Origin of the sequence: Thalassospira profundimaris, assembly GCF_003326795.1 — a bacterium.
GTDB classification, from domain to species: domain Bacteria; phylum Pseudomonadota; class Alphaproteobacteria; order Rhodospirillales; family Thalassospiraceae; genus Thalassospira; species Thalassospira profundimaris_C.
Window position 1 is genome coordinate 114323 of the sequence record NZ_JPWI01000003.1, and the last position, 230686, is coordinate 345008.

General features: G+C 53.2%; 215 protein-coding genes and 6 tRNA genes (2 of these 221 cut by a window edge). 157 read left to right on the plus strand and 64 right to left on the minus strand.

Annotated elements, in window-relative coordinates; translation table 11 throughout:
• Window positions 1-1446 carry the 3' portion of an L-serine ammonia-lyase, iron-sulfur-dependent, subunit alpha gene (locus TH30_RS06655; RefSeq protein WP_114097311.1) on the plus strand. It extends 147 nt beyond the left edge of the window, so 1446 of the gene's 1593 nt are visible here — the last part of the coding sequence; the start codon falls outside the window, past its left edge; its stop codon occupies window positions 1444-1446.
• A 209-nt stretch (window positions 1447-1655) separates the two neighbouring features.
• Complete coding sequence (locus tag TH30_RS06660) at window positions 1656-2972, plus strand: NAD(P)/FAD-dependent oxidoreductase (RefSeq protein WP_114097312.1); 1317 nt, start codon at window positions 1656-1658, stop codon at window positions 2970-2972.
• Between the two features lie 13 nt (window positions 2973-2985).
• Here TH30_RS06660 and TH30_RS06665 read toward each other — a convergent pair whose 3' ends face one another.
• The 5 genes from TH30_RS06665 to TH30_RS06685 form a co-directional block, all read right to left on the minus strand.
• On the minus strand, window positions 2986-3684 hold the full coding sequence (locus tag TH30_RS06665; RefSeq protein ID WP_114097313.1) for a cysteine hydrolase family protein: 699 nt from the start codon (window positions 3682-3684) through the stop codon (window positions 2986-2988).
• A gap of 2 nt (window positions 3685-3686) precedes the next feature.
• Window positions 3687-4181 (minus strand): MarR family winged helix-turn-helix transcriptional regulator, encoded by a 495-nt coding sequence (locus tag TH30_RS06670; protein WP_114097314.1) that lies wholly within the window; start codon window positions 4179-4181, stop codon window positions 3687-3689.
• Window positions 4182-4373: 192 nt separating this feature from the next.
• Complete coding sequence (locus TH30_RS06675) at window positions 4374-4856, minus strand: group III truncated hemoglobin (RefSeq protein WP_114097315.1); 483 nt, start codon at window positions 4854-4856, stop codon at window positions 4374-4376.
• Window positions 4857-4946: 90 nt separating this feature from the next.
• Complete coding sequence (locus tag TH30_RS06680; RefSeq protein WP_114097316.1) at window positions 4947-6296, minus strand: NAD(P)/FAD-dependent oxidoreductase; 1350 nt, start codon at window positions 6294-6296, stop codon at window positions 4947-4949.
• A 150-nt stretch (window positions 6297-6446) separates the two neighbouring features.
• On the minus strand, window positions 6447-7817 hold the full coding sequence (locus TH30_RS06685; RefSeq protein WP_114097317.1) for an aspartate aminotransferase family protein: 1371 nt from the start codon (window positions 7815-7817) through the stop codon (window positions 6447-6449).
• Window positions 7818-8132: 315 nt separating this feature from the next.
• Between TH30_RS06685 and TH30_RS06690 the strand changes: the two genes are divergently transcribed.
• The 7 genes from TH30_RS06690 to pgi all read left to right on the plus strand — a co-directional run bounded on the left by TH30_RS06690 (window position 8133) and on the right by pgi (window position 16416).
• Window positions 8133-9515 carry a glutamine synthetase family protein gene (locus tag TH30_RS06690; protein WP_114097318.1) on the plus strand — a complete coding sequence of 461 codons (1383 nt, stop codon included), beginning with the start codon at window positions 8133-8135 and terminating at the stop codon, window positions 9513-9515.
• A 44-nt stretch (window positions 9516-9559) separates the two neighbouring features.
• Window positions 9560-10108 (plus strand): cupin domain-containing protein, encoded by a 549-nt coding sequence (locus tag TH30_RS06695; protein WP_114097319.1) that lies wholly within the window; start codon window positions 9560-9562, stop codon window positions 10106-10108.
• Window positions 10109-10209: 101 nt separating this feature from the next.
• The gene (locus TH30_RS06700) at window positions 10210-11715 is read left to right on the plus strand and encodes an aldehyde dehydrogenase (protein WP_114097320.1); all 1506 of its coding nucleotides are present in this window, start codon (window positions 10210-10212) and stop codon (window positions 11713-11715) included.
• Between the two features lie 70 nt (window positions 11716-11785).
• A complete protein-coding gene (gene speB / locus TH30_RS06705; RefSeq protein ID WP_114097321.1) occupies window positions 11786-12757 on the plus strand; it encodes an agmatinase in 972 nt (323 codons plus the stop codon).
• 154 nt (window positions 12758-12911) lie between these two features.
• Entirely contained in the window at window positions 12912-13517 is a 606-nt protein-coding gene (locus tag TH30_RS06710) for a tyrosine phosphatase family protein (protein ID WP_114097322.1), read from the plus strand.
• A 140-nt stretch (window positions 13518-13657) separates the two neighbouring features.
• On the plus strand, window positions 13658-14617 hold the full coding sequence (locus TH30_RS06715; RefSeq protein ID WP_114097323.1) for a PfkB family carbohydrate kinase: 960 nt from the start codon (window positions 13658-13660) through the stop codon (window positions 14615-14617).
• A gap of 152 nt (window positions 14618-14769) precedes the next feature.
• The gene (gene pgi, locus TH30_RS06720; protein ID WP_114097324.1) at window positions 14770-16416 is read left to right on the plus strand and encodes a glucose-6-phosphate isomerase; all 1647 of its coding nucleotides are present in this window, start codon (window positions 14770-14772) and stop codon (window positions 16414-16416) included.
• Window positions 16417-16419: 3 nt separating this feature from the next.
• On the opposite strand, the gene TH30_RS06725 is transcribed toward pgi, so the two are convergent.
• From TH30_RS06725 to TH30_RS06735, 4 genes are read right to left on the minus strand one after another with little or no spacing between them, the layout of a single operon-like run.
• A complete protein-coding gene (locus TH30_RS06725; RefSeq protein ID WP_114097325.1) occupies window positions 16420-16587 on the minus strand; it encodes a DUF3253 domain-containing protein in 168 nt (55 codons plus the stop codon).
• 7 nt (window positions 16588-16594) lie between these two features.
• Window positions 16595-16717: a hypothetical protein gene (locus TH30_RS22530; protein WP_258548649.1), complete on the minus strand. Its 123-nt coding sequence runs from the start codon at window positions 16715-16717 to the stop codon at window positions 16595-16597.
• The gene (locus TH30_RS06730) at window positions 16702-16896 is read right to left on the minus strand and encodes a DUF2256 domain-containing protein (protein ID WP_114097326.1); all 195 of its coding nucleotides are present in this window, start codon (window positions 16894-16896) and stop codon (window positions 16702-16704) included. The genes TH30_RS22530 and TH30_RS06730 overlap by 16 nt, the downstream gene beginning before the upstream one ends.
• 24 nt (window positions 16897-16920) lie before the next feature.
• On the minus strand, window positions 16921-17928 hold the full coding sequence (locus TH30_RS06735; protein ID WP_114097327.1) for an NAD(P)/FAD-dependent oxidoreductase: 1008 nt from the start codon (window positions 17926-17928) through the stop codon (window positions 16921-16923).
• A gap of 185 nt (window positions 17929-18113) precedes the next feature.
• Between TH30_RS06735 and TH30_RS06740 the strand changes: the two genes are divergently transcribed.
• The 3 genes from TH30_RS06740 (at window position 18114) to TH30_RS06750 (ending at window position 22118) form a co-directional block, all read left to right on the plus strand.
• Window positions 18114-19709, plus strand: a complete 1596-nt coding sequence (locus TH30_RS06740) for a choice-of-anchor I family protein (RefSeq protein WP_114097328.1) — start codon at window positions 18114-18116, stop codon at window positions 19707-19709.
• A 165-nt stretch (window positions 19710-19874) separates the two neighbouring features.
• Complete coding sequence (locus tag TH30_RS06745; RefSeq protein WP_114097329.1) at window positions 19875-20609, plus strand: response regulator; 735 nt, start codon at window positions 19875-19877, stop codon at window positions 20607-20609.
• A gap of 9 nt (window positions 20610-20618) precedes the next feature.
• Window positions 20619-22118 (plus strand): sensor histidine kinase, encoded by a 1500-nt coding sequence (locus TH30_RS06750; protein ID WP_114097330.1) that lies wholly within the window; start codon window positions 20619-20621, stop codon window positions 22116-22118.
• Window positions 22119-22174: 56 nt separating this feature from the next.
• Here the strand turns inward: TH30_RS06750 and TH30_RS06755 are convergent, their stop codons facing one another.
• The 5 genes from TH30_RS06755 to TH30_RS06775 all read right to left on the minus strand — a co-directional run bounded on the left by TH30_RS06755 (window position 22175) and on the right by TH30_RS06775 (window position 29526).
• The gene (locus tag TH30_RS06755) at window positions 22175-25057 is read right to left on the minus strand and encodes a methyl-accepting chemotaxis protein (RefSeq protein ID WP_114097331.1); all 2883 of its coding nucleotides are present in this window, start codon (window positions 25055-25057) and stop codon (window positions 22175-22177) included.
• Window positions 25058-25260: 203 nt separating this feature from the next.
• On the minus strand, window positions 25261-26373 hold the full coding sequence (locus TH30_RS06760) for an ABC transporter ATP-binding protein (RefSeq protein WP_114097332.1): 1113 nt from the start codon (window positions 26371-26373) through the stop codon (window positions 25261-25263).
• A gap of 4 nt (window positions 26374-26377) precedes the next feature.
• Entirely contained in the window at window positions 26378-27265 is an 888-nt protein-coding gene (locus tag TH30_RS06765) for a carbohydrate ABC transporter permease (RefSeq protein ID WP_114097333.1), read from the minus strand.
• A complete protein-coding gene (locus tag TH30_RS06770) occupies window positions 27258-28166 on the minus strand; it encodes a carbohydrate ABC transporter permease (RefSeq protein ID WP_114097334.1) in 909 nt (302 codons plus the stop codon). The genes TH30_RS06765 and TH30_RS06770 overlap by 8 nt, the downstream gene beginning before the upstream one ends.
• 97 nt (window positions 28167-28263) lie before the next feature.
• Window positions 28264-29526 carry an ABC transporter substrate-binding protein gene (locus TH30_RS06775; protein ID WP_114097335.1) on the minus strand — a complete coding sequence of 421 codons (1263 nt, stop codon included), beginning with the start codon at window positions 29524-29526 and terminating at the stop codon, window positions 28264-28266.
• A gap of 672 nt (window positions 29527-30198) precedes the next feature.
• Between TH30_RS06775 and TH30_RS06780 the strand changes: the two genes are divergently transcribed.
• Window positions 30199-30363 (plus strand): DUF1127 domain-containing protein, encoded by a 165-nt coding sequence (locus tag TH30_RS06780; RefSeq protein ID WP_114097336.1) that lies wholly within the window; start codon window positions 30199-30201, stop codon window positions 30361-30363.
• Window positions 30364-30479: 116 nt separating this feature from the next.
• Here the strand turns inward: TH30_RS06780 and TH30_RS06785 are convergent, their stop codons facing one another.
• Window positions 30480-32054, minus strand: coding sequence for a cryptochrome/photolyase family protein (locus tag TH30_RS06785; RefSeq protein ID WP_114097337.1), 1575 nt, complete (start codon window positions 32052-32054; stop codon window positions 30480-30482).
• A 267-nt stretch (window positions 32055-32321) separates the two neighbouring features.
• Here TH30_RS06785 and bfr (TH30_RS06790) point away from each other — a divergent pair, with 267 nt between their 5' ends.
• From bfr (TH30_RS06790) to TH30_RS06810, 5 genes are all read left to right on the plus strand, one after another.
• Window positions 32322-32798, plus strand: coding sequence for a bacterioferritin (bfr, locus tag TH30_RS06790; RefSeq protein WP_114097520.1), 477 nt, complete (start codon window positions 32322-32324; stop codon window positions 32796-32798).
• Window positions 32799-32819: 21 nt separating this feature from the next.
• Window positions 32820-33311 (plus strand): bacterioferritin, encoded by a 492-nt coding sequence (bfr, locus tag TH30_RS06795; protein ID WP_114097338.1) that lies wholly within the window; start codon window positions 32820-32822, stop codon window positions 33309-33311.
• Between the two features lie 216 nt (window positions 33312-33527).
• The gene (locus tag TH30_RS06800; protein ID WP_114097339.1) at window positions 33528-36008 is read left to right on the plus strand and encodes a heavy metal translocating P-type ATPase; all 2481 of its coding nucleotides are present in this window, start codon (window positions 33528-33530) and stop codon (window positions 36006-36008) included.
• Between the two features lies 1 nt (window position 36009).
• Window positions 36010-36393, plus strand: a complete 384-nt coding sequence (gene cueR / locus TH30_RS06805) for a Cu(I)-responsive transcriptional regulator (protein WP_114097340.1) — start codon at window positions 36010-36012, stop codon at window positions 36391-36393.
• 38 nt (window positions 36394-36431) lie between these two features.
• A complete protein-coding gene (locus tag TH30_RS06810; protein ID WP_258548641.1) occupies window positions 36432-36914 on the plus strand; it encodes a c-type cytochrome in 483 nt (160 codons plus the stop codon).
• A gap of 84 nt (window positions 36915-36998) precedes the next feature.
• Here the strand turns inward: TH30_RS06810 and TH30_RS06815 are convergent, their stop codons facing one another.
• Window positions 36999-38111: a PAS domain-containing sensor histidine kinase gene (locus tag TH30_RS06815; RefSeq protein WP_114097521.1), complete on the minus strand. Its 1113-nt coding sequence runs from the start codon at window positions 38109-38111 to the stop codon at window positions 36999-37001.
• A gap of 22 nt (window positions 38112-38133) precedes the next feature.
• Entirely contained in the window at window positions 38134-39399 is a 1266-nt protein-coding gene (locus TH30_RS06820; protein WP_114097342.1) for a D-amino acid dehydrogenase, read from the minus strand.
• 200 nt (window positions 39400-39599) lie between these two features.
• On the opposite strand from TH30_RS06820, the gene TH30_RS06825 reads away from it, so the two are divergent.
• The 12 genes from TH30_RS06825 (at window position 39600) to TH30_RS06880 (ending at window position 51662) form a co-directional block, all read left to right on the plus strand.
• Window positions 39600-41063, plus strand: coding sequence for an NAD(P)H-hydrate dehydratase (locus TH30_RS06825; RefSeq protein WP_114097343.1), 1464 nt, complete (start codon window positions 39600-39602; stop codon window positions 41061-41063).
• 149 nt (window positions 41064-41212) lie between these two features.
• Window positions 41213-42604: a malonyl-CoA decarboxylase gene (locus tag TH30_RS06830; RefSeq protein WP_258548642.1), complete on the plus strand. Its 1392-nt coding sequence runs from the start codon at window positions 41213-41215 to the stop codon at window positions 42602-42604.
• Between the two features lie 168 nt (window positions 42605-42772).
• A tRNA-Leu gene (locus TH30_RS06835) sits at window positions 42773-42857 on the plus strand.
• 113 nt (window positions 42858-42970) lie between these two features.
• Entirely contained in the window at window positions 42971-44416 is a 1446-nt protein-coding gene (gene tig / locus TH30_RS06840) for a trigger factor (RefSeq protein WP_114097344.1), read from the plus strand.
• Window positions 44417-44474: 58 nt separating this feature from the next.
• Complete coding sequence (gene clpP / locus TH30_RS06845; RefSeq protein ID WP_114097345.1) at window positions 44475-45104, plus strand: ATP-dependent Clp endopeptidase proteolytic subunit ClpP; 630 nt, start codon at window positions 44475-44477, stop codon at window positions 45102-45104.
• Window positions 45105-45404: 300 nt separating this feature from the next.
• Complete coding sequence (gene clpX / locus TH30_RS06850) at window positions 45405-46670, plus strand: ATP-dependent Clp protease ATP-binding subunit ClpX (RefSeq protein ID WP_114097346.1); 1266 nt, start codon at window positions 45405-45407, stop codon at window positions 46668-46670.
• A 129-nt stretch (window positions 46671-46799) separates the two neighbouring features.
• On the plus strand, window positions 46800-49211 hold the full coding sequence (gene lon / locus TH30_RS06855; protein ID WP_114097347.1) for an endopeptidase La: 2412 nt from the start codon (window positions 46800-46802) through the stop codon (window positions 49209-49211).
• A 263-nt stretch (window positions 49212-49474) separates the two neighbouring features.
• Window positions 49475-49747 carry an HU family DNA-binding protein gene (locus tag TH30_RS06860; protein WP_114097348.1) on the plus strand — a complete coding sequence of 91 codons (273 nt, stop codon included), beginning with the start codon at window positions 49475-49477 and terminating at the stop codon, window positions 49745-49747.
• Window positions 49748-49861: 114 nt separating this feature from the next.
• Window positions 49862-49938: transfer RNA gene (locus TH30_RS06865), tRNA-Val, on the plus strand.
• A 276-nt stretch (window positions 49939-50214) separates the two neighbouring features.
• A tRNA-Val gene (locus tag TH30_RS06870) sits at window positions 50215-50291 on the plus strand.
• 276 nt (window positions 50292-50567) lie between these two features.
• Window positions 50568-50644 (plus strand) — tRNA-Val (locus TH30_RS06875).
• A 385-nt stretch (window positions 50645-51029) separates the two neighbouring features.
• Window positions 51030-51662, plus strand: a complete 633-nt coding sequence (locus tag TH30_RS06880; RefSeq protein ID WP_181850170.1) for a hypothetical protein — start codon at window positions 51030-51032, stop codon at window positions 51660-51662.
• A 92-nt stretch (window positions 51663-51754) separates the two neighbouring features.
• Here the strand turns inward: TH30_RS06880 and fliG are convergent, their stop codons facing one another.
• Complete coding sequence (gene fliG / locus TH30_RS06885; RefSeq protein WP_114097349.1) at window positions 51755-52774, minus strand: flagellar motor switch protein FliG; 1020 nt, start codon at window positions 52772-52774, stop codon at window positions 51755-51757.
• A gap of 312 nt (window positions 52775-53086) precedes the next feature.
• Between fliG and TH30_RS06890 the strand changes: the two genes are divergently transcribed.
• The 41 genes from TH30_RS06890 (at window position 53087) to TH30_RS07090 (ending at window position 95267) form a co-directional block, all read left to right on the plus strand.
• A tRNA-Asp gene (locus TH30_RS06890) sits at window positions 53087-53163 on the plus strand.
• Between the two features lie 284 nt (window positions 53164-53447).
• The gene (locus tag TH30_RS06895) at window positions 53448-53813 is read left to right on the plus strand and encodes an NADH-quinone oxidoreductase subunit A (protein ID WP_008891231.1); all 366 of its coding nucleotides are present in this window, start codon (window positions 53448-53450) and stop codon (window positions 53811-53813) included.
• The gene (locus TH30_RS06900; protein ID WP_114097350.1) at window positions 53804-54346 is read left to right on the plus strand and encodes a NuoB/complex I 20 kDa subunit family protein; all 543 of its coding nucleotides are present in this window, start codon (window positions 53804-53806) and stop codon (window positions 54344-54346) included. Before TH30_RS06895 ends, TH30_RS06900 begins: the two co-directional genes overlap by 10 nt.
• Window positions 54347-54365: 19 nt before the next feature.
• Complete coding sequence (locus tag TH30_RS06905) at window positions 54366-54995, plus strand: NADH-quinone oxidoreductase subunit C (protein ID WP_181850171.1); 630 nt, start codon at window positions 54366-54368, stop codon at window positions 54993-54995.
• A complete protein-coding gene (locus tag TH30_RS06910; RefSeq protein WP_114097351.1) occupies window positions 54995-56173 on the plus strand; it encodes an NADH-quinone oxidoreductase subunit D in 1179 nt (392 codons plus the stop codon). The genes TH30_RS06905 and TH30_RS06910 overlap by 1 nt, the downstream gene beginning before the upstream one ends.
• On the plus strand, window positions 56170-56832 hold the full coding sequence (nuoE, locus tag TH30_RS06915) for an NADH-quinone oxidoreductase subunit NuoE (protein ID WP_114097352.1): 663 nt from the start codon (window positions 56170-56172) through the stop codon (window positions 56830-56832). The genes TH30_RS06910 and nuoE overlap by 4 nt, the downstream gene beginning before the upstream one ends.
• A gap of 1 nt (window position 56833) precedes the next feature.
• Window positions 56834-58114 (plus strand): NADH-quinone oxidoreductase subunit NuoF, encoded by a 1281-nt coding sequence (gene nuoF, locus TH30_RS06920; RefSeq protein ID WP_114097353.1) that lies wholly within the window; start codon window positions 56834-56836, stop codon window positions 58112-58114.
• Between the two features lie 27 nt (window positions 58115-58141).
• Entirely contained in the window at window positions 58142-60202 is a 2061-nt protein-coding gene (gene nuoG / locus TH30_RS06925) for an NADH-quinone oxidoreductase subunit NuoG (protein ID WP_114097354.1), read from the plus strand.
• A gap of 86 nt (window positions 60203-60288) precedes the next feature.
• Window positions 60289-61302, plus strand: coding sequence for an NADH-quinone oxidoreductase subunit NuoH (gene nuoH, locus TH30_RS06930; protein ID WP_114097355.1), 1014 nt, complete (start codon window positions 60289-60291; stop codon window positions 61300-61302).
• A 31-nt stretch (window positions 61303-61333) separates the two neighbouring features.
• Window positions 61334-61822 (plus strand): NADH-quinone oxidoreductase subunit NuoI, encoded by a 489-nt coding sequence (gene nuoI / locus TH30_RS06935; RefSeq protein WP_068518918.1) that lies wholly within the window; start codon window positions 61334-61336, stop codon window positions 61820-61822.
• Between the two features lie 83 nt (window positions 61823-61905).
• Complete coding sequence (locus TH30_RS06940) at window positions 61906-62514, plus strand: NADH-quinone oxidoreductase subunit J (protein ID WP_114097356.1); 609 nt, start codon at window positions 61906-61908, stop codon at window positions 62512-62514.
• Complete coding sequence (gene nuoK, locus TH30_RS06945) at window positions 62514-62822, plus strand: NADH-quinone oxidoreductase subunit NuoK (protein WP_007089416.1); 309 nt, start codon at window positions 62514-62516, stop codon at window positions 62820-62822. Before TH30_RS06940 ends, nuoK begins: the two co-directional genes overlap by 1 nt.
• Window positions 62823-62829: 7 nt before the next feature.
• Entirely contained in the window at window positions 62830-64833 is a 2004-nt protein-coding gene (gene nuoL, locus TH30_RS06950; RefSeq protein ID WP_114097357.1) for an NADH-quinone oxidoreductase subunit L, read from the plus strand.
• 6 nt (window positions 64834-64839) lie between these two features.
• Window positions 64840-66357: an NADH-quinone oxidoreductase subunit M gene (locus TH30_RS06955; RefSeq protein WP_114097358.1), complete on the plus strand. Its 1518-nt coding sequence runs from the start codon at window positions 64840-64842 to the stop codon at window positions 66355-66357.
• A gap of 11 nt (window positions 66358-66368) precedes the next feature.
• Window positions 66369-67808, plus strand: coding sequence for an NADH-quinone oxidoreductase subunit NuoN (gene nuoN, locus TH30_RS06960; RefSeq protein ID WP_258548643.1), 1440 nt, complete (start codon window positions 66369-66371; stop codon window positions 67806-67808).
• A gap of 2 nt (window positions 67809-67810) precedes the next feature.
• Window positions 67811-68569 carry a biotin--[acetyl-CoA-carboxylase] ligase gene (locus TH30_RS06965; RefSeq protein ID WP_114097360.1) on the plus strand — a complete coding sequence of 253 codons (759 nt, stop codon included), beginning with the start codon at window positions 67811-67813 and terminating at the stop codon, window positions 68567-68569.
• A gap of 42 nt (window positions 68570-68611) precedes the next feature.
• Window positions 68612-69403, plus strand: a complete 792-nt coding sequence (locus TH30_RS06970; protein WP_114097361.1) for a type III pantothenate kinase — start codon at window positions 68612-68614, stop codon at window positions 69401-69403.
• 73 nt (window positions 69404-69476) lie between these two features.
• Window positions 69477-71153, plus strand: a complete 1677-nt coding sequence (locus TH30_RS06975) for a ribonuclease J (protein ID WP_181850172.1) — start codon at window positions 69477-69479, stop codon at window positions 71151-71153.
• A gap of 145 nt (window positions 71154-71298) precedes the next feature.
• A complete protein-coding gene (gene mce, locus TH30_RS06980) occupies window positions 71299-71703 on the plus strand; it encodes a methylmalonyl-CoA epimerase (protein ID WP_044826779.1) in 405 nt (134 codons plus the stop codon).
• A 104-nt stretch (window positions 71704-71807) separates the two neighbouring features.
• Window positions 71808-72047, plus strand: a complete 240-nt coding sequence (locus tag TH30_RS06985; RefSeq protein WP_114097525.1) for a DUF1467 family protein — start codon at window positions 71808-71810, stop codon at window positions 72045-72047.
• 417 nt (window positions 72048-72464) lie between these two features.
• Window positions 72465-73022: a hypothetical protein gene (locus tag TH30_RS06990; protein ID WP_114097362.1), complete on the plus strand. Its 558-nt coding sequence runs from the start codon at window positions 72465-72467 to the stop codon at window positions 73020-73022.
• A gap of 167 nt (window positions 73023-73189) precedes the next feature.
• Complete coding sequence (proS, locus tag TH30_RS06995; protein WP_114097363.1) at window positions 73190-74509, plus strand: proline--tRNA ligase; 1320 nt, start codon at window positions 73190-73192, stop codon at window positions 74507-74509.
• Between the two features lie 112 nt (window positions 74510-74621).
• Window positions 74622-75872: a lipoprotein-releasing ABC transporter permease subunit gene (locus tag TH30_RS07000; RefSeq protein WP_114097364.1), complete on the plus strand. Its 1251-nt coding sequence runs from the start codon at window positions 74622-74624 to the stop codon at window positions 75870-75872.
• Window positions 75865-76599, plus strand: a complete 735-nt coding sequence (locus TH30_RS07005; RefSeq protein ID WP_114097365.1) for an ABC transporter ATP-binding protein — start codon at window positions 75865-75867, stop codon at window positions 76597-76599. The genes TH30_RS07000 and TH30_RS07005 overlap by 8 nt, the downstream gene beginning before the upstream one ends.
• Before the next feature lie 99 nt (window positions 76600-76698).
• Window positions 76699-80184: a DNA polymerase III subunit alpha gene (gene dnaE, locus TH30_RS07010; RefSeq protein ID WP_114097366.1), complete on the plus strand. Its 3486-nt coding sequence runs from the start codon at window positions 76699-76701 to the stop codon at window positions 80182-80184.
• A 231-nt stretch (window positions 80185-80415) separates the two neighbouring features.
• Entirely contained in the window at window positions 80416-81195 is a 780-nt protein-coding gene (rpsB, locus tag TH30_RS07015; protein WP_114097367.1) for a 30S ribosomal protein S2, read from the plus strand.
• 86 nt (window positions 81196-81281) lie between these two features.
• Window positions 81282-82205 (plus strand): translation elongation factor Ts, encoded by a 924-nt coding sequence (gene tsf / locus TH30_RS07020; RefSeq protein ID WP_114097368.1) that lies wholly within the window; start codon window positions 81282-81284, stop codon window positions 82203-82205.
• Between the two features lie 165 nt (window positions 82206-82370).
• Complete coding sequence (gene pyrH / locus TH30_RS07025) at window positions 82371-83102, plus strand: UMP kinase (RefSeq protein WP_068518933.1); 732 nt, start codon at window positions 82371-82373, stop codon at window positions 83100-83102.
• Window positions 83103-83104: 2 nt separating this feature from the next.
• Window positions 83105-83668, plus strand: a complete 564-nt coding sequence (frr, locus tag TH30_RS07030; RefSeq protein ID WP_114097369.1) for a ribosome recycling factor — start codon at window positions 83105-83107, stop codon at window positions 83666-83668.
• 2 nt (window positions 83669-83670) lie between these two features.
• Window positions 83671-84411, plus strand: a complete 741-nt coding sequence (locus TH30_RS07035; RefSeq protein WP_114097370.1) for an isoprenyl transferase — start codon at window positions 83671-83673, stop codon at window positions 84409-84411.
• On the plus strand, window positions 84398-85216 hold the full coding sequence (locus TH30_RS07040) for a phosphatidate cytidylyltransferase (RefSeq protein ID WP_258548644.1): 819 nt from the start codon (window positions 84398-84400) through the stop codon (window positions 85214-85216). The genes TH30_RS07035 and TH30_RS07040 overlap by 14 nt, the downstream gene beginning before the upstream one ends.
• A gap of 38 nt (window positions 85217-85254) precedes the next feature.
• The gene (locus TH30_RS07045) at window positions 85255-86415 is read left to right on the plus strand and encodes a 1-deoxy-D-xylulose-5-phosphate reductoisomerase (protein WP_114097372.1); all 1161 of its coding nucleotides are present in this window, start codon (window positions 85255-85257) and stop codon (window positions 86413-86415) included.
• Window positions 86416-86453: 38 nt separating this feature from the next.
• The gene (rseP, locus tag TH30_RS07050) at window positions 86454-87557 is read left to right on the plus strand and encodes an RIP metalloprotease RseP (RefSeq protein ID WP_114097373.1); all 1104 of its coding nucleotides are present in this window, start codon (window positions 86454-86456) and stop codon (window positions 87555-87557) included.
• Between the two features lie 26 nt (window positions 87558-87583).
• On the plus strand, window positions 87584-89884 hold the full coding sequence (gene bamA / locus TH30_RS07055) for an outer membrane protein assembly factor BamA (RefSeq protein ID WP_258548645.1): 2301 nt from the start codon (window positions 87584-87586) through the stop codon (window positions 89882-89884).
• Window positions 89884-90465, plus strand: a complete 582-nt coding sequence (locus TH30_RS07060; protein ID WP_114097375.1) for an OmpH/Skp family outer membrane protein — start codon at window positions 89884-89886, stop codon at window positions 90463-90465. Before bamA ends, TH30_RS07060 begins: the two co-directional genes overlap by 1 nt.
• A complete protein-coding gene (gene lpxD, locus TH30_RS07065; RefSeq protein ID WP_114097376.1) occupies window positions 90465-91484 on the plus strand; it encodes a UDP-3-O-(3-hydroxymyristoyl)glucosamine N-acyltransferase in 1020 nt (339 codons plus the stop codon). The genes TH30_RS07060 and lpxD overlap by 1 nt, the downstream gene beginning before the upstream one ends.
• Window positions 91485-91495: 11 nt before the next feature.
• Window positions 91496-91945 (plus strand): 3-hydroxyacyl-ACP dehydratase FabZ, encoded by a 450-nt coding sequence (gene fabZ / locus TH30_RS07070; protein ID WP_114097377.1) that lies wholly within the window; start codon window positions 91496-91498, stop codon window positions 91943-91945.
• Between the two features lie 2 nt (window positions 91946-91947).
• The gene (gene lpxA / locus TH30_RS07075; RefSeq protein ID WP_114097378.1) at window positions 91948-92751 is read left to right on the plus strand and encodes an acyl-ACP--UDP-N-acetylglucosamine O-acyltransferase; all 804 of its coding nucleotides are present in this window, start codon (window positions 91948-91950) and stop codon (window positions 92749-92751) included.
• The gene (locus tag TH30_RS07080; RefSeq protein WP_114097379.1) at window positions 92732-93595 is read left to right on the plus strand and encodes an LpxI family protein; all 864 of its coding nucleotides are present in this window, start codon (window positions 92732-92734) and stop codon (window positions 93593-93595) included. The genes lpxA and TH30_RS07080 overlap by 20 nt, the downstream gene beginning before the upstream one ends.
• Entirely contained in the window at window positions 93585-94751 is a 1167-nt protein-coding gene (lpxB, locus tag TH30_RS07085) for a lipid-A-disaccharide synthase (RefSeq protein ID WP_114097380.1), read from the plus strand. Before TH30_RS07080 ends, lpxB begins: the two co-directional genes overlap by 11 nt.
• A 75-nt stretch (window positions 94752-94826) precedes the next feature.
• The gene (locus TH30_RS07090) at window positions 94827-95267 is read left to right on the plus strand and encodes a VOC family protein (protein WP_114097381.1); all 441 of its coding nucleotides are present in this window, start codon (window positions 94827-94829) and stop codon (window positions 95265-95267) included.
• Between the two features lie 107 nt (window positions 95268-95374).
• On the opposite strand, the gene TH30_RS07095 is transcribed toward TH30_RS07090, so the two are convergent.
• Together TH30_RS07095 and gltX are read right to left on the minus strand one after the other, a co-directional pair.
• Complete coding sequence (locus TH30_RS07095; protein ID WP_114097382.1) at window positions 95375-96682, minus strand: citrate synthase; 1308 nt, start codon at window positions 96680-96682, stop codon at window positions 95375-95377.
• A gap of 111 nt (window positions 96683-96793) precedes the next feature.
• Entirely contained in the window at window positions 96794-98200 is a 1407-nt protein-coding gene (gene gltX, locus TH30_RS07100) for a glutamate--tRNA ligase (protein ID WP_114097383.1), read from the minus strand.
• 321 nt (window positions 98201-98521) lie between these two features.
• On the opposite strand from gltX, the gene TH30_RS07105 reads away from it, so the two are divergent.
• On the plus strand, window positions 98522-100492 hold the full coding sequence (locus tag TH30_RS07105; RefSeq protein ID WP_404969460.1) for a ComEC/Rec2 family competence protein: 1971 nt from the start codon (window positions 98522-98524) through the stop codon (window positions 100490-100492).
• Between the two features lie 83 nt (window positions 100493-100575).
• Here the strand turns inward: TH30_RS07105 and lexA are convergent, their stop codons facing one another.
• The 5 genes from lexA to TH30_RS07130 all read right to left on the minus strand — a co-directional run bounded on the left by lexA (window position 100576) and on the right by TH30_RS07130 (window position 104372).
• Window positions 100576-101283, minus strand: a complete 708-nt coding sequence (lexA, locus tag TH30_RS07110) for a transcriptional repressor LexA (protein ID WP_114097385.1) — start codon at window positions 101281-101283, stop codon at window positions 100576-100578.
• Between the two features lie 155 nt (window positions 101284-101438).
• Window positions 101439-101918, minus strand: coding sequence for a cyclic pyranopterin monophosphate synthase MoaC (gene moaC / locus TH30_RS07115; RefSeq protein ID WP_114097386.1), 480 nt, complete (start codon window positions 101916-101918; stop codon window positions 101439-101441).
• 18 nt (window positions 101919-101936) lie between these two features.
• A complete protein-coding gene (gene trpC, locus TH30_RS07120) occupies window positions 101937-102734 on the minus strand; it encodes an indole-3-glycerol phosphate synthase TrpC (RefSeq protein WP_114097387.1) in 798 nt (265 codons plus the stop codon).
• A complete protein-coding gene (gene trpD / locus TH30_RS07125; RefSeq protein ID WP_114097388.1) occupies window positions 102731-103765 on the minus strand; it encodes an anthranilate phosphoribosyltransferase in 1035 nt (344 codons plus the stop codon). Before trpD ends, trpC begins: the two co-directional genes overlap by 4 nt.
• A gap of 34 nt (window positions 103766-103799) precedes the next feature.
• Window positions 103800-104372 (minus strand): anthranilate synthase component II, encoded by a 573-nt coding sequence (locus tag TH30_RS07130; RefSeq protein ID WP_114097389.1) that lies wholly within the window; start codon window positions 104370-104372, stop codon window positions 103800-103802.
• A 271-nt stretch (window positions 104373-104643) separates the two neighbouring features.
• Here TH30_RS07130 and TH30_RS07135 point away from each other — a divergent pair, with 271 nt between their 5' ends.
• A complete protein-coding gene (locus TH30_RS07135; RefSeq protein ID WP_114097390.1) occupies window positions 104644-105855 on the plus strand; it encodes a divergent polysaccharide deacetylase family protein in 1212 nt (403 codons plus the stop codon).
• A 68-nt stretch (window positions 105856-105923) separates the two neighbouring features.
• Here TH30_RS07135 and trpE read toward each other — a convergent pair whose 3' ends face one another.
• Both trpE and TH30_RS07145 read right to left on the minus strand, forming a co-directional pair.
• Window positions 105924-107420: an anthranilate synthase component I gene (trpE, locus tag TH30_RS07140; protein ID WP_114097391.1), complete on the minus strand. Its 1497-nt coding sequence runs from the start codon at window positions 107418-107420 to the stop codon at window positions 105924-105926.
• Window positions 107421-107506: 86 nt separating this feature from the next.
• Window positions 107507-109399 carry a peptidyl-prolyl cis-trans isomerase gene (locus tag TH30_RS07145; protein ID WP_114097392.1) on the minus strand — a complete coding sequence of 631 codons (1893 nt, stop codon included), beginning with the start codon at window positions 109397-109399 and terminating at the stop codon, window positions 107507-107509.
• Between the two features lie 330 nt (window positions 109400-109729).
• Between TH30_RS07145 and tpiA the strand changes: the two genes are divergently transcribed.
• From tpiA to TH30_RS07205, 12 genes are all read left to right on the plus strand, one after another.
• On the plus strand, window positions 109730-110485 hold the full coding sequence (gene tpiA, locus TH30_RS07150) for a triose-phosphate isomerase (RefSeq protein WP_114097393.1): 756 nt from the start codon (window positions 109730-109732) through the stop codon (window positions 110483-110485).
• A gap of 97 nt (window positions 110486-110582) precedes the next feature.
• Window positions 110583-110918 (plus strand): preprotein translocase subunit SecG, encoded by a 336-nt coding sequence (secG, locus tag TH30_RS07155; protein WP_114097394.1) that lies wholly within the window; start codon window positions 110583-110585, stop codon window positions 110916-110918.
• A 125-nt stretch (window positions 110919-111043) separates the two neighbouring features.
• Entirely contained in the window at window positions 111044-112672 is a 1629-nt protein-coding gene (locus TH30_RS07160) for a CTP synthase (protein ID WP_114097395.1), read from the plus strand.
• Between the two features lie 77 nt (window positions 112673-112749).
• Window positions 112750-113607, plus strand: coding sequence for a 3-deoxy-8-phosphooctulonate synthase (gene kdsA / locus TH30_RS07165; RefSeq protein ID WP_114097526.1), 858 nt, complete (start codon window positions 112750-112752; stop codon window positions 113605-113607).
• Between the two features lie 103 nt (window positions 113608-113710).
• Complete coding sequence (eno, locus tag TH30_RS07170) at window positions 113711-114982, plus strand: phosphopyruvate hydratase (RefSeq protein WP_114097396.1); 1272 nt, start codon at window positions 113711-113713, stop codon at window positions 114980-114982.
• A gap of 338 nt (window positions 114983-115320) precedes the next feature.
• Complete coding sequence (locus tag TH30_RS07175) at window positions 115321-115677, plus strand: FtsB family cell division protein (protein ID WP_114097397.1); 357 nt, start codon at window positions 115321-115323, stop codon at window positions 115675-115677.
• Between the two features lie 551 nt (window positions 115678-116228).
• Complete coding sequence (gene pdhA, locus TH30_RS07180) at window positions 116229-117239, plus strand: pyruvate dehydrogenase (acetyl-transferring) E1 component subunit alpha (RefSeq protein WP_114097398.1); 1011 nt, start codon at window positions 116229-116231, stop codon at window positions 117237-117239.
• A 54-nt stretch (window positions 117240-117293) separates the two neighbouring features.
• Entirely contained in the window at window positions 117294-118736 is a 1443-nt protein-coding gene (locus TH30_RS07185) for a pyruvate dehydrogenase complex E1 component subunit beta (RefSeq protein WP_114097399.1), read from the plus strand.
• Between the two features lie 64 nt (window positions 118737-118800).
• A complete protein-coding gene (locus TH30_RS07190; protein WP_114097400.1) occupies window positions 118801-120111 on the plus strand; it encodes a pyruvate dehydrogenase complex dihydrolipoamide acetyltransferase in 1311 nt (436 codons plus the stop codon).
• Between the two features lie 95 nt (window positions 120112-120206).
• The gene (gene lpdA / locus TH30_RS07195; RefSeq protein WP_114097401.1) at window positions 120207-121604 is read left to right on the plus strand and encodes a dihydrolipoyl dehydrogenase; all 1398 of its coding nucleotides are present in this window, start codon (window positions 120207-120209) and stop codon (window positions 121602-121604) included.
• Window positions 121605-121722: 118 nt separating this feature from the next.
• On the plus strand, window positions 121723-122721 hold the full coding sequence (gene lipA / locus TH30_RS07200; RefSeq protein ID WP_114097402.1) for a lipoyl synthase: 999 nt from the start codon (window positions 121723-121725) through the stop codon (window positions 122719-122721).
• 36 nt (window positions 122722-122757) lie between these two features.
• The gene (locus TH30_RS07205) at window positions 122758-123216 is read left to right on the plus strand and encodes a type II toxin-antitoxin system RatA family toxin (RefSeq protein ID WP_114097403.1); all 459 of its coding nucleotides are present in this window, start codon (window positions 122758-122760) and stop codon (window positions 123214-123216) included.
• 72 nt (window positions 123217-123288) lie between these two features.
• On the opposite strand, the gene TH30_RS07210 is transcribed toward TH30_RS07205, so the two are convergent.
• The gene (locus TH30_RS07210) at window positions 123289-123786 is read right to left on the minus strand and encodes a CinA family protein (protein ID WP_309471201.1); all 498 of its coding nucleotides are present in this window, start codon (window positions 123784-123786) and stop codon (window positions 123289-123291) included.
• A gap of 4 nt (window positions 123787-123790) precedes the next feature.
• Window positions 123791-124273: a phosphatidylglycerophosphatase A family protein gene (locus tag TH30_RS07215; protein WP_181850173.1), complete on the minus strand. Its 483-nt coding sequence runs from the start codon at window positions 124271-124273 to the stop codon at window positions 123791-123793.
• A 226-nt stretch (window positions 124274-124499) separates the two neighbouring features.
• On the opposite strand from TH30_RS07215, the gene TH30_RS07220 reads away from it, so the two are divergent.
• Both TH30_RS07220 and TH30_RS07225 read left to right on the plus strand, forming a co-directional pair.
• A complete protein-coding gene (locus TH30_RS07220) occupies window positions 124500-125828 on the plus strand; it encodes a M23 family metallopeptidase (protein ID WP_114097404.1) in 1329 nt (442 codons plus the stop codon).
• Window positions 125785-126243: a bactofilin family protein gene (locus TH30_RS07225; protein WP_114097405.1), complete on the plus strand. Its 459-nt coding sequence runs from the start codon at window positions 125785-125787 to the stop codon at window positions 126241-126243. Before TH30_RS07220 ends, TH30_RS07225 begins: the two co-directional genes overlap by 44 nt.
• 142 nt (window positions 126244-126385) lie before the next feature.
• Here the strand turns inward: TH30_RS07225 and TH30_RS07230 are convergent, their stop codons facing one another.
• Both TH30_RS07230 and TH30_RS07235 read right to left on the minus strand, forming a co-directional pair.
• Window positions 126386-127084, minus strand: coding sequence for a haloacid dehalogenase type II (locus tag TH30_RS07230; protein WP_114097529.1), 699 nt, complete (start codon window positions 127082-127084; stop codon window positions 126386-126388).
• Window positions 127085-127161: 77 nt separating this feature from the next.
• Complete coding sequence (locus tag TH30_RS07235; protein WP_114097530.1) at window positions 127162-129195, minus strand: lytic transglycosylase domain-containing protein; 2034 nt, start codon at window positions 129193-129195, stop codon at window positions 127162-127164.
• 207 nt (window positions 129196-129402) lie between these two features.
• On the opposite strand from TH30_RS07235, the gene dapA reads away from it, so the two are divergent.
• The 4 genes from dapA (at window position 129403) to TH30_RS07255 (ending at window position 132159) form a co-directional block, all read left to right on the plus strand.
• Entirely contained in the window at window positions 129403-130284 is an 882-nt protein-coding gene (gene dapA, locus TH30_RS07240) for a 4-hydroxy-tetrahydrodipicolinate synthase (protein ID WP_114097531.1), read from the plus strand.
• Window positions 130285-130301: 17 nt separating this feature from the next.
• Window positions 130302-130778 carry an SsrA-binding protein SmpB gene (smpB, locus tag TH30_RS07245; protein ID WP_114097406.1) on the plus strand — a complete coding sequence of 159 codons (477 nt, stop codon included), beginning with the start codon at window positions 130302-130304 and terminating at the stop codon, window positions 130776-130778.
• Window positions 130779-130910: 132 nt separating this feature from the next.
• Entirely contained in the window at window positions 130911-131570 is a 660-nt protein-coding gene (locus TH30_RS07250) for a sulfite oxidase-like oxidoreductase (protein WP_114097407.1), read from the plus strand.
• A gap of 88 nt (window positions 131571-131658) precedes the next feature.
• On the plus strand, window positions 131659-132159 hold the full coding sequence (locus TH30_RS07255) for a glutathione peroxidase (RefSeq protein WP_114097408.1): 501 nt from the start codon (window positions 131659-131661) through the stop codon (window positions 132157-132159).
• 25 nt (window positions 132160-132184) lie between these two features.
• Here the strand turns inward: TH30_RS07255 and recQ are convergent, their stop codons facing one another.
• The 3 genes from recQ to TH30_RS07270 all read right to left on the minus strand — a co-directional run bounded on the left by recQ (window position 132185) and on the right by TH30_RS07270 (window position 135364).
• Window positions 132185-134017, minus strand: coding sequence for a DNA helicase RecQ (gene recQ / locus TH30_RS07260; protein ID WP_114097409.1), 1833 nt, complete (start codon window positions 134015-134017; stop codon window positions 132185-132187).
• A gap of 19 nt (window positions 134018-134036) precedes the next feature.
• Window positions 134037-134678 (minus strand): uracil-DNA glycosylase, encoded by a 642-nt coding sequence (locus tag TH30_RS07265; protein WP_114097410.1) that lies wholly within the window; start codon window positions 134676-134678, stop codon window positions 134037-134039.
• A gap of 77 nt (window positions 134679-134755) precedes the next feature.
• Window positions 134756-135364: a LabA-like NYN domain-containing protein gene (locus TH30_RS07270; protein ID WP_114097411.1), complete on the minus strand. Its 609-nt coding sequence runs from the start codon at window positions 135362-135364 to the stop codon at window positions 134756-134758.
• Between the two features lie 209 nt (window positions 135365-135573).
• Between TH30_RS07270 and folK the strand changes: the two genes are divergently transcribed.
• From folK to TH30_RS07340, 15 genes are all read left to right on the plus strand, one after another.
• Complete coding sequence (gene folK, locus TH30_RS07275; protein ID WP_114097532.1) at window positions 135574-136122, plus strand: 2-amino-4-hydroxy-6-hydroxymethyldihydropteridine diphosphokinase; 549 nt, start codon at window positions 135574-135576, stop codon at window positions 136120-136122.
• A 111-nt stretch (window positions 136123-136233) separates the two neighbouring features.
• Window positions 136234-136566 (plus strand): DNA-directed RNA polymerase subunit omega, encoded by a 333-nt coding sequence (gene rpoZ / locus TH30_RS07280; protein ID WP_114097412.1) that lies wholly within the window; start codon window positions 136234-136236, stop codon window positions 136564-136566.
• 143 nt (window positions 136567-136709) lie between these two features.
• Window positions 136710-138854: a RelA/SpoT family protein gene (locus TH30_RS07285; RefSeq protein WP_114097413.1), complete on the plus strand. Its 2145-nt coding sequence runs from the start codon at window positions 136710-136712 to the stop codon at window positions 138852-138854.
• Between the two features lie 130 nt (window positions 138855-138984).
• Window positions 138985-139695, plus strand: a complete 711-nt coding sequence (locus TH30_RS07290; protein WP_114097414.1) for a DUF2062 domain-containing protein — start codon at window positions 138985-138987, stop codon at window positions 139693-139695.
• Entirely contained in the window at window positions 139692-140444 is a 753-nt protein-coding gene (locus TH30_RS07295; RefSeq protein WP_114097415.1) for a pyridoxine 5'-phosphate synthase, read from the plus strand. The genes TH30_RS07290 and TH30_RS07295 overlap by 4 nt, the downstream gene beginning before the upstream one ends.
• The gene (gene acpS / locus TH30_RS07300; RefSeq protein ID WP_114097416.1) at window positions 140441-140836 is read left to right on the plus strand and encodes a holo-ACP synthase; all 396 of its coding nucleotides are present in this window, start codon (window positions 140441-140443) and stop codon (window positions 140834-140836) included. The genes TH30_RS07295 and acpS overlap by 4 nt, the downstream gene beginning before the upstream one ends.
• Before the next feature lie 27 nt (window positions 140837-140863).
• Window positions 140864-141610 carry a signal peptidase I gene (gene lepB, locus TH30_RS07305; RefSeq protein ID WP_114097417.1) on the plus strand — a complete coding sequence of 249 codons (747 nt, stop codon included), beginning with the start codon at window positions 140864-140866 and terminating at the stop codon, window positions 141608-141610.
• Entirely contained in the window at window positions 141610-142293 is a 684-nt protein-coding gene (rnc, locus tag TH30_RS07310; RefSeq protein ID WP_114097418.1) for a ribonuclease III, read from the plus strand. Before lepB ends, rnc begins: the two co-directional genes overlap by 1 nt.
• The gene (gene era / locus TH30_RS07315; protein WP_114097419.1) at window positions 142286-143224 is read left to right on the plus strand and encodes a GTPase Era; all 939 of its coding nucleotides are present in this window, start codon (window positions 142286-142288) and stop codon (window positions 143222-143224) included. The genes rnc and era overlap by 8 nt, the downstream gene beginning before the upstream one ends.
• 43 nt (window positions 143225-143267) lie before the next feature.
• Complete coding sequence (locus TH30_RS07320) at window positions 143268-143498, plus strand: hypothetical protein (RefSeq protein WP_114097420.1); 231 nt, start codon at window positions 143268-143270, stop codon at window positions 143496-143498.
• A complete protein-coding gene (locus TH30_RS22075; protein WP_181850175.1) occupies window positions 143498-143665 on the plus strand; it encodes a hypothetical protein in 168 nt (55 codons plus the stop codon). Before TH30_RS07320 ends, TH30_RS22075 begins: the two co-directional genes overlap by 1 nt.
• A gap of 9 nt (window positions 143666-143674) precedes the next feature.
• Window positions 143675-144430: a DNA repair protein RecO gene (gene recO / locus TH30_RS07325; RefSeq protein ID WP_114097421.1), complete on the plus strand. Its 756-nt coding sequence runs from the start codon at window positions 143675-143677 to the stop codon at window positions 144428-144430.
• A 131-nt stretch (window positions 144431-144561) separates the two neighbouring features.
• Window positions 144562-146805, plus strand: coding sequence for a DNA topoisomerase IV subunit A (gene parC / locus TH30_RS07330; protein ID WP_114097422.1), 2244 nt, complete (start codon window positions 144562-144564; stop codon window positions 146803-146805).
• Between the two features lie 236 nt (window positions 146806-147041).
• The gene (locus TH30_RS07335; RefSeq protein WP_181850176.1) at window positions 147042-147587 is read left to right on the plus strand and encodes a TRAP transporter small permease subunit; all 546 of its coding nucleotides are present in this window, start codon (window positions 147042-147044) and stop codon (window positions 147585-147587) included.
• The gene (locus tag TH30_RS07340; protein ID WP_114097423.1) at window positions 147587-148960 is read left to right on the plus strand and encodes a TRAP transporter large permease; all 1374 of its coding nucleotides are present in this window, start codon (window positions 147587-147589) and stop codon (window positions 148958-148960) included. The genes TH30_RS07335 and TH30_RS07340 overlap by 1 nt, the downstream gene beginning before the upstream one ends.
• 178 nt (window positions 148961-149138) lie before the next feature.
• On the opposite strand, the gene TH30_RS07345 is transcribed toward TH30_RS07340, so the two are convergent.
• The 4 genes from TH30_RS07345 to motA all read right to left on the minus strand — a co-directional run bounded on the left by TH30_RS07345 (window position 149139) and on the right by motA (window position 153138).
• Window positions 149139-150230 carry a TRAP transporter substrate-binding protein gene (locus tag TH30_RS07345; RefSeq protein ID WP_114097424.1) on the minus strand — a complete coding sequence of 364 codons (1092 nt, stop codon included), beginning with the start codon at window positions 150228-150230 and terminating at the stop codon, window positions 149139-149141.
• A 163-nt stretch (window positions 150231-150393) separates the two neighbouring features.
• Window positions 150394-151137, minus strand: coding sequence for an arginyltransferase (locus TH30_RS07350; protein ID WP_114097425.1), 744 nt, complete (start codon window positions 151135-151137; stop codon window positions 150394-150396).
• Between the two features lie 123 nt (window positions 151138-151260).
• Window positions 151261-152229, minus strand: a complete 969-nt coding sequence (locus tag TH30_RS07355; RefSeq protein ID WP_114097426.1) for a flagellar motor protein MotB — start codon at window positions 152227-152229, stop codon at window positions 151261-151263.
• A 54-nt stretch (window positions 152230-152283) separates the two neighbouring features.
• Window positions 152284-153138 (minus strand): flagellar motor stator protein MotA, encoded by an 855-nt coding sequence (motA, locus tag TH30_RS07360; protein WP_114097427.1) that lies wholly within the window; start codon window positions 153136-153138, stop codon window positions 152284-152286.
• Between the two features lie 254 nt (window positions 153139-153392).
• Between motA and TH30_RS07365 the strand changes: the two genes are divergently transcribed.
• Window positions 153393-153878 carry a flavin reductase family protein gene (locus TH30_RS07365; protein ID WP_114097428.1) on the plus strand — a complete coding sequence of 162 codons (486 nt, stop codon included), beginning with the start codon at window positions 153393-153395 and terminating at the stop codon, window positions 153876-153878.
• A gap of 76 nt (window positions 153879-153954) precedes the next feature.
• Here TH30_RS07365 and TH30_RS07370 read toward each other — a convergent pair whose 3' ends face one another.
• Together TH30_RS07370 and TH30_RS07375 are read right to left on the minus strand one after the other, a co-directional pair.
• The gene (locus tag TH30_RS07370) at window positions 153955-155175 is read right to left on the minus strand and encodes a threonine ammonia-lyase (RefSeq protein ID WP_114097534.1); all 1221 of its coding nucleotides are present in this window, start codon (window positions 155173-155175) and stop codon (window positions 153955-153957) included.
• 351 nt (window positions 155176-155526) lie between these two features.
• Complete coding sequence (locus tag TH30_RS07375; RefSeq protein ID WP_114097429.1) at window positions 155527-157014, minus strand: aldehyde dehydrogenase family protein; 1488 nt, start codon at window positions 157012-157014, stop codon at window positions 155527-155529.
• Between the two features lie 231 nt (window positions 157015-157245).
• Here TH30_RS07375 and TH30_RS07380 point away from each other — a divergent pair, with 231 nt between their 5' ends.
• Window positions 157246-158412 (plus strand): type III PLP-dependent enzyme, encoded by a 1167-nt coding sequence (locus TH30_RS07380; RefSeq protein ID WP_114097430.1) that lies wholly within the window; start codon window positions 157246-157248, stop codon window positions 158410-158412.
• Between the two features lie 196 nt (window positions 158413-158608).
• Entirely contained in the window at window positions 158609-160126 is a 1518-nt protein-coding gene (locus TH30_RS07385; protein WP_114097431.1) for a malonate--CoA ligase, read from the plus strand.
• Window positions 160127-160232: 106 nt separating this feature from the next.
• Here the strand turns inward: TH30_RS07385 and TH30_RS07390 are convergent, their stop codons facing one another.
• The gene (locus TH30_RS07390; protein ID WP_114097432.1) at window positions 160233-160391 is read right to left on the minus strand and encodes a DUF1127 domain-containing protein; all 159 of its coding nucleotides are present in this window, start codon (window positions 160389-160391) and stop codon (window positions 160233-160235) included.
• A 479-nt stretch (window positions 160392-160870) separates the two neighbouring features.
• On the opposite strand from TH30_RS07390, the gene TH30_RS07395 reads away from it, so the two are divergent.
• Window positions 160871-161839 carry an HAD-IIA family hydrolase gene (locus TH30_RS07395; RefSeq protein WP_114097433.1) on the plus strand — a complete coding sequence of 323 codons (969 nt, stop codon included), beginning with the start codon at window positions 160871-160873 and terminating at the stop codon, window positions 161837-161839.
• Between the two features lie 74 nt (window positions 161840-161913).
• Here the strand turns inward: TH30_RS07395 and hemB are convergent, their stop codons facing one another.
• The 4 genes from hemB to TH30_RS07415 all read right to left on the minus strand — a co-directional run bounded on the left by hemB (window position 161914) and on the right by TH30_RS07415 (window position 166414).
• Complete coding sequence (gene hemB / locus TH30_RS07400; protein WP_114097434.1) at window positions 161914-162921, minus strand: porphobilinogen synthase; 1008 nt, start codon at window positions 162919-162921, stop codon at window positions 161914-161916.
• A 76-nt stretch (window positions 162922-162997) separates the two neighbouring features.
• Window positions 162998-164194 (minus strand): MFS transporter, encoded by a 1197-nt coding sequence (locus tag TH30_RS07405; RefSeq protein WP_114097435.1) that lies wholly within the window; start codon window positions 164192-164194, stop codon window positions 162998-163000.
• Between the two features lie 40 nt (window positions 164195-164234).
• On the minus strand, window positions 164235-164996 hold the full coding sequence (locus TH30_RS07410) for a DeoR/GlpR family DNA-binding transcription regulator (protein ID WP_114097436.1): 762 nt from the start codon (window positions 164994-164996) through the stop codon (window positions 164235-164237).
• A 131-nt stretch (window positions 164997-165127) separates the two neighbouring features.
• On the minus strand, window positions 165128-166414 hold the full coding sequence (locus TH30_RS07415; RefSeq protein ID WP_114097437.1) for an O-acetylhomoserine aminocarboxypropyltransferase/cysteine synthase family protein: 1287 nt from the start codon (window positions 166412-166414) through the stop codon (window positions 165128-165130).
• 225 nt (window positions 166415-166639) lie between these two features.
• On the opposite strand from TH30_RS07415, the gene TH30_RS07420 reads away from it, so the two are divergent.
• The 10 genes from TH30_RS07420 (at window position 166640) to TH30_RS07465 (ending at window position 176211) form a co-directional block, all read left to right on the plus strand.
• The gene (locus TH30_RS07420) at window positions 166640-167779 is read left to right on the plus strand and encodes an acyl-CoA dehydrogenase family protein (RefSeq protein WP_114097438.1); all 1140 of its coding nucleotides are present in this window, start codon (window positions 166640-166642) and stop codon (window positions 167777-167779) included.
• A gap of 3 nt (window positions 167780-167782) precedes the next feature.
• Complete coding sequence (locus TH30_RS07425; protein WP_114097439.1) at window positions 167783-168868, plus strand: enoyl-CoA hydratase/isomerase family protein; 1086 nt, start codon at window positions 167783-167785, stop codon at window positions 168866-168868.
• 74 nt (window positions 168869-168942) lie between these two features.
• Window positions 168943-169833 carry a 3-hydroxyisobutyrate dehydrogenase gene (mmsB, locus tag TH30_RS07430; protein ID WP_114097440.1) on the plus strand — a complete coding sequence of 297 codons (891 nt, stop codon included), beginning with the start codon at window positions 168943-168945 and terminating at the stop codon, window positions 169831-169833.
• Window positions 169834-169959: 126 nt separating this feature from the next.
• Complete coding sequence (locus TH30_RS22650) at window positions 169960-170151, plus strand: DUF6898 family protein (RefSeq protein WP_114097535.1); 192 nt, start codon at window positions 169960-169962, stop codon at window positions 170149-170151.
• 353 nt (window positions 170152-170504) lie between these two features.
• The gene (locus TH30_RS07440; RefSeq protein WP_068519011.1) at window positions 170505-171428 is read left to right on the plus strand and encodes an ABC transporter permease subunit; all 924 of its coding nucleotides are present in this window, start codon (window positions 170505-170507) and stop codon (window positions 171426-171428) included.
• On the plus strand, window positions 171428-172948 hold the full coding sequence (gene livM / locus TH30_RS07445; RefSeq protein ID WP_114097441.1) for a high-affinity branched-chain amino acid ABC transporter permease LivM: 1521 nt from the start codon (window positions 171428-171430) through the stop codon (window positions 172946-172948). Before TH30_RS07440 ends, livM begins: the two co-directional genes overlap by 1 nt.
• A complete protein-coding gene (locus TH30_RS07450) occupies window positions 172945-173799 on the plus strand; it encodes an ABC transporter ATP-binding protein (protein ID WP_114097442.1) in 855 nt (284 codons plus the stop codon). Before livM ends, TH30_RS07450 begins: the two co-directional genes overlap by 4 nt.
• Window positions 173800-173819: 20 nt before the next feature.
• Window positions 173820-174530: an ABC transporter ATP-binding protein gene (locus TH30_RS07455; RefSeq protein WP_114097536.1), complete on the plus strand. Its 711-nt coding sequence runs from the start codon at window positions 173820-173822 to the stop codon at window positions 174528-174530.
• A gap of 11 nt (window positions 174531-174541) precedes the next feature.
• Entirely contained in the window at window positions 174542-174898 is a 357-nt protein-coding gene (locus tag TH30_RS07460) for a DUF6867 family protein (protein WP_114097443.1), read from the plus strand.
• A gap of 206 nt (window positions 174899-175104) precedes the next feature.
• The gene (locus TH30_RS07465) at window positions 175105-176211 is read left to right on the plus strand and encodes a branched-chain amino acid ABC transporter substrate-binding protein (protein WP_114097444.1); all 1107 of its coding nucleotides are present in this window, start codon (window positions 175105-175107) and stop codon (window positions 176209-176211) included.
• 141 nt (window positions 176212-176352) lie between these two features.
• On the opposite strand, the gene TH30_RS07470 is transcribed toward TH30_RS07465, so the two are convergent.
• Complete coding sequence (locus TH30_RS07470) at window positions 176353-176772, minus strand: Ros/MucR family transcriptional regulator (protein WP_114097445.1); 420 nt, start codon at window positions 176770-176772, stop codon at window positions 176353-176355.
• 466 nt (window positions 176773-177238) lie between these two features.
• Between TH30_RS07470 and rpiB the strand changes: the two genes are divergently transcribed.
• The 9 genes from rpiB (at window position 177239) to thiL (ending at window position 184368) form a co-directional block, all read left to right on the plus strand.
• Window positions 177239-177673 carry a ribose 5-phosphate isomerase B gene (rpiB, locus tag TH30_RS07480; RefSeq protein WP_114097447.1) on the plus strand — a complete coding sequence of 145 codons (435 nt, stop codon included), beginning with the start codon at window positions 177239-177241 and terminating at the stop codon, window positions 177671-177673.
• Between the two features lie 108 nt (window positions 177674-177781).
• Complete coding sequence (gene glyA, locus TH30_RS07485) at window positions 177782-179056, plus strand: serine hydroxymethyltransferase (protein WP_114097448.1); 1275 nt, start codon at window positions 177782-177784, stop codon at window positions 179054-179056.
• A gap of 22 nt (window positions 179057-179078) precedes the next feature.
• Complete coding sequence (nrdR, locus tag TH30_RS07490; protein ID WP_114097449.1) at window positions 179079-179552, plus strand: transcriptional regulator NrdR; 474 nt, start codon at window positions 179079-179081, stop codon at window positions 179550-179552.
• On the plus strand, window positions 179552-180673 hold the full coding sequence (gene ribD, locus TH30_RS07495) for a bifunctional diaminohydroxyphosphoribosylaminopyrimidine deaminase/5-amino-6-(5-phosphoribosylamino)uracil reductase RibD (protein ID WP_114097450.1): 1122 nt from the start codon (window positions 179552-179554) through the stop codon (window positions 180671-180673). Before nrdR ends, ribD begins: the two co-directional genes overlap by 1 nt.
• Window positions 180674-180677: 4 nt before the next feature.
• The gene (locus TH30_RS07500) at window positions 180678-181265 is read left to right on the plus strand and encodes a riboflavin synthase (protein ID WP_114097451.1); all 588 of its coding nucleotides are present in this window, start codon (window positions 180678-180680) and stop codon (window positions 181263-181265) included.
• Between the two features lie 6 nt (window positions 181266-181271).
• Entirely contained in the window at window positions 181272-182426 is a 1155-nt protein-coding gene (gene ribB, locus TH30_RS07505; protein WP_114097452.1) for a 3,4-dihydroxy-2-butanone-4-phosphate synthase, read from the plus strand.
• A gap of 4 nt (window positions 182427-182430) precedes the next feature.
• Entirely contained in the window at window positions 182431-182895 is a 465-nt protein-coding gene (ribH, locus tag TH30_RS07510; protein ID WP_114097453.1) for a 6,7-dimethyl-8-ribityllumazine synthase, read from the plus strand.
• The gene (nusB, locus tag TH30_RS07515) at window positions 182895-183392 is read left to right on the plus strand and encodes a transcription antitermination factor NusB (protein WP_114097454.1); all 498 of its coding nucleotides are present in this window, start codon (window positions 182895-182897) and stop codon (window positions 183390-183392) included. The genes ribH and nusB overlap by 1 nt, the downstream gene beginning before the upstream one ends.
• A gap of 1 nt (window position 183393) precedes the next feature.
• A complete protein-coding gene (thiL, locus tag TH30_RS07520) occupies window positions 183394-184368 on the plus strand; it encodes a thiamine-phosphate kinase (protein ID WP_114097455.1) in 975 nt (324 codons plus the stop codon).
• Window positions 184369-184402: 34 nt separating this feature from the next.
• Here thiL and TH30_RS07525 read toward each other — a convergent pair whose 3' ends face one another.
• Entirely contained in the window at window positions 184403-184852 is a 450-nt protein-coding gene (locus TH30_RS07525) for an outer membrane protein assembly factor BamE (protein WP_114097456.1), read from the minus strand.
• Window positions 184853-185017: 165 nt separating this feature from the next.
• Between TH30_RS07525 and TH30_RS07530 the strand changes: the two genes are divergently transcribed.
• From TH30_RS07530 to TH30_RS07560, 7 genes are all read left to right on the plus strand, one after another.
• Entirely contained in the window at window positions 185018-185569 is a 552-nt protein-coding gene (locus TH30_RS07530) for a ubiquinol-cytochrome C chaperone family protein (protein WP_114097537.1), read from the plus strand.
• 13 nt (window positions 185570-185582) lie between these two features.
• Window positions 185583-186164 (plus strand): YceD family protein, encoded by a 582-nt coding sequence (locus tag TH30_RS07535; RefSeq protein WP_114097457.1) that lies wholly within the window; start codon window positions 185583-185585, stop codon window positions 186162-186164.
• 256 nt (window positions 186165-186420) lie between these two features.
• On the plus strand, window positions 186421-187497 hold the full coding sequence (gene plsX, locus TH30_RS07540; RefSeq protein WP_114097458.1) for a phosphate acyltransferase PlsX: 1077 nt from the start codon (window positions 186421-186423) through the stop codon (window positions 187495-187497).
• Window positions 187498-187539: 42 nt separating this feature from the next.
• The gene (locus TH30_RS07545) at window positions 187540-188511 is read left to right on the plus strand and encodes a beta-ketoacyl-ACP synthase III (protein ID WP_114097459.1); all 972 of its coding nucleotides are present in this window, start codon (window positions 187540-187542) and stop codon (window positions 188509-188511) included.
• Window positions 188512-188670: 159 nt separating this feature from the next.
• Window positions 188671-188961 carry an integration host factor subunit alpha gene (locus tag TH30_RS07550; protein WP_033069712.1) on the plus strand — a complete coding sequence of 97 codons (291 nt, stop codon included), beginning with the start codon at window positions 188671-188673 and terminating at the stop codon, window positions 188959-188961.
• Window positions 188962-188972: 11 nt separating this feature from the next.
• Window positions 188973-189455 (plus strand): MerR family transcriptional regulator, encoded by a 483-nt coding sequence (locus TH30_RS07555; RefSeq protein ID WP_114097460.1) that lies wholly within the window; start codon window positions 188973-188975, stop codon window positions 189453-189455.
• A gap of 68 nt (window positions 189456-189523) precedes the next feature.
• A tRNA-Pro gene (locus TH30_RS07560) sits at window positions 189524-189600 on the plus strand.
• A gap of 46 nt (window positions 189601-189646) precedes the next feature.
• Here TH30_RS07560 and TH30_RS07565 read toward each other — a convergent pair.
• Both TH30_RS07565 and TH30_RS07570 read right to left on the minus strand, forming a co-directional pair.
• Window positions 189647-190219, minus strand: a complete 573-nt coding sequence (locus tag TH30_RS07565; protein WP_258548646.1) for a histidine phosphatase family protein — start codon at window positions 190217-190219, stop codon at window positions 189647-189649.
• A 114-nt stretch (window positions 190220-190333) separates the two neighbouring features.
• Window positions 190334-190579 carry a hypothetical protein gene (locus tag TH30_RS07570; RefSeq protein ID WP_114097461.1) on the minus strand — a complete coding sequence of 82 codons (246 nt, stop codon included), beginning with the start codon at window positions 190577-190579 and terminating at the stop codon, window positions 190334-190336.
• An 89-nt stretch (window positions 190580-190668) separates the two neighbouring features.
• On the opposite strand from TH30_RS07570, the gene cutA reads away from it, so the two are divergent.
• Complete coding sequence (cutA, locus tag TH30_RS07575; protein WP_114097462.1) at window positions 190669-191010, plus strand: divalent-cation tolerance protein CutA; 342 nt, start codon at window positions 190669-190671, stop codon at window positions 191008-191010.
• A 78-nt stretch (window positions 191011-191088) separates the two neighbouring features.
• Window positions 191089-191652, plus strand: coding sequence for a septation protein A (locus tag TH30_RS07580; RefSeq protein ID WP_114097463.1), 564 nt, complete (start codon window positions 191089-191091; stop codon window positions 191650-191652).
• Between the two features lie 85 nt (window positions 191653-191737).
• Here TH30_RS07580 and TH30_RS07585 read toward each other — a convergent pair whose 3' ends face one another.
• Window positions 191738-192934: a bifunctional 2-C-methyl-D-erythritol 4-phosphate cytidylyltransferase/2-C-methyl-D-erythritol 2,4-cyclodiphosphate synthase gene (locus TH30_RS07585; protein WP_181850177.1), complete on the minus strand. Its 1197-nt coding sequence runs from the start codon at window positions 192932-192934 to the stop codon at window positions 191738-191740.
• Window positions 192935-193055: 121 nt separating this feature from the next.
• On the opposite strand from TH30_RS07585, the gene ccsA reads away from it, so the two are divergent.
• From ccsA to TH30_RS07645, 12 genes are all read left to right on the plus strand, one after another.
• A complete protein-coding gene (ccsA, locus tag TH30_RS07590) occupies window positions 193056-193862 on the plus strand; it encodes a cytochrome c biogenesis protein CcsA (RefSeq protein ID WP_114097465.1) in 807 nt (268 codons plus the stop codon).
• A 257-nt stretch (window positions 193863-194119) separates the two neighbouring features.
• On the plus strand, window positions 194120-195130 hold the full coding sequence (gene dusB / locus TH30_RS07595) for a tRNA dihydrouridine synthase DusB (protein ID WP_114097466.1): 1011 nt from the start codon (window positions 194120-194122) through the stop codon (window positions 195128-195130).
• A 57-nt stretch (window positions 195131-195187) separates the two neighbouring features.
• Window positions 195188-196336, plus strand: a complete 1149-nt coding sequence (locus TH30_RS07600) for a two-component system sensor histidine kinase NtrB (protein WP_114097467.1) — start codon at window positions 195188-195190, stop codon at window positions 196334-196336.
• The gene (gene ntrC, locus TH30_RS07605; RefSeq protein ID WP_114097468.1) at window positions 196333-197781 is read left to right on the plus strand and encodes a nitrogen regulation protein NR(I); all 1449 of its coding nucleotides are present in this window, start codon (window positions 196333-196335) and stop codon (window positions 197779-197781) included. Before TH30_RS07600 ends, ntrC begins: the two co-directional genes overlap by 4 nt.
• Window positions 197778-200054, plus strand: a complete 2277-nt coding sequence (locus tag TH30_RS07610; RefSeq protein WP_114097469.1) for a sensor histidine kinase NtrY-like — start codon at window positions 197778-197780, stop codon at window positions 200052-200054. The genes ntrC and TH30_RS07610 overlap by 4 nt, the downstream gene beginning before the upstream one ends.
• A 48-nt stretch (window positions 200055-200102) precedes the next feature.
• Window positions 200103-201476, plus strand: coding sequence for a nitrogen assimilation response regulator NtrX (ntrX, locus tag TH30_RS07615; RefSeq protein WP_114097470.1), 1374 nt, complete (start codon window positions 200103-200105; stop codon window positions 201474-201476).
• A gap of 45 nt (window positions 201477-201521) precedes the next feature.
• Window positions 201522-202901: a Trk system potassium transporter TrkA gene (trkA, locus tag TH30_RS07620; RefSeq protein ID WP_114097471.1), complete on the plus strand. Its 1380-nt coding sequence runs from the start codon at window positions 201522-201524 to the stop codon at window positions 202899-202901.
• Between the two features lie 62 nt (window positions 202902-202963).
• Window positions 202964-203650 (plus strand): HAD family hydrolase, encoded by a 687-nt coding sequence (locus TH30_RS07625; RefSeq protein ID WP_114097472.1) that lies wholly within the window; start codon window positions 202964-202966, stop codon window positions 203648-203650.
• Window positions 203651-203772: 122 nt separating this feature from the next.
• Window positions 203773-204030 carry an RNA chaperone Hfq gene (gene hfq, locus TH30_RS07630; RefSeq protein ID WP_007089557.1) on the plus strand — a complete coding sequence of 86 codons (258 nt, stop codon included), beginning with the start codon at window positions 203773-203775 and terminating at the stop codon, window positions 204028-204030.
• A gap of 7 nt (window positions 204031-204037) precedes the next feature.
• Window positions 204038-205369, plus strand: a complete 1332-nt coding sequence (hflX, locus tag TH30_RS07635; protein WP_404969461.1) for a GTPase HflX — start codon at window positions 204038-204040, stop codon at window positions 205367-205369.
• 34 nt (window positions 205370-205403) lie between these two features.
• The gene (locus TH30_RS07640; protein ID WP_258548647.1) at window positions 205404-206228 is read left to right on the plus strand and encodes an inositol monophosphatase family protein; all 825 of its coding nucleotides are present in this window, start codon (window positions 205404-205406) and stop codon (window positions 206226-206228) included.
• An 84-nt stretch (window positions 206229-206312) separates the two neighbouring features.
• Complete coding sequence (locus TH30_RS07645) at window positions 206313-207185, plus strand: AraC family transcriptional regulator (RefSeq protein WP_114097475.1); 873 nt, start codon at window positions 206313-206315, stop codon at window positions 207183-207185.
• Window positions 207186-207210: 25 nt separating this feature from the next.
• On the opposite strand, the gene mazG is transcribed toward TH30_RS07645, so the two are convergent.
• From mazG to ectA, 5 genes are all read right to left on the minus strand, one after another.
• Window positions 207211-208035: a nucleoside triphosphate pyrophosphohydrolase gene (mazG, locus tag TH30_RS07650; RefSeq protein ID WP_114097476.1), complete on the minus strand. Its 825-nt coding sequence runs from the start codon at window positions 208033-208035 to the stop codon at window positions 207211-207213.
• A gap of 152 nt (window positions 208036-208187) precedes the next feature.
• A complete protein-coding gene (locus tag TH30_RS07655) occupies window positions 208188-209693 on the minus strand; it encodes an aspartate kinase (protein ID WP_114097477.1) in 1506 nt (501 codons plus the stop codon).
• Between the two features lie 86 nt (window positions 209694-209779).
• Window positions 209780-210181 (minus strand): ectoine synthase, encoded by a 402-nt coding sequence (locus TH30_RS07660; protein WP_068519046.1) that lies wholly within the window; start codon window positions 210179-210181, stop codon window positions 209780-209782.
• A 66-nt stretch (window positions 210182-210247) separates the two neighbouring features.
• The gene (ectB, locus tag TH30_RS07665; RefSeq protein ID WP_114097539.1) at window positions 210248-211531 is read right to left on the minus strand and encodes a diaminobutyrate--2-oxoglutarate transaminase; all 1284 of its coding nucleotides are present in this window, start codon (window positions 211529-211531) and stop codon (window positions 210248-210250) included.
• Window positions 211532-211655: 124 nt separating this feature from the next.
• Window positions 211656-212204: a diaminobutyrate acetyltransferase gene (gene ectA, locus TH30_RS07670; protein ID WP_114097478.1), complete on the minus strand. Its 549-nt coding sequence runs from the start codon at window positions 212202-212204 to the stop codon at window positions 211656-211658.
• 324 nt (window positions 212205-212528) lie between these two features.
• Here ectA and TH30_RS07675 point away from each other — a divergent pair, with 324 nt between their 5' ends.
• Window positions 212529-213008, plus strand: a complete 480-nt coding sequence (locus TH30_RS07675; protein WP_114097479.1) for a MarR family winged helix-turn-helix transcriptional regulator — start codon at window positions 212529-212531, stop codon at window positions 213006-213008.
• 106 nt (window positions 213009-213114) lie between these two features.
• Here TH30_RS07675 and TH30_RS07680 read toward each other — a convergent pair whose 3' ends face one another.
• The 6 genes from TH30_RS07680 to TH30_RS07705 form a co-directional block, all read right to left on the minus strand.
• Window positions 213115-214236 (minus strand): AbrB family transcriptional regulator, encoded by a 1122-nt coding sequence (locus TH30_RS07680; protein ID WP_114097480.1) that lies wholly within the window; start codon window positions 214234-214236, stop codon window positions 213115-213117.
• The gene (locus TH30_RS07685) at window positions 214236-215918 is read right to left on the minus strand and encodes a methyl-accepting chemotaxis protein (RefSeq protein WP_114097481.1); all 1683 of its coding nucleotides are present in this window, start codon (window positions 215916-215918) and stop codon (window positions 214236-214238) included. The genes TH30_RS07680 and TH30_RS07685 overlap by 1 nt, the downstream gene beginning before the upstream one ends.
• A 35-nt stretch (window positions 215919-215953) precedes the next feature.
• Window positions 215954-217489 carry a tripartite tricarboxylate transporter permease gene (locus tag TH30_RS07690; RefSeq protein ID WP_114097482.1) on the minus strand — a complete coding sequence of 512 codons (1536 nt, stop codon included), beginning with the start codon at window positions 217487-217489 and terminating at the stop codon, window positions 215954-215956.
• Window positions 217482-217970 carry a tripartite tricarboxylate transporter TctB family protein gene (locus tag TH30_RS07695; RefSeq protein ID WP_114097483.1) on the minus strand — a complete coding sequence of 163 codons (489 nt, stop codon included), beginning with the start codon at window positions 217968-217970 and terminating at the stop codon, window positions 217482-217484. The genes TH30_RS07690 and TH30_RS07695 overlap by 8 nt, the downstream gene beginning before the upstream one ends.
• A 44-nt stretch (window positions 217971-218014) precedes the next feature.
• Window positions 218015-219013 (minus strand): tripartite tricarboxylate transporter substrate binding protein, encoded by a 999-nt coding sequence (locus tag TH30_RS07700; RefSeq protein ID WP_181850178.1) that lies wholly within the window; start codon window positions 219011-219013, stop codon window positions 218015-218017.
• 320 nt (window positions 219014-219333) lie between these two features.
• Complete coding sequence (locus tag TH30_RS07705) at window positions 219334-220014, minus strand: IclR family transcriptional regulator (protein WP_114097540.1); 681 nt, start codon at window positions 220012-220014, stop codon at window positions 219334-219336.
• Between the two features lie 118 nt (window positions 220015-220132).
• Here TH30_RS07705 and TH30_RS07710 point away from each other — a divergent pair, with 118 nt between their 5' ends.
• Both TH30_RS07710 and TH30_RS07715 read left to right on the plus strand, forming a co-directional pair.
• Window positions 220133-221350 (plus strand): CaiB/BaiF CoA transferase family protein, encoded by a 1218-nt coding sequence (locus TH30_RS07710; protein WP_114097485.1) that lies wholly within the window; start codon window positions 220133-220135, stop codon window positions 221348-221350.
• A complete protein-coding gene (locus TH30_RS07715) occupies window positions 221347-222207 on the plus strand; it encodes a citryl-CoA lyase (RefSeq protein ID WP_114097486.1) in 861 nt (286 codons plus the stop codon). The genes TH30_RS07710 and TH30_RS07715 overlap by 4 nt, the downstream gene beginning before the upstream one ends.
• Window positions 222208-222230: 23 nt before the next feature.
• On the opposite strand, the gene TH30_RS07720 is transcribed toward TH30_RS07715, so the two are convergent.
• Window positions 222231-223355, minus strand: a complete 1125-nt coding sequence (locus TH30_RS07720; RefSeq protein ID WP_114097487.1) for an ABC transporter substrate-binding protein — start codon at window positions 223353-223355, stop codon at window positions 222231-222233.
• 142 nt (window positions 223356-223497) lie between these two features.
• Here TH30_RS07720 and TH30_RS07725 point away from each other — a divergent pair, with 142 nt between their 5' ends.
• Together TH30_RS07725 and TH30_RS07730 are read left to right on the plus strand one after the other, a co-directional pair.
• Window positions 223498-224163, plus strand: coding sequence for a response regulator transcription factor (locus tag TH30_RS07725; RefSeq protein ID WP_114097488.1), 666 nt, complete (start codon window positions 223498-223500; stop codon window positions 224161-224163).
• Window positions 224160-225560, plus strand: coding sequence for a sensor histidine kinase (locus TH30_RS07730; protein WP_114097489.1), 1401 nt, complete (start codon window positions 224160-224162; stop codon window positions 225558-225560). The genes TH30_RS07725 and TH30_RS07730 overlap by 4 nt, the downstream gene beginning before the upstream one ends.
• Before the next feature lie 212 nt (window positions 225561-225772).
• On the opposite strand, the gene TH30_RS07735 is transcribed toward TH30_RS07730, so the two are convergent.
• Together TH30_RS07735 and TH30_RS07740 are read right to left on the minus strand one after the other, a co-directional pair.
• Window positions 225773-226507, minus strand: a complete 735-nt coding sequence (locus TH30_RS07735) for a response regulator (protein ID WP_114097490.1) — start codon at window positions 226505-226507, stop codon at window positions 225773-225775.
• Complete coding sequence (locus TH30_RS07740) at window positions 226488-227693, minus strand: sensor histidine kinase (protein ID WP_114097491.1); 1206 nt, start codon at window positions 227691-227693, stop codon at window positions 226488-226490. The genes TH30_RS07735 and TH30_RS07740 overlap by 20 nt, the downstream gene beginning before the upstream one ends.
• A gap of 432 nt (window positions 227694-228125) precedes the next feature.
• Between TH30_RS07740 and TH30_RS07745 the strand changes: the two genes are divergently transcribed.
• Together TH30_RS07745 and TH30_RS07750 are read left to right on the plus strand one after the other, a co-directional pair.
• Window positions 228126-229238, plus strand: coding sequence for a substrate-binding domain-containing protein (locus tag TH30_RS07745; RefSeq protein WP_114097492.1), 1113 nt, complete (start codon window positions 228126-228128; stop codon window positions 229236-229238).
• A gap of 69 nt (window positions 229239-229307) precedes the next feature.
• A protein-coding gene (locus tag TH30_RS07750; RefSeq protein WP_220150284.1) for a sugar ABC transporter ATP-binding protein crosses the window boundary here: on the plus strand, window positions 229308-230686 show its 5' portion. 190 nt of this gene lie beyond the right edge of the window; 1379 of the gene's 1569 nt are visible here — the first part of the coding sequence; the start codon lies at window positions 229308-229310; its stop codon lies beyond the right edge, outside the window.

Below are 230686 nucleotides of genomic sequence, written 5' to 3' on the forward strand. Positions count from 1 at the left end.
CGGTTTGATCCGCGCGGGTCTTTTGCCCCGTGCTACAAGGCGCAAAGCTCGGATGAAAACTTTGCTGCCGGGCTTTACGGGGCCAAGCTGACCGATGCCGATTACCGCGAAATTCTGGGTCGGGTGGAGCGCGGCGAAGGATTTCAATTCGCGGTCGAGGTCACCGAACTTGATAACAACAACCATCCCAACCGGGTGGACATTGAACTGATCCTGCGTGGTCGGGACGGGGATGCACGAACCGATATCTATACCGGTGCCTCGGTTGGTGGCGGGATGTATTACATCGACAGCATGAATGGCGAAGCCCTGTTTATGACCGGTAAAACAGCGACTGTTTTTGTCTGGGGCGGGGGCGCGGTATCTGATGCCGACCAAATTGCAAGCCTTCTTGCAACTGGTGAGAACAGGCTTTTGGGGATGTCGGTCGATCAGAAGCACAACCGCGTCGAGATTTCCCTGCAATCCGTGCCGTCCGCCGACTGTCTGGCCGGGATTGCGGCACGTGATGACGTTCGTGATGTACGGTTCGCCGATGCGTCACAATACCCGGTCTGCGCAATGGATGATCTGTTTTCAACCAGTGACGCGGTGATTGCGGTTGCCGATCAGGACGAAGGCGGATCAATTGCTGATGCGGCCTTGGCCCTTGAGGCCAGGCGTCTTGGCCTTTCGCGTGAGGCAACACGCATTCTGTTCCGTGAACGCTGTGAATTGATGTTGCGTGTCGTGGCCGAGGGATTCGATGCCAAACCCGAAGACAACGTGATGCGGTTCCTGACCTTGCGGGCCCGCAAGGTGCGTGATGCCAATCTGCCAGGTGGTCTTGGCGGACCAGTGCTTCAGGATGCAATTGCCGGTGCGCTTTCGGCGATGGAACGTGATTCAAATCGCGGTCTGGTCTGTGCTGCCCCGACGGCGGGAAGTGCGGGTGTGGTGCCCGGAACGCTTTATGGCTTGATCCGTCACGGCATTGATATCGAAGGGGCGACGGATGCCCTTCAGGTCATGGCTCTGATCGGCGCGGTGTTTGCCGCACGCGGAACCTTTGCCGCAGAATGTGGCGGCTGTTCGGTGGAAACCGGGGCGTCGGCGGCAATGGCGGCTGCCGGTGTCGCGCAGGCCTATGGCGGGTCGGCAAGGCAATGCTTTGATGCGGCAAGCATGTGTCTGATGAATACGCTGGGCCTTGTCTGTGACCCGGTCGGCGGAGATGTTGAAATCCCGTGCCATGCCCGCAATGTTGCAGGTGTTTCGCACGCCTTTTCATCGGCAATGGCGGTTCTTGCCGGGTTTGATGCGGTGCTGGGATATGACGAACTGGTCGATCAGACCGTCAAGATCGGCGCGATGATGCATCCGGATTTGCGCTGTACGGCGCGCGGTGGCTGTGCGGCAACCAAAACCGCGTTGCGCATGGTCGAGGCGGTTACGCAAGGTGCCTAGGGATGTGGCATCTGACTTCGCTTAAAACCGACTGGCATTTATCGCGTTTTGGGTGCGGGTTGGCGCAATCCTTTTCCCTTTGGGTTGTCTGTTTTGGCATAATCGGCGAAATGCGCCAGACCATGCCGAAAACGGGCAGTTTTCCCTTGATAGATGGGCCTGTTCGGGCAGGATAGGGCGACGATAAACAACGAAAATGAGGATTCCTCGTGTTTACCCCCAATCTGCTGACGGCCAATGACAAGGACGGTACCTATCCGGCGTCCTATTATGCGGCCACCGCAAACCCGACCGAAAAATTTGCAAAGCTTGAGGGGGATCAAACCTGCGACATTGTCGTGATCGGCGGGGGCTTTACCGGTTTGTCTTCGGCCCTGCATCTTGCGGAACGCGGATTTGACGTCATCCTGCTTGAAGCACACCGGGTTGGCTGGGGCGCTTCGGGCCGCAATGGTGGTCAGGTCGGATCGGGCCAGCGCCGCGAACAGGACGATCTGGAAAAGATGGTCGGGCGCGCGGATGCCAAGAAACTTTGGGATATTGCCGAACAGTCAAAGGACATCGTCAAGTCGCTGATCGCCAAGCACGACATCAAGTGTGACTGGAAACCGGGCATTCTACATGCCGATCATCGTGCGCGCTTTGTCCCTGAAACTCATGAATATGCCCACAAGCTTCAGACCGAATATGGTTATGACCAGATCCGGGCCGTTGATCGCGATGAGATGCGCGAGATGCTCGGATCCGAGTTTTATCACGGCGGGTCGCTTGATATGGGAGCGGGTCATATTCATCCGCTGAATTTCGCACTCGGGATTGCTGACGCGGCCCGTCGTGCCGGTGCCCGGATATTTGAGGGGGCCTTTGTCACGTCCTACGAAAATCAGGCAGGCAAGGTTACGGTCAAAACGCGGGATGGCGCGGTTGTTCGCGCGAACAAGCTGATCCTTGGCTGTAACGGATATCTGGATGCGCTCGATGACCGGGTGGCCAGGCGCGTCATGCCGATCAACAATTTCATCATCGCTACCGAACCGCTGGGTGATGATCTGGCGCGCGAGCTGATCCGTGATGATGTGGCGGTCGCGGATTCAAAGTTTGTTATCAACTATTACCGCCTAAGTGCCGATAAACGCATGTTGTTTGGCGGCGGGGAGACATATGGCTATACCTTCCCGCGCGATATCAAATCTTTTGTGTCGCCGCATATGCTTGAAGTCTATCCGCAGCTTAAAGACGTGAAGATTGATTATGGCTGGGGTGGGACATTGGCGATTACGATGAACCGCATGCCGTTCTTCCGCAAGATCGACGACAACACTTTCACCGCATCGGGTTATTCCGGACATGGTGTTGCCATGGCGACCCTGGCCGGACAGATCATGGCCGATGCGGTGGCGGGCACCATGGACCGGTTTGATGTGATGTCGAACATCAAAATCCCGGTCTTCCCGGGCGGAAAGTCATTGCGCTTTCCGCTGCTGGTCGCGGCGATGTTGTGGTACTCGATCCGCGACAAGTTGTGATCATCAAGTGTGATCAGGCCGGATCAGGAATTTTGGCCTGATCGGTTTTGGGTGTGCTGTGCTTTGCAATCCCGTCATGAACGCCCGCAGCGATCAGGCGGGATTTTGTTTTCAGCCAGCTTTCCGGATTAAGGGCCAAGGTGGTCGCATCACTTATGGAAATGTCATAGCCGCGATTAAGCGCCCCCTGAATGGTGGCATTGACACAATAATCGCCATCAAGCCCGACAATGATCAGCTTGCCGACATCATGGCGTGCAAGAACCCGATCCAGTTCCGGTTCGTGAAACGCATCGGCCCGTGATTTGACAATATCGTGGTCAATATCGCCATCAATCCGGTCATCAAGAGAAAGCCCGGTCGATGATGCGCTGCCACGGCCTTCGTTCAGCAGCTTGACCAGAAGATTGATATAAAATCCGTCAAATTTCTGGCGAATTGAAATCACCGGGATGTCATTGGCATTCGCGGTTTCAACGAGGTCATTGATCGCGACAAGCGCATTGTGAAGCTTGTCGGCCGGATAGGCGTTCTTTGCAGTGTCGGACGTAAAATCTTCTTGCAGATCAACGATCAAAACGGCGGTGTTCGGGCGCAGCTCGGTTTCAATTGGCGCACCGGTGCTGGCAGTAAGGTGGCGGTGATGTCCGTAAATTGTGTAGGCAATCAGGGCAACAATCAGGATCGGAATGATCAGGAGCGCAGACCACATCGTCACTTTCTCCGTGTTTCTTTGGGGTTCGCGTTCTTGGGTGCAGATGCCCGGTCTGCAAACCAGCGGTTCATGCTTTGTTGAAGCCGATAATGGGTATCTATTTCTTCAACGGTAAAAAGGCCTTCAAGTTCCCGAAGCATATCCATTTCATGACCGCGAATGGCACGGATTGCCGCCTGTCCGCGATCTGTTAGAACATGGAAATGTGCACGTGCATGATCGGGATTGGTTTGTTGTGTCGTCAAGCCAAGCTCTGTCGTTTCGGCGAGCATACGGGCAATGAACTGGCGTTTGAGTTCGAGACGGTCAGTTAATTGCGGGGCGGTCATGGCCCCGCCATCATCCAGAACTTCCAGAACAGCACGCTGGCCGACCGTCACCCCGCTATTGCCGAGTTCCCGTTCCACATAGGCCGCAATATTGCGCAACAGCGGACGGGTCAGTTGAATGGCGTGATAAAGTTTTTCGGTTGATGAGAGTTGATTTGTTTCCATACCCTCAGGAAACAGCAATCAATGATTTTTGTCAACTAAGTTGACATTGTGGATTTGTGAAAAGCGGCGGTGCGTTTAAATGCGCAGTTATGTTTTCAGGCTCTCGATGTCAGAATGTGTTTATTGATCAACCGGTTGTGGTCTGGCCGTCGAGTATTCTGTCGGGTTTTCTGCCCGAAAACCGGGCGGCCGTTATTTCGGATCCCAGCTTGACACCGGATCATAGCGTTCGCCTTTGCCAAGGATCACGCCATTATGGGCAGCGATGCCGATCTCGAAACTTGATGCGATGCGCAGGGCGCGTTCCATGAAATGGCGGGCGGCGGGTTCTTCGCAATATTCCGACAGGGTCTGGGCAAAAAGTTCGAGCCAGCGGTCAAAATGATGACGGGTGATCTTAAGCGACAGGTGTTTTTGCATCGGACGGCCATCATAATTGCCCGTGGCAAGGGCCACCGATGACCAGAACATCACCATGCGATCCAGATGATGATCCCAGTTTTCGACCTTTTCATCAAAGACAGGGCCCAGCATCGCGTCATCGCGGACCTTGGCGTAAAAGCCATGAACGATATTTTTGATCATGTCCTGATCGATCCCGGTATCTTCCTTGATACGACGGGTGGCGATTTCGCGGCGCTCCCTGATTTCGGCAAGGGTCGGTTGGTCTGACATCTGAATGCGGGCTCGTTCCGGGTTGTGATATGATTGCGGCAATAGCCCGAAAGCATATCGCCGCGACATGACATAGGTCAGTTTGGGCTATTACGCAAATCTGTCGCGCAATCCGTAATATCGATAGGCAAGGCTGCGTCCAAGGCGGCGGAACCGAGCAAGCGGGAAGCGGTCTGGCGGGGTGCCAAGAATGGTTCCGATATCGGACGGTTTTCCGGTGCCAAGGATTTGTTTGCCCAACATCTGCCCGGCAAGGCTGCCAAGGGCGACGCCATTGCCATGCCAGCCAAGCCCGGTCCAGACCTCGCGATGGCCCGGTACGCGACCAATATAGGGCCGGAAGGATTGTGACAGACAGGCAAGCCCGTTCCAGTGATGGGTGATGTCAACATCCCGCCATGCCGGGAACATGCGATTGAAATGATGCAAAAGATCCCTTTTGCCAGCATCAAAGGCCGATTGCGTCGCGGTAATGCCGCCCCGACCACCAAACATGAAGCGGTTATCAGGCAATTTGCGGAAATAATGCAAAAGGATGCGACTGTCATAGGCCATCAGATCGCTGGTCCAGCCCTGTTCGGCAAGTTCATCATCGGACAGCGGTCGGGTTACCAGAATTCCGGAAAAGACCGGCATCAAACGCCCGCCAATCCAGTCGGGAAGGTTTTCCGCACTGTAACCGTTGGTCGCGATGACAACCTTTTGTGCCGAAATACGGGTATTTCCGGACCGAAGGTCATAGCCTGTGCCGGTATCTTTCAGGTCTTCGATCATCGCCTGTTCGAATATCCGAACACCTTTGGCAAGGCATTGCTGATGCAGACCGGCAAGGTATTTAAGCGGATGCAGACCGAACCCGGTTTTGACATGCAAACCGCCATAGGTGTCAGCCGCAACAAGGCCGCGTTCATGCAATTGTTCGCGGGTCAGAAATTGACAATCGATATCGGAGAAATGCGCATGTTGCGCATCTTCTTCATGAAGCTCTGCGATGCGGTTTGGTTTATGGGCCAGAACGACTTCACCATCGGAATGACGGTCTGCATCAATGCCCCAGTCATCAAGGCGGGATGCGACAAGGTCGATGGATTGACGTTGAAGCCGCGCATAATGGCGTGTTTCGTCCTCGCCAAAGCGTAAGCCCAGTTCGGCATAGCTAAGCGGGCTGCCACCGATGCAGCAAAATCCGCCATTACGGCCCGAAGCGCCCCAGCCACTGCGCCCGGCATCGAAAACAGCAACCTCGACCCCGTTCTCGGCAAGCTCCAACGCGGTCGAAAGTCCGGTATAGCCACCGCCAATAATCGCAACACCGGTTTTAAACGTGCCTTCAGCGGGAAGCGTTTCACATCGGGGCAAAGGACCGGCACTTGCCGCCCAGTAACTGTCGGGCATGGTTTGGGTCTGATAGGCAAGCGGCTGATAAAGACGTTTGAGCATGTCGCACTCTGTCAGGTAATGGGGCAGGTAATGGGGCCGTCAATGGCGCAGGGATTTGGGCAAGGAACACGGGCGTAAACCGAAAACACCCGGCGATCATGATACCGCCGGGTGTTTGTGTCATTTACTCAATTCAGATCAAGCCGGTTTTTACATTTTGCCGATTTTCCTTGCCGTCTCGTCAAAGGCAGCACGGGCGCGTTTGACCAGCTCGTCGACTTCATCACGTGTGATGCAAAGCGGCGGCGAAAGAACCATGCGATCCCCGCAGGCGCGCATGATCACACCATTGGCCACACAGGCGTCACGGCAAATGGTGCCAACCGTGCCCGGCTTGTCAAAAGCTTTGCGGGTTTTTTTGTCATCAACCAGCGGCATCCCGGCAATCAGGCCAACAGTTTCAACCGCACCGACCAGCGGGTGGTCTTCAAGGGTCTTGAGTGCGTTGGCGAAATACGGGCCGATATCATCCCTGACGCGTTCGACCATTTTTTCGTCGCGCAGGATTCGGATGTTTTCCAGTGCGACTGCGGCACATGCCGGGTGACCAGAATAGGTGAAGCCGTGGGTGAATTCACCACATTCATTGATCAGAACATCGGCAACGCGATCACCAACCATGACGGCCGAAATCGGCAGGTAACCTGACGACATGCCTTTTGCCATCGGCATCAGGTCGGGTTTGATATCAAAGGTATCAGAACCAAACCAGTTCCCGGTACGGCCAAAGCCGCAAATGACTTCATCGGCAATAAGAAGAATGTCGTATTTCTTGCAGATACGCTGAATTTCCGGCCAGTAGGTCGACGGCGGAATGATCACGCCACCCGCACCCTGGATCGGTTCGCCGATAAAGGCACCAACGCGATCTGCGCCAAGTTCCTCGATTTTCTCTTCAAGCTTGCGGGCCGCAATCAGGCCGAATTCCTCGGGCGTGTGATCGCCACCTTCGCCATACCAGTAGGGCTGATCAATATGAACAACATCGGGAAGCATCGGGCCGCCTTGCGCATGCATGCCCGACATGCCGCCAAGCGACGCACCGGCCACGGTCGAACCGTGATAGGCGTTCTTGCGGCTGATGATATAGGTGCGTTCGGCCTTGCCTTTGAGTTTCCAGTACTGGCGCACCATACGAACGACCGTGTCATTGGCTTCCGACCCGGAATTGGCGTAAAATACGTGGTTCAGGCCTTCTGGCGTGATTTCGGCAAGAACTTTGGAAAGCTCGATCGCCGGGGTATTCGCGCACTGGAAGAAGTTGTTATAGTAGGGCAGTTCCTGCATCTGGGCATAGGCCGCATCAGCAAGTTCCTTGCGACCATAGCCGATATTGACGCACCACAGACCCGCCATGCCATCAAGATAGCGTTTGCCAGTGGAATCTTCGATAAAGACGCCCTGGGCACGTGTGATAACCCGGGTGCCACGATTATTCAGGTCCGCCGTATCGGTGAACGGATGAAGGTGGTGTGCCTGGTCAATGTCCTGCCAATAGGCGGTTTTGTCGAAATTATTCATAACGTCTCCTGACAGCGATGCTGGTCTGCTTTTGTGCGATATGTTGAACATCTGCATTTAGTGTTCGTTTTTTTGAACACCTTTGCAAGAGGATTTTTCGACAAATTTTTTCAGTATTCTGTGTTGGTTTTGGCGCTATATGGTCGATGCACCTCATGCCGGGGCAAGAGATGTTTGAGTATCCTGCGTCTTTTTGCACTGCATGATTTGCACGATATATCGAACGAAGGGGCTTGACCGGCGCATTCCGGCACGGCACGATGGCAGACAGGCGCAATTGCTTTAATAATAGGCCTTTTCTGGGAGTATAAGACGATGAACAAGTCGTTCGTCGAAGACAGTAGGGCAGAAGCCCAACGATTCTTTGAAGAAAATCCTGATGTCGAACTTGTTGAGTTGCTCATTCCCGACATTAACGGCGTGTTTCGCGGCAAGCGAATCAGCAAACAAAAGTTTCTTAAAAGTTTTACCGAAGGCGTGACTTTACCCGGTTCGATGTGTCTGGTGGATATCACCGGTGACAACCCGGAAGGTACGGGACTTCTTTGGTCGAGCGGTGACCAGGACAATCTGGCAAAACCGATCCCGGGAACCCTGTGTCTTGTCCCTTATGGTGAATTGCCGCTCGCCCAGGTAATGATGAGCCTGCACAATCTTGACGGCACCCGGTTCTTTGCCGATCCGCGCAACGTTCTTCAGGGCGTTGTTGACCGGATGGCCGCAGACGGTCTGTACCCGACTGTCGCACTTGAACTTGAATTCTATCTTGCCGACCAGAATGAAAAAACCGCCGAACCGCTGCCGCCACAACCGCTTGGCGGCGGGATTGCGTCGGATGGTGTTCAGGTTTACGGCCTGCAACAGATCGAGGATTTTGAAAAAGTCCTTCATGATGCGGTGGCCGAACTCAACCGTCAGGGCATCCCGGCCGATACCATCGTGGCCGAAGCCGGCCCCGGCCAGTTCGAGATAAATCTTGGTCATGTGACTGATCCGATGCTGGCAGCAGATCATGCCATGCAGCTCAAACGCGTGGTCAAGGGCATTGCCTGGGATCATGGGGTCACCGCGACCTTTATGGCCAAGCCATATTCCGATCAGGCCGGTAACGGTCTTCATGTTCACGTATCGTTGCGTGACAAGGACGACAACAATGTATTGTCGCCGGTCGGGGATGAAGAAGTTTCGGACAATCTGCGCTTTGCAATTGGTGGCCTGCAGGAAGCCATGTTTGAAAGCATGGCGATCTTTGCGCCGAACCCGAACTCTTTCCGCCGGTTCCAGAACAAGGCCTATGCGCCGATGTCGCCGAATTGGGGACTTAACAACCGTACTGTTGCACTTCGTATTCCCGCAGGCAGCCCGAAAGCCGCCCGTGTTGAACATCGTGTATCAGGGGCAGATGCCAACCCGTATCTGGTTTTGGCCTGTGTTCTTGCGGGCATGCATCACGGGATCAAAAACCAACTTGATCCGGGTGAGCCGACCGTTGGCAACGGCTATGAACAGCATGGCGGGCGGATTGTTCCGCGCAGCATGATTTCAGCACTCGACCGGTTTGTTGAAGGCGATATCGTCAAGGACTATCTGGGTGAACGGTTTGTCGAAGTCTTCGATATCTGCCGTCGCGCGGAATATGACGAATTCTTTGCCGAAGTTACCCAGCTTGAATATCGCTGGTACCTTGACGCTGTCTGATCGCACATAAACATAAGAAAACGTTCGATAGGGAAACGACGGGAATGTCACAAAAGGTAGGAGATCGGTTGAAGGCCGTGCGCAGCATGTATGGGCTGTCGCAACGTGAGCTGGCACGACGTGCCGGTGTCACCAACAGCACGATTTCAACCATCGAACAAAACCGGGTCAGCCCGTCTGTTGACAGCCTTGCCAAGGTATTGGCAGGCATCCCGATGAGCCTGATTGATTTCTTCACCATTGATCTCGACAATGGTGAAGAAATTTTCTTTAAAAAAGAAGAGCTTGTCGAACTTTCCGACGGGACGATGTCAATGCGTCTTGTCGGCGCATCACGCAAGGATCGTAAATTGCGTGTGCTGCATGAAACCTATCCGGCAGGCGGGGATACCGGCGATAACCTGATCGTCCAGAAGGGCGAGGAAGCCGGTGTTGTCGTTCGCGGCAAACTTGAAGTCACGGTGGGTGAAAGGGTCAAGGTTCTTGGTCCCGGTGATGCCTATTACTTCAATGCCGAAATACCGCACCGTTTCCGCAATGTCGGGGACGGGGAATGCGAAATCGTCAGTGCTGCGACACCGCCGTCATATTGATCACATGATCACATGATCAAATGATTATCCGGGCAGAATGCCCGACCAGATTACCGAAATTGAACAAGGCCCCATAAGCGCCATCCGTCAGGAGACTTCCGATGACCAATCCGTTGAATTTTGAACAACTGACCGCACAGGCTGCCGCCCTTGATATCCGCAACAAGGCGTTCATCAACGGTGCCTATGTCGATGCGGCATCGGGCAAAACCTTTGACTGTATCAGCCCGCGTGACGGGTCGGTGCTGACCAAGGTTGCCGAATGCGATGTCGAGGACGTCAATCGTGCCGTGGCATCGGCCCGTGCCGTGTTTGAAAAAGGCAGCTGGTCCGAAGCTGCCCCGGTCAAGCGCAAGGCGATCCTGCTTCATTTTGCAGATCTTCTGGAAAAGAATGCGGCCGAGCTGGCCTTGCTTGAAAGCCTTGATATGGGCAAGCCGATCACGCTTGCCGCACGCGATGACATTCCGCTGTCTTACAAATGCATTCGCTGGTACGCCGAGGCGATTGACAAGATCTATGACGAAATCTCGCCGTCCGGCACCAACGAGATCGGCATGATCACCCGCGAACCGCTTGGCGTTATTGCTGCTGTGGTACCGTGGAACTTCCCGCTGATGATGGCTGTCTGGAAACTGGGCCCGGCATTGGCGATGGGGAACTCGATCATCCTCAAGCCAGCCGAACAGTCGCCCCTGACAGCTCTTCGCGTTGCGGAAATCGCGGTTGAGGCAGGTATCCCCGAAGGTGTCCTGAACGTTGTTCCGGGCTTTGGCCCGACGGCGGGCAAGGCGCTTGGCCTTCATGAAGATGTGGATTGCGTGACCTTTACCGGTTCGGGCGAGGTCGGCAAGCTGTTCTTGCAGTATTCCGGTCAGTCCAACATGAAGCGTGTCTGGCTTGAATGCGGTGGCAAAAGCCCGAACATTGTCCTGGCTGATTGCCCGGATATGGATGCAGCTGCGGCGGCCGCTGCTGGTGGCATCTTCTATAATCAGGGTGAAGTTTGCACGGCCGGTTCGCGCTTGATCGTTGAAGAAACCATCAAGGACGAATTCATCGAAAAGGTCATCGCAGCAGGTGCAAAAATGCAGCCGGGAGATCCGCTTGACCCGAAAAGCCAGATGGGCGCAATCGTTGATGAAAGCCAGATGAACCGTGTTCTGGGTTACATAGAAAAGGGCTCTGCCGAAGGCGGCGTTCTGCGCACCGGCGGCAAGCGTGTCCGTACCGAATCTGGTGGCTATTATGTCGAGCCGACCGTGTTTGACGGTATCAAAAACGACATGACGATTGCCAAGGAAGAAATCTTTGGCCCGGTTCTGTCGGTTATTTCGGTCAAAGACTGGAAAGAGGCTGTTCAGACCGCAAATGATACGCCATATGGTCTGGCAGCAGCAGTCTGGACGCGCGACATCAACAAGGCACATATGACCGCAAAGAAACTGCGTTCCGGTCTTGTCTGGGTCAATTGCTGGGACGGTGGATCAATCACCATGCCGTTTGGTGGTTACAAACAGTCTGGCACCGGTCGCGACCGTTCGCTGCATGCGCTTGATAAATATTGTGAAATCAAGTCGACCTGGATTGCACTGGGCGACGCGTAAGGTTCTCCGTCGACCCCTGAAGGGCAGGCGGTCCGGAGAACGATACCGGGAAGTGAGAAGGACAAGTTAAATGAGCAGCACCGGGGTCATTGACACCAAGGGCGGTGATAACGCCTTTACTGCAAAATCCGTGCATCAGAACACCAGCGAACCGATGTATTCCGGTGCGCTGTCATTCATGCGCCGCCGTTATTCGCGCGACCTGAATGGCATTGATGTTGCTGTAACAGGCATCCCCTATGATCTGGCGACCTCAAGCCGTCCGGGCACGCGTCTTGGCCCGCAAGGCGTGCGTCGTGCATCGACCAACCTTGCATGGGCACCGCATTTCCCGTCCGGTCGCGATATCTTTGCCGAACTCGCCGTCATTGATTACGGCGATATGGTGATTGATCCGGGGCACCCGGAAAAACTGCCCGACATGATCGAGGATCATGCGCGCGATATCGTGCAGTCGGGCGCCAAGATGCTGACGATTGGGGGCGATCACTTCATCACCTATCCGATCCTCAAGGCCCATGCCGAAAAATATGGTGATGGCATTTCCCTGATTCAGTTCGATGCCCATTCCGATACCTGGGAAGATGATGGCGACCGCATCGATCATGGCACCATGTTCTGGCATGCGGCGAAAAAGGGCATCGTCAATCCGTCGAAATCCATTCAGGTCGGTATCCGAACCCACAATGAATCGACGCACGGCTATAACATCATCTATGGACCGGAAGTTCAGTCGATGTCGATTGACGCCATTGTCGAGCAGATCAAAGCCACGGTTGGCAACAACCCGGCCTATATCACCTTTGACATTGATGGCCTTGATCCGTGCTATGCACCGGGGACTGGAACGCCTGTTCTGGGCGGCCTTACCAGCCATCAGGCGGTGTCGATCCTGCGCGGTCTTGCCGGTCATGTGAACCTGATCGGCAGTGACGTGGTTGAAGTTTCCCCGCCATTTGATGTCTCGGACATCACGTCTCTGGCCGGGGCAACCATGGCGTGGGAAATGCTGAACATTCATGCGGTAAATCGCGCGAAATAACGGTTCTGATCATAAGGACAAGGCGACGCAAATCGTGGTGTCGCTTTGGAAAAATTCAGGGGCTGGCACTTTTAACGGGTGTCGGCCCTTGTTTTTTCATTTTCTTGTGCTCTGATAGGGCCGAATAAGAAATGAAATATGACAGGAAACGAAAATGAAGCCGATTGCGATTACCCGTTTGACCATCTGTGGCATTGATGAATTACCAACCCACCGTAATCACGGGGTTTCCCACGTCCTGTCCGTGCTTGATCCCGACCGTGAAGACCCGACCATCTTTGGCGATTTCGACCCGCATGAACGCACCATTTTACGCTTCCATGACGTGATTGACGACAAGGAAGGCCGCCCGGCACCGACGCGTGCGGATGTCGAAGCCATTCTCGCCTTTGGCGAAGAACTGAAAGCCAGTCATCAGGACCGCCGGGATGGTCACTTGCTGGTGCATTGTCATATGGGTGTGTCGCGCTCAACCGCAGCCATGATTGCCCTGATGGCACAGGTCGAACCCGACCGGGATGAAGACAGCATATTCACCACCATTCGCGAGATGCGGCCGATCGCATGGCCAAATTCGGTGATGATTGCCTTTGCCGACGAAATGCTGGGTCGTGAAGGGCGCCTTACCGCGGCCCTTCAGCGTCACTATGCCATTCAGCTTGAACGGGATGACATGTTTGAACGTTGGATGACCGAGCTGGAACGTGTGCGCGAAATCGAATTCGGTCGGGCACTGTCCAAACAAAAGGCATCGGTTTAAGGACGCGATGCTGATCGGCCAGATTTTAATTTGCACGCCAAATTGAATCGATTTAAAAAGCCTTCGGTCCCACAGATCGCAACATTGAATTTGATAACGGGCCTGCGTGAATGCGCAGGCAATCCGAACGGAGAAACGTCATGACAGCCAAAGCTGTTTGTCTTGGGGAACTGCTGATTGATTTTGTTCCGACTGTGACCGGTACCGGCCTTGCCGATGCGCCTGCCTTTGCCAAGGCCGCAGGGGGCGCACCGGGAAATGCGGCTGTGGGATTGAAGCGTCTGGGGATTGATACCGGATTTATCGGCAAGCTTGGCGATGATGCCTTTGGGCATTTCCTTGTGGATACGCTTAAGGCCGATGATGTTGATACATCGGGCATTGTCCTGACAAAGGAAGCGCTTACCGGGCTTGCATTCGTATCATTGCGTGCTGACGGTGAACGGGAGTTTTCATTTTATCGCAGCCCGTCTGCCGACATGCTGCTGTGTCCGGCCGATCTTGATCAGGACATGCTGACATCCACCGATCTGTTCCATTACGGAACCCTTTGCATGATCGATGATGATCCGCGTGCCGCCACCCTTGAAGCCATCCGCATTGCGCGTGAAAACGGTGCGATCATTTCGTGTGATCCGAACCTTCGCCTGCCATTGTGGCCGAGCGAGCAAAAGGCGCGCGAAATCCTGCGTCTTGCCATCAGTCAGGCTGATGTCGTCAAGATGTCGGACGAGGAAATCATCTTTGTGTCGGGCAAGGAAGACCTTGAAGACGGCATCAAGGACCTTTGGTGTGATCAGTGGCGTGCCCTGATTGTGACCTATGGCCCTAAGGGATCGCGCTTTATTACCCCGAAATTTGATGGCTTTGTGCCGTCCTTTGAAGTGACGGCGGTTGATGCCACCGGGGCTGGCGACGGCTGCACGGCGGGTTTCCTGTCGCGGTTGCTTAAGGACCCGGAACTTCTGAACTCGGAAGAAAAACTGATCTCGGCATGCCGTTTTGCCAATGCGGTGGGGGCGATCACCGCAACCAAGCGCGGTGCGATTAATGCGCTTCCGACCGAAAAGGAAGTCGAAGACTTTCTTTCAGCGCGTTGAGACGCTAGGAATAGGGATGTCGTGGTGACAGCATAATCTTGCCACGACATTCTGCAAACTGTCCCACACATGGTTTGAACAAGATGCTAGTCTGCGTGATCGCGACGGCACTGTTTTGGTGTGTAACGAGTTGAACAAGCCCGAGGGTGGTGATGTCCGCTGATAAACTGACTGCAAGCTGGGAAGAACTGGATCAACTGGGTGCTGAGGTTTCCGGGAAACTGAACCTGCGCCGCGCATTTGCTGATGATCCGGCACGGTTTGAACGCTATGGCGCGGCCCTGAATGACCTGTTTGTCGACTATTCCAAAAACCTGATCACCGATGACGTGATGGCCGCCCTTGGCCGGTTGGCAAAGGCGGCCAATGTTGAAGAATGGCGCGACCGGATGTTTGCCGGTGACAAGATCAATGTCACCGAAAACCGCGCAGTCCTGCACACCGCCCTTCGTAATCTGGATGGCGGCGCGATTGAGGTTGACGGCGAAGACGTCATGCCAGCCGTCAAGGAAGTGCTGGCAAGGCTTAAGGCATTTGCGGCACGCGTGCATTCCGGCGCATGGAAAGGCCATACCGGCAAGAAAATCACCGATGTCGTCAATATCGGGATTGGTGGTTCCGATCTTGGCCCGGTGATGGTCAACGAGGCCCTGCGCCCGTTCCATATTGATGGCATTCGCTGCCACTTCGTTTCGAACGTTGATGGCGCGCACATTGTTGATACGCTCAAAGACCTGAACGCGGAAACCACACTTTTCATCATTGCATCAAAGACCTTCACGACGGACGAGACGCTCACCAATGCCTATTCGGCCCGTGACTGGCTGATCAAGGTACTTGGTGATGAAAGTGCCGTTGCCAAGCATTTCGTCGCGGTTTCAACCGCCCTTGATAAGGTTGCGGCATTTGGCATTGATACCGACAATGCGTTTGGCTTCTGGGATTGGGTCGGCGGGCGCTACAGCCTGTGGTCGGCGATTGGTTTGCCGATCATTCTCGCGGTCGGCTATGACAAGTTCGAAGAACTGCTGCGCGGTGCGCAGTCGATGGATAACCATTTCAAAACGGCACCGGTTGAAACCAATATTCCGATGATCCTTGCCCTGATCGGGGTGTGGTATCGCAATGTTCTGGGCGCATCCAGCCAGGCAATCCTGCCTTATGATCAGCATCTTTCTCGCTTGCCAGCCTATTTGCAGCAGGCGGATATGGAAAGTAACGGCAAGTCGGTGACCCGTGATGGCAAGGCGATTGCCTATGAAACCGGGCCGATCATCTGGGGTGAACCGGGTACGAACGGGCAGCATGCATTCTATCAACTGATCCATCAGGGCACCGAACTGATCCCGGTTGATTTCATTGTTGCGGCCAATGCGCTGCATCCGCTGGCCAACCATCACGACAAGCTGGTATCGAACTGCCTTGCGCAGGCCGAGGCGCTTATGCGTGGCAAGACCGAGGAAGAAGTGCGTGCCGAGCTTGCCGGTAGCGATCTTTCACCCGCCGAGATTGATGTTCTGGCCCCGCAAAAGGTCTTTGCCGGGAACAAGCCGAGCACCATGATCCTCTATAAACAGCTTGATCCGTTCACCCTTGGACGACTGGTTGCGATGTATGAACATAAAATCTTTGTTCAGGGCATCATCTGGAACGTCAATTCCTATGACCAGTGGGGGGTTGAGCTTGGCAAACAGCTTGCCAAGGAACTGCTTCCGATGGTCGAGGGCAGGGAAGACGCCGGATCGCGGGATGCTTCGACCGCAGGCCTGATTAAACGACTGCATGGTCTGCGCGGCTAGGCTCTAGTCTTCAATGACGGGAATGAGACGCAAACGATAAGCACCAGAAGGGCGGTTTTGGCCATGGCTGACACCGCCCTTGTTATATTCAAGAAGGCCTTCGGCACAAAGCTGTTCGGCAACCTGATGAACACGTGGCATCAGATCACGCCAATAGCTTCCAAATGTCATGGCAACTTCAGACGGACAGAAGGTACTTTCCGCACCGGCGTTCGGTTGCCAGACTGACAAGTCGCTGGCGCAAGATGGCGTAGGTCGGAAGATCTTCGTCAGTTTGATCAAGCATCATGACAGGCTGCATTGTTTGTCCCGAGATGTGGGCATATTCCGGTTCTGTCGGCAGCGATCAGAGCAATAGCGCACCTCGTCCCAGCAATCCTTCCACTTGCGCCGCCATGAAAACGGACGGCTACAGGTGACACAGATTTTCTCGGGCAGATGTGATTTTCCGTGAAATTTGCCATTGGCGTTACGCGGCATGATTTTTCACCCGATATCGCAAGATCAGCCGATCAGGGTTTCGATCATGGCATGTGCGGCGGACTGGCCGCTGCGCCATGCTGCTTCGACCCGTGCGCCAAGGCACCAGTCGCCCGCTGCAATGACGCGCCCATTCATACCGTTCAGATGGCTTGATCCTAACGGTGTTTCGGTGCGCGCATAGCGCCAGCGATGGGCCTGAACACTGTGCAGATCAGGCAGTTTCACCCCGCTGACGTCACGAAGGGCGCCAAGAAGCTTTTCGATTACACGTTCCTGGTCATCTTCAAGGTGGTCACGCGACCAATTTGGTGAGGCATGCAAAACCCAGGGATCAGGACATCGACGATGAAACAGATCATCCGACGGGTTGCTGCGGGCGGCCCAGCTGATCGCGGGGGACGGATGAAGCATTGCGTCAAAAGCGGTGGGAAGTGGCGTTTCAAACGCCGCCATCACCGCCCAGCATGGTGCCATGACAACATCACCAATCGGATCATAGCGTTGTGACAATGGTTGCAACAATTGGGCGGTTTGCGGGGCAGGGGCGGTAACGATCACGCCGTCAAACGGACCGAATTTCCCATCCAGATCATCATGAAGGGCAAAGCTGCGTGTGTCGAGCTGTTCGATCCGGGTGATCTGGTGCTGTTTGAGAATTTCAAAGGGTTCGACCAGCGGGCCGATCAGCTTGTTCATCTGCGGTGCGCCCTGATACCAGTGATCAAGGGCAAGGTTGCCAAGCTGCTGCGGGCTGGTTTCCTGTCCATGATGAAGGTTCGGTTTCCAGTTTTGTGCAGCGTTGAATGATTTTGCCTGTTCAATATAGGCCGCAAAACCGGGATGGCGGGCCGTGACATATTGTGCACCATGATTGAAATGACCGAACTCGGTCCGGCGTGATGCCAGCCGTCCACCAAGGCCCCGGCTTTTTTCAAACACCGTCACGTTCATACCGGTTTTGTGCAGCGTGCTGGCAGCCTTGAGCCCGGCCATGCCTGCACCGATGATGGCGATCCTGATCGAAGTCATGTGGCGATCCCGAAAAGTTGGTTCTGCGATAATTCAAAGGCTTGTCTTCTGATACGGATCGAAAACGCGTTTGGAGCAGTCTGTGCCACAAGATATTTATGAAACTGTCACCGCCTGGTCATTAAACGGTTACAACAAATCAGCAGGTTGTCAGCTTTGACGAACCATTTACCAAGGGGGGAATTATGCGTTCATCACTGTTGGCAACTGCTGCCGTTTCCGTGCTTCTGAGTGCCTGTGCTGGTACCGCTGAAAATCATTCAATGATGGCAAATACGGTTGCCAATGCAGGTGCGCATCCGTTGACAATCGTGCCGATGGGTGAATATCGCACCGGTATGCTTGATGAAAGCGCGGCTGAAATTCCGGCATTTGACCCGGTGTCAAAGCGCATCTTTGTGGTGAATGGTGCCGACAAAACCGTTGATATCCTTGATATGTCAAACCCCGACAAGCTTGTGAAGCTTGGAGCGTTGGAGCTTGCAACCTGGGGCAAGGCCGCCAACAGTGTGGCGGTTAAAAACGGTGTTGTGGCCGTTGCCGTTGAAAACACCGACAAGCAGGCCCCAGGGCAGGCCGTGTTTTTTGACTCTGATGGCAATTTCATCTCGGCTGTGACCGTCGGCGCGCTTCCCGACATGATCAAGTTTTCACCGGACGGGAAATATGTTCTTGTCGCCAACGAGGGTGAACCGAACGAGGCTTTCACCAATGATCCGGAAGGCAGCGTTTCCATCATCCCGATCGCGGGTGGTGTCGAAGGTCTTTCGGATGCGGATGTTCGGACGGTTGATTTCAAATTCCTCAATGACGGCGAACTGCCCTATGGCATGCGCATGTCCAACCCGGGAACCTCAAGCGTCGCGCAGGATGTCGAGCCGGAATATATAGCCGTGACCAACGACAGCAAGACCGCCTATGTTTCGCTTCAGGAAAACAATGCGGTTGCGATCATCGATATCGAAACGGCAACGGTCACCCGTGTTGCCGGTCTTGGTTTCAAGGATCATTCGGTTCATGCCTTTGATGCCAGCGACAAGGACGGCAAGATCAATATTCGCACCTGGCCGGTAATGGGCATGTATATGCCTGATACCATTGATGCGATTGAAATCGGAGGCAAGGAATGGGTCCTGATCGCCAACGAGGGTGATTCACGTGACTATGACGGTTACAGCGAAGAAACCCGTGTCGGCAAACTAACCCTTGATCCGGTCAGGTTCCCGACGGCAAGCACCCTGCAGAAAGACGAAAATCTTGGTCGCCTGAAAACGACGACTGCACAGGGTGATATTGATGGCGACGGTGATGTCGATGTTATCTACAGCTATGGCGCACGGTCATTCTCGGTTCTGAATGCAGATGGCGAGATGGTCTTTGACAGCGGTGATGCGTTTGAACAGCTGCTGGCATCGAAATATGCCAATGTCTTTAACGCGTCGGATACCGAAAATTACAGCCGTGACAACCGTTCCGATGACAAGGGCCCCGAGCCCGAAGGCATCGCCGCAGGTTACGTCAACGGCACGCCATACGCGTTTATCGGTCTGGAACGTCAGGGCGGCTTCATGGTCTATGACCTGACCAATCCGGCCAACCCGCAATTTGTCACCTATCACAGTGATCGTCGTTTCTCGGGCAGCCCGGAGGCTGATACCGCAGGTGAACTTGCCCCTGAAGGCATGCAATTCATCGATGCCAAGGACAGCCCGACTGGCAATGCGATGCTGGTTGTTGCATCTGAAGTTTCGGGCAGTACCAAGGTCTATGATCTGAAATAAATGCCGATCGCAGCGACTGGATTGACATTGGAGAAGCCGGGTTTTGCCCGGCTTTTTCTTTTATGACCAAGTCATGGTAAAATGTTTCAATCCGAAGGCAATATGGACTAAACTCCGCGCACGGTCAGGAACATGATCGACTGATAAATAGGGGAGTTCGGGACTCTGACTACGCGACGTGAACCTCATATTCTGGTTGTCGATGATGATCAGGAAATCCAGAAGCTTTTGAAGAAATTCCTGCTGCAGCACGGTTTTCGCATCACGACCGTTTCGGACGGTAATGAAATGCATCGTGCCTTGCGCGACTGGAAGATCGATCTTGTCATTCTTGATATCATGCTTCCGGGCGAGGACGGATTTGCGCTATGCCGCGATGTAAGGCGGACATCCAAAGTCCCGATTGTCATGTTGACCGCAGTTGGCGAGGATACCGACCGTATCCTTGGGCTTGAACTGGGGGCGGATGATTATCTGACCAAACCGTTCAATCCGCGTGAATTGCTCGCACGTATTCGTGCGGTTTTCAGGCGGTTTGAAACCGGTGCAGTGGGGCCGACCGACAATGAAGTTGCCCCGACCAAGAAGATCATTTTTGGCGAATGGACGCTTGATATCGGATCACGCGAATTGCGTGATGCCGACAATGTCGCGGTACATCTTTCGACCGGTGAATTTTCGCTGCTTCTGGCTTTGGTCAAAAACAACAAGCGCGCTTTGTCGCGTGAGCAACTGGTTGATATCGTCCGGGGTCAAAGTTCGCTTCCATTTGATCGCAGCATCGATATCCAGATCAGCCGCCTGCGCCGCAAGATCGAAAAGGATGCCAAGAACCCCAAGCTGATCAAAACCGTTCGGGGCATCGGTTATCAGTTCTGCGCTGACACCCAGATGCTTTAGGGCAGCGTAATGGCGGACATGTTCGCAGAGTTCAGCAATTATCTCAGGCGCTACAAGCCCCGCACATTGGGCGGGCGCATCTTTTTGCTGATGATGCTGGGCGGTGTGATCATCGCAGCCTTGAGTGCGCTGGCATCCTATTACGTTATTGAACGTGATGAACGGATCGGGCGGGCCTATACATTGGGCTTTACCATTCGCGAACTGGTCCGTATTGCCGATAATCCGGAATTCGAACCCAATATCGTCGATATCGCTGCGCGCGACGGGATGGCATTGCGTATTTTGCCCGCCGACGATATCGGAACGCTTTTGCTGTTTTCGCGACCAGCACAGCATATTGCCATGCCCGTGCGCCTTGCCAATACCGGATGGCCGACATCGGTAAAGGTCCATTTCATGCGCGGACGGCTAAGCTCCGAGCAAAGGGCAACCATCGAGGCAACCGAAAACCCCAGCCTGTTCTTTGCCGAACTGTCGCGTGAAATTGCCCGTCTTGGCCTTGTCGCCCAGATCGAGATCATGATGCCAACAGGGAAGCGTATTCTGGTCAGTCATGATGAATTGTGGGCCAACTATTCATCGCCATCGCTTGTGTTTTTGATGTTCCTGTTGGGGGTTGTTGCGGTTCTGGCGGTTTTTGCAGCCCTTGCCGATCTGTTGGCAGGACCGTTCAAAAATCTGACTGCCGCAATCATTGCCCATGGTGACGAGGTCGATGGTCCACCTGTCGAGGAACGCGGTCCGACCGAAGCCCGATCCATGGCAGCCGCCTATAATGATCTGCGCGAACGTATTTCGCGCATGCTGGGCGACCGGACCCGCATGCTGGCCGCCATTTCCCATGACTTGCGAACACCAAGCACGCGGTTGCGATTACGGGCCGAGTTCATCGAGAATGATGAATTGCGCGAGACCGTTTTGCGTGACCTTGACGAGATGGACGGGCTTCTGAACGATGCGCTCGATTTTCTGGGTGACTGGATTCAGAAAGAAGAAGAACGCACGGTCGACTTTGTCTCGGTTCTTGAGGCGATTTGTGATGATTATGCCGATCTTGGCCGTCCGGTTTCATTTGACGGGCCGCAACCCTTGCAATTCAGTTCGGTCCATACCGTGTTTGGCGGTGGGGACGAACCCCATTCGTTTGAGGGCAAACGCAGTATCCGGATCACCTGTCGTCCCGGTACATTAAAGCGCGCCTTTACCAACCTGATCGAAAATGCCCTGAAATATGGATATCGGGCAAAGGTCAGTCTGGAAGCCACAGCTGACAATGTTCTGGTGACCATTCGCGACGAGGGACCAGGCATACCGGTAGAGCATCAGGACAAGGTGTTCCTGCCATTCTATCGGGTCGAAGGATCACGCGCGCGCAGTACCGGCGGCAGCGGTCTTGGCCTGTCGATTGTGAAGACCGTGATTGATGCCCATGATGGCAAGATCAGTTTGCGCAACATGCCGGGCAAGGGGCTTGAAGTGATCATTTCCTTGCCGCGTCGGGTGTGAGACCCAAACGAAAACGGCCCGCCAGAAGCGGGCCGTTTTGCATTCAGGGTGGTTAATCACCCTTTGCGAATGTCGCTCAGGAAATTGTCGACTTCGCGCTGGATATTGGTGGCCTGATGGCTCAGATCCTTGGCAGAAATCAGGACATTGTTTGAAATCTCGCCAGTTTCGATTACCACGGACTTGGCAGCCATCACGTCATCGGCGGCCCGACGGGTGGTGTCATTGGCGGCCTGCGCGTTCTGGGTGATTTCATGCGTTGCAGATGCCTGCTGTTCAACCGCACTTGAAAGGGCCGTTGTGATGTCATCAAGCTCGTTGATCGAGGTGGTGATGGCACCAATTTCATCACTGGCACTTTGGGTGGCGTTCTGAACAGCCTTGATGCGCGCACCAATATCGGCCGTGGCCTTGGCCGTTTGATCGGCAAGGTGCTTGACCTCGTTGGCGACCACGGCAAAGCCCTTGCCGGCATCACCGGCACGGGCGGCTTCAATCGTGGCATTGAGGGCCAGCATGTTGGTCTGTTCGGCAATATCGGAAATCAGGGTCACCACATCACCGATTTCATCGGCAAGCTTGTTTAAGGCCTGAACGCTTTCGGCACTTTGAACAGCCCGTTCCGATGTTGTACGGGAGATACGGGTTGAATCTTCCATCTGACGACGGATTTCACTGATTGAGGCCGCAAGTTCCTCGGCGGCGGCGGCAACCGTTTCAACGCTGTGCGCGGTGGCCTGTGTGGCCTCCGCAGCACTTGCTGAGCGATCCGCACTGGTTGTGCTGCGCTCCGAGAGAGTTTGGGCAGATGCGTGCATGCCTTCGGACGCACGGGCGATGTCCTCGGCGAGTGATTTGATCCGGCTTTCGAAATCATCGGCAAGTGCATTCAGGGCTGCTTGTCTTTCCTGTGCTGCGGCTTCGCGTTGTTGCGTTTCACGCTGCTGGGCTTCGACAACTTCGGCGGCATTGGCCCGGAATACTTCGAGCGTCTTGCTCATTTCCGTTAATTCATCCCGACCAGTGTCATTGATCGCGACATTGGTGTTGCCTGCGGCAATTTCGGCCATGGCAAACCGTATGCGTTCAAGGCGGTTAATCAGGCCGCGACCAACATAGATCCATGCCAGAAGCCCCGCCAGAACAAGTGATCCGATGCCAAGGGCGCTCAGAATGATGCGTCCCTGTGTTATTGCCTCAGCGGATTCAACCGTGACGGCGGCCGATTGTTTGCTTGCCGCTCCGGCAACGCCCTGCACGCCCATTTTTTCGACAGCAACCCGAACATGATCGAGGGCATCGGTTGCGGATTTCCATGCTTCGATGGCCTTGCGTTTGGGTTCGAGAACCGACAACCCGGTCAGGGTTTCAGCCGTTTTGGTGATGTCGGTGGCTTCGGGGGCGTTTGTGGCGATGGCTTTGCTTGCCTTGCCAACATCGGAAAGACGGTTTTCAAGCTGGCTCAGAGTATCAAGGTCGCTGGCGGACGCTGCCTGATTTTGATAGCCGATGGCAAGGTTGCCCGCCGCTTCAAGGCGTACCATCGTAATCAGTGCAGCCAGTTCTTTTTCCATCAAACCGCTGATGGCCGAACGGCTTTGATCCTGAATGGCGACGGCCCGGTCACGAAGTCCGGTATCAGCAGCCTCGACTACCGGTGCAATTGCGTCCCGGAATGCCTGATGGGCAACAAAAAGCTGTTCCTTTCGTTCGGTGGCGAGCCGCGACCAGGTTTCGGTTGCTCGCTGGATGGCTTCGAGTTCCTGTTTGCGCAGGTCAAACAATGCACCGCGGGTAATGCCAAGGCGGAAAAAATCACCAGCGGGCTTTTTGAAGTCGGCACTGATGGTTTCTGGAACCTTGCGGTTTTCCTTGTAGAATTCCTTGAACTGATCCTTGATCTTTTCGACGGTTTCGATGTCGTTTGCTGCGATCCCCGATACCATCATTGCATAAGCCTGCGAAATGATGGCTTTCATCTGAAAACCGTCAGAAGCGGGCAGGGCGGCACCATCAATCTGTGCAATCAGTTCGCCAAAGGCCTCATGAAGGCGGCCTTCAAGTCCCAGGCGTGCCTTGCGAAAAACTTCGCTGGATTGCGTGGTGGCGGTAAGTTCGTTTTTGCGGATGGCAAAGATATTGTTGTCACCCACACCAAATCCCAGAAGATTTTCCGTGATTTGCGCAAGATCATCAGAACCGGACGCAGAACCAAGTTCGGACAAGGTCGCGCTGGTGGCGTCAAAACGGGTTTTCAGGGCTTCGATAGTGTCGGCATCGTTGGCGTTGGCGGCTTCGATCAGGATGCTGACCAGAAGATTACCCTCAGCCTGCAAAGTCAGGGCTGAACGCAATGTGCCGACCTGATCGGTGATCAGGGTATTAAGGTTGTCAGCAGCCGAATTGATGACATCATTGCTGCCATCGACCAGTTCGCGGTTGGCGGCATTGACCTTGCCTGCGATGGTTTTCAGAAACCCGTCATGCTGGCTGCGAAGATCATTGATAGCTGCATCAACGCCGGTATCGAATTCCTTGCGGTTCGCTGATGCGGTGATCAGTGCATTCAGATCGGGATCAAGCGATTGGGCTATGTCGGAGAACGGCGAGTTCTGCGTTGCTTCACGCAGGTCCTTCATGCGGCTTTGCGCCGTTGCAGACAGGGTGTCCATATCGGCATTCGGATTTGTCGCCATTTCAGAGGCAAGAACAGCAATCGCACTGCTTTCTTCTGCGGCACGCAATGCCTGTGCAACAGATGAGGTCTTGGTGACCGTATCAAGTGCCGAGCTGATCCGTTCGATGGACACGATACCGACGATGGCTGCGATGGCGGTCATTGCCGCGATCGCGCCAAAAGAAGCACCCAGTTTGAAACGGATTCCGAGCCCTTTGGTTTCATTGACCTGTTTTTCGGTCGCTTTTTTTCTGGTCGTCATAGACCTTTCTCCCTAACTACGTGAATTTATTGTTGTTTTCACGTGGATTTGTGATCGACCGACTTCTTTGGTCCGGTTCGATTAATTTGGCATCTGAACGTTTTGAAAAAGCGTGGGTATGTAAAATATCAGGGCAGTGGCAGCGCAAGAACTGCCCAAAAAGAAGAATGGCGGGTGGCCCCCAGAACCACCCGCCAATCAGATCAGATCCGCAACTCGGTATCCGGGTCAAACAGACTGATCTGAGACATGTCGGCCGAGAATGTCATGCTCTCGCCCGGTGTCGGTGCGCGGTCCGGGCGGACGCGTGCGACGATTTCTTTACCCGCAATTTCAATCACGGTCATGGTGTCGGCACCGGTTGGTTCGATTACTTCGACCTTGCTGTCAAAGTTCACATACTGGCTGCCCGGTTCATCCGAACCCGTACGTTTATGGGTCAGGGCTTCCGGACGGATGCCAAAGACAACCTTCTTGCCTGCATATGCCTTGTAGCTTTCCGGTGCTTCGAAAAGCGGAAGGGTGATCGGGTTGCCTTCGCGTTCGATGGAAACGGCAAGCTGACCGTTATTATCGATCAGGGTCGCATTCACGAAGTTCATGGACGGAGAACCGATGAAGCCAGCAACAAACATGTTGTTCGGGCGCTCATAGATGTTCTGCGGCGTATCGAACTGCTGAAGGATACCGTCTTTCATGACTGCGATACGCGAAGCCAGGGTCATGGCTTCGATCTGATCGTGGGTCACGTAGACGATGGTCGATCCAAGACGCTGATGCAGCTTTTTGATCTCGGTGCGCATATCAACGCGCAACTTGGCATCAAGGTTGGAAAGCGGTTCGTCAAACAGGAAGATATCCGGATCACGAACAAGCGCACGGCCCATGGCAACACGCTGGCGCTGACCACCCGAAAGCTGGGAAGGTTTGCGATCAAGAAGCGCCTCGATCTGAAGCAGTTTGGCAACGTCGGCAACTGCCTTGTCGCGTTCCTGCGCAGATACACCGCGGATTTCCAGACCAAAGGTGATGTTCTTGCGAACAGTCATGTTCGGGTAAAGCGCATAGGACTGGAACACCATGGCGATGTTACGGTCTTTGGGATGCACGTCGTTGATAACGCGGTCCCCGATGCGGATTTCCCCGTCGGTTGAACTTTCCAGACCTGCAATCAGGTTCAAAAGGGTCGATTTACCGCAACCTGACGGACCGACAAGGACGAGAAACTCGCCATCTTCAATCGCCAGATTGATTTCCTTGAGAACTTCAACAGGGCCAAAGGCCTTGCGAACTTTATCGAGGGTGAGTGATGCCATTTGCTTATCCCTTCACCGAACCGGCGGTCAGGCCGCGGACGAAGTATTTGCCTGCCAGGACATAAACCAGCAACGTCGGAAGACCGGTCAGCAGGGCTGCTGCCATGTCAACGTTGTACTGTTTCACGCCGGTAGTGGTGTTGACGATATTGTTGAGTGCGACTGTCATCGGTGCATTTTCGCCAGAGGCAAAAGACGCGCCGAACAGGAAGTCGTTCCAGATCTGGGTGAACTGCCAGATGACCGAAACCACGATGATCGGGGTCGAGATCGGCAGAATGATGCGCCAGAAAATGGTGAAGAAACCCGCCCCATCAATGGTAGCTGCCTTGACCAGTTCATCCGGGATCGAAACATAGTAGTTCCGGAAGAACAGGGTGGTGAAGCACAGGCCATACACGACGTGGACCATAACAAGCCCCGGGGTCGAGCTGGCAAGACCAAGCTTGCCAAGAACCTGTGACATCGGCAGCAGAACGACCTGGAACGGAATGAAGCAACCGAACAGCAGCAGGGCAAACACAATGTTCGCGCCCTTGAAACGCCATTTGGTCAGTGCATAACCGTTGATCGCACCAAGGAAGGTCGAAATCAGAACAGCGGGGATCGCCATTTTGACCGAGTTCCAGAAATAGATTTTGATACCTGTACATTCAACACCGACGCAGGCTTCGTTCCATGCATAATTCCATGCATCAAACGTCACAACGCGCGGCAGCGAAATCAGCGACCCTTCGCGGATCTCGTCAAGCGACTTCAGGGAAGTCGAAACCATGACGATCAACGGGAACAGGTAATAAGCTGCAAACAGGATCAGTACGAGATAGAGCAACCCGCGCAGCACTGTGTTTTTCCAGCCTGCGTCGTGGCTATAGGTCTGAAGATCAGCCATTTTTCTTGCCTCCGCGCAGTTCGGAATACAGATACGGCACGATGATTGCCATAACGGTTGCCAGCATCATCATGGCACTGGCCGCGCCAATACCAAGCTGGTTGCGCTGGAAGGCCATGGTGTACATGAAGGTTGCCGGAAGATCCGATGCGTAACCCGGACCACCGCCGGTAAGCGCAATGACAAGGTCAAAGCTTTTAACAGCAAGGTGGGCCAGAACGACGATCGCACTCAGGAAGACCGGGCGGATCGACGGAATAATAATACCGAAATAGATGCGGGGCAGGCTGGCACCGTCCATGTAGGCTGCGCGAATAATGTCCTGATCGACGCCGCGCAATGCTGCAAGGAACATTGCCATGACAAAACCCGATGCCTGCCAGACAGCAGCAATCACAACGGTGTAGATTGCCATGTCGGAATTGACCAGCCAGTCGAACTTGAAGCTCGTCCAGCCAAGATCATGCATCATGCTTTCCAGGCCAAGACCCGGATTGAGAAGCCATTTCCAGACGGTACCGGTCACAATAAAGGACAGGGCCATCGGATAAAGGAAGATCGTGCGAAGTACGCCTTCGGCGCGAATGCGCTGATCAAGAAGAACTGCCAAAAGGCACCCGATGATCAGGCAGGTCACGATAAACAGACCACCAAAGACCAAAAGGTTTTCAATGGCAACATGCCAGCGTTCCATTTGCCACAGGCGTTCATACTGTCGCAGGCCTGCCCAATCCCAGACGGGAAGCATGCGCGACTTGGAAAACGCCATATAGCCGGTCCACAGGATGAACCCGTAGACGAAAAACAGGGACGCAGCAAAGGACGGTGCAACAACGATCTTTGAAAGATGACGCTGAATACTGGCCGTCAGGTTGCTTTCGGTGCTTTGAGAAGCCCCCATACCCTTTGCCTCAAAAGTTAGATGTAGCGGGAAGCAGGCCCCGGAAGCCGGGGCCTGCACACTAATCAGTCAATCAGACTGTTCAGATCAGATGAGATTAGTCTTTTGCCAGTTCAACGGCTTCGACCAGACGCGAGACGGCTTCGTCAGACGACATGTCGGAGTTGAAGTGGGCAGTGACAACGTCAACGATCGCACCCGAAAGGTGACCACGAAGCGCCATGCCATGTGCCATGGACGGCAGGAAGCCGCCAGCGTCCTGGGCTGCCAGAAGGTCAGCTTCGGATTTCTTCGCGCAATCGTCGAACTTGTCGAGCGGAACGCCAAGACGTGCCGGGATCGAACCTTTGAGAAGGTTGAAGGTTTCCTGGAACTTCTGACCAACGATCAGCTCGGCAAGAAGTTTCTGGCCAGCAACCTTGTCGTCGCCAGAAACGTTGAACATTGCGAAGCTGTCAACGTTGAACAGGTAACCGTTATCCGACGGAGCAGCCGAGCAGATGAAGTCTTTGCCCGGTACTTTGCCAGCAGCAAGGAATTCGCCCTTTGCCCAGTCACCCATGATCTGCATGGCGGCTTCGCCATTCATGACCATTGCGGTTGCAAGGTTCCAGTCACGACCCGGGAAGTCGGCATCGACATAACCACGGATTTTGCGCATCTGGTCGAACACCGCTTTCATGGTGTCGGATTTCAGAGCGTCTTCGTCGAGGTCAACCATTGCTTTCTGGAAGAATTCCGGACCGCCAAGGCCAAGAACGACGGTTTCAAAGATTGTCGCATCCTGCCAGGGCTGACCACCATGGGCGATCGGCGTGATGCCGGCTGCTTTGAGTTTGTCAGCAAGAGCGTTGAACTCGTCCCAGCTTTTCGGAACCTCGGTTGCGCCAACTTTTGCCAGAAGGGCCGGGTTTGCCCAGATCCAGTCAATACGGTGAATGTTCACCGGAACAGCAACATAGTCGCCTTCATATTTCATGACGTTCTGAATCGCCGGCGGGATAACCTTGTCCCAGCCTTCTGCTTCGGCAACGTCATTGAGATCAGCAAGTGCGCCCTGTTCGGCCCAATCCTGAATCGCCGGACCTTTAAGCTGAACAGCTGCCGGTGCGTCGCCAGAAAGAACGCGCGAACGCAGAACGGTCATGGCTGCGTCACCGCCGCCACCAGCAACCGGGCTATCAACCCATTTGCCACCATTTGCTTCGAAATCTTCTTTGAGGGCTGCAACAGCTTTTGCTTCGCCGCCCGAAGTCCACCAGTGCAGAACTTCAGCGGTCGGCTCGGCATGAGCAAAGCTAGCAGTTGCGAGTGCAGAAATCGCCACACCGGTGGCGAGGATGGTTTTGCGCAGATACATTTAGGTTTCCTCCCTGGCTTTGAACCATTTGCAGCGACAACATGCTTTGAGAGGGCATTCAATGCATCCACAAAACTGTAACAGGGCGTTTCCAGAACGCGAACTGAAACAATCTGTTACAAAAATAATTTGGCGTATCGTAAATATATTGCAGGGCAGCAAAAACAATTAGGGCGTTTGTTTGCATGATAGATGTGATGTGTGTTCACAAATGATGTCAATTCGATCCGGAATTCAATCTTTTGAATGGCTGTTGGGCACAAATGAAGGGGGGGCGAGGTCTGCCGGAGTTGCTCAAGGCTTGTGTTCCAGCTCGTCAATAAACGGCCTCGCCATCATGGTTGCTTTAACAGCGGATCCGATTGATCGGTTTTCTGGTGAAAAACAGATCAATCGGGTGTGGAAATGTTGCGGTGCAACTTTTGGTGATGTGGAAGATGCGCTGGGTATCGGCATGACCAAACTGCATAGCTGTAAACTTTTGTGGCCTATGTCGGAGGTGTGAGGGGACATATGTGACAAAATGGAATAGATGATGTGCAAACTTTGGTAATTGAGGATTGAATGCTGTTTGGACATATTGCATTGCGAAACTACTGAGGCGAATGCGCCAGACAGTTGGAGGTCTCCTCCAAGGCGGCATTCAAAATTTGTAACCCAAGGAGGTTCAACATGTTCCTGTCCAGTATTCTTGTTGCTGTTCGCCGTTGGGCCTATGCACGTTCGGTTGCGAATGAACTTTACGGCCTTGATAAGCGCGATCTTGATGATGTCGGGATTTCCCACTGGCAGATCAAAGACGTTGCTCGTAAAGCCGCTCGTGACGCGATTGCATAACGCCAGCGCAATTTAGGCTCCCGACCTTCGGGAAAGCCAATGCGGAAGCCGGACATCAGTCCGGCTTTTTGTGTATCCGGGCTGTGGTTTCCCGCAGCTTTGCTGAGGCCGTTTGGTTAAAGCAATTGTCTTTGACGGCTATGTAAACCCGTCTCGTTGCTGTCGAGTTTGTTCAGGAACGCATTTGCCTGGGCAATAAGGCTTTCTTTATCGGCATCCTTCATACGTGCCCAGTTCTGATAAGGCATGCGCAAGCGAGCATTGTTGCCAAGTACATCTGCATGGCGATCAAGGAAATGCCAGTAAAGCGCATTAAAGGGGCAGGCGTCTGAACCGATATTTTTGCGCGGATTGAACGGGCAGCCCTGACAGTAATCAGACATCCGGTCGATATATTTGCCACTCGCGGCATAGGGTTTGGAGGCCATGGTGCCACCATCGGCATAAAGCGCCATACCAAGTGTGTTGGGCAGTTCAACCCATTCAAATGCGTCAATATAAACTGCGAGATACCATTCGCAGACCTCCTGAACAGAAAGGCCGGTCAGGAGCGAGAAATTACCAATCACCATCAGGCGCTGTATGTGATGGGCATAGGCATTTTCAAGCGTTTCGCCAATCGCCTGCTTCAAACAATTCAGCGATACATCCCCGTCCCAGAAAAACGCGGGCAGGGCGCGTTTTGCCTCAAAATGATTGCGGGTGACGTAATCCGGTCCCATGAACCAGTAAAGCCCGCGAACATATTCCCGCCAACCAAGGATTTGGCGAATGAATCCCTCAACCGCATTAAGGGGGGCCTTGCCGTCGTGATAGGCACGTTCGGCCGCACGACAGACTTCATCAGGCAACAGCAAGCCGATATTGATATAGGGACTGATCAGTGAGTGATAGACCGTCGCACTTTTGACAGTCATGGCATCCTGATAATCACCAAAGCACGCCAGACGATGGTCAATGAAATGATCCAGTGCCATCAGGGCATCCTGTCGTGTCACCGCCCACCCAAAGGATTCAACCGAACCAAGCCCGTCGGGAAAGTCGTCATAGGCCAGATCAAGCAGGTCACGGGTAACGGGATCGGGGGCAAAGGATTTCGGGGGATGTGGCGTAAGGTCATCGGGCAGAGTTTTGCGATTATCGTGATCAAAGTTCCATTGCCCGCCAACCGGTTTGCCATCGGGTTCCATCAGAATCCCGGTGTTCCGGCGCAAGCCGCGATAGAAATATTCCATGCGCAGTTCCTTGCGACCCTTTGCGAACTCTTCGAATTCCAAAAGCGGGGCAAAGAAACGATCATCGGGCCGGATTTCAAGTTTCACATCAGGAAGCGACGACCAATTCTCTATTTCCTGACGAACCCGCCATTCGCCGGGTTCGGTGATGATAACCTTTGAAACGTCATGCTGATCAATCGTGGTCCGCAACGCGTCGGTAAAGCTTTTGGTCGGGCGGGTTTTGTAGTCGTAATAATCAACAACAAACCCTTCGTCCCTGAGCGCTTTGGCGAAGTGACGCAGGGCAGACAGAATCAGAACGATCTTTTGCCGGTGATGGGGAACATAGGTTGCTTCGGCCTGCGGTTCCGCCATGACAATCAGATCTGTGTCGGGATTGGCATCGGCAAGACTTGAGACGTCGCGGGTCAGTTGATCACCAAGCACAAAGCGGATGGTTTGATAAGTCGTCATCGGGATTGCATGCAGCCTGATTGGGTAACGGATACGAGTCGTACGAGGCCGTTGGGTCAAAAGATCGCAGGCAGGTGATTTTTTGCAGAACCGATTTTCATTCGCAGGCAAAAAACTGCGAATGATTTTTACTCAAGCAGCATAAATGACCTATTTCCAGAAAAAGGCCTAAATTATTGATAATGGTAATCAAAGGCGCGCTTTTCTCTTGAAACGGGTGGGGGCTGTTCCCAATATCATGGAAGCCCAACCATCAGGAGAGCCATGATGAAAGGTGATCCCAAGATCATCACATACCTTAATCGCATTCTGACAAATCAGTTGACTGCGATTAACCAGTATTTCCTGCATGCCCGGATGCTGCGCGACTGGGGTGTCGAAGAAATGGGCGAATATGAATACAAGCTTTCCATCAAGGAAATGAAACGTGCCGATGATACTATCGAGCGCATTCTGTTCCTTGAAGGTCTGCCCAATCTTCAGAACCTCAACAAACTCATGATCGGCGAAAATGTTCAGGAGATCGTCAGTTGCGACATGAAGTTCGAACTGGCATCCCTGCCGCTGCTGCGCGAAGCAATTACTGCCTGCGAAAAGGCCGAGGATTTTGTCACCCGCGATCTGCTGGTGAAATTCCTTGAAGAGCAGGAAGAGCATGTCGACTGGCTCGAGACCGAAGAATGGCAACTCGAACATGTCGGTATTGCAAATTACATTCAGAGCCGTTCAGGCGACGGCGACTAATCAGATCAGGAGCTTAACGCCATGAAGGGTAGCAAGAAGGTTATTGCCGCACTCAACAAACAGCTCACAGCCGAACTGTCCGCGGCGGACCAGTACAATACGCACGCAGAAATGTATGCCGACTGGGGCCTGCATTCGCTTTATGAGCGCATGCACCATGAAAAGGACGAAGAGCTTGAACACGCAAAGCGTTTGATCGAGCGTATCCTGTTCCTTGAAGGTGTGCCCGATACCGCGTCACGTGAACCGATCAAGATCGGCAAAACCGTTCCCGAGATGATGAAAAATGATCTCGAGCACGAATATCACGTCATCAATCTTCTGAAAAAAGCGATCAAGATTGCCGAAGCAGAGGACGATTTCCAGACCCGCCAGATGCTGGTCGGACTGCTTGATGACAGCGAAGAAGATCACGCATACTGGATCGAACAGCAGATCCGTCTGATCGATATGATGGGGCTTCAGAATTATATTCAGTTCCGTGCAGCAGGCGAACCAAGCCCGCACGGATAAGAATTATCAAGCCTGACCCGACAAGAACCCCGGACATGATCCGGGGTTTTTTCTTGCTTTTTTCAATGCGCATCTCGACTTCGTCCATTCCGATTTTTTTGTCTTGACCTTCCAGTCGCTGGAAGGTCTATCTTCTCCCATATCAAGAATAGGGTCAGCTACGGCATAGCGACAAAATATGCGGCGACCCTCCAAACCAGATTGAGGTTACGTGATATGGATGGCCGGATCGAAACAGACGAACGCGATGCAGCGGCAAGTGCGCCAGCGTCGCCGTCCCATCAGGATGAAGTCACCTTGCCTGTCGACGGCATGACCTGTGCCAATTGTGCCGGACGGGTTGAAAAGGCGATTGCCGGACTGGATGGCGTTGCCGAGGTAGATGTCAATCTTGCGCTGAATTCAGCACATATCCGCTTTGATACAGACAAGCTCGATACCGCACGGATTGCGGCCACCATCAAGGATGCCGGTTACAGTGTGCCGCAGCAGCAGCTGTCCTTTGATGTTGATGGCATGACCTGTGCGAACTGCGCCCTTCGCGTTGAAAAGGCACTTGCAGCGATGCCCGGTGTTACATCGGCGAGTGTGAATTTTGCCCTTGAGCGCGCAGACATAGAAGTACTGCCGGGCAAGGCAAACGATGCCGCCGTGATCAAGGCGATCGAAGATGCGGGGTATCACGCAACATCGCGCAATAAATCTTCCGGTGCCGATCAGGATGCCGATGGCAAATCAGCATCAGGCAAGTTGGACAAATCCCTTGTGTTGCTTGCAGTGTCAGCGCTTCTGACCGCTCCGCTGGTGTTGCAGATGGTCTGGATGAACCTTGGTGTGACTTATCATTTGTCTGCCTGGGTCGAACTTGCCCTGGCAACGCCGGTTCAGTTCGTGATCGGTCACCGTTTCTATAAGGGAGCGTGGGCCGCGCTGCGTCATCGCAGCGCCAATATGGACGTTCTTGTCGCGCTCGGAACGTCAGCCGCCTATTTCCTGAGTGTCTATAACATGGCGGTCGGCCAACCCGGGGAAATGCATCTGTATTTCGAGGCATCGGCTGCCATTATCACCCTTATCCTTGCTGGCAAGATTATGGAAGAACGCGCCAAGCGTGGTGCATCCGCCGCCATTCGTGAATTGATGGCGTTGCGTCCGCGTCGTGCGCGCAAGCTGGTAGAGGGTGAAGGTGAACAGGATGTCGCCATCGAAAGCCTTACGGTCGGCGATATCGTTCGTGTGCTGCCGGGCGAACGTTTGCCCGTGGATGGCACTGTGGTTGCAGGTGAAAGTGAACTGGATGAAAGCCTGATTACCGGCGAAACACGTCCGGTTGCCCGCGTCGCGGGAGACGGGGTTGTTGGTGGTGCCGTAAATGGCACCGGTCGCCTTGATATCGAAGTGCGTGCCGTTGGCGATGACACCACGCTATCGCGGATTATTCGTCTGGTTGAAAAGGCCCAGACGGGCAAGGCCCCGGTTCAGAAGCTGGTTGATCGTGTATCATCTGTTTTCGTGCCGATTGTTGTCGTCATTGCCCTTGCGACGCTTATTGTCTGGTTGCTGATGGGCTATGGGGCAGAGGCATCAATTGTGGCTGCTGTGTCGGTGCTTGTGATCGCATGTCCCTGTGCGCTTGGTCTTGCAACCCCGACGGCACTTGTCGCCGGAACAGGCAGTGCGGCACGGAACGGGATTCTGATCCGTAATTTTGAGGCGCTCGAACAGGCCCATAATGTTGATACGGTGATTTTTGACAAAACCGGCACCTTGACCGAGGGCACGCCGACGGTGCGTGACGTTTGCGCCGCGGATGGCATGGATCGTAATGAAATGTTGCGTCTCGTGGCCGGGGTTCAGGCTGCAAGCGAACATCCGTTGGCACGTGCGATTGTCTCACTTGCAAAGGACGAAAATATTGTCCTGCCCGAGATTGAGGACTTCAAGGGCAAAACCGGTGCAGGCGTCCTTGCCAAGGTTGATGGTCACGCGGTTGCCATCGGAACCGAGGCGTTGCTGACCGATCAGGGCATCCAGTCGCTTTCTGATAAGGTTGCCACTGAAATCAAACAACATGAGAGCGAAGGGCGTACCGTCGTTCTGGTGGCGATTGACGGTGCCTTTGCCGGATATATCACCCTTGAGGACCGCATTCGTGAAAGCGCGAAACAGGCAATTGCCGATTTGAAGGCGCGCGGTATTTCGTCGATCATGCTTTCGGGCGACAGCCAGGACGTCGCCAGTCACGTTGCCCGCGAACTGGGGCTGGAGCGCGGCGAAGGTCGTATCCGCCCGCAAGACAAGGCGCTTGAGGTCGAGAAACTCCGCAAACAGGGACGTCGTGTCGCCATGGTTGGCGATGGCATCAATGATGCACCGGCATTGGCAGCGGCAGATGTTGGTATTGCGATGGGTGGTGGTACGGATGTTGCCATGGAAACGGCGGGTATCACCTTGATGCGTTCGGATCCGGCACTGGTGTCGGCTGCGATTGACATATCGATCGCAACCCGGCGCAAGATCGCCCAGAACCTGTTTTGGGCCTTTGCCTATAACGTGGTGGGTGTGCCACTGGCGGCACTTGGTGTTCTTAGCCCGGCAATTGCCGGTGCTGCAATGGCGCTGAGTTCGGTTTCGGTAGTTGGCAACTCCCTGACGTTGCGGCGCTGGAACGTGCGCCGCCAGAAGAGTGGGGAATAAAATGAATATTTCCGATGCAGCAAAGAATTGCGGACTTCCTGCCAAGACCATTCGGTATTACGAGGATATCGGTCTGGTAAATCCGGGCCGGATGGAAAACGGCTATCGCGACTATGGCGAGGATGACCTTCATAAATTGCGGTTTCTGCAACGTGCGCGCGGGCTTGGATTTTCGGTCGAGGATTGCCGTGTGTTGCTGTCACTTTACGAAGACCGCAACCGGGCATCTTCGGACGTCAAGGAAATCGCCAAAACCCATCTGGGCGAGATCGAACGCAAGATTGCCGAATTGCAAAGCCTACAAAAGACCTTGTCTGATCTGGTTCATGCCTGTCACGGTGATGACCGGCCCCATTGCCCCATCATCAATGATCTGGCGCGCTGATCGCGCGCAGAAAGACGTCTTCAGAGAGAGAACAAGCAGTGCAAAACAAAAGTGTTATGGTGTTGGGTGCGGCAGTCGGTGCGGCCATCATGTACGGGATCGTAAGTTTCTTTGGGCCGCAATCCGGACAGATGCAAAATGTGGAACTGCGTCCTGATGACCTGAAACTCGTGGCACTGGGCAAAAAGGTCTATGACGCCAATTGCGCTTCATGCCATGGGGCAAAATTCGAAGGTCAGGCGAACTGGCGTGAACGCGGTGACGACGGTTTGCTACCAGCACCCCCGCATGATGAAACCGGTCACACATGGCATCATCCCGATGCCATGTTGTTTGCCCTGACCAAATATGGTCCGGCGGCAATTGCCGGCAACGATTACAAATCGGCCATGCCCGCATATGAGAACACCCTGACGGATGAGGAAATCCTTGCCAGTCTGTCCTATATCAAAAGCCGCTGGCCAGATGAGATCAGCCAACGTCACGACCAGATCAACCAGTCAGCCGCACAGCAACAGTAACTCTCGTCAGGCAACTCAGAAAATGACAAAGCCCGCACCAAGACTATCGGTGCGGGCTTTTGATTTGTCTGAATTCGGGAATGGTCAGGTACGTGGCAATGTGATGCGCACCGTGGTGCCCTTGCCAAGGTCGCTTTCGATGCTCATACGGCCGCCATGCAATTCAACAAGCAATTTGGCAAGTGGCAGGCCAAGACCGGTTCCGGCACTTTCCTTGACCCCGGAAGGGTGGAGTTGCGAGAAACGGGCAAGCGCACGGGGAATGTCATTCGGGCTCATGCCGACACCGTTATCGGCAATGGAAATGGTGATGTCATCGGGCGTCATGGAGAGCCCGATGGAAATGTCACCTCCATCCGGGGTGAATTTCGCCGCATTGCTCAGGATATTGATCAGAATCTGTTTGAGTTTCAGCTTGTCACAGCGCAGCAAGACGCTTTCACGTGGCAAGTCGATTTCAAGGTTATGCCGACGTCGCGAAATGTCATCGTGAACAAGCTTGGCTGCTTCGTTGATGATCGTGCCAAGATCGGCGTTTTCGGATTGCAAAGTCATCGAGCCGGCGGAAAGCTTGGAAACATCAAGAACATTATTGACCAGTTCAAGCAGATGTTTACCGGCCTCGTAAACGTCGCGTCCGCATTCGCGGTATCCGTCGGGGATATCGCCCAGAACAGCCTCGGCAATCAGCTCGGAGTTGCCGATGATCGCATTTAGTGGCGTACGAAGCTCATGCCCCATATTGGCAATGAAGTCGGATTTGGATGCGTTGGCATCGGCCTGATGGCGGTTTTGCTCCATCAGGGAACGTTCAGCCTGTTGCTGACGGTCATTTTCCAGAAGCGTCATCAAAACCGCTGTACGCGTTTCGTTGTTCTGGAAATATTCAAGCGGCGCGATGGAAAGATCGCAGACATGGCTTTCATTCGAAGCGCCGACCAGAACAATGTCCCCGCGCCAGGTCCGGCCGGATGAAAACACATCTTCAATATCGTTGATAAGGCCCTTGGAGAGGAAGCCGGCCTTGCGACCCAGCATGCGATCACGCGACACGCCGATCAGTCTGGCGATGGCTTCGTTACATTGCAGGACCAGTCCGTTGCGATCACAAATGACCGCCGCATAGGGCAGGGCGTTCAGAACAACCTGATCTGCCAATGGCACATTAGTGGTGCCAATCGGTGTGTTGCTGGTCATTTCAGCCCCTGGTCCCATTGTTTTACAGTAACGCTCGTTTAAAACGCTCGATACCCAGCCCCGTAAGCGGGATGTCAGGTGTGCGATTGCTTATTACGTCGGCGATTGCCTTTGCCGACCCACAACTCATCGTCCAGCCCAGCGTCCCATGCCCCGTATTAAGGTATAGATTATCATATTTAGTACCCCCAAGAATAGGGGCAGAATCGGGCGTTACCGGGCGTAAACCCGACCAGAAACTGATGGTCGATGGATCTCCGCAATTCGGAAATAATTCTAATGCTTTATCGACGATAAGCTGATTTCTTTTTGGTGACATTCGCAAGTTGTAGCCATCCAGCTCTGCGGTCCCTGCTACCCTGAGTTGGTCGCCAAGTCGCGAATACACCATTTTGACGCTGTCATCGATCAGGGCGGTCTGAGGGGCACCGTGATAACCGGTGGTATCAATGCTGATCGAATATCCCTTGCACGGATAGATCGGCGCATTCAGGCCAAGTGGCTTCAGCAATAACGGACTATAACTTCCAAGACAGACCAGAAAGGCGTCAGCTGTAATGTTGCCCTGATCGGTTTGTACCGAGGTGATCCTGCCCTCATCATGGATCAGGCGTCTGATCTGTGTGTTGAAGCGGAATGTGGCGCCCTTGGCGATGCAATGTTCGGTCAGGCGCTCGGTGAATTTGCGGGCATCGCCGCTTTCATCATCGGGTGTGAAGCTGCCACCGACAATCGGGGCGTTGCTTTGGCGAAGGGCAGGTTCGATTTCATAACATTCGTCCGGACTGACGGTTTTCCGGTTAAGTCCAAGGTCACGCATCTGCGCAGTTGCCCGATCAACCGCGTCCATTTCGTAGGCATCACGGCAGACATGCAAAATTCCGCGTTCGCTGTGATCATAATCCAGATTAAGTTCGCAGCGGAGGGCACGCAGGCAATCGCGACTATAGGTCGCAACGCGCAAGGCCTTTTCAAGATTGATCCGGGCACGTCCATCGGTGCAATTTCGCAAGAACCGCAAACCCCAGGCAAAAAGCTGCGGGTCAAAGCGCATGCGGACCAGAAGCGGTGCTTCCTCGCGTCCAAGCCATTTCAGGATTTGTTTCGGGGTGCCGGCATTGGCCCATGGTGTTGCATGGCATGCCGAAATTTGACCACCATTGGCAAAGCTTGTTTCCTGTGCACTTGCATGTTGGCGATCAATAACGGTGACCTGATGACCATTTTGCAAAAGATACCAGGCCGCTGTCGTCCCGATGACGCCAGCACCCATTACGACAACATGCATGCGGGCAAAGCCTTGTTGCGGAAAGTGCGTTCGTGAAGCAGCCCAGATAGATAGGACAATGCGTTATCTGTCTGACTTGCGAATTTGTTTGCAATATACTGTCGTGTAAAACAAATGGCTACCGGCGACTTTTGATCTTTTTTGCACCTATGAAAATGCGTCTGAATGATAGGGCGCAGTGATAAAACAGACGGGGTAAAATGTTTGAAATCCTGACCACAGACCAGATGTACGAAGCAGACCGCCGAACGATTGAAGGCGGTCTTGCCGGTGATGTGTTGATGGACAATGCCGGACGTGTGGTGTTTGAGGAAATCATACGTCACTGGTCCCCTCGGTCGGTCTCTGTTTTGTGTGGTCCGGGCAATAATGGTGGTGACGGTTTTGTGATTGCCAGATTGCTGCGCGACGCCGGCTGGTCGGTCCGGCTGGGCCTGATGGGGGATGTTGTATCACTTAAGGGCGACGCGGCCCTTCATGCCGCACGCTGGGACGGCGCGGTGGAGCGTCTTTCACCAGCCCTTGTCGTCGGTGCGGATTTGCTGGTGGATTGTATCTTCGGGGCAGGACTGGCGCGCGAGATTACCGGCGAGATTGCCGAACTGATCACCACGATAAATTCAAGTATGGCATCGGTCGTATCCGTCGATGTGCCATCGGGAGTGGATGGCAATAGTGGCGCGATTTGGGGCTGTGGTGTCAAGGCGGATCTGACGGTGACATTCTGTCGGGCAAAGCCCGGTCATTACCTTTTGCCCGGCCGGTTGATGTGCGGTGAACTGGCCATCCGTGATATCGGCATTTCCGACCAGACCATTTCCGAAATGCGTCCGAATTGCTGGCGTAATGATCCGGTTCTGTGGCGTGCGGGTATCCACTGGCCCGGATTGGACGGGCACAAATATCATCGTGGTCATCTGCTGGCTTTTGGCGGGGCATCCATGACCGGTGCAACACGGCTTGTTGCGCGTGCCGCCCGCCGATCAGGTGTCGGGTTGTTGACCATTGTATCGGATCCGGTGGCACTTCCGGTTTATGCGTCAGATACCCCGGGTAATATGACAGCGCCAATCGGACAGGTCGAAAGCCTTTTAAATGACTGTCGTCATAATGCCTTTGTGATCGGGCCGGGATATGGTCTGGGGGATGACACCAGAAGTCTTGTCCTTAAACTTTTGCATCTGTGCCGTTCGACCGTTCTGGATGCAGATGCGCTCACAAGCTTTGCCGATGATCCGTCTACATTATGTTTTGCGATTCAGGGGCCGACGGTTCTTACCCCGCATGAGGGCGAATTTTCCCGCCTGTTCCCCGATATCACTGGCGATAAATTGACCCGGGCGCGCGCAGCGGCGAAACGAAGTGGTGCGACAGTCCTGATCAAGGGGGCGGATACGGTGATTGCCGCACCTGATGGCCGGGCCGCAATCAGTGCCGCCGATGCCCCCTGGCTGGCAACAGCCGGATCGGGCGATGTTCTGGCCGGGATTATTGGTGGTCTGATGGCGCAAGGCATGGAAATGTTCGATGCAAGCTGTATGGCGGTCTGGCTTCATGCCCGCAGCGGAACAGATATCGGGCCGGGCCTGATCGCCGAGGATATACCGGAACATTTGCCCGGTATTTTGCGCGAACTTTGGCTGGCATCGCGCAAAAAAGGCTAGGGGTGTTTCCGGTGATCAAGTGAAACGGTTAAATACCGACGGGCCAGAATTATGACATCTTTGCGGGCATGCTGGATGTTTGGTTGATGTCACCCGATATACTTACCTTAAAGTCACAAAAACAGAACTACCGGATGTGGGAGACAGGCATGTCTCAGACCTTCTTGGACAGAACAATTGATAACCTTCGGGTTGCCTGGCGCGAATTGCGTGACAGCCCGGTGGTGCGTGGCCTTGGTCTTGATGAAAGTCAGAGCCGTCAGGAACGCTGGCGTCGCCAGATCACCGATTGCCTTGCCAAGCGTGGCGGGGCGGTCTCGGCACGTTCGCGTGCGGCGGCACTTGGTCATGATTTTCTGCGTCTTGATGACGCGGGAAAGCGCGAATTTTTGCACCTGCTAATCAACGAGTTTGGCGTTGATCGAGACCGTGTCGGAGCGATCATGTCAGACTGGAACATGGTTGATGATCTGGCCGAACAGGCTTTGCTGGAGGCAGAACTGAGAGCTGCCCTTACGCCGCCATTTCGCATGATTCTTAAGGAATTCAATTCATTACCCCAGGGTGTAAAGTTTCTGGTTGATCTGCGGGCGGATCTTTTGCGGTGGCGCAGGGAAGCCCCAGGGCTTGTTATCCTTGAGCGTGATCTTAAGGAACTCCTCGCAGGCTGGTTTGATATCGGCTTTCTGGAACTGCAACGCATCACATGGAATTCTTCTGCTTCCCTTCTTGAAAAGCTGATCGCCTATGAAGCCGTTCACGCCATTCAAAGCTGGGATGACCTGAAACGTCGGTTGGCACCGGATCGCCGGTGTTTTGCCTTTTTCCATCCGGGAATGCCCGACGAGCCGCTTATTTTTGTCGAGGTGGCCCTGGTCAATGGCATCGCAGGCAGTGTCGATGCCCTGATCCAGAGTGATCAGGATGACGCAGACGAACAAGAGTCGAAGCTTGCCGATACCGCCATCTTTTATTCGATTTCAAATGCGCAGGCTGGCCTGGCGGGAATCAGTTTTGGTGATTTCCTGATCAAGCGGGTGGTTGGGGAATTGCAACGTGATCTTCCGGATCTCAAGCAGTTCTGTACCCTGTCTCCCATTCCGGCTATGCGCAGCTGGATGGACCGGCAACTTGATGCCATGTTGCAAAAGCAGGACACAGGACTGCCCAAGGCAATTGAGGCAGCCTTACGCGATTGTGATGATCTGATGGGGCCCAAACCGCCTGCAAAACACCCGGACGAGGTGAGCGAACGCACGCGCACCAATATCGAATACCTTACGGCTTGGTATCTTTTGAATGCCAAGCGGGTTGAGACAGGATCGGCATTTGATCCGGTGGCGCATTTCCATCTGACCAACGGGGCACGGGTCGAACGGCTGAACTGGAATGGCAACGGAAATGAAAATGGCTGGATGCAGTCATTTGGCATGATGGTGAACTATCTTTACGACCTTTCGATGATTGAAAAAAATCATGAAAGCTATGTCGGGCAGGGCAAAATAGCCGCATCTGGTGCAGTAAAGCGTCATTTGCGCTAGTTTTGCAAAAGCCGGAAACCCTTGAAACCTGCTAGATATTCCGTGTGATGGCCTGTTAAATTCCACAAGATTGCATTTGTCGAAAAGGCGATGCTTGCATGAGGTGAGCGAAGTTTGTATTAAGGCGCACTCATTCCGGTCTTACCGGCGTGAATTGCGTGCTTGTGTGCGGGCGTGGCGGAACTGGTAGACGCGCTGGATTTAGGTTCCAGTGGAGCAATCCGTGGGGGTTCGAGTCCCTTCGCCCGTACCACTTGCAGGCTTTAAAATAGATCAGGTTATATATTCGTTTAGTCATATTGACTTTCTGACGTCCGGACTGCGTCGCGTAACGGACATTATTCGAACCAAGCAAAAGAGTTATCTATGCAGGTTACTGAAACCAAAAACGAAGGCCTGGCGCGCGAGTTCAAAGTCGTCGTGCCCGCCGCACATATCGAAGAAAAAGTCGTCGCCAAGCTTGACGAGATCAAAGACCAGGTTCGCCTGCCGGGCTTCCGTCCGGGCAAAATTCCGGCGAAACTGCTTCGTCAGCGTTATGGCCAGGCTGTCATGGGCGAAGTTCTTGAAGCCGCTGTGAACGAAAACACCGGCAAAGTTCTTTCCGACAACGACCTGCGTCCGGCCGTTCAGCCGAAAATCGAAGTAACCAAATTCGATGAAGGCGGGGATCTTGAGTTCGACATCGCTGTTGAAGTCATCCCGGCAATCGAAGCAATGGACTTCAAAAAGCTGAAACTGACCCGTGAAGTTGTTGAACTTGACGACAGCAAGGTTAACGAAACCCTTGATCGTATTGCCGCAGCGCAGGGCACCACTGCTCCGCTCGCACGCAAGCGCAAGTCGAAAGCCGGTGACGTTGTCGTTATCGACTTCCTCGGCAAAATCGACGGTGAAGCATTCGACGGCGGCAAAGCCGAAGATTACGAACTCGAACTCGGTTCGGGCTCCTTCATCGATGGTTTCGAAGATCAACTGACCGGTGTTAACGCTGGTGACGAAGTTGTCGTCAAAGTGAAATTCCCGGAAGCTTACGGTGCTGCTGAACTCGCTGGCAAAGATGCCGAGTTCGACGTAACCGTCAAGGAAATCAAAGAAAAGAAACCGGCTGAGCTGGATGACGAACTTGCCAAGAAACTTGGTCAGGAATCGTTTGAAGCGCTTAAAGACGCAATCCGCAAGGATTACGGACGCGAATACGAATCGGTTTCCCGTCAGAAACTGAAGCGTCAGCTGCTTGATGCGCTGGCTGAAAACCACAGCTTCGAACTTCCGACCTCGCTGGTCGAAAACGAACTGCAGGGCATCATCGGCCAGATCAAACAGGCCCGTGAAGCTGGTCAGGAAGATGACGAAACCAAAGGCAAGTCCGAAGAAGAGCTGACCGAAGAGTTCCGCGAAATCGCAGAACGTCGCGTTCTTCTTGGTCTTCTGCTTGCAGAAGTTGGCCGTGCAAACGAGATCCAGGTTACCCAGGAAGACGTGAACAAGGTCCTTGTTGCTGAAGCTCAGAAGTACCCGGGTCAGGAACAGCAGGTTATTGAATTCTATAAAAATAACCCGCAGGCCTTGCAGGCTCTTCAGGGCCCTGTATATGAAGACAAGGTCGTGGATTACATCGTCGAACTCGCAAAGGTTGAAGAAAAGACCGTAACGGTCGAAGATCTTCTGAAACCGGAAGAGGAAGACGAAGCTCCGAAGAAGAAATCGGCTGCTAAGAAAGCACCGGCGAAAAAGGACGCAGAGAAAAAGGCTCCGGCCAAGAAAGCTGCTGCCAAGAAGCCGGCTGCGAAGAAAAAAGCAGAAGACTGATCTGACGAGAAGTAATCCTGCCGGACACGGTTTTGGATAATGCAGGGAGTTGCAGTTGATGATTAGAGAACAGATGAATTCGCTTGTGCCGATGGTGGTTGAACAGACCAGCCGGGGCGAGCGTGCCTATGACATCTTTTCGCGTTTGCTCAAGGAGCGTATCGTCTTCATCAACGGTCAGGTTCATGACGGCATGTCGTCACTGATCTGCGCGCAGCTCCTGCATCTCGAATCGGAAAATCCGGACAAGGATATTTCGCTTTACATCAATTCTCCGGGCGGTGTTGTGACCTCGGGTCTCGCCATCTATGACACCATGCAGTACATCCGTTGTGATGTATCGACGGTGTGCATGGGGCAGGCGGCATCCATGGGCTCGCTTCTGTTGATGGCCGGTGCAAAGGGCAAGCGTTACTGCCTGCCGAATGCGCGTGTCATGATCCACCAGCCGTCCGGCGGTTTCCAGGGACAGGCATCGGATATCGAAATCCATGCCCGCGAAATCCTGGCGTTGCGTCAGCGTCTTAACGAGATCTATGTCGAACATACCGGCCGTGATCTCAAGACGATTGAAGATGCGATGGAGCGTGACAACTTCCTCACCCCGGATCAGGCCAAGGAATTCGGTCTGATCGACGAAGTGGTGACATCGCGTCCGAAGCCGGAAAGCGATGGAAAGAAAGACTGATCGTTCCATTACGATCGGCAAAAACGCCCCGGACGAACGCCGGGGCGTTTTTTTATGTCTTGCCTCATGGCAGTTTTAAGTCATAGACAGGTATAGGCGCAGGTATCGGCATGATGTCTGGAACTTGTATGGCACTCGAACGTTTGGGTGATTAATACAAGGGGTTTCGTAACCAATCTGGCGAACCCATATCAAACATGATGCCATAACGCCGAAAAGCGCAGATTAAACGTTGAGATCGGTATCGTTTACCGGCTAACATGGCGATAAAAGATAACGTCAAACGTAATTGGGGTTTGTATGAGCAAATCGAATAGCGGGGACTCCAAGAACACTCTGTACTGTTCTTTCTGTGGAAAGAGCCAGCACGAGGTTCGCAAGCTCATCGCCGGTCCAACCGTATTCATCTGTGATGAATGCGTAGAGCTTTGCATGGACATCATCCGCGAAGAGCATAAAACCCATCTCGTCAAATCGGCAGACGGGGTGCCTTCTCCGCAAGAGATTTGCAAGGTCCTTGATGACTATGTCATCGGTCAGGGCCATGCGAAAAAAGTTCTCTCGGTCGCGGTTCACAACCATTACAAGCGCCTGCATCACGCCAGCAAGAATGAAGACATCGAACTGGCGAAATCCAACATCATGCTGGTCGGTCCGACCGGTTGCGGTAAAACGCTTCTGGCTCAGACGCTGGCCCGTATTCTGGATGTTCCGTTCACCATGGCTGATGCCACCACGCTGACCGAAGCCGGTTACGTGGGGGAAGATGTCGAGAATATCATTCTCAAGCTGCTGCAGGCTGCTGACTACAATGTCGAGCGCGCCCAGCGCGGCATCGTCTATATCGACGAGGTCGACAAGATTTCGCGTAAATCCGACAACCCGTCGATCACGCGTGATGTCTCGGGCGAGGGCGTCCAGCAGGCATTGCTCAAGATCATGGAAGGCACTGTTGCTTCGGTTCCGCCGCAAGGTGGCCGTAAACATCCGCAGCAGGAATTCCTGCAGGTCGACACCACGAACATCCTGTTCATCGTTGGTGGCGCGTTTGCCGGTCTTGATCGTGTGATCTCCCAGCGTGGCAAGGGCAGCGCAATCGGCTTTGGTGCCGACGTTCGCAGCCAGGATGACCGCCGCACGGGTGAAGTGTTGCGCGAAGTTGAACCTGAAGACCTTCTGAAATTCGGTCTGATCCCGGAATTCATCGGTCGTCTGCCGGTTCTGGCAACGCTTGAAGACCTCGATAACGAAGCTTTGGTCAAGATCCTGACCGAGCCGAAAAACGCACTGATCAAGCAGTATCAGCGTCTGTTCGACATGGAAGATGTGAAACTCACCTTCCAGCCTGATGCGCTTAAGGGAATTGCCGACAAGGCAATTGAACGCAAGACCGGTGCGCGTGGTCTGCGCTCGATCATGGAAGGCATCCTGCTTGATACCATGTTCGATCTTCCGACCATGGATAGCGTCGAGGAAATCGTCATCAATAGTGACGTTGTCGAAGGAAAGGCAAAACCGTTGCTGATCCATGCGGAACGCCATGAAGGTGTCGAAAACACTGCCTGATATCAAATCCCGCACCGGCATCTATTGCGGTGCGGGAATTTCAGCTTATCTAAGAAATGTTCGCGTTACTGGCGGGGCCTATGGCAGGACCCCAGCAACGTTTTGGCTCAGAGTAGGGAATAGAACATAATGGTCGAATTGGCGCGTGGCGAAATTTACCCGGTGCTGCCGTTGCGCGACATTGTCGTGTTCCCGCACATGATTGTTCCTCTGTTCGTTGGACGTGAGAAATCGGTGCGTGCGCTCGAGGATGTGATGCGCGAAGACAAGCAGATCATGCTTGTCACCCAGAAAGACGCCGGTCTTGATGACCCGGCAGTCGAAGATCTCTATGAAGTTGGTACTGTCGCAACTGTCCTGCAGCTTCTCAAGCTTCCGGATGGAACCGTCAAGGTACTGGTAGAAGGCGGAAAACGTGCCGAAATCACCGGCTATGTTGATAACCCGGAATTCTTCCAGGCCTATGGTGCCGTGCGCGAGGATGCTGACGAAGATGACAGCGAACTCGAAGCGCTTGCTCGTTCTGTGGTGACGCAGTTCGAACAGTACATCAAGCTCAACAAAAAGATTCCGCCCGAAGTTCTGGTATCTGTAAATCAGATCGAAGAACCGGCGAAGCTTGCCGACACGGTGGCATCCCACCTGTCGCTCAAGATTTCTGAAAAGCAGGAATTGCTGGAAACCAGCCTTGTTGGTGACCGTCTGGAACGTATTTTCGGCTTCATGGAATCCGAAATCGGCGTCTTGCAGGTTGAAAAGAAAATCCGCAACCGCGTCAAACGCCAGATGGAGAAAACCCAGCGCGAGTACTATCTGAATGAGCAGCTCAAAGCCATTCAGAAGGAACTTGGCGAAGGCGAGGACGGCAAGGACGAAGCTTCTGAAATCGAAGAGAAGCTGAACAAGGCCAAGATGCCCAAAGAGGCAAAGGAAAAGGCCCAGGCAGAACTCAAGAAACTGCGCAATATGAGCCCGATGTCGGCGGAAGCCACCGTGGTGCGCAACTATCTTGACTGGATGGTGTCGATTCCGTGGAACAAGCGTTCGCGTGTATCCCATGATCTGAAAAAGGCCAAGAAGGTTCTTGATAAGGAACATTACGGTCTTGAGAAGGTCAAGGAACGCATCCTTGAATATTTAGCCGTTCAGGCCCGCACCAAAAAAGTCAAAGGTCCGATCCTTTGCCTTGTTGGTCCTCCCGGCGTTGGTAAAACCTCGCTTGGTAAATCGATGGCCAATGCAACAGGTCGCAGCTTTGTGCGTATGTCGCTTGGCGGGGTGCGTGATGAGTCCGAAATTCGCGGTCATCGCCGGACCTATATCGGTTCCATGCCGGGCAAGATTGTCCAGGGCATGAAAAAGGCGAAATATTCCAACCCGTTGTTCCTTCTCGACGAGATTGAAAAAATGGGTTCGGATTTCCGCGGTGATCCGGCATCGGCACTGCTTGAGGTGCTTGATCCGGAACAGAACTCGACCTTTAACGACCATTATCTTGAAGTCGATTACGATCTTTCGGATGTGATGTTTGTGACGACGGCAAACTCGCTTCGTATGCAGCAGCCGCTGCTTGACCGTATGGAGATCATCCGTATCTCCGGTTACACCGAAGACGAGAAAGTCGAGATCGCCAAACGTCACCTGATCCCGAAACAGATCAAGGATAACGGTTTGCGCAAAGGTGAATGGAGCATTTCTGACGAAGCGCTTCGTGATCTGATCCGGTTCTATACCCGCGAGGCAGGTGTCCGTAACCTTGAACGCGAGCTGGCCCGTCTGGCCCGTAAGGCGACCAAGCGTATCATGCTCGAGAATATCAAGGCTGTGCGTGTAACGCCGCGTACCCTTGGCAAATATGCAGGCATCCGCAAGTTCCGCTATGGCGAGACCGAGGGTGAAGATCAGGTTGGTGTCGTGACCGGTCTTGCCTATACCGAATTCGGTGGCGATCTGTTGCAGATTGAATCTGTGACGGTTCCGGGCAAGGGCAACATGAAAACCACCGGCAAGCTCGGTGAAGTCATGACGGAATCGATCCAGGCGGCGACCTCGTTCGTGCGTTCGCGTGCAGCAGAGTTCGGCATCAAGCCGACCCTGTTCCAGAAACGCGACATTCACGTGCACGTCCCGGAAGGTGCAACCCCGAAAGACGGTCCGTCTGCCGGCGTTGGCATGGTGACGTCGGTTGTGTCTGTTCTGACCGGCAATCCGGTGCGCAAGGATGTGGCCATGACCGGCGAAGTGACGCTGCGTGGCCGTGTGCTTGCGATTGGCGGTTTGAAAGAAAAGCTTCTGGCGGCGTTGCGGGGTGGGGTGAAAACCGTCCTGATCCCGCAGGAGAACGAAAAGGATCTCGAAGAGATTCCGGACAATGTCAAACGCGGTATGGAAATCATTCCTGTGTCGCATGTTGACGAAGTTCTCAGCCATGCTTTGGTCAATCCGCTGGTCCCGATTGAGTGGGAAGAACCCGAAGATGATGTCGCGGTCAAATCCAAGGACGGCGAAGAATCGGAAATTGGTGGTGTGACGACGCATTAAAGCGTGTCATAACCGGCAGAAATCAAGGGGAGCGACCATGTCGCTCCCCTTTTTCTGTGGATAACTTTGACCAAGAATCGGCGAAGGGACATGTCGAGATTGGTGTAAAGCGCAAAAAATCGAAAAAAACGTCAAAAACCGCAGAAAACTGCGTCTCTCGCATTGACGAGCTGTTTGCTACCTGCTTACACTGCCCATGCAACAGGTTTGGGGCAAACCAAATTTCCTCATAACTCCGAACGTCCAAACAAGGGGGCCAGGAAGTGAATAAAAACGATCTCGTTGGAAGTGTAGCTGCTAAAGCTGATCTGTCCAAAGCTGACGCTGCAAAAGCGGTTGACGCTGTTTTCGATTCCATCACCGAATCTCTTAAATCCGGCGACGAAGTTCGTCTGGTTGGTTTCGGTACCTTCGCTGTCGCTGCTCGCGCTGCTTCAAAAGGTCGCAACCCGCGCACCGGTGAAGAAATCGACATTCCGGCATCGAAACAGCCGAAGTTCAAGGCTGGTAAAGGCCTTAAGGACGCCGTCAACTAAGTTTGACGAAGTTCTTGGAAAAAATGCCGGTGACAAGCGTCACCGGCATTGCTTTTTGTAAAAACCATGTTATGTTCCGCCCCGCTTCCGCAAGAAACAGCGCGGACAAGCAACGGGTGATTAGCTCAGCTGGTTAGAGCATCTCGTTTACACCGAGAGGGTCGGGAGTTCGAATCTCTCATCACCCACCATAAAAAAGGCAGCCCTAAAGGCTGCCTTTTTTCGTGTTCGGGCATGATTCGAATCTTTTCCGAATCACATCACGCAGGCCTTGAAGCAAAATGCTGGTTCGCGGGTTCTGTTTTTCGGGTAATACGTCGCATTTTTGGCGGGTTCAGGTTGACCAGCCATCATGGATAAATACCCTTGAAATAGAAGTTACATTTTTATGCAAACAGGGCATTGCATTTTGTAAAAAGCATGGTAAGTTCCGCCCGCTTCCGCAGAAAACAGCGCGGACAAGCAACGGGTGATTAGCTCAGCTGGTTAGAGCATCTCGTTTACACCGAGAGGGTCGGGAGTTCGAATCTCTCATCACCCACCATAAAAAAGGCAGCCCTAAAGGCTGCCTTTTTTCGTGTTCGGGCATGATTCGAATCTTTTCCGAATCACATCACGCAGGCCTTGAAGCAAAATGCTGGTTCGCGGGTTCTGTTTTTCGGGTAATACGTCGCATTTTTGGCGGGTTCAGGTTGACCAGCCATCATGGATAAATACCCTTGAAATAGAAGTTACATTTTTATGCAAACAGGGCATTGCATTTTGTAAAAAGCATGGTAAGTTCCGCCCGCTTCCGCAGAAAACAGCGCGGACAAGCAACGGGTGATTAGCTCAGCTGGTTAGAGCATCTCGTTTACACCGAGAGGGTCGGGAGTTCGAATCTCTCATCACCCACCACGAAAAAGGCAGCCCTAAAGGCTGCCTTTTTTCTTTGCCTGATTTTCGGCTCTGGTGCCCTTTCCATTCAGACTTGGTCGATCACTACCGGTTTGCGCGCTGCATTGCGTCAAAGGCTGTTTTACGGCTACACGGCATGCATTGAGTGTTTCATGACAAATGGCGCCTGTTGCAGGTGCGTGCGCCCTCAGGGCTGTTATAAGCCGCTTTGTGGTCCTGGTGCTTTGGGGGAAGGCTGGGGTTTGTCGGTGACTGAATGGTTGCAGCGTTATCCACATCTCATTAAAGCCCGATAACTCTCTGTAAAAGTTGACGCTTGATCGCCTGACGGGCAGTGTTAAGGCAGAAATTTCGGCTATCGGTCACTAGAAACGGAACCTGCATCATGAACATTCCATCGACCGGGCATGTTTCGCGCGTCATCTGGCACCTTCGGCGATTGGTGCTTGTGCTTTGCGTTCCGCTTATTCTGACCAGCTGCTATTTGCCCGAGGCCTTCAATATCGATCTTTCGATGGAACGGAATGGCGATTATCGGCTGAGCTATCAGGGGATGCTGGTGCAGCCGACCATTACCCAGGGGCTGTTGGAGCAAAGTCTCGATCCTGCCGGGGAAAAGGAAAAGGTCGACAAGGTTCTTGCCGATCTCAGGCGCGATTCGGGCGTCAAGCAGTTGACCTATAGCGGGCGAGGTGCGTTCAACATCGTCTATGAACGCCGTGGTAATATTATCCGTGAGAAAAGCTTTGTCTTTGTACGTCGCCAGTCACGCATTCTCGAGATGTTTTTCCACAAGGACCGCAACACAGTCGAAATCCGGGGCGGGTTTGTGCCGGATCAATATCAGGATCGCCTTAGTGCTCTTGGCTATCAGATGACCGGCAAGATCGAGTTTCGTACCACTGCGGGCATTCGCAGTCATAACGCAGCCGAGTTCAAGGAAGTCGGCGGCCAGAACCGGCTGCGCTGGGAAATCAAATCGATTACTGACCCGGTGCCCAACGTGATTGTCGGCTAGGGCAGGGGCATCCGATACCGCAAATGACAAAGGGACAGCACAAACGCTGTCCCTTTTCGGTTTTTCTGGTGTCTGAGGGTCTGGAAACCGGTCTAGTAGACCATTTCGTCTTCGCCGCTGCCTTCGGAGATAACGATCTGGCCCTGTGCTGCCAGTTCTTTGGCGAGCTGAACGATCATCATTTGCGACTCTTCGACATCCGAAAGACGAACCGGCCCCAGTGCATCCATGTCCTCTTTCATCATCTTGCCTGCGCGTTCGGACATGTTCTTGAAGAACAGATCGCGCATCTGGTCGGTCGAGCCTTTAAGCGCAAGGGCAAGCTTGTCTTTCTCGACCTGACGCAGAAGGGTCTGAACACCGTTATTGTCGAGACGGGCAAGGTCTTCAAAGGTGAACATGAGCGCCTTGATCTTCTCGGCCGAGTCACGGTTGCGTTCCTCAAGAGCGGTCAGGAAGCGATCCTGACTCTGGCGATCAAGGCTGTTGAAGATATCGGCCATCAATTCGTGGTTGTCGCCGCGCGAGCCACGCGCAAGGTTCGACATGAATTCGGTGCGCAGCGTCTTTTCGATGTTATCGAGAACTTCCTTCTGCACGGCTTCCATACGCAGCATGCGCATGATGACTTCCATCGAGAAGTTTTCCGGCAGAAGCGACAGAACCGAAGCCGAGTGACCGGGTTTCAGCTTTGACAGCACAACGCCAACGGTTTGCGGGTATTCGTTTTTCAGATAGTTGGCAAGAACGGCTTCGTTAACGTTATTCAGCTTGTCCCACATGGTGCGACCCGCCGGACCACGGATCTCTTCCATGATGCCGTTAACACGGTCTTCGGGCAGAACCTTGGACAGCAAGCGTTCGGTCGTATCAAAGGAACCGACAAGGGAACCGGTAGAGGACAGCTGATCGGCAAACTCGACAAACAGACGTTCAACGATGTTGGAGCTGATGGTGCCAAGGCCTGACATGGTCTGGGAAATCTCTTTGATTTCCTCGTCATCCATCATGCTGAACATCTTGGTCGCGTGCTCTTCCCCAAGAGCAAGCATGAGAATCGCTGCCTTCTCGGGCCCGGCCAGTGATCTGTATTCTTCTTTAACGCGCCCCACGGGTGGTCTTCTCCGTCGTAATGACTCTGGCCTCGTACTGAACCAGTCGTACAAGGCTTGCCCCTATCACACCGTAAGATAGGGGGAATTTGTCAACAATTCTATAAAAGCCGACGCGTCTTTGCAAAGCCCCACATGTATAAGCCCGCAAAATGTACTTAATTGCCAAAATCAGTACAAATCAGAGGCCGGAATGCATTTCAAAGCGCGATGTTCGCAGGTGATATTGCCGAATGGGTTGAAAACGTTGCTAGCTGCTTGACTTGGTTTTGGGGGTGGTCTAACAAAGGCCCGCCGATTGATGGTCATTTTGCGGGCGTAGCTCAGTTGGTTAGAGCGCCGGCCTGTCACGCCGGAGGCCGCGGGTTCAAGTCCCGTCGCTCGCGCCATGATCCATCATCTGTTGTCTGTTATCGGGTGTTTCGTCTTTTCCGCGATCATCTTTTCATGTGTTGCTAATGCTGCTTCGCACGCTTGGGTCTTGATCATCTCGACATGCGGCCCGATATCGGACGGTAGTGAACGGTAAAAAGATTAGAAAGTTTCCGGTCTTAGAGCGGTTTAATGCTGCTTGAGGACTGGAACTTGTGCGGTGCATGCGTTATGGTGCGCCGTAATGGGCCAGGTGGGGACCTGGTCGGGTCACAAGGCCTGTTCTTGAGAGGTCAGAGAGATGCAAGAGCTTCTTTCGGAATATCTTCCGATCCTGGTATTTATCGGGATCGCCGTCGGTCTTTCGGCGGTAATCGTCATCGCGTCGCTGGTTCTTGCCAAGCAGGCACCGGATGTTGAGAAACTGTCCGCATACGAGTGTGGGTTCGCGCCGTTTGAAGATGCGCGTATCAAGTTCGACGTCCGGTTCTATCTGGTCGCAATCTTGTTCATTATTTTCGACCTCGAAGTCGCCTTCCTGTTCCCGTGGGCTGTTACCCTCGGTGATATCGGGACTTTCGGCTTTGTATCGATGGTGATCTTCCTGGCTGTTCTGACGGTCGGATTTATCTATGAATGGAAGAAGGGAGCTTTGGAATGGGAGTGAGCACCAATACAGGCGCACCCCTGGCACCCGGTACGGATCAGGATGCACTGCTTAAGGGCGTGTTTGACGAGATGAATGACAAGGGCTTTGTCCTTGCCAATCTCGACAAGCTGGCAAGCTGGGCAAGCACCGGTTCCCTTTGGCCGATGACTTTCGGTCTTGCCTGCTGTGCTGTTGAGATGATGCATTCGGCTGCGTCGCGTTATGACCTTGACCGTTATGGTCTGGTGTTCCGCCCAAGCCCGCGTCAGTCAGACGTGATGATCGTTGCTGGTACGCTGACCAACAAAATGGCCCCGGCACTGCGCAAGGTCTATGACCAGATGGCTGAGCCGCGCTGGGTTATTTCGATGGGGTCGTGCGCCAATGGCGGCGGTTACTATCACTATTCCTATTCGGTGGTTCGCGGTTGTGACCGTGTTGTCCCGGTTGACGTTTATGTTCCGGGTTGCCCGCCGACAGCCGAAGCGCTGATCTACGGCGTGATGCAGTTGCAAAAGAAAATCCGCCGTACTGGTGTCCTGACACGCTGATCCGTAATAGGGGGCTTGCATGAGCGAACTGCTCAGCGATAACAGCGCCGCATTGAATGATCTTAAAGATCTTGTGGTGTCCCAGCTGGCCAACGAAATCCTCGAAAGCGAGATTCGTTACGGCGAGCTGACCATCGTCGCAAAGCGCGACGATATTCTTAAAGTTCTGACCTTCCTTCGGGACGATACCGGCTGCTTGTTCAAGCAGCTTATCGACGTTTGTGGTGCAGATTACCCGGAACGTGCTGAACGTTTCGACGTGGTTTACCACCTGCTGTCGCTCAAACATAACCTGCGTATTCGCGTAAAGATCCGTACCGACGAAGAAACGCCGGTGCCGAGCTGTGTTCCGCTTTTCAGCGCCGCCGGCTGGTTCGAACGTGAAGCCTGGGATATGTACGGTATCTTCTTTGCAGGTCATCCGGATCCCCGTCGTATTCTTACCGACTACGGTTTCGAAGGTCATCCGCTGCGCAAGGATTTCCCGCTGACCGGTTATGTCGAGGTTCGCTATGACGACGAGCAGAAGCGCGTTGTCTACGAACCGGTGAAACTGGTTCAGGATTTCCGTAATTTCGATTTCGAAAGCCCGTGGGAAGGCATCCAGCATGTTCTTCCGGGTGATGAAAAGGCGGAGGGCAACGCCTGATGTCCGAACAAAAAATCAAAAATATGACCATGAACTTCGGCCCGCAGCACCCTGCGGCGCACGGCGTTCTGCGTTTGGTTCTGGAAATGGACGGCGAAGTTGTCGAACGTTCCGACCCGCATATTGGTCTTCTGCATCGTGGTACGGAAAAGCTGATCGAATATAAGAGCTATATTCAGGCGACCCCGTATTTCGACCGTCTCGACTATGTTGCTCCGATGAACCAGGAACATGCATATTGCCTGGCCATCGAGAAGCTGATGGGGATCGAGGTTCCCAAACGTGGTCAGTATATCCGTGTTCTTTATGCGGAAATCGGTCGTATTCTGAACCACATTTTGAACCTGACCGCGTTCGCACTGGACGTTGGTGCGATGACCCCGCTTCTTTGGGGCTTTGAAGAACGTGAAAAGCTCATGGAATTCTATGAGCGCGCCTGTGGTGCCCGTCTTCACGCCAACTATTTCCGTCCGGGCGGTGTTGCAGCTGATCTTCCGGCTGGTCTTCTTGAAGACATCGATGCCTGGGCAGATCAGTATGACATCTTCCTCAAGGACTTTGACCGCGTTCTGACCGGTAACCGTATCTTCAAACAGCGTACGGTTGATATCGGTATCGTGAGTGCGGAAGAGGCGCTTGACTGGGGCTTCACCGGTCCAAACATTCGTGCATCGGGTCTGGCATGGGATCTGCGTAAATCGCAGCCTTATGACTCCTACGAAGAATTCGACTTCGACATCCCGATCGGCAAGAACGGCGATTGCTATGACCGCTTCCTCGTTCGTTTCGAAGAGATGTGGCAGTCCCTGAAAATCATCAAGCAGGCCATCAAAAATATGCCCGATGGTCCTGTTATTGTTGAGAATAACAAAGTGGCACCGCCGTCGCGCGCCGATATGAAGCGTTCGATGGAAGCCCTGATCCATCACTTCAAACTCTTCACCGAAGGTTTCCACGTTCCGGCTGGCGAATGCTATGCCGCTGTGGAAGCACCGAAGGGCGAGTTTGGTGTGTATCTTGTTTCGGATGGCTCGAACCGTCCGTATCGCTGCAAAATCCGCGCCCCGGGGTTCCCGCACCTCCAAGGCATCGACTTCATGTCCAAAGGTCACATGCTGGCCGACGTCGTTGCCAATATCGGGTCGCTAGATATCGTGTTCGGTGAGATTGACCGATGAGCCATTTGAGAAGACCAGCTCCGAAAGAGCTTCAACCGACCAGCTTTGCTTTCACTCCGGAAAATCTGGAAAAGGCAAAGAAGATCATCGCCAAGTATCCGGAAGGCCGCCAGCAGAGCGCGGTCATGCCGCTGCTTGATCTCGCGCAGCGTCAGACCGAAGGAAACTGGGTTCCGACCGTCGCAATGGATTACATTGCCGACATGCTCGAAATGCCAGCCATTCGCGTCTACGAGGTCGCAACCTTCTATACGATGTATAACCTTGCCCCGGTGGGTAAGAACTTCATCCAGGTTTGCACCACGACGCCGTGCTGGCTTCGCGGTTCTGCCGACATTGTCGATACCTGCAAAAAGGAACTCGGCATTGGCATCGGCGAAACCACTGAAGACGGTCAGTTCACCATGATCGAAGTTGAATGCCTTGGTGCGTGTGTTAACGCCCCGATGATGCAGATCAACGACGATTATTATGAAGACCTGACCCCGGAAACGACCAAGGCGATCCTTGATTCCCTTAAAAAGGGCGAGATGCCGAAAGCCGGTCCGCAGAGCGGCCGCAAAGGTTGTGAACCGATGGGTGGTCCGAAGGTTCTGAAGGCATTCTGTGGCTGCGGTGCAGCCCCGCAGGGCGCTGATGCAAGCGAAGGGGACGCCTGATATGCTGCAGGATAAGGATCGTATCTTTACCAACCTGTATGGTTTCCAGGATTTCGGCCTCAAGGGCGCGCAGTCCCGTGGTAACTGGGATGGTACCAAGGCCCTGATCGAAAAAGGCCGCGACTGGATCATCGACGAGATGAAAGCATCCGGTATGCGTGGTCGCGGGGGCGCTGGCTTCCCGACCGGCCTTAAATGGTCGTTCATGCCCAAGGAATCTGATGGTCGTCCGAGCTATCTCGTCGTTAATGCCGACGAAGGCGAGCCGGGCACCTGCAAAGACCGCGAAATCATGCGTAATGATCCGCATACACTGGTGGAAGGTTGCCTTCTTGCCAGCTTTGCGATGAATGCACATGCCGCTTACATCTATATTCGTGGTGAATTCTATCACGAGGCATCCAACCTTCAGCGTGCGATCGACGAAGCTTATGAAGCGGGTCTGATCGGTAAGAACGCCTGTGGTTCAGGCTGGGACTTTGACCTTTACCTGCATCTTGGTGCTGGTGCTTACATCTGCGGCGAAGAAACCGCCCTGATTGAAAGTATCGAAGGTAAAAAAGGTCAGCCGCGTCTCAAGCCGCCATTCCCGGCAAACGCCGGTCTGTATGGCTGCCCGACCACGGTGAACAACGTTGAAAGTATCGCAGCCGTTCCGACCATTCTGCGTCGTGGCGGTTCGTGGTTCTCAAGCTTTGGCCGTGAAAACAACCACGGTACCAAGCTGTTCGCCATTTCCGGTCACGTCGAAAAGCCGTGTACTGTCGAAGAAGCGATGAGCATTCCGCTGCGTGAACTGATCGAAAAGCATTGCGGCGGCGTCCGTGGTGGCTGGGACAACCTTCTTGCGGTTATCCCGGGTGGTTCGTCGGTTCCGTTGATGCCCAAAGATGTTTGCGACGACGTTCTGATGGACTTCGACGGCCTGCGTGAAGTGGGTTCGGGTCTTGGGACGGCGGCTGTGATCGTCATGGACAAGTCGACTGACATTGTCTACGCGATCGCGCGTCTGTCGGAATTCTACAAGCATGAAAGCTGTGGTCAGTGCACGCCGTGCCGTGAAGGCACTGGCTGGATGATGCGCATGATGGCGCGCATGGTCCGCGGCGAAGCCACGCTTGATGAAATTGATCTGTTGTGGGATGTGACCAAACAGGTCGAAGGCCACACCATTTGTGCGCTTGGCGATGCAGCTGCATGGCCTATTCAGGGCCTTATCCGTCATTTCCGTCCCGAAATGGAACGTCGGATCAAGGAATATCGCGCACGGATCGCGGCCTGAGAGGGGCCTGTTGAGAGGGATTGAGACATGCCGAAACTAACAGTTGACGGTATTGAAGTTGAAGTAGAAGCCGGGGCGACAGTCCTTCAGGCCTGTGAAGAGGCCGGAAAGGAAATCCCGCGTTTCTGCTATCACGAACGCCTGTCAATCGCCGGCAACTGCCGTATGTGCCTGGTTGAAATGGAACGCGCACCGAAACCGGTCGCTTCCTGTGCCATGCCTGCGGCAGACGGAATGGTGATCAAAACCGATTCCGACCTGGTCAAGAAAGCACGCAATGGCGTGATGGAATTCCTGCTGATCAACCATCCGCTGGATTGCCCGATCTGTGACCAGGGGGGGGAATGTGACCTTCAGGACCAGGCCATGGCCTATGGTTTTGATTCTTCACGTTACGCCGAGAAAAAACGCGCAGTGAAAGACAAGGAACTGGGCCCGATCGTCAAAACGATCATGACCCGTTGCATTCACTGCACCCGCTGTGTGCGTTTCTCCGAGGAAGTCGCCGGTGTCGGCACCATGGGTGCTGTATACCGTGGCGAGGATACCGAGGTCGGACCGTATATCGAAGCATCAATCAATTCCGAACTTTCGGGCAACCTGATTGATCTTTGCCCGGTTGGCGCTTTGACTTCCAAGCCGTATGCGTTTACCGCACGCCCGTGGGAACTCAAGAAAACCGATAGCATCGACGTGATGGATGCGGTTGGCTCGAACATTCGTATCGATGCCCGCACCGCCGAAGTTCTGCGCGTTTTGCCGCGCACGAATGAAGACATCAACGAAGAATGGATTTCGGACAAAACCCGTTACGCCATCGATGGTCTGAAGCGTCAGCGCCTTGACCGTCCGTATGTTCGTGTGAATGGCAAGCTCCAGCCTGCAAGCTGGGACGAGGCATTTGCCGCGATCAAGGCAAAGGTTTCCGGTCTGGACGGCAAAAAGATTGCCGCACTTGCCGGTGACACGGTCGATTGTGAAGCAATGACCGCGCTCAAGGATCTGATGGGTAAACTGGGTTCCCCGAACCTTGATTGCCGTCAGGACGGTTCGAAGATTGGTGGCCCGCGTGCTTCCTATATCTTCAACAGCACGATTGCCGGTATTGACGAGGCAGATGCCTGCCTGATCGTCGGTGCAAATATCCGTGCCGAAGCGCCGATCATCAATTCCCGCCTGCGCAAGCGCTGGCGTTCGACTGCCGGTGATTTCAAAGTCGGCATCATCGGCGAGAAATGGGATCCGACCTACAAGAACGATTATCTTGGCGCAGGCCCGGACACCCTTGCTGAAATTATTGCAGGCAAGAACGACTTCGCCAAGGTTCTTGAGGCAGCTGACAAACCGATGATCATCGTCGGTATGGGCGCTCTGAACCGTGAAGACGGCGATGCTGTTCTGGCAGCGACCCGCGCGATTGCCGAGAAATTCGGCATGGTTTCGGGTGAATGGAACGGCTTTAACGTTCTGCACACCGCCGCATCGCGTGTTGGCGGCCTTGATCTGGGCTTTGTCCCGGGCGAGGGCGGTCTTGCAACCAATGACATCCTTGATGCCGCAGCCAAAGGCGACGTGGAAGTTGTCTATCTTCTGGGTGCAGACGAAGTCGACATGAGCAAACTGGAAAAGGCATTTGTCATTTACCAGGGTGCAATGGGGGATGCCGGTGCCCAGGCAGCAGACGTTATTCTGCCGGGTGCTGCCTATACCGAAAAGAACGGCACGTATGTCAACACCGAAGGCCGCGCCCAGCAGGGCTGGCGTGCGATCTTCCCGGTTGGTGACGCGCGTGAGGACTGGGCAATTGTTCGCGCACTTTCGGGCGCGCTTGACCACACCCTGCCGTACAACAATATCGATGCTGTTCGTGCCCGTATGGTGGAAATCAGCCCGACCTTCGCGTCGCTGAACGTTCCGTCCAAGGCAGAATGGACCGAATTCGGTAAAGCAGGTGACATGAAGCCGGAAGGTTTCGTTTCTCCGGTTCGCAATTTCTATATGACCGACCCGATCAGCCGCGCATCGGTAACGATGGCCAAATGTACTGAGGCCTTTGTTAAGGACGCGGCTGCCGAGAAGGTTGCCTGAGTAAGATGGGCGGCGCAATTTCGTCGCCCATCCCACAAGGGGGTGTCCCAATTCTGGGACGAAACGCAAAAGATACGGTTTGACCGATGGAACTTCTTTGGGACGGATATATTGAACCGCTAGTCTGGATCGTCGCCAAAATTTTGGCGATTGTTGTCCCGCTGCTGGTTGCTGTCGCTTATCTGACCTACGCAGAGCGTAAGGTTATCGGTGCTATTCAGCTCCGTAAGGGCCCGAACGTTGTGGGGCCGTTTGGCCTTCTGCAACCGCTCGCTGATGGTCTGAAGCTGTTTCTGAAAGAAACAATCATTCCGAGCAGCGCGAACAAGGGCGTGTTTATCATCGCCCCGATGCTGACTTTCATTCTGGCGATCATTGCCTGGGCGGTTATCCCGTTCGACGAGGGCATGGTACTGGCCGATCTGAATGTCGGTATCCTTTATATCTTCGCGATTTCTTCGCTGGGTGTTTACGGCATTGTGATGGCCGGTTGGGCATCGAACTCCAAATACGCATTCCTTGGTGCGCTGCGTTCCGGCGCCCAGATGGTTTCGTACGAGATTTCGATCGGCCTGATCATCATTTCGGTTCTGTTGACGACCGGCTCCTTGAACCTGAGCGACATCGTCCGCGGTCAGACCGGCGGGATCTGGGAGTGGAACTTTGTATACCACTTCCCGATGTTCATCATCTTCATCGTGTCCATCCTGGCAGAAACCAACCGCGCACCGTTTGACCTTCCCGAAGCGGAAGCCGAACTGGTTTCGGGTTATAACGTCGATTATTCGGCAATGACCTTTGCGCTGTTCTTCCTGGGTGAATACGCCAACATGATCCTGATGAGTGGCCTGTGCGCCATTCTGTTCCTGGGTGGCTGGAGCGCGCCGCTGCCGTTCCTCGAATTCATCCCGGGGGCAATCTGGTTCATTTTGAAGATCTGCTTCGTTCTGTTCATCTTCCTGTGGGTCCGTGCAACCTTCCCGCGTTACCGTTATGACCAACTGATGCGTCTGGGCTGGAAAATCTTCCTGCCGCTGTCTTTCGCATGGGTCATGCTGGTTGCCACGTTCCTCGTTGTTTTTGACAAGGTCCCGGCCTGATCGCCGCGCATCGGAAAGAGAGAGGTAAACGATGTCATTTATTGATCGGACGGCCCGGAGCTTCCTGCTCGCGGAACTCGTATCGGGTATGGCGCTCACCTTGAAATACATGTTCAAGCCGAAAGTGACGCTGAACTACCCGTATGAAAAAGGCCCGCTGAGCCCGCGTTTCCGTGGTGAACACGCACTGCGCCGCTACCCGAACGGGGAAGAGCGTTGCATTGCTTGTAAACTTTGCGAAGCAATCTGCCCGGCACAGGCAATTACCATCGAGGTAGAGCCGCGTGACGATGGTTCGCGTCGTACAACCCGCTACGACATTGATATGACGAAATGCATCTATTGTGGTTTCTGTGAAGAAGCCTGCCCGGTAGATGCCATCGTCGAAGGTCCGAACTTCGAGTTCGCAACCGAAAACCGCGAGGAGCTGTTCTATGACAAGGACAAGCTGCTGGCAAACGGCGAGCGTTGGGAAGCCGAGCTTGCTGCACGATTGGAGGCAGACGCACCTTACCGGTAAGTGTCGCGTCTGATCGTTAGAAAGAGAGTTCATGGGCCGTTGTCAGCCAGAAGGGCGGCAACGGTTCGCCAAGGGGGTACCTTATGGTCGTACAGGCTTTGGCTTTTTACCTGTTTGCTACCGTCGCGGTCCTGTCCGCGACTGCGGTTGTGACCGTTCGCAACCCGGTGCATTCGGTACTGTTGCTGATCTTGACATTCTTTAACGCAGCCGGACTTTTCGTCCTGCTGGGTGCCGAGTTTCTCGCCATGCTGCTCGTCGTCGTCTATGTCGGCGCGGTTGCAGTCCTGTTCCTGTTCGTCGTGATGATGCTGGACATCAACTTTGTTGAAATGCGCCAGGGTTTCCTGAACTACCTGCCGATCGGGGTTCTGATCGCAGTTGTTCTGTTTGTCGAACTTGCACTGGTTGGCGCTGGTTGGACCCTGACGGACGGGGCGGTCGCGGTTCTCGCGCAGCCGACACCGGAAGGCGTTACAAACGTAGAGGCGCTTGGTCGTCTGATTTATACCGATTACGCATACATCTTCCAGGCGGCTGGTCTGGTTCTGCTTGTTGCGATGATTGGCGCAATTGTCCTGACGCTGCGTCACCGTGAAGGTGTCCGTCGTCAGAAAATCTCCGAGCAGGTCAAGCGTAACCGCGCTGATACGCTTGAAATCAAAAAAGTTCCGGTCGGAAGGGGGATCTGATGGAAATCGGTCTTGCACATTATCTGACCGTCGCGGCGATCCTTTTCACACTCGGGATCTTCGGCATCTTCATGAACCGCAAGAACGTCATCATCATCATGATGTCGATCGAGCTGATGCTGCTGGCGGTCAATATCAATCTGGTCGCGTTCTCGTCGTTCCTCGGCGACCTCGTTGGACAGGTTTTCACCATCTTCGTTCTGACGGTTGCTGCGGCTGAAGCAGCGATTGGTCTGGCGATCCTGGTCGTCTATTTCCGTAACCGCGGCACCATCGCGGTTGAAGACATCAACATGATGAAGGGGTAAGGCAGATATGTATCCGTTGATTGTATTCCTGCCCCTGATCGCGGCAGCCATTGCCGGGGCCATCACGCTGGTCGGCGCAATGTCGACCGCAAAAGATGCCCCGCATGACGCACATGGTCATCACCATCATGGTGTTTCTTCGGCTGATCGTGTGGCACAGCTTGTCACCGTTTGCGGTGTTGTTATTGCCTTTATCATTTCGATCTTTGCCTTTGTGGATGTCGCCCTTGGCGGCAACCCGCAGACGATCGAACTGTTCACCTGGATTTCTTCGGGCAGCTTCGATGCTTCCTGGGCCCTGCGTATTGATACGCTGACCTGTGTGATGCTGATCGTTGTGACCGGTGTTTCCTCGATGGTGCATATCTATTCGATCGGCTACATGTCGCATGATCCGGACAAGCCGCGCTTCATGGCGTATCTCAGCCTGTTCACCTTTGCGATGTTGATGCTGATTACTGCCGACAACCTGATCCAGCTGTTCTTCGGTTGGGAAGGCGTTGGTCTTGCATCCTACCTTCTGATCGGTTTCTGGTATTCCAAACCGTCGGCGTCGGCTGCTGCGATCAAGGCTTTCGTCGTTAACCGTGTCGGTGACTTCGGTTTTGCACTTGGTATCTTTGCGGTCTATGTGCTGTTTGACAGCGTCCAGTTCGACGTCATCTTTGGTAATGCCGAAGAAGTCGCCGGTACGACACTGATGTTCCTGGGGCACGAATTCTCCGCTCTGGAAATTACCTGCTTCCTGCTGTTCATCGGCGCGATGGGTAAATCGGCACAGCTTGGTCTGCACACATGGCTTCCCGATGCAATGGAAGGCCCGACCCCGGTTTCCGCACTTATCCATGCGGCAACCATGGTAACGGCTGGCGTATTCATGGTCGCGCGTCTGTCGCCGATCTTCGAATATGCTGAAACCACCCTGATGATCATCACCATCGTTGGTGCGACCACAGCATTCTTTGCCGCGACCGTCGGTTGCGTTCAGAACGACATCAAGCGCGTGATTGCATATTCGACCTGTTCGCAGCTCGGCTACATGTTCTTTGCTTGCGGCGTGTCGGCATATTCGGCTGGTGTATTCCACCTGATGACCCACGGCTTCTTCAAGGCGCTTCTGTTCCTTGGGGCCGGTTCGGTCATCCATGCGATGTCTGACGAACAGGACATGCGCAAGATGGGTGGTATCTGGAAAATGGTTCCGCTGACCTTTGCTGTCATGATGGTTGGTACGCTTGCGATTACCGGTTTCCCGGGCCTTGCAGGCTTCTATTCCAAGGACCTTGTGATCGAAAGTGCGTATGCTGCACATACCAATGTCGGTCTTTATGCCTTCTGGGCTGGTATCCTTGCTGCACTGATGACCTCGTTCTATAGCTGGCGTCTGGTGTTCATGACCTTCTTTGGTGCTCCGCGCGCCGATGAACGTACCATGGCACATGTTCATGAAAGCCCGGCTGTCATGACCGGTCCGCTGCTGTTCCTGACTGTTGGTGCGATCTTTGCCGGCTGGTTTGCAAAAGACTGGTTCGGTGGCGGCGACTATGAAGAAATGCTGTCCTTCTGGAACGGCGCGATCTTCATGGCCGAAGGTCATACTGCCCTTGAAAATGCCCACCATGTTCCGGGTTGGGTCAAACTGGCACCGTTTGTTGCCATGGTATCAGGCTTTGTCATTGCGCTTGTGATGTACAAACTGGTTCCGTCGCTTCCGCGTACTCTGGCGAACACCTTCAACGGTCTGTATCGCTTTGCGCTGAACAAATGGTACTTTGACGAACTCTATGACAAGATTTTCGTAAAGCCGGCCTTTGCTCTTGGCTATGGCTTCTGGAAATCGGGTGATGGTGCCATCATTGATGGTTGCGGCCCGGATGGTGTTGCTGCTGCTTGCCGTAACATCGCACGTCGCGTCAGCGCCATTCAGAGTGGTTTCGTCTATCACTATGCATTTGCAATGCTGATCGGTATTGCAGCGCTGGTCTCCTACACAATTTGGAAGATGGGTTAACGGGCGATGAGTGATTGGCCAATTCTTTCGATCGTCACCTTCTTGCCGCTGATCGGCGCAGCCTTGCTGCTGCTGATCAATGGTGAAGAGGCGACTGTTGCCCGCAATTCCCGTTGGGTTGCGCTTTGGACCTCGGGGTTCACCTTCCTCGTCTCCTTGATGCTGTGGGTGAACTTCGATGCAACGACCGCAGATTTCCAGTTCGTCGAACAGGCGGACTGGATGCCGGGTCTGAACATCTCCTATCACATGGGCGTTGACGGTATTTCCGTTCTGTTCGTCCTGCTTGCGACCTTCCTGACGCCGATCTGTATTCTTTCGGCATGGGAAGCCATCCAGAAGCGCGTGAAGGAATACATGATCGCCTTCCTCGTTCTTGAAACGATGATGGTCGGCATGTTCAGCGCGCTTGACGGTCTGCTGTTCTATCTCTTCTTTGAAGGTGTCCTGATCCCGATGTTCATCATCATCGGTGTCTGGGGCGGTCAGCGTCGTGTCTATGCGGCATTCAAGCTGTTCCTTTATACGCTTCTTGGCTCGGTTCTGATGCTGGTTGCTCTGCTGGCGATGTATTTCGACGCAGGTACCACCGACATTCCGACCCTGATGGAGCACGGGTTCAGCTATAATATGCAGCTGTGGCTGTGGCTGGCATTCTTTGCATCCTTCGCGGTCAAGGTTCCGATGTGGCCGGTTCATACCTGGCTTCCGGATGCCCACGTTGAGGCGCCGACTGCCGGTTCGGTTATTCTGGCTGGCGTCCTTTTGAAGATGGGTGGTTACGGTTTCCTGCGTTTCTCGCTGCCGATGATGCCGCTGGCATCTGAAACCTTCGCGCCGCTCGTCTTCACACTGTCGATTGTTGCAATCATCTATACTTCGCTGGTCGCTCTGGCCCAGCAGGACATGAAAAAGCTGATTGCATATTCGTCGGTTGCCCATATGGGTATCGTGACCATCGGTGCATTCACCTTTAACCAGCACGGTATCGAAGGTTCGATCTTCCAGATGCTGAGCCACGGTGTGGTTTCGGGCGCGCTCTTCCTGTGTGTTGGCGTTGTCTATGACCGCATCCATACCCGTGAAATTGACGCCTATGGCGGTCTTGTTCACCGTATGCCGAGCTATGCGCTGATCTTTATGTTCTTCACCATGGCGTCTGTCGGCCTTCCGGGGACGGGTGGTTTCGTTGGCGAAATCCTGGCTCTGCTGGGCGCGTTCGAAGCAAACACTTGGGTTGCATTCTTTGCTGCAACCGGTCTGATCCTTGGTGCGGCTTATGCGCTGTATCTCTATCGCCGGATTATTTTCGGGGCACTCACCAAAGAGAACCTGAAATCAATCCTCGATCTGAGTCCGCGTGAATGGCTGATCTTCGCACCGCTGGTGGTCGTTGTATTGTGGATGGGGGTCTATCCGGTCTCCTTCCTCGACATCATGCATGTTTCGGTTGAAAACCTCGTCAACCAGGTCGAAACGGCCCAGGCTGCAGCGGCACATGCCGCCCAGCTGGCCGCGAATTGAGGGGAATGAACATGGGAGTTTCTATGCTCAACCTCGGGGCCGCACTGCCCGAAATGTTTATGGCAGTTTCTGCCTTGGCGCTGTTGATGCTTGGGGTTTTCGCAGGCAAGGACAAAGCCTTCCGTACTGTATCCTGGCTGGCCGTTGCTGTTCAGCTTGTTACCATCGTTCTGGTGGTGGCAGGCGAGGGCGGAACTGCTTTCTATGGTCAGTTCACGGCTGATGCCTTTGCCAAGTTCTGCAAGGTCATGATCCTGATCGGTTCTGCAACCGGTATCATCATGGCAATGAACTTTGCCGAACGCGAAAATATGTCACGTTTCGAGTTCCCGATCCTGATCACCCTTGCCACCCTTGGCATGATGGCGATGGTTTCGGCAACCGATATGCTGTCGTTGTATCTCGGTCTCGAACTGCAGTCGCTTGCGCTTTATGTTGTTGCAGCTATTCGCCGTGACACTGTGCGTTCGACGGAATCGGGTCTGAAATACTTCATTCTTGGTTCGATCGCTTCGGGCATTCTGCTTTATGGCATGTCGATGGTTTACGGTTTCACCGGAACCACCAATTTCGACGTGCTTGCAGAAACCCTGGTTGCTGGCAACCTGCCGGTTGGCGCGATGGTCGGTATGGCGTTCATCTTTGCCGGTCTGTGCTTCAAGGTTTCCGCTGTTCCGTTCCACATGTGGACTCCGGACGTCTATGAAGGTGCACCGACCCCGGTCACGTCCTTCTTTGCGGTTGCTCCGAAGATTGCAGGTCTTGCACTGTTTATCCGTGTCGCTATCGGCCCGTTTGGTGGTGTTGTTGAAGACTGGCAGCAGATCATCGTTCTGATTTCGATACTGTCGATGGCTGTTGGTTCTTTTGCCGCACTTCGTCAGGAAAACATCAAACGTCTGATGGCCTATTCGTCCATTGGTCACGTTGGTTTTGCACTGGTCGGTCTGGCAGCAGGCACCAAGGACGGTGTTACCGGTATTCTGGTTTATCTTGGCATTTACCTTGTCATGAACCTGGGCACCTTTGCCGTCATTCTGTGCATGCGTCGTAATGACCGTATGGCCGAAGAGATCACCGATCTTGCCGGTCTTGCCAAAACCAAGCCGCTGATGGCTGCGATTACCGCGATCCTGATGTTCTCGATGGCCGGTATTCCGCCGCTTGCTGGCTTCTTTGGCAAGTTCTATGTCTTCAAGGCAGCCGTTGATGCCGGTCTTGTGACGCTTGCTGTTATCGGTCTCGTGACTTCGGTTGTCAGTGCGTATTACTATCTGCGCATCATCAAGGTCATGTATTTCGATGAGCCGGTCGAAGGGTTCGATCGCAATGGCACCGAGATGAACGTGATCATGGCTGTTGCCACGATTATCATCCTTGCCTTTGTCTTCTTCCCGAACCTTCTGATGGACAGCGCAGCTGCCGCTGCGGCATCCCTGTTCGGAATGTAAGAATGACAGCGCGAACGATCCGTCTTCCCGAAGGGTTCTACCTTCATGAACTGGAAGCGATCGACAGCACAAATGATGAGGCCAAGCGCCTCGCAGACAAGGGCGCCCAAAGTGGCGCCCTTGTTCTAGCAAGAACACAAACATCCGGTCGCGGTCGTCGCGGTCGGGGCTGGTCATCACCGGTCGGCAATCTTTATTCTTCCTTGCTGTTGCGTCCGACCTGTTCGCTGGCAGATGCAGCTCGCCTGACTTTTCTGATTGCTGTTGCCATGGCCGAGGCGGTTGAGACAGTGACTGGCAATCAGGTTCGGCCCGATTGCAAATGGCCCAATGATCTGATGGTCAATGGCCGCAAAATTTGCGGCATCCTGCTTGAAAGTGCCTCCAATCAGGGATCGGCGACCGATTACCTTGTGATCGGGGCAGGGGTGAATGTCGCGTTTTTCCCCGAGGACTCCGAACGTCAGGCAACGTCGCTTGCCGCCCTTGGTGCGCCGGTTTCGGTCGATGATCTGGTTTCGACCTATGTCGGGCGCATTGCCCACTGGTTACCGATCTGGGAGAACGAGGGGTTTGCACCCATTCGCGAAGCCTGGCTCGCGCGTGGCTACGGGATTGGCAAGCCGGTTGTTGCCCGTTTGACCGAACGCGAGTTGTCGGGAACTTTTGTCGGACTTGATGATGATGGTTCACTTGTCCTAAGAGAAGACAACGGAACAGAACACCGTATCGGGGCTGGCGAAGTCTTCTTTGCGTCCTGATATGAATGATACCCTTGCGATTAGCGGAGGCCTGTAAGCATCATGTTGCTTGCGATTGACGCCGGGAACACCAACATCGTTTTCGCCGTATTTGATGGGGATACCATCAAGGGACAGTGGCGTTGTTCAACCACCACAGAACGTACTGCCGATGAATTGGGCGTATGGTTACATCACCTGTTTACGCTGGCCGGTGTGCCGGTGGACGCGATCACGGGCGCGATTATCGCGACAGTGGTGCCCGCGGCCGAATTCAGCCTGAAGACCTTGTGTCGTCGTTATTTCGATGTTGAACCGATGGTCGTTGGGGACCCGGAGATTGATCTTGATATGAAGATCGTCATGGACCGCCCCAGCGAAGTCGGTGCTGACCGTCTTGTCAACGCGGTCGCAGCCCACGCCCTGTTTGGCGGACCGCTGGTGGTTCTTGATTTCGGGACGGCGACGACTTTTGATGTTGTCGACAGCAATGGTGATTATCTGGGTGGTGTGATTGCGCCCGGTGTTAACCTGTCAATCAAGGCCCTTCACATGGCGGCGGCCCAGTTGCCGATGGTCGCGATCGAAGCCCCGCGCAATGTTGTCGGTAAAAATACCGTCGAAGCGATGCAGTCCGGCGTTTACTGGGGCTATGTGTCCATGATCGAAGGCCTGCTTGCCCGTATCCGCAAACAGCAAAACCTTGAGCATATCAAGGTCGTTGCAACTGGCGGGCTTGCACCGCTATTTACAAAGGCTGTAGATGAAATTGAACATTTGCATGGCGATCTGACCATGCTGGGGCTGTTGATGATTTACCGTCGCAACAGCAACAAGACTGCCAATCAGGCCTGATGAAGGCTTGCGCCGGATACGGGGACTGATCCCCGTATCTGATCCGAGTGCCGAAAGTAAAGGAATACCGTCAGTGGATTTGTATTTGCCAAAAGACGAAGTGTTGTTTGTGCCGCTCGGCGGTTCCGGCGAGATTGGCATGAACCTTAACCTTTATGGCTACGACGATCAGTGGCTGATGGTTGATATGGGTGTTTCCTTTGGCGAGGAGGGACTTCCCGGTGTTGACGTGGTTATGCCCGACCCAGCCTTTATCGAGGAACGCAAGGACAAGCTGCTTGGTCTTGTTCTGACCCATGCGCATGAAGACCATCTGGGCGCTGTGCCCTATTTGTGGCCGCGACTGAAATGTCCGATCTATGCAACACCGTTTGCGGCGGAATTCCTTAAGGCCAAACTGTCAGAAACCGATTTTGCCGATCAGGTGCCGATCCACGTGATCGAACTTGGCGGCCGGTTCAAACTGGGCTGCTTTGATATCGAATTTGTCACCATGACCCATTCGATTCTCGAACCCAATGCCCTTGCCATCCGCACGCCCAAGGGATTGATCGTCCATACAGGTGACTGGAAATTCGACCCTGACCCCCAGATTGGCGAAGCATCCGATGTCAAAAAGCTTGAAGCTTTGGGCGATGAGGGTGTGATGGCGCTGGTCTGTGATTCGACCAATGTCTTTTCCGAAGGTAAAACCGGATCAGAAGGCGACGTTGCCAAGAATCTGTCGACCCTGTTTAAGGAGCATCCACAGGGGCGCATTGCCGTTGCCTGCTTTGCCACCAACGTCGCGCGTGTTCAGTCAGTGATCGAAGCTGCTCATGAAAACGGGCGCTGTGTCGGTCTTGCCGGGCGGTCGCTTAATCGCGTGACCGAGGCTGCGCGTGAAGTCGGCTATCTGACCGGTTATCCGAATCTTCTGTCTGATGACGAAGCCATGGAAGTGCCCAAGGATCAGGTTCTTTTGATTTGCACGGGATCACAGGGCGAACCGCGTGCTGCATTGTCGCGCATTGCCAAGGGCGATCATCCGACGGTCGAACTTGATCCCGGTGACACGGTTGTTTTCTCGGCCCGTGAAATTCCGGGGAACGAGAAATCCATCGGCTATATCCAGAATCTTCTGATCCGTCGTGGCATCAAGGTCATTACTGCACGTGACGAGCCGATTCATGTTTCCGGCCATCCCGGACGCGAAGACCTGACGCGGATGTATCAGCTGACCCGTCCGAAAATCCTTGTTCCGGTGCATGGGGAAACCCGTCATCTGTGTGAACAGGCGGCACTGGGCGCAGAATGCCAGATCCCCGAACAAGTCATTCCCCATGATGGCACGGTCATCCGTCTGTCACCGGGCGAAGCACATGTGATCGGTGTTGCCGAGGCAGGCATTCTTGCCCTTGATGGCGGGCGCCTGCTTAAGCGTGATGCCGACACTATCCGCAACCGTAACCGGATCGTCTGGAATGGTGTCATGTTTGTCACCTTGGTGCTCAACCAGTTCGGTGAAATGGTCAATGATCCGATGATCACGGCCCCCAGCCTGTTTGACGAGCCGGGAGACGAAACGCGTCTGGATCATTTCGCTGCTGAAATAGGCAATCGGGTAGATCAGCTTAATGATGACGAGGTTCTTGATGATGCGGCTGTTATCCTTGCCGTTCGTCAGGCATTGCGTCGTCCGGTGCGCCAGCGTCTTGGCAAACGCCCGCTGATCGAAGTCCATCTGGTACGTGTCACGGAAAAGAGCTGATTGCCCGTAAAGCGACCCCGATCACAGTCCCCGGAAAGAACCCGACGATTAATTGCCTGTTCGACGAAATGGGGAATTGTCTTTTGGCGTTCGGCTATCCTAGATTGACGCTGATCGGGCAGATCATATTCGCAGGAGCAAGACCATGATTGGACGGCTAAATCACGTCGCCATCGCCGTACCGGACCTTGAAGCAGGCATTGCGCAGTATCGTGATGTCCTTGGGGCCAAAGTATCCGAGCCACAGGACGAACCCGATCACGGCGTGACGGTGGTTTTTGTCGAACTGCCCAATACCAAGATCGAATTGCTTTATCCACTGGGTGAGAATTCACCGATCAAGGGATTCCTTGAAAAGAACGCGTCTGGCGGCATTCACCATGTTTGCTATGAGGTTGATGACATTCTGGCAGCACGAGACAAGCTTCAGGCAAGCGGCGCGCGCGTTCTTGGTGATGGTGAACCAAAGATCGGGGCACATGGAAAGCCGGTTCTGTTCCTGCATCCCAAGGATTTCAACGGCACACTGGTCGAACTTGAGCAGGTTTGACAACACCCCGTGCAATCAAGACACCTGTCCCGTGATGATATCACCGGGCAGGCGTGCTGTTTCCCACCGACAAGAATTTTGCCCACCACAAAGAAGAGAAACTCATGAACTGGTTTTCAGGACTGCTGGTCTATATCGTTATCTGGTGGCTTGTTCTGTTCATGGTTTTACCATTCGGCGTGAAGCGCGAGGAAAATGTTGAACCCGGAAATGACAGCGGCGCACCGCAAAAAGCCCATATGTGGAAAAAGGTCTTCGCCACCAGTGTCATTTCAGCAATTTTGTGGGCTGTTGCGGTCTTTGTGATTACCAGTGGCATGATCGAAGTCCGCCCGCCGCAATAAACCAGACAGTCATTGCAGATAACATAAAACCCCGCACAAAATTCTGCGGGGTTTTGTCGTTAAAGACTGCACAAAATCGGATTGGACGGGGCAGGAGCAAAAAAAAAGCAAGATCGCGAGGATCTTGCTAAGATGCTATTTTTATAGCTATTTTCCCGTAATCTTTTTTATGCTTCCTCCTAAGACCTGGGCATGTAGCACAGGTTTTAATTCGACGTCGCGCCTGCTTCTTGTATGCTTATTGGCAACAAAGCCTCCCGCAATTTTATGAGCGGCTGCGATACGCCTCCCGCAACGATCTTGCGCCGAAAGCGGAGGATTAAAAAGCCACATGTTTCAGTTTTATGCAAGATGTTTTGACCAAACTTCACAAATGTTTCGATGCTGCACCGCACACAGATAGGGTGAAACTACAAGATGACTAATATTCCATTGGTCGAACCTATTTCCAGCCATGGCTTGGGTCTAAAAATCAGACTATTGGCGGTTGTTTCTGCAACCTTGATGATTGCGGTTCCGGTGTCCGGGGCGATGGCGCAGGCCGAATCCCCGTTTCCATCTTCGCAAGAAAATCCGCTGACCGGTGATGCCGACGCGACGTCTCCGGTTGTCGAGGATGTCAAACAGACGATCACCGTGTCAAAGTCGGCTTGTCGTGCTTTGGTACAACACGTGCCGGATGCGGATGTTGCCTATCAGCCCGGTGTTGATGTTCGTGGCAACAAGGTTGTCGGAGCTGATCTGAATGGGGGCAGCAATATTTTGCAATCCTTGCCAAAGGAAATCGAATTTCCGGTGACGCTGGACTTCTTCGCATATAGCGGCATCGCAGTGCCGGACGGTGTTAGCGGCGAGCAGTCGATTGGCAAAATCACATATCGCAACGGCCGGGTGTACTTTAATGATCAGCCGCTGGGCGACGAGGCATATAGTGACGAACTGATCGCCGCTTGTCGCGAAGCGGGCTTTCGCTGATCGGAATACGCGTCTGATTTCGACCATCGCAGTTTTGCCATCATTTAAAACTATGCAGGCCGGGATCATATTACGAAGTTCCGGCTTGCGTTTCGGGCTGTGCTGTCGCATTTTCCGGGCAAGGTTTATACACCCACATATTCAGATTTGATCATCACGAGGCATTGATGCGTCTTTCCCAGTTCTTTCTGCCGACCCTGAAGGAAACCCCGTCAGAAGCACAGATCGTTTCTCATCGTCTGATGCTGCGCGCCGGCATGGTGCGTCAGCTCACGTCAGGGATCTATTCATGGTTGCCGCTTGGCTACCGTGTTCTTAAAAAGATCGAACAGATTGTTCGTGAAGAACAGGACGCTGTTGGTTGCAACGAATTGCTGATGCCGACGATCCAGCCGGCGGAGCTTTGGCAGGAAAGTGGTCGTTATGACGATTACGGTCTTGAGATGCTGCGCATTACGGACCGCCATGATCGTCAGATGCTGTTTGGTCCGACCAACGAAGAAGCCATCACCGATATCTTCCGTAAGGATGTGCGTTCCTACAAACAGCTGCCGCAGCTGCTGTATCATATTCAGTGGAAGTTCCGTGACGAGATCCGCCCGCGCTTTGGCGTGATGCGCGGGCGCGAATTCCTGATGAAGGATGCCTATTCGTTCGATATCGATTACGAAAGCTCGCGTCACGCCTATAACAAGATGTTCCTGGCATATTGCCGGACCTTCACCCGTCTGGGCGTCAAGGCCATTCCGATGGTTGCTGATACCGGACCGATTGGTGGTGATCTGAGCCATGAATTCATCATTCTCGCCGATACCGGCGAAAGCGAAGTCTTCTGCGACCAGAAGTGGCTCGCCAAGGACCTGAGCGGCAAGGGCGTTGATCTTAATGACCGTACTGCTCTGGAAAACTGGGTGCAGGGTACGCTGGTTGATTATGCCGCGACCGAAGAAAAGCACGATCCGGCCAACAGCCCGATTTCCGGTGATGACCTGATCGCGACCCGCGGGATCGAAGTCGGCCATATCTTCCACTTCGGAACCAAATATTCTGAACCGATGGGCGCGACTGTTCTTGGCCCGGATGGCAAGGAAGTCCCGGTCATGATGGGGTCTTACGGGATCGGTGTCTCGCGTCTTGTCGGTGCATTGATCGAAGCATCGCATGATGAAAACGGTATTATCTGGCCCGATGCGGTTGCACCTTACAAGGTTGGTCTGATCAACCTGCGTACAGGTGACGATGAATGCGATGCTGCCTGTGAAGATGCCTATGCGAAGCTGTCGAACGCTGGCATCGAGGTTCTTTATGATGACCGCGACATTCGTGCGGGTGGCAAATTCGCCGATATGGACCTGATTGGTCTGCCATGGCAGATCGTGATTGGCCCGAAAGGCTTGAAAAACGGTGTGGTTGAACTGAAAAACCGCAGAACCGGTGAAAAAACAGAAGTCACATTCGAAGCGGCTCTGAACCAGATCAGCGCCTGATAAAATATTGTTTGACGGGGCGGCTTAAGGCTGCCCCGTTATCATTTCGGCTTTGGGGGCTCCAGGCCACCCGGACCATTTCCTGACCATATTCCACAAGGATAGATTGCCCATGTTCAGTCCGTTCGAGCGTATGGTGGCCTTTCGCTACCTGCGTCCACGTCGGCAGGAAGGCTTTGTTTCCGTCATCGCCATCTTTTCGTTGCTTGGCATCATGCTTGGTGTTGCGACGCTGATTATCGTTATGTCGGTGATGAACGGTTTCCGTGCCGAACTGCTTGGCCGTATTTTGGGGCTGAACGGGCATATCTCTGTTTATGCGCAGGGCAATGGTGGCATTGGTGACTATGCCAAGATCGAAAAGCAGATCGCCGATACCGGAAATGTCATGATGACGGTCCCCGTGGTCGAAGGGCAGGTGATGGCATCGAAAAACGGTCGTGCATCGGGTGCAATTGTACGTGGTATGCGTCCTGAAGACGTCAAAAAGCGCAAGACGATTGCTGATAACATCGTTTTCGGATCGCTTGATGACTTCAAGGGCGATGATACCGTGATCATGGGTGCGCGCCTTGCCATGAAACTTGGCGTCGGTGTCGGCGATACGGTCAACCTGATTTCGCCCAAGGGCAATGTAACAGCGTTTGGCGCGGTTCCGCGCGTCCGGGCTTATACGGTTGCCGGTCTGTTTGATATTGGCATGTATGAATATGACAGCGGCTTTATCTTCATGCCGTTATCAGCAGCCCAGGTTTATTTCCGTCTGCCTGAACAGATCACGCATTTCGAAGTCATGCTTGATGATATCTCGGTCCTTGGAGATACCATGGATCAGTTGCTGACCACGTTGTCTGGTGAACGCTTGCGACTTGTGAACTGGCAGCAATCCAATGCCGGGTTCTTCAATGCACTTCAGGTCGAACGCAATGTGATGTTCCTGATTCTGACCCTGATTATTCTGGTCGCCGCATTTAACATCATTTCGGGCATGGTCATGCTGGTGAAGGACAAGGGGCGCGATATCGCGATCCTGCGAACAATGGGGGCGACGAGACAGTCCATCATGAAGGTGTTCTTCCTTGCAGGTGCCTCTATTGGTGTCCTGGGAACGCTCAGCGGTCTGATCATCGGGGTGCTGTTCTGTCTGAACATTGAAAATATCCGTCAGTTCATTCAAACCCTGACCGGGACCGATCTGTTTAACGCCGAGATCTATTTCCTGTCGCAGCTTCCTGCGGACATGGATGTCAGCGAAGTGGTGCTGGTTTGTGTGATGTCACTGAGCTTGTCTTTCCTTGCGACCGTCTATCCGGCATGGCGTGCGTCACGCCTCGATCCGGTGGAGGCCCTGCGTTATGAGTGATCTGATCAAAACCACAGCCAAACAGCGTTCGCGCAATGTTGTTCTGCGCCTTGAAAAGATTGATCGCATCTTCAATCAGGGGCCAGATCAGCTCGAAATCCTCAAATCGGTTGATCTTGAAATTCATCAGGGCGAAATCGTCGCCCTTGTCGGCCCGTCCGGTGCCGGTAAATCTACGCTGCTTCAGATTGCCGGGCTTCTGGAAAAGCCCGATGGTGGTCTGGTGTCGATTGGTGGCAAACGCAGCACCGATCTTTCTGATCTTGCCCGTACAGAGATGCGTCGAAAGCATATCGGTTTTGTCTATCAGTACCATCATTTGCTGCCGGAGTTTTCCGCATTGGAAAATGTCGTTATGCCGCAAATGATCAACGGGCTTAAACGGGCAGAAGCCGACGAACGCGGACTTGAACTGTTGCGCTGTCTTGGTCTTGAAAAGCGTGCAGATCACCGTCCGGCACGCCTTTCGGGCGGCGAGCAACAGCGTGTGGCAATTGCCCGCGCGCTCGCCAATGTGCCGGATGTCCTGTTTGCCGACGAACCGACCGGCAACCTTGATCCGCAGACCGCCGAAACCGTGTTTGGCATGTTGATGACACTGGTACGCGAAACCGGACTGGCGTCGCTGATCGCGACCCATAACCCGGAACTGGCGCGCCAGATGGACCGGGTCGTGACCCTGCGTGATGGTCATTTGATCGAACTTGATCCAGCCGAACTTTCCTAAGCGATCAAAATTCTTTAAGCTGGTCTGACACATCGCATTCCGGGGCCGGAATGCGATGTGTCACCTGCCTTTTTACTTTATCTCAGAGGTCTAGCTCCGATGGAAAACGGTTTCGTCCATCTTCGTGTTCACACCAACTATTCGCTTGCCGAAGGTGCCATCACGACCAAGGAGCTGGCGAAACTCTGTGCTGCTGACGGCCAGCCTGCCGTTGCAATGACCGATACCGACAACATGTTTGGCGCTCTTGATTTTGCTGGCGCGCTTAGTGGTAGCGGTGTTCAGCCGATCCTTGGCGTTCAGATGGGGGTGGAACGCTTTGGCGATAAGCCTGTTGTCGGGAAAATCGCCCGCGAACCGATGCCGGATCGTCTGGTGCTGATTGCACAAAACAAGGAAGGTTATTTCAATCTTCTGAAAATTGTGTCGCGCGCCCACATGACATCCGAAGCCGGTAGCGAACCCAAAGCCCTGTACGAGCATATTCGCACCTATTCCGATCACGTCATTTGCCTGACCGGTGGCCCGACCGGGCCACTGGCGCGACTTCTGGCCGAAGAACAGGTTGAAAAGGCCGAAGATTGCCTTGCCCAGCTCAAGGATATATTCGGTGATCGTCTGTATATTGAACTGCAGCGCCACGGTGAAGAGCTGGAAGATCTGGTCGAGCCCGGATTGATCAAACTTGCCTATGATCACAATGTGCCGCTTGTCGCCACCAATAACTGCTATTTCCCGTCGATTGATATGTATGAAGCGCACGACGTCTTCATTTGTATTGGGCAGGGGGCTGTTGTTGGTCAGGAAGATCGCTGGAAACTCACGCCCGATCACCGCTTCAAGACCGCAGCCGAAATGCGCGACTTGTTTGCCGATATCCCCGAGGCCTGTGACAATACGCTTCTGATTGCGAAGCGTTGTTCCTGGCACGTTGAAAAGATCGACCCGATCTTGCCGCCATTCGACTGCGGCGAAGGCCGCACAGAGGTCGATGAATTGCGTCACATGTCCGAAGAAGGCCTTAAGGGGCGTCTGGAAAAATATGTCTATACCGAAGGCATGTCGGATACCGAAAAGGAAGAAATCGCCAAACCATATTGGGAACGCCTTGATTACGAACTGGGCATCATCAACCAGATGGGCTTCCCCGGTTACTTCCTGATCGTTGCGGACTTTATCCAATGGGCCAAGGATCACGGGATTCCGGTCGGGCCTGGTCGTGGTTCGGGTGCAGGGTCGCTGGTTGCCTATGCGCTTTTGATTACCGACCTTGATCCGTTGCGTTTCTCGTTGCTGTTCGAACGTTTCCTTAATCCGGAACGTGTCTCCATGCCTGACTTTGACGTCGATTTCTGTCAGGACCGGCGCGGTGAGGTAATCGAATATGTCCAGAAGAAATACGGACATGATCGTGTTGCCCAGATCATCACCTTCGGTAAGCTGCAGGCAAAGGCGGCCGTGCGTGACGTTGGTCGCGTTCTGAGCATCCCATATGGCTATGTCGACAAGATCTGTAAGATGATCCCGGGTGATCCAGCCAAACCGATCCCGCTTAAGGAAGGGATCGACATGGAACCCGACCTTCGCCGGATTGCGCGTGAAGACCCCGATATTGACCGTTTGCTGTCAATTGCGATGCAGATCGAGGGGCTTTATCGTAACTCATCGACCCACGCGGCGGGCGTGGTGATCGGGGACCGCGACCTTGATGAACTGGTCCCGATCTATCGCGATCCGCGTTCGGACATGCCGGTCACCCAGTTCAACATGAAGTATGTTGAAAATGCCGGTCTTGTGAAGTTTGACTTCCTTGGTCTGAAGACGCTGACGGTGATCATCGAAGCCGTCAAGCTCATGCTTCAACGTAAAGACGTCCCGCAAAACTTTGATATCAGTGCGATTCCTCTCGATGATAGAGCGTCGTTCAAATTGCTGTCTGCTGCGGAAACGGTTGGCGTGTTCCAGCTCGAATCCCAGGGCATGCAGGATGTTTTGCGGGGGCTGAAGCCCGATACGCTTGAAGATATTATCGCTGTCGTGGCGCTGTATCGTCCGGGGCCGATGGACAATATCCCGCATTACATTGCGCGTAAGCATGGTCAGGAAGAACCTGATTACATGCACCCGATGTTGCAGCCGATCCTCGAAGAAACCTATGGCATCATGATCTATCAGGAGCAAGTCATGGAACTTGCCCAGATCATGGCGGGCTACTCGCTTGGCGGTGCTGACCTGTTGCGCCGTGCAATGGGTAAGAAAATCGCCGAGGAAATGGAAAAACAGCGCAGCCTGTTTGTCGATGGCGCGGAAAAGAACAGCGTTGATCGCGGGCAGGCGTCTGACATCTTCGATCAGGTAGCGAAGTTCGCATCCTATGGCTTTAACAAATCCCACGCCGCTGCTTATGCGCTGGTAGCCTATCAAACAGCTTATCTGAAGGCGAACTATCCGGTCGAGTTCATGGCCGCACTTATGACGCTCGATATGCATAACACCGAAAAACTTGCGGTGTTCAAGCAGGAGGTCGAACGTCTTGAGATCGAAATCCTGCCACCATGCGTCAATAATTCCCAAGTGGCATTTTCCGTCGAAAACCACGATGGCGTGCGCAAGATCCGCTATGCATTGGCCGCGGTCCGAAATGTTGGTGACGCGGCGATGGAAAGCCTTGTGGCGGAACGCGAGGCCAATGGGCCTTTCAAGGATATAACCGATTTTGCATCACGTATTGACAGCCGTGCTGTGAACAAGCGTTTGCTTGAAAACCTTGTGCGGGCAGGGGCCCTTGACTGCCTGTCACCCAATCGCAAGGTCATGTTCGAGAATGTCGACAAGGTAATCGCCGTTGCCCAGCGTGAAATGCAGGCCCGCAACGATGATCAGATTTCAATGTTCGGTGACAGTAGCGGCTTTGGCAAAGACAAGATCCGTCTGCCGGATGAACGCGACTGGGTGCCGATGGAAAAGCTGACCGAGGAATTCTCGGCCATCGGTTTCTATTTGTCGGCTCATCCCCTTGATACATTTGGTAAAAGTATCCAGCGGATCGGGATTGCCCCGATCAAGGAACTGCCAGCCCGAATGCGTGCACAGAACAAGGGCGCCATTCGCCTTGCCGGGACATTGATCAACGCGCGCGAAATGATATCAAAAAAGAACGGGTCAAAGTTTGCCTTTGTAATGTTCTCCGATCCGACTGGAAGTTTCGAGGTCGCCTTTTGGGCCGAAGCCTGGGCTGCCTATAAGGAAATCATCAATGCGGGTCGTCCCGTACTGCTTGTGGTAGCCGCCGAGATGCGCGAGGGGCAGTTGCGTATTCAGGGACAGCGCGTCGAGGATCTGGAGCAGGCCGTTGCCGGTGCCGCTGAGGGCATCCGTATTCGCCTGAACCGCCCCGATCCGGTTGCTGAAATTCGCCAGCTTCTCGAAGGTGCGGGAAAGGGGCGTGGTCTTGTGACGCTTTCGTCTGTCTGTGATGACGGCCGGATGGCCGAAATCGAGCTTGACGACAAATACAAGGTCGGTCCGTCCCTTATCGGGGCGATCGGTGCCATTCCCGGTGTCGAATTCGCCGAAGAAATCTGATCAATTCCATTGTGTGATCTGTTAAATTGGTTCGATCCTTCACAAAGCGCGCAGAAATGCGCACTTTAGGGCTTGCATTCTTGTCGGTACGGGATTAAAACCCGCCCCGAACATCGCACGCGGAAGAGCGGCGACTGCCGTCATATGGCAACTCGTCCATCCGGTGTTTCATGCATGAGGCGTGAAATTCCCTTTCGCGGAGGTATTAACCGGAAAAAGGTAGGAACTATTATGGCATTGCCAACCTTTACCATGCGCCAGCTCATGGAAGCTGGTGTCCACTTTGGTCACCACACCCGCCGTTGGAACCCGAAGATGAAAAAATTCATCTTTGGTGCACGTAACGACATCCACATCCTGAACCTGCAGGAAACCGTCCCGATGCTGCATCGTGCGATGCAGGCTGTTCGCGACGTAACTGCTTCGGGCGGTCGTGTTCTCTTCGTCGGTACCAAGCGTCAGGCTTCCCCGATCATCGCAGACGCTGCAAAGCGTTGCGGCCAGTACTATGTGAACCATCGCTGGCTCGGCGGCATGCTGACCAACTGGAATACTGTTTCCAATTCGATCAAACGCCTTAAAGAACAGGAAGAAATCCTGTCTGCAGGTGCAGAAGGTCTGACCAAAAAAGAAATCCTGAACCTGACCCGTTCGCGCGACAAGCTTGAGCGCGCACTTGGCGGTATCAAGGACATGGGTGGTCTTCCGGACATCATCGTCGTGGTTGACACCAACAAAGAAGCACTTGCTGTTCATGAAGCAAAGAACCTGAACATTCCGGTCGTTGCAATCCTCGATTCCAACTCTGATCCGGCAAACGTTCAGTACCCGATTCCGGGCAACGACGATGCGATCCGTGCGATCCAGCTGTATTGTGACCTGTTCGTTGGTTCTGTTCTGGACGGTATCCAGGAAGAAATGACTGCTTCTGGCGCAGATCTCGGCGAAGCGGAAGAAGTTCCGGCCGAAGTAGCTGCCGCAGTTGAAGCTGCAGAAGAAGCTTCCGCATAAGTTTCACTTTGTATCTGATGAAACGGCGGCTAGCATGCCGCCGTTTTGTTAGGTGTTCACCTGATCGCGTAATAGGGGCTTTAAAAATGGCTATTACCGCTGCTCTCGTAAAAGAGCTTCGCGAAACCACCGGCGCTGGCATGATGGATTGCAAGAAAGCGCTTTCCGAAACCGATGGTAACCTTGAAGCAGCTGTTGACTGGCTGCGCACCAAAGGTCTTGCAGCTGCCGCCAAGAAAGCTGGCCGTGTTGCTGCCGAAGGTCTGGTTTCTGTTGCTGTTGACGGCAACAAAGGTGCAGTTATCGAGCTGAACTCGGAAACCGATTTCGTTTCTCGTAACGAAGACTTCCAGAAGTTTGTCGGTGAAATCGCGACCCAGGCTGTTGCTGCAAATGGCGACATTGATGCCCTTAAAGCTACTGCTTTCCCGGGTACTTCACGTAACGTCGAAGAGCAGGTCACTCACATGATCGCTACCATCGGCGAAAACATGTCGTTGCGCCGTTCGGCTGGTCTGTCGGTTGAGAAGGGCGTCGTTGCGTCCTACATCCACTCGGCAGTTGCTGCTAACCTCGGTAAAATCGGTGTTCTGGTTGCTCTGGAATCGGAAGCTGATGCCGCTGTTCTTGACGGTTTGGGCAAACAGATCGCAATGCACATTGCGGCAACCAATCCGGCATCGGCAACCGTTGAAGATCTGGATCCTGAACTGGTCGAGCGCGAGAAAGCCGTTCTGACCGAGCAGGCCAAAGAATCCGGTCGCCCGGCAGAAATCATCGAGAAGATGATTGAAGGTCGTATCCGTAAATATTACGAGCAGGTCGTTCTGGTTGAGCAGACCTTCGTTATTGACGGTGAAAACAAAGTCAAAGACGTGATCGCAAATGCTGCTAAAGAAGCTGGCAAGCCGATCACCCTTAAGGGCTTTGTCCGCTTCGAACTCGGTGAAGGCATCGAGAAAGAAGAAAAAGACTTTGCTGCAGAAGTTGCTGAGCAGCTGAAGAAATAAACATATGATCGGAATGGTGCTTCGCGCATCATTTCGTGTATGATCCAGACCGGCGAGGTCGGCAGCGCATGTCCGCCCTGTTACTCGCCGGTCTTTTTATATCTGAATTTTGCATTTCCCGTGTTCGGGCAATGCGTTACATCGGCATTTAAGAGGCATTGAGATATGGCAGAAAACGGCCAACTGAAATTTCGCCGCGTTCTTCTTAAGCTCTCGGGTGAAGGGCTTTTAGGGAAACAGCAATACGGGATTGATCCTGAAACGGTTGACCGGATTGCCAGCGAAATCAAAGCCGTTCATGACATGGGTGCCGAAGTTTGCATGGTGATTGGCGGCGGAAACATCTTCCGCGGCGTCAAAGGGGCCTCGCAGGGTATGGAACGCGCAACCGCCGACTATATGGGCATGCTGGCGACCATCATGAATGCGCTGGCCGTTCAGAATGCGCTTGAGCGCCATGGCGTTCAGACCCGTGTTCAGTCTGCCATCCCGATGTCTTCTGTTTGTGAGCCCTATATCCGCCGTCGGGCTGTCCGTCACATGGAAAAGGGCAGGGTCGTCATCTTTGCTGCGGGTACCGGTAACCCGTTCTTCACAACGGATACGGCGGCTGCATTGCGTGCTGTTGAAATGGGTTGCGATGCGCTGCTTAAGGGGACTCAGGTTGATGGTGTTTACACCGCTGACCCGAAAACCGATCCCACAGCAGAACGTTACGACCAACTTACCTATATGGAAGTTTTGTCCAAAGATTTGCGTGTGATGGATGCATCGGCTATTTCTTTGGCTCGCGAAAATGATATTCCGGTTATCGTATTTTCTTTGCATAATCCGGGTGCCTTTGCAGACGTCGTTACTGCAAAGGGGACGTTTACGATTATTTCGAATGGAGACTGAACGTGTCTGACGTTGCTGGCCTAAAAAAGGACCTGTCCCGCCGTATGGAAGGGGCAGTCGAAGTATTGCACAAGGAATTCACCGGTCTGCGTACCGGGCGCGCCAGTGTGAGCCTTCTTGAGCCGGTCATGGTTGAAGCCTATGGCGTTCCGACCCCGCTTAACCAGGTGGCATCTGTCAGCGTTCCCGAAGCACGTATGCTTTCGGTTCAGGTCTGGGACAAGTCGATGGTGAAATCCGTCGAGAAAGCCATCCGTGATTCCGGGCTGGGTCTTAACCCGGCTGCTGATGGTACGCTTGTTCGCGTTCCGATCCCGGCACTGAACGAAGAACGCCGCGCTGAGCTGTCCAAGGTTGCAGGAAAATATGCCGAACAAGCCAAGGTGTCGGTCCGCAACGTGCGTCGTGACGGCATGGATCAGCTGAAAAAATGGGAAAAAGACAGCGAGATTTCCAAAGACGAGATGCACAGCGAAGAAAAAGAGATCCAGAAGCTGACCGATAAGGTCATTGCCGAGATCGACGAGACGCTGGCAAATAAAGAACAGGAAATCATGCAAGTCTGATTATGGCTGTGTTTTCTTCGCAAACCCAACCTTCAGATACCCGGACGGTTCCGCGTCATGTTGCTATCATTATGGATGGCAACGGGCGCTGGGCGCGTGGGCGTGGGCGCCCGCGTACCATGGGGCATCGTGCCGGTGTCGACGCTGTTCGTCGCACGATCGAAGCATCAGTCGCCCTTGGAATTGAGTATCTGACGCTTTACGGGTTTTCGACGGAAAACTGGAAGCGTCCGGAAAGTGAAGTCAGTGACCTGATGGGGCTGCTGCGTCTGTTTCTGAAGCGCGAGCTTGCGACATTGCATAAAAACGGTATCAAAATCCGTATCATCGGTGATAGGTCGCGCTTTGCTGATGATATTCGTGCATTGCTCGACAAGGCCGAAGAACAAACCAGCGGAAATACCCGTCTTAATCTGACGATTGCCTTGAGTTACGGGGCGCGTGCAGAGATTGCTCATGCCATGCGCGAGATCGCAAGAAAAGTGGCGGCAGGCGAAATCTCAGCCGATGCGATTACCGAAGATATCATCGAGCAGAATCTGTCAACAGTTGGCATTCCTGATCCGGATCTTTTGATCAGAACCAGTGGTGAACAACGCATCAGCAATTTCCTTTTGTGGCAGTCGGCTTACACTGAATTCATCTTTGAAGATGTTCTTTGGCCGGACTTTGACCGGGCCCATCTGGAAAAAGCGATAGATAACTTTGCCGGACGGGAGCGGCGTTTTGGTGCTGTCATCTGAAGCCGACCGTCTTAAAGATAATAATTCCGGATTGAAGCCGCGCATTCTTTCTGCGTTGGTTATGACGCCGGTGGCTATTGCTGCTGTGTGGTTCGGGGCGCCTTATTTCGACATTCTGTTGTTCGTATTTTCCGCGGGCATGATGTGGGAATGGTCGCGCATGTGTGCTCCGAAATTTTCTAACGGCATTTCTGTTGTAGCGGCTGTTGCGCTTGGCGTTGCCATTCTGATGCAAGTTGCGGGACAAGATGAATTCATCGTGCTGCCGATCGCGATCAGCACAATTATTGCTGCTGCACGTGCAGGGCGAAACTGGCTTTTGGCCGGATTTGGTGTTCTGTATGTCTCTGTGGCAGCACTTGCGGCACTCTGGCTGCGCAATCAGGACCCTGATGGTCTTTTAACGATCATGTGGCTGTTCTTCCTTGTCTGGGCGACAGATACCGGCGGATACGCATTTGGCAAGACGATTGGCGGTCCGAAGCTCGCTCCGCGCTTCAGTCCCAAAAAAACCTGGGCCGGGCTGATCGGGGGGATGGTTTGTGCTGGTCTCATTGGTGCAATTGTAACCTATTTCAGTGCCGATCAGATCAACTGGAATATTGTCGGGGTCAGCATGGTTCTGGCTGTTGTTGCCCAAATTGGCGATCTTGGTGAGTCTGCGCTCAAACGCCACTTCAAGGTCAAAGACAGCAGCAATCTGATCCCTGGACATGGTGGTCTTCTTGATCGTGCTGACGGAATGCTTTCGGTGTTTCCGGTTGCGTTTATTATTATCTGTTTCGCAGGGCTTGCCTTGCGATAGGGCGGTCGAACCATCGATCGTTTTTTCACAGGTGTTTGATGACTTTGAAGAAATCCGTCAGCGTTTTTGGTGTTACCGGATCTATCGGGACCAGTACTGTTGATATTCTCAGGAACCATTCGGACAAATACAGCGTCGATGCCGTAACCGCGCATCGCAATGTTCAATCGCTGGCTTCTATCGCCAAAGATTTGAATGCCAGATGTGCTGTCATTGGCGATCCCGATCTTTTTCATGAACTGCGTGAAGCGCTGGCAGGTACCGATATCGAGGTAGGTGCTGGCGAAACCGCACTGATCGAGGCTGCCGAGCGTCCATCAGATATCGTTATTGCTGCAATCGTTGGTGCAGCGGGGCTAAAGCCGACATTGGCAGCCATTCGGCGGGGCGCACGGGTTGGATTGGCCAACAAGGAAACCTTGGTCTGTGCCGGCGCTCTGATGACGGCTGAGGTGGCAAAACACAATGCGACACTGATCCCGGTCGATTCCGAACACAGCGCAATTTTCCAGGTTCTTGAAGACAAAGCCGACAAACAAGTCGACCGCATTTTGCTGACTGCTTCCGGTGGACCTTTCCGCGAGCGGTCCTTGGTTGACATGAAATCTGTCACACGCAAGCAGGCGCTGGCGCATCCGAACTGGGAGATGGGGGCAAAAATTTCCATCGACTCTGCGACCATGATGAACAAGGGGCTGGAGCTGATCGAAGCCTGGCACCTGTTTCCGGTTGCTGAGGAGCGAATTGAAATTGTTGTTCATCCTCAGTCAGTTGTTCATAGTATGGTTGAATATTGCGACGGTTCTGTGCTGGCGCAACTGGGCTCGCCGGACATGCGCACGCCGATTGCCTATGCTCTTGCATGGCCGGATCGGATCAAGGTGGATGTACCGCGTCTTGATTTTGCCATGATCGGAAGCTTGAACTTCCAGAAACCCGATACCAATCGGTTTCCGGCTCTTCGCCTGGCACGTCAGGCCTTGCAGGAAGGTGGTACACTGCCTACTGTCCTGAACGGAGCAAACGAAGTTGCGGTCGAGGCCTTCCTGCAAGACAAGATCGGTTTTCTTGAAATTGCAGAAATTGTTGAGACCGTGATGGAAAAGATTGGTCGCGAAGACCTGACCAGTCTGAATCAGGTATTTGAAACAGATGCACTTGTGCGTCGGCAGACCGCAGCACATATCGCCGCTGTCTAAGTTAATTTCTCCGGTTTGACCGGATAAGGAACGTCTTGATGGAAACCTTGCTTGCCTTTCTTTTTGTACTTTCGGTTCTCGTCTTCGTTCACGAATACGGTCATTATTGGGTTGCCATCAAGAATGGCGTCAAGGTCGAAGCATTTTCCATCGGGTTCGGACCCGAACTTTTCGGTTGGAAAGACAAAAAGGGGACACGCTGGAAAGTCAGCCTGATCCCGCTTGGCGGCTATGTGAAAATGTTTGGCGACATGAACCCGGCCAGTGCCGGTCAGCGTGACGACCTGAACGCAGAGGAAGAAAAATACGCTTTCCATCACAAAGGTGTCGGTGCGCGCGCTGCTATTGTGTTTGCCGGCCCGCTTGCAAATTTTGTGTTTGCCATCATCGTTTTTACCTTCCTGTTTGCAGCTGTTGGCCAGCAACGTGCTTTGCCGGTCGTCGGTGATGTTCTTGAAAACAGCCCTGCTGCAAGTGCCGGTTTGCTAAGTGATGATCAGGTCATTGCAATCAACGGTGCGACGGTCGAATGGTTCTCGGAACTTTCCGATATTGTACGCAACCATCCGGCGCAAACACTTGCGATAACGGTACTGCGTGATGGACAATCGCTCGAGCTCTCGGTAACTCCGGACTCTGTGACAGCGGATGAAAACGGTGTCACGCAGACATTTGGTCGTCTTGGTATTACTGCCGGTGCTTTTGATACCAGCCGTGACGGAGTGATAGAGGCGGTTGGGCGTGCTTTTGAAACAGCCTATTCTCTGACAACCCAGACCTTTTCTGCTCTTGGCGAGATGGTCAGTGGTGACCGGGACAGTTCCGAACTTGGTGGTCCGATCCGGATCGCGCAAATGTCAGGGCAGGTCGCAGAGGGTGGTTTGGGGCCTCTCCTGTTCTTTATGGGCTATCTGTCGATCAGTTTGGGGTTGATCAATCTGATGCCGGTTCCGGTTCTGGATGGCGGGCATCTTGTGTTTTATGCGATTGAGGCAATTCGCGGTAAGCCATTGGGAGCAAAAGCACAAGAATATGGTTTCCGTATCGGCGCGGGTTTGGTATTCAGCTTAATCATTTTCGCAACGTGGAACGATTTGACGCAATTGGGTGTCTTTAGTTTCCTCAAAGGACTTGCTGGCTAATGTGTGACAGCAACAGGGGGGTTAACTTGCTGCGTAAGGTAAAAGCGGCCGCGTTAGTTGCGGCCCTTCTTGGCGGAACCGCGCCAGTGATCATTCCGGTGGCAGCATATGCCCAACAGAATTCAGGCCTGATTCGCGAAATTCAGGTCGAGGGTAACAACCGAATTGAAAGTGCGACCGTTAACGCATATCTGACGGTTGCGCCCGGAGACGCATATGATGCGCGTCAAATCAACACGTCGCTAAAGGCGCTGTTTTCCACCGGTCTGTTTGCCGATGTATCCTTCTCGTTCAATCAGGGGGTTCTGAAGGTTAATGTCGTTGAAAATCCGATCATCAACCGAATCGCCTTTGAAGGGAACAATCGTCTCAAGGATGATGTGCTGAGCGCAGAACTCCAGCTTCGCCCGCGCGTTGTTTACACCCGTACCAAAGTCCAGTCGGACGTCCAGCGTATTCTTGAACTGTATCGTCGTAGCGGTCGTTTTGCAGCCACTGTCGAGCCGAAAGTCATTCAGCTCGAACAGAACCGCGTCGATCTGGTCTTTGAAGTTGACGAGGGTGAGGCGACAGGCGTTCGCAAGATCAATTTCGTCGGTAACAAGGCATTCGATGATGGCGAACTTTCTGAAGTCATCCGAACCACCGAAAGTGCTTGGTGGAAAATCCTGACCTCGGACGACAACTATGATCCTGATCGTGTGACGTTTGATCGCGAACTGCTGCGCCGTTTCTACCTTTCCGCAGGCTATGCCGATTTCCAGGTTCTTTCATCTGTTGCGGAACTGACCCCGGATCGTTCGGACTTCTTCATTACCTACACTGTCAGTGAGGGGCAACGTTACCAGTTTGGTGATGTCAAGGTTGTCTCCCAGATCGATAAGATTGACGCTGATGCCTTGCTGCCTCTGATCGAGATCGAAAAGGGTGAGTGGTACAACGCGACCATGGTTGATGACGCGGTTGACGCCCTGACGACCAAAGTCGGCGACGAAGGCTATGCCTTCATTGATATTCGTCCGAGCGTTCAGCGTAACCGTGAAACAGGTACAATTGACCTGACATTTACGATTGCAGAGGGGCCGAAAGTATATGTCGAACGTATCAATGTGGTTGGTAACGTCCGTACGCTTGATGATGTTATTCGTCGCGAGTTCCGTCTGGTCGAAGGGGATGCTTTCAGTAGCTCCAAAATGAAACGCTCCAAGCAGCGTATTGAAAACCTTAACTTCTTTAAATCTGTTGATGTCAAAACCTTGCCGGGCAAGGCGCCAGACCAGACTGTTATTGAAGTTGATGTTGAAGAAAAATCGACCGGCGAATTCTCGATTGGTGCCGGATACGGAACGGATGATGGCGCGTTCGGTCAGCTGGGTATTCGTGAACGTAACCTTTTGGGTAAAGGTCAGGATCTGCGCTTGAACTTTACTTTGGGGTCATCAGATCAGCAGATCGATTTGTCGTTTACGGAGCCATATTTCCTGGATCGCGAAATTGCAGCCGGGTTTGACGTGTACCGTCGGGAAGAGGACAATCAGGACGAAAGCTCTTATGATGAAGAGCAGACTGGTGGGCGACTGCGTGCAGGATTTAAGTACACAGAAGACCTGTCGCATTCGTTCCGATATACGCTTGAGCAGAACAGCTATTCTAATATCGACGAGGACGATGCTTCTCGCTTGCTGCTTGCCGAAGATTCTGAATTTATTGAATCATCTGTCGGCCACACACTGACCTACGATAAACGCGATAGCTCTGTTGCGCCAACAGAGGGCTACTTTGGGCGGTTGTCCAATGATTTTGCCGGATTGGGCGGCGATGAGACTTATCTGCGGACGCGTTTGGAAGGTGGATATTATTATCCGTTGGACCGCGAACATGAATGGGTTCTCTCGACCCGTGCCGGGACCGGTTATATCTTTGGTATCGGCGATGATACGCGTATCTCGCAACGCTTTATGGTTGGTGGTTCGAACCTGCGTGGTTTTGAATCTTCTGGCGTTGGCCCGCGTGATATTGCGACAGACGATGCCTTGGGTGGCAAGATGTACTACACTGGATCTGTTCAGATGGACTTCCCGCTTGGGTTGCCATCTGAGTTTGCTCTGAAGGGGCGCATTTTTAGTGACTTTGGCTCATCCGAAGGTGTCGACGGTGCACGCGCAGGTGAAATCTATGACACCGGATCCGTTCGTGGGTCTGTTGGCGTTGGTGTTGGTTGGGAGTCGCCATTCGGTCCGATTGGCATCGACTTGTCACAGGCCGTCCTGAAAGAAGATCACGACAAAGAGGAAGTGTTCCGGCTTAACTTCGGAACCAGATTCTAATGATTATGATGAAGTCGCTTCAGAAATTGCTTGTCGCATCCGCTCTTGCTTGTGGTGTTTTCACGACATCTTATGTATCCGCGCAGGAAACACCTAATCCTGAAACCATGGCATCTGTCATGGTTGTCGACTATGCGGGGATCATGCGTGAGGCATCAGCTATGCAGGATGTCAAAAAGCAAATCCGCGAACGGCAGGTAACCTATCAGCAGGATATAGAGACCCGTCAGCAGGCGCTGCGTGAAGAAGAAAAGCAGCTTGCCCAGCAACGAACCCTGCTCGCAGCAGACGTTTATCAGGAAAAGCAAAAGCAGTTTCAGCAAAAGGTAGCTGCATTCCAGAAATTTGCCCAAGGGCGCAGCCGCGTTCTCGATCAGGCTCTTGCCGAGAGTCAGGCAACCTTTCAGAAAGCTCTGAATGACGTTATTGCAGGTTTGGCCGAAGAACGACGTGCAACGCTGGTTTTGCATCAGGCGCAGGTGATCATCTTTGCCAATGCGATGAATGCCAGCAAGGAAGTGTTTGACCGGATTAACAAAAAAGTTCCGACGATCAAGGTTGAGTTCAAGGAAGGGTCCTGATGGCTGATACGCGTTTCTTTCGTCGCAAGGGACCTTTCAGCGTCGCTGAAATTGCGGAGCTGACTGGCGCAGAAGTTTTGAATGCACCCGACAAAGCGCGTGTCTTTGACGATGTGTCACCATTGCAAAATGCTGACGACTCAATTCTGAGTTTCCTTGATAACCGCAAATATATCGATGCCTTTGTCAACAGCAAGGCTGGGGCGTGTTTCATTCGGCCAGAATTTGCAGATCGTGCCCCGGAAGGCATGGTTCTGTTCACGACCAATGATCCATATCGAGCTTATGCAAAGGCAGCGACCGCTTTTTATCCGTTCGAGACAGGCAATGGTTCGATTTCTGACCGTGCTTTCATTGATCCGACGGCAAAGCTTGGCAAAGGTGTGCAGGTCGATGCCGGTGCAGTGATCAGTGCCAATTGCGAAATCGGTGATGGAACCATCATCGCCTCGAATGCTGTGATTGGTGAGGGGGTCGTCATCGGGGCTGGATGTAAGGTCGGTGCCAACGCATCGATTAGCCACAGTCTGATCGGAAATCTTTGTCTGATTTATCCGGGTGCCCGGATCGGGCAGGACGGTTTTGGTTTTGCCATGGGGCCGCAAGGTCACGTGAAGGTGCCGCAGCTTGGGCGTGTCGTTATCGGTAATGACGTTGAAGTTGGCGCCAACAGCACGATTGACCGTGGTGCAGGGCCTGATACCGTCATCGGTAATGGGTGCCGTATCGACAATCTGGTACAAATCGGCCATAACGTCGAGCTCGGCATGGGCTGCGTTGTCGTCTCGCAAGTAGGTATTTCCGGCTCGACAAAGCTTGGGAATTTCGTTGTGCTGGCGGGGCAGGTCGGCGTGGCCGGGCATCTTGAAATTGGCGATGGTGTCAAAGTTGCCGCGCAATCAGGTGTCATGAGAAATATCGGACCGGGGGAAACAGTGGGCGGAAGTCCTGCCGTTCCGGTCATGGAATATCATAAACAGACAGTGGCCTTGTCCCGTCTGGTACGAAAAAAGAAATAAGGGCTACACACATGACCGAACTGGTAAGTGTTGATATTCAGCGCATTCTGGAAATGATCCCGCATCGTTATCCGTTTTTGTTGATTGATAAAGTTATCGATATTGCGGTTGATGAATCCGCAACCGGCATCAAAAACGTCACGATGAATGAACCGCAATTTACCGGTCATTTTCCGCAGCAGCCGATTATGCCGGGCGTTCTGATCATTGAAAGCATGGCCCAGACCGCGGCTATTCTGGTTGTTCAGACCCTTGGCGAGGACGCAGAGGGGAAACTGGTCTATTTCATGAGCATCGATAACGCACGTTTCCGCAAACCGGTAACGCCCGGTGATGTGATGCATATCCATGTGACGAAGAAACAAAGCCGTGGTCCGGTCTGGAAATTTGAAAGCCAGGTCAAGGTGGACGGGCAGGTCGTTGCCGAGGCAACCATTGCCGCGATGATCCGGGATAACTGATAATGTCAAAAGTACATCCAACCGCCGTTGTCGAAGATGGCGCGCAGATAGGTCAGGATGTCGAAATCGGACCTTACAGTGTTATTGGTCCGAACGTTGTCTTGGGCGATCGTGTCAAGCTGCATAGCCATGTTGCTGTCGCAGGTCACACGACCCTTGGCGAAGAATGCGAAGTTTACCCGTTTGCTTCTGTCGGGCATGCGCCCCAGGATCTGAAGTTCAAGGGTGAGCAAAGCCGTTTGATCGTTGGAAAGCGGACAAAAATCCGTGAGGGGGCCACCCTTAATCCTGGTACCGAAGGTGGCGGGATGGAAACAACGATCGGTGACGATTGCCTGTTGATGACGGGTGCCCATGTTGGCCATGACTGCCATGTCGGCAACCATTGCATTCTGGTCAATAACGGTACCTTGGCCGGTCATGTGGTTGTTGAAGATTTTGCAATTGTTGGCGGTCTTTCGGCGGTACATCAGTTCGTTCGCATCGGAAGACATGCGATGATCGGTGGCATGACCGGTGTCGAAAGCGACGTCATTCCCTATGGTTCGGTGATCGGGAACCGCGCATACCTTTCGGGCTTGAATATTGTCGGCCTGAAACGTCGTGGTTTTGACCGCGAAACCATTCATTCCCTGCGCAAGGCATATCGTTTGCTGTTTGCTCAGGAAGGTACGTTGGCTGAACGCGTTGAAGAGGTCGCAAAGGACTTCGAAGGTGTCGGTCCGGTCATGGAAATTATCAACTTCCTCAAAGCGGAAAGCATGCGTTCCGTGTGCACACCGAAATATGACAGCTCCGCAGGATAATCCGCAACCAAAGCTGGGGATTATTGCTGGGGGCGGTGCGCTTCCAGCCCGCTTGGCTTCTGCAGCGCAGACAGCCGGGCGGGCTGTTTTCGTTATTAAGCTTGATGGTCATGCCGATGACCCCGCGCTTGACGAGTATCCCAACGTGTCGACAAGGCTTGGTGCTGCGGCCAAAATCCTTGATGCCATGCGTGCAAATGAGTGCCGTGATGTCGTGCTGGCCGGAAAGGTCGCACGCCCGAGTTTCTCGGCAATCCGTCCCGATTGGCGTGCTGCCAAGCTTTTTATGAAGGTTGGCATGAAGGCACTTGGCGATGACGGGTTGCTTCGGCTCGTTGGAGAAGAGCTTGAACGTGAAGGCTTTCGTCTGGTCGGTGCGCATGACATCCTGACGGATCTTGCCGTGTCCGAGGGCGTTCTGGGGGCAATTGCACCTGATGATCAGGCCATCAGCGACGCAAGGCGTGGTCTTTCTGTGGCGCGCATTCTTGGTCAGGCCGATGTTGGACAGGGATGTGTGGTTCAACAGGGCCTTGTGCTTGCGCTTGAAGCCATTGAAGGCACTGACGAGATGGTTCGGCGTTCCGCAAAATATCGGCGTGAAGGCGTTGGAGGGGTTCTGGTGAAAGCCTCAAAACCACAGCAGGACAAACGCCTTGATCTTCCGGCTATCGGCCTGACAACCATCGAAGAAGCGCATCTGGCCGGCCTGCGTGGCATTGCACTCCTTGCCGGTGGTACAATGATTATTGATCGTGCTGCGGTTATTGCCCGTGCAGACGCGCTTGGCATATTTGTGCTTGGCCTCGGCGATGAGGACGGAGAAACAAACCATGGCGTCTGAAAATACGTCAGGTGGCCCGAAAATCATGCTTGTGGCTGGCGAAGCCTCCGGTGATCAGCTTGGCGGTCGTCTTATGGCTGCGATCAAGCGTCAGGAACCCGGTGCACGTTTTATCGGTGTTGGCGGTCCAAGGATGGAGGGCGAGGGGCTTCAAAGCCTGTTCCCGATGAATGAAATGTCGGTGATGGGCCTGACAGAGGTTATCCCGCATATTCCGCACCTGCTGAAACGTATCGCGCAAACGGCAGACTTCGCCAAAAGCGAGAAACCTGACGCTGTTGTGACGATTGATGCCCCGGATTTCAGTTTCCGGGTCGGGAAAAAGCTCAAGGGCAAAGGCATTCCGCTTATTCACTATGTTGCCCCGTCTGTTTGGGCCTGGCGTGAAGGGCGGGCAAAGAAAATTGCAGGGTTTCTCGACCATCTTTTGGCACTTTTGCCGTTTGAGCCGCCCTACTTTGAAAAAGAAGGCCTGCCAACGACCTTTATCGGCCACTCAGCTGTTGAAGAGCGCCATGATGGTAACGGGGATCGTTTTCGGGCCAATCACGGTCTGGACGCGAATAAACGCCTGCTGGCAGTGCTGCCCGGAAGTCGTAACTCCGAAGTAAAGAGACTGCTGCCGGTCTTTCGCCAGGTGATCGAGGCAATCGCCCGGAAATACCCTGATGCCCGCATTGTGGTTCCCACGGTCAGCAAGGTTGCTGATACCGTGACCGAAGAAATGAAAAGCTGGCCCTTGGCACCGATCGTTGTGGCCACGGATCAGGAACGTCATGACGCGTTTGCTGCAGCCGATTGCGCCTTGGCCGCATCAGGTACGGTGTCGCTGGAACTGGCAATCTCCGGTGTTCCGCATGTGATTGCCTATCAGGTTAATGCCATAACCGGCTGGATTGCCAAACGCCTGATCAAGATTGATACGGTGACAATCGTTAATCTTGTTCTGGGACGTAAACTGATCCCCGAATTCCTGCAGGAAAATTGCAAGGCGAAGAACATCATCCCGGTGCTTGATGCCCTTTTGGGGGATAACCCTACCCGGGAACAGCAAAAATCAGGCTTTGATGAAGCATGCAGGATGCTTGGCTTCGGGGATCGGGCACCCAGCGAAAAAGCTGCCGAGCAGATTCTCGACATTATCGCGAAAAAATAACGGCTAACGACTGGTATCAGGCGTGGAATGCATTTAGTTTCAGGTCATTGATCAATCCATAACGGAGACGTTGTTATGCGTTATTTGCACACGATGGTGCGCGTCGAGAATGTCGATGAGTCGCTGAAATTCTATTGCGATCTTCTGGGCATGAGCGAGACTCGCCGCATCGAAAGCGAAAAGGGGCGTTTCACCCTGATTTATCTGGCCCCGTCAGCTGATGTAGAGAATGCCAAGGCAAACAAGGCTCCTGAACTCGAACTGACCTATAACTGGGACCCCGAGAGCTATTCGGGCGGTCGCAATTTTGGTCATTTGGCCTATGAAGTTGATGACATCTATGCAACTTGCCAGAAACTGATGGATGCCGGGGTAACGATCAATCGTCCCCCGCGTGATGGTCATATGGCATTTGTACGTTCGCCAGACGGAATTTCGATCGAGTTCCTTCAGAAAGGTGAGAGCCTTGCACCGGCAGAGCCATGGGTAAGCATGGAAAACACCGGAAGCTGGTAAGTTTTGAGAGTTCGTTTTACCGGTAACACTGGTTGAGAAACACGAAAAGGCCCGGATTTCTCCGGGCCTTTTTGCTTTGATCTGGCAAAGATCGCTGTCGGGACGACTTAGCGTTTGTCGACCGGAACGAACGGACGTTCTGCGACACCGGTGAACAGCTGACGCGGGCGGCCGATTTTCTGCGACGGATCTTCGATCATTTCTTTCCACTGGGCGATCCAGCCGACGGTACGTGCAACCGCGAACAGCACGGTGAACATGCTGACCGGAATGCCCATCGCCTTGAAGATGATGCCCGAATAGAAGTCGACGTTCGGATAGAGTTTCTTCTCGATGAAGTACTCGTCTTCACGTGCGATACGTTCGAGTTCCTGGGCAACATCAAGAAGCGGATCCTTGATGTTGAGTTCCTTGAGAACTTCGTGGCAGGTTTCCTGCATAACTTTGGCGCGCGGATCGTAGTTTTTGTAAACGCGGTGACCAAAGCCCATCAGACGGAACGGATCGTTCTTGTCTTTTGCTTTTGCAACGAATTCCGGGATGTTTTTCACATCGCCGATTTCGTTGAGCATAACCAGAACGGCTTCGTTCGCACCACCATGTGCTGGCCCCCAAAGGGACGCGATACCAGCAGCGATACATGCAAACGGGTTTGCACCAGACGAACCGGCAAGGCGTACAGTCGAGGTCGAAGCATTCTGTTCGTGGTCAGCATGAAGGATCAGAATACGATCCATTGCTTTGGCCAGAACCGGGTTAACTTCGTATTCTTCGCACGGGTTGCCAAACATCATCTGAAGGAAGTTTTCAGCAAAGCCCAGCTTGTTGTTCGGATAGCGGAACGGCTGACCGATCGAATATTTGTATGCCATCGCAGCAATGGTCGGCATTTTCGCGATCAGGCGATAAGCCGAGATCAGGCGTTGCTGCGGGTCATTGATGTCGGTGCTGTCGTGATAGAATGCAGACATTGCGCCAACAACGCCACACATGATGGCCATCGGATGCGCATCACGGCGGAAGCCGTTATAGAAATTGCGCATCTGCTCATGCACCATGGTGTGCATGGTGATGTCATTTTCGAACTGCGCTTTCTGGGTGGCATTCGGCAGCTCACCGTAAAGCAGCAAGTGGCAAACTTCGAGGAAGTCGGAGTTTTCTGCAAGGTCATCAATTGCATAACCACGGTGACGAAGGATACCAACGTCGCCATCAATGTAGGTCAGCTCGGACTGGCAGGAGCCGGTCGAAGTGAAGCCCGGATCATACGTAAAAAATCCAGTTTCAGCATACAGCTTCCGAATGTCGATAACAGACGGGCCTACGCTACCCTCAATCACCGGCATCTCGATCGACTTGCCAGTGGCATTGTCGGTCAGTGTTACGGTGTGGGAAGTCTTGGAATTCTGAGCCATGACTTATTTTTCCTTCCCTGTTTGAACGAACACGGTTTCAAGTTGGGTGCAGCATAATGCTGCGGCGCATTAAGCGCAAATAGACTATTAGTTTTTTATAATTCGCTGTTGTTATACATCGAAATGTCGAATGCGTTTCAGCGTTTGCTCTTTGCCAAGCACGATCATTACTTCGAAGATGCCTGGAGAAGAATTGGAGCCGGTAAGCACCGCCCGCAAGGGCTGTGCAACTTTTCCGAGTTTAAGATCAAGTTTTTCGGCAGTTGCACGAACACTTGCGTCAACGTTCTCTTCGGTCCAGCTTTCAAGCGCTTCAAGGCTGTTGGCCAGTTCTGCGAACAAACCTTCAGGTGCGCTATCAATCAGGGACTGGGCTTTCTCGTTAACGGACGTAATGCCATCTGTAACGTAGAAGGCCGAAGATTCGGCGAGCTCAATAAGTGTCTTGGCCCTTTCTTTAAGGCCTGCCATGCCATTGATCAAGATTTCTTTTTGCGCTGCATCAATTGCATCAATACCAGCAATGGCTGCAACCCGTTGGGAAATCTCGTCTACAAGCCGTTTGTCATCGGCCTGACGCAAGTAAATTCCGTTCAGGTTTGTCAGCTTTGCGAAGTCGAAACGCGACGCGCCCTTGCCAACATCCTTGACGTCAAACCACTCGATTGCCTGTTCCTGGCTGATGACCTCGTCGTCACCATGGCCCCAGCCAAGGCGCAGCAGATAGTTGTTCAGCGCTTCGGGAAGGAAGCCCATCTCGTCGCGATAGGCGTCAACACCCAGTGCACCGTGACGCTTGGACAGTTTTGCACCATCCGGGCCATGGATCAGCGGGATATGAGCAAAGGTAGGAACGTCCCAACCCATTGCGTCATAAAGCGCTTTCTGCCGGAAGGCATTGGTCAGGTGGTCGTCCCCACGAATGACGTTGGTCACACCCATATCATGGTCATCAACAACAACCGAAAGCATATAGGTCGGGGTTCCGTCACCGCGCAGGATGACATAGTCGTCAAGCTGTTCGTTTGCGACGCGAACTTCGCCCTGAACCTGATCATTGATAACGACATCGCCTTCCTGCGGCGCCTTGATACGAACCACCGGCTTGACGCCAGCAGGGGCCTCGGACGGATCGCGATCACGCCAGGTGCCGTCATATTTCATCGGGCGGCCTTCAGCACGGGCTTTCTCCCGCATGGCGGTCAGTTCTTCGGGCGAGCAATAGCAAAGATATGCCTTGCCGGCATCAAGCAATTGTTGGGCGACTTCTGCATGGCGGTCGCGACGGGCAAACTGGAAAGTCGGTTCTTCGTCAGCGGTCAGGCCAAGCCAGTTCAGGCCGTCAAAAATGGCCTCTACGGCCTCGGGCGTTGAACGTTCGCGGTCAGTGTCTTCGATGCGCAGCAAGAATTTGCCGCCGGTGTGTTTGGCATAAAGCCAGTTATACAGGGCGGTGCGTGCGCCGCCGATATGTAAAAACCCGGTCGGGGACGGGGCAAAACGGGTAACAACCGTCATTCAATCTATCCGTTATCTGGATGTTGTCGCTTGTCGTATGGACTTTTGGCGTGCAGGCTATAGCACAAATGACACGCTGTTGCACCACAGCCGATGTTAGATAGAAACAATGCTCAGGGCGGGCTATTGGACATTCGTCGTAATACTTTTATAAGAAGTATGAAAAAACAAAGGCTTGCGGGAAATTTCTCGCAAGTCATATTTGTTGTTACAAGCCAAAGAAATAAATGGTTTCTGTCATCGGTCCTCTTCTTTGGGTTGGGATGTGGGCTATATTTCTTGCTTCCTGCGCGCATTGCAGCATCAGAGATTGGCGTCGGAGTGATTCTTTCTGGCTGCGCATTCTGGATGACCCGGCGGATCGCGATTGTTGCTTTCACCCTGCAGTTGCAAACAAGCTTGATGGCGGGGTTCCTCACAAGTGCCATTCACACGGATATTGGTCCGCAAAATATTCTGACCAAGACGCTTTATGCGACCGAAATCACCGGGACTGTTATCAATATTGAACCGCGCGAAAATCGACTTCGGGTCACACTTGAACCATCTGCCATAACCGGACTGGCAGATGGGGAATTCGACTGGAAAGTCAGATTAAGTTTTCTGGGTGACAGCAAATTTTCTATCGGCGACCAGGTGCAGGTCAAGGCAAGGTTATTTCCGCTTCGCCCGCCAGCGGTTCCCGGTGATCCTGATTTCGCGCGCAACCTTTACTTTAGCGGGATCGGCGCAACCGGTTTTGCATTCGGACGACAGTTTCAGGTCTTGGCTGAGAATAAAGGTTATAAAAACAATGAATTATGGAACTTTATTGAGGAGGCACGTCAGTCTGTTTCTCAAACGATCAGCCACTATCTGAGTGCTCCCGAAGCCGGAATAGCCAAGGCACTTATCATTGGTGAACGGGGTGAAGTCACCCCCGATATAACCGAAGACTTACGGAAGTCGGGGCTTGCCCATCTTTTGGCGATTTCCGGACTGCATATGGGATTGTTGTGTGGAACGGTGTTTTTTCTGTTCCGGTTTTGCCTGGCTGCTATTCCGCGCATCGCATTGCGCTATCCGATAAAAAAATGGGCGGCGGTAGCTGCTGCGTTGTCAGGGCTGATTTATCTTGGATTGTCCGGGGCAACAGTGCCCACGCAACGCGCCTTTATCATGTTGCTGGTTGTCTGGATCGCCTTGTTGCTTGATCGCCGCGCCATTTCGTTACGCTTGGTCGGTGTTGCGGCTATTGTCGTTTTGATCTTGCGTCCCGATGCCGTTCTGGGAGCCAGCTTTCAGCTGTCCTTTGCTGCTGTTGGTGCGTTGGTGGCATTCTATAACGGGCCCGGTCGTCGATGGCTTGATCGTCAGGGTATGAGCCCCTGGTATGTGCGTATCGTGATCTATATTGCTGGATTGCTGGTCACCGGCATCATTGTTACAGCCGTAACGGCACCGATAATCGGGTTCCATTTCGGACGCATTTCGATGCTGGGGATTGTTGCTAACCTGATTGCCATCCCGGTGATGGCATTCTGGGTGATGCCGTTGATCGTTGCGACACTGATATTGATCCCGGTCGGGCTGGGCGGTGTCACACTTGCCTTGATGAAACCCGGGCTTGCCGTCCTGATCAGGACGGCCTCCTTCGTCGCCGATCAGGAATGGGGGCTTTGGTACGTTTCGGGGCTGAGCTTTATCGCAGTTTCCTGTGTGTTGCTGGCACTTTCCTGGGCGATGATCTGGCGTGACAGGGCCGCCATTATTCTGGGTGTCCCGCTTTTGCTGATTGCCGTGTTTGCACAATGGCAACATCAAAGCCCGAATATTCTGGTGTCAGGTGATCGTGAAAACTGGGCTGTCTTCGATCCGGATGACGGTGTCCTTTATATTCCCGACGGGCTTGGTGAGTTTCAAAAATCGGTCTGGATGAGCCGCTTCGGCATGCGACGTGAGGATGAAGACCGCTACGTCAAAACCTGTGAGACGGACCCGTGTCTGGTCGGGATTGGCGCGGACAGTGCCAAGACAAACATCATCATTGCAAGCAAGCTTCTCAACCCGTTTTATGCCTGTCGGAATGCCGAGATTGTCATCAGTCTGACAACAGATCTGCCAAGGCAAAGCTGTCAGGATGCCGGGGCGCAGCACATGATTGATGACGATGTCTTGTGGTGGCAAGGTGGCGTGGCGTTAAGCGCAGGCAGCAAAGATAGCGATGAAATATCACTGCAAACAGTGCGCGCAACATCCGGACACTGGCCTTGGGTCATCGTCGCGCAAAAGGCGGGACGTGCAGCGCGATGAAACAGTTTTTTGAAGTCTAAAAAAACGCCCGGATGCATCGCACACCAGGCGGTTTTCAAAAGCTGTATGGGAATGGGCGATGATCAGTATTGGCGCAGCAAGCCAACCAGACGTCCCTGAATGCGCACGCGGTCCGGTGACAGAGCACGGGTTTCATAGCGCGCATTGGCCGGTTCAAGCAGAACCTCGCCGCGGCCACGTTTAAGACGCTTGAGCGTGGCTTCGCTGTCATCGACAAGGGCGACGACAATCGTGCCATCATGGGCCTGTTCACAACGCTGGATCAGCACCGTATCGCCATCAAGAATACCGGCTTCGATCATGGAATCACCCGATACCTCAAGCGCATAGTGATCACCAGAACCCAGAAGGGCTGCCGGGACCTGCACCATGGTGCTTTGATCGCGCAGCGCCTCGATCGGGGTACCTGCGGCAATCCGACCATAAAGCGGTAGTGAAATGGCTTCTCCGGCCTCGGAAAACGCGGTTGGGACGGTTGCCGGACGGTGCGATGCCTTTCGCGCACTGGCAATGGATGTGACATTGTTTGGCGTTTCAGGTGCCTCGTCGTCACTGTTTTCCGGAAGCCGGATGACTTCCAGTGCACGGGCACGATGGGCGAGGCGACGGATAAAGCCGCGTTCCTCAAGCCCGGTAATCAGCCGATGAATGCCTGATTTGGATTTAAGGTTCAGGGCCTCTTTCATTTCATCGAAAGAGGGCGAGATACCGTGATCGCGAAGGTAATTGTCAATATAGACCAGCAACTCATATTGCTTGCGCGTCAGCATGATATTTCCCGAACCTGTAGCAAGAACAAAAAGGATACACAGATGTTCTACTTTAGTTCTTTTGCGCGGTCAAGCACCTGCGCATAAAAAGCACAGGGCAAATGTCAGAAACGCGAAACAATGTCCTGAAACAGAAGAAAACCGGGGGAGCACGATCAGTCGGCGATATAGGTGCCGGACTTTCCGCCTTCCTTGCGGGTGACACGAATATCTGTGATCTGCATCGCCTTATCGACCGCCTTGCACATATCAAAGACGGTCAGGGCCGCAACAGAGGCAGCTGTAAGCGCCTCCATCTCGACCCCGGTCTTGCCGGTGGTCTTGCAGGTTGCCGTAATATCGACCCCGTCAACATCATCGGCCAGTTCAAGATCAACCGTAACCGAAGTCAGGGGAAGAGGATGGCACAGCGGGATCAGATCAGGAGTCTTTTTCGCCCCCATGATCCCGGCAAGCTGGGCAATGCCAAGAACATCGCCCTTTTTATGGCCGCGATCCGCAATCAGCTGTGCTGTTTGCGCAGACATCAGTACACGTGCCTTGGCAATGGCAATTCGGGTGGTATCGGCCTTGGCCGAGATATCGACCATGACGGCGTTACCACCTGCATCAATATGCGAAAGCTTGTCTGCCATTATTCTGTCTGTCGCCAATCAGGCCGCAAGGCCAAGAAGATTACGGGTTGCTGCGGTCACATCATCCTGACGCATCAGGCTTTCACCAATCAGGAAGCATTGCGCGCCGACCCTGGACATGCGTGCAAGGTCTTCCGGAGTAAACAAGCCGCTTTCAGCCACCAGCAAACGGTCGTTATCAACCATGCCAGCCAGTTCTTCGGTCGTGCTCAGCGAAATTTCCATGGTCTTGAGGTTGCGGTTATTAATCCCGACCAGTCGTGATTTCAGTTTCAGCGCGCGTTCAAGTTCTGGTGCATTGTGAACTTCGATCAGAACATCCATGCCAAGGCTGTGCGCGGCATCTTCAAGTTCAGCCGCCAAGCCATCGTCAAGGGCCGCCATGATCAAAAGGATACAATCAGCACCAAGTGCACGTGCTTCGGTGATCTGATAGGGATCAACCATGAAATCCTTGCGCAATGCCGGAAGGTCAACAGCCGCACGTGCCGCCACCAGATAGCTGTCATCGCCCTGGAAATAGGGGACGTCAGTCAGAACAGAAAGACAGCTTGCCCCGCCAGCCTGATAGGCTTTTGCGAGTTCCGGCGGATTGAAATCCGGGCGGATCAGGCCTTGGGACGGTGATGCTTTCTTGATTTCGGCGATCAGGCCGTAACGACCGTTCGCAACACTGGTTTCAAGGGCATTGATAAAGCCGCGCGGTGCTGACTGTGCCTTTGCTTCTGCTTCAAGCGTACCAAGGGTTTTGCGCGCCTTGCAGGCTGCGACATGGTCACGTTTGTCGTCACAGATTTTTTGAAGAACGTCACTCACGCTGCGTTTCCTTCGTTGGTAATGGTAACAAGGCCCTGCAGCGTCTCTGCAGCCTTGCCACTGTCAATCGCATCGGACGCCTTTTTAATACCCTCGGCAAGATCGCTCGCAATCCCGGTAACCACAAGGGCCGCACCGGCATTCATCAGAACGATGTCGCGATAAGCGCCTTTTTTTGCCGCCAAAAGATCAGTAATAGCCTTGGCATTCACATCGGCATCCCCCCCCTTGAGATCCTCAAGAGTAGCCGTTTCAAAGCCGAAATCACCCGGTGAAATTTCAAAGGTCGTGACATTGCCGTTTTTGACTTCGGCAACAAAGGTCGGACCGGTGGTCGAGATTTCATCAAGTCCGCTATGGCCGTGAACGACCCAAGCATGTACCGATCCCAGACGGTTCAGCACATGGGCAACCGGTTCCACCCAGTCCTTGGCAAAAACGCCAAGGACCTGGCGTTTGGTCTTTGCCGGGTTGGCAAGCGGGCCAAGCAGGTTAAAGATCGTGCGGGTCCCCATTTCAACACGGGTCGGCATCACATGACGCATGGCCGAATGATGGCGGGTTGCCATCATAAAGCACAGGCCGATCTCGCGAAGCGCCTTTTCCAGAAGCTTCATATCCGCATCAAGATTAACGCCAAGCGCCATCAGGACATCGGCAGAACCCGATTTCGACGAAGCAGCACGGTTGCCATGCTTGGCAACAACAGCACCAGCCGCCGCCGCAACAATGGCGGCACCAGTCGAAATATTGAAGGTGCCACTGCCATCTCCACCCGTCCCGCAGGTATCAACTGCATTGTCAGGCGCAACGATGCCGGTTGCCTTTTCACGCATGACGCGTGCTGCGCCGGTGATTTCGTCAACCGTTTCACCGCGAATACGCAAACCCATCAGGAAAGCCCCCATCTGGGACGGGGTTGCCTGACCCGACATCAGCACATTGAAAGCCTGTTCGGCCATGCTTTCGGTCAGTTTTTCACCATCTGCGACTTTGGCCAGAATTGGCTTCAGATCATTATCAGTCGACATTCGGGTTTCCTCGGTTTGCGGTCCGGTGCGTTTGTCAGGCGCCGGTATAGTCGATAAAATTCTTTAACAATGCGTGCCCATGTTCCGATGCAATGCTTTCGGGATGGAACTGAACGCCATGAATCTGATGGGTTTTATGACGGACACCCATGATCAGACCATCTTCGCTTTCGGCGGTGATTTCAAGACTGTTGGGCAAAGTTTCGCGTTCGATCACCAAAGAATGATAGCGCGTTGCCTCAAACGGGCTTGGAAGACCGGCAAAGACACTGGTACCGGAATGTTTCATCGCATCGGTCTTGCCATGCATGCAATGGGGCGCACGGACAACCTTGCCGCCAAATGCCTGACCAATTGATTGATGGCCAAGGCACACGCCAAGAAGCTTGACCTTGCCAGCCGCAGCCTTGATCAGATCAAGACAGATACCTGCACGTTCCGGGTCACAAGGACCGGGCGAAATCACGATGCCCTCGGGCTTCATGGCAAGGGCCGCATCGACGGTGATCTCATCGTTGCGGCGTACTTCAACCTCGGGGCCGAGTTCGCGCAAATAATGCCACAAATTGAATGTGAAGCTGTCGTAATTATCGATGAGTAGATACATCGGAAGAAGCGCCTGTGCACATTAAGGTCGGCAGAGAATAAACGCCCTTGCCGCTACGTCAAGCGGAAGCAGAGTAAGGGTTTTCTCCTATGGCAGGTTGTCCGGTGATGCGCAGGTCCGGTCTCTTAACGGGGCGCTAACCAGAACCGTTTTAAAAACATTAAAACAACTGCCGACATGATCGGTCTATAATCACCATATGGGATGGAGCTGTATGCTATAATGTACAGCGCCTACGAGCGACCCACCAAACGATACTGGAGACCACAGCGTGGCACGCCGGGCAACGACCACCAAACGTAAAAAGGTGGCACCCAAGAAATCCAACCGCCAAAAGACTGCATCGAAAAAGAAATCGGGCGGTATCGGCCGTCTGATGCTGGGCGGTGCATTTGTTGCAGGTACTCTTTCTGCCATGATTGCCGTGGGCAGCATGCTTGAACTTGATCGCGCATCTGACGAATTCGGTCGGGCATCGGATCAACGCGCTCCTGATTACGCATTGGCCGAGCCGGAACAAAAACCGATGCTGCGCAAGGATTATCAGTTACCCGATACTCCGCCGCCGCCCATGCAGGGACGCACCGGTTATCTGATTGATGAAAATGGCCGCACCACCGCAAATCAGGGGCAGGGCGGACAGAACCTTTCGGATTTTGTCGGAACACCACAATCCAAACCCAAAGGCGACATTCTTCCGGGGGATAGTGGCAATGACGGACCCGCAATAACGGTCGGGCCGTCTGACAAGGATGCGCCTTGGCGTAAATTTGCGGCCCTGGCACCTGATGCCGGATCAAAGCCGGTCATTGCCATTGTCATCGATGATGCCGGGCTTGATCAGCCTCGCACGGCAAAAACCGTGGAACTTCCCGGGCCGATTACGATTTCCTATCTGCCTTATGCGCGCGATTTGCAGCCACAGGTCAATGCCGCACGCAAGGCCGGGCATGAGGTGATGTTACATATGCCAATGGAACCGTCATCGGCCACAGTTGATCCGGGACCACATGCGTTGTTGGCGACCTATGATCGACAGAAGATCGTCAACGAAATGAACTGGATGCTTGATCGCTTTGACGGATATGTCGGGGTGAACAACCATATGGGCAGCAAATTCACATCCGATCCGGAACGCATGCGGATTGTGATGGAAGTGATGAAGTCTCGCGGACTTCTGTTCCTTGATTCCCGCACCAGTGCTGCATCTGTCGGGTATTCGACGGCCAGCAAGTTCGGTGTTCCGGCAATTACGCGTGATGTCTTTATCGACGATGCCGACGATGCAGCCAAAATTGCCGATATGCTGGCCCGCACCGAACGTGTCGCCGCCAAACAGGGCTATGCCATTGCCATCGGTCATCCCCGTGATCTGACGATCAGTGCCTTGCGCAAGTGGATCCCGGAAATTGAAGCGCGCGGATTTGTTCTGGTGCCTGTGTCGGATATCTTGCGACGCTCGTCACGGAGTGTGACTGGATAAACCGATACCTGCTGTTCCAGGCTGATACAACAAGGGCCGCAGTGATACGCGGCCCTTTGTTTATTGTTTCAGGAGAAGCGATATGCTTCGCGGGCCGCGGCCATCAATGCACCTGCCTTGTTGCGGCATTCCTTGTGCTCCAGTTCCGGTTTGCTATCAACGACGATACCGGCACCGGCCTGAATATGAATTTTCTCGTCCTTGATAACGGCTGTACGCAGGGCGATGCAGGTATCCATTGACCCATCAGCCGAGATATAGCCGATACACCCGGCATAGATCCCGCGACGCACCGATTCCAGTTCATCAATGATTTCCATCGCGCGTACTTTTGGTGCACCTGAAACCGTCCCGGCGGGGAAACCTGCCTTAAGGGCATCCATGGCATCGTATTTCTCGTCGATTTGCCCGACGACATTGGAAACGATATGCATGACATGGGAATAATATTCGATGGTCTCGCGGTCTGTGACACGAACCGTGCCGGGTTTTGAAACACGGCCAACATCATTACGACCGAGATCAAGCAACATCAGATGTTCGGAACGTTCCTTGGGATCATCCAGAAGGTCTTGCGCCATAACCTTGTCATCTTCGGGCGTTTTGCCACGACGGCGCGTTCCGGCGATCGGACGAATGGTGACCTCGCTATCGCGTAACCGGACCAGAATTTCCGGGCTGGCGCCAACAACCTGAAAACCGCCAATATCAAGATAGAACATGAAGGGTGACGGGTTGATCCGGCGAAGTGCGCGATAAAAGGCAAAGGGCGGCAATTGATAGGGCAGCGTATAGCGTTGCGACAGCACGACCTGGAAGATGTCACCGGCCCGGATATATTCCTTGGCCTTGTCGACCATTTCGTAAAAGCCAGCTTCATCCACGCTGACCTTCGGGTCGGGCAGGGTATCGGGCGCGGATTTCGAGCGACGGTCGATAAACAGGTTGCGCTGGAACTGCATCACCACATCGTTAAGCCGAGCACATGCCAGATCATAGGCCGCATCGGCACTGATACCGTCTTGCGGGCGCACTGGTGTGACGACGGTTACCGTATCCTCGATGGTGTCAAAGCTTGCGGTTACAGTCGGGCGAATAAATATGCCGTCTGGCACGCCAAGTTCGTCTTCGTTGCTGTCAGGCAGCTTTTCCATCAGGCGGACGGTGTCATATCCCATATAGCCAACAAGACCGGCACTCATCGGCGGCAGATTGTCGGGAAGCTTGATATAGCTTTCAGCAATCAGTTTCTTAAGGCTGTCGAGCGGGGCATCATCTTCATCGACAAAGGCATCCGCATCGGCCATGGCGCGACGGTTCAGATCAGCCTTGTTGCCAAAGCAACGCCAGATCAGATCGGGTTTCAAACCCAGAAATGAATATCGCCCGCGAACAGCTCCTCCTTCAACAGATTCAAGCAAGTAGGTGTTTGGCATACCTTCGGCAATCTTGAGGAACGCCGAAACCGGCGTATCGAGATCAGCCGTCAATGCGGTCCAGAGAACCTGCGAGACGCCCTTGTCATAGTTTTGCTTGAAGCTGTTGAAATCCGGTTTGATTTCCATGGTCTGTCCGATTGTTGGTCTTTATGTTGGCTCTTAATAAAAAGAAAAAGGGCGACCGGTTGATCCGGTCGCCCTTTGTGCTTGTATCAGTTAGCTGCTGTCGGAGCAAAAAGCTCGTTGATGACGGTGTTATTCACCGTGACCGAGATTTCGTCTCGCAGATAGCCAAGATATTGCGAAAGAATATCTTCGTTGATTGCCGATTTCAGTTCGTTACTGACCATAGATGCATCTGCCGTCTGGGCATCTGCGACCTTGATATTATCAAGGCGGACAATCAGGATGTCTTCCCCGGTCTGAATTGCTTTGGCCTTGCCATCTTCAAGAGTGAATAGGGCGGCAGCAACGGCCGGATTAACATTGTCGCCAAGACCCTGACCGGTACGTTTTGTCAGACCGCTTTCCATGACCTCTGCGCCATCTTCAGAGGCAACAGCGGCAAGATCTGCACCGTTTGAGTTGATGGTGTTGGCAAGCTCTTCTGCTTTGGCCAGCATCTGCTTCTGGCGTTCGTCAGCTTTCCATGCTGGGATGACATCGTCACGAACATCTTCGAACGGACGCAGGGCAGAGGGGGTGATGTTCTCGACGCGAACGACATAACGGGTACCGGTACCGGTTTCCTCAAGGAAGCTTTCTTCGCCGTTTTCAAGCTCGAAAATCTTCGCGTTGATTTCATCCGCACTGTCGATGTTTTCACCGGCAAGGCCCTCGCCGCGAACAACTCCGCTCAGCTTGTAGGTTTTTGCGCCAACGTCACGGGCTGCGTCTTCGATCGGGGTGCCTGCGCCAAGTTCCTCGTCAAACTTTGCCGCAAGGTCATAAATCGAGTCTTCTGCCTTGAACTGTTTGAGGCCGTCGACAATTGTGTCGCGTACTTCATCAAGGGACTGGGTGCTGCCCGGCGTAATCGACGTCACATGCAGGATATGCCAGCCAAGAGCCGTTTCAACCGGTTCGGAGTAACCGCCTTCGGGCAGGGCAAAGGTTGCAGCGCTCAGGTCCGGAAGAATGTCGTTGGCGGTGAATTCGCCAAGCTTGACCATCCCTTCATCCATGCCGGCTTCCTTGGCCGTCGCCATGAAGTCAGCCCCTTCCTGAAGCTTTTTATAGGCTTCGTGCGCAGACTGCTCGTCGCCCGGCGCAAACAGTATCTGTTCGACAACGCGTTTTTCCGGGGTCTGGAATTCTGCTTCACGCTGTTTATAGGAATCAGCGATTTCTTCTTCGGTCACCGAGATTGTCGGGATCAGGTCCGCGGCACTGAGTGTCGCCAGCGTCACATCACGGCTTTCCGGCGCAGTAAACTGTGCTGCATTATCTTCGTGGAATTTGCGAAGGGTCGCATCATCGGCAACCGCAATATCATCAAATTCCGCACCATTGAGGGCAAAGAATGAACCACTACGCTGTTCGTTGCGATAGGTAACAATCTGCTTTGCCATCATTTCCGGAACCGCCGCAGTGCCGGTCAGGCTGCCAACAACCTGCTGGCTCATCAGATCGCCACGAACACCTTCGATGAATTCCTGTTCGGTATAGCCTGCGGTGTAAAGCGCCTGCAGGAAACGATCACGGCTGAATTGTCCGGTGGTCGGGTCCTTGAAATTCTCAGACGCGAAGATGGTGTCGCGCACTTTATCGTCGCTGATACCGATTCCCATAACCTTGGCGTCTTCACGCAGCACTTTCTGAGATACGAGCGATTGCACCGTATTGTTCAGAAGACCCATCTGGATGGCCTGCTGCTGGTTGAAGTTTGGGCCGAATACATTCCGCATATTCTGCACGCTGCGCTGGAAGGCGCGGTCCAGTTCGACCGGGGTAACTTTCTGGCTGCCGATTTCGGCAACTTCACGCGACGTGCCAAGATTAAGCATCGATGCGTTCAGGCCCCAGATAACGAAGCTCAGTGCAATCACGCCAAAGATGATTTTGGCAAAGATTGATTTCGAAAATGTGCGAATGCCAGCAAGCATATGATAAGCCTAACAATTCGTGGTTTGGTGTCGATATAATGTATCGACAGGTTTTAATTATGATCGCCTTGGGACGCAAATCCCGACGAAATTGCCGGGCATCTTAATGGCGACAGGTAACAGCGGCAACAGGCGATTGCATAGAAGATCATAGCAATACCACACGAAATGCATGATCGCGTCATTTCCGGTACTTGGCCCGGTGCGGTGGACATGCTAAAAGCCGCTTCGAAATTGATCTTGTAACAGTTCGTAACCGGCGGGTTCGTCAATTATCGTTCTGTTATAAAACCGGAATGTCTGAAACTGACCAGCAAGAGGTATCCTCACATGACCCAACGCCGTCCCCTGATTGCCGGAAACTGGAAAATGAACTGTTTGCGTGCAGACGGTCTTGCGCTGGCGTCTGACCTGGCCGCAAAGGCGTCTGAAAAGGGGGCGCTTGGCTGTGATGTGCTTGTTTGCCCGCCTGCAACGCTTCTGTCCGAGGTGGTTGGTGTAACCAAGGATAGTACAGTTGCCGTCGGTGGCCAGGATTGCCATGTGGCGACCTCAGGGGCGCATACCGGAGATATTGCTGCACCGATGCTTGCGGATATCGGTGCACGCTATGTTCTGGTTGGACATTCCGAACGCCGTGCGGATCATGGTGAAAGTTCGACCGATATTCGCTGCAAGGCAATTGCTGCGCATGATGCCGGTCTGGTTGCTGTGGTCTGTGTTGGTGAGACCGAACAGGAACGCGATCTTGGCGCGACGCTGTCGGTTGTGAACGGGCAGGTGGCTGTTTCTGTTCCGGATGGTGCGACCGCAAAGAATACTGTCATTGCCTATGAACCGGTCTGGGCGATCGGGACCGGCCGTACCGCCAGCGTTGAAGAAGTTGCCGAGGTCCACACCGCGATCCGCTCAGAACTTGTGAAGCGCTTTGAAGACGGCAACGAATTCCGGATTCTTTATGGTGGCTCAGTCAAGCCGTCCAATGCGGCGGAATTGCTGGCGCTCGAAGACGTCGACGGCGCGCTTGTCGGCGGGGCGAGCCTCAAGGTTGAAGATTTTTGGAAAATTATTGAAACTTGCGCCTAGCCAACAGCCATAAAACGCGTTAAATACGCATCAAATTTATGCCCGGTCCGGGCCAAACTGCGTTCGGATCGGAAGTTAGGACAAGAGTTTCGAGACCATGCAAACAGTCATTCTGGTAATCCACCTTCTTCTTGCGCTCGGCCTTATTGCCGTCATTCTCGTACAGCGCAGCGAGGGCGGTGGGCTTGGTATCGGCGGTAACAGCGGCGGCGGAGGCGGTGGCTTCGGCGTGATGAGTTCACGCGGCGCTGCGAACCTGCTGACCCGTACCACTGCGATTCTGGCAGGTGCATTCATGATCACCAGCATCATTCTTGCATTGCAGTCCAACAGCCATACCCGGCCAGCTTCCATTCTGGAACAGGCACCGGCTTCGGCCCCGGCGGTTACTGAACCCGCTGAGGATACCGGGCCCGCGGCTCCGACCCGCTAAACAAATTAACCGACGACACGAGGCGGCAAACTTGCCGCCTCAATTTTTGATTGTTGTATTCCCCGGTTCGTGATGCACTAAATGGCATTGAACCGAGGCTTTGTGCTTTGAGATGAGGCAAAGAAATGACTCGTTATATCTTTATTACCGGTGGCGTTGTTTCTTCGTTGGGCAAAGGCCTGGCTTCCGCTGCTTTGGGTGCTTCGTTACAGGCACGTGGCTTCACAGTTCGTCTGCGCAAGCTTGATCCGTATATCAACGTCGATCCGGGCACCATGAGCCCGTACCAGCATGGCGAGTGCTATGTGACCGAAGACGGTGCGGAAACCGACCTTGACCTTGGTCACTATGAACGTTTCACCGGTGTGTCTTCGCGCCGTTCAGACAACGTGACGACTGGTCGTATCTATTCCAACGTGATTGCACGTGAACGCCGTGGTGATTATCTGGGCGGGACCGTTCAGGTCATTCCGCACATCACCGATGCCATCAAGGAATTCGTTCAGTCTGATGCGACCGAGGATTTTGTCCTGGTCGAGATCGGCGGCACGGTTGGCGATATTGAAAGCTTGCCGTTCCTCGAGGCGATCCGTCAGATGGGTAACGAGCTTGGCGATGGCCGTACACTGTTCATGCATCTGACCCTGGTGCCTTACATCTCGACCGCAGGTGAGCTGAAAACCAAACCGACCCAGCATTCCGTCAAGGAACTGCAGAGCGTAGGTATTCAGCCGGATATTCTGCTTTGCCGTTGTGATCGTGAAATTCCGATCAATGAACGCCGCAAGATCGCGCGTTTCTGTAACGTGCGCGAAGCAGCCGTCATTCCGGCATATGATGTCGACAATATCTATCAGGTGCCGATCAGCTATCACCAGTATGGTCTTGATAGCGAAGTTCTGCACCATTTCGGTCTGCAGGCGCAGGACCCGGATCTTGCTCCTTGGGAAAACATCTGCAACACCATCCGCAACCCGGAAGGTGAGGTCACGATTGGTATCGTCGGTAAATATATCCAGCTTCCTGATGCCTACAAATCCCTGACCGAAGCCCTTACCCATGGCGGTATCGCCAACAAGGTGCGCGTTAATATTGAATGGATTGCGTCAGACGCCCTTGAAAAAGATGGCAACGTCAACGAAATCCTGTCGAAACTTGATGCGATCATGGTGCCGGGCGGTTTCGGCGAACGTGGTGCAGAAGGCAAGATCGCTGCTGCACGCTATGCCCGTGAAAACAAGGTTCCGTATTTCGGCATTTGCTTTGGTATGCAGATGGCCGTTCTTGAAGCAGCCCGCAACCTTGCTGGCCTGAAAGACGCATCATCGTCTGAATTCGGTCCGACCAAAACACCGCTTGTCGGTCTGATGACCGAATGGGCAAAGGATGGTGGTTCGGTTGAGCGCCGTACTGGCGAAGACGATATGGGCGGTACCATGCGTCTTGGCAATTACGAGTGCAAACTGGTCGAAGGCACTCATGCACGCGACATCTATGGCAGTGCTACTGTTCTTGAACGTCACCGCCATCGTTATGAAGTTAACGTAAACTTCATGTCGCAGCTTGAGGAAAAAGGTCTTAAATTCTCGGGTCTGTCACCGGACGGGCGTTTGCCGGAAATCGTTGAATACCCGGATCATCCGTGGTTCATCGGTGTTCAGTTCCACCCGGAACTTCGTTCGCGTCCGCTTGATCCGCATCCGCTGTTCGTGTCTTACATCAAGGCCGCCAAAGAGCGTAGCCGTCTGGTGTAATCGATACGCAGTCTGACTGCGAGAGGGTCCCTTGCTGTAGGCTTGAATGGCCGAATGCTTGAATGAAAGTCATTGCAATGACCGAAATTAAAACTGTCAAAGTTGGCAATATCGAAATCGCCAATGACAAGCCCTTTGCCGTATTGGCAGGGCCATGTGCGATCGAAAGCCGTCAACATGCTCTGGAAATGTCGGCAGCCCTGAAGGAACTTTCCGAAGGGCTTGGTATCGGTCTGGTTTACAAAAGCTCGTTTGACAAGGCCAATCGGACCAGCACCACGTCAAAACGCGGTGTGGGTCTGTCCGAAGGTCTCGACATTCTGGCTGAAGTCAAATCGGTTACCGGTCTTCCGATCGTAACTGACGTGCATTTGCCAGATCAGTGTGCCGCTGTTGCCGAGGTTGCAGACATTCTTCAGATCCCGGCATTCCTGTGCCGTCAGGCTGATCTGTTGCAGGCAGCTGGCAAGACCGGTCGTGCGGTTAATGTCAAAAAGGGCCAGTTCCTGGCACCTTGGGACATGGTCAATGTGGCCAACAACCTTGCTGCGACCGGCAATGAAAATATTATGCTCTGTGATCGTGGAACCAGCTTTGGCTATAACACGCTCGTCACGGACTTCCGCGGACTTCCCACCATGGCCCGTCTGGGCTATCCGGTTGTCTTCGATGCAACCCATTCGGTCCAGCAGCCAGGCGGACAGGGCACCTCGTCAGGTGGCCAGCGCGAATTCGCGCCTGTTCTGGCCCGCGCAGCCGTATCGGTTGGCATCGCAGCACTGTTTATCGAAACCCACGATAATCCGGCAACGGCCATTTCCGATGGCCCGAACCAAATCCCGTTGAACAAATTACCCGAAGTTCTTTCGGTTCTGATGGAATTGGACAAAGTGGCAAAAGCCAATCCGGTTCGTCTGGATATGTTCGACGCATGATTTTCAAATGCCGCCAGTCATTCATTGGCGGCATTCTTTTTTGCTGTAACCTGCATGCCGAACAAACGGCATGGTTCCTACCAGTGAGGAGAACGTTTCTGTCATGACCGCTATTATCGATATTCGCGGCCGCGAAATCCTTGACAGCCGTGGTAACCCGACGGTCGAAGTTGATGTAACTCTGGAAAATGGCGCCTTTGGTCGTGCTGCCGTTCCGTCGGGTGCATCTACCGGTGCGCACGAAGCCGTTGAGCTTCGTGACAAAGAAGACCGTTATCTCGGCAAAGGTGTGACCAAGGCTGTTGCCGCGGTCAATGGTGAGATTTTCGAAGCACTTGTCGGCATGGATGCCGAAGATCAGGTTGCTGTCGACAATGTCATGATCGAACTCGACGGAACGGCCAACAAGTCCCGTCTGGGTGCCAACGCCATTCTTGGTGTTTCGCTTGCAACTGCCAAGGCCGCTGCCGAAGACGCAGGTCTTCCGCTTTACCGCTATGTTGGTGGTGCCTTTGCCCGTACGCTTCCGGTTCCGATGATGAATATCATCAATGGTGGCGAGCATGCAGACAACCCGATCGATGTTCAGGAATTCATGATCATGCCGGTGTCGGCTGAGACCGGTTCCGATGCGATCCGTATGGGGGCGGAAATCTTCCATAACCTGAAAAAGGCCCTGTCGGCTGATGGTTTGAACACCAACGTTGGTGACGAGGGCGGCTTTGCTCCGAATATTGCATCGACCGAAGCTGCTATCAGCTACGTCATGAAATCGATCGAAGCTGCTGGCTACCGTCCGGAAGAAGACGTCGTTCTGGCACTTGATGCGGCATCGACCGAATTCTACAAAGACGGAAAATATATTCTGGCAGGCGAGGGCAAGACCCTTGATTCCAGCGGTATGGTCAAATACTGGGCCGATCTTGTCGGCAAATACCCGATCTTCTCCATCGAAGACGGTATGGCTGAAGATGACTGGGATGGTTGGGCTGAACTGACTGCTGCCATTGGTACCAAAACCCAGCTTGTTGGTGATGACCTGTTCGTGACCAACCCGAAACGTCTTGCTGACGGTATCAAAAAGGGTGTGGCAAACTCGATCCTGGTCAAGGTTAACCAGATCGGTACGCTGTCCGAGACCCTTGAGGCTGTCGAAATGGCACATCGTGCCGGTTATACCGCAGTCATGTCGCACCGTTCGGGCGAAACCGAAGATGCAACCATTGCCGACCTTGCTGTTGCAACCAACTGTGGTCAGATCAAAACCGGTTCGCTGTCGCGTTCCGACCGTATGGCAAAATACAACCAGCTGATCCGCATCGAAGAGATGCTTGGTGCTGGCGCCTACTATCCGGGTCGTACGATCCTGAAGTAATCCGGTCTGACGGTTTGCTATCAAACGGGGTGCATTGCATAGACAGTGCACCCCTCTTTTTTGGGTTGATCGGGTCGGTTGTGAGGCGAATACAGGTCGCGAAACCGTGAGTCAGGATTATCTGATTAACCGTAAATCAACGCCCTTGTAGTGTTGGTTTAATTCTATTTTTACCAATCTCTGCGCTACTGAATGGGTAATTTTGGCAGCCCTGCAGCTTTGTTGTTCTGTAAGTCACAGAAAACAAAAGAAAATAACGTATGTTGTTTTTATGTTGTTGGGGCGGAATGATTCTGAACGTCGCCAAAGCCGCAATTTCGCGCAAAGGGCAAAGGTAAATGTCGTCAAGTTCGCCGGTTTTTCGCCGCCTGAAACAGGCCGTCGCACCGGTAATCGCATTTACAGTGATGGCATATTTCATCTTCCACAGTGTGGAAGGTGAGCGTGGTCTGCTGACCTATTGGTCAATGCAGGACCGCGTTACCGAAATTGCCAAAGTTCTCGACGAAACCACAGAACGTCGCAAGGATCTTGAGCGGCATGTCGTATCATTGCGGGCAAGCCATCTTGATCCTGACCTGCTTGATGAACGTGCACGTGCAATGCTTAACGCCGCCCATCCCGATGATGTGATTATTTTCCATCATGATGGCTATCAGGGGATGGCAACAATCACTGCTGCCCATACCGACTGAACGGACTCTGATTGCGTTTTATAACGTCTCAGGGAATCCGGATCTCTGATTCCTCCCTTGAAATGCTCAGAATGGCGGCCTGATTTGTCGTCATTGATGATTTCTGGCGAAATTCTTGGTTGTGAATTTCGGTCAGTAATGTGCGTCTTGCGCTAAGGTGTTGTTTAAACTGACTTCTGGTTTATTGACGTGGATATGCCGGGTTTGGTTGATTGCGTTGATAATGAATGCCTTCTTTGGGTTGCATTCCGGCAAGAACGGCTATGCGGTATTATCGTCATAAAAGCATAGCATTTGTGACACAGGGGAATGAACGAAAATGAACGCATCCTTCCAAGTCGCTGAAAACGCTGCATCTCCACATATTTGCCAAATAGCGTGAATTAACTGATATTAGGTTTATTTGTGATTGTGCGTTGCAAAACAACAGTTTACTCGCAGTTTGATTGCTTGCCCTTGGAGGTCGTTTTAGGTAGTCATTTCGGTGGTCCAGTACCGAATTAAGCGCTCATACATGATGCTTAAGCGATAGCCATCCACCGGGAGGAAACATGGCGACCACGAAACGCAAACGCGCCACTACGCGCGCCGACAACCAGGCGAGCAGTGACGATCTCCTCAAATATTACCGTGAAATGCTGCTGATCCGCCGCTTTGAAGAAAAAGCCGGTCAGCTGTACGGCATGGGTCTTATTGGTGGCTTTTGCCACCTGTATATCGGGCAGGAAGCAGTCGTTGTCGGCATGCAGTCTGCGATTACCGGCGACGACGGTGTGATCACCAGTTACCGTGACCATGGCCACATGCTGGCCTGTGGCATGGATGCCGGTGGTGTTATGGCCGAGCTGACGGGCCGCGAAGGCGGTTATTCCCGCGGCAAGGGCGGCTCCATGCACATGTTCTCCAAGGAAAAGAACTTCTATGGCGGCCACGGCATCGTTGGCGGTCAGGTTCCACTTGGTACCGGTATCGCCTTCAATTACAAATATCGCGGTGAAAACCGTGTTTGTCTGACCTATCTTGGTGACGGTGCCGTTAACCAGGGTCAGGTCTATGAAGCATTCAACATGGCCGCTCTCTGGCAGCTTCCGGTGATCTATTGCATCGAGAACAACCAGTACGCCATGGGCACATCGACCCAGCGTCATTCGTCCAGTCCCGACCTTTATCAGCGCGGCGTTGCCTATGGCATTCCGGGTGAACAGGTTGATGGCATGGATGTTCTGGCCGTCAAGGAAGCTGGCGAACGTGCCGTTGCGCATTGCCGCGAAGGCAAAGGTCCTTACATTCTTGAGCTGAAAACGTACCGTTATCGCGGTCACTCGATGTCGGATCCTGCGAAATATCGCACCAAGGATGAACTCGACAAGATGCGCAAGGAACACGACCCGATCGATATGGTCAAAAAGCTTCTGATTGATGGCAACATCATCGATGAGGCAGGCCTGAAGGATATCGACAAGGAAGTGAAAGCCGAAGTCGCAAAAGCGGCCGAATTCGCGCAGAACAGCCCGGAACCGGATGTTTCTGAACTGTTCACCGATATTCTGATCGACGCGTGATCGCGACTTTTCGCGAACCGCTTTTGACCGATATTTCCCGGGAGAGAGGGAACAATGCCGATTGAAGTTTTGATGCCGGCCCTGTCGCCGACCATGACCGAAGGCACGCTTGCCAAATGGAACGTCAAGGAAGGCGACACGATCGCATCCGGTGACGTCATCGCAGAAATCGAAACCGACAAAGCAACGATGGAAGTTGAAGCTGTCGATGAAGGTACTGTGGGCAAGATCGTTATCGCCGAAGGTACCGAAAATGTCGCAGTGAATGCAGTCATCGCCTATATCCTCGAAGAGGGCGAAGACGCATCTGCACTTGATAACGTTTCAGCATCACCGGCCGCTGCTGCACCGGCTGCGGAAGAAGCACCTGCTGCCCCGGCTGCAGAATCCGCTCCTGCCGCAAGTATGGCAAGTGCCGCACCGGTTGCTGCAAGTGGTGCAATTGAACGTTCTGACGCTGAACCGCGCGCCATGAGCGTGATGAACGCGACCCAGGACGAAAAAACCTATACCAAGTTCAAAACCCAGACCGTGCGTGAAGCCCTGCGTGATGCAATGGCCGAAGAAATGCGCGGTGACGAAAACGTCTTCGTCATGGGCGAGGAAGTTGCGCAGTATCAGGGTGCCTACAAGGTTACCCAGGGCCTGCTTGATGAATTCGGTGACAAGCGTGTTGTCGATACCCCGATCACCGAGATCGGTTTCACCGGTATGGCAACGGGTGCGGCCTTTATGGGCCTTAAGCCGATTGTTGAATTCATGACGTTCAACTTCGCCATGCAGGCAATCGACCATATCATCAACTCTGCGGCCAAGACGCTTTACATGTCCGGTGGCCAGCTGGGTTGCCCGATTGTCTTCCGTGGTCCGAACGGTGCAGCTGCCCGCGTTGGCGCACAGCATTCGCAGTGCTATGCATCCTGGTATGCACATTGCCCGGGCCTCAAGGTCATTGCACCGTGGTCGGCTGCAGACGCCAAAGGCCTTCTGAAGGCTGCGATCCGCGATCCGAACCCGATTGTCTTCCTTGAAAACGAAATCATGTACGGTCAGAGCTTCGAAGTTCCTGATGACGAAGATTTCGTCCTGCCGATCGGTCAGGCCAAGATCGAACGCGAAGGGACCGATGTCACCATCGTTGCTTTCTCGATCATGGTGGGCAAGGCGCTCAAGGCTGCTGAAAAGCTGGCAGAGCAGGGGATCTCGGCTGAGGTCATCAACCTGCGCACCATTCGTCCGCTCGATGTGAACACCATCATTCGCTCGGTAATGAAGACCAATCGTCTTGTTACCTGTGAAGAAGGCTGGCACTTCGCCGGTATCGGTGCGGAAATCGCATCTGTGGTCATGGAGCATGCCTTTGACTATCTCGATGCACCGGTTGCCCGCGTGACCGGCGAAGATGTTCCGATGCCGTATGCTGCAAATCTCGAAGTGCTTGCACTTCCGCAAGAGCAGCACATCGTCGATGCGGCCAAGGCCGTTTGCTATCGCTAAGTGATACGGACAGGGGCAGGCGCCGTTTAACAGCGCGCCGCCCCGTTACCGGGAGAATGTGTTCATGCCTGTAAAAGTATTGATGCCGGCCTTGTCGCCGACCATGACCGAAGGCACCTTGGCAAAGTGGCACGTCAAGGAAGGTGACACCGTTGAATCGGGCGATGTCATCGCAGAAATCGAAACCGACAAAGCCACGATGGAAGTCGAAGCCGTCGACGAAGGCAAGATCGGTAAAATCCTTGTTGCCGAAGGCAGCGAGGGCGTTGCTGTTAACGAAGTTATCGCGCTTCTTCTTGAAGAAGGCGAAGACGACAGTGCCCTTGAAGGCGCTGATACCTCTGCCGCAGGCACTGCGCCTGCAACTGCCGAAGCACCGGCAGAAGCCGCACCGGCACCGTCAGCAGCACCTGCTGCGGCAAGCTCGGTCCCGGCTGCACCTGTTTCGGGTGGTGAGCGCGTCAAGGCAAGCCCGCTGGCACGCCGTATCGCTGCAAACGAAGGTGTCGACCTTGCTGCGGTGACCGGTTCCGGTCCGCGTGGTCGTATCGTCAAGCGCGATGTCGAAGCTGCGAAATCTGCCAAACCGGCTGCTGCAGCTGCTGCCCAGGCAGCACAAGCGGCATCCTCTGCTCCGGCTGCTGCTGCACCGGCGGCTTCTGGCTGGAACCCGGATCTTACCGGTCTTCCGGAATATGAGGAAATCCCGAACAGCGGCATGCGCAAAACCATTGCGCGTCGCCTGACGGAATCCAAACAGCAGGTTCCGCATTTCTACCTGACCGTGGATTGCGAACTCGACAACCTTCTGGCAACCCGCAAGCAGCTGAATGACAAGGCTGGCGAAGGCGTCAAGATTTCGGTCAACGACTTCATTATTCGCGCGGTTTCGCTGGCGCTCAAGAAAGTTCCGGCTGCCAATTCCATCTGGACCGACAAGGCGACCCTTCAGTGCAAGAAACAGGACATCTCGGTGGCGGTTGCCATCGAAGGTGGTCTGATCACGCCGGTCGTTCGTGATGCCGGTTCCAAAGGCCTTGCTGAAATCTCGACCGAGATGAAGACGCTGGCTGGCAAAGCCCGCGATGGCAAATTGATGCCCGAAGATTATCAGGGCGGGACCTTCTCGGTTTCCAACCTTGGCATGTTTGGTATCAAGGAATTCTCCGCCATCATCAACCCGCCGCAGGGTTGCATTCTGGCTGTCGGTGCTGGTGAACAGCGTCCGGTGGTCAAGGATGGTGCTCTGGCCATTGCAACTGTCATGAGCTGCACTCTTTCTGTTGATCACCGTGCGGTCGATGGTGCAGTTGGCGCTCAGTTCATGGCCGAATTCAAAAAGCTGATTGAAGACCCGCTGAGCATGCTGCTCTAACGGTCCAAAGTTGCGCGGGGACTTTAATCAGTCCCCGCAAGCATTTGAATTTCAAGACCTGTAACCGGAAACGGACAGGCGAAGGAGATCCTACGATGGCGGATAACAATTTCGACGTAATCGTGATTGGTGCAGGTCCGGGTGGTTATGTAACCGCAATCCGTTCTGCCCAGCTTGGCCTCAAAACGGCAGTTGTAGAACGTGAACATCTTGGCGGTATTTGCCTGAACTGGGGCTGCATTCCGACCAAGGCGCTTCTGCGTTCGGCCGAGATTTACCGCAACATGAAACATGCCAAGGAATATGGCCTGTCATGTGAAAAGCCGTCCTTTGACATTGATGCCGTGATCCAGCGTTCGCGTGGCGTCTCCAAGCAGCTTGCTGGTGGTGTCGGTCATCTTCTCAAGAAGAACAAAGTCACCGTCATTAACGGTGAAGCCAAGTTCGATGGCCCGAAAAAGGTCGTTGTGACGGGTAAGGATGCCGGTACCTATACCGCGAAGAACTACATTATCGCGACGGGTGCCCGCGCACGTTCCCTGCCGGGTCTAGAAGCCGATGGCAAAGTGGTTTGGGATTACAAAAAGGCGATGACGCCTGACAAAATGCCCAAAAGCCTTGTCGTTGTCGGTTCCGGTGCCATCGGCATCGAATTCGCCAGCTTCTATCACACCCTTGGTGCGGACGTGACTGTGGTTGAAATCATGCCGCAGATCATGCCAGTCGAGGACAAGGAAATTGCCGCACTCGCTCAGAAGATGATGACCAAGGACGGGATGAAAATTCTGACCGAAGCCAAGGTCGCAAATCTCAAGCGCAATGCCGACAATGTTGTTGTCACGGTTGAAACCAAAGACGGCAAGAAACAGGAACTTACCGTTGATCGTGTGATTTCAGCTGTCGGGGTTATCGGCAACACTGAAAATCTCGGTCTTGAAACGACCAAGGTCAAAGTTGATCGCAACGTCATTGGCACCGATGAATATTCGCGTACCGACGAGCCGGGCATTTTTGCCATTGGCGACGTTGCTGGTCCGCCGATGCTGGCTCACAAGGCCGAGCATGAAGGCGTGGTCTGTGTCGAGAAAATCGCAGGCGTTAAAAACGTCCATCCGATTGATCCGCTCAAGATCCCGGGTTGCACCTATTGCCATCCGCAGGTCGCAAGTGTCGGCCTGACCGAAGCCAAGGCAAAAGATGCCGGTTACGACGTCAAGGTCGGCAAATTCCCGTTCATTGGTAACGGCAAGGCTGTTGCCCTGGGCGAGGCCGAAGGTCTGGTCAAAACTGTGTTTGATGCCAAGACCGGCGAATTGCTTGGTGCCCACATGGTCGGCACCGAAGTCACCGAGCTGATTCAGGGCTTTGTGGTTGCGATGGGGCTTGAAACGACTGAAGAAGACCTGATGCATACGGTCTTCCCGCATCCGACCCTGTCGGAAATGATGCATGAGTCGGTCCTTGACGCCTATGGGCGTGCAATCCACTTCTAAAATATCGGGTTCTACCGGGCGCACATGCCCGGTATGACCATTTTTGACGAATGTCGGTTTGACAAATGCGTGGCGTGGCGGCACATTGCCGCCCGTCCAATCCTTCGGAGGTAACTCTATGTCGACGGCGCGCAACGAAGCCAAAGCTCTTCGTCACCCGGAAAAGCAAAAACGGCCAGATCGTCCATCCGGACGCAAGCCTTCCTGGATTCGCGTCAAGGCGCCAACCTCCCAAGGTTATCAGGAAACCCGCGAACTTGCGCGTGGCCTGAACCTTCATACTGTTTGCGAAGAAGCCGCATGCCCGAATATCGGCGAATGCTGGCAGAAGAAACACGCATCCTTCATGATTATGGGCGATACCTGCACGCGCGCATGTTCGTTCTGTAACGTGAAGACCGGTATGCCCAACGCGCTTGATCCGTTCGAGCCGGAAAATCTTGCGATGGCGGTCGCTGACATGCAGCTCAAGCACGTTGTGATCACGTCGGTAGACCGTGATGACCTTGCCGATGGCGGTGCAACGCACTTTGCCCGCGTCATTGAGGCCATCCGTCACAAATCGCCGGAAACCACCATTGAAATTCTGACACCGGACTTCCGTGACAAGCCAGGTGCTGTTGAAATCGTCGCCAAGGCTCGTCCTGACGTGTTCAACCACAACCTTGAAACGGTTCCGCGTCTTTACACCAACATCCGCCCGGGCGCGCGCTATTACCAGTCGTTGCGCATCCTTGATCGGGTCAAGCAGATCGATCCGACCATCTTCACCAAATCCGGCCTGATGGTTGGTCTTGGCGAAGAACGCAAGGAACTCTCGCAGGTCATGGATGACCTGCGTGTCGCCGATGTCGATTTCCTTACGATCGGTCAGTATCTTCAGCCGACCCTGAAGCATGAACCGGTTCATCGCTTTGTGACGCCTGACGAATTTGATGAATATGCATCAATGGCACGTGGCAAGGGATTCCTGATGGTGTCGGCAACGCCGCTGACCCGTTCGAGCTACCATGCAGACCGTGACTTTGAACAGTTGCGAGATGCCCGCGAGAAGAAACTTGCAGCTGCCGAAGCAGCCAAGGCAAAAGCAGCGCGCGCAGAAGCCGTTGCACAATAAATCTGAACGATAGCGCGACGATAAGGGGAGATACGAGTGCCGACGCATGCAGAGCGCAGGAAACTGCCCTATACGCCGGAACAGCTCTTCGAACTCGTCGCGGATATCGATTCCTATTCCGAGTTTCTGCCCTGGTGCGTTGCATCAAGGGTACGCAAGCGCGATGGTGATGTGCTTCAGGCCGATCTGGTGATCGGCTTCAAGATGTTTCGCGAAAAATACACATCCAAGGTCACGCTGCAGCGTCCGCATCGCGTTGATGTGGAATATCTTCAGGGCCCGTTCAAATATCTCAATAACCATTGGGTATTCGAAGCCGATGAAGACGGGGGCACCTGGCTCGACTTCTTCGTGGATTTCGAATTTCGTTCGGCCTTGTTGCAGAAAATGATCGGCGTTGTGTTTAACGAGGCGGTCAAACTGATGGTCGGGGCCTTTGAAACCCGCGCACGTGAAGTTTACGGCGAACCGCAAATCCCGTCTTCAGAAAGCTAGGCTTCCAACGCTATCCTGAAAATTTCGAAACTTTGAGTTCCCGGCGGTATCTGATGCCGGGCAGGGTGGTTGTCACTGATCGAGCATGTCGCTGATCAATTCGAACGCCTTGAGAACCGTTGCCTTTCGCACAGCATGACGGTCTCCGGCAAAGACTTCGTGATATGTGATGGTCTGGCGTTCGTGGCCCGCACAGCCAAAATGAACAAGTCCGACGGGTTTTGTTGCGCTGCCACCACCCGGACCGGCGATGCCGGTAACGGAAACGGCTATTGACGCATTCGGTGCACGTTCAAGCGCCCCTTCGCACATGGCGCGCGCAACCTGTTCGGACACTGCGCCGTAGTTTGAAAGAAGGTCGTTGCTTACACCGATCAGGTCGTGCTTGGCCTCGTTCGAATAGGTGACAAAGCCACAATCAACGACGGATGAGCTCCCGTCGACACCGGTCAAACTCCCGGTGATCAGGCCGCCCGTGCAGGACTCGGCCGTGGCAATCATTTCACCTTTTGCCGAGCATTTCGCAATCAGGGCGCTGGCTGCTTTGAGAATGTCATCATCTATCATCATTGGCTTATCCACCCATAAGGTAAACCGGCACCGCAAGGACGATCATCGCAAAAATGCCTGCCAGCACATCATCAAGCATAATGCCAAAACCGCCACCAACCCGGCGATCAACCCAGCGGATCGGCCATGGCTTTGCAATGTCAAAAACACGAAAGGCGACAAAGGCGGCTAAAAGCCAGCCAAGATCGCTCCAGCCGGCATGAAGCGGCACGACCAGAAGGCACATCCACTGACCAACCACTTCATCAATCACGATTTCACCTGCATCGTGAATGCCAAGAAGGTGACTATATTGATGTGCGGCCCAGACGCCGATGGCAAAAATAATGATGCTGGCAATGACCAGCGCCTCATTCCCGCCGTAAAACCAGATTAGCCACCCGAACGGCAGAGCAGCAAACGAGCCAGCCGTTCCCGGTGCTTTCGGGCTTTTGCCGCTAAAGAACCAGGTGGCAGTGCAGGAAATCAGAAAACGGGAAAAAGCCATGGATGGTTTACGTATGAGCTGTGGCAGATGGCCATAGGTAACACAGCATCGACCCCGGACGGTGAAAATTTTACCCTTAAGGGTGTGTTAACACTCTTGCCTGTGTGCGAAGTTACAGGTAGCGTAAAGAAAAAGGTTAATAAGTCGCAGGCGGGGTTAAAAAGAAACACTACGCAACCGGAAAGTCCGGGCGTAACTACGGGCAACTAGGGGTTAGACACTGAATATGTCGGCGTTTCAAGGCATGCGTCGCTTGGTGGATAAGTGGTTTCCGGACCGGCAAATTCTTATCCGGTCAAACGATTCCGTTTACCAGCTTCGTCTTGGAAAATATGGACAGCTTGCGCTGGCTTCGTTCGGGGCTGCGGCCATTGTATGGACCGTCGGCGTCAGTGGCTATAGCTGGTATCTTGATCAGCGTCTTGCGACGCGTGAAGAACAGCTTTTCCGCAGTGAGCTGTCCTACAATCGTCTGATCGCGCGTGTCACCGAAAGTCAGAGACGTTTCGGCGAGATTACCGCGCAGATGGAAGATACCCATCGCAACCTGTTGTCTATGGCTGAAAAGAACCTGCAGCTTCAGGCGCGGGTTCAGGATTACACATCCAAGCTCGCGAGCAGCGAGAAGGAAAAAGTCCGGATTTCAGCCCTTCGCACATCGATGGATAACCAGATGAATGCGCTTCAGGGCCAGATTGACGGGATCACCAACCGGAACCTTGCACTGCGCGACGAATTGGAAACTGTTGAAACTGTCATGTCTCGCGTGATGCGTGAACGCGATCAGGCATTGCAGCGTTCCAAAAAACTTCAGGGTGAGCTGAGCGACGCCCGCCAGCGTATTGCTGATCTGCACACCATTCAGCAGCAAGCAATGCAGCGTGTCGCGGAAACCGCTGACAGCACGATTCTTGAACTTGAAAATGTTCTCGAAATGACCGGTTTACAGCCGGATACGTTCATTCTTCCGCCGATGAAGCCGCAAGAGCCGGGCGTTGGTGGACCGTTCGTGGCCTTTGAGCCCGAACACCCGCAAGACGAAGAATTTGTAAATGTGGCTATGGCTCTGAGTGATCGAATGGATCAACTGGCCAGCCTGCATGACAGATTGAAAAAGACGCCGATTGGTGAACCTGCTGCGTCTTATTATCTATCGAGCTCGTTCGGTAAACGAAAAGACCCGATCAATGGTCGCTGGGCTTTTCATTCCGGTGTTGATCTAGCCGGGCCGATCAGAACACCGATTCTCGCAACTGCACCGGGTAAAGTGGTGCATGCAGGATGGAGTGGAAAATACGGGAAAATGGTCGAACTCGATCATGGGAACGGCGTTAGAACCCGTTATGGACACTTATTTAAGGTCCTCGTCAAGAAGGGCGACGAAGTGCGTTACCAGGACCAGATAGCGCTCATGGGAACCACCGGTCGAAGCACCGGTAGTCATGTGCACTATGAAGTTCTGGTTCAAGACAAGCCGGTCAATCCCCTAAAATTTATTGAGGCGGGACGATATGTTTTCAAAAACGAGCAAGAAGACACAAACAGGGACAACTAAAAACGGTAACGCGGCTGCTGAGAAAAAGGGTGGCCTTTCGGTCATCAATGCCGACCTTCGCGTAACCGGTGACCTTATTTCGGAATCTGACGTGCAGGTTGATGGTTCGGTGAACGGTGATATTCGTACCCGCACCCTTACAATCGGCCAGAACGGTGAAGTTCGTGGCGAGATTGTTGCTGACAAGGTCCGCGTCTGCGGTACCGTTATCGGTCAGGTTCGCGCACGGGACGTTTCATTGTCTGAAACTGCCCGCATGATTGGTGACATTCTGCATGAAAGCCTGTCGATCGAACCGGGCGCCCATATCGAAGGGCATTGCCGTCGTATCGAAGGTGTGGCTGAAGAGGGCGGCCTGACCGTCATACAGGCTGGGCAGATTGTTGCTGCGAACGTGAAGAAAGAACACAAGTAGTCATTGAAAAATGATGACGGGGATGTCGGTGACGGGTCCGGTCATTTGATGATACCCTGACAGAAAATCAGAAAAGGCAGGTTCCGGAATGGACCTGCCTTTTTCATATGGGTGCTGTTCCCGAAATTGAGTTGCCTTTCCCCTACGCCTTTTGCGGCTCGGAGATCAGTGGCAATAGCTCGTCAAGGCCGCCAAGAATAACGTCTGCCTCATGTGACAGGCGCTCTTTGGGTTGCTGTGTGCGGTTGATCCATGCTGTACGGAACCCGAAATGTCCGGCACCGGCAATGTCCCATCCGTTTGAAGACTGGAACGAGATTTCCGCAGGCTGCAATTCAAGTTTGTCTGCCGCGAGCTGATAGACATCCGGATGTGGTTTATAGGTCTTGAGATCGTCAACACAGATGATCTGATCAAACAGCGACAGAATGCCCGACGATTTCGCTGCCGAGATCAACATATGCTTCGCGCCATTCGACAGGATGGCAAGCTTGTGCCCCTTAGCTTTCAGGGTATTGAGCGTTTCGACCACTTCCGGGAATGTATCAAGCGACAGATAGGTTTCCATCAGTTTGGCACGCAAAACCGGGTCCTTTTTGCCTGTCTGATCCATGGCATAGTCAAGCGCATCACCCGTGACTGTCCAGAAATCTGCAAAATCCCCCATCAGGCTGCGAAGCCAGGTATATTCCAGCTGTTTCTGTCGCCACAATGTGGAAAGGCGATCAGCTTCATCGCCAACGCTGTCACGCAGCTTGGACACCGCTGAGCCAACATCAAATAGGGTTCCATAAGCATCGAAAACAAATGCGCGACAGGAAGACAGTACATTATCGGACATATTGCTGACCTTTTCTGACAAGCAGTATTGATCAAATATGGGCAGACAGGCCAAAAGCGCAAACCTGACGACCGGAATTAATCCTGATCAGGCGTTTCGTTCTGGCCCATCGCAATCTCATCGCGGGCAAAACGCCGACGATAGACATAGGTTCCCTCCATCACGCGCTGAACGTAATTTCGGGTTTCGCTATAGGGGATCATTTCGATCCAGTCGACCAGATCAACATCGGGATCACGCGGATCGCCATATTCGTTGATCCATTGGCGCACACGGGTCGGGCCCGCATTATAGCTTGCGATGGTCAAGGCTTCCTCGCCATCCCAGCGATCGAGCAACTTGGTCAGATATTCCCGACCGAGCGTGATGTTAAAGGACGGGTCTTCAGTGAGGCGATCGGTTTTGTAATCAAGATCCAGCAACTTTGCCATGCGCTTGGCAGTCGCCGGCATCAGCTGCATCAAGCCGCGTGCACCTGCTGACGATACCGCCTGCGGGTTAAACAGGCTTTCCTGGCGCATGATGGCATGGACCAAAGCCGGATCGGGCGCACGGCCAAGCGGAACCTGTTCATGGATCGGGTAGGCGGCATCAAGATAGCCGCTTCCTGTGCGAATGCTGCGTTTGGCGGCAATGATGCCAAGGTCGGCGCGGCCATATTCGCGGGCCAGATCGGTCGCCATTGCAAGATATTCGGGCTCATCGTGCTCATATACCAGTGCCATGATGAAGGGCCGGATAATATTTCCGAGACCCATATCGCCAAGTTTGCGAACGACCTGAACCAGTTCCTGATTCTCGAAATCTGTGCGCTGTTGCTGTGTGGGGACCGGTTGTTCCACCGAATAGGTTGGTTTGGCACCCAGTGCATCAATTGCAAGCTGGCCATAGAAAGTGTGGGCATGCTGGGCGGCAAGCTCGTACCATTCCTTGGCGCGTTTTGTATCACCAAGCTTGGCATTGGCACGGCCCGCCCAATAGGCGCCGCGTGACAGGCTGATCGGATATTGCACAACGTCATACAGATTCTGGAAATGCGTCAGGGCAATATCGGCATCGCCCAGGAATTCCAGTGCGATCCATCCGGCATACCATTCGGCTTCGGCAATATCGGCAGGATCAGTCTGTCCATGATTGGCGACCAGACGATAGGCGTCGGTGATGTGGCCCTTTTGCAGGGCGCGCCGAGCCAGAATGGCTTTTTCAAGCCACCAGTATTGTGGCCGGATCGAGATATAAGCCATGTCATTGGCTTGTGATAACAGAAGATCACGGGCTTCCTGATCGCGGTCCTTGACCCGACGCCAGCGAACGCGTTCGTAAACCAGACCGGGGTCATTCTTGTATTTCGCAGGGACACGGTTAAGCGCTCCATCAACGCCACCCTTCATCGCACGCAGGGCTTCGCGGGCTTCTGCAAGCTTGCGATAATCGTCGCTGACATATTTCATTGTGCGCGAAGCCGTCGTCAGGCGACCTTCCCACAACAGGCGATCAAGGCGCTGCTGATGGGTTTCCTGATCGATATATTCGCCGTAACGGTCGATGAAGCGTTTTTCCTGACCACGGCCAAAATTCTCGTTAATCCAGCTGTTGCGGATCAGGGCGACAGCCGCCGATTCCTGACCCGCCCCCAGAAGGGCTTTGATCTGCCGGGTTGCGCCATCGGCAGTGACCGGTGCAGAACGCTTGAACCAAGCCAGAATTTCCTCGTCAGGAACGGCATCATTCATCGCTTCTTCGGCGCGTTGACGCAAAAGCGCCTGACTGGGCCATTTCGGATGGGTGTCGATGAAATTGGTGATTTCTTCAAAGCTGCGTCCGGAATTCGGGGATGTCAGCAACATCCATTCCGCAGCTTTCTGAAGCAGGGGATCATCAAAGTTTGGCAATAGCTTTTCAAAGCTTTCTGTCTGGCCCTTCTCGACAGCTTCGAGAAACGCATTCAAACGTGCGCGGCTGACAGCAGAATAGCTCGGCGAGGGCGGCTGCATCAGAAGAACATTGTCTTCGTTTGCTGCTGCCTTCACCTGATTGCCTGTTGGCATCAGTGTTGATAAGCCCAGTGCCAATGCGCAGACCGAAATCTTGCGGAAAGACGCTTGCGCCATGTGATTGTCCCCTTTGCCTGACGGCAGCGAATGCGCTTTAGACCCGCGCATTATGGCAGTGAAATCGCCAAAAGCCAAACAGTCCTGAACGGAAAATGCAACCCCGATTACAGATCGTTTCGATTATTGTATACAGTGCTTGCGGGAATGACGAACAGCCGCTATTTTCGCGACCGCTTTCAATCCATCCAATGTTTGGAGATCTCCATGTTTAAGGGTTCAATCACAGCTTTGATCACACCGTTTACCCAAGATGGTGCGATTGATGAAAAGGCGTTCCAGTCTTTTGTGGATTGGCAGCTTAAACAAGGCACGACAGGTGTTGTGCCTGTCGGAACCACCGGTGAATCTCCGACGCTTAGCCATGCCGAGCATCATCGCGTCGTTGAACTGGCGCTTGAAGTTGCCAAAGGCCGTGGTCCGGTGATTGCCGGTACGGGTTCCAACTCGACTGCAGAAGCCGTTTCGCTGACCCGTCACGCTCAGAATGCCGGTGCGGATGCTGCACTTGTTGTGACCCCGTATTACAACAAGCCGACCCAAAAAGGTCTTTATGCGCATTTCAAAGCCGTTCACGATGCGACCGATATTCCGATCCTGATCTATAACATTCCGGGTCGCTCGATCGTTGATATGAGTGTCGAGACCATGGCGGAACTGGCAAAATTGCCGCGTATTATCGGTGTGAAAGACGCAACCAGCGATCTTGAACGTCCGGCTCTGACCCGTCTTGCTGCGGGGGCGGATTTCTGCCAGCTGTCGGGTGAAGATGGTACCATCGTTCCGTTCCTGGCACAGGGTGGTCATGGTTGCATTTCGGTGACCTCGAATATTGCCCCGAAACTCTGTGCTGAGCTGCATGCAGCTTGGGCAGCCGGGAACATTGCTAAGGTTCAGGAGTTGAACTACCGTCTGATGCCGGTTCACAAGGCAATGTTCTGTGAAGCAAGTCCGGGGCCGGTAAAGTATGCGGCAGAACTTCTTGGTCTGTGTGGCAGCCATATGCGCCTGCCAATGGTCGAGATTGCCGATGAATCCAAACGCAAGGTCGAAGCCGCGCTTAAAGGTGCCGGACTTCTCGGCCATTAAGCGATAACAAGCGACTTATGGCACCCAAGAAAGAAACAGATAATAACAAGGTCGTTGCGCAAAACCGGCGAGCCCGCTTTGACTATTTCCTGACGGAAACATTCGAAGCCGGGATCGTCTTGCGCGGCACCGAAGTTAAATCGCTGCGCGACGGCAAGGGAAACATTCAGGAATCCTATGCCGAAGCCAAGAATGACGAAGTGTGGCTGATCAACGCGTATATTCCTGAGTATCAAAGCAAAATGCCGTTCGGCCACGAAGAACGCCGTCCGCGCAAATTGCTGTTGCATAAACGTGAAATCGCCAAAATGCATGACGCCCTGAACAAAAAGGGTTTCACGCTTGTGCCGGTCAAACTTTATTTCAACGAACGCGGTATTGCGAAGCTTGAGCTTGCAATTGCCGAGGGCAAGAAAAAGGCTGACAAGCGCGAGGCCGTCAAGGAACGTGACTGGCAACGTGACAAGGCGCGTATCATGCGCGATTTCAATTAGTTGCACTGAAATCCGAACGCCATCGCGCGTATGTGAGTTGCATGGTTCGGTAAAATTCATGAATAAATGGCGTTGGCATGGTGAACATGTCGACGCCATTTTTCGTATCAGCCTGACAGAAAGGAGGAACCTGTGACGCAAAGCTTTTCAGGGAAAATCAGGGACAAGCTGATCGAAGCCAAGCGCAAATGGGCCAGAGACGGCCGTTTGCTGACGGGCACCTCAGACGTGGCGCGTGAAAATCGCCTGCCACCCGGGCAACGACTGGTCAAGGATTGGCCAGTACTTGATCTTGGTATCACGCCACATGTTAGTGCCGATGAATATAAACTGTCTGTGACCGGACTGGTTGAAAACCCGTTGTCGCTCAGTTTTGAGGATCTTCTTGATTTGCCAACTGTTCGGGCAAGAAACGACATTCATTGCGTCACCAGCTGGTCGCGCTACGACAATGACTGGCAAGGTGTATTAGCACGAACATTGGCGGAAATGGTTCGTCCTCAGTCAGACGCCAGACATGTATTGTTCACCGCCCATGATGGTTACACAACGAATGTGAGGATTAATCAGTTTCTCGATGAGGACGTCTTGATCGCCCATCACTGGAACGATGAACCATTGACCGAAGAGCATGGTGGACCGGTGCGCGTGGTAATTCCGAAGCTGTATTTCTGGAAAAGTACGAAATGGGTGCGGGAGATAAAGTTTGTCAAAAATGATGCGCCGGGATTCTGGGAAGAACGCGGTTATCATAACAATGCCGATCCGTGGACGGAGGAACGTTATGGCTAGATTGTATCCTCGATTTGAAAAAGGCAGCCATTTCATTCTATTATGTCTGCTTACGGTGATTGTAGTCATTTTTTCCTGGAGAGGGGCCATGGCATCGGGTGATACGCAAACGGCGTATGACTTTTCCTTCCCGTCCATCATTGGCGGCGAACTTGAACTTTCAGACTATCAGGACAAGGTCGTTTTGGTGGTGAATACCGCGTCAATGTGCGGGTTCACGCCGCAATATGCAGGCCTGCAGAAATTGTGGGACGATTATCGCGATCAGGGGCTTGTGGTGCTTGGTGTTCCGTCCGGTGATTTTGGCGGACAGGAATATGCCGATGACGCGGCTATTCAGGAGTTCTGCGAAGTTAATTTCGATGTCGATTTCCCGCTGACATCAAAGACCTTGGTCAGTGGTTCTGATGCCCATCCGTTCTTCAAATGGGCGATTGATGTCCTTGGTGCCGAAAATGCGCCAAACTGGAACTTCCACAAATATCTGATTGATCGCAAGGGTAGTTTGATCGCAAGTTTTGACACACGGGTGAAGCCCGGTGACGATGCGGTCATCACAGCCATTGAAGCGGCACTGTCAGGTAGCTGATGGACGGAATGCCAGCGGAAAAGCCTTATCGCCGCCCGTCCATGACATCAAGAAATGCCAACCCGTACTGATCAAGTTTCTTGATCCCGACGCCGTTGATCGATGCCATGTCCTCAAGCGTGCGGGGCTTGAACCGGACCATTTCCCATAATGTGCGGTCACTAAAGATCACATAGGGCGGGACATTCTGGCTGGTTGCCAGTTCTCGGCGCATGGTGCGCAGGCGTTCCCACAAATCCCGGTCCTCTTCATTTTCAAATTCGGTGTCGAAGTCTCTCAGGCGCTTGGTCATGGCGCGTTTGCTTTCGCCCGGATCCTTGCGCATTTCGACGACTTTCTCGCCGCGCAGGACAGGACGGGACTCTTCGGTCAGGTAAACACCGCCATGGCCTTCGACATCGACCTGCAGATATCCCATCGCAAGAAGTTGACGGAAAACCGAGCGCCATTGCGGTTGGGCGATATCCTTGCCGATGCCATAGACCGAAAGATCATCATGGCCGTTTTGCCGGATTTTCTCGGTTTTGCGCCCCATCAGAACTTCGATTACATGTGCCGGACCAAAGCGCTGACCGGTACGATATACCGCCGATAATGCCTTGCGCGAAGCATCGGTCGCATCCCATGTTTCGACCGGTTCAAGGCAAGTGTCGCAATTGCCGCACGGTTTGTGCTGGTCTTCACCGAAATAGGACAGGATCACCTGACGTCGGCATTTGGTGGTTTCGGCCAAACCGACCAAGGCATCAAGTTTGCGCGATTCAATACGTTTTTGGGCTTCGGGGGCGTCGGAACTTGCCACCATGCTTCGGATCGAAACAATATCTGACAGGTCGTAATTCATCCAGGCATTCGCCGGAAGTCCGTCACGCCCGGCGCGCCCGGTTTCCTGATAATAGGCTTCCATGCTTTTGGGCAGGTTAAGATGGGCAACAAACCGGACATTGGGTTTGTCGATGCCCATGCCAAAGGCAACTGTTGCGCAAATGATCAGGCCGTCTTCGCGCAGGAACCTGTCCTGATGAAGTTGCCGGGTTTCTTGCGTCAGGCCCGCATGATAGGGCAAGGCAGGGCGCCCGTTATCGGTAAGCCATTGCGCAACATCTTCGGTTTTGCGACGCGACAGGCAATAGACGATCCCGGCATCTTCGGGGTGTTCACGATTAAGAAACGACAACAGTCGCTGCTTGGAATTGCCCTTGGTTTCAATGCGATATGTGATGTTCGGACGATCAAAGCCGGTAATAAAGCATTCGGCATCGGTCAGATGCAGGTTTTCGGCGATGTCTTTGCGGGTCGGTGTATCTGCCGTTGCAGTCAGTGCAATGCGTGGCACATGGGCAAAACGCGTTGGCAACAAATCCAGACGCCGATATTCCGGTCTGAAGTCATGACCCCATTGCGAAACGCAGTGCGCCTCGTCAATTGCAAACAGCGAAATGCTGATTTGGTCGAGCAGATTAAGAAACCGGTCCGTCGCAAAACGTTCGGGTGCGACATACAGAAGATCAATGTCCCCATCAACTGCGCGGGCCTCGATCTCGCGTGCGGCATCCGGCGCCAGTGTCGAGTTGATGAAGGCTGCTTTCACACCAAGCTGGCTAAGTGCGTCGACCTGATCTTTCATCAAGGCAATCAGAGGCGACACCACAACGGCCGTTCCCGGGCGGCAAAGGGCTGGAACCTGATAACACAGCGATTTTCCGCCACCGGTTGGCATCAGGACGAGCGCATCATTGCCGGCAATCACATGATCAATGATTTCAGCCTGTTGACCGCGAAAGCTGTCATAACCAAAGACCTCGCGCAGGACGTCTATCGGCAGACGTTGTACGGGTCGGTCGAGCAGGTCGTTCATAGGTGATGAATCAGGCAAATTAACCGTCCAGATGTGCGCGGATGTCGGCAAAGACGTTTTCAAACATCTCTGGCGTCAGGCGATAGGTCTGGGTGTTGTAGCGCGAACAGTGATAGCTATCAAACAATGTGATGCCATTTTCCATTTTATGTGACGCCCCATGGGCAAATTTAAGCGATGAAAGCTTAAGCCCGAAGGTGCGTAACATGGCTTGATGGGCAACCTGTCCAAGACACAGGATGGCTGAAAGGTTTTCCATCGAGGCAAATTCGCTGATCAGAAACGGTCGGCACGCATTGGCCTCAGGCCCGGTTGGTTTGTTTTCAGGCGGCACGCATTTCACCGCATTGGTAATCCGGCAATCAAGAAGTTCAAGCCCGTCATCAGGCCGCTTGTCATAGGTGCCCTTGGCAAATCCAAACTTCTTGAGCGTGTCATACAAAAGGTCCCCGGCATAGTCACCCGTAAAGGGACGTCCGGTGGCATTCGCCCCCTTAAGACCCGGTGCCAGACCGACAATCAGCAACCGGGCATTGATCGGTCCGAACGGGCGAACCGGGCCGTTATAGAATTGCGGAAACTTTTCCTGATTGGCGCGTCTGAATTCGACAAGACGCGGGCAAAGCTGGCAATCGATATCGGGTTGCTGGTAGGCGGTCATGGCATGTCTGACATTTTTGCCGGTTACGGTGAAGGCCGTAACCGGTCGTGATCACGATAGGTGGTGTCGGATCTCAATTACTCGAAATCGAAATCATCAAGTTCCGGATGATCGGGATGGTCATCAATGTCAGGATGATCGTCATCGCGGCGTGGCTGAACCTTACGGGCGATGGTGCCTTCAAGTTCGGTCAGTTCGATAAAGTTATCGGCCTGACGGCGCAATTCATCGGCCACCATCGGCGGGTTGGATTTCACCGTCGAGACAACAGTGACGCGGACACCTTTGCGCTGCACGGCATCAACAAGGCGGCGGAAGTCACCGTCGCCTGAGAAAATAACAACATGATCAAGGTGTTGTGCCATTTCCATGACGTCAATTGCCAACTCGATATCCATGTTGCCCTTGATCTTGCGGCGACCGGCGGCATCGGTGAATTCCTTGGTCGGTTTGGTGACCATGGTATAGCCGTTATAATCAAGCCAATCGACCAGCGGGCGGATCGGGGAATATTCCTGATCTTCAATCAGGGCTGTGTAGTAGAAAGCGCGGATAAGTTGCCCTTTTTGGGCGAAAAGATCCAAAAGACGTTTGTAATCAATGTCAAAGCCAAGGGATCTTGCAGCGGCATAAAGATTCGAGCCGTCAATAAACAGCCCGATGCGTTCCTGCGGGTAAAAAATCATCCTGAAATTCCTCAAACATCAAATTTAATTATACAGTTCCAAAAAATACGGAACACTCAATCTTTACCGTGGCTAGAGGGACAAAGAAAGGCGAAAATATCGTAGACAGAGTATGATGGCTCCCTTAGATATGCCGTCTTTCACGCGCGGCGGGAATGACCCTTTGCGCAAAGAGCTGCCTGCTATCCACTGAACTGAAAGTCTGCTTTGTGAGCACGCCGTCACCAGCCACCACCAGTGCATCGTCGCATGACGCCATACTGATTGCCTTTGGTGCCAATCTGCCTACTCAGGAATATGGTGCGCCTGCGCAAACATTGAAGGCCGCCTTGCAGCGTTTGGCCAGGGATGGCGATATTTCGATTGAGCAAGTGTCATCCTTTTATGAAACAGCACCGGTGCCGATCTCTGATCAGCCCTGGTATGTGAATGGTGTTGCACGGATTTCAACCGGACTTTCGGCCCATGATCTGCTTGAGCGCCTGCACGAGGTCGAAGCCGAATTCGGGCGTGTTCGCCGTGAACGCAACGCAGCCCGCGTTATTGATCTTGATCTGATTGCCTATGGTCGCGATCTTTTGCGTGAAGAGGGGGGGATTCAGGTGCCTCATCCGCGAATGGCCGAACGCGCTTTTGTGCTTTTGCCGTTGCGCGATGTGGCAAGTGGCTGGGTTCATCCGGTACTTGATCGTACTGTCGAAGATCTGATTGCCGATCTCCCGGCTGATCAGCAGATCAGAAAGCAGGCCGAAAGCTGAGGCAGTACTCGCGAAAACCTGCCCGAAAGAGTGGTTTCGCTGTTGCAACACATATGATCCGGCGCTATAAAGCTCGGTCTGGACACCCCAAAAGTATTTCTGGAGACATTTATGGCGCGCGTTACCGTCGAAGATTGCGTTGACAAGATTCCGAACCGCTTTGAGCTTGTAATGCTTGCAGCTCAGCGTGCACGCAACATCTCGGCCGGTGCAGAACTGACCATTGATCGTGACAACGACAAGAACCCGGTTGTTGCGCTGCGTGAAATCGCCGAAGTAACGGTTGATTTTGACGAACTGCGCAATGGCATGGTGCAGGGTCTGCAGCGGCATGTTGAAAGCGACGAGCCGGAAGAAGCCGAAGACGATTTCGGTCCGAAACTGGTCGCAGAAGCAGTTGAAGAAGCATCTGTCGGCGTGGTTATGCCGTCTGAAGAAGAATAAGGTCAGATTGATATTGATCTGAGCCCGTTCTAAAAGAAAAGCCACGGTATTCATCTTCCGTGGCTTTTTTTTGTCTAAATCGTACTATCTTATGAAGGGGTTCGGTTCCGAGCCCTTGATGGACTATGCGGAGATGCCCCTGAATGATGCGCCAGTATGAACTTGTTGAACGGGTTAAGGCCTATGATCCGGAAGCGTGCGAAACCACGCTGAACCGGGCATATGTTTATGCCACCCAGAAACATGGTTCACAGAAACGCGCGTCGGGTGACCCGTATTTTTCCCATCCGATCGAAGTTGCGGGCATTCTGACCAATTACAAGCTCGACTGCGATACGATCATCACGGCACTTCTGCACGACACCATCGAAGATACCGATGCCACCCCCGAAGAGATCACGAAGCTTTTCGGGACCAATATCATGAAGCTGGTCGATGGTGTGACCAAGCTGACGCAGATCGAACTGAAATCCGCAGATTCCAAACAGGCCGAGAATTTCCGCAAGCTGCTGCTTGCGATGTCCGAAGACATTCGGGTGTTGCTGGTCAAGCTGGCAGACCGTCTGCACAACATGCGAACCCTGCATTATATCACCAAGCCGGAAAAACGCGTTCGGATCGCGGCTGAAACGCTTGAGATTTATGCGCCGCTTGCCGAACGCATCGGTATGCATGACATCAAGGAAGAGCTTGAAGACCTTGCCTTCCAGCATATCAATCCTGAAGCCCGTGACTCGATTCTGGCGCGTTTGGAATTCCTGCGCGAGAAAGACGATAATGTCGTCAGCCGTATCGTTTCCGAACTCAAGGACGTCATTTCCCGTCAGGGGCTGAAGGTCGATATCTATGGCCGTGAAAAACGCCCATACTCGATCTGGCAGAAGATGCAGCGCAAGAATATCACCTTTGGTGAGCTGTCGGACATCATGGCATTTCGGGTGCTGGTCGATGATATGCCGCAGTGCTATGAAGTGCTTGGCTATATGCATGCCAATTACAAAGTCGTTCCGGGCCGGTTCAAGGATTACATCTCAACGCCAAAGCCCAACGGATACCGTTCCATTCATACGACTGTGCTGGGGCCGGAAAATCACAGGATCGAAGTTCAGATCCGTACGCGCCACATGCATGAAGTGAACGAAAACGGTGTTGCTGCGCACTGGGCCTACAAACAGGATACCCCGACCGGGCAGCAAAAAGAGGGCGTTCAATATCGCTGGCTGCGCGACCTTCTTGATATTCTTGAACATGCGTCGGAGCCTGAGGAGTTCCTTGAACATACCAAGCTTGCGATGTTCCAGGATCAGGTCTTCTGCTTTAGCCCGAAGGGCGATGTGATTGCGCTTCCTGCGCGTGCGACGCCCGTTGACTTCGCCTATATGATCCATACCCATATTGGCGATACCTGTGTGGGGGCGAAGGTCAATGGTGCGATGGTTCCATTGCGCACGGTCCTGAATAACGGTGATCAGGTCGAAATCGTTACCTCGAAGGCTCAGACGCCGAATCCGACATGGGAGCGGTTCGTTGTTACGGGTAAGGCACGTGCGCGAATTCGCCGTTTCATCCGTCAGCAGCAGGAAGACCAGTACAAGGACCTTGGCAAGGCGATCTTGCAAAAGGCCTTCCGTCAGGAAGGATATGACTATTCCGACAAGGCAATTGACGGTGTTTTGAAAATCTTCAAACAGCCATCCGTCGATGCACTTTTGACCCTGGTCGGGGCTGGTCATCATACCGGTCGCGAAGTTGTTCATGCTGTCTTCCCGGGGACAAAAGACAAGGAAACGGCGCGCAAAGTCGTTCCGCTTGAAAAGGTTCGGGCGCGCAAACATGACCATGCGATCCCGATCAAAGGGCTTATTCCGGGCATGGCGGTGCACTATGCCGGCTGTTGCCATCCGTTGCCCGGCGATCGCATTGTCGGGATTGTTACAACCGGCAAGGGCGTGACGATCCATACGATTGATTGTGATACGCTTGAAACCTTTACCGAGCAGCCCGAACGCTGGCTTGATGTTGGATGGGACAATGACGGCGAGCCTGAACATTTCATCGGTCGTCTTGGCCTGACTGTCGGCCATGAGCAGGGGGCGCTCAGTTCGATCACAAGTGTGATTGCCAAAAACCATGGCAATATCACCAATTTGCGGTTCACCAACCGTACGACAGATTTCTTTGAAATGCTGATTGATATCGATGTGGTCGATGTCAAACATCTGACCAATATCATCGCGGCCCTGAGGGCAACGCCGGTGGTAAATGCTGTCGAGCGCGCGCGCGGGTAATGGCAAGCTGTGAACGCATTCATCTTTTGGGGGATAATCGCGTAAAAACCTTGCCAAGTGTGCGGTCAGCACTTACGCATATGCCTCGACTTTTTATTGCGTTACCTGATTTGTTCCAGAACTGACCCGCATGTTTCGGCGCCGCGTAAAACCATCATCATTACAAAAAATACGGAACGTCGTCTGGCCGCGTGGCGGATGGCGACGTTCGTCTCAGTATTTTGCTCATCGTGTCGCGCGGCTTCCCGGCACGCCATACAGCATTGCGTCAGGATTTGCGATCGGGGCAGCGGTATCATTTACGCCGTTTATCGGGTTCCACTTCGTTATCTCCGCACTGATAAGCCTGATCACACGCAGTAACGTTGTTGCGTCCTTGCTGGGCACGATTGTCGGCAATCCATGGACATTCCCGTTCATCTGGCTTTGGCTCTATACCTGCGGGAACTGGATTCTTGGTGCGAATGAAACCTCGAATGCCGTACATTTCGACATGGCCGTTCTTTGGGACTTCGTCGTTCTGGGGGTCAGCTATATCGGTGGCGGACTTATTTTTGGTCGCTGGGATCCTGCAGACCACGAGACGCTTGGTCATCTCTGGATCAGCATCGTTGATATCATCTGGCCGATGCTGGTCGGATGTGTTCCGACGTCAATCATTGTCTGGGCGCTATTTTATTTTCCGGTACGCCGTGCGGTCATCATTTACCGTCACAACCGGATTTTGCGCAGAATGAAGAAAACGGAACGCCATGGGCTTGGGCCCATGCTTGAAACTGCCAAGGACAAGATCGGCAGTGCTGCGAAAAGTGCCACCAAAAAGCAGGATGAAACACTATGAGTTCGAAACTTCGGCTCGGCGTTAATATTGATCATGTTGCGACCATCCGGAATGCCCGTGGTGGCAACAGCCCGGACCCGGTGCGTGCCGCAGCACTTGCAAAGGCCGCGGGCGCAGACGGAATTACCGCGCATCTGCGCGAAGACCGTCGCCATATCCTTGACGCAGATATGAAAAGACTGCGCCAGGAGATTGATCTGCCACTTAACTTCGAAATGGCAGCCACCGACGAGATGCTGGCAATCGCGCTTGCAACAAAGCCACATGCAGTCTGCCTTGTTCCGGAAAAGCGTGAAGAACGCACGACCGAGGGTGGGCTTGATGTTCTGGGTGGCCATAATCATCTGAAACGTTTTGTTTCCGAACTTGGCGATGCGGGCATTCGTGTGTCGCTGTTCATCGAGGCGTCCAAAGAACAGCTTGATGCCGCCAAAAGTCTCGGCGCACCTGTTGTTGAAATTCATACCGGTTCCTATTGCGATGCTGAAAACAGCGATGACCGCGCACATGAACTTGAACGTATTCGCGCAGCCGTCAAATACGGAGCAGGGATTGGGCTTGAAATTCACGCCGGTCATGGTTTGAATTTCGAGACGGTTCAGCCGATTGCGGCAATGCCGGAAGTGGCGGAGCTTAATATTGGTCACTTCCTGATTGGGGAAGCCGTCTTTGTCGGGCTGGAAGCCGCAATCAACGAGATGCGCCGCTTGATGGACGAGGCGCGTGATCAAACGGACGACGATAAATGATCATTGGGATTGGCACGGATTTATGTGATATCCGTCGGATAGAGACTGCACTTGAACGTCATGGCGAGCGTTTCATGAAGCGTGTCTTTACCGATGTCGAGATTGCACGTGCCACCCGCAAACCGCATAGAACAGCGTCGTCGCTTGCCATGGCTTTTGCGGCAAAGGAAGCCTGTTCCAAGGCGCTGGGAACCGGATTTCGCAGGGGTGTTTATCACAACACAATGGGTGTGGTACATCAACCCAGTGGCAAGCCCGACATGGTATTGACCGAAGGTGCTTTGGCACGACTTGAAGAATTAACACCCGAAGGAAAGATTGCTTCGGTGTATGTGACCTTGACGGACGAATACCCGCTGGCGAATGCTGTCGTGGTAATTTCGGCTGATTGACAGATAAATTGATTGGTTAAACACGGAATGGAAAAACTTGTGCAGAAAAAGAAAACGGGTGGCCTTTTGGACACCTTGAAGACCGTTTTCTGGGCCATTGTCATTGCACTTTTGGTTCGGACTTTTGCCTTCGAACCGTTCAATATTCCGTCTGGCTCGATGATTCCGACCTTGCTGGTTGGTGACTATCTGTTTGTTTCAAAATTTTCCTATGGATATTCGAAACACAGCATGCCTTTCAGCCTGCCGGTCATTCCGGGACGCATTTTTGAGACTGAACCCGAGCGTGGCGATGTGGTTGTCTTCAAACTTCCGTCAGATACATCACAGGATTATATCAAACGTGTGATCGGCCTGCCGGGTGACACTGTCCAGGTCACCAACGGTCGTTTGTACATCAATAACAAGCTGGTCGAACGTGAACGGATCGAGGATTACATCCTGACCGATGGTACTGGTCGGTCTGCCGCGGTTCCGCAATATCTCGAAACACTTCCGAACGGCAAGGTTCACCGTATCCTTGAGCTGTTTGGCGATCAGGGGCCGAGCGACAACACCGAAGCCTTTACCGTACCGGAAGGCCATTACTTCATGATGGGGGATAACCGCGACAATTCGGCAGACAGCCGTGCATTCTCGTCGCGGTTCCGCTTTGTGCCGATTGAAAATCTGGTCGGTCGTGCTGAATTCCTGTTCTATTCCAAGGACAGCTCGCAGCCGGTCTATGACCTTGGCAGCATCCGGTTTGATCGCCTGTTCCAGGGAGTTCATTAATGAGCGACGGCATGCCGGTGATCGCCGAGATCGATCACGGTTTTTCCAATCCTGACCTGCTTCGTGTGGCTTTGACCCATCGAAGTGCAGCGAAGGGTAAGGATGCAATAAGCGGTGGCAACGAGCGTCTTGAGTTTTTGGGCGATCGTGTGCTGGGGCTTGTCGTGGCCGAAATGCTCTATACCCGTTTTGGGCGTGAACGCGAAGGTGCGATGGCAAAACGCTTTGTCGCACTGGTGCGTCGCGAAACGCTGGCGCGTGTTGCCATCCAGATCAAACTGGGGGATCACATCCAGATGGCCAAGGGTGAACGTGCGGCCGGGGCTGACACCAATCCGGCCATTTTATCTGATTGCATGGAAGCCGTGATTGCCGCACTCTATCTGGATGGTGGTCTTGAACCGGCGCGTCGCTTTATCGAAAAGCTCTGGACGCCGCTTCTTGATGAAGCAAACAAGCCGCCGCAGGATGCGAAGACGCAATTGCAAGAATGGCTGCAAGGGCGGGGCAAGCCACTGCCGAAATATGACATGGTCGGCCGCGAAGGTCCGGCCCATGCACCGATATTCACCATCGAACTGACCACCAGTGATGGTGAAAGTGTTAGTGCCGAAGGAAAATCTAAACGCGAGGCGGAACAACTTGCCGCCCGCATGATGTTGGACAAACTAAACGATGAATGAGGTTCCCACACCGGTGGCCGAAGACAGATTACCTTATCAGCAGCGTTGCGGCTTCGTCGCACTTGTTGGTGCGCCTAATGCTGGCAAATCGACGCTCCTGAATCAGCTGGTCGGCACGAAAGTGTCGATCGTCTCGCCAAAGGTCCAGACAACCCGTACCCGTGTGCGTGGTATCGTCATGACCGAAGATGCGCAGATTGTTTTCATTGACACGCCGGGTATCTTTGCCCCGAAGCGCCGTCTTGATCGTGCAATGGTCAAGGCAGCATGGAATGGTGCGGATGATGCGGATCTGGTGGTTCTTGTCATTGATGCCGGAAATGGCATCACCGACGAAGACCTTGCCATCATCAACCAGCTCAAAGATCAGAACCGCAAGGCCATCCTGGCGCTGAACAAGGTCGACAAGGTCTCGGACAAGGAAAAACTCCTGCGTCTGTCACAGGACCTGTTTGCCCATGAAGTCTTTACCGATGTCTTCATGATTTCGGCGAAAAAAGGGGCGGGTACGCAGGATCTGGTGAATTTCCTTGCGGCTAAAATGCCCGACGGCCCGTGGATGTTCCCCGAAGACGATGTGTCGGACATGCCGCTTCGTCTGCTCGCAGCCGAGATCACCCGCGAGAAGCTTTATTATCAGCTTCAGCAGGAACTGCCCTATTCGGCAACAGTCGAAACCGAACTTTGGGAAGAACGCAAGGACGGCTCGGTCAAGCTTGAACAGACCATCTTTGTCGAACGTGAAGGCCAGAAGGCCATCATTCTTGGTAAAGGCGGCAAGCGTATCAAGTCACTGGGCAGCGAAGCGCGCAAGGAACTTGAAGCCATTTTCGAGCGTCGGGTTCATCTGTTCCTGTTCGTCAAGGTGCGCGAGAACTGGGGTGATGATCCCAATCGCTTTGCCATGTGGGGCCTCGATCCCAACGCATAATTCTTCACGTTGCACAGACAGACCATCAATTGCCGGGTAGATAATGGAAATCGGATCATTCTGGGGTGTTGTAATGATTGTTGTTGGCGCAGCCGCCGCAATGATTGTTGCGCGTGTCGCCCGGCGTCCGTTCCGAAACCGCACTGATCACAGCACTGTGCAACGTGAAAAATCCTTTCTGCATCGCCCGCTTAATCTGATCGCGCTTCTGGTTGCCCTTGCTGTCTTTATGCTGGGGCTTTTCTGGAAGGTGACGGGCGGAGGACCAAACTGATGACCCGGAATTCTGTCGATCCTATCGATCAGGCGATTGAAGAAGTCGAAAACCGTTCATGGTTGCGCAAGGCGGTTTTTGGAGCAGCCCTGATCGCACTTGTCTCCTGCCTGATCGGGATGTTTTTCCTTGTTACCCGTCTGATTGTACCCAGCGGCTATTTCTAAGAGGCCCGGATGGACTGGCGTGATGACGGTATTGTTCTTTCGACACGCAAACTGGGCGAAAGTTCGGTCAGACTATCGGTTCTGACCCGTGATTACGGGCGCCATGCCGGAATGGTTCGCGGTGCTATGAGCAAATCCATGCGCGGTACGCTCGAACCCGGAAATGAAGTACGGGTAGGGTGGTCTGCACGCCTTTCTGAACATCTTGGTCAGTTTCGCTGTGAATTGACCGGTGCACATGCGGCAGACCTTTTATTGCAGCCAGGGCCGCTTATGGCGATGAGTTCGGCCTGTGCGATGCTTGATGCGACCCTGCCCGAACGTGAAGCCCATCCGGACCTGTACCATGGCACCGCAGCCCTTCTGACGGCGCTGAAATCCGAACAATGGTTGCCGTCCTATATTCGCTGGGAAGTCGGGCTGCTTGAAGAACTCGGCTATGGTCTTGATCTTGGGCAATGTGCGGCAACCGATGTAACCGATGATCTGGCCTTTGTTTCCCCAAAAAGCGGGCGGGCGGTCAGCGAAGCAGCGGGGAATGCCTATCGTGACCGGCTTTTGTCTTTGCCGGCCTTTCTTGCCATCGGGCGCGCATCTTCGTCGCGGCGCAATGACGAACTTTCAGACCAGATGCGTGATGGCCTGAAACTGACCGGATTTTTTATTCATCGCGATATTTTCGAAGCCAAGGGCATCAAACCTGTCGCGGCACGGGATCGTCTTGTCAGTCACGTTTGGCGTATCAAAACTGCTGACGAAAAATAAATTGATCAATTTGGTTTGCATATGTTGACCGCAACCATGCCCCGCGTAGTATGTTGCAGATAACGTAAGGTGTTCGGGGGTCGAACGCACTTGCGCCTGTCCCTTCTGCCAAGCAACAAGAAAAATCGTTCATGAGCACCAAGACTTCCGATCCGGCCAATGCCGGCCAAATCAGGGAAACCCGCCTTGCCGATGCGCTTAGCGAGCGTTATCTCGCCTATGCGATGTCGACAATCATGTCGCGTTCTCTGCCTGATGTGCGTGATGGCCTCAAGCCAGTTCATCGTCGTCTTCTTTATGCCATGCGGCAGCTCAAACTGAATCCGGAACAAGGGTTCAAGAAATGTGCGCGTGTGGTTGGTGACGTGATTGGTAAATATCACCCGCATGGTGATCAGTCGGTCTATGACGCGCTGGTGCGTCTGGCACAGGACTTTGCGGTACGTTATCCGCTGGTCGATGGTCAGGGCAACTTTGGCAATATTGACGGCGATAACGCCGCTGCAATGCGTTACACCGAAGCCCGCATGACCGCCGTTGCCGCTGCCCTGATGGACGGTCTCGACGAAGATGCCGTCGATTTCCGTCCGACCTATGATGGTGAGGAACAGGAACCGGTTGTGATGCCGGCGGCCTTCCCGAACCTTCTGGCAAACGGTGCGGCTGGTATCGCGGTTGGTATGGCGACCAATATTCCGCCCCATAATGTCGGCGAACTCTGTGCCGGTCTGATCAAACTGATCGACAAGCCGGAAACGTCAATCGCGGAACTGGTACGTTGCGTGCCGGGGCCGGATTTCCCGACTGGTGGTGTTCTTGTCGAACCGCATGAAAATATTCTTGAGGCCTATGCGACCGGACGTGGATCATTCCGCCTGCGGGCCAAGTGGGAGGTCGAGAAACTCAGCCATGGCCTGTATCAGGTCGTGATTACAGAGATTCCCTATCAGGTTCAAAAAGCCAAGCTGGTTGAACGCATCGCCGATCTGATGGTGGCAAAGAAACTGCCGCTGCTCAATGATGTACGTGACGAATCAACCGATATCATTCGCCTGGTTCTTGAACCGCGTACCCGTGCGGTTGAGCCGGAACATCTGATGGAAATGCTGTTCAAAAACACCGAGCTGGAAATCCGGTTCGGTTTGAACATGAACGTTCTGGACGGGGACAACACGCCGCGCGTTATGAATTTGCGCGAAGTGTTGCGTGCCTTCCTTGCACACCGTCAGGAAGTTCTGATCCGTCGTTCCAATCATCGTCTGGCAAAGATCAATCACCGTCTTGAAGTGTTGGAAGGCTATCTTGTTGCCTATCTCAACCTTGACGAAGTGATCCGGATCATCCGTTTTGAGGATGAACCGAAAAATGCATTGATGAAGGCGTTCGATCTGACAGAGGTTCAGGCCGATGCGATCCTGAATATGCGTTTGCGGTCATTGCGCAAGCTCGAAGAGATGGAAATCAAGAACGAGCACGCCAAACTGACCGAGGAAAAAGAAGGTCTCGAAGCGCTTCTTGCCAGTGAAACCCTGCGTTGGGAGAAAATCCGCGACGAAATCGAAATCATGCGCGAGAATTTCGGCAAGAAAACCGCGATTGGCAAACGCCGTACCGAAATTGGCGATGCACCTGAAGAAATCGAAGTGCCGCTCGAAGCACTGATTGAACGTGAACCGATTACGGTGATTTGCTCGAAAATGGGCTGGATCCGTGCGTTGAAAGGTCACGTTGCCGACATCAGCGATCTTAAGTTCAAGGATGGCGACGAACATCGCTTTGCGATCAAGGGCTTTACGACCGACAAGCTTTTGATCCTTTCAACAGCAGGACGCTGCTATACCATGTCATGTGACAAGCTTCCGGGCGGTCGCGGTCATGGGGAGCCGATCCGTCTGTCGATTGATCTGCCACAGGAACATGACATTGTGTCGATGGTCGTGCACAAGGATGGCCGCAATCTTCTGGTCGCAAGTTCCGGTGGCCGTGGTTTCCAGGTTGCGGAAAAAGACGTCGTTGCCCAGACTAAAAACGGCAAGCAGGTTCTCAACCTTGGTGCCGGTGAAGTTGCCAAGATATTTGTTCCGGTCGAAAAGAACCATGTTGCTGTTCTTGGTGACAACCGCAAACTGCTGATCTATCCGGTTGATGAAGTGCCGGAAATGACGCGCGGTCGTGGCGTGATCTTGCAGAAATACCGGCAGGGCGGTCTTTCGGACCTGATCTTGTTCAATCTCGAAGAAGGTTTGAGCTGGACCATGGGCGGCAGCGAAGGTCGTGTCCGCACCGTGACCGAGCTTGCCGAATGGACCGGCAAGCGTGCAGGTGCCGGGCGTATGCCGCCAAACGGCTTCCCGCGGTCGAACAAATTCGAATAATTTCTACAAGGCATACATTAAACTCGAAAGCCGGATGGTTCATTATCATCCGGCTTTTGGCTTTAATGGGCCAATTTAGATGCAGACAATGTCATATGCTGCGGGTTCCCGCAGATATGGAAGAATTACGTACCAAAATTTATAGCGTTTTCGATGTTTAAAATGTAACTTCGCAACCTGATTAGCAGGAAGCCCGCAATTTTCCTGTGAGACTCATAAGGGCTTGGGAGTGAAAAGTGAGATTTCTTGGAAATTTCGTCCACGCGATTGACAGTCTGAATGACTGGATCGGTCGCGGGGTGGCCTGGCTGGTGATCCCGATGGTTGTGATCACATTTTTAGTTGCCACATTGCGTTACGGCTTTGCGGTTGGCTGGGTATCAATGCAGGAAAGCTACATGTGGCTTTACGGCATTATGTTCATGGTAGGGGCGGGTTACACGCTTTTGCACGGTGGTCATGTTCGTGTCGACGTTTTCTATCGTCCGGCATCTGCGCGTTACAAGGCATGGGTTGATCTGTTCGGGTCGATGTTCCTGATGATGCCGGTGCTGATCATGATCTTGATCTATAGCTATCCGTATGTAGCGACCAGCTGGCATCGCCTTGAAGGGTCGCACGAGACGGGCGGTCTTCCGGGCCTGTTCCTTTATAAATCAGTGATTCTGATCTTTTGTGTATTGATGCTTCTTCAGGGGCTTTCGCTTGCTGCGCGCAGCGTTCTGGTGCTTGCCGGTCACAAAGAATTTGAAATCAAAGAAGAAGAGCACGAGGGCGTCTGATGGCTGGTGAAGTTCTTAGTCTGGTGATGTTCGCCGTAGCTTGCGGCGTGCTTCTTCTCGGTTTTCCGGTTGCTTTCTCGCTTGCGGGTACCGGTCTTGCTTTTGCGCTTATCGGTCATTCGATGGGCACCTTTGATATGCCGCTTCTGGGCTCACTGCCGTCACGCTATTTCGGTGTGATGACCAACGAGCTGTATGTTGCGATCCCGCTGTTCGTGTTTATGGGCGTCATGCTTGAACGCGCAAGGATTGCAGAAAAGCTTCTGACGACCATGGGGATGCTGTTTGGCACCATGCGTGGTGGTCTGGGGATTTCGGTTGTCATCGTCGGTATGTTGCTTGCCGCCTCAACCGGCATCGTCGGTGCGACCGTCGTGACCATGGGCTTGCTCAGTCTCCCTGCGATGCAGAAAGCCGGATATGATCCGAAACTTTCGACCGGTATTATCTGCGCGTCCGGTACGCTGGGTCAGATTATTCCACCGTCGATCGTTCTTGTTCTGCTGGGCGATATTCTTCAGGGCGCCTATGCCGAAGCACAGCGCGCAATCGGCAACTGGGCACCGGAACCGATTTCTGTGATGGACCTTTTTGCAGGTGCATTCATTCCGGGGCTTCTGCTGGTGGCACTTTATATCGGCTGGATCATCATCAAGTCCCTGATTGATCCGAAATCGGCACCGGCACTGGTTGAAGAAAAGCGTCCGGAAGGTCTTTGGGGTGAAGTGCTGCGCGCATTGCTGCCTCCGGGGCTTCTGATTGTTGCCGTTCTTGGCTCAATCCTGACCGGTATTGCGACCCCGACGGAATCAGCTGCTTTTGGCTCGATCGGTGCAATCGTACTGGCTGCGTTCTACAAGCGCCTCGATATGCCCGTTCTGCGCCATGTCGTGCGCCAGACCGTTCAGGTCAGTGCTATGGTGTTCGTCATCCTGCTGGGTGCGTCGGTGTTCTCGCTGGTGTTCCGTGGTCTTGGTGGCGATCACCTTGTCGAAGAACTGCTGCACAACCTTCCGGGTGGTGTCTTCAGTGCGATGCTGGTTGTGATGCTGTTGATGTTCTTCATGGGCTTCTTCCTGGACTTCATCGAGATCGTGTTCGTAGTGATTCCGATTGTTGGTCCGATCCTGCTCAAGATGGACATTGATCCGGTTTGGCTGGGTGTGATGATTGCCATCAACCTTCAGACCAGCTTCCTGACACCGCCATTCGGCTTTGCGCTGTTCTATTTGCGTGGTGTCGCACCGGCAGCGATCAAGACGTTTGATATTTATCGCGGTATCATTCCGTTCGTTATGATCCAGATGCTTGGTCTTTGCCTTGTCGCTGCATTCCCGTGGCTGGCGACCTGGCTTCCGGGCATTCTGTTCTAAGAACGCGAAGATCAAAGATCACCAAAGAAAAAGGCCCCGATCAGGGGCCTTTTTTGATTCTGTGGTTACGACCCGGAATACATTGTCCCTATAGGAGGTGACATATTTCAGGATGACACAAAACAAAAAAGGGGCTGGAAAAAGCCAGCCCCTTGTCGTTTTCCGACAGGCGGAGAACTTAGTATTTGAACGGAAGTACACGTGCCTGTGCAAATGCTGCTTCCGAGAATTTCGACCATGCGATCGACTGGGTGCGGAATGCTACGAGGCTTTCGAATACTTCTTTCGACAGCGGGTTGGATGCAACCAGATCACGCAGAACTTCGCCCGACAGTTTGCCAAGGTTGGTCAGAATGTCGTCAGAGAACGGACGAACATCTACACCGTGCTTGTTGCGCAGGGTGTCGAGTGCCTGAACGTTACGTGCGGTAAACTCGGACAGAACCATCTGGTTAACTGCACGGTTGGCCTGCTCGACGATGGCTTTCAGATCATCCGGAAGCGCATTCCATGCATCCAGGTTGATGAAGTTGTCGAGAACGGTCGCCGGTTCATGCCAGCCCGGATAGTAGTAGTATTTCGCCGATTTATAGAGACCGAACGCCAGATCGTTGTACGGACCAACCCACTCGGTCGCGTCAATTGCGCCCGACTGAAGTGCCGGCGGAATTTCACCGCCCGGAAGGTTCACAACGTTTGCGCCAGCTGCTTTGACAACTTCGCCACCAAGGCCAGGAATACGCATTTTCAGACCCTGATAGTCTGCAATGGTGTTCATTTCCTTGTTGAACCAGCCGCCCATCTGGGTGCCAGTGTTGCCCGACGGGAAGAACTTACAATTCAGTTCAGCATAGACCTTGTCAGCAAGTTCCTGACCGCCACCCCACTGGAACCATGCATTCTGTTCCTGGGCGTTCAGGCCAAACGGCATTGCCGCAATATACTGGGTGGCATCAACTTTACCTTTCCAGTAGTAAGGCGCGCCGTGGCCCATTTCGACGGTGCCGTTGCCGACAGCATCAATTGCTTCGAATGCCGGAACGATTTCACCAGCACCAAATACGGTGACTTTCAGGCGACCGTCAGATGCTTTGGTGATGTATTCAGCAAGAAGGTTTGCGCCAGTACCAAGACCCGGGAAGTTTTTCGGCCAGGTCGTGACCATACGCCATTCACGGACGTCCTGCGCGAGTGCCGGTTTGGCAAAAGTCGATGCAGCAGCAGTCGCACCTGCTACAGCAGCGCCAGAAAGAAATTGGCGACGTTTCATTAGTTACAGCCTCCCAAAGATGCAAGCTCATGATTTATATGTATCAAAGCCGGTTCACCGGCTTTGTACCGCAGCTTATATGCGTCTTCGGGTGCAGGCAACCGGGGATCGAGTTGTTCTCTTGGACTTTAGTCTAATCTAATGGGGCGGTTTGCTCAGATTGTCAGGAACCACTACTGGGCCCGGTTTCCTCCATTGGCACCCACTGGCCATTTCGGAAACCTTCAAGTGGCTGGAACCGCATCTTGTAGGACATCTTGCGGCATTCACCGATCCAGTACCCAAGATAGATATGAGGTAAATCAAGAAGTTGGGCTTCTTCTATGAGGTCGAGGACGATGTATGTGCCCAGCCCACGCTTGTGTTCGGACGGATCAAAGAAGCTGTAAACAGCCGAAAGCCCGTCAGCCAGATTATCGATCAATGCAACAGCAATCAGACTGTTATCCGGACGACGATACTCATAGACAGACGTTTCAATCGTGCTGTCTTCGATCATCGCCCGATAGTCACGGGCATCCATGCGCGCCATGTCACCATTTCCGTGACGTGCATCCTGATAGGTACTGAACAGTTGATATTGTTCCTGGGTCGCGACTGCGGGTAATACGGTTCGGGTCAGATCACTGTTTTTGTTCTGGATACGACGGAAAGAACGGCTGCTTTCAAATTCGGCGCATCGGACACGAACAGGAATGCAGGCATTGCAGTCGCTGCATGCCGGAAGATAGGCTATTGAATGGCTGCGACGAAAGCCTGCCCGTGACAGTAAATCATGGATATTATTCGCTTCTGGTCCGCGCAGCTCTGTAACCAGTTTGCGCTCAAAGCGGCCGGGCAGGTAGGGGCACGGCATCGGGGCAGTCATGAAATAGTGCTGCGTAAGGCGGCGCTGATTAACTGTCATCTGGTGTTTCTCAATCCCGACCACATCTGATCATCTATCTTAAGAGATTAAGCGTTATTTATGACAGTTTAAAGGTCATCCCACCAAAAGAGCTGTCAAATTTGCAAAACCGGAATTGCCAGATCAGGGCTGTGATGGAACAGAGAAGGTTGGACGACGCGGTGTCGTACCCGGTGCCGCAGGTTCTGACGGCTGGGCAGTGGGCGCGCCATTGGAAGATGGTAATACAGAACCATTTCCGTTTTGCGTTCCGTTCTCAAGTTCTGATCGTTCGCCTGTGCCTCGGAGCAAGGTGATGCTGATACGGCGGTTGGTTTCATTTTTGGGGTCTTCAGGTACCAGCGGATCCGTGTCAGAAAGGCCCGCAACCTTTGCAAAGCGACCGGTGTCAAGTCCGAGGTCTTCAAGCGTGCGTCGTGTCGCCAAGGCACGATCAGCGGAGAGTTCCCAGTTTGAGTAACCATCCGTACGATTAAATGGCACTGCGTCGGTATGGCCCTCAATCGAGACGTCCTGAGGCATCTTTTCGATGACGGCCGCTACCTTATCAAGCAACAAGCGCGTGTGATCAGCCATTTCAGCACTGCCACTCGGGAACATGGATGTGCCGTCTTCATCAAGAATCTGGATACGAAGACCTTCGGGGGTTTCTTCGATCCGGATGTTTTTCTCAAGACCCTGAAGCTCGGGACTTTCTTCGATAGCCTTTAGAAGTTCTTCCTTGGCTTCATTGAATTCCTGTTCTTCCATCTGTGCTACCCGGATGGCTTCTCGCTCGTCCGGGGATTGCTGTGGCGGAATTTCCATGCTGACTGTCGGCATTCCGAATTCGGAGCGCTGAGCGCCTTCCTCGGCAAGACTGGTGCCACCCAGAACCCCGCCGGAGCCCGAATCATTTTGCGAAATCGTTTCAGGGGTGAAATACATTGAAACACCCTGAAGTTGTTCTTCCGTGGCGCTTGAAAGCAGCCAAAGCAACAGGAAGAACGCCATCATAGCCGTGACAAAGTCAGCATAGGCAACTTTCCACGAGCCACCATGATGGCCGCCATGTCCGCCTTTTTTGACCTTTTTGATTACGATATCAGGCATGTGCGATGCAAATTCCGTGGGTTACTGGTTCTGTTTCTGCAAGGCAAAGGAAAATCAGGCTGACGGCGCATCCTGCAAGGCATCTTCAAGCTCCTTGAAGCTCGGCCGAACGGTGGACGGCAGCGTTTTGCGGGCAAATTCAACGGAAACCTGCGGGGCATAGCCCTGCATGTGACCAATCAGGGCCGCTTTCATACAGCTGAAATATTTTCCGTCCTGATCCAGCGTCTTCTTGATGATTTCCGACGTCGGACCAACAAAGCCATAGGACGCGAGAATACCAAGAAACGTACCGACGAGAGCAGCTGCAATCAAACCACCAAGAATTTCCGGCGGTTCGGTAACCGAGCCCATTGTGACAATCACACCAAGCACGGCTGCAACAATGCCCAGACCGGGAAGGGCGTCGCCCACTGTCTGGATGGCGGCCGGGACCATGTGATCTTCTTCGTGATGGGCTTCAAGTTCCTGATCAATGACCGCTTCAAGTTCATAGGCATTGGTGGTGCCAAGGGTCAGAAGACGCAAATAGTCACACAGGAATTCAACGGCATGATGGTCTTTCATCAACTCGGGGAAATTGCCAAAAAGACTGGAGCCTTCGGGATTCTCTACATGGCTTTCAAGTGCAAGATCACCCTTCGATTTCGCCAGTCGGAAAACAGCATAAAGGCAAACAAGAAGCTCGACATAGGCCGCTTTCTTTTTGGGCCCCTTAAGTGCACGGATCGTATAAGCAATCGACTTTTTAAGGATGCTCATAGGGTTGGCAATCAGGAATGTACCAAACGCAGCACCGAAAATGATAAGCACTTCAAGGGGTTGGATAAGGACACCAATGTCGCCGTGGGGCAAATAACCGCCAAGAACAGCGCCAATCACCACGACATACCCAATGATCAAAAACATTCTTATTATTCCCCGCTAGCCCAGGACGATTATCGGTTCAGTCCGCAACATGTTCCCAAGACCCAAACCCGATCATGGTTGCAGACAAAGTCCATCTGGCATCTATATGACACTATTAGCTTTTAATCTTATTAATATCCCGTTTAAATCTGCTGTGAGTTAGGTTTGACAGATCGAAGTTTAATCGCCATTTTCCCCAAGCCTTTTACGGGGTCGTACTTCAATAGGTTTAGTCAGCAAGAGCATTCTTCAATATGTCATTCTCTCCGCGCGATTTCCGCGACTGTCTTGGTCAGTTCACAACCGGCGTTGCCGTTGTGACCACGCGGGCCGAAGATGGTTCCAAAGCGGGCATCACGATTAACAGTTTTGCGTCTGTTTCGCTTGATCCGGCACTGGTTCTTTTTTCCGTAGATCAGCGTGCGGCGACACATGCCTTGTTCGCCGGTTCTTGCACGCGTTTTTGCATCAATATTCTTCGTCAGGACCAACAGGCGATCTCTGAACTGTTTTCCGCACCGGGGCAGAATGGCTGGGAAACGGTCGGGTTTGAAGATGATGGTCACGGTATGCCACGCCTGAGAGGCTCGTTGGCGGCGTTTTCGTGTAAACGCCACGCCATTCATGATGGTGGCGATCACAGCATCATTGTCGGCCATGTCGATAATCTTGTGATGGGCGAAACGGGGGAGCCGTTGCTTTATTACGGCGGCCGTTATCGTGGCCTTAAAAGCGAATAACTATTAATGAAAAACGGGCCGTGTGGATTGTTCCAGCGGCCCGTTTTTTTATTTTCAGATATCCAGGGAATTTTGATCAGTCGAGCGACGTATTGCCAAGCAAGCGTCCGCCAAACCCTGCCTTGATCAGGCGTTCAATCACTTGCTGGGCATGGCCGGTATCACGCACTTCCAGCACCATATCGACATCGGTCTGCTTTGCCGGAACGTCGTAAAAATGACGCTGGTGATAAACTTCGATGATATTGGCTTCTTCTTCACCGATCAGCGTGCTGATGGTTGCCAGAGCACCCGGCACATCGGGAATTTCGATGCGAACACGTACAAGGCGACCCTGGCGGGCCATGCCACGCATCAGGACCTGTGCCAGAAGGCGGGTGTCAATATTGCCGCCACTGACGATCAAGCATACTTTCTTGCCTTTGAACTTTTCAGGATGATCGAGAAGGGCGGCAAGCGGCGCTGCACCTGCACCTTCGACCACGCTTTTTTCAATCTCGATCAGCATCTGAATGGATCGTTCAATTGAGCTTTCCTCGACCAGAACCACTTCGTCGAGCTTTTCCTTGCAGATTTCAAGTGTCAGGCCGCCGGGTTGTTTGACGGCAATGCCCTCGGCAATTGTAACGCCACCGCCGGTATATTCGTCACCACGAATGCCTTCATACATGCAGGGATAAAGCTTGGTTTCAACGCCAATGATTTCGATGTCTGGGCGGCGCGATTTGACCGCGGTTGCGATACCTGATGCAAGTCCGCCACCGCCAATCGGGACAACGATGGTATCGATATCAACGTTCTCATTCAGAATTTCGAGACCGACTGTGCCCTGACCGGCAATGATATGCGGGTCGTCAAACGGATGTACAAAGGTAAGTCCGCGTTCCTGCTGGATGCGACCGGCAGCTTCAAGGCTTTCGGCAAAGACATTGCCGGTCAGAACGACTTCAGCGCCGTGGGAACGGGTATGATGGACCTTGGTAAAGGGCGTGTTTTTCGGCATCACGATGGTTGCCGGGATGCCCAGACGCTTGGCGTTATAGGCAACGCCCTGTGCATGGTTTCCGGCGGATACGGCAATGACGCCTTTTTCGCGCTCTTCGGGTGTCAGGCTTGCCAGTTTGACATAGGCACCGCGTTCCTTGAAGGAAGCGGTATATTGCTGGTTCTCAAGCTTAAGATAAACTTCTGCCTGACAAATCGATGAAAGTGTTAATGATTTTACCAGAGGTGTCTTGGCAACGATGCCTTCAAGCAAACCGGATGCGCGTACAACGTCGTGATAGGAAACAGTCATAATTTCCATGCTCCTGCGGCCACCATCTTTGTGGTGTGGTGGCAATAATATCATGTAATGGGTGAGAAACGGTATTTAACCGGACCTGTCATCCGCAGATGACAGGGATCACATTCGCAGGTCGGAAATCCCAATAATCATGGCCATCGCACCGGCACCAAGCGTCGGACGGGAATGCGATGAAGGGATGTCAGTATATGCAGACATAGCCATGTTCTTTCTGGGTTAGGGATGTGTTTCGAAAGGCAGCTTTGCGGATTAGGGCGCCAAGGTCAAGTACAGCAATAGAAAAACCGGGTTGCATGAACTGCAACCCGGCCAAGTACAACGCCTGGCATGGGGAATCCGGCGTTATTCCATGTTGAGGATAACCGTTTTCTTGTAGGTGAAATGTTCAAGCATGCTTTCAAGCGACGCTTCCTTGCCTAGGCCCGAGAGCTTGATGCCGCCATAGGACAGGTTTGGCTGCACAACAAGGTTCTGGTTGACCTGAACAAAGCCGGCTTCAAGCCGTTTGGTGGCAACCAGTGCCGTTTTCAGATCCGTCGTCCAGACCGTGGCAGCAAGGCCAAAGTCGCTGTCATTGGCAAGTTCAAGGGCCTCTTCAAAGGTCTTGAACTTGAAGACACACGCCACCGGACCAAAGATCTCCTCACGTGCGACGCGAGCATCCGGATCGACATTGGTGAAGATCACGGGGCGCACAAAGAGGCCGTCGGAAAGCTCCGGATCGGTGGGCAGGGCGCTCAGTTGATGTTTGGTCGCACCCTCTTTTTCGCCGATATCGATGTAACCCGATACCTTGTCGAACTGTTTGCGATTGATGATGGTGCCGATGTCGGTCTCTTCATCAAGCGGGTTGCCCATTTTGAGTGCATTAACCTTGTCAATCAGCCGCTTAACGAACTCATCATGAAGTTTTTCATGAACAAGCATACGCGAGGAGGCCGTACAGCTCTGGCCCTGACGGGTGAAGCGCATACCACCGATTGCGCCGGCCACGGCCTTGTCGAGGTCGGCATCATCCATAACGATCATGGGCGACTTGCCGCCAAGTTCGAGGGTGACCGGAATAAGCTTTTCGGCTGCGGCCTTGTAAACCGTACGACCGGTCTCGACAGAGCCGGTGAAGGAAACCTTTTTGACATCCTTGTGCGCGACAAGCGGGCCGCCACAGGTTGGGCCAAAACCCGAAAGGATGTTCAAAACACCGGCCGGCAGGATTTCCTGCATGATCTGACAGACGCGCAACACGGTAAGAGGGGTGTCTTCAGCCGATTTTACAACGACCGAGTTGCCAGCAACCAGTGCCGGGGCAACTTTGATCGCCATCAGAAGAAGCGGTACGTTCCAGGGAATGATCGCACCAACGACACCAACGGCTTCGCGGGTGGTCAGCGTCATCATATTTGGATTAAACGGAACAGTTTCGCCCTTGAGCTCTGATGCAAGACCGCCAAAAAAGACGAACATGTCGGCAAGAACCGATGCCTCGACGCGGCTTTCGGTGCGCAGTGCCTTACCCGATTCCAGTGCGACAAGACGACCGAGTTCTTCGGTGTGTGCCATCAGGACACGGCCGCATTCCGCAACCAGCTTTCCACGTTCGCGTGCCGGGCGTTCCGCCCAGTCCTTTTGTGCTGCCTTTGCAACCGCAACTGCAATGCCCACATCATCAGAGTCACCGTCGGCTGCCTGTCCGATAACCTTGCCTGTGGCGGGATTGATAACGTCAAAGGTCTTGCCGTTCTTCGGGGCAACAAGCTTGCCGTTGATCAGATGATGGCCGGAAAGTTCAGTTGCCAGTGACATCGGATCAAGGTTCGGTTCGAAAGGCATTTCAGGCTCCCTGTGGGTTGGCGTGCAGTCACGGTTTTTGCGTGGGGCGCACGATATAGGTTATTTGGTATTGGTTTACCAAATTATCGACAGCAGAGAGCAATATCAAGATCAATTCGTCTTTCCGGACATGACAGTTCCCAAAAGGGCTGGTAACCTGAAACAGCAAAAAGGCCAGCCCGGCGGCGGTACGTGTCTGGGCGCCTGCATTCCGTAAACGATGGAGTATTTATGCCACGTCATTTCGATACGACGTTCGATGTTGTTAAGGAACTCAAACCTTCCTATCCGGTCTATTGTCTAAGACCGAATATCCTTCGAGAAACAGCGCAGCGCTTTGTCGAAATGTTCCCGGGCGACGTCCTTTATGCGGTGAAATGTAATCCGCATCCTGAAGTCATGCGTTATTTGCACGAAGGCGGCGTGCGTCATTTCGATACGGCCTCGCCAGAAGAAATCGCGCTTGTTCGTCGCCAGTTCCCGGGAATGAAGGCCTATTTCATGCATCCGGTCAAAAGCCGCGATGCCATTCGTAATGCCCACCGGGTTTTCGGTATTGATCACTATGTGATTGATACAGTCGAGGAACTTGAAAAAATCCGTGAAGAAACGGAAGGCGACAAGAAGCTTGTGATCCATGTCCGTCTGGCAACACCACCGGCCGGGGCGACCTATAATCTCTCAGCGAAATTTGGTGCGCGCCCGATGGTCGCTGCCGAGCTTCTGAAGAAGGTCGATGAATATGGCTATGAAGCGGGTTTGTGCTTCCATGTCGGGTCGCAATGTACAACGCCGAATGGCTATCGGATCGCGGTTGAGCTGATCCGTCAGGTCGTCGATTTTTCAGGTGTTCAGGTTCGGCATATCGATGTCGGCGGCGGTTTCCCCGGCCAATATATGAACCAGCGCGGCGCCAGCCTTGAAGAATTCATGGACGAGATCAAGGATTGCATCCGCTGGCTTGATATGCCCGACACTACATTCATGTGTGAGCCGGGCAGGGCGCTTGTTTCAAGCGGGGTTTCCCTGATTACACAGGTGCATCTGCGTAAGGAAGACACCCTGTTTATCAATGATGGTGTCTATGGCAGCCTGTCGGAAACCGTGACCGGGCAATTGCGTTATCCTGTGCGACCCTTGCGAATCAATGGTGAATTCAATCAGGAAGAAACACTTGATTTCACCATCTATGGTCCGACCTGCGACAATATGGATGTTCTTCCGGCAGCCGTATCGCTTCCGGCGGATATCCGCGAAGGGGACTGGATCGAATTCGGGCATATCGGGGCCTATAGCAATGCGCTTGCAACCCATTTCAACGGGTTCTTCCCGGAAATGCAGGTGACTGTGGGCGAGGCATTCCCGTTTGTGGATGGTGAATTCCCTTACGTGGCCTGATGCAGAAATGGCTACAGTGACGGGCAAACAGGAGATCCCCTGTTTGCCCGTTTTCAGATACAGTGTTGCTCAGAAAATTAACGTTATCGGTAAAAAGGTACTTGTTTACCGATAATGGTTGGTTGCACTATGTTGCCCGAAATCAGGACCGGCAGGGAGCCGGTCGGGAAATAGACTTGATCGGGGAAACAGCACAGTGACCAACAGCCTTTTTATGCGCATCCGTGACCGGTTTCCGGCGGACCTTTCATCGGTACTGATCGAGACATCGACGGGCAAGACCTATAGCTATGGACAGGCGGATGTTGCATCGGCGCAAATTGCGGGTTTGCTGACCGGGCTTGGTGCAAAGAAAGGCGACCGTGTCGCAGTCCAGGTTGATAAATCCCCCGAAGCCCTTTTTCTTTATCTTGGCTGCATTCGTGCCGGTCTGGTCTATTTGCCGCTCAATACGGCCTATCAGGCTGGCGAGCTTGCCTATTTCATGGATAACGCGTCCCCCGTTATCTTCGTCTGTCAGCCACATCGTAAGGATGAGGTAGCGGCAATTGCCAATGATCAGGGCGTGGAACATGTTCTGACGTTGGGGATGAATGGCGAAGGCAGTCTGATGAGCGGTGCACAATCTCAATCGGGCGACTTCGCCCCGGTGCCCTGTGCGGATGAAGACCTGGCGGCGATCCTTTATACATCGGGCACCACCGGCAAGCCCAAAGGGGCGATGATGACCCAGATGAACCTGTGGTCCAATGCTGCAACCCTTGAAAAGTTGTGGGGATTTGATGGCAACGATATCCTTTTACATGCCTTGCCGATCTTCCATACCCACGGACTATTCATCGCATGCCATTGTGTGATGCTTTCGGGGGCGAAGATGTTTTTCCTGCCGAAATTCGATCGTGATCAGGTGATGGCGCTTCTGCCGCGGAGCACGGTGATGATGGGGGTTCCGACATTTTATGTTCGCCTGTTGTCCGGGGATGATTTTACCGCCGAAACGACTGCCAATATGCGGCTGTTTATTTCTGGTTCGGCACCGCTTCTGCCGGAAACCTTTACTGCGTTTGAGCAGCGGACTGGCAAGGCATTGCTTGAACGCTATGGCATGACCGAGATGGGGATGGCGACATCGAACCCGCTGGATGGCGAACGGATCGTTCATACAGTTGGTCCGGCCTTGCCCGATGTTGATGTTCGGGTTTGTGACGCGGACGGCAATGTTCTTGGTGTTGATGAAGTCGGTGTTCTGGAGGCTCGCGGCCCCAACGTTTTCGCCGGGTACTGGCAAATGCCGGAAAAAACCGCAGAAGAATTTCGCAAAGACGGATTCTTCATCACCGGTGATATCGCCAAGATTGATGCCAAGGGATATGTCCACATCGTTGGACGTGCGAAGGATCTGGTGATTTCAGGTGGATTTAATGTCTATCCGAAGGAAATCGAAACGCTGATCGACAAGATGGATGGTGTTGACGAAAGTGCCGTGATCGGTGTTTTGCATCCCGATTTTGGTGAAGCGGTTGTTGCGGTTATTGTCCCTGAGAACAATGGAACATTGACCGAAGATGGTATTATCGGGGGAATCAAATCGCAACTTGCCAACTTCAAGGTTCCCAAACGGGTATTCTTTGTTGACGAGTTGCCGCGCAATGCAATGGGCAAGGTTCAAAAGAACATTCTGCGCGAGGAATATAAATCCCTGTTTGCGAACTAGATTACCGGGGCCAAAGATTGGGGCCGATATCCTGGATCCAGAATACAGATAAAGAAAACCCCCGGCAAAACTGCCGGGGGTTTTCTTAGGACGCTACGGTCGTGGCTTAGCGACCGAAAGCAACACGGTGTGCTACATCGTCGATCATGTCGCGGTTCAGACCGATGTCGGCCAGTTCGCGCGTATCAAGTTTACGCAGCGCTACCTGGGTCTGGTACTGAATGCGAAGAGCGCGAAGGAAAGCAAAGATTTTAGTTACGATCATTTCATCACCTATTTCAAACCGGCCGATTGTTCGGCGTCTGTTCAGATAACCGGCATGTTCTCACCGCTGTATTCCGTGTCGGAATAGTTGTCTGGTTTGACGTGTCGGTTTGTTTCCAATGTATCGAATGATCATCTGCCTGGTGGCGCATTTACCAGTCGATACGTCCTATTCATTTCGTGAGGGCAATCTATGCCTGTCGGGTGCGTTAATCCAATGCGTTTTTTGCATGGCAGCGGCTTATAAAGCGCAGAAAGTCACTGAATTGCAATGAATTGGCTATATTTCCGTCACATTGTCACGGTTTCGAAACTTTTATTGCTATGCTAATGGCGCATGGCTAATGAAATTGCGTGGTGCCCTTTGGTTGATTTTATGAAAATCGCGTCGCGCATATGAATTCAGATGTATTTTGGGTCGCAATCTGGATGAATAGGCCGTAATTTGCGCTACCAAACGCCCAGACAGGAGAACCTATAATGAGCATCAATCGGCCGCGGCTGAATTTTGCCCAGGCTATCGACGCCTACTTGCACTATGCGCCGCGCTTGCCGCAGGTGCAGGACGATGCCGTTCCCGAAAAAACCGATTACATTGACAATTTGCTATCGGTCGCAGATCAGTTCGATCTGATCGTGTTTGATGCGTTTGGTGTGCTCAATAGTGGGCCGACGGCTATCCCCGGTGCTGTGAAAACCGTCGCAACCCTTCAGGATATGGGTAAGAAAATTGCCGTCGTGACCAATGACGCGTCAAGCTCGGCTGAAGCGATTCTCGCCCGTCACCGCAAACGTGGCTTTGATTTCGACAATAGTAACCTGATCAGTAGCCAGCAGTTTGTCGCGCCTCTTATGGCAGAACATCCCGAGATTGCGCGTTGGGGGGCGATGGCGCCGGTCCATTGGCCGTTCCATATCCTGCCGGGACAGGTGGAGCCGCTTGGCGCAGATCGCGACTTGTATGACCGGGTTGGCGGTTTCCTGTTGATTGATTCGGAAAACTGGTCGGATGAGCAGCAGAATATGTTGCAGGACAGTCTTGCTGCCAATCCGCGGCCGATCCTTGTGGGGAATCCTGATATCTGCGCGCCGATGGGGGATTTCCTGTCAGTGGAGTCCGGTTACTTTGCCCATCTTGCCGCTGATGCCTGTGGCGTAATGCCAAAATGTGTTGGCAAACCGTATCATCACGTTTTTGAAGAAGTCCTGCGCCGTCATCCGGGTGTTGACCGGCAGCGTGTTCTGATGGTTGGCGATACGGTTCATACCGATGTTCTCGGCGGTCTGGCATCAGGCATCAAAACCCTTCTTGTGCATCAGGGCGGTTTCCTTGACGGGCAGGATATCGAAGGCGTGTTTGCCAGATCGGGTCTGCGTCCGCACTTCTGCGCGCGCGCGATTGGTCATGGCATATCAGACGACGTTGCCGAACCTGCCTGCTGCGCATAGGGCTTCGAACTTCATTCCATGCAAAAGGGCCTCAATCGAGGCCCTTTTTTGTGTCGCGTGTGTTGAAGTGACGCTTAACCTTCCAGCGCCTCGGCAACTTCAATGGCGCTATAGGTCAACACGCCAGACGCCCCCGCACGTTTGAAGCATGACAGTGTTTCAATCGCACAGCCGATGTAATCAAGCCAACCATTCTGGCCTGCCGCGCGCAACATCGCGTATTCGCCTGATACCTGATAGGCAAAGACCGGCACGCCGAATTCCTGACGAACGCGATAGAGCACATCCAGATAAGGCAGCCCCGGTTTGACGATGACCGAATCTGCTCCTTCATCAAGATCATAGGCGACTTCACGCATGGCTTCGTCACTATTGGCCGGGTCAAGTTGATAGGTTTTCTTGTCGGCCTTGCCAAGTGCGCTTGCCGAGCCGATTGCATCGCGGAACGGGCCATAGAAGGATGAGGCATACTTGGCTGAATAGGCCATGATCTGGACGTTCTTGAGGCTTTCGGTTTCAAGAACCTTGCGGATTGCCTTGATACGGCCATCCATCATATCGGATGGTGCGACCACATCGCAGCCTGCCTGTGCCTGAACCAGTGCCTGACGCACAAGCGCTTCGGTCGTTTCATCATTAAGGATCTGACCATCGACGACGATGCCGTCCTGACCATCGGAATTGAATGGATCAAGTGCGACGTCGGTAATCACCCCGATGTTGGGGCAGGCATCCTTGATCGCCTTGGTGGCGCGACAGACAACGTTATCAGGGTTATAGGCCTCTCGCGCATCCTTGGTCTTAAGGCTTGCATCGATATAGGGGAACAGTGCCAGTGCCGGGATGCCAAGTTTCTCGGCATGTTTTGCGGTTTCAACCAGTACATCGACCGACTGGCGTTCAACGCCGGGCATGGACGGGATCGGGGTGCGCTGATTGGTTCCGTCAATAACGAATACCGGCAGGATCAGATCATGGGCTGTCAGTCGGGTTTCCGCGACCATCCGGCGCGACCAGTCGGTCATGCGGTTGCGGCGCTGGCGGGTGCTTGGAAAGGTGCCATAGGCGAATTTGTTGACCATGATCTGTTCTCTGTTCTGTGGATCTGGGCGAAGCCAGGGTGGACAGGCCAATTTATGGGACAGAATTCACGCGCAATCAACCATTGCTGGCAATTTGTAAGCGTGCGCGCATGGTCAGAAGATAAACCGGGATAATCAGGGCAAGGAAACTGGCGGTAATAGCAAAGGCCGTGACAAGGCCTGCTACCTGTCCGATGGCACCAATAATCGGCGGACCCGCCATGATCGCGGAATAGCCGGTTGCGGCAATGATTGATACGACTGCTCCGCCTCCTTTTCCGGTAGCTTGAGATGCCGCGGACAGTAGCAACGGCAAAATGACAGCAAGCCCCATTCCGGCAACACCACAACCAATCCATGCGACAATATAGTGCGGGGAAAGGGCGATGATGAAAGTGCCAACCGATGCCAGAACCGAACTTGTAAGCAAAACCGGAGCCCGTCCAAACTTCATGACCAGTGCATCACCGGAAAGTCTGGTGACGGCCATGGCGCAGGAATAAATGGCAAAGCCGACAGCAGCCATTGTTGCTCCCGATGACAGTTCGGAATTCATAAAGACGGTTGCCCAGTCGGTAATAACACCTTCGCCGAATTGACCGATAAAGGCGCAGACACCGAATGGTAAAAGCATAAGGAACATGGGGCGTTCCTTTTTGGTGCGGGCGGTTTCCAAGGCTTGTTTGTCAGCTCTGTCTTTTGTGTTCTGTGAGGTCTGATGGTCCGGCAGAAGTTTGGCTTGGGCGAAAACATGAGCGATCAAAAACACGGTCAGAATCACAGGCAGGTGCAGGGCGTTGTCAAAGGGCAGGGCAAACCAGGCTGCCGCAATCCCGGCACCCGCAAAACCACCCAGACTCCAGAAACCGTGAAGACCGGACATGATGCTGCGACCCTTGGCGCGTTCAACATTCAGGCCATTGGCATTCATGGCTATATCAAGAAATGCGCCGGAAAAGCCCAGGGCAAACATGGCAATCGAAATGCTGAGATAGGATTGCATCAGAACCGGGATGCCAACGGCAATGAAATAAACCAGTCCGGAATAACGCACGACCAGTTCGCTTCCGATACGGTCAGAAAGCCGTCCGGCAATCGGCATAACGGCAAGAACGCCAATTGCCGCTGCCAGCAAGATGCCGCCAAGTTCATCATGACCAAGGCCAAGGCGTTCCTGTACCAGCGGGATATGCGGAACCCAGCTTGAAAAGGCGGCGCCATGTAAAAAGAAAATGGCGCGTACCCGATTATGGGCCTGATTGTAAGTTTGCATCTGTGGCGGCTCCGCATGATGGGGCGTAACGAGGGGAAGGTTAGGCCTGAACAATATTGATGCCGCGTTTGGCATAGTTTTCGAGATAGCCGGACGACAATTTGCGGCCTGTCACGAGACGGGAAATGGCATCAATGTCACAGACCCGGTGCGGCAGGCTGGTTTCAAGTTTGTCCGCGGTGGCAATGGCGATGATTTCGGCTGATTGCGCAATCATCGCGGCCTTTGATGCCCGTTCCTGCTGATGACTGGTTGAAAGGCCAGCCTCGGGATGAAGAGCGCACGTGCCTAGCAACGCAATATCAGCATTGTACTTACGGATCTCGTCAATCGTTGTCGGGCCACATACCACCATGTCGTTCTTGAGCATTGTGCCGCCCAGCATGATCACTTCGGCATTGGGGTGGCTTGAAAGTTCGACCGCGATCATCGGGTTTACCGTAATCACGGTGCCCCGAAATGATGGTTTGAGATGGCGGGCCACTTCGCAAATAGTGGTGCCACTGTCAAAGAAGACGACAGCATCATCGGCAATCAGATCGCGTGCCGTTTTCTGTGCAATCGCGGTGCGTTCCGGCTGAAGGTCTCGAGCGCGTTCTTCATATGTTTCTGTCGGCTTGTTTGGCAGGACTGCGCCGCCATGGATGCGGCGCAAATGACCTTCATCCTCCATCTGGCGCAGATCGCGCCGGATGGTATCAAGGGAGGCATGAAACAGGGCTGCCAGATCATGAATATGAACCGTCCCCATATTGCGCAAAAGTTTCAGGATTTCATCCTGACGTGTGATAACGCTCGACATGGTGTTTGCCTGTTTTGCATGTTGTGCATGTTTTGCCGATTTGTTATGCCGGTTTTACGGACGGGTCAATGAAAAACCGGCCGAACATTCGTTCGACCGGCTTTGTAAGGCGACATGAAGTGACGTGATTATCAGGCTTTATCAAGGGCCTGCGTCAGGTCTGCCAATATATCGTCGATATGTTCGATCCCGATGGACAGGCGCACATATCCGTCCGTAACACCGGAAGACAGGCGGTCCTGTTCGGAAAGCTGGCTGTGAGTCGTGGTTGCCGGATGAATGGCAAGAGAACGCGTATCACCGATATTGGCGACATGATAAAACAGCTCAAGCGCGTTGATGAATTTCTCGCCTGCGTCTTTGCCGCCAGCCAACTCAAAGCCCATAAGAGATCCGTAGCCACCTTTAAGATAGGTGTCAGCACGGCGGCGGCTTTCACCATCCTGTTTACTGGGGTGAATGACTTTGGTGACTTTCGGGTGGGATGCCAGGAAGTCGGCAACCTTGTTAGCGTTCTCGCAGTGACGTTCCATGCGCAGTGGCAACGTTTCCATGCCCTGAATGGTCTGGAATGAGTTGAACGGCGATGCCGCAGCCCCGATGTCACGTAGAACGGTGCAACGCAGCTTGATCGCATAGGCCACAGGACCAATCGGTTTGACGGCCTGTGTCCAGACCGCACCGTGATAGCTGGGATCGGGTTCGTTCAAAAGCGGGAAGCGTTTCGCATGTTTTTCCCAGTCAAACTTGCCGGAATCGACGACAACACCACCAACCGAGGTTCCATGACCGGCAATGAACTTGGTGGTTGAATACATCACGATGCTTGCACCATGTTCGATCGGTTTGCAGATCACGGGCGCGGCAGTGTTATCAACGATCAGCGGAATGCCAAGTTCGTCACCAATATTGGCAACTTCGCGGATCGGGAATACCTGCAATTTAGGGTTGGGAAGGGTTTCGGCATAAAAGGCGCGGGTTTTGTCGTCGCTCAATTTGCGGAAGCTTTCCGGATCTGACGGATCGGCAAAGCGAACTTCAATTCCCATTTGCTTGAAGGTATTCGCAAACAGGTTCCATGTGCCACCATATAGATCGGTAGAGCTGACAATATTGTCGCCAGCCTGTGCAATATTCAGAACCGAAAAGGTTGACGCAGCCTGCCCGGAGCCAAGTGCAACTGCAGCAACGCCACCTTCAAGGGCGGCAATGCGCTGTTCAAGCACATCGTTGGTCGGGTTCATCAGGCGGGTATAGATATTGCCAAGTTCCTTGAGTGCGAAAAGATCAGCAGCATGCTGGGTATCGCGGAACTGATAGCTGGTGGTCTGATAAAGCGGTACGGCAACGGATCCCGTGGTCGGGTCAGCGCGATAGCCTGCATGAAGGACGATGGTTTCCGGTTTCGTGGACGACATAATGGGTTTCCCTGAATTATCGTTATTCCTGACGCCGACAAGGTAAGCTGACAGTGACGTACTCAGCAAGAAACAATTGGTGAAGTCAGCTACGTGAATGCACGTAAATCGTGTGATTTACCAATATTGTGATAATTCGGTACTATTATACCGAATGAATTGACAAGAGGGTGTTTTCACGTTTACGTAAAGGGAAAACAGATAAACTTCAGAGGCGGCGATCCAATGGAATTCAACCTGTCTGACGATCAGCAGGCATTTGCCCAAGCTGCGCGTGATTTTGCCCAAAATGAAATGGCGCCATATGCAGGGGAATGGGATGCAAAACACATCTTTCCCGAGGAAACCCTGCGCAAGGCTGCCGAATTGGGCTTTGCTGCAATTTACACGCGCGAAGAGTTCGGCGGAACAGGCTTGGGTCGTCTTGATGCAGCGGTAATTTTCGAAGAATTGGCGGCAGCATGCCCGTCAACGGCGGCTTATATCTCGATCCATAATATGGCGTGCTGGATGATTGATACATTTGGCTCCGATGAACAGCGCGCCAAATTTCTGCCCAAACTCGTCACAATGGAACATTTCGCCAGCTACTGCCTGACTGAGCCCGGTGCCGGGTCCGATGCAGGATCGCTTCGCACACGTGCGGTCCGTGATGGCGACCATTATATTCTGAATGGTGAGAAGGCTTTTATTTCCGGAGGATCTCGTAGTGACATATATGTTGTCATGGCGCGTACGGGGGATGACAGCCCGAGCGGCATTTCGACATTCATCATTCCCAAGGATGCCGAAGGACTATCGTTCGGAAAGCTCGAGGAAAAGATGGGCTGGAACAGTCAGCCAACCTCGGCCGTTATCTTTAGCAATTGCAAGGTGCCGGTCGAAAACCGACTGGGCGAAGAAGGCGAAGGCTTCAAGTTCGCCATGAAGGGGCTTGATGGCGGTCGCCTGAATATAGCGGCCTGTTCGATTGGCGGTGCCCGCGCGGCGATGGAGCACGCGCGCGATCATATGAAAGTCCGCAAACAGTTCGGTAAAAGCCTTGATCAGTTTCAGGCGCTACAGTTCAAGTTTGCCGACATGGTGACCGAGCTCGAAGCTGCGCGTTTGATGCTGCATAAAGGTGCCTGGAAGCTTGATCTCAAGAGCGATGATGCAACCCAGTTCTGCGCGATGGCCAAGCGTTTCGCCACAGATATCGGATTTGAAGTCTGTAACCAGGCGCTGCAACTCCATGGGGGCTATGGATATATTCGTGAATACCCGATCGAACGGCTGTTACGTGATCTGCGCGTGCATCAGATTCTTGAAGGCACCAACGAAATCATGCGCCTGATCATTTCCCGTGCCGCCCTGAAAGACTAAGTCATGAGCAATAGTTCAAATATGTCCGATACCGAAGCACCCGTTCTGTTTTCGCAACAAGGCGCAGTTGGTCAGATCGTTCTTAATCGTCCGCGTGCGCTGAATGCGCTTGATCTGACAATGGTCGATATGATGATGGGGCAACTGAAATCCTGGGAAGCTGATCCGTCGATAAAGGTTGTTGTGATTGAGGGGGCAGGCGAGAAGGCCTTTTGTGCCGGTGGTGATATTCGTGGTCTTTATGAGGCCCGCAAGATTGATGACGAAGAGATGCTTGATGCGTTCTATCGTCGTGAATACCACCTTAATCACTATATTGCCCGGTATCCGAAACCCTATATCGCGCTCATAGACGGGATCACTATGGGCGGTGGTGTCGGCGTGTCGATTCACGGTCAGTTCCGTGTGGTAACCGAGCGTACTCTGTTTGCGATGCCCGAAACGGGGATCGGATTTTTCCCCGATGTCGGTGGCGGGTATTTCCTGCCACGATGCCCGGGAAATATCGGCATGTATCTTGGCCTGACCGGTGCGCGCATCAAGGCAGCCGATTGCCTCTATGCCGGGCTTGCCACCCATGGTGTTACGGCAAGCAATCTTGACAGGCTCAAGGCGGATCTGGCGGTGGCATCCTATGACACAGGTGCCAGTGCTGTTGTTGTTGAAATTCTCGATCGTCACAGTACGCATTTTGACGCAGCGCCAATGGCTTCACTTAGAACACAAATCGACCGTACGTTTGCCGGAAACAGCGTTGTTGCTATTTTCGAGGCGCTGGAACGAGAGGAAAGCGACTTTGGTGCCGAAACGCTCGCTATTCTGTCTGGAAAGTCGCCAACAGCACTTTGTGCGAGCTTCGAGCAGATTCGTCAGGGCAAGGACATGTCATTGGCCGAAGTCCTGAATATGGAGTTCCGGATGTCGCAGAGGATGGTCTGCAAGCCTGATCTGTTTGAAGGTGTTCGTGCTGTCATTGTCGATAAGGACCATGCCCCGAAATGGCAACACGGTGATATCGGCCAGGTCGATCCGCGCGAGGTTGCAGAATATTTCGAGCCACTTCCAGAAGACAAAGAACTCAATCTTTAGAATGTATTGGGCTGAATTTCGGTCCCGAATGATCAAAACAATGATCCCGCAGGGGATGGCAGAGGAGACTTCTAATGGCGAATATCGGTTTTATCGGTCTGGGCAATATGGGTGGCCCGATGGCGGCCAATCTTGTTAAGGCCGGACATGCGGTCAAGGTCTTTGACCTTTCGGCAGATGCGGTGGCAAAGGCAATTGATGCCGGTGCAGGCAAGGCGGCATCAATTGCTGCGGCTGCAACTGATGTTGATTTTGTCGTAACTGTTCTTCCGGCCGGGAAACATGTTCTGTCCGTTTATGAAGGGCCAGACGGCGTTATTGCAAATGCCAAGGCGGGGACTGTCCTGATTGACAGCTCAACCATTGAAGTTGATGCGGCGCGCAAGGCATCTGAAATTGCCCGTGCGACCGGTCTTGGGGCGGTGGATGCGCCGATTTCCGGTGGCACTGCCGGTGCTGCGGCCGGAACGCTTACCTTTATGGTTGGTGGCTCTGATGCCGATTTTGCCAGTGCAAAGCCGATCCTTGAGGGTATGGGCAGCAATATCATTCATGCGGGCGATAGCGGTGCAGGGCAGGCGGCTAAAATCTGCAACAACATGGTTCTGGGTGTCAGTATGATTGCGGTGTCCGAGGCCTTCATGCTCGCCAAACGCCTTGGGCTGGATGCGCAAAAGCTGTTTGATATTTCGTCCAAGGCATCCGGTCAGTGCTGGTCTCTGACAAGTTACTGCCCTGTTCCGGGGCCGGTTCCGACATCGCCGGCCAATCGCGATTATCAGCCCGGTTTTGCGGTTGATATGATGCTGAAGGATCTCAAGCTTGCCCAGCAGGCAGCAGCGTCGTCCGGGGCGACCACGCCGATGGGGGCTTTGGCCGAAAGTCTTTATGCGCTTTATTCCAATGGCGGGAATGGCGGCATGGACTTTTCGGCCATTGTCAAAATGCTTGATGGTGAAAAGTGATATCGTTCATCCAATGATCACAAAAACGGGTCCGGATTTCCGGGCCCGTTTTTGTTTGGTATTGCGTTGTTCGAGAATGGGCGCAAAATAGGGCTATACTTATTTCCAGGGATCATCTGTGCGATAATGACCACGCGGCATAACACATCAAACGAGATTTATTTTGAACTTCGACAGGTGGGTTCCTATCTGCGTTGTACGGCCATTGATGGCAAGACGGGTGTGGAAGTGACTGTTGCTGGGCCTGTGAGTCGGAATCCTGAGCAATTAAAGCGGGTCGCTGTACAAAAACTTGAATACGTCCTTAAAAAGGGATAATGTATACAATATAAAGAGCGGGTGGCTCGCCTTGTCAGTGTTTTATTCCAATATCAAAACCTGATTTGGTGATTTTCACTAAAATCTCAAAGCTGCTTGCAGCCTTTGAACACATGTGTCTAAGGTTCACGCTCTAATCGCGCTTTCGGTAGTAAGAACCACAAACAGAATGGTCGGCTCCGAAGGTTAAAACCGGGTCATACCCGATAACAATAAGACGGAGGCTTCGCGGGTTTGCAAGGGGGCAAAGGGGAGACTATGTCTCATCCAATCAATACATATATATGTGGCTTGATGCCTTCTGCCGAGCTGGCGAAGACCTTGTTTGTCTGTGCCAAATCTAAGGTTGTGCAATGGATTGGGCTTATTTCCTACAACAATTGATCAATGGTCTGACGCTGGGAGCCATTTATGGTTTGATCGCTATCGGTTATACGATGGTGTACGGCATTATCGGCATGATCAACTTTGCGCATGGCGAGATTTATATGCTCGGTGCGTTTCATTCCCTGATCACCTTCCTGATCTGTCAGGCAGCCGGGATCAGTGGGATCCTTCCGCTTACGCTTCTTTTGATGCTGTTCGTTTCAATGGTTCTGACCTCGATCTACGGTTGGGGCGTTGAACGGGTAGCATACCGGCCACTGCGCGGATCATTCCGTCTGGCAGCTCTGATTTCTGCCATTGGTATGTCGATCTTCCTGCAGAACTTCGTTCAGATTTCGCAGGGTGCGCGCGTCAAGCCGATGCAGCCGCTTGTTGAGGGCGGTATCACTCTTATGGAAAGCGCGAATTTCGACGTTCAGCTTAGCTATATGCAGATCGTGATTATCGTTCTGACATTCGTGCTGATGGTCGTCTTCTCGCTGCTGATTGCCAAGACGTCTCTGGGGCGTGCACAGCGTGCTTGCGAACAGGACCGCACGATGGCGGGACTTCTGGGCGTGAACGTTGACCGTACGATTTCCACGACCTTCGTTATGGGTGCTGCTCTGGCATCTGTCGCAGGTATGATGGTGACCCTGTATTACGGTGTTATTGACTTCTATATCGGCTTCCTCGCCGGTGTTAAGGCTTTCACCGCCGCCGTTCTTGGCGGTATCGGGTCGCTTCCAGGTGCGATGCTTGGTGGATTGCTGATTGGTCTGATTGAAGCATTCTGGTCGGGGTATCTCACAATCGAATACAAGGATGTTGCGACGTTCGGTATTCTGGTTCTTGTGCTGATCTTCCGTCCGTGGGGTCTGCTCGGCAAGCCGGAGGTTGAGAAAGTCTGATGTCTTCTGCATTTGCTTCATCTCGTACCAACGGCTCGGAAATTGTTAAGGAACTCGCGTTCTTTGCAGTTGTCGCGCTACTGATGTCCGTCATGATCCTCGGTGTCGAGACGGTTGACCGTCCGACCGGCCTCGAACTTGCGGTTCGCTGGGATCTTGTCCTGCTGGCGATTGGCTCGACCGTTGTCGGGCGGCTGGCATTGATCATCCGTCGCGAAAGCATTTCGCGGCTCGTTCAGGCAGTCTTGATTACGATAACTGCGGTTGCCGTCTTTGAGATGTTTGTGCGATTCCGTGACATGGATGATCGCTGGGCATCCCCGGTGAGCTTCGATATGGCGCTCAGCAGTGCTGTCAGCTCCGTTGTCGCCTTGGCCTTTATCGCAATCGTCTTTGCAATCGCCTATTTCTCGATGAAGGAAAAAGGTGTTGTCGAAGTAGAGGAAAGCGAAAAGCTGTCATCGAAAATTCAGCTGGCCTATCGCTCGAACACCAAAAAGATCGGTCTGGTGGGGATTATCTTCTTCATCATCTTCCCGTTCATTTTTGGCGAGAACCGTTCGGCAATCGACCTTGCCACCCTTGTGATGATCTACATCATGCTGGGCTGGGGCCTGAATATCGTGGTCGGTCTGGCGGGGCTTCTCGATCTTGGTTATGTGGCTTTCTATGCAGTCGGGGCTTATTCCTATGCATTGCTGTCGCAGAACTTCGATCTGAGCTTCTGGCTCTGCCTGCCGCTTGCCGGTATCTTTGCTGCAAGTTTCGGCATTATTCTCGGCTTCCCGGTTCTGCGCTTGCGTGGTGACTATCTGGCCATCGTGACACTGGGCTTTGGTGAAATCATTCGTGTTGTTCTTATCAACTGGTATGATTTGACTGGCGGTCCGGATGGGATTTCATCCATCGAACGTCCAAGCTTCTTTGGTTTGGCCGATTTCTCGCGCCGAGTGCCGGAAGGGACCATCGGCTTTAACGAGCTGTTTGGCATGGAATATTCGTCCATGCATCGCCTGATCTTCCTGTACTACCTGATCCTTGCTCTGGCTCTTGTGACGAACTTTGTCACCATGCGTCTGCGCAAGCTTCCGATCGGTCGTGCATGGGAAGCACTTCGTGAAGACGAGATTGCCTGCCGTTCTCTGGGCATCAACCCGACGAACACCAAGCTTTCTGCTTTTGCGATTGGTGCAATGTTCGGTGGTTTTGCCGGTGCGTTCTTTGCAACCCGTCAGGGCTTTATCAGCCCGGAAAGTTTCACCTTCCTTGAATCTGCTGTGATTCTCGCGATTGTGGTTCTGGGGGGCATGGGTAGTCAGATCGGTGTCGTTCTTGCGGCAATCGTGATGATCGGTTTCCCGGAAATGTTCCGTGAACTTGCCGAATACCGCATGCTGATCTTTGGTGCAGGTATTGTTGCCATCATGCTGTGGCGTCCGCGCGGTCTGTTGTCCTTCCGTGACCCGACCATTCTGCTCAATATGAGCCAGAAAGAAAAAGTTGCCGGAGAGTTGAAATGACCGACAACAAACTGCTTGAAGTCGAACACCTGACCATGCGTTTCGGTGGTCTGGTTGCAATTGATAACCTTAGTTTCACCGCAAACAAGCGTGAAATCACGGCCATCATCGGCCCGAACGGCGCAGGTAAAACCACGGTGTTTAACTGCCTGACCGGGTTCTATGTTCCAACCGAAGGACGTCTGACGCTACATGCTGACGACGGTCCCCGTTTGCTGGAACGTACCGAAGGGTTCCGTATCCCGCGTAATAACGGTGTTGCACGTACTTTCCAGAATATTCGCCTGTTTACCGGGATGACTGTTCTGGAAAACCTGATCGTTGCGCAGCACAACCGCTTGATGGAGGCATCTGCTTTCTCCATCGCCGGTCTGTTCAACCTTGGCCGCTATTCAAGGGCGGAAAAGGCAGCGATCGAAAAGGCCGAGTTCTGGCTGAACAAGGTTGGTCTGTATGATCAGGCTGACTGGAATGCCGGTAACCTGCCATACGGTTCCCAGCGTCGTCTGGAAATCGCGCGTGCAATGTGCACTGACCCGTCACTTTTGTGCCTGGACGAGCCGGCTGCGGGGCTTAACCCGCGTGAGTCGGCGGAACTGAATGTCCTGCTGCAGAGCATCCGTGACGATCAGGGCGTTGGCTGTCTTCTGATCGAACATGACATGAGTGTCGTGATGCAGATTTCCGACCATGTGATCGTTCTTGATTACGGAAGAAAGATTGCCGATGGCAATCCCGAAGCCGTCAAGAATGATCCGGCTGTTATCCGTGCCTATCTTGGCGAAGATGAGGATGACGAGCTTCCGCCGGAAGTTGCCGCTGACCTTAATGTTGATCCGAATGCGCACTGAGGGAGTTTATCGATATGTCCATGCTTAAGATCGAAGGTGTTCATACCTTCTATGGCAATATCGAAGCCCTCAAGGGCATTGATATGGAAGTCAACGAAGGTGAAATCGTTACGCTTATCGGCGCCAATGGTGCCGGTAAGACCACGCTGCTGATGACTTGTTGCGGTTCGCCGCAGGCAAGCAAGGGGCGCATCCTGTTTGAAGGTAAGGATATCAGTCGCATGCCGATGCATGAGATCTGTAATCTTGGCATTCAGCAGTCGCCCGAAGGCCGTCGCATTTTCCCGCGTATGTCGGTTTATGAAAACCTCCAGATGGGCGCAATCACCCAGGATCCGAAACATTTCAATTCGGATCTCGAAATGGTGTTTGATCTGTTCCCGCGCCTGAAGGAACGTATTAACCAGCGTGCAGGGACCATGTCCGGTGGTGAGCAGCAGATGCTGGCAATTGGCCGTTCCCTGATGGGGCGTCCGCGTCTTCTTTTGCTTGATGAGCCGTCGCTTGGTCTTGCGCCGCTTGTCGTTAAGCAGATTTTCGAGACCGTCCAGAAGATCAACCGTGAAAACAAGGTAACTGTTTTCCTTGTCGAGCAGAATGCATTCCATGCACTCAAGCTCGCACATCGCGGTTATGTGATGGTCAATGGCAACATTACGCTCTCGGGTACGGGTGCGGAACTTCTGGCAAACCCGGAAGTGCGCGCAGCTTATCTCGAAGGCGGCCACTAGGGAGATCTGATATGGAATCGATCACTGGTACCAGCATTGGCGTTACGATCGGTATCACCATCATTCTGATGGGGTTCTGTTCGTTTATGACCGGGCAGGCAATCGCCAACACATGGCGACCGTCCTATCAGCTCGTGCCTTATGGCTTGCTGCTTGGCCTTGTTGACCGTTTCTTGGTCTATGCGTTGTTCGAAGGCGAGCTTCTTTCGCTTTCCGGCTACATTTTTGACACGGCGATCCTGTTTGTTATCACCTTCGCAGCCTTCCGTCTGACGCAGGTAAACAAGATGTTGTCGCAATATCCGTGGCTTTATGAACGCATTGGGCCGTTTGCATTCCGCGCGCGTGAAGGGGCGGATGTGCGTTGATTTTTGTGGTGACGTTTTGCGTCACCACACTATTGCTAAATAATTGGCAATAAACCGGTTTGTACTATTGCACACCAATTCTGGGGTGTTAAAGTACTTGGGAGCTGAAACCGGTAATCGGCGAATAATATGAGCCGGTTTCGGGTCCGAAAAGATGGTTCTGTCATGGTGATGGAACCAACCTTTGGAACAGGGAGACTTCTCTAATGTCGAAAACCAAGCTCGGCCTTCTTGCCACTGCTTCCGCGCTTGTTCTTTCAATGGGTGCTGCCAAGGCTGACATCGTGATCGCGACCGTTGGTCCGATGACCGGTCCTTACGCTGCGTTCGGCGAACAGATGACCAAGGGCGCAGAGAAAGCGGTTGCTGACCTCAACGCTGCTGGCGGTGTGAACGGCGAAAAAGTCGTTCTCGAGATCGGCGATGACGCTTGCGATCCGAAACAGGCTGTCGCAGTTGCCAACCAGCTGGTGAGCAAGAATGTTGCTCTCGTAGCTGGTCACTTCTGCTCGGGTTCCTCGATCCCGGCTTCTGAAGTTTACTTCGAAGAAGGCATCGTGCAGATTTCCCCGGCTTCGACCAACCCGCAGCTGACCGAGCGTGACATGGACAACGTGTTCCGTGTTTGCGGCCGTGACGACCAGCAGGGTGAAGTTGCTGGTAAATACCTTGCAGAAAACTATGGCGACAAGAAAATTGCCATCGTTCACGACAAACAGGCTTACTCCAAAGGTCTGGCTGACGAGACCAAGAAAAACCTGAACGCTGCTGGCGTCCAGGAAACGATGTACGAAGCAATCACCCCGGCTGAGAAAGATTACTCGGCACTGGTTACCAAGCTGAAATCAGAAGGCATCGACGTTCTGTATTATGGCGGTTACCACACCGAACTCGGTCTGATCGTTCGTCAGATGCGTGCTCAGGGCATGGACACCCTTGCAATCTCGGGTGACGCACTGAACTCGCTTGAATACTGGTCGATCACTGGTGACGCTGGTAAAGGTACGCTGTTCACTGCTGGCCCGGCTCTTGAAAAAGACCCGCGCAACGCAGAACTCGTAAAATACTTCGAAGGTCAGGGTTACAAGCCTGAAGGCTACACCCTTTACACCTATGGTGCGATCCAGGCTTGGGCACAGGCTGTTACCAAAGCTGGTACCACTGACTCCGAAGCTGTGATCGAAGCTCTGCATAGCGGCGCTTCTTTCGACACCGTTCTTGGCTCGATCTCGTTTGATGCCAAAGGCGATGTTGCTGCTCCGGGTTACGTATTCTACGAGTGGGAAAACGGTTCCTACGACTACGCAAACTAATCAAATCATCGGATTTGGAAAAAGCCCGGCATCTGGCCGGGCTTTTTTTTATGCCTGCTTGAAACAAAACGCCGTTCTGACCAACCAGAACGGCGTTTTGTTTTTCTGCGTTTCCACCAGTTTGGCGGATCATTGCATAGCTTACTTTGCCTTGCGGCCAAGGCCGATTTTCTTGGCAAACTGGGAACGCTGTTTTGCGTAGTTCGGTGCGACCATCGGATAATCTGACGGCAGCCCCCATTTCGCACGATATTCTTCCGGCGTCAGGTTGTAGGTGGTACGAAGGTGACGCTTGAGCATCTTGAGCTTTTTGCCATCCTCAAGGCAGATGATGTAGTCATCGCCAATGGATTTGCGGATGGGAACAGCGGGTTTGATCGGCTCTTGTTCCGGTTCCTTCTCGACTTCGCGAATTTCATCAAGCGAGGAGAAGACAGTAGAAATCAGTTCAGGGATCTGTGCAGCAGCAAGGGCATTATTGCTGACATAGGCTGATACAATATCAACGGTCATCTGCAAGAGTTCGTCGCGGTCAAGCACGCTGGTCTCAGTTTCGGCCATGATTGAAGTAACCCTTCATTTGAAAATTCACATTAAAACTAATGCACTATTCCAATCAGATAGTCAAACAACAGAAAATAACAAGTGTCACTTATCTGATATTGATATCAGATCAAGTATATAGGATTGCGTATAAGACTATCGTGATAATAACTGCTACAACTATAATGACTGGTTCGCGTGATATGTTTTGACCAAACGGTTAATATTGTCCCGATTGATGGTCCCGGAATTCTTGATCGCACCAGTAGAGAATGCCATTTTTGGGTGTTTTTCCGTTTATAATAATACTATTGCGTGTTGATTTCTCTAATGGCGATAAATGAAATATATAGGTGTCCTGATATATGCATATCAGGGTTTCAGAAAACTTGCCGTTCGGGCCGAGCTCTGCGTTGGCAGGGGCATCGCTATATGCTACAAGGCGCTCAATTTTATTCTTTGAATTCCAAATGAAGGCGCGCATATGACCGTCAAAACCCTTGCCATCGCTTCCGACCATGGCGGTGTGGAACTGAAATCAGCCATCATTGATTTGCTTAAAGGCCGCGGTATCGAGGTTTCCGACCTTGGAACCAACGGTCCAGCATCCGTTGATTACCCGGATTTCGCTCAGGCAGTTGCAAAATCGATCATTGATGGCAAAGCCGAAGCAGGCATTCTGGTTTGTGGTTCCGGCATCGGGATGAGCATTGCAGCCAACCGTTTCCCCGAAGTGCGTGCTGCACTGGTTCATGATCGTCTTTCGGCAGAACTTTGCCGTCAGCATAATAATGCAAATGTCTTGTGCCTTGGCGCGCGCCTGTTGGGCGAAGCGACAGCACTCGATTGCGTTGATGCATTCATTTCGACCGAATTTGAAGGTGGTCGTCATGAAGGTCGCATCGCGAAGATGTCCTGATCTGATTTACTTCACCGCCATCTGGCATTAACCAGAGCGGGCAGGGTGTTTTATTGATTACCCGGCCTGTGAGCTTGCCCCGTCACATCGTATCGAAAGAGGCCCCGCATGTCGTTCAAAGGCTTTTTCTCTACCAGCTTGTCCGACGCCGATCCGGCATTGTTCAAATCCGTCACCGATGAACTTGCCCGTCAGCAGAACCAGATCGAAATGATTGCTTCGGAAAACATCGTTTCCAAAGCCGTTATCGAAGCCCAGGGTACTGTTCTGACCAATAAATACGCCGAAGGTTATCCTTCGCGTCGTTACTATGGCGGTTGCGAATATGTTGACGTCGCCGAGGAACTGGCAATCAATCGCGCCAAGGAAATCTTTGGTTGCGAGTTTGTCAACGTACAGCCGCATTCCGGTGCACAGGCGAACGGCGCGGTCATGCTGGCGCTTTGCAAGCCGGGTGATACCATTCTTGGTATGTCGCTTGATGCAGGTGGTCACCTGACCCATGGCGCACGTCCGGCTCTTTCGGGTAAATGGTTCAATGCCATTCAGTATGGTGTGCGTGAAGACGACCTGACCCTTGATTACGATCAGGTCGAAGCACTTGCGATCGAACACAAACCGACCTTGATCATTGCCGGCGGTTCGGCCATTCCGCGTCAGATTGATTTCAAGCGCTTCCGCGAAATCGCTGACAAGGTTGGTGCGCTTCTGATGGTTGATATGGCGCACTTTGCCGGTCTGGTTGCCGGTGGCGTTCATCCGAGTCCGCTGCCGTATGCCGACGTTGTAACGACCACCACCCACAAAACCCTTCGTGGTCCGCGTGGCGGCATGATCCTGTCGAACAACCTTGAAATCGGCAAAAAGATCAATTCTGCTGTCTTCCCGGGGCTTCAGGGCGGTCCGCTGATGCATGTGATCGCAGCCAAGGCAGTTGCCTTTGGCGAAGCACTGCGTCCGGAATTCAAGGCATATGCACAGCAGGTCGTCGACAATGCCAAGGCGTTGGCTGAAGTTCTGGTCAAGCGCGGCTTTGACATCGTTACCGGCGGTACCGATACCCATCTGATGCTGGTTGACCTTCGCCCGAAAGGCTTGAAAGGCAACACTGCAGAAGTTGCTCTTGAGCGCGCAGGCATCACCTGCAACAAGAACGGCATTCCGTTTGATACCGAAAAGCCGACCATTACCTCGGGCATCCGTCTGGGGACGCCGGCTGGCACGACCCGTGGCTTTGGTGTTGAAGAATTCAAGCAGATCGGCGAGCTGATCGGTGATGTTCTTGATGCCATGGTTGACAGCCCGGAAGGCAATGCCGAGGTCGAAGCTGCCGTTCGTGCCAAGGTCGAAGACCTTTGCAAACGCTTCCCGATCTATTCCTGATCGCTAGAGCTGAGTACAGATAATGCGTTGCCCGTTTTGCGGACATACTGACACACAGGTTAAGGATTCCCGTCCGACCGAAGAGCATCATGCCATTCGTCGCCGCCGGTTCTGTCCTGCTTGTGGATCGCGCTTCACGACGTTTGAGCGTGTGCAGTTGCGTGAATTGATGGTGGTCAAAACGGACGGGCAACGCGAATTGTTTGACCGCGACAAGCTGGCGCGGTCGATCTTCCTTGCCTGCCGCAAGCGCCCGATTGAAGATGAACGCGTTGAAAAAGCCCTTAATGGCATTCAGCGGCGTCTCGAAAGCAGTGGGGAAAGCGACATCACAACCGATACTATTGGAGAAATGGTGATGGAGGCGCTGAATGCCCTCGATCAGGTTGCCTATGTACGTTACGCTTCGGTTTACAAGAACTTCCGCGAAGCACGCGACTTCGAGCAGTTCGTGGAAAAAATGCATGACGGGGAAGAAGAGGCGGACGCAGAGTAATGACACCCCCCGCGTTTAGCGAAGACGACCGGCATTTCATGCGGGTCGCATTGAGCCTGTCAAAACGCGGTTTGGGAAATGTCTGGCCAAACCCGTCGGTTGGTTGTGTCCTTGTTTCCCCAAATGGCGAGATTGTCGGACGCGGTCATACCCAGTCCGGTGGCCGCCCTCACGCAGAGCGTGTCGCACTGGATATGGCCGGTGCAAAAGCACGCGGTGCAACGGCCTATGTCACCCTTGAACCTTGCAGCCATTTCGGAAAATCGCCGCCCTGTGCTACAGGATTGATCGAGGCAGGCGTTGCGCGTGTCGTCAGCGCCCTGACCGACCCGGATGACCGGGTATCAGGTCGCGGTCACAAGATGCTTGAAGATGCAAGTATCAAGGTCGATGTCGGCCTTTTTGCCGAACAGGCACGCCGGATCAATGAAGGTTTTCTGTCACGCGTTGAGAAGGGGCGTCCTTTCGTTACCTTGAAACTTGCATCAACCATGGATGCAAGATCAGCAACAAACTCAGGCGAAAGCCAGTGGATTACCGGCCCATCTGCGCGCGAAGAGGGGCATCTTTTGCGTGCAACCCATGATGCCATTCTGGTGGGCGCGAAAACGGTACTGGCAGATGATCCTATGCTGACCTGCCGGTTGTCCGGCCGTGAACATCAATCCCCAGTGCGCATCGTACTTGATCGTCTGGGGGAAATGTCGACAGGCGCGAAGCTCGTTCAAAGCGCATCAGAAATTTCGACATGGGTTGTGACGTCGGACGCCAAATTTGACGAACTATCGGAAAAATTTGAAAAAACTTCGGTAAAAGTGATTGCTGCCAGATGCGACGGCGATCATTTGGACCTACATGACGTCATGCAAAAGCTTGGCGATGCAGGATTGACACGCGTGCTTATCGAAAGTGGTGGTGCACTGGCTTCCGGTCTGCTTAAGGCAGGGCTGGTTGGTCGGATCGTTCATTTTTCTGCGCCGTCGGTTATGGGCGGTGATGGCAAGGCAATGATCGCCGACCTCGGCATCGAGACGCTTTCTGATATGCCGAAATTTACCCGATACTCTGTTCGTTCTGTGGGTAAAGATATCGTGCTAACTTATGATTATAAAACGGAATAACTGCATGTTTACTGGCATCATTACCGATATTGCGACTGTCCGCTCCATCAAGAAAACCGGCGATACCCGGTTTGAGTTTACGACCGCCTTTGACACGTCAAAGATCGTTCTCGGGGCGTCCATTGCATGTAATGGTGCCTGCATGACAGTGATCGAAACCGGCCAAGACTGGTTTGCCATCGAAGCATCGGCTGAAAGTCTTGATCGTACAACGCTTGGCGATTTGACGGTTGGAGCCAAGGTCAATCTTGAACAGGCAACCCGTGTCGGTGATGAATTGGGCGGGCATATTGTTTCAGGGCATGTTGACGGGGTTGCGACCCTGACCAAACGCCTTCCTGAAGGTGACTCTTTGCGCCTGACCTTTGAAGTACCGGAAAGCTTTGCGAAATATATCGCGTCAAAAGGCTCTGTGACGCTTGAAGGTGTGTCGTTGACCGTCAACGAGGTTGACGGAAACACTTTCGGTATCAATCTGATACCTCATACACAGACGCACACCACGTTGGGCTCGAAGCAGCCGGGTGACCGGATCAATTTCGAGATCGATATGCTTGCGCGCTATGTCGCGCGGATGCTGGGTAAGGATTGATCAAATATGCCGCATCAATATTTGTCACCGATAGAAGACGTCATCGAGGAAGCCCGCAATGGCCGAATGTTCATTCTGGTCGATGACGAAGATCGTGAAAACGAAGGTGATCTTGTCATTCCAGCCCAGATGGCAACGCCCGATGCCATCAATTTCATGGCAACGCATGGCCGTGGTCTGATTTGTCTTACCCTTGAATCAGCGCGCTGTGACGAGCTTGGCCTGACCATGATGAGTGCCCATAATGGCACCCGCCATGAAACTGCCTTTACCGTGTCGATCGAAGCCAAGACCGGTGTCACCACCGGCATCTCCGCACCAGACCGTGCACGGACAGTTGCAGTTGCGATTGACCCCAATGCCGGACGGCATGATATCGTGACGCCAGGTCATGTGTTCCCGCTGCGTGCGCGTCCGGGCGGGGTTCTGGTCCGTGCCGGTCATACCGAAGCGTCGGTTGACATTGCGCGTCTTGCCGGGTTGAACCCGTCGGGCGTCATTTGTGAGATCATGAGCGATTCGGGTGAGATGGCCCGACTGCCGGAACTGGTCGAGTTTGCCAAGAAGCATAATCTTAAAATTGCGCAGATTGCTGATTTGATCCGCTATCGTCGCAAACACGAAAAAGTCGTACAGCGCAAGGCAACCACCAAAATCCAGAGTGTTAATGGTGGTACGTTCGACATGCATCTTTATGTCAACAACATCACCTATGCCGAACATATCGCACTGGTAAAGGGCGACATCAGTGACGCCGCGCCGGTCTTGACGCGTGTTCATGCGCTAAATGTGCTTGAGGATGTGCTGGGGGATACCCAGACAGGTCATCAGGGGCAACTGGCTGCTGCCATGCGTCAGATCGGTGAAGAGGGCCGTGGTGTGGTGGTTCTGATCCGTGAACCGCGCCCCAATACCTTGTCATCGTCGATTGCCAAACTGATTGAACTGAATGGCGGGGATGGCGAATCCCTCCGTCAGGAAATTGCCCAGGCGACCGGTGATGCGGATTTGCGCGACTATGGTGTTGGCGCACAAATCTTGCATGATCTTGGCATTCGCGACATGATTCTGCTTTCAAATACCAAACGCCACATTGTAGGACTTGACGGCTTCGGCCTAAATCTGGTTGATCAGCGTCCGCTTGTCGTCTCGGAGGAATAAAACCATGACCATTGCCCCCCACATTCTGATTGTGGATGCGCCGTATTACACGCATATCGTTGAAGACCTTGTCAAAGGTGCGGCTGCGACTCTGGAAGCCGGTGGCGCAACGTGGGACCGCATTTCGGTGGCTGGTGCCTTCGAGGTGCCGATTTCAATCCGCTATGCTGTTCAGTCGATGGAAGAACTGGCGACCGGTCCGCGCTATGATGGCTATCTGGCACTCGGTTGTGTTATCCGCGGCGAGACGACACACTATGATCACATCTGCGAAGAAGCCAACCGTGCGCTGATGCAGCTTTGCCTTGATTACAATCTTGCGATTGGCAACGGCATTCTGACCGTTGAGAACGAGGCACAGGCGCTTGCACGGGCCAAGGCTGACGAAAAGAACAAGGGCGGCGAAGCAGCCCGCGCCGTTCTGCGTCAGATCGAAGTTCAAAACCATTTTGGAATACATCACAAGTAATGACCGATAAACCGAAGGCATCAGCCGCCCAGCGGCGCAGCGCAGCGCGTTTTGCCGCAATTCAGGCACTTTATCAGGCCGAGCTGTCCCAGCTTTCTGCCAGTGACATCGTGCGCGAATATTCCGATTTCCGCCTTGATGGGGAAGGTGGCCGTGACCTTGATGTCAGCAACGAAGACCTGATCGATCCGGATCGCGGTTTCTTTGCTGATCTTGTTCAGGGTGTTGCCGCCCGCATGGTCGATATCGACGCCCTGATTAACGGTGCCCTTGAAAAAGGCTGGACAACCAAACGTCTTGAAACCGTTCTGCGCAGTATTCTGCGTGCAGGAACTTACGAGCTGATGGCGCGTGAAGACGTGCCAATGCGCGTTGTCATCACTGAATATGTTGATGCGGCGCATTCGTTCTTTGATGAAAACGAGCCCAAGCTGGTCAATGCCGTGCTTGATCGCATAGGCAAGAATCTGCGCGCCGGTGAAGCCGGGCAGAATTGATATGGTTGCGCGATCGGGAGAATTCGATCTGATCGCGCGCCACTTTGCGCCAATTGCGAAACGTGATCCGGCTGCATTGTCACTTAAGGACGATGCAGCCGTTTTTTCACCGCCACCGGGCTGCGAAGTTGTGGTGACCACCGACGCGCTGGTTGCGGATGTTCATTTCAGGAATATCGATACGCCGGAAACAATCGCGCAAAAGGTCTTGCGCGTGAATTTGTCCGATCTGGCGGCAATGGGAGCTGTGCCGGGCGGTGTTGTTCTGACCACCGGTTACAATCGCGATTTGCCCGAAGACTGGATTGCCCGCTTTGCCAGAAGTTTCGGCGAGGACTGTGCGACATTTTCCGTTTCGTTGCTGGGCGGCGATACGGTCGGCACGCCGGGCCCGACATTTTTCAGTCTGACGGCATTTGGATACGTTCCGGCGGGCAGGGCGCTTCGCCGAGATCAGGCGCGTCCCGGTGACGTTCTGGCGGTCACTGGTACGCTTGGTGATGCTGCACTGGGTCTTTCGGTGCTCACAGACGCGTTTCCCGGACTCGATGAACTGTCAAAGAAATTCCTGTCAGATCGCTATTGGGTTCCGCAGCCTCGCCTGACGACCAGTCAGGCCTGTATGGCAAGGAATGCCCGTCTGGCAGCAATGGACTTGTCTGATGGTCTGGCTGGTGATTGTCGCAAGATTTGCGATGCTTCCGGTGTCGGAATGACGTTCAACTTGGCCGATATCCCGGTGTCTGAAGCGGCCAAAGCGGTTCTTGCTGATGATCCGGCCTGTTGGAACCAGATTTTGGGAGGCGGCGACGATTACGAATTGCTGATCGCCGGTGGGCCGGACGATATTGCTGCTTTGGGTGACCAGGTGACGGTTATCGGGACCGTGACCAACCAGACAGGCGAAGTGCTTCTCAAGGATCTGGATGGCAAAATGGCCGAACTCGCACCGGGCGGGTTCGACCATTTCAAATAACGTGTCGGACGTTCTTTCTTGGCGTTGAACCGGATTATTTGGTTTCGCTGAAGCGTCCAAGGTTGCCAAACAGCTGCTGCAGGATGGTCATTTCGCGGCCTGCTGTCGGCGTGACGCGATCGGTCGGGATCACCGGCTTGCCATCTTCCAGGTCATATTGGCTCAGAATTTCGACGCGGTTACCGGCATCAAAGCTGATCAGAACAACTTTTTGCTGAACCGTTTCCGGTTCGAAAAAGGCAACTGTTTCGGTGGTTTTGGAGATGTACAGCCAGACATTTTGGTCAAAGGCAGCAATCGTTGACGGGGAGCCTAGAATGTCGGTGACATCACCCTTCGTCGATTCTCCCACAGTGATCTGTTCGAGCTGTTCGGGCTCCGGTGCATTGCCCCGTGTCGCGATCCGCGGGCTGCATGCCGAGACATAGATAACAGCCAGTCCGGCCAGCATGATCAGGGGAAAGCGGGTAATTTTGTTATGCATGAAGCTCACCAGAGCGACCCTCTTGTTGAAACCAAACCGGAATTGCCTTGAGTTTCTGCGCTAGGCGCATGATATTGCCGGGCAATGACCGGGGCAGACGCGCCCCGATAAGATTTACGGCATTCTGCGTGCCATGACAGGAATGTCAACGAAGGAGTGTTACTGTTGTTTGGATGGCTGAAGAAAAAAGACCGCAAGCAAACTGCTGCCTTTGAACTTTACACCGCAATGGTAACCCAGGCACGGAAGCCTGAATTTTACGCAAAGCTTGGCGTCCCCGATACAATGGAGGGGCGTTTCGACCTGATTCTGGTGCATGCGTTTGTTCTTTTTCGCCGTTTGAAATCGGAAGATGGAGATCGCGATCTTGCACAGAACATCTTTGATGTGATGTTCTCTGATCTTGATCAGAATATGCGTGAAATGGGCATCGGTGATGTGGGAATCCTTAAGCGGATCCGCAAAATGTCTGAATCCTATCATGGCCGGATCGTTGCATATGAAGAAGGCGTTCAATCTGGCGCGGCTGAACTCGCCGCCGCATTGAACCGCAATCTTTATGCAGATACCGATGCCACAGATGAACAGCTTATGGCGATGGTCGGCTATGTGCATGATGCACTGGCAACCCTTGCCAAACAGCCTATTTTAGATTTGCAGGACGGCGCGGTGCATTTTCCCGATGCTCCCGAACTCGCCGTGACTGCCCCGCAATAGAAAGAAAGACCGGATGTCTGATAAATTCACTCCCGAATTTTCGCGCATCGTCAAAACAGACGAACAGGTAAGCGCGAAAGAAAAACTGGTGATCGAAGCCAACGAAAAGGAACGCGCTGCATTGGCCAAGCGTTTCGAGCTCGTTTCCATTGACAGCCTTACAGCCGAACTGACCATCAGCACTGCATCGAACGGTGAAGTCACCGTTCGTGGTCCAATGAATGCCGAGATTGTTCAGAACTGTGTCGCAACTCTTGAGCCGGTTCCCGAGGTGATTGAAGACACGGTTGAAGTTCTGTTCTCACCGCATGTTTCCGAAGAAGACCTGCCGTCGAACCCGGATGATCTTGAAGATTTGTCTGAAGAAGAATTGATGGCGCTGCTTGATCAGCCTGAACCGCTTGTCGATGGAAAAATCGATGTGGGTGAGGTTGTAGCGCAGTTTCTGGCAGTCGCAATGAACCCGTATCCACGCAAGGAAGATGCTGAATTGCCGACCTCGGTGAAAACCGAGGAAGAAGCCGCCGAAGAAAAACGACCCAACCCGTTTGCACAGTTGGCCGGTCTTAAAGAGCAGCTTGAAAAGAAAAATTAATCATCGAGAATGGCCAAAAGCCTGAGAATTAGGGTGCTTGAATATGCCGGTTTTTACCGGCATTTCACTTTTTGTCATCACAATGAGATGCTCACGGGACGGGGTGCTCTGTGTATCTGGCTCGGCTTTACCTTGTAACTGGTCGAGAATTCCGGTAATTACGGGCGTTCCGGCCACTAGATGACAGTCTTCAGCCAGTTGGCTGACCTGCCGGATATCCGGTTCAGAAATTTTAGAACAACCATAAGAGAATACGTTGCCTGAACAGGTTTGCATATCACTTGACGCGATGGGAGGAGACCACGCGCCAGAGATGGTCGTAGCAGGTGCAGAAATTGCGCTGAAACGGCTGCCCCATCTCAAGTTTCTGATGTTTGGGGATGAAGCCCGGCTCAAGCCGCTGCTTGCAAAATATCCCGCATTGGAAGCCGTAAGCGAGGTTCGCCACGCATCGCAGGAAGTATCGATGGAAGACAAACCTTCTGTCGCTCTGCGTCAGCGTCGTGATTCCAGTATGCGCCTTGCCATTAACGCCGTGAAAGAAGGGGATGCGCAAGGTGTCGTGTCCGCGGGCAACACCGGCGCATTGATGGCAATGGCCAAATTCGTGCTGAAAACCGTACGCGGCATCGACCGTCCGGCAATCGCAACCTATATGCCGACCCAGCGTGGCGAAACTGTCATGCTTGATCTGGGCGCCAATATTGAATGCGACGAAAACAATCTTGTTCAGTTCGCACTGATGGGCGAAGTGTTTACCCGTATTCTGTTCGGCCTTGAAAAACCGTCTGTCGGTTTGCTCAATGTCGGCATCGAAGAACTGAAGGGTAACGAGTCTGTCAAAAAGGCTGCTGCCATTTTGCGTGACATTGATCTTCCGATCCGTTTCGAGGGTTTCGTTGAAGGCGATGACCTTGCCAAAGGCACGGTTGACGTGATTGTCACCGATGGTTTTACCGGCAACGTCGCGCTAAAGACGGCCGAGGGAACGGCACGTCTTCTGGTGCATTTCCTGCGCGAAACGTTCAAAAGTTCCTTCTTTGCCAAACTTGGCTATCTGCTCGCACGTCGTTCCCTTCAGCGTTTCCGTGATCGCATGGATCCGCGCCGCTACAATGGCGCGATGCTGCTTGGTCTGAACGGCATTGCTGTCAAAAGTCACGGTGGAACGGATGCGCTTGGCTTCTCCAATGCCATCGGGGTTTGCCATGACCTTATCGTGAACAAGCTCAATGACAGCATCAAAAATGAACTTGCAGCTTTTGAACAGGCGATGTCCGGAATGGAAAACGCCGAAACCGAAGTCGCGGTTCCGGTTGTTCAAGCCGACTGATAAACTCACCAAAACATCAAGATAACTGGCGGTCCCCAAATCATGACAGTTCGTTCTCGCATTATTGGTTGCGGCTCATATCTTCCTGCAAATGTTGTAACCAATGATGATCTGGCAAAACGCGTCGATACGTCGGATGAATGGATCGTAGCACGCACTGGTATTCGTCAGCGTCACATTGCTGCCGAAGGTGAAACAACCAGCGACCTTGCCTATGAAGCCGCTATCAAGGCCATGGAACATGCCGGCGTGACAGCCGATGACATTGATCTGATCATTGTTGCGACGGCGACCCCGGATAATACATTCCCGGCGACCGCAACCAAGGTGCAGAACCGCCTGGGTGTGACCGGTTTTGCCTTTGATGTTCAGGCCGTTTGTTCCGGTTTCGTCTATGGCCTGACCACGGCCGATATGTATATCCGCAACGGACAGGCAAAAACAGCACTGGTCATCGGTGCCGAAACATTTTCGCGTATCCTTGACTGGGAAGACCGTCGGACATGTGTCCTGTTTGGTGACGGTGCTGGCGCGGTTGTTGTCCAGGCTGTTGAAGGGCAGGGAACCATCGAGGATCAGGGCATCCTTGCAAGCCGCCTGCATTCGGACGGCAGCAAGTATGAATTGCTTTATGTCGATGGGGGGCCTTCTGCAACCCAGACCGTTGGTCATCTTCGCATGGAAGGCAAGGAAGTTTTCCGCCATGCGGTGACCAATCTGGCCGGAGTGATTCGCGAAGTTCTGGCTGATACTGGTATTGATGCCTCGGAAATTGACTGGCTTGTGCCGCATCAGGCAAACCGTCGTATCCTTGACAGCACGGCCAAGAAATTCGGCATTTCACCGGACAAGGTTGTTGTGACCGTCGATCGTCACGCCAATACATCGGCAGCATCGATCCCGCTTGCGCTGGCAGAAGCCGTCCATGATGGCCGTATCCAGCGCGGAGATATCGTCATTCTCGAGGCGATGGGTGGCGGATTTACCTGGGGTGCGTCGCTGGTTCGCTGGTAAAATCTTTTACCGAAAGACTGCTTTGAGCCGGAAAAACACGGCAATTCCGTAAAAATCACAACATTCCGCCTTAAAGCAGTGTATCCTGTTGATATTGACTGATTTCGCCACCAGATATAGCCTTGTATATAAAGTCCCGTAATAAGGAGGCGGCCTGATATGTCGGAAACAACGATTACCCGTGCGGATCTCGCTGAAGCCGTTTACCAGGAAGTAGGTCTGTCGCGGAATGAGTCCGCCCAGCTGCTTGAAACTGTTCTTGATGAAATTTCGACTGCGCTGATCAAGGACGAAGTCGTGAAGATTTCCTCGTTTGGAAGCTTCTCCGTGCGTCAAAAAGGGCAGCGTATCGGTCGGAACCCGAAAACGGGCGAAGAAGTACCGATCCTTCCGCGTAAGGTACTTGTTTTCCGGCCGTCACAGGTTCTGAAAGCCAGAATTAACGCTTAAGAAAAGAACTCATGAAAACGAACTTGGGGGCTGAGGCGGGCACATCCCGCCGTTCAGCAAAGTCTGACTCTGCTTTTCGCACAATCAGCGAAGCAGCGAAGGAGCTTGGTCTTCAACAGCATGTGCTTCGGTTCTGGGAATCCAAGTTCCCGCAGATCCAGCCGTTGAAGCGTGCTGGCGGGCGGCGCTACTATCGCCCGGAAGATATTGATTTTTTGGCAAATATTCGTTCGCTGTTGCACGATCAGGGCTTTACCATCAAAGGTGTTCAAAAGCTTCTTGATCAGAACAAGGGCAAGTTGCCCTCTGAAATCACGGTAAGTTCAGCCGAAGCCGAACAGGGTGCTGCGATCCCTGGAGTTGCTGGCGTTCAGCAGTCCGCTATCCATCTCCCTTCGATTGATACCGCAGCGCTGAAAAGCGTTCTGGGTGAATTGCAGGAGCTGCAAGGCATCCTTCAGGCGAGCCTGCGGGAAGTCAAAAAAAATCCGTAAAAATCATTTGCGTCTTTGGCGTTGCGCCGCTATTTATCGAGCCGCGCCAAAGAGCGCATCTATACGGTCGGAGCGTGGCGCAGCCTGGTAGCGCACCTGCATGGGGTGCAGGGGGTCGGAGGTTCGAATCCTCTCGCTCCGACCAATATCTTCCCAAATGAATTCATTGTTTGATTACGACCTGTCTGGCCTTATGGCATCAGGCGGGCAAGTATTTCTATGTCCCCGGTTTTGGTGACCCTGATCAGGATGATTTCACCGGATTTGGGATAGATACCGGTAAGGGCCGTGATATTGACCTGATGGGTTACCAGCATTGCCTTGGTGCCTGACGGAAGTGTTGCAAGAAGGTCTGCTATTTGTCGGGTTTGTTGCTGTTCTGTGCTGCGATCGGCAAAGAACGAGTTTAACGATGGCTCCGGACGAACAGGACCAAGTGCAAGCAGGCTGGCCGTATCGATGCAACGGCACCACTGACTACTCAGCACCAGATTGATCTCAATGCCCATTTCCCGAATACGATCACCGGTGCGGCGGGCCTGATTTCGCCCTAGATCGTCAAGATTTCGTTGGGTGCTGCAATCATCAAGTGTGAAATTTTCCGGATCCCCGGTGCCCGGTGCAATCGCGTGACGCATCAGGGCATGCGTATCTCCCTGTTTCCAGATCTCCCATGCGTTGCCTGCTGACGCATGGGCCGGAAACGAAGTGATGCTGCAGATCAGGGTCGCTGCAATGATCGAAAAAGTTCTGAGAAGGGGCATGGTTTGGCAGCTGTTTTGTGTTCAGGGATATGTTCTTGATACCCTGAATTCTGCCGATCGGATCATAAGGCCAGCACCGATGAAGCAATTCAAATTATTTAGGTCGGACAAGCTCTAGGAGATTGAACTGGCCACGCGGCGTCCTTCATCCGTCAGTTTGCAAATCAGCCAGTCCGGCTTGACCGGGTTGTCAAACCATGGTGCGGCCCAGCCGTGATCAATGCAGCTCCGGACAGTTTTTTCACTGATTTGTTTGCCGTTGCCATCAAATAGAGGCAATTTACCACCAGGTTGGCTCAAGCCGCGACGTAGCCATTCAAGCTGAACATCAGTGGGTTTCGAATGTTTTTTCCCCGTCATCGGTACTCCCCGCACCGTTATGATATGATTGGTGTCACAAACATTGTCTGGTTTCAGTGTGACGGATTATCAACCATGGAGCAATCTCAATGACAGAAGACCGGTTTCAGAACAGTGAAATGTCATTTCTCTATGTCACTGTTCCGGACATGGAAATAGCACGCGTGATCGCTGGCGGTGCCATTCGTGAAAAACTTGCTGCCTGTGCGAATATTTTGCCACAGATGACAGCCATTTATGAATGGAATGACGACGTCGAAGAACAAACCGAACTGGTCGTCATCCTTAAGACCGCGCGTCATACGGCAATTGATCTGGCAAAATGGGTCGAGGATCATCATCCCTATGACGTGCCATGTATCCTTGAAATTCCGTTGGGCCGGGGGAGCAACGGCTATGTGTCATGGCTTCAGGGGCAGTTGGGATCGTGATCACGCTTGATATGATTGCATCACACGTTCTTGCCCCCTAGGATGGCGCAAATTTAATCTGTTGAGTGAAGTGATTTAATGAACCAGCTTACCAAAATGGCCTTGGAAATGGGGCCGTTGATCCTGTTTTTTGCTGTTAACGCGACGACAAACCTGATGACCGCAACGGCGGTGTTCGTGGCGGCGACTGTTATTGCCCTGGTTACGTCCTATATGGTTGCCCGCACCATTCCGGTCATGCCGCTGATTGGCGGCGCGTTCGTTATCGTGTTTGGTGGTCTGACGCTTTATCTTGACGATGAACTGTTTATCAAGATCAAGCCGACCATTGTGAACCTGCTGTTTGCAGCGATCCTGTTTGGTGGCCTGATGGCACGTAAGCTGTTTCTCAAGCTTGTTCTGGAAAGTGCGTTCAAGGCCACTGACGAGGGGTGGCGTATCCTGACATGGCGCTGGGCGTTCTTCTTTGTCTTTCTTGCCCTGGTGAATGAAATTGTCTGGCGGAATTTTTCGACAGATACCTGGGTGGCCTTCAAAGTGTGGGGGATCATGCCGATTACCATGGTGTTTGGAATGGCACAGGTACCCGTCCTTATGAAGCATCAGCTTCCCGAGGAAGAGGGCGGTTCAGCGGCTTCTTAAGGCCGGGAAGAATTCGGATACTCAAAAGACAAAGGGCAGGATGAAAATCCTGCCCTTTGTCTTTGGTTCTTGGCTTTCAGGTTACTTACTTGATTGGTAGCGCAATGCTGACTGCTGCTTGCGCGGCAATGCCTTCTTCGCGGCCGGTAAAGCCAAGGCGTTCGGTCGTGGTGGCTTTGACATTCACGCGATCGACCTCGATTTCAAGAATTTCCGCAACTTTTTCTCGCATGGCCATGGTGTGCGGCCCGATCTTCGGACGTTCGCAAATAAGGGTCACATCGGCATTGACGATACGGCCGCCCCGCTTGCGCACCAGATCAGCAGCATGCTTCAGGAAAATATCAGACGCAGCACCTTTCCACTGCATATCACTCGGCGGGAAGTGCTGACCGATATCACCGGCACCAATTGCCCCGAGAATGGCGTCGGTCAGCGTGTGCAGGCCAACATCAGCGTCGGAGTGACCTTCAAGGCGTGCGGTATGGGGAACCTTGACCCCGCAGAGAATGCAATGATCGCCCGGTGCGAAACGGTGAACGTCAAAGCCGGTTCCGGCGCGGTATTCTTCCTGCTGCATCGCGGGGGTGTCCTTGTTTGTGCAGTTAACCCAGTCCTGGGCGCGGTCAAAATCATCGCGCCGTGTAATTTTGTCGTTTGAGCTGGTTCCTTCAACACAGATGACATCAATGCCCATGGCTTCCAGCAGGGCGGCATCATCGGTGAATTCCTGACCTTCATATTTCTGATGTGCCATCAGAATTGTGTCAAAGGCGAACCCTTGCGGCGTTTGTGCCCGTTGCAGGCTTTCGCGCGGGATGGTTTGCGTAATGACACCATCGCTTGTTGTCTGTTTGATTGTATCCGTGACCGCAAGTGTCGGAATCGCACCAGCTTTTGTCTCAAGGGCTGCGACGACACGTTCAATGACCTCATCAGAGATACCCGGACGCGCCGCATCATGGATCAGAACAATATCGGGCTTCTGCGGGCACAGGGCGCGCAGGCCGTTTAGGACGGATTGTTGCCGGGTTATGCCGCCATTGACCGGTGCAGGCAGGGACGGGGCATCAATATTGGCGATAGCGGTGTCATACCAGACTTGGTGTGACGGATTATAAACCACCTGTACAAGATCAAACGAGGTGTGGCGGGCAAAGCATTCAATACTGTGGCCAAGCACGGTTTTGCCGCCAAGCGTGTGATATTGTTTTGGTATTGGGTCGCCAAATCTGCTACCGCTGCCAGCAGCAACGATGACAACCCCGATTTTTTTGGTCATAAACATGATGCCATGGCTTGTCTGAATTGCGCCGCAGGCTATCTTTCTGCGAAGCCTTTGCCAAGTCGCCATTTGGTTTTTCAGGGTTAATCTGCGCCTTACGACAGAAACGGACCATCACATGCTTGCTGCATATATTCATATTCTGGCCTTGTTGCCGCTTACCGCGCAGATCATGCGCGCCGAGCCGAAGCGTGACATATGGCTGCATGGATCGATCTGTCTGGCGGCAATTGGCACGATGGTGGTTCTTGGTCTGACCGGTGAAGAGGTTCAGTCGCGCGGTTTCGCCGCGGCTTTGCACTGGTCAGAGCTGACCGTAATCATGATTTTTGGCGGACTGGTCATTTGCAAGGGACCGCATCAGGTCTGGCGTCTTGCCGGTTATATCGGTGGTTATCTTCTGCTGTTTGCCGGTTTGGCCGCTGTCTTTAGTCTGTTTGATCAGCATGTATCGCCAACCGTTACCGGGCCTGCGCTCTATTCAGGCTGGCTTTGGGCCCACATCGGCAGTTCGCTTGTGACCTATGCGCTGGTCACGCTGGCTGCGATTGCTGCCATGGCCTATGTCGTTCAGGAACACGCTCTCAAGCACCGCAAACCAACCCGCTGGAGCCGGCGTTTGCCGCCGCTTCGCGATAGCGAGTTCATGCTGGTGGGTTTCCTGAAATGGTCAGCCTGGGTTCTGATCATCGGGATTGTCTCGGGTTTTGCCCTTCGATACGTAGAAGGTAGCAGTCTTTGGGCAATCGATCACAAGATGCTTTTGACCCTGCTTGGGTTTGTGACCATCTGTACCCTGATCTTCATTCATGAAAAATCGACCCTGCGTGGACGCATGGCTGTTCGGTTCGTTCTGGGGACCTGGTTGCTTTTGACCCTGGCGTTTCCCGGTGTGCGACTGGTGAGTGGGTATCTCGTTGGCTAACGCTGTTCCTGGATTGCCGTTCAAATAATCACTGATTGACGATCTCCGGGGGCCAGGTGCGTAATTGCTAGTCACAGTGCGGCGCACAAGCATTCTGGATGCGGGCGTTTTCTTGCTGAATATCAGCGGGTGGCAGCATATTTACAGGGCCTCTCAGGCTTTACTGTCACGATATTTTCCATATTACGCTTAGAGTTGTTGCAACTCGGGGCCAGTTTTATTAATCTGCCCAAGTTTTAGGCAATCGGATTACCTTCATGTCATTGCAGATCGGTTCTGTACATGTGCCAGAGAATGTCATTCTGGCACCAATGTCAGGTGTGACTGACCTTCCATTTCGTCAGCAAGTCCGCCAGTTCGGCGGCCATCTTGTTGTGTCTGAAATGATAGCATCAGATGCCATGACCCGTATCCAGCGTCATGAAAAAGAAGTGCGCAAGATGCATGGCGACTGCACTGCCGAAAGCCCGCTTTCTGTCCAGCTTGCCGGGACCGAACCCGATGAAATGGCCGAAGCCGCCAGAATGAATGAAGCCCGTGGCGCGATGATCATTGACATCAATATGGGCTGCCCGGCCAAAAAGGTGACCAAGGGGTATGCCGGTTCGGCCCTGATGCGAGATGAAAAACTTGCTGCCGATATTATCAAGGCGACCGTTGATGCTGTTTCGGTTCCGGTCACCCTGAAAATGCGTCTTGGCTGGGATGATGACAACCGCAATGCGCCGACCCTTGCAAAAATCGCCGAAGATCTCGGCATCAAGATGCTGACGATACATGGACGCACCCGTTGCCAGTTTTACAAGGGGCAGGCGGACTGGGATGCGATTTCTCTGGTCAAGGAAGCTGTCGCGATCCCTGTAATTGGCAATGGTGATGTCACCAGCGAAGAGGATGCCGCAGAACTTTTGCGTCGTTCGGGGGCTGATGGTGTAATGGTCGGACGTGGGGCGTATGGCCGCCCCTGGTTCCTGGCACAGGTGTCACATTATCTCAAAACCGGCGAAAAACTTGCTGCGCCCAGCCTTGAAATCCAGTTGAAGACCATCCTGCGTCACTATGATGCGATGATTGATCATCATGGACGTCAGGGTGTCCGGATCGCTCGCAAACATCTGTCCTGGTATTGTAATAGTCTGCGCAATGCGACTGAATTTCGCCGTATTGTCAACGTGTTGGATGATCCAGTCGAAGTAAAGGATCAGATCAAGGCGTTTTACGAGCCATTGGTTGAAAACCAGATCAAATATGATCAGCAAGCTGCCTGATCGCTTCATAACAATAATATGGCGACATACAAACTTAGATCGTCGGGGAAGAATTGAATGAGACTGGGATTTGGAAAAGGCAACGGGGTTGACCCGACCGGGGTACTTAACGCGATAGCCAGTGCAGTCGTCGTTGCAAACCGCGACGGGAAAATACGGTTCGTCAATCAGGCGACAGAACAATTGTTCAACACCAGTGCAAGTGTCCTGTGCCGCAGCGATCTGAGCGATTTCATCCCCTCGGACAGTCCTGTTTTTTCACTGATCAAACAGGCAATTGACGAGGCAACGCTGGTCGCGGACCACAATCTTCTGATTGAAAGCCCGAAGATTGGCAAACATACGGTCAACCTGACCGTTGGGTCGATGCCTGATGAAAGTGATTGCGCTGTCCTGACCTTTGAACCTCGTTCCATCGCGCAAAAAATCGACAATCAGCTTCTTAGCCGCAATTCCGCCCGTTCTGTTAGCGCGATGGCGGCCATTCTTGCCCATGAAATCAAGAATCCGCTTTCCGGGATCCGGGGGGCTGCGCAATTGCTTGAACAGACCAGTAACGAAGATGACCGGGTTCTGACCCGTCTGATCTGTGACGAAGCAGACCGCATTGTCGAACTGGTCGACCGGATGGAGATTTTCTCTGACAAGCCGATGGAACGTGGTGCGGTCAATATTCATACCGTGCTTGAACATGTTCGTCGCCTTGCCGAGAACGGCTTTGGTAAAAATCTGGTGTTCGAAGAAGTTTATGACCCGTCCTTGCCGCCGGTCTTCGGAAACCGCGACCAGCTGATCCAGGTATTTCTCAATCTGGTCAAGAATGCAGGCGAGGCTGTTGATCCGCAGGACGGCAAGATCATTATTTCAACGCGCTATCAGCATGGTATTCGTCTGGCCGTTGCCGGTGGTGACGCGCGTGTTCATTTGCCGCTGGTGGTCTCGGTACGCGATAATGGTCCCGGTATCCCGCAGGATATGCGTGAAAGCCTGTTTGATCCGTTTGTAACGACCAAGCCGACCGGTTCTGGCCTTGGCCTTGCGCTGGTGGCAAAAATTATCAACGACCATGGTGGGGTGATCGAAGTGAAAGATGTGCCGGGGGGCGGTGCAGAATTTCAGATCATGCTGCCAATCTACAATCGTGCGCTGGCCGAGGGGGCCAGTGAACAACCGATAATAATCAATAACAGGGAACACACCGCATGAGCACGAGCCCTGCAAGAATTCTGGTCGCTGACGACGACCGCGCCATCCGTACCGTTTTGACACAGGCATTGTCGCGTCAGGGTCACGAGGTTCGCAGTACCGGACACGGTCGTACGCTTTGGGACTGGATTGCCGATGGGGACGGCGATCTTGTGATTACCGATGTCATGATGCCTGACGAGAACGGTCTTGATATGGTGCCGCGCATTCGCAAATTGCGCCCGGACCTTCGTGTCATTGTCATGAGTGCGCAAAACACCCTGATGACCGCCGTAAAGGCAGCCCAGCGCGGTGCGTTCGAATACCTGCCAAAACCGTTTGATTTGAATGAGTTGATGGCGATTGTTGATCGTGCACTTGAGACGCCGCAGGAAAGCCAGACGGGTAAATCCGGTGATGAAGAGGGCGATGATCGCCTGCCTTTGATCGGCCGTTCTGCCGCGATGCAGGAAATCTACCGTGCGCTCGCCCGTCTGATGAATACCGACCTGACGGTGATGGTGACCGGCGAAAGCGGTACGGGTAAGGAACTGGTGGCGCGTGCCCTTCATGAATATGGCGGGCGCCGTCACGGACCATTTGTCGCGATCAATATGGCGGCAATTCCGCGCGAACTGATCGAAAGCGAGCTTTTCGGTCACGAAAAAGGTGCCTTTACCGGTGCCAATGAACGCAAGGTCGGCCGGTTTGAACAGGCCGAAGGCGGTACGCTGTTCCTTGATGAAATCGGTGACATGCCACTAGAAGCGCAAACCCGCTTGCTGCGCGTTCTTCAGGAAGGTGAATATACTCGTGTCGGTGGTCGCACGCCGATCCGTGTCAATGTCCGTATTGTGGCCGCAACCCACCGTGATCTGCGCAAGCTGATCCGCGAAGGCACCTTCCGTGAAGATTTGTTCTATCGCCTCAATGTTGTGCCGATCCGGTTGCCGTCCTTGCGTGAACGTCTTGAAGACATTCCGGAACTGGTCAATCACTTCTTGATGCAGGCGAGTGAAGAGGGCCTCCCGCGCAAAACATTGTCGGCCGAAGCAATGGGCCGACTGAAAGCGCATCGCTGGCCCGGGAACATTCGTGAGCTTGAGAACATGGTGCGCCGCCTGACGGCGCTGTATTCGCATGATGTGATCGGTGTCGATGTCATCGAGACCGAGTTTTCCGAAAACAATATCAGCGAAGCCGCACCAAGTGCGGAACCGCAATCTCTGTCGGAATCGATTGAACGTCATGTACGTGAATATTTCGATGCCCACGAAGAAGATTTGCCGTCAAACGGCCTTTATGATCGCATCCTGCGCGAAATGGAGCGCCCGCTTTTGAACGTGACGCTTGAAGCAACGCGTGGCAATCAGGTGAAGGCCGCCGAGGTGCTTGGCCTGAACCGGAATACGCTTCGTAAAAAGATCCGTGATCTAGGACTGGAAGTCGTCAGGGGCACGAAATGAACAATACGGACGGTTCGATCTCCAACCGCTTGTTGAGGTCGGGCTTCGTAAGGTTTCTTGGGCGGTTAGGCCAGTCGCGGCGCTTTGCGTTTAGTCTGGTCTCTGCCGCCCTGATTTCGGTAACTGCGACCTATCTGGCGATGACAGGGACGGCCCCGTTCCGGCCAGATCCGCGCCTGATCCTTTTGTTGCTGAACATTGATCTGGTTCTGGTGTTGCTTTTGGCCACACTGGTGGCCCGCAAGCTTGTTCAGATTTGGGTCGAGCGTCGTCGCGGTGTCGCCGGGGCGAAACTTCACACCCGCATGGTTTTGATGTTTTCGCTGGTCGCCGTTACACCGGCGATTGTTGTTGCGGTATTTTCCGCACTTTTCCTGCATTTCGGTATTCAGGGCTGGTTTAGCGACCGCATTCGTACTGCAGTCGAAGAAAGCATGGTCATTGCTGACGCCTACCTTAAGGAGCATCAGGAACTGATCCGTGCCGACGTTCTGGCAACGACTGCAGACTTGCAGCGGTTTGGGGTTAATTTTTCCACCAATCCGGAACGTATTTCAGACATGCTGACCGATCAGGCACTTGCCCGTGGCCTGCCGGAAGTCATGATGATCGATGGTTCCGGTCAGATCATTGCCCAGTCTGAATACAGCTTCTCCTACGATACAGCTCAGGCATCCATTCCAGCCGAAGTCTTTGACGAGGCGCGTGAAAAGGATGTGGTTCTGATGATCGGGAATAGCGACAACCGCATTCGCGCACTGGCAAAGATTCCGAGCTTTATTGATGCGTTTCTGCTGGTCGGGCGGTTTGTTGATCCGAATGTGCTTGATCGTATTGATAAGGCACGGCGCGCTGTCGACGCCTATGAAAGTCTTGAAGGTGAACGTTCGGGCATCGTTATCACCTTTGTCATGATCTTTGTGCTGATTTCTGTTGTTTTGCTTCTGGCGGCAGTCACACTTGGTTTGATGGTTGCAACGCGCCTTGTTCAGCCGGTGTCCGAGCTGATTACCGGTGCTGAACGTGTTCGTGACGGTGATCTGTCATTCCGGGTGCCGCTTGACGGGCAGGGCGACGAGCTTGAAGCTCTGAGCCGCGCCTTTAACCGCATGACGGCGCAGCTTGAAACCCAGCGCAACGAGCTGATTGCGGCAAACCGCCTGAACGATGAACGCCGCCGCTTTACCGAAGCCATTCTGGGTGGGGTAACTGCGGGCGTTATCGGCCTTGATCCGGATCGAAAGATTGATCTGCCGAACCGAAGCGCCTCCGATCTGCTGGCAGTTGATCTTGACGGGTATCTCGGGCTCGCACTGACCGAGGTTATTCCAGAATTCGCGCCACTGTTTGACGATTTCAACCGCGATGGTGACCGCAGCAAGCCACGGCAGATCGAAATTCGTCGAGATGGCGTTAATCTCACCTTGCTTGCACGGGTCACTGCCGAATGGGCAGATGACGGGACGGTGTTTGGCTATGTCGTAACCTTTGACGATGTGACCGAGCTTCAAACTGCACAGCGTATGGCCGCCTGGGCTGACGTTGCGCGCCGTATCGCGCACGAAATCAAGAACCCGCTGACACCGATCCAGCTTTCTGCAGAACGTCTTAAGCGACGCTATCTGAAACAGATCAAGGATGATCAGGAAGTCTTCCAGATCTGTACCGATACCATTATCCGGCAGGTTTCAGATATCGGACGCATGGTTGACGAGTTCTCAAGCTTTGCGCGGATGCCATCCCCCAAGATGAAGATGGAAAATCTGAGTGATCTTGTCAAAAGCGCTGTTTTTCTTCAAAAACAAGCGCATAGCGAGATTTCTTATGATTTTGATCGCACCGGGATTGAGGATCTAAAAATTTCCTGTGACGCCCATCAGGTCAATCAGTGCCTGATCAACACCCTTAAGAATGCCGCCGAGGCCATCGAAGGTCGTGAAAAGCCGCAAGAAGGTGAATTGCCGCGCGGGCGTATCGAGATTTCGATCTCGATGTCACCAAACAATCAACGTGTATTTGTAGCGGTTTCTGATAACGGTAAGGGGCTTCCGGCGGAACATCGCGAACGGTTGACCGAGCCATATGTGACGACCCGTTCCAAGGGAACCGGTCTTGGTTTGGCGATCGTCAAGAAAATCATGGAAGACCATGGTGGAGAGCTTATACTCTCTGACGGCGTTGAAAGCGGGGCGACCATTACGCTATCTTTCCCGCAAGCGACTGATGCCGATATTGAAAAAGGGGCGCCGGGCGCTCATTCCTCAGACAACTGATTAAGTTGTCAAAATCGTAACAAGAATAAAGATTGATTTGGTTCCGACATGGCGCACGACATTCTGATTGTCGATGATGAACAAGACATTCGAGCGTTAATCTCCGGTATTCTGGAAGACGAAGGCTATACCACCCGTCAGGCCGGATCGAGCCAGGAAGCTCTGTCCGAAGTGGCCGCGAGGCGGCCAAGCCTTGTGGTGCTTGATATCTGGATGGATGAAAGTGACCACGACGGTATTGAAACCCTCAAGCTGATCAAACGCGAACATAGCGAAGTCCCGGTGGTGATGATTTCCGGCCACGGGAACATTGAAACTGCACTCGAAGCATCGCGCATCGGCGCCTATGACTTCATTGAAAAACCGTTCAATACCGACCGTCTTTTGATGGTTGTCGAACGCGCGATTGATGATGCGCGTCTGCGCCGCGAAAACCGCGAGCTGACCTTACGGGCTGGTGGTGATACAGAGCTTGTCGGCAAGTCATCGGTCATCAATAACCTTCGTCAGTCTGCCGAACGCGTTGCACGTACCGGTAGTCGTATCCTGATTCATGGCCCGGCAGGGTCAGGCAAGGAAGTTGTTGCACGCCTTATCCATCAGAAATCGGCAAGGGCGGAAGCCCCGTTTGTGGTTCTGAACTGTGCGAACATTTCCCCCGAAACCATGGAAGAGTCCCTGTTTGGCGCGGTCGCAAATGCAGATCGCGAAGCCCGCACGGGGGTGCTTGAGCTGGCGCATGGCGGGACATTGCTGCTTGATGAAGTTGCCGACATGCCCTTGGAAACACAGGGGAAAATTGTTCGTGTCCTGCAGGAGCAAACCTTTGAACGCGTCGGCGGTGCTTTGCCAGTCAGCGTTGATGTCCGCGTGATTGCGACCACCGCGCGTGATCTTGAACAACGTATTGCCGAACAAACCTTCCGTCAGGATCTGTATTATCGTCTGAATGTGGTGCCGCTTGAAGTGCCATCGTTGCAGCAGCGCCGGGATGATATTCCCGAACTTGCCGAACGGTTCCTTGAACGGTATGCCGATGCGACCGGCTTGCCAAAACGCAAACTCTCGCCAGAGGCAATGGCAACACTGCATGCCTATGACTGGCCGGGGAATGTGCGTCAGTTGCGCAATGTTATCGAACGATTGATGATCATGGCACCGGATGATGACAAGACGGATTTGATCAGTGGCAAGATGTTGCCATCCGAGTTGTTCTCAGATGTACCGACATCCCTAAGCTTTGACAAAACAAGTGAAATCATGGCATTGCCGCTGCGTGAAGCGCGCGAGATGTTTGAAAAAGAATACCTGCAAACCCAGATAGACCGGTTTGGGGGAAATATTTCCAAGACGGCAAGTTTTGTCGGCATGGAACGTTCAGCCTTGCATCGCAAGCTGAAAAGCCTTGGTGTGAACGGCTGACAAAGCCATTCTCATCTGGGACAGTTGTGAACGGGAGATAACAAGATGAAGGTCATCATTTGCGGCGCCGGGCAGGTGGGCTTCCACATTGCCAAATATCTGGCCGCGGAAAACAATGATGTTACCGTGATCGACCAGTCGGAAGAACTGGTTCGCAAGATTTCAGACACGCTCGAAGTTAAAGGCATCATCGGGTTTGGTTCGCACCCCGATGTGTTGCAGCAGGCTGGTGCCGACGAGGCCGACATGCTGATTGCTGTGACTTTTGCCGATGAAGTCAACATGACGGCCTGTCAGGTTGCGCATTCCCTGTTTAATGTGCCGACCAAGATTGCCCGTATTCGCAGCCAGACATATTTGCAGCCGGAATGGGCAAGCCTGTTTGGTCGTGAAAAACTTCCGATTGATGTGGTGATTTCGCCAGAAATGGAAGTCGCCCGTGCAGTTGCGCGTCGTCTTCAGGCACCCGGCGCGTTTGACATGATCCCGTTTGCCGATGACAAGGTCAAAATTCTTGGCCTGCGCTGCAACGAAGATTGCCCGGTGATCAACACGCCGCTGCGTCAGCTTCACCAGCTTTTCCCGGATCTGAATATTTCGATCCTTGGCATGATCCGCGATGACAAGCCGGTTTATCCCAAAGGGGAAGACCAGATGCTGGCAGGGGATCTTGTTTATCTTGCAGTGTCAAGCGATCAGGTGTCACGTGCAATGTCGGCCTTTGGTCACGAAGACCCCGAAGCACGCCGTATCGTGATCTTTGGTGGCGGCAACATTGCCTTGTTCCTGGCCGAAGAGATCAACAAGAATTTCCCGGGTGTGACCACACGTCTGGTCGAAGCTGATCCTGAACGTGCACGTTATGTGGCCCAGAAACTTCCCAAGAAAAGTGTTGTTCTGCGTGGCGACGTTCTTGATCCGGAACTGCTTGAGGAAGCCAATGTAGGCAATGCCGAAGCCGTTGTTGCACTGACCAATGATGATGAAACCAATATTCTGTCATCCTTGCTCGCCAAACGTTATGGCTGTCCGCGCGCACTGACACTGATCAATAAAAGCACCTATAATTCGCTGGTTTCTGAACTGGGTGTCGATGTTGTCATCAGTCCGCGTATGACAACGGTTTCGACAATCCTGCATCATGTGCGTCGTGGCCGTATTCGTGCTGTTCACAGCCTGTCAGAAGGTTTTGGCGAGGTTCTTGAGGCCGAAGCACTTGAAACCGCCCCAATCGTTGGCAAGGCGATCAAGGATATCGCGATGCCGGCCAGTGTGGTGTTTGGCGCGATCTTGCGTGATGGTGAGGTGGTCATGCCGCGCGCCAATACGGTGATCGAGGCGAATGACCGCATTGTCGTCTTTGCCGGATCCGAGCAGATCAAGAAGGTCGAAAAGATGTTCGCAGTCCGGTTGGAATATTTCTGATCGCTCAGCGGATTTTCAAATCCTCATACCAATAGATAGCGCCGTCATTACCGGAAGTTCAAATGTCTGACAAATTTCCCCATCCGCCAAAGGCCGTCATTTTTGACTGGGATAATACCCTTGTTGATAGTTGGGGTACCATTCAGGCGGCCCTGAATATGACCTTTGAAGACTTTGGCAGGGAAACCTGGACGCTTGAAGAAACCAAGCAGCGTGTAGCCCGTTCCCTGCGCGACAGTTTCCCGGTTCTGTTCGGTCAGGATCGCTGGGAAGCCGCCAAGGACAGTTTCTATGGCCATTTCCGGTCCATTCATCTCGAAACACTGACGCCACTTGTCGGCGCATATGATCTTTTATGTGCGTTGCGTGATAATGGCACCTATATCGGTGTGGTCAGTAACAAGAATGGTGACTTTCTGCGCAAGGAAGCCGAGCACCTTGAATGGACGCCCTTTTTTGGAAAAATTGTTGGTGCAACAGATGCGGCAAATGACAAACCGGCTGCCGATCCGGTGCATATGGCGATGGGCGACTCTTCGGCATCGCAATATGAGAATCTCTGGTTTGTAGGGGATAGTGTTGTTGATATTCAATGTGCGCGCAATGTCGGAGCCACTGCAATCCTGATCGGCGATGAAATAACCGGTCACGGGGACACGCAGAATTCTGCGACTCTTAGCCCTGATTGGCATTTCGCTGATTGCGAGGCGCTTGTAAGGGTTGTAAAAAGCTTCTCGAAAGTCTTATAGTTCAGACTGGTCATTAAAAAATGGGGCAGGGGTCGTGACCGACCTGAAAGTCGACGGCTCCACATTTTCCTTGGCCGCCCGAAACCAAAAAAACGCTCATAAAAGAAGGCTAGGTCTAACCAATGGCGGAAAAATCACAAAATGTTCAGGACGTATTCCTGAATTATTGCCGTAAAAACAAAACGCCGGTTACCGTGTTTCTGGTCAACGGAGTCAAATTGCAGGGCATCATCACCTGGTTTGACAATTTCTCTGTTTTGCTGCGGCGCGATGCTCATACCCAGCTCGTTTACAAACACGCGATCTCGACGGTAATGCCGACGACCCCGATCAAACTGTTTGATCCGAGCCAGCCTGCGACGGACGAAGAAAATAGCTGACGAATCTCTGACTTCGGGGGGCGGCGATGCGCCCGATACCCCCCGGGTCCTAGTTTTCCATCCGGATCTAAAACGCGCGGACCAGAAAGCGTCCTGGCGCGACGCGTCTTCGCGTCTGGATGAAGCGGTCAGTTTGACTGGCGCATTGGAATTTGACGTGGTGGGCGCGGATATCGTGCCCATTGCAAAAACACGCCCGGCAACCCTTTTCGGGACTGGTGTCGTTGAGCGGCTTGGTTTGCAAATCAAGGCCGAAGAGGCCGATATTGTCATGATCAATGGCCAGCTTTCCCCGATCCAGCAGCGTAACCTGGAACGTGAATGGAAATGCAAGGTTATTGATCGAACCGGCTTGATCCTTGAAATTTTTGCTGATCGTGCGCGCACCCGTGAAGGACGCTTGCAAGTTCAACTGGCATTGCTCAGCTATCAGCGATCCCGCCTTGTGCGGACCTGGACGCACCTTGAACGTCAGCGTGGTGGTCGCGGATTCCTTGCCGGTCCCGGTGAACGCCAGATCGAGATTGACCGTCGCCTGATCGGAGACAAGCTTGCGAAATTGCGTCGCGAGCTTGAAGAAGTCAAACGGACGCGCGAACTTCACCGCGAAGCTCGCCGCCGGGTGCCTTATCCGATTGTGGCCCTTGTCGGTTATACCAACGCCGGAAAATCGACTCTGTTTAACCACCTGACGGTGTCCGAGGTTTTTGCCGAGGATATGCTGTTCGCGACGCTTGATCCGACCATGCGTGGTTTGATCCTGCCAAGCGGTCGAAAGGTTATTCTGTCTGATACGGTGGGGTTCGTTTCGGATTTGCCGCACGATCTTGTCGCGGCGTTCCGTGCGACACTTGAAGAAGTTCTTGAAGCAGACCTGATCGTTCATGTGCGTGATGCATCATCGCCCGAGACCGAGGCACAGAAGCTTGACGTGCTTGAAGTTCTCAAGGCGCTTGGTCTTCAAAAGGCAATTGATGGCGAAGAACTGGTCGAGGCGCTTAACAAGATCGATCTTCTTGAAGGTGAAGACTTTCAGGCCGTGCTGGAATATGCATCCCGTCATGACAACACCATTGCGATTTCGGCGGTAAAAGGCCGCAATTGTGATGCACTGCTTGAATTGATCGAGGATCGTCTGACCGAGGACATGCCGGTGTTTGAGCTGTGCGTGCCTTATTCGGACGGTAAGTCACTGGCCCGTCTTTATGAGCAGGGCGAAGTCTTGCAGCGGAGTGAAGGTGCGGACGGAATTTCAATCCAGCTACGCGTTGATACGACGCGTGTTGGTCGGTTCGAAGACTGGTGTGCCAAGGCCGGGCTTGAAGTGCATCTGATATAGTGCGTAATCAGGATTACCCAGTGGGAGAAGTAGCGTGGCGATAAAAGTCGATATGGATAAGGTTACCGAAATTATCCGGGAGGTATCGGCAACTGAAATCGCTCCGCGCTTCGGTCAGCTTGATGATGCCGATATCGATATCAAAACCCACGCGCTTGATCTTGTCACCATAGCAGATACCGAGGCCGAGCGGGTTCTAACCGCACGTTTAACCGATCTGTTGCCCGGGAGTCTGGCCTTGGGCGAAGAAGCAGCACATGCTGATCCGAAGTTGCAGGACAAGGTTTTTGCCGGCACCGCCCCGTTCTGGATTATTGATCCGGTCGACGGCACCAAAAACTTTGCCCATCATCGCCAGCCATTCCGCTGCATGGTCGGTTTGTATTACGGCGGCGAAACTGTCGCAGCCTGGATTGTCGATCCGATTGAAGGTGCTGCAACCGTCGCCGAAAAGGGGGCCGGTACCTGCTATCAGGGTCAGCCGGTTTCTGTGCGTTCAGACATTACCAAAGCCCGTGATGCAAAGGGCTTTTTGATTTCCTATGCCCGTGATCGCATTCGCAAGCATTATGGTCATCTCGATTTCTTTGATGACGTTGCCCATTATTCCTGCTGTGGCGCGGAGTATGAGGAAATGGCGCGCGGTGCATATGATTTTTGTGCCTATCGCACCTTAAAGCCCTGGGATCATGCGCCGGGTACGCTGCTTGTTCGTGAGGCTGGCGGTTTTGCGCGCTATATCATGTCTGACAAGGACAACGAATATAACGCCAATGCGACAGCCCCCGGACTTCTTTGCGCAAGTTCCGAGGATTTGTGGCACGAAATCAACGAAATCCTTTTGCCGCTATTTTCCTGACTCTATCAACGACAAGATCGCAAGATTTGTCAAATCGCACCGTGATAGCGTTTTCAAATTGCACAACAAATGCATGAGAGAACGATGAATAAATTACATGCCCAGCGTTCCTATCAGGACCGTCTTACCCGTGTTCAGGCCTATATTCATGATCATCTGGCAGATGATCTGGATTTGAACAGCCTTGCTGAAATTGCCTGTATGTCTCCGACGCACTGGCATCGCATTTATCACGGTGTGTTTGGTGAAACCGTGGCTGCGACAGTCAAGCGGGTGCGCCTTCATACGGCCGCCGGAATGCTGGCCAACAGCGAAATCCCAATTGATGATATTGCAAAGCGGTGCGGATATCCGAATTTGCAATCCTTTACCCGTATCTTTTCCGACAGCTATGGAATGCCGCCCGCCCGCTATCGCAAGGAAGGCAGTCATCGGAAGTTCCAGAATGCCGTTGATGAAGATCAGGGAGCACTCGTTAGTGGCCCATGGGACGTGGAAATCCGGAACGTGCCTGAGATGTCACTTTTGACCATTCATCATCACGGATCATTCATGCAAATCGGCGAGGCGTTTGATCGCCTGTTCGGCTGGCTTGCCGTTCGCGGGCTGGTTGGACCCGATATCAGGTTGATCGGTGTTTATCACACTGATCCTGATTCGTATCGTGAAGAAGACCTGTTTTCAAGGGCAGGAGTGCTTCTTGAAAACAGTCAGGCCGTTGACGTTGAGGTGCCGGTTACACGCGCAACTGTTGCGGCTGGTCGGTATGCCTGTCTTCGCTACAAGGGGCCATATGCCGATATGAGGGCGGCCTATTTGTGGTTATTTGGCAAATGGTTACCGCAATCTGGTGAGGAAGTGCGTGAGGGGCCTGTATTCGAGGAATACCTCAATAATCCACGAGAAGTGGCGCCGACAGAATTGCTGACGGAAATCTATATGCCGCTTGAAGGCTGATAGCTGGATGCAAGAACGGGGTTGGTTACGCCTGACCCCGTTCGACCTTCTTGGCCAAGTCCCAAAGATTGTCCATTTCTTCCAGATCAGATTGCGCTGCAGTTCGGTCATCGCGGGCGAGTTCATCTTCGATGAAATGGAAGCGTTTGGTGAATTTGTGATTGGCACCGCGCAAGGCAACTTCTGGATCGACCCCGATCTTGCGTGCCAGGTTTGCCATCACAAACAGCATGTCGCCCAATTCATCCTGCAATCGGCCCGGGTCAGGATTGTCGGTCATCTCGGCTTTAAGTTCGTCAATTTCCTCGTGAAGCTTGTCAAAGACTTCGTCGGTGCTTGGCCAGTCAAACCCGACACGTGCCGCGCGCTTGGTCAGTTTCTCGGCACGCATCAATGCGGGCAGGGCACTTGCGACGCCATCAAGTGCGCTATGACGGTCATGACCCTTTGTTTCGGCCTTTTGTGCGCGTTCAGCGGCCTTGATCTTTTCCCAGGTCTGATTAACGCCGTCGGTGGTTGTCGCATCGCCGTCGCCAAAGACATGCGGATGACGACTAATCATTTTCGAGACGATGCTGTTGGCAACATCTTCAAAATCGAAATGCCCGGCTTCCTTTGCCATCTGGGCATGGAAAACCACCTGAAGCAAAAGATCACCCAGCTCATTGCAGAGTTCAGGCATGTCGTTATCGGCAATTGCATCGGCTACTTCATAGGCTTCCTCGATGGTGTAGGGGGCAATTGTCGAGAAATCCTGTTCGAGGTCCCAGGGGCATCCGCCATCGGGATCACGCAAGCGTGCCATGACGTCAAGAAGGTCGTTGATGGCTTTGCTGTTTTGCGTGCTCATGCAGATAGTCCCCGTTTGAAGTTTGCTTGCGGTGTTCCTGTTAGTCCTATCGCGGTGCATCAATGCTGACAAGTCTCTGATCTGGGCAAAACAAAACCCGCAAGCCGTATGGTGCTTGCGGGTTTTGACGTGATGTCAGGATGCCTGTTGCCTTATGCGGCTTTGAGCTTTTCCTGTTTGTTAGCGCTCTCATCACCGGAATCTTCGGTGTTTGCGCTTTCTGATTTCTTGCCTTCGACGAGGCCGCGATGCAGGGCGATGACTGCCTTGTCGAAATCGCCTTCGGCGACGACAAACTGAAGGTCAACCCGACGGCTCGGATAATGAGATGCCACAAGTTCGACACCTGCCTCATCAAGGATCGAGACTGATCGGGCAAACAGGCCCGGCTGGGCGATATTTGCGCCAATCACAGAAACAATCGCGACCTTGCGGGTCTGAACGGTTGCTTCGGGATGCTTGGCTTCGATTTCGTCAACGCAACGGCGGATCTGTTTCAGTGGTGCCGATACATAATGCGTAATCGTGTTGGCATTCAGGTTCTTGGTGACGGTTGGAACCTTATAGCGTTTCAGAACGCTGAGAATTGATTCCTCGCCCCCCGGAACACCAACCATGTCCTGATTGAAGACTTCAATTTCGAACGCAGTCGGAACGCCGGTTACAATTTCAACGCGGCTGTTTTCCGGGTTCCAGTGATCATCGATCACCGTGCCCGGATGTTCCGGTTCAAAGGTGTTCGCAATCCGAAGCGGAATATCATTCTGACGCAGGCCCTTGGCCGCGCGCGGGTGGATGGCTTCCATGCCCATGTTCGACAGCTGATCGGCCACGTCATAGCTGGTCCGGCCAATCGGGCGAACGGAATCCTCGCCAACGATGCGCGGATCAGCACTCGAAAGGTGGAATTCCTTATGAATGATTGCTTCGCGCGCCTTTGTCAGACAGGCAATCCGCGAGAACGTGACTTCACTGTAACCACGACCATAGATGCTCATCAAACCTTCACTGCACTGGGCATATCCGGTTGCAATGGCAAGCTGGCTTGGAAGGTCGATATCGGTGAATACTTTTTCGATACGACCATCAAGTGTTGATGCCTCGGGCTCGCGCCAGCCGGAAAGATCGGCAAAGACCGCATTCACGCCTTTGGCACGCAGCAACAACATGGTGTTATGCGCACTATGTGCCTCGCCAATCGCGGACAGCATTTCACGTACAGTCAGTAAATGCTTTTCAAGTTTGAAATGCCCGAAACTGCAAAGACGGTGAAGGTCCATCAGGCAACTGCGTGTGCCTTCTATGCGTTCCTGAACAAAGGCATTGGCAAGTTTCAGTTCCGGGGCGTCACCAAAGATCTTCTCGTTGATTTCGCACATCTTTTCGGAAACTTTGGTCAGGGCATCACCCCATGCCCAGTCGGTTTCCGATCCGGCATATAGCTGATAGACGCCTGCTTCGCCGGTTTTCTTGTTTTCCAGCAGAAGGTCGGTGAAACCGCCATATGCTGAAACGACAAAGACCCGGTTATAGAGCTCTTCCTCGCTACGATTGCCGACCAGAATATTGTCCATGACCGCATCTACCTGGGTCATAGACGTACCACCGATCTTGTGAACGCTATGCCCAGCGTCCGATTTTTTCTGGGCTGAAAGCATGTTGCCTCCTTTGGGGGCGTTTCCTTGAAAGATTATTGGCTCGGAAAGTTTAAGGCGGTCGTTACCGGCCGCCTCAAGCAAGAGTCCTAGCTTGCGAGCGCATCGCCATCGAGCGGATAAACACCGTTCTCGTCATGAACCTCGCGACCGTTAAGCGGCGGGTTGAACGCACAGGCTACAACCATGTCCTCGGTGCCGCCGCGCAGATAGTGGCGGTCATGCTTGTTCAGGATGTAAACCGTTCCCGGCTCGATCTTGTATTTCTTGCCATCTTCGATGGTTTCGACTTCACCGTTGCCCGAGATGCAATAGACAGTCTCGAAATGGTTGGCGTAGCAGATCTCGGTTTCCGTGCCGGCATAGATGGTGGTGATATGGAACGAAAAGCCCATGCCATCATCGGCAAGCGACAGACGGGTGCTTTCCCAGTTATCCGAGACCACACGGCGACCGGATGCTTCACATTCTTTCAGGGTGCGAACAATCATTTGTAACTCTTTGATCTAATGAAGTTGTGGGGCAGGGCGACGCAACGGTGCGTCGCCCCTGTCATATTATTCAGCAGCAGCTTTGGTCGGTGCAACATCCTTGCCCATGGCTTTGGCTGTTGCCAGCTCAAGGATGTCGAGACCATGTGCCAGATCCTGCTTGGAGATGATCAGCGGGACAAGGCATTTCACCACTTCGTCTTCCGGACCACTGGTTTCGATCACCAGATTATGCCTGAAACATTCCTTGGTGACTTTCGATGCCATTTCGCCACTTTCAAAGCAGATACCCTGCATCAGGCCACGCCCCTTGCGGTAAAGTTTGCCATCACCATAACGTTCGGCAATTTCTTCAAGGCGCTTGCCAAGGAACTCGGCCTTGTCGCGCACATCTGCTGCAAAGGCATCGTCAGACCAGAAGAGGTCAAGTGCCGCTGCTGCCGTGACAAACGCATGATTGTTGCCGCGGAACGTGCCATTATGTTCACCCGGCTGCCAGACGTCGAATTCCGGTTTGATCAGGACGACTGCAAGTGGCAGACCATAGGCCGACAACGATTTTGACAGCGTGATCATGTCAGGCTTGATGCCCGCAGGTTCGAAGCTGAAGAATGTGCCGGTACGGCCACAGCCCGCCTGAATGTCATCGACGATCAGAAGGATGTCATGCTTGCGGCATACTGCTTCAAGATTTTTGAGCCAGCCAAAATCGGCCGCATTCAGACCGCCTTCACCTTGAAGGGTTTCAACGATCACGGCCGCCGGAAGGGCAACCCCGCTTGAGTTGTCTGACAGAACACGGTCAAGATACTCGGTGGTATCAGCGCCATCGCCCATATAGCCGTCAAACGGAACAGCAACCGCGTTATCAAGTGATACGCCAGCCGCGCCGCGATGATGTTCATTGCCAGTGATGGCAAGGGAACCCAGCGTACAGCCATGGAAACCGTTGGTGAAGGAAATGATGGTTTCACGACCTTTGACGCGACGGGCCAGCTTCAGGGCTGCTTCCACGGCATTGGTGCCGGTCGGGCCGGTAAACTGGACCTTGTATTCCATGTCACGCGGCTTGAAGATTTTGGTTTCAAGCGCATTAAGGAATGCTTCCTTGGCCTTGGTGTGCATGTCCAGACCATGGGTGATACCGTTCGATTTGATGTAATCGATCAGTTTCTCCTGCAGGGCCGGATGGTTATGGCCATAGTTCAGGCTGCCGGCACCGGCAAGGAAATCAAGATAACGATTTCCGTTCTCGTCGGTAAGCCAGGCGCCTTCGGCACTTTCAAAAGTAACGGGGAAGGAGCGTGCGTAGCTCTGGACTTCCGATTCAAGGCGATCAAATACAGTCATGGTTCCCTCTTTCAGATTGGGAAAATCAAATCCACATGTCATGCCAAACGTTCCGGCGAGCCGGTTGTTCCAAAAACGGTATGACCGTTTGCTGCATGCGCTGGGAGTGGTCAGGTTGGTCTAATCAGGCCGCGACGCGTTCAACATCTTCACGTTCGAACGGTCCGATCTGCCACAGAATTTCGCTGGCAGCGGCCCCCTCAAAGTGGGTTTCGCGTTCGAACTGGACCTTGCGTTTGACGTCGGCGCCAAGCTCACGTGCGACTGAACGGAAAACGCCTTGCGACGGTGCATTGGTCGAGGTGATTGTCGTGTTCAGTTCGGTCACGTTGTGGCATGCCGGACGGTCCAGAATGTCAAGGATCAGGCGTTTAGCCAGACGTAATCCGCGTGCCTTCGGTGATACGGCGACCTGCCAGATAAAGAGCTGGTTGTTCTTGTTCGGAACGATATAGCCCGAGACGAAGCCGATAGCTTCGCCGTCAAGTTCTGCAATCGCGCAGGTGTCTGCAAAGTGCGAACATTGTAGCAGATTGCAGTACATCGAGTTTTCATCCAGAGGCTTACACTCGGCGATGAGGTTGTTTACCGTAGCGCCGTCAGTGGCCTTGGGTTTTCGGATAATCAGGTTGGCTTTCTGGCCGGTATTGCCCTTTGTGGTGGCAATTTTCATCGGTCTGCCTGTTCTGTTATTTCGATATGCGATCATTCATGTCGCAGAAGATGTATAGAATATCGATATAAAATGATCAACCCTTCGACTGTGAAATTCCTGTGAAATGCTCTAAGTTACTGATAAATATAACAAGTATAATTAATCGAACATCGATAATGATGCGCTGAGAATGAGGAAAAATTCTTTCCTTAAAATAACGATTGTCGATGTAATAACCAATAGAAAATCGATGGAAGTATGTCGTAAAACGTTGCGTAGCGCGGGGTGTGCGGCTAAAACAGGTTCTGCAGCAGAACAATAATTTTCGCCCGGATCGTCAAAATGGACAAATTGCACGAAGCTTTGATCTCAATTCGCAGAATCCTGCGTGCGAGTGATATTCACGCCAAGAAACTTGGTAAAATCACCGGGTTGAAAACATCACAGCTTCTTGTTTTGCAGTCACTGGAAGAGTTCGGCGAGATGACGGTCGGGCAGATTGCCGCCAAGGTCAATCTTGCACAGGCATCTACCACATCACTTGTCGACAAGTTGCAGGCGATGGGATTGGTGTCTCGCGAACGCGGTGATACGGACAAGCGTAAAGTCTTTGTGCGCCTGACCGAGGAGGGCGTGCTGACCCTTGATCGTGCGCCAATGGCCTTGCATGACCGTTTTTCCGACAAGTTCAACAATCTTGAGGAATGGGAACAGACATTCCTTATCGCGGCGTTGCAGCGTGTATCGGGCATGATGGATGCAAGCGACATCGACGTTGCGCCATTGCTAGATCACGATGTTATTGTCGATAAGCGCGACTAGGTCCGGCCGCGAGTGATCGAACCATTTTAAAAGTTACTTAAAATGGTTCCGGCCTAAGATGCTGGTATATAAAAGAAAAAGTCTGGTCGAAAGTTCCGGTATTCGGTTAGCCCGGAAGGCCTTTCTTGCGATTGATATGGCGTTCGAACCATTTCGCCATGATCGGGGCGAGTAGCACAATCTCGAAAATGCGCACGATATGATGGAATGCGACAAAGCTTGGTTCGACATTCAGTGCAAGTGCGATCAATGACATCTCGGCGACACCGCCCGGGGCAAAAGCCAGAAGGACTGCAATAAAGTCAAGGTCCAGCCACTGCGCCACAAACCACGCAATGACACCGGTAAAGGCAAGGACGACGACAGTGGCAAGGACTGAATAGATTGCCAGTCGACCAAGGACAGCAAGCTTTACCCCTGAAAAGCGACTGCCGATGGCTGAGCCAAGGATCAGCAAACTCCCTGCCAGCAACCATCCGGGAAGATTGCCCTCAACCGTGCCAGTGACGTGCAGCACCATGCTGGCGGCCATGGCGCCGGTCATGTATGAGGCGGGTACCCTGATCTTTCGAAATACCAGAATGGTGAGAAGGGCGCAGATTGCAGTAAGCGCACCTTCGCCAAGAGTCATCTGAACGGCTTCGCTATCACCATGACCACTTGCAACGACGCCGGTGATCATCAGGACAATAAGGGGGGCTGACATCACCAGCAACAGAACACGCAGCCCCTGTGTCAGGGCAATTTCCTGTTCGTTGCCACCTGCAGCAGCCCCAAGGACGACCATCGGGGTCAAGCCACCCGGGGTGGCCGAAAACAGGGCCGTTGCCGGATCAAGACGGGCAACCTTGGTATAAAACCAGGTGATGATCACCGTGATGACTGGTACGTAAAGGAGGACAGCGATCATGCTGATCGGCCAGCGCGCCGCCTGGTCAAATGTATCGGGCGTGAAAGACGCCCCAAGGAATATTCCGATCACGCCAAGAATGGCTGAGCGGAACTGCATCGGGATGCCCATCGGGACGCGCAGAAGACTTGCGATAAAAGTCGCGAGCATCGGGCCCATCATCCAGGCCAGCGGCATGTTGATGGAATGGGCAATCACGCCACCGACAAGACCGATCCCCAGTCCGACAGCAAGTTTTTTAAAGAATTTCGGCGTCAAAACACGGGAAGTGCGATTGATCCAACTGTCATTCGAAGGATCGTCCGGTGTTCTGTTCATTATGCTTCAGCCTTGTTCTTTTCAATCTGCTCTAGGAAACCATCAATGGCATCGCGCAGTCGGGATGCTTCGGTATTCAGGGTGTTGGTTGCCCGCGAGACATTTTCCGAACCGTTATGAACACGCGCAGTTTCATTATCAAGCGCGCCAACGGCCTCTGCCACTGTGCGCATACCGCCATTGGCATCCTGAATACTGTTTGAAATGCCTGCGGTTGATGCCTGTTGTTCTTCAACGGCGGCCGCAATCGCTGCTGCGGACTGGTCAACCTCTCCAATTACGTCGGCAACGCTATGAAGGGCAGCGATGACATTGTCGGTCAGTCCGCGGATCTCTTCGACCTGGCTTGCGATCTCGTCCGTTGCGCGGGCGGTTTGCGAGGCAAGGTTTTTAACTTCGCCTGCGACCACGGCAAATCCCTTGCCTGCGTCACCGGCGCGGGCGGCTTCGATCGTGGCATTCAGGGCAAGAAGGTTGGTCTGACTTGCAATGTCTTCAATCAGACTGACGATATCACCAATCCGTTGGGTGGCATTGGTCAACTGATCAAACAAGGCGCGGGAATGCTCGCTTTCCTCGCGGGCGCGCCCGGCAACGGTGGCAGAATTTTGCGCCTGCTGTCCGATTTCCGCAATGGCTTCGGATAGGCTGGCTGTGGTGTGCGATACCGCTTCGATATGGTGAAGTACCTGTTCGGAATGCTGATTTGCGTCTGCAGAGCGGGCGCTGGCATGGTTGGCAATCTGCTCCATGTCGCTTGCCGAACCGTTGAGCGAACCAAACTCGCGATCAAAGCCCGACAGGGCTTCCTGAACCGAACGCTGGAAATGTTCGGTTGCCTCTATCAGGTTTTGCTGACGCTGGCGTTCAACGCCACGGATACGCTCGCGCTCCTTGCGCAAGGTTTCAGCCTCGCGCGATTGATCGCGCAACACAGTGACCGAGCGCGCAACAGTGCCGATTTCGTCCCGCCGCTGCCCGCCGCGGATATCGATATCAAGATCACCATTGGAAATCTTTTCAATCAGTCGCGCCAAATCGGTCATCGGGCGTGAAATACGGCGCGACACAAAGACAGAAACGATCCCGGCAATAATCACCACCAGGACGGCAACAATGACAAAGACGCGTTGCAAAGCTTCGGCCTTTGACGAAGCTTCGGCAAAGGAGGTCGTTGCGATGTCGTGGGTCTTGGCAAGAATATCGTTCAGCGGAACCTGAAGTGCCTGAAACGTCTCGTCAGCCTGCGCGATGACTTCAAGCGCGCCATAGATATTCATTTCGCTTTCAACAAGGAACTGATCGACCTGTTCCATGTATTTTGCGTAATTGGCTGCAAATTCATCGCCGCCAACGGCGGCCAGTCGTTCTGCCATCGGGGCCAGTTCGGAGGACAGCTTGCTGACCTTTTCGCGCAGGTCCGGTACAACGGCGGCATTAATACCGTTTGAATCCCATGTCAGAATGCGAAACAGCGATCCGTGAGCCTCGTTAAGCGCATTGCTTAAGGTCAGCGCATCGGATCGCCGTTCATAGGCTTCGACGCGAAGGCTGGTGAGTGTGGCTTTCTCGCTTTCGAGGGTTGCGACAGTCGCAACGCCCATTGCGATAATGACGATCATAAGGAAGACCGGAACCAACAGGGTTTTGGGGCCGATCGACAGATTATCAATAAAACGCATTCACCCGTTTCCTTCTTGTCGATTAACGTCGCTTCCTAGAGTTCACCGTCATTGGGAACAGCCTTGCGGCCGCGCATCCATTCGCGGAAGTTTCCGATCAAAGGTGCAGAGAGGAAAAGAATACTGATCAGAAGAATGACAAGGGTGATCGGACGTTCCCAAAGGAAGGAAAGGGAGCCGTCACTGATTGCCAATGCGCGACGCAGGTTTTCTTCCATCATCTTGCCGAGAATGAAGCCAAGAAGCATCGGTGCCATCGGATAATTCAGCAAACGCAGGCCGATTGCGATAGCGGCGGCAAATACCATCATCTGAATGTCCATGGTGTTAAAGGTCACCAGATAGACACCAACCAGCGAGAAGAACAGAACGAACGGCACCAGAAGCTGCTGGGGCAGGGCCAGAAGACGGGAGATATAGGGGATAAGTGGCAAATTGAGGATCAGCAGAACCACGTTGCCGATATACATCGAGATGATGACAGACCAGAACACAGCGGGCTGCTCGACAAACAGGCGCGGGCCCGGCTGAACACCATAGGAAATCAGTGCCCCCATCATGACAGCAGTTGTACCGGAACCCGGAATACCCAGTGTCAGAAGTGGCACAAATGAACCCGAACAAGCAGCGTTATTGGCCGTTTCCGGTGCCGTAAGGCCGCGAATGGATCCCTTGCCAAACTGAAGCTTTTCCTTGGCCGATGCCAGATTGCGTTCCATGCCATAGGCAAGGAAGGATGCAATGGTTGCGCCCGCACCCGGTAAAACACCTGTAAAGAAGCCGAGAATGGAAGAACGGCCGATGACCGGTACCATGGTTTTGACTTCTGCCTTGGACAACTTCATTGATCCAAGGCTTTTAAGGGCCTTTTCTTCGTCCGAGCGGGTGTCTTTGGTCGGACGGAGGATCGAAAGAAGGGCTTCTGACAGTGCAAAGGTCGACATTGCAAGCAACAGGAAGCTGATACCATCGACAAGATCCATGCTGCCAAAGGTAAAGCGAGCAACACCCGCCGCCGGATCGGTCCCGATGGTCGACAGCATGATGCCAAACAGCGTCATCGTGATCGCCTTGAGAACCTGGCCTTTACCGGCAAACGCAGAAACTGCTGTCAGTCCCAGAACCATCAGGGCGAAATAATCGCCAGACTGGAAGGACAGAGAAACCGATGCCAGGGCAGGGGCTGCAACCAGCAGGAAGATTGCCGCAATCGTACCGCCCGAGAAGGAGGAATATGCCGCAATCGCCAATGCCTTGCCCGCCTGACCCTTCTGGGCCATAGGATAACCGTCAAAGGCAGTTGCGACTGTACCGGCAACGCCCGGCGCATTGATCAGAATAGAAGATGTCGAACCGCCAAAGATCGCCCCGTAATATACACCAGCCATGAGGATCAGGCCGGTTGACGGATCAAACCCGTAGGTAATCGGGATCATCAGTGCGATAGCGGTGATTGGGCCAAGACCGGGAAGCATCCCGATGAAGGTGCCTGCGAAACAGCCAACCGCAACCATCAGAAGGTTGATTGGCATTACAGCGGTCGACAGACCGGCAAAAATTCCATCAAGCATCGTTTGAGATCCAACCGAGATAATAGAAGAAATCGCCCGGGGTCAGGTAAATACCCATCAGGTACAGCAGCCCCCAGAATGCTAGTGTGACAAGAACGGCCGTCAACACCAGAACCAGTGGACGTCGTTCGCCAAGGGTATAGAAACCGCCCATCAGGAAGAGCGATGTCGAGATCGGGAAGCCAAGCTGGCGGATCGTCAGACCATAGAACACCATCAGGGCCGCAAGAATGACGACACGTCGCCATTTCAGGCCACGAAAGGCATCCGAGAGACTGCCAGCGTCTTCATTGGCCGGCAGGATCAATTGGATGAAGGAAACCACGCCCAGAATCCAGGCAAGTGCATTAGGGAGGGTTCTGGCATTGAACGGAGCATCCTCATCGCCAAACAGCAGCGGAATGTCACCGACGTAAAAGCCATAAATCAGAGCAAGGCATAGGAACAGCAATGCGCCGAATTTGTCGCGATTGATGGACATGGCGTGGTTTCCTTCGGAGGTCTTTTTACTTGTGTTCTAAAGGCTTACTTCAGGAAGCCGAGATCGCGCATCAGGTCGCCAACGACCTTTTCCTGATCTTCCATGAAGGCAGAGAACTCGGCGCGCGGCTTGTAGATTTTTTCCCAGCCGTTACGTTTGCGAACGGTTTCCCATTCTTCAGTGGCCTGAACGTCTTTGAGAACGGCAGCGTAAGCGTCTGCTTTTTCAGCCGACAGGGCCGGGGAACCGAAATACCCGCGCCAGTTGATGAATTCGGCATCAATGCCAATTTCACCCAGTGCCGGAACGTCAGGAGCAGCTTCAACGCGTTCTTTCGACGTTACAGCAAGAATGCGGATCTGACCTGCTTTGGCCAGTTCAAGCAATTCGCCCAAGCCGGTTGACAGAACTTCGGTCTCACCCGACAGAAGGCCTGCAATTGCCTTGCCGCCAGCATCGTACGGAATGTATTTAACCTGTTTGGCGTCGCCGCCGCCTTTCTGGACAGCATAGGCCGCTACGATATGGTCCATGCCACCACGTACCGAGCCGCCACCGAATTTAACCGAACTCGGATCGGCTTTGACGGCTTCGACAACATCGGTGAAAGACTGGAATTTGCTGTCTGCCGGAACGGCAAACGCTGCGTATTCAGCAACGACTGCTGCAATCGGGGTCAGATCACGGAACGACTGCGGAAACACACCGGTCAGCGAACGTACGATGATCGGGGTGGAGTTGACCATCAAGGTGTTGTCAAGGCGATCAGCAGCTTCGATCATGTAGGCAATGGCTTTACCGCCGCCGCCGCCAGACATGTTTTCGTAGGATGCGGTGCCAACCAGACCGGATTTGGTCAGTGCTTCGCCGGTGCCACGTGCCGTGCCATCCCAGCCGCCGCCAGCGCCGCCCGGAATGACGAAGTGAATTTCTTTCATTTCTGCGGCTTTGGCATCCATTGCGCCAAATGCAGCAGTTGAAACAGCAACTGCGGTTGCTGCGGCAATAAATCCGCGACGTGAGAACATCGTCAGCTTATTCATCAGGGTCTCCTCCAGACACTAAAGCATTTTCCCAGACCACCCGTTTGGCGGTCGACCGATCATCAGGAACAAAACTTCAGCAAGGAAGAACGTTGAAACCCGCTTAGCGGATGCAACAATGCCATCTGCATGCGGGTATTAGGTTGTCCTCCCTTGCCGATATTCTTTTTGTTTGTTCCGGGTGCTTCGTTGAAACCCCCGGATCGGCAGTGGAAGGACGTTAACAGTCGAACCTGTCATCAACCTGTCATTGCAGATAATTCGGTGAAAAAATTTCACATGATTTATGCGATATTGGCAAAAATGAAGGAAAAACGGGATCAGGCAGACAACTTCTTGCCGCAATCATCTGCATGGGACTGCAATGAATTCAGCATCTTGAGTCGTTTTTCAGATGTAAAACGACTACCGGGACCAGAAAGGGTCAAAACACCCAGAAGGTGATTCTGACGATCAAGGACCGGGACTGCGATCGCGGAAATATCCGGATCACGTTCCCCGTCGCTTTGCGCAAACCTGTCTCCAAGAACCTCGATAGCGCGATCATCAACACCGTTTCCCCAAGCACGAATGACATGCCCCGCGGCACCACGATCACAGGGCAGGATTGCACCCTCTTCAAGATGGTGGCGCAAGCTGCTGGGTGAATTTTCCCGAAACAGACAAAGGCGGTTGGAGCCCTCAGGCACATAGAATGAGGCAGTTTCGCCACTTTGGGCGACCAGCGCCGACAGGTGCGGGCGCACGACATCATCCATTCGATAGGATCTTCGATAGATTGATCCCAGTCGCCACAATGCCGGGCCTAATCGATAACGTCCGCGACCGGAGGTCATCAGAAACCCGTGTGACTCCAGCGTTCCTGCCAGTCGTGACAGGGTGCTTTTATACATTCCGGTACGCTCAGCGAGTTCCTTGAGCGAAAGATCCGGATCCTGGTCCGTAAAGACATCAAGAATTTTTAGGGCCCGTTCCACGGCACTAACGTTTTGTTCTGACATGAAAAGTGATCTCGCTGTTGGGTTGCTGCGGTGTTCGGCGACCGGTTTGCATTTCGCACGGGCCATAAATTCTATATAATAGAACATAATTCTACCAGACAGAATTTAAGGAAGACCTATGAACGGAACAAAATCTTTGTCCGGCATCACAGTGCTTGATCTGACAAACGTGCTGGCCGGGCCGTTTTGCTGTCATCAGCTTGCTCATCTTGGTGCAGAGGTAATCAAGGTCGAGGCCCCAGGGCGTGGTGACCTTGCCCGACAGCTGGGTGCCGATATGGGGTTGAATGAAAAGCTGATGGGCGTCTCCTTCTTGGCGCAAAATGCCGGAAAGAAGTCGATTACCCTGAACCTGAAAGATCCACGTGGCAAAGATATCCTCAAGAAACTGGTCAAGAAGGCCGACGTTCTTGTCGAGAATTTCAGGCCCGGCGTTATGGACAGGCTCGATCTTGGCTATGACGTTCTGTCAAAGGTAAATCCCGCACTGGTTTACTGTGCGATTTCCGGATTTGGTCAGACTGGCCCGATGAAGAAACTTCCGGCCTATGATCAAATCGTGCAGGGCCTGTCCGGTATCATGACGATCACCGGGACAGAGGAGACGGGAACGTATCGCGTCGGCTATCCGATGGCCGATACGATTGGGGGCATGACAGCTGCATTTGCCATCAGTTCGGCCTTGGCTGGAAGAGCTCTTGGCAACAAGGATGGTAAAGGCTGTTTTATTGACATTTCGATGCTGGAATCAGTCATCGCGACTATGGGGTGGGTGGTTTCAAATTATCTCATTGCTGGCAAAGAACCGACCGCGAACGGCAATGATAACTTCACCTCATCCCCGTCAGGTGCGTTCAAAACAGCAGATGGTCAGATCAATATCGCCGCCAACAAACAGGAGCAGTTCGAAGCGCTGTGTGGTGTCCTTGGTCTTGAGGACCTGATCGGCGATGAGCGGTTTACATCACGTAAGGAACGACTGGAGAACCGTGACATACTGACCGGACTGCTTGAAGCCGTCCTGACGACACAGGAAACGGACCACTGGGTTGAGAAATTCAACGCAGTGGGTGTTCCTGCCGGTGCCGTTCTTACTGTGCCACAGGTTCTTGCGCTTCCGCAGATTGCCGATCGCGGGATGCTGGCAGCCTTTGAAAATGTTCCCGGTGCGGATCGTGATATCCGAATTTTGAAGACCGGGATCAAGATGGACGGGGTTGCACCATCGGTCGATATGCCGCCCCCCGAACTTGGTCAGGACAATACAGATATTCTCTCGTCGCTTGGCCTGCCTCCTGACGAGATCACAACCTTGTCCAAGGAGGGCGTACTATGAATGACAAGACCGCAAAGGACATTGAAAACGAAGTCAGTGACTGGTGGCAGACCGATATCATCGATATGGAACCTGGGAAAATCCATTATGCCGGTTACCCGATTGAGGATCTGATCGGCAATGTCAGTTTCCCGACCATGATCTGGTTGATGACACGCGGTGAATTGCCAACTGCGGATCAGGCAAAGCTTCTTGAGGCAGCGCTGGTTGCAGCCGTTGATCACGGGCCGCAAGCACCCAGTATTGCAATTGCACGCATGGCGGCGACTTGCGGTGTTGGCCTTAACAACGCGATGGCAAGTGCTGTTAATGTGTTAGGCGATGTTCACGGTGGTGCGGGTGAGCAGGCGGTGACGCTTTATCACGATATCTCAAAGCGCATGGGCGCAGGTGCCACGTTGCGTGATGCCGTGGCATCGGGGCTTGATCATCAGATTGCAGAGCACGGCAAACATATTCCGGGCTTTGGACACCGTTTTCATCCGGTGGATCCGCGTGCGCCAAGACTGCTGGAACTGGTCAGACAGGCATCGACCCACGGTCATGTAAGCGGACAGTTTGGACAAATTGCCAGTGCAATCGAGGATGAATTGCTTGCGCGTAAAGGAAAGCGCATTCCAATGAATATCGATGGTGCGACCGCCGTGATCTATGCCGAGCTTGGTTTTGCTCCGGAACTTGCACGCGGTTTGTTCTGCCTGTCGCGGTCGGTGGGCATTCTTGCCCATGCCTGGGAGCAAACACAACAGGGCGGACGCAATAAGGGGCCGATCCCGCGCCGACTGATCTGGAACTACAATGGTCCGGAACGTCGGGATGTCCCTGATACTGCCAAATCCGGTTTTGATAACCACTAAGGATGAATGGTGGGCAGGGTGCTTTAGCGGCGGTTTAGCAAGGCATCCTGCCAGCGACGGATAAATCGTTCGCGCTTGGCCTGATCAAGATAGACAAGTAATCCGGGGCCAACCGGGAATGAGCGCACCCGTTCGCCATAGCGATCAAAGATCAGTGACGAGAACGGGCTTTGCGGAACATCTGACCGTACCGGGTTGAAGTTGCCTTCATTTTGCAAAATGCTCTGACCCTTGACGGATAACATGAAGTCAAGGAAGCGCGCGCCAAGATCCGGGTTCCGGGCATCACGCGGGATGATGGCAATACGCGAATAAACAACAATGAAATCATCGGGCAGAATAACGCCGAGATTCGGGTTGCGATGGCTGAATGTCTCGGCATAGGAGCCAAGCAAGTTATATCCCAGAACAACCTGACCGTCGGCTATCTTTTCAAGCATCGGAGATGTGTTTGAGTAAAGCTTCACCTTCGATTGCCCCAGTGTGCGAACGAAATCCCAGATGCCAGGGAAAAATCGTTCGTCACGGGCCAGAAACAGGAAGCCGACACCACTGCGCTCAATATCATAGGTCGTGACCTTTTCGCTCAACAGGTCGTCATGTTTGGTCAGGAGTGCAATGAAATCATCGCGCGTGCGTGGCGGTTCAAGATCGTGTTCACGGAAAAATGCCCGGTTGTAGGCAATGACAGCAGGTTCCTGTGTGACGGCAAAGGCCTCGTTTCGCCATCGCGCCCAGTGCGGAAGTGCCTGAGTCTCGCTGCTTTGATGGGAAATTGCGTAACCATCATTGGCGAGCTTCATTTGCAAGTCCATGGACGAACTTATGATCAGGTCGGCGTTTGGTTCACTATTGGCACGCTGGGACAGCGTCATGTCATACATTTCAAGTGTCTGAAGCTGATGATATTCGACGCCAATGAACGGATTATCTTGCTGGAAGGCCTCGATCACGGGACTGAACGCGCCAATGTCGGCTGACCCATAAATGACCGCCGATGGTGTAACATGCGCCAGTAGCGATTGTTCCGGGTCGGAAATCTGTGATGTCCGCATCGGAGGAAATGTAAACACCTCGGCCAATGCAGAAGATGCTTGCATCGTCGCGACGATGGCACATAAACGAATAATGGTTCGGCCCAGGGTCATTTTGGATACTCTATGTCACGTTCGGCCATTCACAGGTGGCTGTGGTATGAACAAAGTAATCTGCCATATCATGGTTCGTTCAGGGAGCCGCAAGGCAGAACAAAGCCGTAGAACGGTTTAACAGGGAAGAGAATTACAAACAATGAGAGTCCTTGTCGTTGAAGATCATGCAGCACTTGCCGACGGGATTGCACGGTCTTTGCGTCATTCGGGCTATGCTGTTGATGTGATTGCAGATGGAGAGGAAGCCGATGATATCCTGCGCACACAGGAATACGGTCTTGTTGTTCTTGATCTGAACCTTCCGAAACTTGACGGGCTTGAAATTCTCAGGCGGTTGCGCCATCGCGGTGCTGAAAGTGCTGTTCTGATCCTGACCGCACGTGGCGATATCGAAGACCGGGTCAAGGGACTTGATCTTGGTGCAGATGATTATCTGGCGAAACCATTTGAACTGGTCGAGCTTGAAGCACGGGTCAGGGCACTGATGCGGCGTCATGCCGGTACGCACAATACCCAGATCAAATGTGGACAGCTGGCATTTGACACTGTTGCCCGGCGGGTAACGATTAAAGGCGAGGATGTCGACATTCCACGTCGTGAACTGAATATCCTTGAAATTCTGTTACTACGTGTCGGACATGTGCTGAGCAAGGAGCAGATTTCTGATCAGCTCGCCGGGTTCGAGGATGACATCAGCGCCAATGCGGTAGAGCTTTATATCAGTCGTTTGCGCAAGCGTGTGGAAATGGCCGATGTTAAAATTCAGACAGTGCGCGGCCTTGGGTATTTGTTGAAGAAAACATGAAATGGCGTAACGGGTCACTCAGACGCAGGCTTGTCATATGGTTGCTGATACCTCTTTTGGTGATCAGTTCCCTGATGTTGCTCGAAGTTCGGAGTAACGCAGTAAAGTCGACAAATCAGGCTTTTGACCGAGCTCTTTTAAGTTCAGCATTGGCAATTGCTGACCGTGTTGTCCTGATCGGCGGCAAGATCGAAGTCGATGTTCCCTATGTCGCACTTGAGATGCTGACCAGTGCCGCAGAAGATCGCGTCTTTTATCAGGTCAGTACAGGGCAGGGTGAATTCATCACCGGCTATGAAGACCTGCCACCGGTTCCGGAACGCCTTTTGCCACTTCGTGAAGAACCGGTATTTTATGATGCTGTTTATAATGGTGAGCAGGTTCGCATCGGGGCCTTGTCGCGATATGTTGCAAGCGTTCGAAAAGCCACGCGTTTTCAGGTTCTTGTTGCGGAAACCATGGGGACGCGCACAAGTCTTAGCGAGGATATTCTCGCCAGTGCCGCTGCGCGCCAGATCGTACTGATCATGCTTGCGGCCATCATTGTGTGGTTTGGTATTGGGCAGGGCCTTAAACCGCTGACCCGGCTTGAAGAAGCACTTAATCGGCGCTCGCCGACCGATTTGCGACCGATTTTGCATGACGTTCCGACCGAGGTACGTCATCTGGTTGGGGCAATCAACCAGCTGTTCGGGCGTCTGGAGAACAGTCTGAAAACGATGCAGCGATTTACTGCGGATGCCGCACATCAGTTGCGTACACCTTTGGCAGCACTTCGCACCCAGGCCGAGCTCGGACAGCGCGAGAGCGAACCCGAAAAACTGCATCAGATCATGGCAACGATTGCGTCTTCGACGCGGCAAACATCCCATCTTGCCAATCAGTTGCTCGCATCTGCGCGCGCAGCACCCGAAGGATTGGCTGGTCGACCGTTTGAAAAAATTGATCTTTGTGAAATTACGCGCGCTGTGACCAGCACCAAGGTCCCGGCAGCACTCGAAAGCGGTATTGATCTTGGATATGAAGGTCTGACAGAGCCTACATACATTATGGGTGATGCGACGCTTATCGAAGAGCTTCTCAAAAACCTTGTCCATAACGCACTGATATATTGCCCGGAAGGCAGTGCAGTGACTGTGCGGCTTGAAAATGATTTCAAGGATGATGTCGTGCGGCTTACGGTCGAGGATAACGGCCCGGGAATTCCTGTTGAACACCACAAGGACGTTTTCAAGAGGTTTTACCGGATGAATGATGCCGGGCAGGAAGAAGGGTGCGGACTTGGTCTGTCGATCGTCAAAGAGATTGCTGCACGTCACGAAACCAAAGTGAAGCTGTCACAGCCCCAAGGTCACGGCGGTTGCGTGTTCAGTGTCAAGTTCAAGCGATGTCAATGATGCGCAACGCAGGGATGTGGCGATGAAAGTCAAAGTTTCCGATTAATATATCTTTTCATCTATTTGATATTAAAGGATATATCCTGATCTAAAGATGTCGGCGGGTTTTTGGAACGGCTTGCGTTAGTTTGAACTGCGTTTCGAATATGCGGGAACTGGTTGATGTTGCGTGATTGTCAATGACTTGAAGAGGCTATGGGTTTCCACCTATCTCAATCTTGAGAAACAGATGTGCGTGCAAGCCATGCACTAAGTTCTTTGTTCGCGGTGATAAGCCCCTCGCGATTGATCACCTTGCGCGCGATGGCACTGGAGACGGCGCGCGTCCGTTTGTTGAGTACGATACCCATGTCATTTTGGTCTTGGGATTCTACATCCAGTTTATCGTACAGCGACAGTAACCGGTTCTGGACAGTCCGAAGCGAGAGTTTCCGGCGTATTGCGATTGCCTTGTCAGGTAACCCCAGTGCGAGATCAAGCAAGATCAAATATTCGAATTCCGTTAATGCGCTGCGTGAACGCATGTGTTGGGCCTGTATCTGATGAATTTCGCGATCGACAACAATCTGTGCTTCAATAAGGACTGCGCGTAAAGCCAGGCGCATCTTGTCTTGTGAAGCAGTTTTAAGAACATATCCGTAAGCCGCCTGATCTGGAACGATCCGCGTAATGCCGCGTAAATACGCTTCATCAGAATAGTTTGACCAGAAAAGAATTCGGGTATCCGGGCGTTCAGCCCAAATGGTTCGGGCGGCTTCGATACCGTTGTGTTCCTTCATTCGCAGGTCCATCACAATTGCAGAAATCTGATGGCGACGTGCAAGTGTTTCGCCATCTTTGCCATTTGGAGCAAGCAGGATTTCATCAAATTCCGGCAACGTACTTTCCACGATCTCCATCAGAAAATCGGTGTGCATTTTGTCATCTTCAACCAGCAATATTTTCATGGATCACGTCTCCTGCTTTTCCGGTCGTTTGATGCAACTGAATGGTAATTTGCGTACCTTGTGAAGTGGAAAGATCGTATTTCGCACCGATGAGGCGCGCGCGGGTTTTCATATGTTCCAATCCACTGGAAGGTTTTCTTGGATGTGGTTTGAACCGACCGTCGTCTGAAATCCGAATATTCAAACAACCTGCCGGGTTTTCGGTTACCGAAACTGAAACGAGATTGGCGTTGGAGTGCCGGACAGCGTTATTGATTGCTTCCTGACAAATCCGGAAAACGGCGATCCGTGTTGTCTCTGGCAAAGAATCAATTGCCCCGTCTGTATGATCGTCGACCCTGAATTGCATAGTGCTGTCATAGCTAACCGCACGTTCCAGATGGGTTTGAACCGCGTGGTGAAATCCAAACAAGTCAAGGATTGAGGGGATTGAGGTATCAATGATGTCGCGCAGTCCCTGAATCATGTTTTGGACCTGCTGCTGCAATCGAAGATACTGTGCTTCGCTCAGGCCGGGGCGGATATCTCTGGCGATGCGTGTCAAGTCGGCCAAAGTCTGGTCGTGCAAGTCCATGCCAATACGCTGGCGTTCGGCTTCGAGAGCATCAGTGAGGCTAAGCGCCCCCAACCGCAGACCTTCTTCACGCGCAAGAATTTCGGCACGAATTATTGCTTCTTTATTGGCCTTTTCATTAGCCCGCAGGGCATAAAAATAGGGAGCCAGCATGTCTGCGAGAATGCGTATCTGCTCGACATGGCTTTGAGTATAAAAGTCCTCTTTATTTGAAGAACAATTCAAAGACCCGACGACTTCACCCAGGACCTTCATGCCGACACTCACACGACTGCGCAATTCGTGGTCTACTATGGGTGCACTTACTGCGCCGGGGAAAATGAAACGCGGATCCTGAAGTGCATTTCCTGTAAGGAGATGGTCTGTCTTGCCCAGAAGGATGTCGCGGATCGGAGCCTTGTGCACCCGGGACCGCATTTTGCTCCAGGCAGTTTCCACGCCAACTTCATATGCCGTCGCCCACCTTTTGTCTGTGTCGATAAGACACACATCAAGATGGTCAAACTCGATAATCTTGTCGATCTCGGTTTTCACCGAGCTTAGCGCCGAGTGAATATCGAGATTGCCCGCAAGCAAATTGGATATGCGAAGGTAGTGAGCAAGATCCGACATGGTTGTTTCCTCCAGCTCTTAAATCATATTCACAGGTTTTTGCCTTGTCTTGCGGAAACCCGCAACTTGGATGCGTGACACCGTATGCGTTGTGCGGAGAGTGCTCTTTACGATTTATCAGCAGAGAATGAAACTTGCGCAATGGTTTCATGGCTGGAGTTGCAGTCGCGAACTCATCCTCACCCCTCCACGGTGATGGAATAAATAAAAACAATAAGTCACTTGCCGATGTTCAAGCGAATGCTGTGTGCACAACCAGATTTCGCAATGGAAATTGGCCTGACGACAAAAATGTTCATTTGCGATCGATGATCAGGAGCGTCGATTCAGACATTTGACACCTAACTGACCAAGAAAATTACACAAAGCGGGCAGGGGCGCTGACCTGCTGAGGAAGACATAAAGAACAGCGCATCCAACGGGAGGAATACCATGAAAAAACTACTTTCGATGACGACAGCAACTGTCGCCCTGATGTTGACTGCACAGGTTGCGATTGCTGGCCCGAATACCGTTGCTGGTCCTGGCGCTGATCCGTCATGCTTCACACCGGTATCGGACAACACGACATACTTCCAGTGGCCAGGACGTGAAGGCCCTTACAAGATTGCTCTGGTCAACGGCTTTATTGCCAATGACTGGCGCGTTCAAATGATTGCGGTCGCAAAGGCGTATGCTGCGCAGCCTGACGTGGCAGCTGATATCGAAGAGTTCAAGGTCGTTTCGGTCGGTGAGGATATCGCCGCTCAGATCGCGGCTGCGAACAACTTCATCGATCAGGGATTTGATGCAATCATCATCAATGCCAACAATACCGCAGCATTTGGTTCAGTGGTTCGTAAAGCCAACGAAGCCAATGTGGTAGTTCTGTCATTTGACAACGTTATTGATGACCCGAACCAGATCGCGATCAATGTTGATCAAAAAGGCCTTGGCAAGTCAGCCGGGGAATTTTTGCTTGAACAAAGCGGAGATGGTCCTGCCAAGTTCCTGCATGTACGTGGTCCTGCGGGGCAACCTGTGGATATCGCGCGAAACGAGGGTTTTCTTGAAGTTATCAAGGAATCCGGTCGTGACGTCGAAGTTGTTGATGTCGTTGGGAACTGGGCGCCCGGCGATGGCCAGAAAGTTACGGCAGATGCTATTGCTGCAGGCGGTGTATTTGACGGGATTTATGTGCAGGGCGGATCGCAAGGTGTTGCAACGGCTATGCTGGATGCGGGCGTTTTCAAAGCTCCGATTTCCGGAGAAACCGAAAATGCGTTTCGGCAGCTCTGCAATAAAGCTGGGCTGAGCTGTCAGTCTGGTGGCACGGGTCCTGCGCAGTCCTCAGTAACGATCAAAACAGCAATAGCGGCATTGAAGGGTGAAGTCGTTCCCTCAGAAATTGCGCTGCCGACATCGATCTCCTATGCGCCTTTCAAGGAAGGTGTCGAAATGTTCCCGAAACTTCCGGGGAGCTTCTTTGCGGGCAACAATTTCGAAGCTTGCAATATTGGCTTCACGGCAGAGGAAATCGCGTCTCAGACAGGCGAGAATAACTAACAACAAACGTCCGGTTACCGTCGGCCCGGTTCGGGTCGGCGGTATTCTATACTGGTTAGGAACACTGCCGTGTCAGAGCGCAAATCTCCTTATTTATTGTCAATGTCGGGCATTACCAAAAGTTATGGTGGTGTCCGTGCTCTAGAAGATGTCAGTTTTGAAACGCACCGTGGATCAATCCATGCATTGCTTGGTGAAAACGGGGCGGGAAAATCGACGTTGATCAAAGTTCTTTCGGGTGTTGTGCAGCCCGATAGCGGAAAGATCGAAATTGAAGGCAACATCGTAAATTTTGCAAATCCACAGGAAGCCAATGACCTGGGTGTGTCATGCATATTCCAGGAATTGTCCCTGTTGCCCGATCTTACCGTTGCCGACAATATCGGCATCACCCGTCCACCACGTAATAAGTTTGGCCTGATTGACTATCGCGCCCAGCGACAGATAGCCGAAGAGGCGCTTGCGCGCGTTGGTGGCGAGAACATCGATCCGATGGAAACCGTCAGCAATCTGTCTCTGTCTCGACGCCAGATGGTGGAAATTGCCAAAGCATTGGCCCGGAATCCCAAAATTCTGATCATGGACGAGGCAACATCTGCGTTAACAGCCGCTGATGTGGAGAAGGTCTACGCGATGCTTCACCGGCTTCGCGATGAGGGAATGTCAATCATCTACATTTCTCACCGTATGCCCGAGATCGCCGAACTGGCTGACACCTGTACGGTTTATCGTAACGGCAGAAAGGTCGAGACATTCAAGAACGGTACGAAATCAGATAGCGCCGTTGTCGAGATGATGATCGGTCGCGAATATAGCAGTGTGTATCCTGCGAAAAGTACCAGACCTGATGTTTCCGAGCCGATCCTGAAGGTGGAGAACTTTTCCTGGAACGATGAACTCAATGACATCAACCTTGAAATGCGTCCGGGTGAGATTGTCGGGCTTGGAGGTTTGGACGGGCAGGGGCAGAAGCAGTTGCAACTGGGCCTGTTTGGAACGCTGATCGGGTCGACCGGGGGCGTTGAAGTCAACGGCGCGCCTGTAAAGTTGAACAGTCCAAAGATGGCGAAGTCCGATGACATAGGCATTGCGCTTGTACCAGAGGATCGCAAATACGAAGGCCTGATGTTGTCGATGACCGTTCGGGAGAACCTGTCATTTGCAGCTGTTGAAAAAATGAGCCGGTTAGGTGTCGTCGATACAGCTGCAGAAGAAATGGCCATCGATGAAATGGTTGAACTTCTCAAGATCAAGGCCGATGGCATCGATGGTCCGGTCGGGGCGCTGTCCGGGGGGAACCAGCAAAAGGTCGTGATCGGGAAGTGGCTTATGACCAAGCCACGCATCATTCTGTTGAACGATCCTACGCGTGGAATTGATGTCGGCACCAAGCAGGAAATATATCATCTCCTGCAGAAACTGGCAGCTGAGGGATGTGCGATCCTTTT

Coding starts and splice junctions, on each gene's coding strand:
- TH30_RS07535 (WP_114097457.1), top strand. CDS start 185,583: ATGTCTGATAAATTCACTCCCGAATTTTCGCGCATCGTCAAAACAGAC.
- lepB (WP_114097417.1), top strand. CDS start 140,864: ATGGAAAAACTTGTGCAGAAAAAGAAAACGGGTGGCCTTTTGGACACC.
- nuoL (WP_114097357.1), top strand. CDS start 62,830: ATGTATCCGTTGATTGTATTCCTGCCCCTGATCGCGGCAGCCATTGCC.
- ribB (WP_114097452.1), top strand. CDS start 181,272: ATGCCGCATCAATATTTGTCACCGATAGAAGACGTCATCGAGGAAGCC.
- TH30_RS07600 (WP_114097467.1), top strand. CDS start 195,188: ATGAGACTGGGATTTGGAAAAGGCAACGGGGTTGACCCGACCGGGGTA.
- parC (WP_114097422.1), top strand. CDS start 144,562: ATGAGCACCAAGACTTCCGATCCGGCCAATGCCGGCCAAATCAGGGAA.
- rpiB (WP_114097447.1), top strand. CDS start 177,239: ATGACCGTCAAAACCCTTGCCATCGCTTCCGACCATGGCGGTGTGGAA.
- TH30_RS06775 (WP_114097335.1), bottom strand. CDS start 29,526: ATGTATCTGCGCAAAACCATCCTCGCCACCGGTGTGGCGATTTCTGCA.
- TH30_RS07060 (WP_114097375.1), top strand. CDS start 89,884: ATGATTATGATGAAGTCGCTTCAGAAATTGCTTGTCGCATCCGCTCTT.
- bfr (WP_114097338.1), top strand. CDS start 32,820: ATGAAGGGTAGCAAGAAGGTTATTGCCGCACTCAACAAACAGCTCACA.
- TH30_RS06770 (WP_114097334.1), bottom strand. CDS start 28,166: ATGGGGGCTTCTCAAAGCACCGAAAGCAACCTGACGGCCAGTATTCAG.
- TH30_RS06735 (WP_114097327.1), bottom strand. CDS start 17,928: ATGACTTCGATCAGGATCGCCATCATCGGTGCAGGCATGGCCGGGCTC.
- TH30_RS06955 (WP_114097358.1), top strand. CDS start 64,840: ATGAGTGATTGGCCAATTCTTTCGATCGTCACCTTCTTGCCGCTGATC.
- mazG (WP_114097476.1), bottom strand. CDS start 208,035: ATGAGCACGCAAAACAGCAAAGCCATCAACGACCTTCTTGACGTCATG.
- cueR (WP_114097340.1), top strand. CDS start 36,010: ATGAATATTTCCGATGCAGCAAAGAATTGCGGACTTCCTGCCAAGACC.
- bfr (WP_114097520.1), top strand. CDS start 32,322: ATGAAAGGTGATCCCAAGATCATCACATACCTTAATCGCATTCTGACA.
- motA (WP_114097427.1), bottom strand. CDS start 153,138: ATGTTTTTGATCATTGGGTATGTCGTGGTGATTGGCGCTGTTCTTGGC.
- recQ (WP_114097409.1), bottom strand. CDS start 134,017: ATGAACGACCTGCTCGACCGACCCGTACAACGTCTGCCGATAGACGTC.
- TH30_RS07405 (WP_114097435.1), bottom strand. CDS start 164,194: ATGCAAACTTACAATCAGGCCCATAATCGGGTACGCGCCATTTTCTTT.
- TH30_RS07230 (WP_114097529.1), bottom strand. CDS start 127,084: ATGTCCGATAATGTACTGTCTTCCTGTCGCGCATTTGTTTTCGATGCT.
- TH30_RS06895 (WP_008891231.1), top strand. CDS start 53,448: ATGCAAGAGCTTCTTTCGGAATATCTTCCGATCCTGGTATTTATCGGG.
- TH30_RS07655 (WP_114097477.1), bottom strand. CDS start 209,693: ATGCTTTCAGCCCAGAAAAAATCGGACGCTGGGCATAGCGTTCACAAG.
- recO (WP_114097421.1), top strand. CDS start 143,675: ATGGACTGGCGTGATGACGGTATTGTTCTTTCGACACGCAAACTGGGC.
- ntrC (WP_114097468.1), top strand. CDS start 196,333: ATGAGCACGAGCCCTGCAAGAATTCTGGTCGCTGACGACGACCGCGCC.
- cutA (WP_114097462.1), top strand. CDS start 190,669: ATGACAGAAGACCGGTTTCAGAACAGTGAAATGTCATTTCTCTATGTC.
- TH30_RS07585 (WP_181850177.1), bottom strand. CDS start 192,934: ATGACCAAAAAAATCGGGGTTGTCATCGTTGCTGCTGGCAGCGGTAGC.
- TH30_RS07390 (WP_114097432.1), bottom strand. CDS start 160,391: ATGATCGTAACTAAAATCTTTGCTTTCCTTCGCGCTCTTCGCATTCAG.
- TH30_RS07395 (WP_114097433.1), top strand. CDS start 160,871: ATGAGCATCAATCGGCCGCGGCTGAATTTTGCCCAGGCTATCGACGCC.
- hemB (WP_114097434.1), bottom strand. CDS start 162,921: ATGGTCAACAAATTCGCCTATGGCACCTTTCCAAGCACCCGCCAGCGC.
- TH30_RS06905 (WP_181850171.1), top strand. CDS start 54,366: ATGAGCGAACTGCTCAGCGATAACAGCGCCGCATTGAATGATCTTAAA.
- TH30_RS06700 (WP_114097320.1), top strand. CDS start 10,210: ATGACCAATCCGTTGAATTTTGAACAACTGACCGCACAGGCTGCCGCC.
- TH30_RS06740 (WP_114097328.1), top strand. CDS start 18,114: ATGCGTTCATCACTGTTGGCAACTGCTGCCGTTTCCGTGCTTCTGAGT.
- dnaE (WP_114097366.1), top strand. CDS start 76,699: ATGGAAAACGGTTTCGTCCATCTTCGTGTTCACACCAACTATTCGCTT.
- ccsA (WP_114097465.1), top strand. CDS start 193,056: ATGCTTGCTGCATATATTCATATTCTGGCCTTGTTGCCGCTTACCGCG.
- TH30_RS07215 (WP_181850173.1), bottom strand. CDS start 124,273: ATGGCTTTTTCCCGTTTTCTGATTTCCTGCACTGCCACCTGGTTCTTT.
- nrdR (WP_114097449.1), top strand. CDS start 179,079: ATGCGTTGCCCGTTTTGCGGACATACTGACACACAGGTTAAGGATTCC.
- TH30_RS07610 (WP_114097469.1), top strand. CDS start 197,778: ATGAACAATACGGACGGTTCGATCTCCAACCGCTTGTTGAGGTCGGGC.
- TH30_RS07380 (WP_114097430.1), top strand. CDS start 157,246: ATGCCACGTCATTTCGATACGACGTTCGATGTTGTTAAGGAACTCAAA.
- TH30_RS07145 (WP_114097392.1), bottom strand. CDS start 109,399: ATGCTTGCTGGCATTCGCACATTTTCGAAATCAATCTTTGCCAAAATC.
- TH30_RS06900 (WP_114097350.1), top strand. CDS start 53,804: ATGGGAGTGAGCACCAATACAGGCGCACCCCTGGCACCCGGTACGGAT.
- rpsB (WP_114097367.1), top strand. CDS start 80,416: ATGGCATTGCCAACCTTTACCATGCGCCAGCTCATGGAAGCTGGTGTC.
- TH30_RS07295 (WP_114097415.1), top strand. CDS start 139,692: ATGAGTTCGAAACTTCGGCTCGGCGTTAATATTGATCATGTTGCGACC.
- TH30_RS06800 (WP_114097339.1), top strand. CDS start 33,528: ATGGATGGCCGGATCGAAACAGACGAACGCGATGCAGCGGCAAGTGCG.
- TH30_RS07570 (WP_114097461.1), bottom strand. CDS start 190,579: ATGACGGGGAAAAAACATTCGAAACCCACTGATGTTCAGCTTGAATGG.
- tsf (WP_114097368.1), top strand. CDS start 81,282: ATGGCTATTACCGCTGCTCTCGTAAAAGAGCTTCGCGAAACCACCGGC.
- TH30_RS07500 (WP_114097451.1), top strand. CDS start 180,678: ATGTTTACTGGCATCATTACCGATATTGCGACTGTCCGCTCCATCAAG.
- TH30_RS07320 (WP_114097420.1), top strand. CDS start 143,268: ATGGAAATCGGATCATTCTGGGGTGTTGTAATGATTGTTGTTGGCGCA.
- nuoI (WP_068518918.1), top strand. CDS start 61,334: ATGTCATTTATTGATCGGACGGCCCGGAGCTTCCTGCTCGCGGAACTC.
- hfq (WP_007089557.1), top strand. CDS start 203,773: ATGGCGGAAAAATCACAAAATGTTCAGGACGTATTCCTGAATTATTGC.
- clpX (WP_114097346.1), top strand. CDS start 45,405: ATGAGCAAATCGAATAGCGGGGACTCCAAGAACACTCTGTACTGTTCT.
- rpoZ (WP_114097412.1), top strand. CDS start 136,234: ATGGCGCGCGTTACCGTCGAAGATTGCGTTGACAAGATTCCGAACCGC.
- smpB (WP_114097406.1), top strand. CDS start 130,302: ATGGCACCCAAGAAAGAAACAGATAATAACAAGGTCGTTGCGCAAAAC.
- TH30_RS07720 (WP_114097487.1), bottom strand. CDS start 223,355: ATGACCCTGGGCCGAACCATTATTCGTTTATGTGCCATCGTCGCGACG.
- lpxA (WP_114097378.1), top strand. CDS start 91,948: ATGTCAAAAGTACATCCAACCGCCGTTGTCGAAGATGGCGCGCAGATA.
- moaC (WP_114097386.1), bottom strand. CDS start 101,918: ATGGCAGACAAGCTTTCGCATATTGATGCAGGTGGTAACGCCGTCATG.
- ribH (WP_114097453.1), top strand. CDS start 182,431: ATGACCATTGCCCCCCACATTCTGATTGTGGATGCGCCGTATTACACG.
- TH30_RS06990 (WP_114097362.1), top strand. CDS start 72,465: ATGACTAATATTCCATTGGTCGAACCTATTTCCAGCCATGGCTTGGGT.
- clpP (WP_114097345.1), top strand. CDS start 44,475: ATGATTAGAGAACAGATGAATTCGCTTGTGCCGATGGTGGTTGAACAG.
- pdhA (WP_114097398.1), top strand. CDS start 116,229: ATGGCGACCACGAAACGCAAACGCGCCACTACGCGCGCCGACAACCAG.
- TH30_RS07580 (WP_114097463.1), top strand. CDS start 191,089: ATGAACCAGCTTACCAAAATGGCCTTGGAAATGGGGCCGTTGATCCTG.
- TH30_RS07130 (WP_114097389.1), bottom strand. CDS start 104,372: ATGTATCTACTCATCGATAATTACGACAGCTTCACATTCAATTTGTGG.
- nuoN (WP_258548643.1), top strand. CDS start 66,369: ATGGGAGTTTCTATGCTCAACCTCGGGGCCGCACTGCCCGAAATGTTT.
- TH30_RS07660 (WP_068519046.1), bottom strand. CDS start 210,181: ATGATTGTTCGCACCCTGAAAGAATGTGAAGCATCCGGTCGCCGTGTG.
- ectB (WP_114097539.1), bottom strand. CDS start 211,531: ATGACTGTATTTGATCGCCTTGAATCGGAAGTCCAGAGCTACGCACGC.
- nuoF (WP_114097353.1), top strand. CDS start 56,834: ATGCTGCAGGATAAGGATCGTATCTTTACCAACCTGTATGGTTTCCAG.
- lon (WP_114097347.1), top strand. CDS start 46,800: ATGGTCGAATTGGCGCGTGGCGAAATTTACCCGGTGCTGCCGTTGCGC.
- TH30_RS07210 (WP_309471201.1), bottom strand. CDS start 123,786: ATGATGATAGATGATGACATTCTCAAAGCAGCCAGCGCCCTGATTGCG.
- TH30_RS07425 (WP_114097439.1), top strand. CDS start 167,783: ATGAGCAATAGTTCAAATATGTCCGATACCGAAGCACCCGTTCTGTTT.
- lipA (WP_114097402.1), top strand. CDS start 121,723: ATGTCGACGGCGCGCAACGAAGCCAAAGCTCTTCGTCACCCGGAAAAG.
- TH30_RS07035 (WP_114097370.1), top strand. CDS start 83,671: ATGGCTGTGTTTTCTTCGCAAACCCAACCTTCAGATACCCGGACGGTT.
- TH30_RS06665 (WP_114097313.1), bottom strand. CDS start 3,684: ATGTGGTCTGCGCTCCTGATCATTCCGATCCTGATTGTTGCCCTGATT.
- TH30_RS06670 (WP_114097314.1), bottom strand. CDS start 4,181: ATGGAAACAAATCAACTCTCATCAACCGAAAAACTTTATCACGCCATT.
- TH30_RS07675 (WP_114097479.1), top strand. CDS start 212,529: ATGGACAAATTGCACGAAGCTTTGATCTCAATTCGCAGAATCCTGCGT.
- TH30_RS06760 (WP_114097332.1), bottom strand. CDS start 26,373: ATGGCATCACTCACCCTCGATAAAGTTCGCAAGGCCTTTGGCCCTGTT.
- pgi (WP_114097324.1), top strand. CDS start 14,770: ATGTCCGCTGATAAACTGACTGCAAGCTGGGAAGAACTGGATCAACTG.
- TH30_RS07645 (WP_114097475.1), top strand. CDS start 206,313: ATGAATAAATTACATGCCCAGCGTTCCTATCAGGACCGTCTTACCCGT.
- TH30_RS07700 (WP_181850178.1), bottom strand. CDS start 219,013: ATGAATAAGCTGACGATGTTCTCACGTCGCGGATTTATTGCCGCAGCA.
- TH30_RS07265 (WP_114097410.1), bottom strand. CDS start 134,678: ATGACCGCCTACCAGCAACCCGATATCGATTGCCAGCTTTGCCCGCGT.
- TH30_RS06755 (WP_114097331.1), bottom strand. CDS start 25,057: ATGACGACCAGAAAAAAAGCGACCGAAAAACAGGTCAATGAAACCAAA.
- TH30_RS06685 (WP_114097317.1), bottom strand. CDS start 7,817: ATGAATAATTTCGACAAAACCGCCTATTGGCAGGACATTGACCAGGCA.
- TH30_RS07175 (WP_114097397.1), top strand. CDS start 115,321: ATGTCGTCAAGTTCGCCGGTTTTTCGCCGCCTGAAACAGGCCGTCGCA.
- TH30_RS22530 (WP_258548649.1), bottom strand. CDS start 16,717: ATGCAGCCTGTCATGATGCTTGATCAAACTGACGAAGATCTTCCGACC.
- tpiA (WP_114097393.1), top strand. CDS start 109,730: ATGACCCAACGCCGTCCCCTGATTGCCGGAAACTGGAAAATGAACTGT.
- TH30_RS06880 (WP_181850170.1), top strand. CDS start 51,030: ATGAACATTCCATCGACCGGGCATGTTTCGCGCGTCATCTGGCACCTT.
- TH30_RS07285 (WP_114097413.1), top strand. CDS start 136,710: ATGATGCGCCAGTATGAACTTGTTGAACGGGTTAAGGCCTATGATCCG.
- TH30_RS07350 (WP_114097425.1), bottom strand. CDS start 151,137: ATGACAGTTAATCAGCGCCGCCTTACGCAGCACTATTTCATGACTGCC.
- eno (WP_114097396.1), top strand. CDS start 113,711: ATGACCGCTATTATCGATATTCGCGGCCGCGAAATCCTTGACAGCCGT.
- kdsA (WP_114097526.1), top strand. CDS start 112,750: ATGACCGAAATTAAAACTGTCAAAGTTGGCAATATCGAAATCGCCAAT.
- TH30_RS07460 (WP_114097443.1), top strand. CDS start 174,542: ATGGAATCGATCACTGGTACCAGCATTGGCGTTACGATCGGTATCACC.
- TH30_RS06830 (WP_258548642.1), top strand. CDS start 41,213: ATGTCTCAGACCTTCTTGGACAGAACAATTGATAACCTTCGGGTTGCC.
- TH30_RS06785 (WP_114097337.1), bottom strand. CDS start 32,054: ATGACGACTTATCAAACCATCCGCTTTGTGCTTGGTGATCAACTGACC.
- secG (WP_114097394.1), top strand. CDS start 110,583: ATGCAAACAGTCATTCTGGTAATCCACCTTCTTCTTGCGCTCGGCCTT.
- TH30_RS06780 (WP_114097336.1), top strand. CDS start 30,199: ATGTTCCTGTCCAGTATTCTTGTTGCTGTTCGCCGTTGGGCCTATGCA.
- era (WP_114097419.1), top strand. CDS start 142,286: ATGAATGAGGTTCCCACACCGGTGGCCGAAGACAGATTACCTTATCAG.
- TH30_RS07160 (WP_114097395.1), top strand. CDS start 111,044: ATGACTCGTTATATCTTTATTACCGGTGGCGTTGTTTCTTCGTTGGGC.
- TH30_RS06730 (WP_114097326.1), bottom strand. CDS start 16,896: ATGCCGCGTAACGCCAATGGCAAATTTCACGGAAAATCACATCTGCCC.
- TH30_RS07095 (WP_114097382.1), bottom strand. CDS start 96,682: ATGGCTCAGAATTCCAAGACTTCCCACACCGTAACACTGACCGACAAT.
- TH30_RS07695 (WP_114097483.1), bottom strand. CDS start 217,970: ATGTCCATCAATCGCGACAAATTCGGCGCATTGCTGTTCCTATGCCTT.
- TH30_RS07725 (WP_114097488.1), top strand. CDS start 223,498: ATGAGAGTCCTTGTCGTTGAAGATCATGCAGCACTTGCCGACGGGATT.
- TH30_RS07345 (WP_114097424.1), bottom strand. CDS start 150,230: ATGAAACGTCGCCAATTTCTTTCTGGCGCTGCTGTAGCAGGTGCGACT.
- fabZ (WP_114097377.1), top strand. CDS start 91,496: ATGACCGAACTGGTAAGTGTTGATATTCAGCGCATTCTGGAAATGATC.
- TH30_RS07550 (WP_033069712.1), top strand. CDS start 188,671: ATGTCGGAAACAACGATTACCCGTGCGGATCTCGCTGAAGCCGTTTAC.
- TH30_RS07525 (WP_114097456.1), bottom strand. CDS start 184,852: ATGCATAACAAAATTACCCGCTTTCCCCTGATCATGCTGGCCGGACTG.
- pyrH (WP_068518933.1), top strand. CDS start 82,371: ATGGCAGAAAACGGCCAACTGAAATTTCGCCGCGTTCTTCTTAAGCTC.
- TH30_RS22650 (WP_114097535.1), top strand. CDS start 169,960: ATGACCACGCGGCATAACACATCAAACGAGATTTATTTTGAACTTCGA.
- TH30_RS07735 (WP_114097490.1), bottom strand. CDS start 226,507: ATGAAAATATTGCTGGTTGAAGATGACAAAATGCACACCGATTTTCTG.
- lpxB (WP_114097380.1), top strand. CDS start 93,585: ATGGCGTCTGAAAATACGTCAGGTGGCCCGAAAATCATGCTTGTGGCT.
- TH30_RS07290 (WP_114097414.1), top strand. CDS start 138,985: ATGTTTCGGCGCCGCGTAAAACCATCATCATTACAAAAAATACGGAAC.
- TH30_RS06695 (WP_114097319.1), top strand. CDS start 9,560: ATGTCACAAAAGGTAGGAGATCGGTTGAAGGCCGTGCGCAGCATGTAT.
- TH30_RS07450 (WP_114097442.1), top strand. CDS start 172,945: ATGACCGACAACAAACTGCTTGAAGTCGAACACCTGACCATGCGTTTC.
- TH30_RS07730 (WP_114097489.1), top strand. CDS start 224,160: ATGAAATGGCGTAACGGGTCACTCAGACGCAGGCTTGTCATATGGTTG.
- trpD (WP_114097388.1), bottom strand. CDS start 103,765: ATGTCGACTGATAATGATCTGAAGCCAATTCTGGCCAAAGTCGCAGAT.
- gltX (WP_114097383.1), bottom strand. CDS start 98,200: ATGACGGTTGTTACCCGTTTTGCCCCGTCCCCGACCGGGTTTTTACAT.
- rseP (WP_114097373.1), top strand. CDS start 86,454: ATGGAAACCTTGCTTGCCTTTCTTTTTGTACTTTCGGTTCTCGTCTTC.
- TH30_RS07045 (WP_114097372.1), top strand. CDS start 85,255: ATGACTTTGAAGAAATCCGTCAGCGTTTTTGGTGTTACCGGATCTATC.
- TH30_RS07255 (WP_114097408.1), top strand. CDS start 131,659: ATGGCATCGGGTGATACGCAAACGGCGTATGACTTTTCCTTCCCGTCC.
- TH30_RS07370 (WP_114097534.1), bottom strand. CDS start 155,175: ATGACTGTTTCCTATCACGACGTTGTACGCGCATCCGGTTTGCTTGAA.
- TH30_RS07270 (WP_114097411.1), bottom strand. CDS start 135,364: ATGATTTTTTACCCGCAGGAACGCATCGGGCTGTTTATTGACGGCTCG.
- ntrX (WP_114097470.1), top strand. CDS start 200,103: ATGGCGCACGACATTCTGATTGTCGATGATGAACAAGACATTCGAGCG.
- lpdA (WP_114097401.1), top strand. CDS start 120,207: ATGGCGGATAACAATTTCGACGTAATCGTGATTGGTGCAGGTCCGGGT.
- TH30_RS06965 (WP_114097360.1), top strand. CDS start 67,811: ATGACAGCGCGAACGATCCGTCTTCCCGAAGGGTTCTACCTTCATGAA.
- TH30_RS07375 (WP_114097429.1), bottom strand. CDS start 157,014: ATGCCTTTCGAACCGAACCTTGATCCGATGTCACTGGCAACTGAACTT.
- TH30_RS07000 (WP_114097364.1), top strand. CDS start 74,622: ATGTTCAGTCCGTTCGAGCGTATGGTGGCCTTTCGCTACCTGCGTCCA.
- TH30_RS07740 (WP_114097491.1), bottom strand. CDS start 227,693: ATGTCGGATCTTGCTCACTACCTTCGCATATCCAATTTGCTTGCGGGC.
- TH30_RS06910 (WP_114097351.1), top strand. CDS start 54,995: ATGTCCGAACAAAAAATCAAAAATATGACCATGAACTTCGGCCCGCAG.
- TH30_RS06815 (WP_114097521.1), bottom strand. CDS start 38,111: ATGACCAGCAACACACCGATTGGCACCACTAATGTGCCATTGGCAGAT.
- TH30_RS07710 (WP_114097485.1), top strand. CDS start 220,133: ATGAACGGAACAAAATCTTTGTCCGGCATCACAGTGCTTGATCTGACA.
- nusB (WP_114097454.1), top strand. CDS start 182,895: ATGACCGATAAACCGAAGGCATCAGCCGCCCAGCGGCGCAGCGCAGCG.
- TH30_RS07470 (WP_114097445.1), bottom strand. CDS start 176,772: ATGGCCGAAACTGAGACCAGCGTGCTTGACCGCGACGAACTCTTGCAG.
- dapA (WP_114097531.1), top strand. CDS start 129,403: ATGTTTAAGGGTTCAATCACAGCTTTGATCACACCGTTTACCCAAGAT.
- TH30_RS22075 (WP_181850175.1), top strand. CDS start 143,498: ATGACCCGGAATTCTGTCGATCCTATCGATCAGGCGATTGAAGAAGTC.
- TH30_RS07340 (WP_114097423.1), top strand. CDS start 147,587: ATGGCTGGTGAAGTTCTTAGTCTGGTGATGTTCGCCGTAGCTTGCGGC.
- livM (WP_114097441.1), top strand. CDS start 171,428: ATGTCTTCTGCATTTGCTTCATCTCGTACCAACGGCTCGGAAATTGTT.
- TH30_RS07355 (WP_114097426.1), bottom strand. CDS start 152,229: ATGCCTGATATCGTAATCAAAAAGGTCAAAAAAGGCGGACATGGCGGC.
- TH30_RS07220 (WP_114097404.1), top strand. CDS start 124,500: ATGTCGGCGTTTCAAGGCATGCGTCGCTTGGTGGATAAGTGGTTTCCG.
- TH30_RS07565 (WP_258548646.1), bottom strand. CDS start 190,219: ATGCCCCTTCTCAGAACTTTTTCGATCATTGCAGCGACCCTGATCTGC.
- TH30_RS07190 (WP_114097400.1), top strand. CDS start 118,801: ATGCCTGTAAAAGTATTGATGCCGGCCTTGTCGCCGACCATGACCGAA.
- TH30_RS07705 (WP_114097540.1), bottom strand. CDS start 220,014: ATGTCAGAACAAAACGTTAGTGCCGTGGAACGGGCCCTAAAAATTCTT.
- TH30_RS07685 (WP_114097481.1), bottom strand. CDS start 215,918: ATGCGTTTTATTGATAATCTGTCGATCGGCCCCAAAACCCTGTTGGTT.
- TH30_RS07410 (WP_114097436.1), bottom strand. CDS start 164,996: ATGTCGAGCGTTATCACACGTCAGGATGAAATCCTGAAACTTTTGCGC.
- acpS (WP_114097416.1), top strand. CDS start 140,441: ATGATCATTGGGATTGGCACGGATTTATGTGATATCCGTCGGATAGAG.
- lexA (WP_114097385.1), bottom strand. CDS start 101,283: ATGCTGACGCGCAAGCAATATGAGTTGCTGGTCTATATTGACAATTAC.
- TH30_RS06680 (WP_114097316.1), bottom strand. CDS start 6,296: ATGCTCAAACGTCTTTATCAGCCGCTTGCCTATCAGACCCAAACCATG.
- TH30_RS07625 (WP_114097472.1), top strand. CDS start 202,964: ATGTCTGACAAATTTCCCCATCCGCCAAAGGCCGTCATTTTTGACTGG.
- mce (WP_044826779.1), top strand. CDS start 71,299: ATGATTGGACGGCTAAATCACGTCGCCATCGCCGTACCGGACCTTGAA.
- TH30_RS06710 (WP_114097322.1), top strand. CDS start 12,912: ATGAAGCCGATTGCGATTACCCGTTTGACCATCTGTGGCATTGATGAA.
- TH30_RS06725 (WP_114097325.1), bottom strand. CDS start 16,587: ATGACATTTGGAAGCTATTGGCGTGATCTGATGCCACGTGTTCATCAG.
- proS (WP_114097363.1), top strand. CDS start 73,190: ATGCGTCTTTCCCAGTTCTTTCTGCCGACCCTGAAGGAAACCCCGTCA.
- nuoG (WP_114097354.1), top strand. CDS start 58,142: ATGCCGAAACTAACAGTTGACGGTATTGAAGTTGAAGTAGAAGCCGGG.
- nuoE (WP_114097352.1), top strand. CDS start 56,170: ATGAGCCATTTGAGAAGACCAGCTCCGAAAGAGCTTCAACCGACCAGC.
- rnc (WP_114097418.1), top strand. CDS start 141,610: ATGAGCGACGGCATGCCGGTGATCGCCGAGATCGATCACGGTTTTTCC.
- ribD (WP_114097450.1), top strand. CDS start 179,552: ATGACACCCCCCGCGTTTAGCGAAGACGACCGGCATTTCATGCGGGTC.
- TH30_RS07715 (WP_114097486.1), top strand. CDS start 221,347: ATGAATGACAAGACCGCAAAGGACATTGAAAACGAAGTCAGTGACTGG.
- TH30_RS06715 (WP_114097323.1), top strand. CDS start 13,658: ATGACAGCCAAAGCTGTTTGTCTTGGGGAACTGCTGATTGATTTTGTT.
- glyA (WP_114097448.1), top strand. CDS start 177,782: ATGTCGTTCAAAGGCTTTTTCTCTACCAGCTTGTCCGACGCCGATCCG.
- TH30_RS06985 (WP_114097525.1), top strand. CDS start 71,808: ATGAACTGGTTTTCAGGACTGCTGGTCTATATCGTTATCTGGTGGCTT.
- TH30_RS07420 (WP_114097438.1), top strand. CDS start 166,640: ATGGAATTCAACCTGTCTGACGATCAGCAGGCATTTGCCCAAGCTGCG.
- TH30_RS06675 (WP_114097315.1), bottom strand. CDS start 4,856: ATGTCAGACCAACCGACCCTTGCCGAAATCAGGGAGCGCCGCGAAATC.
- TH30_RS06820 (WP_114097342.1), bottom strand. CDS start 39,399: ATGCATGTTGTCGTAATGGGTGCTGGCGTCATCGGGACGACAGCGGCC.
- trkA (WP_114097471.1), top strand. CDS start 201,522: ATGAAGGTCATCATTTGCGGCGCCGGGCAGGTGGGCTTCCACATTGCC.
- TH30_RS07555 (WP_114097460.1), top strand. CDS start 188,973: ATGAAAACGAACTTGGGGGCTGAGGCGGGCACATCCCGCCGTTCAGCA.
- speB (WP_114097321.1), top strand. CDS start 11,786: ATGAGCAGCACCGGGGTCATTGACACCAAGGGCGGTGATAACGCCTTT.
- TH30_RS07005 (WP_114097365.1), top strand. CDS start 75,865: ATGAGTGATCTGATCAAAACCACAGCCAAACAGCGTTCGCGCAATGTT.
- TH30_RS07225 (WP_114097405.1), top strand. CDS start 125,785: ATGTTTTCAAAAACGAGCAAGAAGACACAAACAGGGACAACTAAAAAC.
- TH30_RS06750 (WP_114097330.1), top strand. CDS start 20,619: ATGGCGGACATGTTCGCAGAGTTCAGCAATTATCTCAGGCGCTACAAG.
- TH30_RS06970 (WP_114097361.1), top strand. CDS start 68,612: ATGTTGCTTGCGATTGACGCCGGGAACACCAACATCGTTTTCGCCGTA.
- TH30_RS07090 (WP_114097381.1), top strand. CDS start 94,827: ATGCGTTATTTGCACACGATGGTGCGCGTCGAGAATGTCGATGAGTCG.
- TH30_RS07745 (WP_114097492.1), top strand. CDS start 228,126: ATGAAAAAACTACTTTCGATGACGACAGCAACTGTCGCCCTGATGTTG.
- dusB (WP_114097466.1), top strand. CDS start 194,120: ATGTCATTGCAGATCGGTTCTGTACATGTGCCAGAGAATGTCATTCTG.
- TH30_RS06690 (WP_114097318.1), top strand. CDS start 8,133: ATGAACAAGTCGTTCGTCGAAGACAGTAGGGCAGAAGCCCAACGATTC.
- mmsB (WP_114097440.1), top strand. CDS start 168,943: ATGGCGAATATCGGTTTTATCGGTCTGGGCAATATGGGTGGCCCGATG.
- ectA (WP_114097478.1), bottom strand. CDS start 212,204: ATGAAAATTGCCACCACAAAGGGCAATACCGGCCAGAAAGCCAACCTG.
- TH30_RS07415 (WP_114097437.1), bottom strand. CDS start 166,414: ATGTCGTCCACGAAACCGGAAACCATCGTCCTTCATGCAGGCTATCGC.
- TH30_RS06940 (WP_114097356.1), top strand. CDS start 61,906: ATGGTCGTACAGGCTTTGGCTTTTTACCTGTTTGCTACCGTCGCGGTC.
- TH30_RS06825 (WP_114097343.1), top strand. CDS start 39,600: ATGTTTGAAATCCTGACCACAGACCAGATGTACGAAGCAGACCGCCGA.
- TH30_RS07545 (WP_114097459.1), top strand. CDS start 187,540: ATGACAGTTCGTTCTCGCATTATTGGTTGCGGCTCATATCTTCCTGCA.
- tig (WP_114097344.1), top strand. CDS start 42,971: ATGCAGGTTACTGAAACCAAAAACGAAGGCCTGGCGCGCGAGTTCAAA.
- TH30_RS07455 (WP_114097536.1), top strand. CDS start 173,820: ATGCTTAAGATCGAAGGTGTTCATACCTTCTATGGCAATATCGAAGCC.
- nuoK (WP_007089416.1), top strand. CDS start 62,514: ATGGAAATCGGTCTTGCACATTATCTGACCGTCGCGGCGATCCTTTTC.
- nuoH (WP_114097355.1), top strand. CDS start 60,289: ATGGAACTTCTTTGGGACGGATATATTGAACCGCTAGTCTGGATCGTC.
- TH30_RS06765 (WP_114097333.1), bottom strand. CDS start 27,265: ATGGCTGATCTTCAGACCTATAGCCACGACGCAGGCTGGAAAAACACA.
- TH30_RS07080 (WP_114097379.1), top strand. CDS start 92,732: ATGACAGCTCCGCAGGATAATCCGCAACCAAAGCTGGGGATTATTGCT.
- thiL (WP_114097455.1), top strand. CDS start 183,394: ATGGTTGCGCGATCGGGAGAATTCGATCTGATCGCGCGCCACTTTGCG.
- trpE (WP_114097391.1), bottom strand. CDS start 107,420: ATGGAAATCAAACCGGATTTCAACAGCTTCAAGCAAAACTATGACAAG.
- TH30_RS07235 (WP_114097530.1), bottom strand. CDS start 129,195: ATGGCGCAAGCGTCTTTCCGCAAGATTTCGGTCTGCGCATTGGCACTG.
- TH30_RS07465 (WP_114097444.1), top strand. CDS start 175,105: ATGTCGAAAACCAAGCTCGGCCTTCTTGCCACTGCTTCCGCGCTTGTT.
- TH30_RS07365 (WP_114097428.1), top strand. CDS start 153,393: ATGTCATTCTCTCCGCGCGATTTCCGCGACTGTCTTGGTCAGTTCACA.
- TH30_RS07680 (WP_114097480.1), bottom strand. CDS start 214,236: ATGAACAGAACACCGGACGATCCTTCGAATGACAGTTGGATCAATCGC.
- TH30_RS07690 (WP_114097482.1), bottom strand. CDS start 217,489: ATGCTTGATGGAATTTTTGCCGGTCTGTCGACCGCTGTAATGCCAATC.
- lpxD (WP_114097376.1), top strand. CDS start 90,465: ATGGCTGATACGCGTTTCTTTCGTCGCAAGGGACCTTTCAGCGTCGCT.
- TH30_RS07440 (WP_068519011.1), top strand. CDS start 170,505: ATGGATTGGGCTTATTTCCTACAACAATTGATCAATGGTCTGACGCTG.
- TH30_RS07185 (WP_114097399.1), top strand. CDS start 117,294: ATGCCGATTGAAGTTTTGATGCCGGCCCTGTCGCCGACCATGACCGAA.